Annotated in this window: 192 protein-coding genes and 1 pseudogene (2 of these 193 only partly in view); 91 read left to right on the top strand and 102 right to left on the bottom strand. The window is 65.1% G+C overall.

What is annotated here, in order from left to right:
- A protein-coding gene (gene lpdA / locus ACWPMX_RS10275) for a dihydrolipoyl dehydrogenase (RefSeq protein ID WP_455699916.1) crosses the window boundary here: on the top strand, positions 1 to 481 show its 3' portion. The gene continues 929 nt to the left of window position 1, outside the view; the window shows 481 of its 1,410 coding nt (coding positions 930–1,410); its start codon lies beyond the left edge, outside the window; its stop codon occupies positions 479 to 481.
- 109 nt (positions 482 to 590) lie between these two features.
- Here the strand turns inward: lpdA and ACWPMX_RS10270 are convergent, their stop codons facing one another.
- The 8 genes from ACWPMX_RS10270 to ACWPMX_RS10235 form a co-directional block, all read right to left on the bottom strand.
- Complete coding sequence (locus tag ACWPMX_RS10270) at positions 591 to 1,184, bottom strand: cation diffusion facilitator family transporter (RefSeq protein WP_455699915.1); 594 nt, start codon at positions 1,182 to 1,184, stop codon at positions 591 to 593.
- On the bottom strand, positions 1,181 to 3,748 hold the full coding sequence (locus ACWPMX_RS10265) for a heavy metal translocating P-type ATPase (protein WP_455699914.1): 2,568 nt from the start codon (positions 3,746 to 3,748) through the stop codon (positions 1,181 to 1,183). Before ACWPMX_RS10265 ends, ACWPMX_RS10270 begins: the two co-directional genes overlap by 4 nt.
- A gap of 34 nt (positions 3,749 to 3,782) precedes the next feature.
- Positions 3,783 to 7,034: an efflux RND transporter permease subunit gene (locus tag ACWPMX_RS10260; RefSeq protein ID WP_455699913.1), complete on the bottom strand. Its 3,252-nt coding sequence runs from the start codon at positions 7,032 to 7,034 to the stop codon at positions 3,783 to 3,785.
- Between the two features lie 91 nt (positions 7,035 to 7,125).
- Positions 7,126 to 8,322 carry an efflux RND transporter periplasmic adaptor subunit gene (locus tag ACWPMX_RS10255; RefSeq protein WP_455699912.1) on the bottom strand — a complete coding sequence of 399 codons (1,197 nt, stop codon included), beginning with the start codon at positions 8,320 to 8,322 and terminating at the stop codon, positions 7,126 to 7,128.
- Positions 8,323 to 8,332: 10 nt separating this feature from the next.
- A complete protein-coding gene (locus tag ACWPMX_RS10250; RefSeq protein WP_455699911.1) occupies positions 8,333 to 9,511 on the bottom strand; it encodes a TolC family protein in 1,179 nt (392 codons plus the stop codon).
- A 282-nt stretch (positions 9,512 to 9,793) separates the two neighbouring features.
- Positions 9,794 to 10,141, bottom strand: coding sequence for a hypothetical protein (locus tag ACWPMX_RS10245; protein ID WP_455699910.1), 348 nt, complete (start codon positions 10,139 to 10,141; stop codon positions 9,794 to 9,796).
- A 207-nt stretch (positions 10,142 to 10,348) separates the two neighbouring features.
- Positions 10,349 to 11,749 carry an aldehyde dehydrogenase family protein gene (locus ACWPMX_RS10240; protein WP_131621726.1) on the bottom strand — a complete coding sequence of 467 codons (1,401 nt, stop codon included), beginning with the start codon at positions 11,747 to 11,749 and terminating at the stop codon, positions 10,349 to 10,351.
- Positions 11,746 to 13,386 (bottom strand): acetolactate synthase large subunit, encoded by a 1,641-nt coding sequence (locus ACWPMX_RS10235; RefSeq protein WP_455699909.1) that lies wholly within the window; start codon positions 13,384 to 13,386, stop codon positions 11,746 to 11,748. Before ACWPMX_RS10235 ends, ACWPMX_RS10240 begins: the two co-directional genes overlap by 4 nt.
- A gap of 486 nt (positions 13,387 to 13,872) precedes the next feature.
- Here ACWPMX_RS10235 and ACWPMX_RS10230 point away from each other — a divergent pair, with 486 nt between their 5' ends.
- Positions 13,873 to 14,292 (top strand): CBS domain-containing protein, encoded by a 420-nt coding sequence (locus ACWPMX_RS10230; RefSeq protein ID WP_131621730.1) that lies wholly within the window; start codon positions 13,873 to 13,875, stop codon positions 14,290 to 14,292.
- Positions 14,293 to 14,467: 175 nt separating this feature from the next.
- Here ACWPMX_RS10230 and ACWPMX_RS10225 read toward each other — a convergent pair whose 3' ends face one another.
- From ACWPMX_RS10225 to ACWPMX_RS10150, 16 genes are all read right to left on the bottom strand, one after another.
- A complete protein-coding gene (locus ACWPMX_RS10225; RefSeq protein WP_455699908.1) occupies positions 14,468 to 15,193 on the bottom strand; it encodes a PepSY domain-containing protein in 726 nt (241 codons plus the stop codon).
- Positions 15,190 to 15,894 carry a PepSY domain-containing protein gene (locus tag ACWPMX_RS10220; protein WP_455699907.1) on the bottom strand — a complete coding sequence of 235 codons (705 nt, stop codon included), beginning with the start codon at positions 15,892 to 15,894 and terminating at the stop codon, positions 15,190 to 15,192. Before ACWPMX_RS10220 ends, ACWPMX_RS10225 begins: the two co-directional genes overlap by 4 nt.
- Positions 15,895 to 15,966: 72 nt before the next feature.
- Entirely contained in the window at positions 15,967 to 16,767 is an 801-nt protein-coding gene (locus ACWPMX_RS10215; protein WP_455699906.1) for a DUF305 domain-containing protein, read from the bottom strand.
- 32 nt (positions 16,768 to 16,799) lie between these two features.
- The gene (locus ACWPMX_RS10210; RefSeq protein WP_131621737.1) at positions 16,800 to 17,279 is read right to left on the bottom strand and encodes a DUF305 domain-containing protein; all 480 of its coding nucleotides are present in this window, start codon (positions 17,277 to 17,279) and stop codon (positions 16,800 to 16,802) included.
- 12 nt (positions 17,280 to 17,291) lie between these two features.
- Entirely contained in the window at positions 17,292 to 17,981 is a 690-nt protein-coding gene (locus ACWPMX_RS10205; protein WP_131621739.1) for a DUF2231 domain-containing protein, read from the bottom strand.
- Complete coding sequence (locus ACWPMX_RS10200) at positions 17,982 to 18,476, bottom strand: YybH family protein (protein ID WP_207912130.1); 495 nt, start codon at positions 18,474 to 18,476, stop codon at positions 17,982 to 17,984.
- Between the two features lie 13 nt (positions 18,477 to 18,489).
- A complete protein-coding gene (locus ACWPMX_RS10195; RefSeq protein ID WP_455699905.1) occupies positions 18,490 to 19,761 on the bottom strand; it encodes a copper resistance protein B in 1,272 nt (423 codons plus the stop codon).
- 1 nt (position 19,762) lies between these two features.
- Positions 19,763 to 21,766, bottom strand: coding sequence for a copper resistance system multicopper oxidase (locus ACWPMX_RS10190; RefSeq protein ID WP_455699904.1), 2,004 nt, complete (start codon positions 21,764 to 21,766; stop codon positions 19,763 to 19,765).
- 75 nt (positions 21,767 to 21,841) lie between these two features.
- Positions 21,842 to 22,078, bottom strand: coding sequence for a hypothetical protein (locus ACWPMX_RS10185; protein ID WP_455699903.1), 237 nt, complete (start codon positions 22,076 to 22,078; stop codon positions 21,842 to 21,844).
- A 35-nt stretch (positions 22,079 to 22,113) separates the two neighbouring features.
- Complete coding sequence (locus ACWPMX_RS10180; protein WP_455699902.1) at positions 22,114 to 22,443, bottom strand: hypothetical protein; 330 nt, start codon at positions 22,441 to 22,443, stop codon at positions 22,114 to 22,116.
- 97 nt (positions 22,444 to 22,540) lie between these two features.
- A complete protein-coding gene (cueR, locus tag ACWPMX_RS10175) occupies positions 22,541 to 22,933 on the bottom strand; it encodes a Cu(I)-responsive transcriptional regulator (protein WP_131621749.1) in 393 nt (130 codons plus the stop codon).
- On the bottom strand, positions 22,930 to 25,302 hold the full coding sequence (locus tag ACWPMX_RS10170; RefSeq protein WP_455699901.1) for a heavy metal translocating P-type ATPase: 2,373 nt from the start codon (positions 25,300 to 25,302) through the stop codon (positions 22,930 to 22,932). The genes cueR and ACWPMX_RS10170 overlap by 4 nt, the downstream gene beginning before the upstream one ends.
- A gap of 62 nt (positions 25,303 to 25,364) precedes the next feature.
- Positions 25,365 to 25,643 carry a hypothetical protein gene (locus ACWPMX_RS10165; protein WP_455699900.1) on the bottom strand — a complete coding sequence of 93 codons (279 nt, stop codon included), beginning with the start codon at positions 25,641 to 25,643 and terminating at the stop codon, positions 25,365 to 25,367.
- 415 nt (positions 25,644 to 26,058) lie between these two features.
- Positions 26,059 to 26,907, bottom strand: a complete 849-nt coding sequence (gene ygiD, locus ACWPMX_RS10160; protein WP_131621753.1) for a 4,5-DOPA-extradiol-dioxygenase — start codon at positions 26,905 to 26,907, stop codon at positions 26,059 to 26,061.
- 87 nt (positions 26,908 to 26,994) lie between these two features.
- The gene (locus ACWPMX_RS10155; protein ID WP_131621755.1) at positions 26,995 to 27,576 is read right to left on the bottom strand and encodes an NADPH-dependent FMN reductase; all 582 of its coding nucleotides are present in this window, start codon (positions 27,574 to 27,576) and stop codon (positions 26,995 to 26,997) included.
- A gap of 92 nt (positions 27,577 to 27,668) precedes the next feature.
- Positions 27,669 to 28,367, bottom strand: coding sequence for a pirin family protein (locus ACWPMX_RS10150; RefSeq protein ID WP_455699899.1), 699 nt, complete (start codon positions 28,365 to 28,367; stop codon positions 27,669 to 27,671).
- 99 nt (positions 28,368 to 28,466) lie between these two features.
- Here ACWPMX_RS10150 and ACWPMX_RS10145 point away from each other — a divergent pair, with 99 nt between their 5' ends.
- Positions 28,467 to 29,363, top strand: a complete 897-nt coding sequence (locus tag ACWPMX_RS10145) for a LysR family transcriptional regulator (RefSeq protein ID WP_131621759.1) — start codon at positions 28,467 to 28,469, stop codon at positions 29,361 to 29,363.
- A 64-nt stretch (positions 29,364 to 29,427) separates the two neighbouring features.
- On the opposite strand, the gene arsB is transcribed toward ACWPMX_RS10145, so the two are convergent.
- From arsB to ACWPMX_RS10110, 7 genes are all read right to left on the bottom strand, one after another.
- On the bottom strand, positions 29,428 to 30,462 hold the full coding sequence (gene arsB / locus ACWPMX_RS10140) for an ACR3 family arsenite efflux transporter (protein WP_455699898.1): 1,035 nt from the start codon (positions 30,460 to 30,462) through the stop codon (positions 29,428 to 29,430).
- 25 nt (positions 30,463 to 30,487) lie between these two features.
- Entirely contained in the window at positions 30,488 to 30,895 is a 408-nt protein-coding gene (gene arsC / locus ACWPMX_RS10135) for an arsenate reductase (glutaredoxin) (protein ID WP_131621936.1), read from the bottom strand.
- Positions 30,892 to 31,362 (bottom strand): ArsI/CadI family heavy metal resistance metalloenzyme, encoded by a 471-nt coding sequence (locus tag ACWPMX_RS10130; protein ID WP_131621763.1) that lies wholly within the window; start codon positions 31,360 to 31,362, stop codon positions 30,892 to 30,894. Before ACWPMX_RS10130 ends, arsC begins: the two co-directional genes overlap by 4 nt.
- A complete protein-coding gene (locus ACWPMX_RS10125; protein ID WP_207912167.1) occupies positions 31,359 to 31,709 on the bottom strand; it encodes an ArsR/SmtB family transcription factor in 351 nt (116 codons plus the stop codon). Before ACWPMX_RS10125 ends, ACWPMX_RS10130 begins: the two co-directional genes overlap by 4 nt.
- Before the next feature lie 810 nt (positions 31,710 to 32,519).
- Positions 32,520 to 34,100, bottom strand: coding sequence for a recombinase family protein (locus ACWPMX_RS10120; RefSeq protein WP_455699897.1), 1,581 nt, complete (start codon positions 34,098 to 34,100; stop codon positions 32,520 to 32,522).
- Positions 34,097 to 34,504: a DUF2924 domain-containing protein gene (locus ACWPMX_RS10115; protein ID WP_455699896.1), complete on the bottom strand. Its 408-nt coding sequence runs from the start codon at positions 34,502 to 34,504 to the stop codon at positions 34,097 to 34,099. The genes ACWPMX_RS10120 and ACWPMX_RS10115 overlap by 4 nt, the downstream gene beginning before the upstream one ends.
- Positions 34,501 to 34,707 (bottom strand): DUF3489 domain-containing protein, encoded by a 207-nt coding sequence (locus ACWPMX_RS10110; RefSeq protein WP_455699895.1) that lies wholly within the window; start codon positions 34,705 to 34,707, stop codon positions 34,501 to 34,503. Before ACWPMX_RS10110 ends, ACWPMX_RS10115 begins: the two co-directional genes overlap by 4 nt.
- Before the next feature lie 300 nt (positions 34,708 to 35,007).
- On the opposite strand from ACWPMX_RS10110, the gene ACWPMX_RS10105 reads away from it, so the two are divergent.
- The 3 genes from ACWPMX_RS10105 to ACWPMX_RS10095 are packed head-to-tail and all read left to right on the top strand — an operon-like array spanning position 35,008 to position 37,369.
- A complete protein-coding gene (locus tag ACWPMX_RS10105) occupies positions 35,008 to 36,294 on the top strand; it encodes a site-specific DNA-methyltransferase (protein WP_455699894.1) in 1,287 nt (428 codons plus the stop codon).
- Positions 36,291 to 36,815, top strand: coding sequence for a DUF5681 domain-containing protein (locus ACWPMX_RS10100; RefSeq protein WP_455699893.1), 525 nt, complete (start codon positions 36,291 to 36,293; stop codon positions 36,813 to 36,815). The genes ACWPMX_RS10105 and ACWPMX_RS10100 overlap by 4 nt, the downstream gene beginning before the upstream one ends.
- A complete protein-coding gene (locus ACWPMX_RS10095; RefSeq protein ID WP_455699892.1) occupies positions 36,812 to 37,369 on the top strand; it encodes a DUF5681 domain-containing protein in 558 nt (185 codons plus the stop codon). The genes ACWPMX_RS10100 and ACWPMX_RS10095 overlap by 4 nt, the downstream gene beginning before the upstream one ends.
- A 71-nt stretch (positions 37,370 to 37,440) precedes the next feature.
- On the opposite strand, the gene ACWPMX_RS10090 is transcribed toward ACWPMX_RS10095, so the two are convergent.
- Positions 37,441 to 38,823 carry an aspartate aminotransferase family protein gene (locus tag ACWPMX_RS10090; protein ID WP_455699891.1) on the bottom strand — a complete coding sequence of 461 codons (1,383 nt, stop codon included), beginning with the start codon at positions 38,821 to 38,823 and terminating at the stop codon, positions 37,441 to 37,443.
- A gap of 71 nt (positions 38,824 to 38,894) precedes the next feature.
- Between ACWPMX_RS10090 and ACWPMX_RS10085 the strand changes: the two genes are divergently transcribed.
- Entirely contained in the window at positions 38,895 to 39,809 is a 915-nt protein-coding gene (locus ACWPMX_RS10085; protein WP_455699890.1) for a LysR substrate-binding domain-containing protein, read from the top strand.
- Between the two features lie 2 nt (positions 39,810 to 39,811).
- On the opposite strand, the gene ACWPMX_RS10080 is transcribed toward ACWPMX_RS10085, so the two are convergent.
- The 12 genes from ACWPMX_RS10080 to ACWPMX_RS10025 form a co-directional block, all read right to left on the bottom strand.
- Complete coding sequence (locus ACWPMX_RS10080) at positions 39,812 to 42,094, bottom strand: penicillin acylase family protein (RefSeq protein WP_455699889.1); 2,283 nt, start codon at positions 42,092 to 42,094, stop codon at positions 39,812 to 39,814.
- Complete coding sequence (locus ACWPMX_RS10075; protein WP_455699888.1) at positions 42,091 to 42,558, bottom strand: GlcG/HbpS family heme-binding protein; 468 nt, start codon at positions 42,556 to 42,558, stop codon at positions 42,091 to 42,093. The genes ACWPMX_RS10080 and ACWPMX_RS10075 overlap by 4 nt, the downstream gene beginning before the upstream one ends.
- A 10-nt stretch (positions 42,559 to 42,568) precedes the next feature.
- Positions 42,569 to 44,647: a PQQ-dependent dehydrogenase, methanol/ethanol family gene (locus tag ACWPMX_RS10070; protein ID WP_455699887.1), complete on the bottom strand. Its 2,079-nt coding sequence runs from the start codon at positions 44,645 to 44,647 to the stop codon at positions 42,569 to 42,571.
- Between the two features lie 33 nt (positions 44,648 to 44,680).
- Entirely contained in the window at positions 44,681 to 47,029 is a 2,349-nt protein-coding gene (locus tag ACWPMX_RS10065; protein WP_455699886.1) for a TonB-dependent receptor, read from the bottom strand.
- Positions 47,030 to 47,148: 119 nt separating this feature from the next.
- Entirely contained in the window at positions 47,149 to 49,122 is a 1,974-nt protein-coding gene (locus tag ACWPMX_RS10060; RefSeq protein ID WP_455699885.1) for a CocE/NonD family hydrolase, read from the bottom strand.
- 240 nt (positions 49,123 to 49,362) lie between these two features.
- On the bottom strand, positions 49,363 to 50,706 hold the full coding sequence (locus ACWPMX_RS10055; RefSeq protein ID WP_455699884.1) for an MATE family efflux transporter: 1,344 nt from the start codon (positions 50,704 to 50,706) through the stop codon (positions 49,363 to 49,365).
- Between the two features lie 35 nt (positions 50,707 to 50,741).
- Positions 50,742 to 51,191 carry a PaaI family thioesterase gene (locus ACWPMX_RS10050; protein WP_455699883.1) on the bottom strand — a complete coding sequence of 150 codons (450 nt, stop codon included), beginning with the start codon at positions 51,189 to 51,191 and terminating at the stop codon, positions 50,742 to 50,744.
- Positions 51,188 to 51,784: a TetR/AcrR family transcriptional regulator gene (locus ACWPMX_RS10045; RefSeq protein WP_455699882.1), complete on the bottom strand. Its 597-nt coding sequence runs from the start codon at positions 51,782 to 51,784 to the stop codon at positions 51,188 to 51,190. Before ACWPMX_RS10045 ends, ACWPMX_RS10050 begins: the two co-directional genes overlap by 4 nt.
- A gap of 277 nt (positions 51,785 to 52,061) precedes the next feature.
- Positions 52,062 to 53,540: an MFS transporter gene (locus ACWPMX_RS10040; RefSeq protein ID WP_455699881.1), complete on the bottom strand. Its 1,479-nt coding sequence runs from the start codon at positions 53,538 to 53,540 to the stop codon at positions 52,062 to 52,064.
- Positions 53,527 to 53,832 (bottom strand): DUF4387 domain-containing protein, encoded by a 306-nt coding sequence (locus tag ACWPMX_RS10035; RefSeq protein WP_455699880.1) that lies wholly within the window; start codon positions 53,830 to 53,832, stop codon positions 53,527 to 53,529. Before ACWPMX_RS10035 ends, ACWPMX_RS10040 begins: the two co-directional genes overlap by 14 nt.
- Complete coding sequence (locus ACWPMX_RS10030) at positions 53,816 to 55,234, bottom strand: acyclic terpene utilization AtuA family protein (protein WP_455699879.1); 1,419 nt, start codon at positions 55,232 to 55,234, stop codon at positions 53,816 to 53,818. The genes ACWPMX_RS10035 and ACWPMX_RS10030 overlap by 17 nt, the downstream gene beginning before the upstream one ends.
- Positions 55,221 to 57,464, bottom strand: a complete 2,244-nt coding sequence (locus tag ACWPMX_RS10025) for a TonB-dependent receptor (RefSeq protein ID WP_455699878.1) — start codon at positions 57,462 to 57,464, stop codon at positions 55,221 to 55,223. Before ACWPMX_RS10025 ends, ACWPMX_RS10030 begins: the two co-directional genes overlap by 14 nt.
- 176 nt (positions 57,465 to 57,640) lie before the next feature.
- Between ACWPMX_RS10025 and ACWPMX_RS10020 the strand changes: the two genes are divergently transcribed.
- The 3 genes from ACWPMX_RS10020 to ACWPMX_RS10010 all read left to right on the top strand — a co-directional run bounded on the left by ACWPMX_RS10020 (position 57,641) and on the right by ACWPMX_RS10010 (position 61,316).
- On the top strand, positions 57,641 to 58,345 hold the full coding sequence (locus tag ACWPMX_RS10020) for a Crp/Fnr family transcriptional regulator (RefSeq protein ID WP_455699877.1): 705 nt from the start codon (positions 57,641 to 57,643) through the stop codon (positions 58,343 to 58,345).
- Between the two features lie 293 nt (positions 58,346 to 58,638).
- Positions 58,639 to 60,366 carry an amidohydrolase family protein gene (locus tag ACWPMX_RS10015; protein ID WP_455699876.1) on the top strand — a complete coding sequence of 576 codons (1,728 nt, stop codon included), beginning with the start codon at positions 58,639 to 58,641 and terminating at the stop codon, positions 60,364 to 60,366.
- Between the two features lie 260 nt (positions 60,367 to 60,626).
- Entirely contained in the window at positions 60,627 to 61,316 is a 690-nt protein-coding gene (locus tag ACWPMX_RS10010; protein WP_455699875.1) for an alpha/beta fold hydrolase, read from the top strand.
- A 200-nt stretch (positions 61,317 to 61,516) separates the two neighbouring features.
- On the opposite strand, the gene ACWPMX_RS10005 is transcribed toward ACWPMX_RS10010, so the two are convergent.
- Positions 61,517 to 62,140 (bottom strand): hypothetical protein, encoded by a 624-nt coding sequence (locus ACWPMX_RS10005; protein WP_455699874.1) that lies wholly within the window; start codon positions 62,138 to 62,140, stop codon positions 61,517 to 61,519.
- Positions 62,141 to 62,565: 425 nt separating this feature from the next.
- On the opposite strand from ACWPMX_RS10005, the gene ACWPMX_RS10000 reads away from it, so the two are divergent.
- From ACWPMX_RS10000 to ACWPMX_RS09990, 3 genes are all read left to right on the top strand, one after another.
- Positions 62,566 to 63,264 (top strand): adenylate/guanylate cyclase domain-containing protein, encoded by a 699-nt coding sequence (locus ACWPMX_RS10000; protein ID WP_455699873.1) that lies wholly within the window; start codon positions 62,566 to 62,568, stop codon positions 63,262 to 63,264.
- Positions 63,261 to 64,184, top strand: coding sequence for a TIR domain-containing protein (locus tag ACWPMX_RS09995; protein ID WP_455699872.1), 924 nt, complete (start codon positions 63,261 to 63,263; stop codon positions 64,182 to 64,184). Before ACWPMX_RS10000 ends, ACWPMX_RS09995 begins: the two co-directional genes overlap by 4 nt.
- A 191-nt stretch (positions 64,185 to 64,375) precedes the next feature.
- Complete coding sequence (locus tag ACWPMX_RS09990) at positions 64,376 to 64,960, top strand: hypothetical protein (protein WP_455700805.1); 585 nt, start codon at positions 64,376 to 64,378, stop codon at positions 64,958 to 64,960.
- An 11-nt stretch (positions 64,961 to 64,971) separates the two neighbouring features.
- On the opposite strand, the pseudogene ACWPMX_RS09985 reads toward ACWPMX_RS09990, so the two are convergent.
- The 3 genes and pseudogenes from ACWPMX_RS09985 to ACWPMX_RS09975 all read right to left on the bottom strand — a co-directional run.
- Positions 64,972 to 65,115 (bottom strand): annotated as a pseudogene (locus ACWPMX_RS09985) (hypothetical protein); the annotation flags it as partial.
- Positions 65,112 to 65,519 carry a DUF2924 domain-containing protein gene (locus ACWPMX_RS09980; protein ID WP_455699871.1) on the bottom strand — a complete coding sequence of 136 codons (408 nt, stop codon included), beginning with the start codon at positions 65,517 to 65,519 and terminating at the stop codon, positions 65,112 to 65,114. The pseudogene ACWPMX_RS09985 and the gene ACWPMX_RS09980, both read right to left, overlap by 4 nt.
- Positions 65,516 to 65,809, bottom strand: coding sequence for a DUF3489 domain-containing protein (locus tag ACWPMX_RS09975; RefSeq protein WP_455699870.1), 294 nt, complete (start codon positions 65,807 to 65,809; stop codon positions 65,516 to 65,518). Before ACWPMX_RS09975 ends, ACWPMX_RS09980 begins: the two co-directional genes overlap by 4 nt.
- A gap of 193 nt (positions 65,810 to 66,002) precedes the next feature.
- Here ACWPMX_RS09975 and ACWPMX_RS09970 point away from each other — a divergent pair, with 193 nt between their 5' ends.
- The 4 genes from ACWPMX_RS09970 (at position 66,003) to ACWPMX_RS09955 (ending at position 72,461) form a co-directional block, all read left to right on the top strand.
- Positions 66,003 to 68,267 (top strand): TonB-dependent receptor domain-containing protein, encoded by a 2,265-nt coding sequence (locus tag ACWPMX_RS09970; protein WP_455699869.1) that lies wholly within the window; start codon positions 66,003 to 66,005, stop codon positions 68,265 to 68,267.
- Positions 68,268 to 68,389: 122 nt separating this feature from the next.
- Positions 68,390 to 70,225, top strand: coding sequence for a sialate O-acetylesterase (locus ACWPMX_RS09965; protein WP_455699868.1), 1,836 nt, complete (start codon positions 68,390 to 68,392; stop codon positions 70,223 to 70,225).
- A gap of 194 nt (positions 70,226 to 70,419) precedes the next feature.
- On the top strand, positions 70,420 to 70,758 hold the full coding sequence (locus tag ACWPMX_RS09960; RefSeq protein ID WP_455699867.1) for a DUF485 domain-containing protein: 339 nt from the start codon (positions 70,420 to 70,422) through the stop codon (positions 70,756 to 70,758).
- Positions 70,755 to 72,461, top strand: coding sequence for a cation acetate symporter (locus tag ACWPMX_RS09955; RefSeq protein WP_455699866.1), 1,707 nt, complete (start codon positions 70,755 to 70,757; stop codon positions 72,459 to 72,461). Before ACWPMX_RS09960 ends, ACWPMX_RS09955 begins: the two co-directional genes overlap by 4 nt.
- 177 nt (positions 72,462 to 72,638) lie before the next feature.
- Here ACWPMX_RS09955 and ACWPMX_RS09950 read toward each other — a convergent pair whose 3' ends face one another.
- On the bottom strand, positions 72,639 to 73,232 hold the full coding sequence (locus ACWPMX_RS09950) for an N-acetyltransferase family protein (protein ID WP_455699865.1): 594 nt from the start codon (positions 73,230 to 73,232) through the stop codon (positions 72,639 to 72,641).
- Between the two features lie 128 nt (positions 73,233 to 73,360).
- Between ACWPMX_RS09950 and ACWPMX_RS09945 the strand changes: the two genes are divergently transcribed.
- Entirely contained in the window at positions 73,361 to 73,639 is a 279-nt protein-coding gene (locus ACWPMX_RS09945) for a UvrB/UvrC motif-containing protein (RefSeq protein ID WP_455699864.1), read from the top strand.
- An 84-nt stretch (positions 73,640 to 73,723) separates the two neighbouring features.
- Here the strand turns inward: ACWPMX_RS09945 and ACWPMX_RS09940 are convergent, their stop codons facing one another.
- On the bottom strand, positions 73,724 to 75,142 hold the full coding sequence (locus ACWPMX_RS09940; protein WP_455699863.1) for an FAD-binding oxidoreductase: 1,419 nt from the start codon (positions 75,140 to 75,142) through the stop codon (positions 73,724 to 73,726).
- The gene (locus ACWPMX_RS09935; protein WP_455699862.1) at positions 75,139 to 75,708 is read right to left on the bottom strand and encodes a TetR/AcrR family transcriptional regulator; all 570 of its coding nucleotides are present in this window, start codon (positions 75,706 to 75,708) and stop codon (positions 75,139 to 75,141) included. The genes ACWPMX_RS09940 and ACWPMX_RS09935 overlap by 4 nt, the downstream gene beginning before the upstream one ends.
- A 146-nt stretch (positions 75,709 to 75,854) precedes the next feature.
- Between ACWPMX_RS09935 and ACWPMX_RS09930 the strand changes: the two genes are divergently transcribed.
- The 5 genes from ACWPMX_RS09930 to ACWPMX_RS09910 are packed head-to-tail and all read left to right on the top strand — an operon-like array spanning position 75,855 to position 82,117.
- Entirely contained in the window at positions 75,855 to 78,008 is a 2,154-nt protein-coding gene (locus ACWPMX_RS09930) for a TonB-dependent receptor (RefSeq protein ID WP_455699861.1), read from the top strand.
- Between the two features lie 44 nt (positions 78,009 to 78,052).
- Complete coding sequence (locus ACWPMX_RS09925) at positions 78,053 to 78,925, top strand: alpha/beta fold hydrolase (protein ID WP_455699860.1); 873 nt, start codon at positions 78,053 to 78,055, stop codon at positions 78,923 to 78,925.
- A complete protein-coding gene (locus tag ACWPMX_RS09920) occupies positions 78,925 to 79,863 on the top strand; it encodes an alpha/beta hydrolase (protein WP_455699859.1) in 939 nt (312 codons plus the stop codon). The genes ACWPMX_RS09925 and ACWPMX_RS09920 overlap by 1 nt, the downstream gene beginning before the upstream one ends.
- Before the next feature lie 25 nt (positions 79,864 to 79,888).
- Positions 79,889 to 81,235: an MFS transporter gene (locus ACWPMX_RS09915; protein ID WP_455699858.1), complete on the top strand. Its 1,347-nt coding sequence runs from the start codon at positions 79,889 to 79,891 to the stop codon at positions 81,233 to 81,235.
- A gap of 45 nt (positions 81,236 to 81,280) precedes the next feature.
- Positions 81,281 to 82,117 carry a M55 family metallopeptidase gene (locus tag ACWPMX_RS09910; RefSeq protein ID WP_455699857.1) on the top strand — a complete coding sequence of 279 codons (837 nt, stop codon included), beginning with the start codon at positions 81,281 to 81,283 and terminating at the stop codon, positions 82,115 to 82,117.
- A gap of 181 nt (positions 82,118 to 82,298) precedes the next feature.
- Here ACWPMX_RS09910 and ACWPMX_RS09905 read toward each other — a convergent pair whose 3' ends face one another.
- A complete protein-coding gene (locus tag ACWPMX_RS09905; protein ID WP_455699856.1) occupies positions 82,299 to 83,834 on the bottom strand; it encodes a tryptophan halogenase family protein in 1,536 nt (511 codons plus the stop codon).
- Positions 83,835 to 83,962: 128 nt separating this feature from the next.
- Here ACWPMX_RS09905 and ACWPMX_RS09900 point away from each other — a divergent pair, with 128 nt between their 5' ends.
- From ACWPMX_RS09900 to ACWPMX_RS09875, 6 genes are all read left to right on the top strand, one after another.
- Positions 83,963 to 87,256, top strand: a complete 3,294-nt coding sequence (locus ACWPMX_RS09900; protein WP_455699855.1) for a TonB-dependent receptor — start codon at positions 83,963 to 83,965, stop codon at positions 87,254 to 87,256.
- 118 nt (positions 87,257 to 87,374) lie between these two features.
- On the top strand, positions 87,375 to 88,433 hold the full coding sequence (locus ACWPMX_RS09895) for a LacI family DNA-binding transcriptional regulator (RefSeq protein WP_455699854.1): 1,059 nt from the start codon (positions 87,375 to 87,377) through the stop codon (positions 88,431 to 88,433).
- Entirely contained in the window at positions 88,423 to 89,601 is a 1,179-nt protein-coding gene (locus tag ACWPMX_RS09890) for an MFS transporter (protein WP_455699853.1), read from the top strand. The genes ACWPMX_RS09895 and ACWPMX_RS09890 overlap by 11 nt, the downstream gene beginning before the upstream one ends.
- Positions 89,602 to 89,700: 99 nt before the next feature.
- On the top strand, positions 89,701 to 92,055 hold the full coding sequence (locus ACWPMX_RS09885; RefSeq protein WP_455699852.1) for a glycoside hydrolase family 3 N-terminal domain-containing protein: 2,355 nt from the start codon (positions 89,701 to 89,703) through the stop codon (positions 92,053 to 92,055).
- A gap of 54 nt (positions 92,056 to 92,109) precedes the next feature.
- Positions 92,110 to 93,402: a sugar MFS transporter gene (locus tag ACWPMX_RS09880; RefSeq protein ID WP_455699851.1), complete on the top strand. Its 1,293-nt coding sequence runs from the start codon at positions 92,110 to 92,112 to the stop codon at positions 93,400 to 93,402.
- 45 nt (positions 93,403 to 93,447) lie between these two features.
- Entirely contained in the window at positions 93,448 to 94,962 is a 1,515-nt protein-coding gene (locus tag ACWPMX_RS09875) for an MFS transporter (protein ID WP_455699850.1), read from the top strand.
- Positions 94,963 to 94,969: 7 nt separating this feature from the next.
- Here the strand turns inward: ACWPMX_RS09875 and ACWPMX_RS09870 are convergent, their stop codons facing one another.
- Entirely contained in the window at positions 94,970 to 95,872 is a 903-nt protein-coding gene (locus ACWPMX_RS09870) for a LysR family transcriptional regulator (RefSeq protein ID WP_455699849.1), read from the bottom strand.
- A gap of 84 nt (positions 95,873 to 95,956) precedes the next feature.
- Between ACWPMX_RS09870 and ACWPMX_RS09865 the strand changes: the two genes are divergently transcribed.
- Complete coding sequence (locus tag ACWPMX_RS09865) at positions 95,957 to 97,453, top strand: CoA-acylating methylmalonate-semialdehyde dehydrogenase (protein WP_455699848.1); 1,497 nt, start codon at positions 95,957 to 95,959, stop codon at positions 97,451 to 97,453.
- Between the two features lie 14 nt (positions 97,454 to 97,467).
- A complete protein-coding gene (mmsB, locus tag ACWPMX_RS09860) occupies positions 97,468 to 98,340 on the top strand; it encodes a 3-hydroxyisobutyrate dehydrogenase (RefSeq protein WP_455699847.1) in 873 nt (290 codons plus the stop codon).
- Here mmsB and ACWPMX_RS09855 read toward each other — a convergent pair.
- Genes ACWPMX_RS09855 through ACWPMX_RS09840 form a run of 4 tightly spaced genes read right to left on the bottom strand, consistent with a single transcriptional unit; the run spans position 98,321 to position 104,936 of the window.
- Positions 98,321 to 99,520: a M14 family metallopeptidase gene (locus ACWPMX_RS09855; protein WP_455700763.1), complete on the bottom strand. Its 1,200-nt coding sequence runs from the start codon at positions 99,518 to 99,520 to the stop codon at positions 98,321 to 98,323. The genes mmsB and ACWPMX_RS09855 overlap by 20 nt on opposite strands.
- A 12-nt stretch (positions 99,521 to 99,532) precedes the next feature.
- Positions 99,533 to 102,595 carry a TonB-dependent receptor domain-containing protein gene (locus ACWPMX_RS09850; protein ID WP_455699846.1) on the bottom strand — a complete coding sequence of 1,021 codons (3,063 nt, stop codon included), beginning with the start codon at positions 102,593 to 102,595 and terminating at the stop codon, positions 99,533 to 99,535.
- 20 nt (positions 102,596 to 102,615) lie between these two features.
- Positions 102,616 to 103,551, bottom strand: coding sequence for an alpha/beta hydrolase (locus ACWPMX_RS09845; protein ID WP_455699845.1), 936 nt, complete (start codon positions 103,549 to 103,551; stop codon positions 102,616 to 102,618).
- Positions 103,548 to 104,936, bottom strand: coding sequence for a dicarboxylate/amino acid:cation symporter (locus ACWPMX_RS09840; protein WP_455699844.1), 1,389 nt, complete (start codon positions 104,934 to 104,936; stop codon positions 103,548 to 103,550). The genes ACWPMX_RS09845 and ACWPMX_RS09840 overlap by 4 nt, the downstream gene beginning before the upstream one ends.
- A 182-nt stretch (positions 104,937 to 105,118) precedes the next feature.
- Here ACWPMX_RS09840 and ACWPMX_RS09835 point away from each other — a divergent pair, with 182 nt between their 5' ends.
- The 4 genes from ACWPMX_RS09835 (at position 105,119) to ACWPMX_RS09820 (ending at position 110,740) form a co-directional block, all read left to right on the top strand.
- Entirely contained in the window at positions 105,119 to 106,801 is a 1,683-nt protein-coding gene (locus ACWPMX_RS09835) for a sensor histidine kinase (RefSeq protein WP_455699843.1), read from the top strand.
- The gene (locus ACWPMX_RS09830) at positions 106,798 to 108,114 is read left to right on the top strand and encodes a sigma-54-dependent transcriptional regulator (RefSeq protein ID WP_455699842.1); all 1,317 of its coding nucleotides are present in this window, start codon (positions 106,798 to 106,800) and stop codon (positions 108,112 to 108,114) included. Before ACWPMX_RS09835 ends, ACWPMX_RS09830 begins: the two co-directional genes overlap by 4 nt.
- A 77-nt stretch (positions 108,115 to 108,191) precedes the next feature.
- Positions 108,192 to 109,592, top strand: a complete 1,401-nt coding sequence (locus ACWPMX_RS09825; RefSeq protein WP_455699841.1) for a DUF1800 domain-containing protein — start codon at positions 108,192 to 108,194, stop codon at positions 109,590 to 109,592.
- On the top strand, positions 109,589 to 110,740 hold the full coding sequence (locus ACWPMX_RS09820; protein WP_455699840.1) for a DUF1501 domain-containing protein: 1,152 nt from the start codon (positions 109,589 to 109,591) through the stop codon (positions 110,738 to 110,740). The genes ACWPMX_RS09825 and ACWPMX_RS09820 overlap by 4 nt, the downstream gene beginning before the upstream one ends.
- Before the next feature lie 6 nt (positions 110,741 to 110,746).
- Here ACWPMX_RS09820 and acs read toward each other — a convergent pair whose 3' ends face one another.
- Positions 110,747 to 112,690: an acetate--CoA ligase gene (gene acs / locus ACWPMX_RS09815; protein ID WP_455699839.1), complete on the bottom strand. Its 1,944-nt coding sequence runs from the start codon at positions 112,688 to 112,690 to the stop codon at positions 110,747 to 110,749.
- Positions 112,691 to 112,778: 88 nt separating this feature from the next.
- On the bottom strand, positions 112,779 to 113,906 hold the full coding sequence (locus ACWPMX_RS09810; protein ID WP_455699838.1) for a YeiH family protein: 1,128 nt from the start codon (positions 113,904 to 113,906) through the stop codon (positions 112,779 to 112,781).
- Positions 113,907 to 113,991: 85 nt separating this feature from the next.
- Here ACWPMX_RS09810 and ACWPMX_RS09805 point away from each other — a divergent pair, with 85 nt between their 5' ends.
- Both ACWPMX_RS09805 and ACWPMX_RS09800 read left to right on the top strand, forming a co-directional pair.
- On the top strand, positions 113,992 to 115,479 hold the full coding sequence (locus ACWPMX_RS09805; RefSeq protein ID WP_455700762.1) for a glycerol-3-phosphate dehydrogenase: 1,488 nt from the start codon (positions 113,992 to 113,994) through the stop codon (positions 115,477 to 115,479).
- Positions 115,476 to 116,045, top strand: a complete 570-nt coding sequence (locus tag ACWPMX_RS09800; RefSeq protein ID WP_455699837.1) for an NADPH-dependent FMN reductase — start codon at positions 115,476 to 115,478, stop codon at positions 116,043 to 116,045. The genes ACWPMX_RS09805 and ACWPMX_RS09800 overlap by 4 nt, the downstream gene beginning before the upstream one ends.
- Here the strand turns inward: ACWPMX_RS09800 and ACWPMX_RS09795 are convergent.
- Complete coding sequence (locus tag ACWPMX_RS09795) at positions 116,042 to 116,725, bottom strand: queuosine precursor transporter (protein ID WP_455699836.1); 684 nt, start codon at positions 116,723 to 116,725, stop codon at positions 116,042 to 116,044. The two genes, ACWPMX_RS09800 and ACWPMX_RS09795, sit on opposite strands and share 4 nt — an antisense overlap.
- A 147-nt stretch (positions 116,726 to 116,872) precedes the next feature.
- Between ACWPMX_RS09795 and ACWPMX_RS09790 the strand changes: the two genes are divergently transcribed.
- The 8 genes from ACWPMX_RS09790 to ACWPMX_RS09755 all read left to right on the top strand — a co-directional run bounded on the left by ACWPMX_RS09790 (position 116,873) and on the right by ACWPMX_RS09755 (position 129,377).
- Positions 116,873 to 118,186, top strand: coding sequence for a NupC/NupG family nucleoside CNT transporter (locus ACWPMX_RS09790; RefSeq protein ID WP_455699835.1), 1,314 nt, complete (start codon positions 116,873 to 116,875; stop codon positions 118,184 to 118,186).
- A gap of 10 nt (positions 118,187 to 118,196) precedes the next feature.
- On the top strand, positions 118,197 to 119,126 hold the full coding sequence (locus ACWPMX_RS09785; RefSeq protein WP_455699834.1) for an isopenicillin N synthase family dioxygenase: 930 nt from the start codon (positions 118,197 to 118,199) through the stop codon (positions 119,124 to 119,126).
- 261 nt (positions 119,127 to 119,387) lie between these two features.
- On the top strand, positions 119,388 to 122,879 hold the full coding sequence (locus ACWPMX_RS09780) for a TonB-dependent receptor (protein ID WP_455699833.1): 3,492 nt from the start codon (positions 119,388 to 119,390) through the stop codon (positions 122,877 to 122,879).
- A 106-nt stretch (positions 122,880 to 122,985) separates the two neighbouring features.
- The gene (locus ACWPMX_RS09775; protein ID WP_455699832.1) at positions 122,986 to 123,726 is read left to right on the top strand and encodes a TonB family protein; all 741 of its coding nucleotides are present in this window, start codon (positions 122,986 to 122,988) and stop codon (positions 123,724 to 123,726) included.
- Positions 123,727 to 123,914: 188 nt separating this feature from the next.
- A complete protein-coding gene (locus tag ACWPMX_RS09770; RefSeq protein WP_455699831.1) occupies positions 123,915 to 126,257 on the top strand; it encodes a glycosyltransferase in 2,343 nt (780 codons plus the stop codon).
- Between the two features lie 88 nt (positions 126,258 to 126,345).
- Complete coding sequence (locus tag ACWPMX_RS09765) at positions 126,346 to 127,521, top strand: glycoside hydrolase family 130 protein (RefSeq protein WP_455699830.1); 1,176 nt, start codon at positions 126,346 to 126,348, stop codon at positions 127,519 to 127,521.
- Between the two features lie 21 nt (positions 127,522 to 127,542).
- Positions 127,543 to 128,574 carry a mannose-1-phosphate guanylyltransferase gene (locus ACWPMX_RS09760; protein WP_455699829.1) on the top strand — a complete coding sequence of 344 codons (1,032 nt, stop codon included), beginning with the start codon at positions 127,543 to 127,545 and terminating at the stop codon, positions 128,572 to 128,574.
- Positions 128,575 to 128,576: 2 nt separating this feature from the next.
- On the top strand, positions 128,577 to 129,377 hold the full coding sequence (locus ACWPMX_RS09755) for a class I mannose-6-phosphate isomerase (RefSeq protein ID WP_455699828.1): 801 nt from the start codon (positions 128,577 to 128,579) through the stop codon (positions 129,375 to 129,377).
- On the opposite strand, the gene ACWPMX_RS09750 is transcribed toward ACWPMX_RS09755, so the two are convergent.
- Both ACWPMX_RS09750 and ACWPMX_RS09745 read right to left on the bottom strand, forming a co-directional pair.
- Positions 129,374 to 131,929, bottom strand: a complete 2,556-nt coding sequence (locus ACWPMX_RS09750) for an HWE histidine kinase domain-containing protein (protein ID WP_455699827.1) — start codon at positions 131,927 to 131,929, stop codon at positions 129,374 to 129,376. The two genes, ACWPMX_RS09755 and ACWPMX_RS09750, sit on opposite strands and share 4 nt — an antisense overlap.
- Positions 131,926 to 132,489 (bottom strand): hypothetical protein, encoded by a 564-nt coding sequence (locus ACWPMX_RS09745; RefSeq protein WP_455699826.1) that lies wholly within the window; start codon positions 132,487 to 132,489, stop codon positions 131,926 to 131,928. The genes ACWPMX_RS09750 and ACWPMX_RS09745 overlap by 4 nt, the downstream gene beginning before the upstream one ends.
- A gap of 177 nt (positions 132,490 to 132,666) precedes the next feature.
- Between ACWPMX_RS09745 and ACWPMX_RS09740 the strand changes: the two genes are divergently transcribed.
- Positions 132,667 to 133,518: a peptidylprolyl isomerase gene (locus ACWPMX_RS09740; protein ID WP_455699825.1), complete on the top strand. Its 852-nt coding sequence runs from the start codon at positions 132,667 to 132,669 to the stop codon at positions 133,516 to 133,518.
- Between the two features lie 85 nt (positions 133,519 to 133,603).
- The gene (gene ftsH / locus ACWPMX_RS09735) at positions 133,604 to 135,553 is read left to right on the top strand and encodes an ATP-dependent zinc metalloprotease FtsH (RefSeq protein ID WP_455699824.1); all 1,950 of its coding nucleotides are present in this window, start codon (positions 133,604 to 133,606) and stop codon (positions 135,551 to 135,553) included.
- Between the two features lie 7 nt (positions 135,554 to 135,560).
- On the opposite strand, the gene ACWPMX_RS09730 is transcribed toward ftsH, so the two are convergent.
- Positions 135,561 to 136,454 (bottom strand): tetratricopeptide repeat protein, encoded by an 894-nt coding sequence (locus ACWPMX_RS09730; RefSeq protein ID WP_455699823.1) that lies wholly within the window; start codon positions 136,452 to 136,454, stop codon positions 135,561 to 135,563.
- 116 nt (positions 136,455 to 136,570) lie between these two features.
- Here ACWPMX_RS09730 and ACWPMX_RS09725 point away from each other — a divergent pair, with 116 nt between their 5' ends.
- The 4 genes from ACWPMX_RS09725 to ACWPMX_RS09710 are packed head-to-tail and all read left to right on the top strand — an operon-like array spanning position 136,571 to position 142,586.
- A complete protein-coding gene (locus tag ACWPMX_RS09725) occupies positions 136,571 to 139,084 on the top strand; it encodes a cyclic nucleotide-binding domain-containing protein (RefSeq protein WP_455699822.1) in 2,514 nt (837 codons plus the stop codon).
- A complete protein-coding gene (locus ACWPMX_RS09720; protein ID WP_455699821.1) occupies positions 139,084 to 139,953 on the top strand; it encodes a hypothetical protein in 870 nt (289 codons plus the stop codon). Before ACWPMX_RS09725 ends, ACWPMX_RS09720 begins: the two co-directional genes overlap by 1 nt.
- A 7-nt stretch (positions 139,954 to 139,960) precedes the next feature.
- Positions 139,961 to 141,697, top strand: a complete 1,737-nt coding sequence (locus tag ACWPMX_RS09715) for a cytochrome c3 family protein (RefSeq protein ID WP_455699820.1) — start codon at positions 139,961 to 139,963, stop codon at positions 141,695 to 141,697.
- A gap of 40 nt (positions 141,698 to 141,737) precedes the next feature.
- Complete coding sequence (locus ACWPMX_RS09710) at positions 141,738 to 142,586, top strand: metallophosphoesterase (protein ID WP_455699819.1); 849 nt, start codon at positions 141,738 to 141,740, stop codon at positions 142,584 to 142,586.
- Positions 142,587 to 142,602: 16 nt separating this feature from the next.
- Here ACWPMX_RS09710 and ACWPMX_RS09705 read toward each other — a convergent pair whose 3' ends face one another.
- Positions 142,603 to 146,634 (bottom strand): hypothetical protein, encoded by a 4,032-nt coding sequence (locus ACWPMX_RS09705; RefSeq protein WP_455699818.1) that lies wholly within the window; start codon positions 146,632 to 146,634, stop codon positions 142,603 to 142,605.
- Positions 146,634 to 148,484 (bottom strand): hypothetical protein, encoded by a 1,851-nt coding sequence (locus ACWPMX_RS09700; RefSeq protein WP_455699817.1) that lies wholly within the window; start codon positions 148,482 to 148,484, stop codon positions 146,634 to 146,636. The genes ACWPMX_RS09705 and ACWPMX_RS09700 overlap by 1 nt, the downstream gene beginning before the upstream one ends.
- A gap of 142 nt (positions 148,485 to 148,626) precedes the next feature.
- Here ACWPMX_RS09700 and ACWPMX_RS09695 point away from each other — a divergent pair, with 142 nt between their 5' ends.
- Genes ACWPMX_RS09695 through ACWPMX_RS09685 form a run of 3 tightly spaced genes read left to right on the top strand, consistent with a single transcriptional unit; the run spans position 148,627 to position 151,357 of the window.
- Positions 148,627 to 149,292, top strand: coding sequence for a hypothetical protein (locus ACWPMX_RS09695; RefSeq protein ID WP_455699816.1), 666 nt, complete (start codon positions 148,627 to 148,629; stop codon positions 149,290 to 149,292).
- Complete coding sequence (locus ACWPMX_RS09690) at positions 149,292 to 150,002, top strand: DUF4331 family protein (RefSeq protein WP_455699815.1); 711 nt, start codon at positions 149,292 to 149,294, stop codon at positions 150,000 to 150,002. Before ACWPMX_RS09695 ends, ACWPMX_RS09690 begins: the two co-directional genes overlap by 1 nt.
- 26 nt (positions 150,003 to 150,028) lie before the next feature.
- Positions 150,029 to 151,357: a hypothetical protein gene (locus tag ACWPMX_RS09685; RefSeq protein WP_455699814.1), complete on the top strand. Its 1,329-nt coding sequence runs from the start codon at positions 150,029 to 150,031 to the stop codon at positions 151,355 to 151,357.
- Between the two features lie 9 nt (positions 151,358 to 151,366).
- Here ACWPMX_RS09685 and ACWPMX_RS09680 read toward each other — a convergent pair whose 3' ends face one another.
- From ACWPMX_RS09680 to ACWPMX_RS09650, 7 genes are all read right to left on the bottom strand, one after another.
- Positions 151,367 to 153,346, bottom strand: coding sequence for a heme-binding protein (locus ACWPMX_RS09680; protein ID WP_455699813.1), 1,980 nt, complete (start codon positions 153,344 to 153,346; stop codon positions 151,367 to 151,369).
- Positions 153,343 to 154,704: a multiheme c-type cytochrome gene (locus tag ACWPMX_RS09675; RefSeq protein ID WP_455699812.1), complete on the bottom strand. Its 1,362-nt coding sequence runs from the start codon at positions 154,702 to 154,704 to the stop codon at positions 153,343 to 153,345. The genes ACWPMX_RS09680 and ACWPMX_RS09675 overlap by 4 nt, the downstream gene beginning before the upstream one ends.
- On the bottom strand, positions 154,701 to 162,719 hold the full coding sequence (locus ACWPMX_RS09670; protein ID WP_455699811.1) for a beta strand repeat-containing protein: 8,019 nt from the start codon (positions 162,717 to 162,719) through the stop codon (positions 154,701 to 154,703). Before ACWPMX_RS09670 ends, ACWPMX_RS09675 begins: the two co-directional genes overlap by 4 nt.
- Entirely contained in the window at positions 162,719 to 164,521 is a 1,803-nt protein-coding gene (locus ACWPMX_RS09665; protein WP_455699810.1) for a ShlB/FhaC/HecB family hemolysin secretion/activation protein, read from the bottom strand. The genes ACWPMX_RS09670 and ACWPMX_RS09665 overlap by 1 nt, the downstream gene beginning before the upstream one ends.
- 109 nt (positions 164,522 to 164,630) lie before the next feature.
- Positions 164,631 to 165,359, bottom strand: a complete 729-nt coding sequence (locus ACWPMX_RS09660; protein WP_455699809.1) for a hypothetical protein — start codon at positions 165,357 to 165,359, stop codon at positions 164,631 to 164,633.
- A complete protein-coding gene (locus tag ACWPMX_RS09655) occupies positions 165,346 to 167,388 on the bottom strand; it encodes a CHASE2 domain-containing protein (RefSeq protein WP_455699808.1) in 2,043 nt (680 codons plus the stop codon). The genes ACWPMX_RS09660 and ACWPMX_RS09655 overlap by 14 nt, the downstream gene beginning before the upstream one ends.
- A gap of 21 nt (positions 167,389 to 167,409) precedes the next feature.
- Entirely contained in the window at positions 167,410 to 170,484 is a 3,075-nt protein-coding gene (locus ACWPMX_RS09650; protein ID WP_455699807.1) for a CHAT domain-containing protein, read from the bottom strand.
- A gap of 201 nt (positions 170,485 to 170,685) precedes the next feature.
- Between ACWPMX_RS09650 and gdhA the strand changes: the two genes are divergently transcribed.
- The gene (gdhA, locus tag ACWPMX_RS09645; protein WP_455699806.1) at positions 170,686 to 172,041 is read left to right on the top strand and encodes an NADP-specific glutamate dehydrogenase; all 1,356 of its coding nucleotides are present in this window, start codon (positions 170,686 to 170,688) and stop codon (positions 172,039 to 172,041) included.
- A 21-nt stretch (positions 172,042 to 172,062) separates the two neighbouring features.
- On the opposite strand, the gene ACWPMX_RS09640 is transcribed toward gdhA, so the two are convergent.
- Positions 172,063 to 173,133: a DUF3667 domain-containing protein gene (locus tag ACWPMX_RS09640; protein ID WP_455699805.1), complete on the bottom strand. Its 1,071-nt coding sequence runs from the start codon at positions 173,131 to 173,133 to the stop codon at positions 172,063 to 172,065.
- A gap of 88 nt (positions 173,134 to 173,221) precedes the next feature.
- On the bottom strand, positions 173,222 to 173,566 hold the full coding sequence (gene rpoZ, locus ACWPMX_RS09635) for a DNA-directed RNA polymerase subunit omega (RefSeq protein WP_455699804.1): 345 nt from the start codon (positions 173,564 to 173,566) through the stop codon (positions 173,222 to 173,224).
- 92 nt (positions 173,567 to 173,658) lie between these two features.
- On the opposite strand from rpoZ, the gene ACWPMX_RS09630 reads away from it, so the two are divergent.
- On the top strand, positions 173,659 to 174,810 hold the full coding sequence (locus ACWPMX_RS09630) for a phospholipase D-like domain-containing protein (protein ID WP_455699803.1): 1,152 nt from the start codon (positions 173,659 to 173,661) through the stop codon (positions 174,808 to 174,810).
- Positions 174,811 to 174,817: 7 nt separating this feature from the next.
- Here the strand turns inward: ACWPMX_RS09630 and ACWPMX_RS09625 are convergent, their stop codons facing one another.
- On the bottom strand, positions 174,818 to 176,338 hold the full coding sequence (locus ACWPMX_RS09625) for a replicative DNA helicase (RefSeq protein ID WP_455699802.1): 1,521 nt from the start codon (positions 176,336 to 176,338) through the stop codon (positions 174,818 to 174,820).
- Between the two features lie 116 nt (positions 176,339 to 176,454).
- Between ACWPMX_RS09625 and ACWPMX_RS09620 the strand changes: the two genes are divergently transcribed.
- The 4 genes from ACWPMX_RS09620 (at position 176,455) to ACWPMX_RS09605 (ending at position 179,153) form a co-directional block, all read left to right on the top strand.
- On the top strand, positions 176,455 to 176,949 hold the full coding sequence (locus ACWPMX_RS09620; RefSeq protein WP_455699801.1) for a UPF0262 family protein: 495 nt from the start codon (positions 176,455 to 176,457) through the stop codon (positions 176,947 to 176,949).
- A gap of 19 nt (positions 176,950 to 176,968) precedes the next feature.
- Positions 176,969 to 177,667, top strand: coding sequence for a glycoside hydrolase family 25 protein (locus tag ACWPMX_RS09615; RefSeq protein ID WP_455699800.1), 699 nt, complete (start codon positions 176,969 to 176,971; stop codon positions 177,665 to 177,667).
- Between the two features lie 68 nt (positions 177,668 to 177,735).
- Entirely contained in the window at positions 177,736 to 178,140 is a 405-nt protein-coding gene (gene cdd / locus ACWPMX_RS09610; RefSeq protein WP_455699799.1) for a cytidine deaminase, read from the top strand.
- The gene (locus ACWPMX_RS09605) at positions 178,137 to 179,153 is read left to right on the top strand and encodes a S66 peptidase family protein (protein ID WP_455699798.1); all 1,017 of its coding nucleotides are present in this window, start codon (positions 178,137 to 178,139) and stop codon (positions 179,151 to 179,153) included. Before cdd ends, ACWPMX_RS09605 begins: the two co-directional genes overlap by 4 nt.
- Here ACWPMX_RS09605 and ACWPMX_RS09600 read toward each other — a convergent pair whose 3' ends face one another.
- The gene (locus ACWPMX_RS09600; RefSeq protein ID WP_455699797.1) at positions 179,154 to 180,314 is read right to left on the bottom strand and encodes a M14 family metallopeptidase; all 1,161 of its coding nucleotides are present in this window, start codon (positions 180,312 to 180,314) and stop codon (positions 179,154 to 179,156) included. It lies immediately after the preceding gene.
- Complete coding sequence (locus ACWPMX_RS09595) at positions 180,311 to 180,925, bottom strand: hypothetical protein (protein WP_455699796.1); 615 nt, start codon at positions 180,923 to 180,925, stop codon at positions 180,311 to 180,313. The genes ACWPMX_RS09600 and ACWPMX_RS09595 overlap by 4 nt, the downstream gene beginning before the upstream one ends.
- Before the next feature lie 125 nt (positions 180,926 to 181,050).
- On the opposite strand from ACWPMX_RS09595, the gene galE reads away from it, so the two are divergent.
- The 3 genes from galE (at position 181,051) to ACWPMX_RS09580 (ending at position 182,998) form a co-directional block, all read left to right on the top strand.
- Positions 181,051 to 182,091, top strand: a complete 1,041-nt coding sequence (gene galE / locus ACWPMX_RS09590; RefSeq protein ID WP_455699795.1) for a UDP-glucose 4-epimerase GalE — start codon at positions 181,051 to 181,053, stop codon at positions 182,089 to 182,091.
- Between the two features lie 88 nt (positions 182,092 to 182,179).
- On the top strand, positions 182,180 to 182,305 hold the full coding sequence (gene ykgO / locus ACWPMX_RS09585; protein ID WP_003046794.1) for a type B 50S ribosomal protein L36: 126 nt from the start codon (positions 182,180 to 182,182) through the stop codon (positions 182,303 to 182,305).
- Between the two features lie 72 nt (positions 182,306 to 182,377).
- The gene (locus ACWPMX_RS09580; RefSeq protein WP_455699794.1) at positions 182,378 to 182,998 is read left to right on the top strand and encodes an HAD-IA family hydrolase; all 621 of its coding nucleotides are present in this window, start codon (positions 182,378 to 182,380) and stop codon (positions 182,996 to 182,998) included.
- A gap of 83 nt (positions 182,999 to 183,081) precedes the next feature.
- Here ACWPMX_RS09580 and ACWPMX_RS09575 read toward each other — a convergent pair whose 3' ends face one another.
- Positions 183,082 to 183,432 carry a CC_3452 family protein gene (locus ACWPMX_RS09575; RefSeq protein ID WP_455699793.1) on the bottom strand — a complete coding sequence of 117 codons (351 nt, stop codon included), beginning with the start codon at positions 183,430 to 183,432 and terminating at the stop codon, positions 183,082 to 183,084.
- 165 nt (positions 183,433 to 183,597) lie between these two features.
- On the opposite strand from ACWPMX_RS09575, the gene ACWPMX_RS09570 reads away from it, so the two are divergent.
- Both ACWPMX_RS09570 and ACWPMX_RS09565 read left to right on the top strand, forming a co-directional pair.
- Entirely contained in the window at positions 183,598 to 184,143 is a 546-nt protein-coding gene (locus ACWPMX_RS09570; protein ID WP_455699792.1) for a winged helix-turn-helix transcriptional regulator, read from the top strand.
- 104 nt (positions 184,144 to 184,247) lie between these two features.
- Complete coding sequence (locus tag ACWPMX_RS09565) at positions 184,248 to 184,460, top strand: hypothetical protein (RefSeq protein ID WP_455699791.1); 213 nt, start codon at positions 184,248 to 184,250, stop codon at positions 184,458 to 184,460.
- Here the strand turns inward: ACWPMX_RS09565 and ACWPMX_RS09560 are convergent.
- Together ACWPMX_RS09560 and ACWPMX_RS09555 are read right to left on the bottom strand one after the other, a co-directional pair.
- A complete protein-coding gene (locus ACWPMX_RS09560; protein ID WP_455699790.1) occupies positions 184,447 to 185,250 on the bottom strand; it encodes a hypothetical protein in 804 nt (267 codons plus the stop codon). The genes ACWPMX_RS09565 and ACWPMX_RS09560 overlap by 14 nt on opposite strands.
- A gap of 87 nt (positions 185,251 to 185,337) precedes the next feature.
- Positions 185,338 to 186,846 (bottom strand): YifB family Mg chelatase-like AAA ATPase, encoded by a 1,509-nt coding sequence (locus ACWPMX_RS09555; protein ID WP_455699789.1) that lies wholly within the window; start codon positions 186,844 to 186,846, stop codon positions 185,338 to 185,340.
- 134 nt (positions 186,847 to 186,980) lie between these two features.
- On the opposite strand from ACWPMX_RS09555, the gene ACWPMX_RS09550 reads away from it, so the two are divergent.
- The 6 genes from ACWPMX_RS09550 to yihA all read left to right on the top strand — a co-directional run bounded on the left by ACWPMX_RS09550 (position 186,981) and on the right by yihA (position 191,121).
- Positions 186,981 to 187,694, top strand: a complete 714-nt coding sequence (locus ACWPMX_RS09550) for an alpha/beta hydrolase (RefSeq protein ID WP_455699788.1) — start codon at positions 186,981 to 186,983, stop codon at positions 187,692 to 187,694.
- 69 nt (positions 187,695 to 187,763) lie between these two features.
- Entirely contained in the window at positions 187,764 to 187,898 is a 135-nt protein-coding gene (gene rpmH, locus ACWPMX_RS09545; RefSeq protein ID WP_057884309.1) for a 50S ribosomal protein L34, read from the top strand.
- A gap of 174 nt (positions 187,899 to 188,072) precedes the next feature.
- Positions 188,073 to 188,435 (top strand): ribonuclease P protein component, encoded by a 363-nt coding sequence (rnpA, locus tag ACWPMX_RS09540; protein WP_455699787.1) that lies wholly within the window; start codon positions 188,073 to 188,075, stop codon positions 188,433 to 188,435.
- Positions 188,432 to 188,641 (top strand): membrane protein insertion efficiency factor YidD, encoded by a 210-nt coding sequence (yidD, locus tag ACWPMX_RS09535; RefSeq protein ID WP_455699786.1) that lies wholly within the window; start codon positions 188,432 to 188,434, stop codon positions 188,639 to 188,641. The genes rnpA and yidD overlap by 4 nt, the downstream gene beginning before the upstream one ends.
- 36 nt (positions 188,642 to 188,677) lie before the next feature.
- Entirely contained in the window at positions 188,678 to 190,471 is a 1,794-nt protein-coding gene (gene yidC, locus ACWPMX_RS09530; RefSeq protein WP_455699785.1) for a membrane protein insertase YidC, read from the top strand.
- Entirely contained in the window at positions 190,468 to 191,121 is a 654-nt protein-coding gene (gene yihA, locus ACWPMX_RS09525; protein WP_455699784.1) for a ribosome biogenesis GTP-binding protein YihA/YsxC, read from the top strand. Before yidC ends, yihA begins: the two co-directional genes overlap by 4 nt.
- Before the next feature lie 61 nt (positions 191,122 to 191,182).
- Here the strand turns inward: yihA and ACWPMX_RS09520 are convergent, their stop codons facing one another.
- Both ACWPMX_RS09520 and ACWPMX_RS09515 read right to left on the bottom strand, forming a co-directional pair.
- Positions 191,183 to 192,742: a hypothetical protein gene (locus ACWPMX_RS09520; RefSeq protein ID WP_455699783.1), complete on the bottom strand. Its 1,560-nt coding sequence runs from the start codon at positions 192,740 to 192,742 to the stop codon at positions 191,183 to 191,185.
- A 438-nt stretch (positions 192,743 to 193,180) separates the two neighbouring features.
- Positions 193,181 to 193,603, bottom strand: a complete 423-nt coding sequence (locus ACWPMX_RS09515) for a VOC family protein (protein ID WP_455699782.1) — start codon at positions 193,601 to 193,603, stop codon at positions 193,181 to 193,183.
- Between the two features lie 104 nt (positions 193,604 to 193,707).
- Here ACWPMX_RS09515 and ACWPMX_RS09510 point away from each other — a divergent pair, with 104 nt between their 5' ends.
- The 3 genes from ACWPMX_RS09510 to ACWPMX_RS09500 all read left to right on the top strand — a co-directional run bounded on the left by ACWPMX_RS09510 (position 193,708) and on the right by ACWPMX_RS09500 (position 196,976).
- The gene (locus ACWPMX_RS09510) at positions 193,708 to 194,376 is read left to right on the top strand and encodes a glutathione S-transferase family protein (protein ID WP_455699781.1); all 669 of its coding nucleotides are present in this window, start codon (positions 193,708 to 193,710) and stop codon (positions 194,374 to 194,376) included.
- 73 nt (positions 194,377 to 194,449) lie between these two features.
- Positions 194,450 to 195,580: a succinyl-diaminopimelate desuccinylase gene (gene dapE / locus ACWPMX_RS09505; protein WP_455699780.1), complete on the top strand. Its 1,131-nt coding sequence runs from the start codon at positions 194,450 to 194,452 to the stop codon at positions 195,578 to 195,580.
- A 79-nt stretch (positions 195,581 to 195,659) separates the two neighbouring features.
- Positions 195,660 to 196,976 carry a dicarboxylate/amino acid:cation symporter gene (locus tag ACWPMX_RS09500; RefSeq protein ID WP_455699779.1) on the top strand — a complete coding sequence of 439 codons (1,317 nt, stop codon included), beginning with the start codon at positions 195,660 to 195,662 and terminating at the stop codon, positions 196,974 to 196,976.
- Here the strand turns inward: ACWPMX_RS09500 and nth are convergent.
- Both nth and dapB read right to left on the bottom strand, forming a co-directional pair.
- Positions 196,973 to 197,620, bottom strand: a complete 648-nt coding sequence (gene nth, locus ACWPMX_RS09495) for an endonuclease III (protein WP_455699778.1) — start codon at positions 197,618 to 197,620, stop codon at positions 196,973 to 196,975. The two genes, ACWPMX_RS09500 and nth, sit on opposite strands and share 4 nt — an antisense overlap.
- Positions 197,617 to 198,345, bottom strand: coding sequence for a 4-hydroxy-tetrahydrodipicolinate reductase (dapB, locus tag ACWPMX_RS09490; RefSeq protein WP_455699777.1), 729 nt, complete (start codon positions 198,343 to 198,345; stop codon positions 197,617 to 197,619). The genes nth and dapB overlap by 4 nt, the downstream gene beginning before the upstream one ends.
- 35 nt (positions 198,346 to 198,380) lie before the next feature.
- Between dapB and ACWPMX_RS09485 the strand changes: the two genes are divergently transcribed.
- A complete protein-coding gene (locus ACWPMX_RS09485) occupies positions 198,381 to 199,094 on the top strand; it encodes an NAD-dependent deacylase (RefSeq protein WP_455700761.1) in 714 nt (237 codons plus the stop codon).
- Here ACWPMX_RS09485 and ACWPMX_RS09480 read toward each other — a convergent pair.
- The 4 genes from ACWPMX_RS09480 to mutM all read right to left on the bottom strand — a co-directional run bounded on the left by ACWPMX_RS09480 (position 199,056) and on the right by mutM (position 203,053).
- Positions 199,056 to 199,868: a HesA/MoeB/ThiF family protein gene (locus ACWPMX_RS09480; RefSeq protein ID WP_455699776.1), complete on the bottom strand. Its 813-nt coding sequence runs from the start codon at positions 199,866 to 199,868 to the stop codon at positions 199,056 to 199,058. The genes ACWPMX_RS09485 and ACWPMX_RS09480 overlap by 39 nt on opposite strands.
- An 86-nt stretch (positions 199,869 to 199,954) precedes the next feature.
- The gene (gene dnaA, locus ACWPMX_RS09475; RefSeq protein ID WP_455699775.1) at positions 199,955 to 201,361 is read right to left on the bottom strand and encodes a chromosomal replication initiator protein DnaA; all 1,407 of its coding nucleotides are present in this window, start codon (positions 201,359 to 201,361) and stop codon (positions 199,955 to 199,957) included.
- Positions 201,362 to 201,835: 474 nt separating this feature from the next.
- Positions 201,836 to 202,096: a 30S ribosomal protein S20 gene (rpsT, locus tag ACWPMX_RS09470; protein WP_455699774.1), complete on the bottom strand. Its 261-nt coding sequence runs from the start codon at positions 202,094 to 202,096 to the stop codon at positions 201,836 to 201,838.
- A 141-nt stretch (positions 202,097 to 202,237) separates the two neighbouring features.
- Positions 202,238 to 203,053: a bifunctional DNA-formamidopyrimidine glycosylase/DNA-(apurinic or apyrimidinic site) lyase gene (mutM, locus tag ACWPMX_RS09465; protein WP_455699773.1), complete on the bottom strand. Its 816-nt coding sequence runs from the start codon at positions 203,051 to 203,053 to the stop codon at positions 202,238 to 202,240.
- A 55-nt stretch (positions 203,054 to 203,108) separates the two neighbouring features.
- On the opposite strand from mutM, the gene ACWPMX_RS09460 reads away from it, so the two are divergent.
- The 3 genes from ACWPMX_RS09460 to ACWPMX_RS09450 are packed head-to-tail and all read left to right on the top strand — an operon-like array spanning position 203,109 to position 205,858.
- A complete protein-coding gene (locus ACWPMX_RS09460) occupies positions 203,109 to 203,840 on the top strand; it encodes a class I SAM-dependent methyltransferase (protein ID WP_455699772.1) in 732 nt (243 codons plus the stop codon).
- A gap of 1 nt (position 203,841) precedes the next feature.
- Entirely contained in the window at positions 203,842 to 205,395 is a 1,554-nt protein-coding gene (ubiB, locus tag ACWPMX_RS09455; protein ID WP_455699771.1) for a 2-polyprenylphenol 6-hydroxylase, read from the top strand.
- A 22-nt stretch (positions 205,396 to 205,417) separates the two neighbouring features.
- A complete protein-coding gene (locus tag ACWPMX_RS09450) occupies positions 205,418 to 205,858 on the top strand; it encodes a hypothetical protein (protein WP_455699770.1) in 441 nt (146 codons plus the stop codon).
- Between the two features lie 19 nt (positions 205,859 to 205,877).
- Here the strand turns inward: ACWPMX_RS09450 and ACWPMX_RS09445 are convergent, their stop codons facing one another.
- Complete coding sequence (locus ACWPMX_RS09445; protein WP_455699769.1) at positions 205,878 to 206,498, bottom strand: hypothetical protein; 621 nt, start codon at positions 206,496 to 206,498, stop codon at positions 205,878 to 205,880.
- Positions 206,499 to 207,074: 576 nt separating this feature from the next.
- Positions 207,075 to 207,458 (bottom strand): DUF4345 family protein, encoded by a 384-nt coding sequence (locus ACWPMX_RS09440; protein WP_455699768.1) that lies wholly within the window; start codon positions 207,456 to 207,458, stop codon positions 207,075 to 207,077.
- 153 nt (positions 207,459 to 207,611) lie between these two features.
- On the opposite strand from ACWPMX_RS09440, the gene ACWPMX_RS09435 reads away from it, so the two are divergent.
- Genes ACWPMX_RS09435 through ACWPMX_RS09425 form a run of 3 tightly spaced genes read left to right on the top strand, consistent with a single transcriptional unit; the run spans position 207,612 to position 210,199 of the window.
- Complete coding sequence (locus tag ACWPMX_RS09435; protein WP_455700760.1) at positions 207,612 to 209,279, top strand: bifunctional phosphopantothenoylcysteine decarboxylase/phosphopantothenate synthase; 1,668 nt, start codon at positions 207,612 to 207,614, stop codon at positions 209,277 to 209,279.
- Positions 209,280 to 209,316: 37 nt separating this feature from the next.
- Positions 209,317 to 209,784 (top strand): dUTP diphosphatase, encoded by a 468-nt coding sequence (gene dut / locus ACWPMX_RS09430; protein ID WP_455699767.1) that lies wholly within the window; start codon positions 209,317 to 209,319, stop codon positions 209,782 to 209,784.
- A 4-nt stretch (positions 209,785 to 209,788) separates the two neighbouring features.
- Positions 209,789 to 210,199: a response regulator gene (locus tag ACWPMX_RS09425; protein ID WP_455699766.1), complete on the top strand. Its 411-nt coding sequence runs from the start codon at positions 209,789 to 209,791 to the stop codon at positions 210,197 to 210,199.
- Here the strand turns inward: ACWPMX_RS09425 and ACWPMX_RS09420 are convergent.
- From ACWPMX_RS09420 to ACWPMX_RS09395, 6 genes are read right to left on the bottom strand one after another with little or no spacing between them, the layout of a single operon-like run.
- Positions 210,196 to 210,813 (bottom strand): riboflavin synthase, encoded by a 618-nt coding sequence (locus ACWPMX_RS09420; protein WP_455699765.1) that lies wholly within the window; start codon positions 210,811 to 210,813, stop codon positions 210,196 to 210,198. The genes ACWPMX_RS09425 and ACWPMX_RS09420 overlap by 4 nt on opposite strands.
- 13 nt (positions 210,814 to 210,826) lie before the next feature.
- Entirely contained in the window at positions 210,827 to 211,801 is a 975-nt protein-coding gene (gene ribD / locus ACWPMX_RS09415) for a bifunctional diaminohydroxyphosphoribosylaminopyrimidine deaminase/5-amino-6-(5-phosphoribosylamino)uracil reductase RibD (RefSeq protein ID WP_455699764.1), read from the bottom strand.
- Entirely contained in the window at positions 211,782 to 212,342 is a 561-nt protein-coding gene (locus ACWPMX_RS09410; protein ID WP_455699763.1) for a hypothetical protein, read from the bottom strand. The genes ribD and ACWPMX_RS09410 overlap by 20 nt, the downstream gene beginning before the upstream one ends.
- A gap of 39 nt (positions 212,343 to 212,381) precedes the next feature.
- On the bottom strand, positions 212,382 to 213,104 hold the full coding sequence (locus ACWPMX_RS09405) for a M48 family metallopeptidase (RefSeq protein ID WP_455699762.1): 723 nt from the start codon (positions 213,102 to 213,104) through the stop codon (positions 212,382 to 212,384).
- A complete protein-coding gene (locus tag ACWPMX_RS09400) occupies positions 213,101 to 213,559 on the bottom strand; it encodes a YcgN family cysteine cluster protein (protein WP_455699761.1) in 459 nt (152 codons plus the stop codon). Before ACWPMX_RS09400 ends, ACWPMX_RS09405 begins: the two co-directional genes overlap by 4 nt.
- On the bottom strand, positions 213,547 to 214,137 hold the full coding sequence (locus ACWPMX_RS09395) for an SCO family protein (RefSeq protein ID WP_455699760.1): 591 nt from the start codon (positions 214,135 to 214,137) through the stop codon (positions 213,547 to 213,549). The genes ACWPMX_RS09400 and ACWPMX_RS09395 overlap by 13 nt, the downstream gene beginning before the upstream one ends.
- Before the next feature lie 70 nt (positions 214,138 to 214,207).
- Here ACWPMX_RS09395 and ACWPMX_RS09390 point away from each other — a divergent pair, with 70 nt between their 5' ends.
- The 5 genes from ACWPMX_RS09390 to ssb all read left to right on the top strand — a co-directional run bounded on the left by ACWPMX_RS09390 (position 214,208) and on the right by ssb (position 218,273).
- Entirely contained in the window at positions 214,208 to 214,828 is a 621-nt protein-coding gene (locus ACWPMX_RS09390; protein WP_455699759.1) for an ankyrin repeat domain-containing protein, read from the top strand.
- A 2-nt stretch (positions 214,829 to 214,830) separates the two neighbouring features.
- Positions 214,831 to 215,493 carry a COQ9 family protein gene (locus ACWPMX_RS09385; protein WP_455699758.1) on the top strand — a complete coding sequence of 221 codons (663 nt, stop codon included), beginning with the start codon at positions 214,831 to 214,833 and terminating at the stop codon, positions 215,491 to 215,493.
- Positions 215,494 to 215,545: 52 nt separating this feature from the next.
- Positions 215,546 to 215,809 carry a FeoA family protein gene (locus tag ACWPMX_RS09380; protein WP_455699757.1) on the top strand — a complete coding sequence of 88 codons (264 nt, stop codon included), beginning with the start codon at positions 215,546 to 215,548 and terminating at the stop codon, positions 215,807 to 215,809.
- A complete protein-coding gene (gene feoB, locus ACWPMX_RS09375; protein WP_455699756.1) occupies positions 215,806 to 217,656 on the top strand; it encodes a ferrous iron transporter B in 1,851 nt (616 codons plus the stop codon). Before ACWPMX_RS09380 ends, feoB begins: the two co-directional genes overlap by 4 nt.
- A 92-nt stretch (positions 217,657 to 217,748) precedes the next feature.
- Entirely contained in the window at positions 217,749 to 218,273 is a 525-nt protein-coding gene (gene ssb, locus ACWPMX_RS09370; RefSeq protein ID WP_455699755.1) for a single-stranded DNA-binding protein, read from the top strand.
- Between the two features lie 18 nt (positions 218,274 to 218,291).
- On the opposite strand, the gene ACWPMX_RS09365 is transcribed toward ssb, so the two are convergent.
- Together ACWPMX_RS09365 and ACWPMX_RS09360 are read right to left on the bottom strand one after the other, a co-directional pair.
- Complete coding sequence (locus tag ACWPMX_RS09365) at positions 218,292 to 218,810, bottom strand: YceD family protein (protein ID WP_455699754.1); 519 nt, start codon at positions 218,808 to 218,810, stop codon at positions 218,292 to 218,294.
- Positions 218,807 to 219,331 (bottom strand): ubiquinol-cytochrome C chaperone family protein, encoded by a 525-nt coding sequence (locus tag ACWPMX_RS09360; RefSeq protein ID WP_455699753.1) that lies wholly within the window; start codon positions 219,329 to 219,331, stop codon positions 218,807 to 218,809. The genes ACWPMX_RS09365 and ACWPMX_RS09360 overlap by 4 nt, the downstream gene beginning before the upstream one ends.
- 118 nt (positions 219,332 to 219,449) lie before the next feature.
- Between ACWPMX_RS09360 and ACWPMX_RS09355 the strand changes: the two genes are divergently transcribed.
- The 4 genes from ACWPMX_RS09355 (at position 219,450) to ACWPMX_RS09340 (ending at position 222,309) form a co-directional block, all read left to right on the top strand.
- Positions 219,450 to 219,929 carry an outer membrane protein assembly factor BamE gene (locus tag ACWPMX_RS09355; protein ID WP_455699752.1) on the top strand — a complete coding sequence of 160 codons (480 nt, stop codon included), beginning with the start codon at positions 219,450 to 219,452 and terminating at the stop codon, positions 219,927 to 219,929.
- A 63-nt stretch (positions 219,930 to 219,992) separates the two neighbouring features.
- Complete coding sequence (gene hslV / locus ACWPMX_RS09350; protein ID WP_455699751.1) at positions 219,993 to 220,553, top strand: ATP-dependent protease subunit HslV; 561 nt, start codon at positions 219,993 to 219,995, stop codon at positions 220,551 to 220,553.
- Between the two features lie 5 nt (positions 220,554 to 220,558).
- Positions 220,559 to 221,857: an ATP-dependent protease ATPase subunit HslU gene (hslU, locus tag ACWPMX_RS09345; RefSeq protein WP_455699750.1), complete on the top strand. Its 1,299-nt coding sequence runs from the start codon at positions 220,559 to 220,561 to the stop codon at positions 221,855 to 221,857.
- On the top strand, positions 221,854 to 222,309 hold the full coding sequence (locus tag ACWPMX_RS09340) for an N-acetyltransferase family protein (protein WP_455699749.1): 456 nt from the start codon (positions 221,854 to 221,856) through the stop codon (positions 222,307 to 222,309). Before hslU ends, ACWPMX_RS09340 begins: the two co-directional genes overlap by 4 nt.
- Here the strand turns inward: ACWPMX_RS09340 and ACWPMX_RS09335 are convergent.
- The gene (locus tag ACWPMX_RS09335; protein WP_455699748.1) at positions 222,306 to 223,757 is read right to left on the bottom strand and encodes a peptide MFS transporter; all 1,452 of its coding nucleotides are present in this window, start codon (positions 223,755 to 223,757) and stop codon (positions 222,306 to 222,308) included. The two genes, ACWPMX_RS09340 and ACWPMX_RS09335, sit on opposite strands and share 4 nt — an antisense overlap.
- A gap of 185 nt (positions 223,758 to 223,942) precedes the next feature.
- On the opposite strand from ACWPMX_RS09335, the gene ACWPMX_RS09330 reads away from it, so the two are divergent.
- Positions 223,943 to 226,768 carry a M16 family metallopeptidase gene (locus ACWPMX_RS09330; protein WP_455699747.1) on the top strand — a complete coding sequence of 942 codons (2,826 nt, stop codon included), beginning with the start codon at positions 223,943 to 223,945 and terminating at the stop codon, positions 226,766 to 226,768.
- 30 nt (positions 226,769 to 226,798) lie between these two features.
- Here the strand turns inward: ACWPMX_RS09330 and ACWPMX_RS09325 are convergent, their stop codons facing one another.
- The 3 genes in view from ACWPMX_RS09325 to ACWPMX_RS09315 are tightly spaced (at most 60 nt apart) and all read right to left on the bottom strand, a layout consistent with a single transcriptional unit that may run on beyond the window.
- On the bottom strand, positions 226,799 to 228,616 hold the full coding sequence (locus ACWPMX_RS09325) for an ABCB family ABC transporter ATP-binding protein/permease (protein ID WP_455700759.1): 1,818 nt from the start codon (positions 228,614 to 228,616) through the stop codon (positions 226,799 to 226,801).
- A gap of 60 nt (positions 228,617 to 228,676) precedes the next feature.
- A complete protein-coding gene (locus ACWPMX_RS09320) occupies positions 228,677 to 229,666 on the bottom strand; it encodes a retropepsin-like aspartic protease (RefSeq protein ID WP_455699746.1) in 990 nt (329 codons plus the stop codon).
- A gap of 54 nt (positions 229,667 to 229,720) precedes the next feature.
- A protein-coding gene (locus ACWPMX_RS09315) for a lipopolysaccharide biosynthesis protein (RefSeq protein WP_455699745.1) crosses the window boundary here: on the bottom strand, positions 229,721 to 230,686 show its 3' portion. It continues 561 nt past the right edge of the window; the window shows 966 of its 1,527 coding nt (coding positions 562–1,527); the start codon falls outside the window, past its right edge; the stop codon is at positions 229,721 to 229,723.

Below are 230,686 nucleotides of genomic sequence, written 5' to 3'. Positions count from 1 at the left end.
GATTTACGCGATTGGCGATGTGATTGCCGGACCGATGCTCGCGCATAAGACGACCTTGGATGGGGTGAGGTGCGTGGAAGGGATCGCCGGACGTTACGCTGGGGTAGACTACAACACCGTGCCGGCCGTCATCTACACCTCGCCCGAAGTCGCGAGCGTTGGACAAACCGAGGAGCAACTGAAGGCTGCTGGTGTCGAATACAAGTCTGGCACATTTCCATTTTTGGCGAACAGCCGCGCGCGCTGCAATGGCGACACCCGTGGAATCACCAAGCTGCTGGCGGATGCGAATACCGATCGTCTGCTCGGCGCCCATATTATTGGCCCTGACGCGGGAACGATGATCCCCGAAGCGGTGCTGTTGATGGAATATGGCGGAACGACCGAAGACCTCGCGCTGACGACCCATGCACATCCCACCTTGCCGGAGTCGCTGAAGGAAGCGGCTCTCGTCTTGCTTGGGCAAGGTATGCACATATGACCCGGCGCGGGACTGGCCTTTAACGACGCGATCAAAATCTCTCGAACGCTCGAATTTGTCCTCACGCCGGGGGGTCCCGCTTTTTCTGCTAGAGCAGAGCGGTCGAGAATTACTGGTGGGTGTCCTTGTGAGCATCACGCAAGATCTCAATCCCGCCATAAACCGCGATGCAGGCGACGGCGATGCCAACGACTAAATCGGGCCAGTTCGCCCCCGTCAGCATGACCGCGATTCCCGCAAGGACGATGCCGCCGTTCGAGACGAAGTCATTGAAGCTGAACGTCGTTGCCGCGCGCAAATTGACATCCTTGTTCTTCAGTTTGTTCAACAGGCGCAGGCACCACAGATTTACGACAGCAGCCACGATCGCCATGCCGATCATGAGCGCGCCGCCGGGAGTCGAGCCGTTGAGATAACGCTGCACAGCATCGGCCATCACACCGACGGCGAAGATCAGAAGCATCACGCCTGAGAATCGCGCGGCGCCTCGTTTCCAGCGACGTGACCGCGTCAGCGCCAACAGGCTCAAAGCATAGACAACTGCGTCCGAGGAATTGTCGACACCGTTGGCCAGGAGTGCATTCGAATCCCCCAGAAAAGCCGTCATGAAAAAGCCTGCCGCGATGGCGACGTTGAGCGCCAGGACCAGCCACAGGGTCTTTCGTTTGTCGGCCGAGCCGAGATCGAAATTGGCTTCGCTCATCCCTTGCGCTCCTTTGTGGCCGGTTTCCCGGCGAAAGGCACCTCTCGAAACGCCAGAAGCCGCAGCGCGTTGAAGACCACGATCAACGTCGATCCCTCGTGGGCAATGACGGCAGGCCCGATTCCAAGCCCGAGTATCGTGGCAGGCAGCAACACTGCCACCACACCCATGCTGACGAACACGTTCTGGCGGATGATCCGCCGCGTGCGCCGGCTAAGATCGACCGCGAACGGTAATTTGGACAGGTCGTCGGCCATCAGCGCGACATCGGCGGTTTCGAGCGCCACGTCGGACCCGGCCGCTCCCATCGCAATTCCGACCGTGGCCGTGGCAAGCGCGGGCGCATCGTTGACGCCGTCACCGACCATCGCGACTTTGCCCTCCGCTGCACGGAGCTTCTTGATCGCCTCGACCTTGTCTTCGGGCATGAGATCGCCCCAGGCGTCCTCGATGCCGACGCTCGCGGCGACGGCCTTGGCGACAGGTGTCGCATCGCCCGACAGCATGATCATCCGCGTAATGCCGAGTTCGCGCAAGCGTGCGGTCGTTGCCGGTGCCGCCGACCGAGGAGTGTCCATCAGCCCGATTACGCCAAGGTATCGCGCGCCCTGGCGAACGATCATGATGGTCCGGCCTTGGGAACGCAGTTCATCCGCCGAGGCCTTCACTGCATCGGGAAGCGGCTCGCCCCCCGCCTCGGCAAAGAGTTCGTCGCGTCCGATGTGAACGGTCAGGTCGTCGACCAGGGCTTCGACGCCGCGTCCCGTGATCGCGCGAACCGCGGTTGCGTTCGGCACCGGGCCGTTCAATCGCTCCGTGCCGTCACGCACAATGGCTGCCGCGAGCGGATGGTCGCTGTGCGCTTCCACCGCGACCGCCGTCTGCAACAATTCTTGCTCCGTTGCATCCGCCGCCGCAACGACATCCGTCACGCGCGGCCGCCCTTCGGTCAACGTTCCCGTCTTGTCGAAGGCAATAGCGCTCAGTGCGCCCAAGTTCTCGAGCGGCCCGCCGCCCTTCACGAGCACCCCGCCGCGCGCCGCCCGTGCCACGCCTGACAAGACCGCGCTCGGTGTTGCGATCGCGAGAGCACAGGGGCTGGCGGCGACCAGAACAGCCATCGCCCGATAGAAGCTGGCACTGAAGGGTTCGTCGATCACGACCCATGCAAACAGCAGCAGCACCACCAGTCCGAGAACGACCGGCACGAAAATGCGCTCGAACCTGTCGGTGAAGCGTTGCGTCGGAGACTTCTGCGTCTCCGCTTCGCTGACGAGCTTCACGACCTTGGCTAATGTCGTGTCGGAGGCGAGACGGGTGACCTGGATTGCCAGTGCGCCAGAGCCGTTGATCGTGCCCGCAAATATTCTGGACGTGGCCGCGACGCTGTCCGCTGCGGCCGCAGCGGCTGCCGGTTCCTCTACCGGCTGCTTGTCGACCGGAACGCTTTCGCCAGTCACCGGCGCCTGATTTACGCTGCTGGTGCCTTCGATCACGAACCCGTCAGCCGGCAAGCGCTCGTTGGGTTTGACGACGACGATGTCGCCGACGGCCAGCGCCTCGACAGGCACTTCCTCGCTGGCGCTGCCCCGCCGCACGACCGCCGTCTGCGGCGCTAGCTCTGCCAGCGCTTCGATCGCTTTCTTGGCGCGCCCCATGGCGTAATGCTCGAGCGCGTGGCCAAGGCTGAACAGGAACAGGAGCAAAGCTCCCTCGGCAAATTCGCCCAAAAGGGCCGCGCCGGCGGCCGCGACGAGCATCAACGTGTCGATCTCGAAGCGGCGCAGCTTCAGGGAATCGATGGCTTCGCGGACAGTGAAGAATCCGCCGAAGAAGTAGGCGGCAAGGTAGAGCGCAGTGGAGACAACCTCCGGCCCGGCCTCGGCCCAGGACAGTGCAAATCCGATAGCGAGCGCGACGCCGGAGATGAGCGCAAAATACAATTCGGTGTTCGACCCAAATACGCCGCCGTGCGCGTGGCTCCCGCCCTCGGCATGGTCATGGGAGTGATCGGCATCTTTGGCGTGGTCGTGCGCGTGCTTGCCGGCGGGGGTAGAAGTCGCGGTCGTAACGGGATCGGCAGAAGCGACCGAAACCCCTGTAGCGGGTGTACTAGAGCCTCGGCGACTTACGCCGAGCGAGGCAAGCGCCGACGTTATCTCTGCTTCGTCGATGAGGCGCCGGTCGAACTCCACCCTGAGCGCTCCGCTACCCGTTGCTTGCGCCTCGAACACTCCCTCGATACGGCACAGCGTTTCTCCCACGGTCCGCGCCCGCCGCTCCTGCTCGATCCCCTCGACCTGCCACACGAGGTGCCCAAAGCGAGCGGTCAGCGCGGCCCCGGCCGCGCGCGCCGCCTTGCGTATCTGTGCCAGCCCGACCTTCTCCGGATCGTAATGGACACACAGCTTTGCCGGCTCGTCCCCCATCGCAGCGATCACATGCGCGTCGCGCACGCCGTCACGCTCGGTCAGCTCGTCAAGCAGCCTCGCGACACAGCGATCCGCTTCATCAGGAACTGTCGGGAGAAGGAGCGGAAGGTCGAGGCGTGTGTGTGTCGTCACAAAGTGTTCTCCTCGAAGACAGGTCTTGGACGGATCATGCTGGCAGCGGTTCCGACCCAGGTATTCCGTCCTCGAAATCGCCCGGCTGATGGGCCTCCCCGCGCTTCCTCAAGATGAGATGGCTGATCGCGGGAAGGACGTAGAGGGTCATGATGGTGGCGACGATCAGGCCGCCGATGACCACGATCGCGAGCGGCTTCTGGACCTCTGCCCCTCGCCCGGTGGCCAGCGCCATGGGCACGAAGCCTATCGCCGGCACGATGCCGGTCATCAGTACCGCGCGGACCCGCTCCAGGGTGCCGTCGACGATCGCTTCGTCCACCGGTCGTCCAGCATCGATCCGCTGACGGACGCTGGTCATCACCACGAGACCGTTGAGCACCGTCACCCCCGATAGCACGATGAAACCGACCGCCGCCGAGATCGAGAACGGCAAGCCCGCCAGCGCCAATCCAAACGCGCCACCGGCGAGCCCCAGCGGAACTGCCGAATAGACGGCCAGCGAAGAGCGCAAATTGCTCACAGCCAGGAACAGAATGCCGAAAATGAGCAGGAATACCACTGGCACGATCAGGGTGATGCGCTGCGAGGCGGCCTGCAGGTTCTCGAACTGTCCTCCCCAGGTGATGGTGACTCCGGGCGGTAGCTTTATTTGCGCGACCCGTTCCTGCGCCTCCTCCACGTAAGAGCCGAGATCACGGCCCCTGACATTGGCCTGCACGACGACACGCCGCTGCCCATTTTCGCGACTGACCTGATTCAGGCCCTCCGAGGTTCGGAATGTGACCAGTTCGCGCAGCGGCACGGACGTGCCGGCACCGGAAGCGCCTTCCGGAAGCTGCACCGGAAGCGAGCCGACCACGTCGAGATCGTCGCGGTTGAGGTTGTCGAGCCGGACGATGATGTCGAAGCGCCGGTCGCCCTCGAACACCAATCCCGCTTCTCGTCCGCCCAGGGCGGCCGCGACCGTGTCGGTCACGTCTTCCATTGCCAGGCCGTAGCGAGCGATCGCTTCACGATCGAACTGCACCTCGAGCGTCGGGAACCCTTCGGTCTGTTCGACCTTGAGATCCGCGCTTCCCTCGACACTGCGCATCGCGGCCGCGACCTCTCCGGCAACGCGGTTCAGGACATCCATGTCGTCGCCGAAGACCTTTACCGCGATGTCCCCGCGAACACCCGCGATGAGCTCGTTGAAACGCAGCTCGATCGGTTGGCTCGTTTCGTAGGCGTTTCCGACCAAGCCCCCCAGCTTTTCGTCAATCCGGTCGAGAACATCCTCGCGGTTGTCGACCCCGTCCGGCCACTCGTCGCGCGGCTTCAGGATGATGAAGGCGTCGGACGCGTTCTGCGGCATCGGATCGGAAGCCACTTCGGCCGTACCTGTCTTCGAATACACATATGCCACCTCCGGAAGGCTCGACACCGCGCGCTCGACCGCCAGCTGCATCTTCGTCGACTGCTCCAGCGAGGTCGACGGCACGCGCAGCGATTGCATGGCCAGATCGCCCTCGTCGAGGGTGGGAATGAATTCGCGCCCCAGAGTGGTGAAGACAAGAAACGCCGCCGCCATGGTCGCTAGGCCGCCACCAATCCACGGCCACGGCCGCTGGACCACTTGGCGAAGCACAGGTTCGTACCGCTTTTTGTACCAAGCCACCGCCCTGACCTCCTTCTCAGCCACCTTGCCCCGGATCAGGACCGCGACCATGGCCGGCACGAAGGTCAGCGACAGGATGAAAGCTCCGACTAGCGCCAGCATGACCGTGATAGCCATCGGCGAGAACGTCTTGCCCTCGACGCCCGTGAAGGTGAGCAACGGCGCGAAGGTGAGCAGGATGATCGCCTGGCCGTAGATGGTCGGGCGAAGCATTTCCCTTGAGGCTTCGAACACTTCGTGAAGGCGTTCGGACAGGCTCAGCAGGCGCCCTTCATGATGCTGCCGTTCAGCCAGCCGGCGCAGGCAATTCTCGATAATGATGATCGATCCATCGACAATGAGGCCGAAATCGAGTGCGCCGAGGCTCATCAGATTTCCCGACACGCCGAAGCGGTTCATCCCGATGGCCATAAACAGGAAGGAAAGCGGGATCACGAGCGTGGCGATAATCGCCGCACGGATATTGCCGAGCAGCCAGAACAGCACGGCCGCGACGAGGATCGCGCCTTCAAGCAGGTTTTTCTCGACCGTGCCAATGGTTGCGTCGACCAGCGCGCCGCGGTCGTAGACCACCTTGACCTGGATCCCCGGCGGCATCGACTTCGCCACCTCTTCCAGACGCTCGCGAACGTCTTCGGCTACGATCCGACTGTTCCCGCCAAGCAGCATGAGGGCCGTCCCGACGACCACCTCACGCCCGTTCATCGAGGCGGAACCGGTTCTCAGATCGCCCCCGCTTTGCACGGTAGCAACATCGCGGACGAGCACTGCGACGCCGCCGCGGGTCCCTACGGCGGTGCGGCCAATCTCGTCTTCAGTCCGAATTCGGGCATCTGCGCGCACGAGAAACGCCTCGCCGGCTCGCTGTACAAAACCAGCCCCGATTGAGATATTCCCCCGCTCGAGGGCCTCGGCTAGCTCTGAAAAGGAGATGCCGTATGCAGCCATTCGGCTCGGGTCGGGTTGGACCACCAGCTGTTTTTCATACCCGCCGATCGAGTCGATCCCGGCAACTCCGTCGACACTGCGGAGCTGCGGCCGGACAACCCAATCCTGTATCGTTCTCAGATATGCGGCCTTCTGCACATCGGTCGTCAAACGTTCCCCGTCTGGCGTCAGGAAGTCTCCGTTGGGCTGAAACCCGGGCTGCCCTGCGATCATCCGGGATTCTTTGGAAAGTGGCCGCTTGTAGTCGACCGTCCACATGAGGATTTCGCCAAGCCCCGTCGAAAGGGGACCCATCTCAGGCTCGACGGCGTCCGGAAGGCTCTCTCGCGCCTGGTTAAGGCGCTCGGCTACCTGCTGCCGCGCGAAGAAGATATCCACGCTGTCCTCGAAGATCACCGTTACCTGGCTGAAGCCATTGCGCGAGATCGAGCGCGTGCTTTCTAGGCCGGGAATCCCGGCCATCGCCGTCTCAACCGGAAACGTGACCAGCCGCTCCATGTCGAGTGGACCCAAGGCCGGCGCCTGGGTGTTGATCTGCACCTGCTTGTTGGTGATGTCCGGCACTGCGTCGATCGGCAGGCGGAATAGCTGGTAGGCGCCATACGCCGCAACGAGCAGGGTAAGGGCGATGACCACCCAGCGAAATCGGACCGAAGCGTCGAGAAGACGATCTAACATAAATACGTTCCTGGGAGGCGTAAGCGGTCGGCAATGCCGAGATCAGCATCGCGGGCGCGGCCGAAGCCTCGAAAATGGGGAGGTGCCTGTATCAATGCTCGGCTTCGCTGGCGCCAAGCTGCGACTTGAGAACGAATGCGCCTTCAGTGGCGATCACGGCGCCCGGCTTGATGCCTCCGAGAATCTCGATGCGGCCACCGCTGCGTTGGCCCGCAGTCACGGGGGTTGCCTGGAAGCCGCCGTTCACCTGAACGAACACGACATCGCGGCCTTCCACCGATTGGACGGCACCCTCCGGGATGACGATGCGATTTCCAGTCGCGCCACCACGCGGCGTGATCCGGACCCGAAATGCCTGGCCCTGGGTCAGCCCGGCAGGAATGCCCGATGGAGACAGCACCACGGTTGCGGCGCGGCTCTCGGTGTCGAGCGAGGGTGTGGTCGATCGGACCACCGCATCCAGGGTCGCCCCATCGCCCAGCTCGATCACGGCCCGATCGCCTGGGCGGATGCGCTGAGCGTCTGACCACGGCACCGCCGCTTCGATCTGGACGCTGCGCGGGTTGGCGACCTCGAACAGCTCGGTCCCGGCCGATACAAAGGCGCCAAGCTCCGCATCCATCTTGGTAATCCGGCCGCTGATCAGGCTGCGGACGGCAATGTGCCGTCCGTCTGAGGTCACCCCGGCCGCGGTCACCGCCGCCTGGGTGCGGCGCAGCTCCGCCTGAGCCTGCGCAGCCTCGGCCTGGGCAGCCTCGAGATCCTGCCGAGCGGTGATCTTGGCATCGAACAGACGCCGCTCACGATTGAGCGCGGCGGCCGTCGCCTGCGCGCGGGCTGCGGCCGAAGCGCGCTCGGCCATGATCGCGGCCGCTTCGCGACTCTCGAGCAAGGCGACGGTCTCACCGGCACCGACTCCATCGCCGAGGCGCTTGTAGATGCTCGTGATCGCACCGTCCGCCCGAGCGGTCAGGGACGAGCGACCGGTCGGGGGAGCGGTCGCGGTCGCCTGGGCAAGGATTTCGGATCCAAGCGAGCCCGCAGTAATACGCTCGGTCCGAATTCCGACCGCGTCCAGATTTGCAAGCGGCACGGCCACAAACCCTTCGGGTCCGTGCTCCTCCTCGCCCTCTTCCTCGCCCGCCTCGGCTTCTTCGGCAGTCGCACCGGCTGCGGTCGGCTCGTCCGTAGCACGGCCGATAAGTATGCCGCCAACGCCCGCCAGCAAGGCGATGCCTCCGGCGATGGCGATGAGCTTTTTGCGATCATCAGTTGGATTGAGGTCCATGGTCGTGTCCTTACTGCGCTGTCGCGCGCGCGAGTTCCGCGGTGGCTTCGGCCTGCGCCAGGCGAGCTTCGATCAGTTGGGTTTCGGCGCTTGTCAGCGCGGCCTGCGCATCGAGCAGTTCGATCAGCTCGATCTTGCCAGCCTCGTACGATAGCTGCGCAAGCCGCAGTGCTTCACGTCCCTCGGGGATGGCTCCGCGTTCGAGCGCTTCGACACGGGCGTTGGCTGCGCTGAGATTGGCCGTCGCGTTGGCGATCCGGGTGCTGGCCCCAACACGCGCACTGGCCCGCTCAGCCTCCGCAGCGCGGATTTCGGCTCGAGCTGCCTCGATATTCCCGCTGTTGCGGTCCCTGATCGGCAGCGGCATCGAAAACCCCGCGACGAGCGCCTGATCGCCAAGCTCCTGGACATGGCGGATGCCAAGCCCAACCGCGGGATCGAGCCGTCGCTCCGCAAGCTGTTGCTGGAGACTCGCCTCGGCCAGAGCGAGCTGGGCATTGGCGAGCCGTACGTCCAAGGATTCGACCGGCAAGTTTGTGTTTGGGATCGGCTCGCCGAGGTCGCCCGCAATCGAACTGGGAGCCGTGTCTGCACCGAACAAAGCCGCAAGAGTGCGGCGTGACGCGGCTTCTTCGGCTTGCGCGCCGCGAAGCTCTGCCGCGGCCTGGCTGGCTGCGGCCTGCGCGCGCAGCGCACGCAGTGGCGGCTCCCGGCCAACTTCGACCAGAATGTTGGCGATCCGTGCGAGCTCGCGCGATCTCTCCTCGTTCTCCGCCGCGATACGCAGCCTGTCGCGCGCCGCGACCGCTGTCGCAAACTGTTGCCTCACCGATCGAGCCAGTTCCGCGCGCGTGATCAGCAAGCGCAGCTCGCTCACGGCAAGCTCGGCGCGTCCGACGGCCTGGCGCGCGGATCTCCGGCCTCCCAAGTCGAGCCGCTGATTGACGGCTACGGTCACCTCAGTGCTTTGCAGCCCGCCCAATTCTCCGGTGCCCAGAAAGTTCTCAACCTCGACGCTGAGTTCGGGGTTGTCTCTGAAACCCGCCTGACGGAGCCTGCCCTGCGCCGCCGCGACGGATGCGCGCGCCGATGCGATTGCCGGCGACCGTGCCTCCGCCGCGCCCAGAGCCCCTTCGAGGGTAAGGTTATCAGGCAAGAGCTCGTCGCTCGGCACCAGCAGCGGCAGCAACGCATCGTCTCCGGTGCGATCGATCGGCGCGGGTGGACCCATGATCGGCGAACCCACCTGGGGCGTTGCCGGCGAGCTTACCTGCGCTAGGGCCGCAGCGGGGCTGCACCCGAGAACGGCAGCCGCAAGGACATGCCGAGCATATTCGCTCGACTGACCGATCGCGCTCGATCGCGGGCCGGGAATCCGTCGCCAGAGGGCGCGGACTCGCAATTGGGAAAGCATTTTCGAGAGTTCCTCTGCTGACACAAAACACGCGCTGCGACTGCAGCACGGCTGGTGTCAGGCTCGAGGCGGCTCTTTGTCTGAGGTGATTTCAACTGCGCTGAGCGCAACCATCGGCAGGGCAAAGTGCAGCGTGGTCGCCGCCAATTGCTCCGCCACGTAAGCCTCTCCACGATCCAGCGGAGCCACATTGTGACAATGGCCGTGCGCGCACAGTGCGTTCTGTTGCGCGTCGTCGCCGGACTCTTCGGGTGCTGGCGAAGTATCGACCGACTGGATAGCCTGTTCCACCGAGGTTCCCACATCATCGCACGCAACCGCATCGGACGCGCCGCCGAAAACTACGGCGAACAACAGCAGCAGAGCCGCGAGTGCCCGAAAAGGCGAGGTTGAGCGGAGCGTCATGGACCGCGCGCCATTGCCACTGAATGCGAACTGAGACAACACCAAAACACCGTCTCGACTCAGATTAACAGTGGAGAGTGGGGAACGAAGAAATAGGCGCATGGGGTCACTTTTCGCTGCATGCTCGGCGCGTGGATCGTTGGAGGAGCGCGGGAGCGTGACCGGTCCATTGCCTCGATGTTAAGTTAGTGACGCCATGAGCAGCGCCTACGGTAGATTACAATTATGCGGTCTGTTCAGAACCACCATCTTCTCGTCGCTCATATCCGCCATCGTGTAGCCGATGCCCCCCGTCCCCAGTCCCGATTGTCGGCGACCTGCGAACGGCATCCAGTCGACGCGGAATGCGGTGTGGTCGTTGATCAACACTGTGGAGCCCGATAGGCGCTCGACACAATGATCGGCGATGTCCAGTCGCTGGGTAAATACAGCGGCCTGAAAGGAATAAGGCAGCTCGTTCGCCTGGGCAATTGCTGCGTCGATACTGTCGTATCCGTAGACACACACCACGGGTCCGAACACCTCCTCTCGCGAAACCTTGGCGTCGCGGGGCGGATCGACGAGAACGGTGGGATGATAGAGCGTCGGGCCGATGCGCTTCCCGCCTGCGGCCAGTCTGGCACCATTCTCGACGGCGGCAGCGACCCAGGCTTCGACCCGGTCGACCTCGGCAGGGCGGATGAGAGGACCGCACTGCGTTTCCTCTTCAGTCGGATCTCCCACCCTCAGTGCCTCTGCGCCCGCGGCCAGCTCGGCAGCGAAATCCGGCAGTTCGGCGCGCGGAACGAACACCCGCTGGACCGAAACGCAGACCTGGCCAGAATGATAAAAGCCCCCTTTCAGGAGCGACGGAATGACGTTCTCGTGCGAAACACCTTCATCGACGATGACCGGTGCCGCGCCCCCATGTTCCAGCGCCACGCGCGTACCGGGTGCGAGCCTGGAACGAAGCATCCAGCCTACTCTCGCTGACCCGATGAATGAGAAGAACGCTGTTCGCGGATCCGTGACCATTTGCTCGGCGACATCGTTCGTGCAGGGTACGAAGCGGCACCATTGTTCGTCGAGACCTGCCTCGTAAAGGATTTCTACGAAGCTCTTGCAGGACAGGGGCGTATCCTTGGCCGGCTTCACCAGAACGGGGCACCCGGTCGCCACCGCGGGGCCCACCTGATGGGCGATCAGATTTAGCGGATGATTGAATGCCGAAATCGCGACCACAGGTCCGATCGGCTCCCTGAAGGTGTAGGCTCTGCGGCCTGCGCCTGCCTCGGTCAGGTCCATCGGGATCTGGCGCCCGCCGCTCGCGAACAGTTCATGCACGCAGAGTTCGACGCTCTGAATGGCGCGGCTGGTTTCGGCACGGGCGTCGACAAGCGGTTTCCCGCCCTCGCGTGCGATCTGCATCGCAAGCGTCTCGGCACGCTCGCGCATGAGCGCGCCGGCGCGTTGCAAAATGGCAATCCGCTCATGAACCGGAATCCACGCCCGCCGGTCTTCGTGCAACGCGCGCGCCTCGTCGAGCCAGCGGTCGATCAGCGGCCACTCGACCAGGTCCACGCTGCCGATGCATTCCTGGTCGTAAGGATTGAGGACCTGCCAGGTCATTGGGGGCATTCCATCGCGCTCAGTTCATCGATCAAAACTTTGCGGTTCTCGGAGTAATCTACCGGCAGGTCCACGAGGTGAACGCCGCCGCTCTCGAACGCGCCGTTCAAGGTCGGAACCAGTGCTTGGCTGCTGTCGATCCGGTGGCCCGTCGCGCCGTAACTTTTCGCGTAAGTGACAAAATCAGGGTTGGCGAAGCTCAGGCCGTATTCGGGAAACCCAAGTTGCTCCTGCTTCCACCGGATCATCCCGTAGGCGGCATCATTCAGGATGAGCACAACCAGGTTGAGGCCAAGCCGGACCGCGGTTTCTACTTCCTGCGAATTCATCATGAACCCGCCATCGCCGCAAACCGCCAGCACGCGGCGCTCTGGCCAGAGCATCGCCGCCATCATGGCCGAAGACAGCCCGGCTCCCATCGTTGCCAGTGCGTTGTCGAGCAGAATGGTATTGGGCTCATGCGCGATGTAATTGCGGGCGAACCAAATCTTGTAGATGCCATTGTCGAGAGCGACGATGTCGTCCCGCCCCATGACCCGGCGCACATCGGCAACCACGCGCTGCGGTACGATCGGGAACCGTGTATCGTCACTGCCGCGACGGAGATGCGCGGCAATTTCTTCGTGCACACCGGCATAAGCGGTCAGGTCGCACGGCTGCTTGCCGCGAAGCCGCTCTCCCAGACGCTCCACCGAACCGGCAATATCGCCGATAACCTCCAGCTGCGGAAAATAGACCTGGTCGACCTCGGCGGCCTTGTAATTGATGTGAATGACGGTTTGGCCGCCGGGCTCCATGAAGAAGGGCGGCTTTTCGACAACGTCATGGCCAATGTTGACGATCAGATCGGCGCGCTCGATGGCGCAATGAACATAGTCGTCCGAAGACAATGCCGCGGTGCCGAGATATAACGGACTCGCTTCATCGAGCACCCCTTTGCCCATCTGGGTGTCGAAGAACGGGAACTGGGTGTCGTCGACGAACTTGCGGAGTGCTTTGCAGGCGCTGCGCCGGTTGGCTCCGGCCCCTATCAGAAGGAGCGGGCGTTCGGCGGCCATTATGCGCTCGGCCGCTTCATCTATCGCGGCATCGCCCGCCACGGCATAGTGTCGCGTGTGAGGCGCAACGACCGCTTCGGAGGTCTCTTCCTTCGCAATATCCTCGGGCAACTCCAGCAGGACCGCACCGGGCCGCTCCTCCTGGGCTCTTCTGAAGCCCTCCCGCACCAGTGACGGGATGCGCTCGCCATTCACGATCTGCTTCGCCATCTTGCATAGAGGGGTGAAGAGCGCGACGACATCCACAATCTGAAACTGGGCCTGTTTCGAGACCTTGATGGGCTTCTGCCCGGTAATGATAACGAGGGGGAAAGCGCCCAGCGCAGCGTATGCGGCCGGGGTTGTAAGGTTGGTCGCCCCCGGTCCCAGCGTCGCCAGGCAGACGCCGGGTTTTCCGGTGAGGCGACCATATGTCGCTGCCATGAAACCGGCTCCCTGTTCATGGCGGGTGACGATCAATCTGATCGAAGATGTGCGAAGCGATTCAAGCAAATCCAAATTCTCCTCACCGGGCACGGCAAAGATATATTCAACTCCTTCGGCTTCCAGGGCGGCGACTAGGAGATCGGATGCTTTCATCAGCAAAGTCTTTCTTGCGTTGTTTGTTCGCAGGCCTGCTGCAGTAGCGTTCCGTTGTCTGGCTTGATGGGACACCAGCCACGAGCACAGGGGTAACCTTAACAGGCTCGTGCACCAATTGCGGAGAAGCCGCCATAAGCCGTGCGAGTAGATAACAACGATGCCGTTGGTTCACTGTTCCGCCAACGTCCGAGGACCGCTGCTTTAGCTCACGACTCGGGACAAACCGCTCTGCTTGCGCCGATCCACGGCAGACGGCCTCTATCTGGTTCTCGACGCAAAGCTCGAGCCGTTGGCCTCCCTTCGATCGCAGCCGAACTCAGGCGCTTCAACGACGCTTATATGGATCTTCGTCCGAATGGCTGCTCGTCGGTCGAAGGCACCATATCATCGGATCGAAAGGAACGAGGGGGCAGGGCCCTGCGTTAAACGAGTGAGCGCGCCATAGCAGCGCAACCATTTGCCAAAAGGCCTAGGAGAGATGACGTGGAAATTCGCGAACTGATGACAAAGGATCCGGCATGCTGCAGCCCGTCAGCCAGTGTGAAGGAAGCGGCTTCGCTGATGGCAAGCAACGACTGCGGTCTAATTCCCGTGACCAACGCGGAAGGCGAGCTGGTCGGCGTCATTACCGATCGCGACATCGCTTGCCGCTGCGTTGCCCAGGGCAAATCTGCCGAAACGAAGGTGGAGGAGATCATGTCACCATCCCCCGTCACCGTGACCATTGATGCGAGCGTGGCTGAATGCTGCAAAAAGATGGAAGAGAACCAAGTCCGTCGTCTCCCCGTCGTCGATGACGCCGGCAAGTGCTGCGGGATCGTGTCCCAAGCTGATATTGCGCGCCATGCTAGTGAGCACGCGACTGGCGATCTCGTACGTGAGGTGTCCGAACCGACGCGTTAGGCTTCAGCTCATCGTCCCTTTTCCCACTCCAGTCGCTCATAGGAACGCGGGCCATCAGCGCGAAATGCGGCACAGAGCGTGGGAGTATCCCGAATCCAGCGGCGAGACGCACGGGCTGATGAACAGCCAGGTCTTGGCCACGCAAGGCAGTGGCGAACGCGTAGATTGCTGCATCTCACCGAGACATGCTTCCCTCGCGCGCGCGGACCCAAGCGAAATCGTGCCGCCACATCGTCCGGAACAGCAGCCAGAACCCGGTCACCGCCAGCCACGCCATCGCGACGCCGGCGGTGATGATCAGCGGATGGTTGAAGCTCATCCTGTCGACGTAATCCATGTTGTGGAGCATCCAGAAGAAATCCCACCAGCGCCAGGTGTCATTCCGCCGCTCGAGCACGGCGCCCGTGGTGGCCGACACGTAATAGGTGCTCGCGTTGTCGTCGGCGAAATCGACCTGCCAGATCGGCGGCTCGTGGTCCCTGACCGGCAGCGATCGCTCGGTAAGAAGCTTCGCCGCGCCGGGACGTGCCCCATTGGGATGGCTTGACTGCGCGATGGCGCGGGCGGCGGCCCCGTCAATCGTCAGTCGGACCCCTGTTTGGGCGTCGAACATCCGGACAAATCGCGCGGTTCGCACTTCGACCACCGGCCGATCAAGCAGAGTCTTCAGCCGCAACCCCTCGATTTTTGCGCTACCCAATTGGCGGACGATTGCTGGCCACGCGGTCGCCTCGCCAGCGAGTGCCGCTTGGGTCGCTTGAGGCTGGGGGCCTCCGGCAACTGTCTCCATGTCGAGCAGCGCCATCGCGGCGCCACTGATCGCCCAGATCACGAACTGCAGGCCGATCGCCAGCCCGACCCACTTGTGGATTTTCCGCAGCCAGATCGACTTGATTGTCATGGAGTGCTGCGCCCCTTCTTCTTGCGCTTGGGGAAGGCATGGAAAAGCAACCAGATGCCCGAGAGCGCCATCAGTACCGCGCCCCACGTGAAGACGCGAAGAAGGGAGTTGTTGACGTTCTCGCGCTCGTCATAATCCATGATGTGGAGCATCCACACGAAGTCGAACACGCGCCACAGTTCGTGCCGGCGCGACAACAGTTCGCCGGTAACCGGTGAGAGATAGAAGGTCGGACTGTTCCAATGATCGAACTCCACCCGCCAGAGCGGAGGCGTTCGTCCGCGGATTTCCCCGGGCACATCCGCAATGAGTTCGGCCGATGCGATGGACTCGGGCCCGGTATAGTACGACGAAGCCAGGGCTCTGATTGCCTGCTCGTTCGGCGGGTTCAACCGCTTAGCCGAGGTTGCCCCGAAGGCGCGCTCTCCCGAGGGCCCTTCGGTGACATAGATCGGGCGCTCATCGACCCAGGCCAGCCTGATGCTGGACGCTTTCTCCCGGGCGGCAAGCGCGAGCGGATCCCGCAAGGCGCCCGCATGGACGCCCGGACTGGACGCCTCGCGAACGAGTTGGTCGCCGTGGATCGTATCGATATGGACGATGGTCATGTAAAGGCCGCTAAGCGACCAGACGACCACCTGCAGGCCGACGAACAGCCCAAACCATTTATGCGTCTTGCGGGCGATTACGTGGGTTCGCATCTGCGGGCGAAAGCTCCGGCTTTGGATGAGAGTGGCCCCGGCGAAGTTCTCGCCGGGGCCATCAAGGGGCGATCAGCAGTGGCCCGCTTCCCGATGTTCGGGAGCGCAGGTAGGCGACGCGTCGGGCTCCGCTGCAGGCTCCGCCGAGGGCTTGGGCGCAGCCGCTTTGGCCGGGGCCGGCTTTGCAGCGGCAGCCTTCGGAGCAGCAGGTTTCGCGGTAGCCGCCGGCGCAGAGGTTTCGCTCTTGGCTTGCGCCTGCATGGCCATCGGCTCGCCGCGCAGCATGGCTTCGACCATCCCCACTTCCTTCAGCTGTTCAGCCCGCGTCTCCTCGATTTGTGCGCGCACCGCACCGCTCGCGCCATTTGCGAGTGCGATGTCCGACATCGCGACGGCACCGCGATGGTGCGCCAGCATCTTGGTAAGGTAGGTTTCCGAAGGGGTCGAGCCCGATGCCGCCATCATGTCAGAGTGCATTTCGGTCATCGCGGCTTCGTAAAGCTTGGCGCTGGTGGGATTGGCCGCACCATTGCGGGCCAGCGCCTTGAGCGCTTCGATCTCGGCGCCCTGCTTGTCGATCGTCATCTGCGCCATTTTCGCGACATTGGCCGTGGGCTCCAGGCCCAGCGCGATCCGCGACATGTCGATCGCGCCTTCGTGATGCGCGATCATTTTCTTAACCCAGGTATCGGCAGCATCGACGCCGACGGCATCCTTCATGGCCTTGTCCATCGCCATCTCGGACTCAGCGTAGGGGCCGTCCATCGTCATCGCGGCATCAGGGGCGGTGTCTTCGGCAGGCTGGTCGGCGCTTCCGCAGGCGCCCAGCGATGCGAGCAGCGCAAGTGCGGCAATTCCGGTGAGTTTGGTCATTGTGTATCTCCGTGATTCTAGGGCGTATCGGGTCAGAGGCGGTCCATGATCCGCTTCATCTCGGCAATTTCGTCTCTCTGAGCCTGGATGATCTCGCCGCAGAGCCGGCGTATCTCGGGGTCAGTGAGCTTGGCTTCCTCGCACATCAGGATAGCCCCTGAGTGGTGCGGGATCATCGAACGCAGGAACTGGTCATCGCCGACGAGGCTCTGTTGCCGGATGCCGACAAGCGACAGGACGAGGATCGCCGCAAAGGCTACATAGAGCGCGGCGTTGAGCTTCCGGTTGCGATACATGCCTCCCATTGTCGCAAGCATGATCGCGCCCATCGGCGCCCACATGACCAGCGCCATGTAAAAGAAGTTCACGTTTTGGATGAACTCGCCCCAGCTCCAGATCATGGCGAACATGGCGACATACATCACCAGCAGGCTCAGGCCGAGATTGACGGCCAGCATCATGTAGGGCTTTGAGCCCACCTCGTGATGCGCGGACTTTGCGCGGTCTTCCATCGGTCGTTCTCCTTACCAGTTCAGGTGATCGACGCCGTGCACGAGCGCACCGCCGAACCACCCCTGCACGAGGATCGCCGCTGTCAGGATCGACAGACCGACGATCATGCCGGAGCCGCGGTCTTGCTCGGGGCGCCTGAGCGCGAACACACCCAAGGCGAACGCCCCGATCCCGATGCCGGTCCCGAGCCAGCGGTGGCTCTGCATCATCCAGTCGTCGAGGCCGAGTTCGAACCCGCCGCTCAGCCAACCAGAGATCATGGCGAACGGTGCTGTCACCCCCGCGGTCACCACGAGGAACTGGACGGGCTTGGCGAACCCCGGCCGCTTGCGCCCGACGATCGCGGTGAAAAGCGCCGCAGGGATGAAAGCGATCGGAAAATGCACCAGCATCGGATGGAAGCGGCCGAGCCAGTCGAGCAGCCGCGCCGCGAAGCTCTTCGGCGGATCGTCTATCTCGTCCATGGCGGCCATGGCCGTGGCATGACCCGGCATCGCCATGTCGTGCGCCATGGGAGCACTTTGCGCCGATCCACTCGCAGCCGCGCGCTGTGCTTCGAGTTGCGCTGCCTCCTGCTTCGCCTTGTGATCCTTGTGCGCCGAGACGGGCGCAGCTGGCATCGACAGCACGGCAATGCCTGCCAGTATCGCCAGCACCGACCGCGCCAGCCATGCTTGAGAACGTCGAGTGAACGAGGCCATCTAGGCCCCCTTCGGCTTGCGCGCCGAATTGTGCATGACCAGTATCTTCCAGCCATCCGCAGTCCGGATGAGAACGCTCGTTGCAACGCCCTTTCGCATCGCGATCTCTCCACTCTTGGTCTCGATCCGGTAATTGTAGGTCTCGGTCGCGAGCGCGAGATCGCCTTCCATGCGGACCGCGACCGTGTAGTCTGAGAACGCGAATGAACGGAACGCCGCGAGTTCCGGCCCCAGATGGTGCGCGAGATACTCCTTGTATGACCCTTCGACCCCGCCGGTCTCGAACACTGCAGAATCGTCGGTGAAGAGCGCTTCGGTTCCGGACGCATCCAGCCGCTCGATCGCAGACTTATAGCGCGCCAGCACCGCGCGAACGGCGCTCTCGTCCGCGCTCAGCGAAGCGGGCTGCGCCGCTACCGGCGCGGCGTGCGAGCCATGAGCCTCGGGTGCCGCCTGGGCGGACAGCGCGGCAGCGATCATGGTTGTTATCAGCATTGTTCTTCTCCCCTCAGAACCAGAAGCGAATGCCCGCCAGGAAGCTGAAGCCTCCGGGCGATTCGCCTTCGTCCCGCAGGAAATCACGCGTCCTGCCGAACGCCCGCTCGTATTGGACGCCCACGTAAGGAGCGAATTCGCGCGCGATGTCGTAGCGCAGCCGGACGCCGATCTCTGCATCGGTCAGGCCCGCGCCGACACCAATGTCCTGGCTGCTCTGAGCCGCGAAATTGAGCTCGGCCCGTGGCTGCAGGATCAACTTCTGGGTGATGCGCTGGTCGTAATAGCCCTCCAGCCGTCCCATCAGCTCGCCCCGGTCCGACAGGAACAGTGCGCCCTCGACATCGAAGAAGCCCGGTGCGAGCCCCTCGAACCCGACCGCGGCGTAAACGCGCGATGGGTCGGGCTCGAAGTCATAGCGGATGCCCGTCTGAAGATCGAAGTAAGGCCCGATGGCGCGGCTGTAGAGCGCCTGGACCTCGGCGGATTCCAAGCCAGCCCCGAACTCGCCCTCGCCTTCGGTCTTGACGACCAGCCGGTTTATGTCGCCGCCATACCAGGCTTCGCCGCCCCACTCGTAGGCATCGCGCCCATCCTTGACCTTCACCTCGGCGACGTTGAGGATCGCCATGAAGAAGTTCTGGCCGCCGTGATGCAGCGAGAGATGGTGACGCCCCATCGCCATCGCGGACGGTCCATAGATCGCATCTGCCGCGTAGTCGGTGGGCACCGGCGGAGCCGATCCCGAGCCCGCCGGCAGGTCCGTTCCCTCGGCCCCCAATCTCGCGGTCGGGGTGCAATGCCCCATCGCCGCGTGTTCCGGAGAACATGCAGCCGGCTGCGCGAGTTGTGGTGCCGGAATCGAGCAATGCCCCATCGCCGCATGCTCCGGTGTGCATGTCGACTGGATTGGCGGCACCGGTTGCGGTGTCGCGTGAACGGGCGAGGGAAGCGTACAGTGACCCATCGCGGCGTGTTCGGGGGTGCAGGCCGGTTGAGCCTGAAGCGCCGCCTCGGGAGCCGGGGGTGGCGCCACCGGGGCCGTGCAATGCCCCATCGCCGCGTGTTCCGGAGCGCACGCAGGCTGGCTCTGTCGGGTCGGTTCCGACTTTGCTGCGGGCAAAGGCTTGGGCAGCGTGCAATGGCCCATGGCGGCGTGTTCGGGCGTGCAGGTCAGCGCCGCCGGAGCGGGCTGCTTGGGCGCCGCGGACTGGTCCTGTCCGAGTGCAGGCACGCCGGCGAAGGCCGCCAGCGCAAGGAGCGGAAGTCTGTGGAGCGAGATCATCTTACGCGTCTCCATTGTCGGGACGCACGGTGACGACACGCATCATCCCGGCAGTCATGTGATAGAGATTGTGGCAGTGGAAGGCCCAGTCGCCCTGTGCGTCGAGGGTAACGTCGAAGGTCGCCGTGCCCCCCGGCTGAACGTTCACCGTGTGCTTGCGGGGGCTAAGGGCGCCGTGTCCGGTCACCAGCTCGAAGAAGTGGCCGTGGAGGTGGATGGGGTGCTGCATCATCGTGTCGTTGACCAGCCGCACGCGCACGCGCTCGTTATGGCGGAACGGGATCGGCTCGGCCGGCTCGCTCATCTTCACGCCGTCGAAGGACCACATGTAGCGTTCCATGTTGCCGGTAAGGTGGATGTCGAGCTGGCGCGACGGCGCGCGGACATCTGGATTGCGCTCGAGCGCCATGAGATCGCGGTAGGTCAGCACCCGATGGCCGACGTCTTCCAGGCCCGTCCCCGGATCGCCCATGCGGTCGACCGGCATCGGCGAGATTGTCTGCACGCCGGGGTTCTTGTCGACCTGCGGCGCGTTGGCGAAGTCCCGCATGCCCATCGAGCCGTGATCCATCGGAGCGGCGGCTTGGCCTGCTGACGCTGGCGCGGGTATCGAATGGCCCATCGCAGCGTGATCGACAGGGGTGGAGGCTGTGGCCGGGCTAGCGCTCGGGCCGTGCCCCATCGCCGCGTGATCCATACCCGGCATCCCAGCCGCTGCTGTTGCCGCCGCAGCGCCTGTCTCCTTCCAGCCGGTAAGCTTCCACAACTCGCCGGAGGCGTTCTGTCGGGCAGTCGGATCGACGCCGCGCGTCTTCGCAGGGGCAGTTGATCCACTGCCCATCGCGCCATGATCCATACCGCCATGTCCCATGCCGGAATGGTCCATGTCGCCCATGCCCATGTCCTTCATGGTGAGCAGCGGGCGCGGGCGCAGCGGCGGAACCGGCGCACTCATGCCCTCGCGCGGGGCAAGCGTGGCCCGGCCCAGGCCTGACCGGTCGCTCGCCTCGCTGACGAAACTGTAGGGCTGATCTTCGGGAGTGACGATGACGTCGTAGGTCTCCGCGGTGCCGATCTGGAACTCCTCTACGGTCACGGGCCGCACATTGAGGCCGTCGGCCTGCACGACCGTCATCGGGAGGCCGGGGATGCGGATGTTGAAAGTCGTCTGCGCCGAGGCGTTGATGACGCGGAGCCTTACCCGCTCACCTGGCGTGAACAGCCCGGTCCAGTTGTCGTAAGGTCCGAATCCGTTGATGGTGAACGCGTAGGTCGAGCCGGTGACGTCCGCGATGTCCGCCGCATCCATCCGCATTTGCGCCCATTCCCAGCGCTCCCGCGCGGTAAGGTCCTTACCGGCCATCAGGCCCGACAGCGTCATCCGCTGGCGGTTGAAATAGGGCCCGCCCATCTGCTTGAGCTTGCGGTAGATCGTCGCGCCCGCAAGCGGGCTGTGGTCCGACAGAACCAGCACATGCTCGCGGTCATAGGCCACCGGGTCGGGCCCGGCAGGATCGATCACGATCGGACCGTAGACGCCGTCCTCTTCCTGATAGGCGCTGTGGCTGTGGTACCAGTAGGTTCCCGCGTGGCTGAGATCGAACTCGTAGTCGAATGTCGAGCGCGGCATGATGCCGGGAAAGCTGACACCAGGAACACCGTCCATCTCGAACGGCACCAGGAGGCCGTGCCAGTGGATCGAGCTGTCTTCGTCGAGCGTGTTCTGCACGCGCAGGCGGACGCGCTGGCCTTCCTTCAGGCGGATCAGCGGTCCCGGCACGGTGCCGTTGATGCCGATCGCACGGCTGACTTTGCCGTCGACCTCGACGCTGACCTGACCGATGGCGAGCGCAATGTCGTTGCCGCTGACTGTCGGCAGCGGGCGCACCAGGCCTTTCGAGAGCGGCTGAGCCCAAGCGGGCAGAGCCTGCGCAAGGCCGAAACCTGCGCCGGAGACGGCGGCGGCGCGCAGCAGCGCACGCCGTCCGAGGACGAGTTCATTCATCGGGGATTCCTTGGCTCACCAACGTGACGACGATCTGCCGACGGACGCGAGGGCCCGTCGGCAGGTCAGTCGTGCCTAGTGGTTCGAGTGCCCACCGGCCGGGGCCGTAGGCGTCATGTCGTGGCCTGCATGCGGATCGGAAGAAGGCGCCTCAGTGCCGCTGGCCGGCTTCGCAATCTTGTCGCAGCACGCGCACTTCTCTTTCATCTTCTCGCAGCATTCCATTTTGGGCTTCTCCGCAGGAGCAGCCTGGGCGTGCGCGACGCCGGGAAGGGCGATCGCGAGCGCGACCGCAGTGATCAACTTGTTCATGTTTCGGTACTCCGTGAAATCGAAAAAGGACGATTTCACGCAAGTCTGGGAGGGGGCGTGGGCAGCTTTGCCAGGAACGCCCGATGCCCGCTCGATCGGAACTCGGCGAGGATGGGTACATGATAAGCGATCGGTTCGATCGCGGCCGCGCCGAGCGGGGCCAAGGCGGAACACATCGCGACACAGCACTGCGTCATCGCAGCGGGCTCGTCTTCGCTGCCGGAATCCTCGTCGCCGCAATGCCCTGACTGCGCCATCTCACGATGTTCCATAGGCATCGCCGCCATGGCCATGCCCGACTGCATCGCCAGAGGGGCGACGAGCATGGCCAGCGCTGCCAGGATGAGATGGAGACGACGGAGCATCAGGCATTTGTCCTAGGCTCGGGCGGAGCAGGGGTCAATTTTCTTGTGAGGTCGAAGGTACGCGCGTGCTTCCCGCGTTTGCCCTTATGCGCCCGGATCATCCCACGGACTCAAGGTCATCGAGGATGGGGCAATCGGGCATTTGGTCGCCGTGACACTCGGCGGCCAGACGCTCGAGCGATCGCCGCATCGAATCCAGCTGCCGAGACTTGGCCTTCAATTCGGCCGCACGGGCGAGAGCAAGTGCCTTGACTTCGGCACTGGCGCGGCTGCGATCCTGCCAGAGTCCCAGCAGCTGCCGAATTTCCTCGATACCGAACCCCAGATCGCGAGCCCGCCCGATGAAAGCGAGCGTGTGAACGTCTGTCCGATCATAGTCCCGGTATCCCGAATCTCTCCTTGGGGCAGCAGTGATCAAGCCCACCTTCTCGTAATGCCGGATCATTCGCTGGCTCACGCCGGACGCGCTGGAAGCTTCGCCGATCTTCACAAGTGGATGCTCCGCAAGCGCAGCGAATTGCCGATGACCGCCACCGAACTGAACGCCATCGCCGCACCTGCGATGATCGGACTCAGTAGGACGCCGAACCACGGGTACAGAACCCCGGCTGCGATGGGCACGCCGGCGGCGTTGAACACGAACGAGAAGAACAGGTTCTGCCGGATATTCGCCATGGTCGCGCGGCTGAGCTTGCGCGCGCGGACGATGCCCCGCAGATCGCCCTGCACCAGGGTGATCGCCGCGCTTTCCATCGCCACGTCGGTGCCCGTGCCCATCGCAATGCCGACATCGGCGGCTGCGAGAGCAGGAGCGTCGTTGATACCATCCCCCGCCATCGCCACACGCCGCCCTGCGCGACGAAGCTCCTCCACCTTCGCTTGCTTCTGCTGCGGAAGGACATCGGCCATCACCTCGTCGATCCCGACCCGGCGTGCGACCGCTTCGGCCGTCCGGCGATTGTCGCCGGTCATCATCACGACGTGGATGCCGCTCTGGCGGAGCTCCGCGACGGCCTCGGCAGCGCTGTCCTTGATCGGATCTGCCACCACCACGATGCCGGCCAGCCTCCCGTCGATAGCGACGAACATGACGCCCTCGCCTTCTGAACGATGCTGGTCCGCCTGGCTTTCGAGCGGGCTGATGTCCGCTCCGACCGTTTCAAGGAGCGCAGCGTTGCCCAACGCGACCCGGCGGCCATCCACCTGGCCGGTCACGCCCTTGCCCGTTACCGAGGCAAAATCGGCGCTCTCCGGCAATACGATCCCCCGGTCCTGTGCACCTTCGACGATCGCCGCAGCCAGTGGATGCTCGCTGCCCCGCTCCAGCGCCGCGGCGAGGCGGAGGATCTCGTTCTCGTCGAAGCCATCCGCCGGCTGGATTTTGACCAGCTTCGGCTTGCCGACCGTCAGGGTGCCGGTCTTGTCGACGACCAGCGTATCGATCCTTTCGGTAAGTTCGAGCGCTTCGGCGTTCTTGACCAATACTCCGGATGTCGCCCCCCGGCCGGTTCCCACCATGATCGACATCGGCGTCGCCAGACCCAGCGCACAGGGACACGCGATGATGAGGACCGCCACCGCATTGACCAGGGCGTGCGCGGCGCGCGGCTCAGGTCCGACGAAATTCCAGACGATGAAGGTAGCGATGGCGATCAGGACCACACCCGGGACGAACCAGCCGGAGACCCTGTCCGCAAGCGCCTGGATCGGTGCACGCGAACGCTGCGCGTCGGCCACCATGCGGACGATCTGCGAGAGCATGGTATCGCGTCCCACGCGATCGGCGCGCATGACCAGACCGCCGGTACCATTCACCGTGGCGCCGGTGACCCGGTCGCCTTCCCCCTTCTCGACCGGAACGGGCTCGCCGCTGATCATCGACTCATCGATCGAGCTCCTGCCCTCGACCACGATGCCGTCGACCGGCACCTTCTCGCCGGGTCGGATGCGCAGAAGATCGCCGACCTGGACGAGGTCCAGCTCGACGTCCTCGTCGTTACCGTCGGAGTTGACCTTGCGGGCTGTCTTGGGAGCCAGGCCGAGCAAGGCGCGGATCGCCTTTCCGGTGGCGGAGCGCGCGCGCAGCTCGAGAACCTGACCGAGCAGCACGAGCGTGGTGATGACGGCCGCGGCCTCGAAATAGACCGGCACCATGCCGCCCATCGTCCGGAGCGCTGGAGGAAAAATCTGTGGCGCGACGGTCGCGACCACGCTGTAGCCGAACGCGACCCCGACGCCGAGCCCGATCAGCGTGAACATATTGAGGTTGCGGGTCCGCAGCGACTGCCAGAACCGCTCGAAGAACGGCCAGCCGCCCCACAGGACGACCGGCGCCGCGAGCACCAGCTGCACCCATTGGGACATACGCATGGGCATTACTTCCCAGCCGACTAGCTCCATCAGGACGACCAGAACGACAAGCGGGACGCTGAACGCGGCGCTCACCCAGAAGCGCCGCGTCATGTCTATGAGTTCGGGGTTCGGGCCTTCCTTCAGCGTCGGCTCGAGGGGCTCCAACGCCATGCCGCAGATGGGGCAGGTGCCGGGACCGTCCTGGCGGATTTGGAGATGCATGGGGCAGGTCCAGATCGTGCCGGCGGGCACGTCCGACAGATCGGCCTTCGTAGCTCCCGAAGCCGCGCCGGAAAGGTAGCCCTCCGGATCGGCGCTGAACTTTGCCAGACAACTCGCACTGCAGAACCAGTAGGGCTTTCCGTCGAGCTCGAACCGGTGAGGGCTGGTTCGGCTATCCACCTTCATGCCGCAGACGGGGTCAGTCGTCATCCCGTGCTCGTGTCCGCCCTGCGGGGCCGCGCGCGAACCATGCGTGCAGTCGTGGTGATGATGGTTCTCGTGCATGTCCGGCTCCTTCAGAACGAATCGGTATGCGCGACCTTATGGTGTCTGACATCATGTCAGGGTCAAGCGCCAATGCTTTCAGCAAAAAGCTCGACAAACACATTCACGCGCTGGCGCTCTATTTCGCGTTCTAGAATTTCTGCCCGGAATGCCGCGTATGAGGCGTGGATGCCCTCTATGCTGGCGAGGCTGGCGACGTCGAAGGCGCTGGCTTCCTTGTTGAACCAGCGCTTGAGGGTTTCGACCTCATCTACGGCGATCGCCGGATAGCGCGACAGCAGGTCTTCGACATGGTCGAAGCGATCTGAGCCCTCAGGGACTCCGTTATGGGTAATTTCCATGATTCATCCTGATCTCGATATTTTGTGACTTCGCCCTCGGATGGGGCGAGCGATCAGGGATGAGCGGGAGGTGCGCGAGGTGACGCGTGAGGATTACGTGGAGGCGGCGTGGGTGGACCGGTCTGCCGGGGTGGGAACGATACCCCGCTCGGTGGTGGGGCGGCCGGCGCAAATTCGGTTTCTATGACAGTTGCGTTCAGCGGAGCGGACGAAGGTGCAGATGCCGACACCTCCGCGCTTTCGCTCCGGACCAGCACAGCTACGTCTTTCGAAGCGGCGCTGAATGCGGAGCCATCGTCGCGATCGAGGGGGAGCGCGCGGGCAGGTGTGGTCTGAAAAAGCACCACCCCCAGCATGATCGCCAGGACCAGCCTGAACTGGCTCGCAAAGAAACTGTGTTGGCCCATTTCAGCAATCACATGTTGGTCTGATCGGGTGGTACGTCAACGGGAAGATCGGCCGCACCGTCAGCAAAGGCTGGCAGGTCCAGATCTGGGCCGACGTTGTAGCTCGTCATTGACAGTGACCCCAGCGAATATCCCTCGATGAAGGACTGGGACCTGCCTTCCGCAGCTGCCAGGCCGGCGGTATAAAGCAGCGGAAGGTAGTGGTCGGGTGTCGGCACGGCCTTCGCAAAATCAGGATGCTCGCCTAGCTTCAGAATGTCAGACGGATCGTCGGCCATCTGGGCGCGTACGGCCTCGTCGAACCGCTGTGCCCAATCGGCTCCTGCGGTGGGCTGATTCCATTGCACCAGCCTAAGGTTATGGACGACGTTGCCGCTCGACAGGATGAGCACACCCTTATCGCGCAGAGTATTCAGCCGTGCGCCAAGCTCGAGGTGATAGGAGAACGGCTGCGAGGCGTTGATCGACAGCTGTAGAACCGGGACGTCCGCCTTGGGATAGAGGTGCGCCAGAACACTCCAGGTTCCGTGATCGAGGCCCCACTCTTCCTGGTCCAGCCCCACCCACTCCGGCTTGATCGCCTCGACGACTTCCTGCGCGACATCGGGGTCTCCCCTGGCGGGGTATTGAAAGTCGAACAGCGGCTGGGGAAAGCCGAAGAAGTCGTGGATCGTGCGTGGCCGGGCCATGGCGGTCACCGCGGTCGCCCCGATGTACCAGTGAGCCGATACGACCAGGATGGCGCGCGGGCGCGGCAATCGCTCGCCCAGCGCGCGCCAGGCCTGCGTGTATCCGTTGAGCTCAAGCGTGTTCATGGGGCTGCCATGGCCGATGAACAGGGCGGGCATCCTGTTCATTGGCCGACTCCCAGGGTGACCACCGCCATCAACACCGACAGACTAACCAAGGCGGCCGAAAACCAGGCCAAGTCCCACCTGTCGCTCTTATCCATGTGACGTCTCCTCACGGCTGACATTGCGATCGATCCATGCGGCGAACGCGTTGATGAAGGTCTGGAAGAAGGCCTCGGTGTCATTCGCGGCGAGATCGCCTTGGTCGTCGAACAGCGTGCCGGCGCCGCCGATATACGCCTCCGGCTGCTGTAGGACCGGCATGTCGAGGAACACCAGCGACTGGCGCAAGTGATGGTTGGCGCCAAAGCCGCCCACCGCTCCTTGCGACAGGCTCATCACCGCCGCCGGCTTTCCGGCAAACACGCTGGCGCCGTAGGGTCGCGATCCGACGTCGATGGCGTTCTTGAGCGCGCCGGGGACCGAGCGGTTGTATTCCGGCGTGACGAACAGCACGGCATCGCTTGCCTTGACCTGGGATCGGAAGCGCTCCCACGGGGCCGGGGCGCCGCCTGCCTCGACATCTTCGTCGTAGAGCGGCAGCTCGCCGATCTCGACGATTTCGAGTTCGACGCCGTCCGGCGCAAGCCCGGCCAGCGCGTGCGCTGCCTTGCGGTTGAGCGAATCCTTGCGGAGGCTGCCGACGATCACGGCTACTTTACGGGTCTGGGTCATTTGGATTTCTCCTGATTTGAGATGGGTGCCAGTGAGCGGAAGCGGGAGGGGGGACCTCCACCCACCGGCGGGCCGAGCATCACGCCAAAACGTCAGCGTGCGTCGACCAGAACCAATTCACTGTCTTCGAGCGCGGTCATCTCGATCCGCTCGAGCCCGGTGATAGCGGCGCCATCACGCGCGTTGACCTCCACCTCGCCGATGCGAACCTTTCCGGTCGCCGGCACAAGGTACAGGTGCCGGTGGGGCGCTGCCTCGTACGTCACGGTTTCGCCCGCCTTGACGGTCGCACCGAGCACGCGAGCCTGAGTGCGGATAGGCAAGCTGCCGCTGTCCCCTTCCATGCCGGACGCAAGGGTCACGAACTGTCCGTCCCGGTCATCCTTCGGAAAGGGCCGTGCGCCCCAGCTCGGCTGTCCGCCGCGTTCATCGGGAATGATCCAGATCTGGAAGATCTGCGTGGCCTCATCCTCGAGGTTGTATTCCGAATGAGTCACGCCGCTGCCCGCCGACATGACCTGCACGTCACCGGCTTCGGTGCGCCCGGTGTTGCCCAGGCTGTCCTGGTGGGTAATCGCGCCTTTCCGAACATAGGTGATGATTTCCATGTCGCGGTGGGGGTGCGGCGGGAACCCGGATTTGGGCGCGATGGTGTCGTCGTTCCACACCCGCAGCTGGCCCCAGTTGGTCCGCGCAGGATCGTGGTAGTCGGCGAACGCGAAGTGGTGGCGGGCGTCGAGCCAGCCATGATCAGCCGCGCCGAGACCCGCAAACGGTCGAACTTCTATCATCGTCATTCTCCTGAATGTCTTGTCGAAGCCGATATGGGCCTTGCGGCCATTCAGGATAAGCGGGATAAAGTGGTTCGAAATGATCAGGAAAGTCGAACAATGGACGTTGGAAGCCCGACCGTCGACCAGCTCAGGATTTTCCTCGCGGTAGCTGAACACGGCAGCTTCAATCAGGCCGCCAAGAAGCTGGGCCGCGCTCTATCGGTGGTCAGTTACGGCATCGCGGCACTGGAGCTTCAGCTTGGCGTGAAGGTGTTCGATCGTGAAGGCTCACGGCGTCCCCAACTGACCGATGCTGGGCGCGCGCTGCTCGCGGACGCGCGGGCGGTCATCGATGAGGTCGACGGGATGATGGCGCGAGCGCGCAGCGTCCGGCAGGGGCTTGAGACCGAGCTTGCGCTGGCGGTCGACGTGATGGTGCCGAGCGCCACCATCGCGGCCGTGCTCCATGATTTCCAGACGACCTTTCCGACCGTGGACTTGCGCCTTCACGTGGAGGCGCTGGGGGCCGTCGCCGCGCTCGTGCTCGATCAGCGAGCCGATTTGGCAGTGGCTGGGCCGGACATCACCGATCTGCCGGAGCTTCAACGCGCCGTGATCGGCAGCGTTGCACTTGTGCCGGTGGCTTCGCCTGGCCACCCACTGGCACGGCTCGAGCGGGTGCCGCCGGGTGAAGCCCGCCGCCACCTCCAGCTCGTGCTGACCGACCGCTCGAAGCTGACCGAAGGAAAGGAGTTTTCGGTCATCAGTCCGCGAACCTGGCGGCTTGCCGATCTGGGCGCAAAGCACGCCTTGCTTCTGGAAGGTGTGGGCTGGGGCAACATGCCCCTTCACGTTGTGTCCGACGAGATCAGCCAGGGTCGGCTGGTCAAACTCGATCTGCCGGAGAATCCGCCGCTGGAATATGTGCTTCACGCGTTGTGGCGGAAAGATAGCCGACCAGGGCCGGCGGCGTCCTGGATGCTGGATGCGCTCGCAGAGCGACTGCAGTGCTAGCGTATGCTTTTTTACCGAACTACCACGCCGATGTTTAGCGGCCGAAAGAATGTCAGCAGCAGGCCTAGGCGCGCGCTTCCTGCCGTTCGTACCAGCCGCGCGACCGCTTCACGATAGCGACCACGGAGAGCATCACCGGCACCTCCACCAGCACTCCGACGACCGTGGCAAGGGCTGCGCCCGAGTTGATGCCGAATAGCGAAATGGCGGCGGCGACGGCGAGTTCGAAGAAGTTCGAAGCGCCAATCAGCGCCGCCGGGGCGGCGACGCACCAGGCCACACCGAACTTCCGGCTCAGCCAGTAGGCCAGCCCGGCGTTGAAATAGACTTGGATCAGGATCGGCACGGCGAGGAGCACGATGACCAGCGGCTGGGCCAGGATCTGCTCACCCTGGAAGCCGAACAGCAAGACAAGCGTCGTCAGCAGTGAGACGAGCGAGAGCGGCCCAAGCACACCAAGCAATCTGTCGAGCGCAAGCTGGCCGCCCGTTGCCAGCACGCGGCTGCGCATCAGCTGCGCGATCACCACCGGGATCAAGATGTAGAGCACAACCGAGAGCATCAGCGTGTCCCAGGGCACGGTTATCGAGGCCACGCCCAGCAGCAGCCCGACAATGGGCGCGAAGGCGAACACCATGATGAGATCGTTCAGCGCGACCTGGCTGAGCGTGTAATTGGGCTCCCCTTCGCAAAGATTTGACCAGACGAAGACCATCGCCGTGCACGGCGCGGCGGCCAGGATAATGAGGCCGGCGATATAGGAGGATATCTCGCCTGCGGGCAGGAGCGGAGCGAAGAGCCAGCCGATGAAGAAGGTGCCCAGCGCCGCCATCGAGAACGGCTTCACTCCCCAATTGATAAACAGGGTGATTCCGACGCCTTTCCAATGCTGACGAACCGATCCAAGCGCCCCGAAATCGATCTTGAGCAGCATCGGGATGATCATCAGCCAGATCAGCACCGCTACGGGCAGGTTGACCCGGGCGATCTCGGCGGCGGCTATCGCCGCGAAGGCGCCGGGAATCGCTGCCCCGAGCCCGATACCCACCGCAATGCACAGCAGCACCCAAACGGACAGATAGCGCTCGAAAGACGACATTGCGGGCCGTGTCCCCGCCTCCGCATCAGCCATTTGCTGGCACCACTTCGCCGTCTTCCTTCACGAAATCCGCGTCGAGTGTCCGATCGAGGACCGAAAGGACTTCTTCGGACGGCCGGCAGAGCCTTGTCCCCTTCGGACCCACCACGATCGGGCGGTTGATCAGGATTGGATGCTCCATCATCGCGTCGATGAGTTGTTTGTCGGTGAGCGAGAGGTCGCCCAGACCAAGCTCCGCGTAGGGTGTTCCTTTCTGCCGAAGCAGGTCGCGCGGAGTGATGCCCATGCGCTGAATGAGCGAGGCCAGTTCTTCCCGGCTTGGCGGGGTGTCCAAATAGTGAATCACCTCGGGCTCGAGCCCCGTTGCGCGGACCAGCGCCAGGGTGTTGCGGGATGTTCCACAGGCCGGGTTGTGGTAGATCGTGACGCTCATCCGCAGCAGCTCGCGGTCGGCGCCGGCATAGCCGGAGCGCAGCATGCGTCCTCGGCGGCATTGGCGGAAAGAGCCGCCAGCGCGGGGCTATCGCCGTAGACTGTGGCCTCACCACTGGTTAGAAACGCTTCCCAGACGATGCCGTCCGGATCGGCAATCCAGCTCTTTTCCGACTTGGCGTAGCAACAGGTGGTCGCGCCTTCCTCCAGGACGGGACGATCGGCTGCCCTGAGCCGATCGTAGACCTCGGTCAGTTCCTCGCCGCTTTCGACCTGAATACCGAGATGCTCGATGCCTTTGGCAGCGTGGTTGCCCGAGGAGATCGCGAAATTGACGCGGGGGTCCTCCAGCATCCACTTGGCATAATCATCCTTCGTCACGGTCGGCTCCGCCGCAAACAGGGTCGAGTAGAACCCGATGGACGTGCTCAGATCGGTGACGCCGACGTGGACATGCAGACGCTTCATGCGGAAATCCTTTCCTGAGGCTGCGCGGCATCCTCGCCGCATTGTGCCGCCGGCGCGCAGGCCGCACCGCCGCAGCAATTCTCCATGAGGTAGCCGACCAGCGCGTTCATCGCTGCATAGTCGGCTGTGTAGATGAGCGAGCGTCCCTGCCGCCGCTGCTGAATCAGCTCTGCGCGCGTAAGGTGCGCCAGATGGAACGACAGGGACGAGTTGGGGACGCCGAGCGTCTCGGCAATGGCGCCCGCGGGCATACCGTCATCGCCGGCCTGAACCAGTAAGCGAAACAGTGCTAGGCGATGCTCCTGCGCAAGGGCGCCAAGCGCCTCGACGGCAGCAGTTGAAGTCATTTCCATGACAATCGAAATATCGCCGGTGATCTTGCTGGTCAAGGTATATTTCGACCAATCTCGAAACGAGTGTGCGTTTGCTCACTTTGATGCCATGGGTCACGTTGTCCACTAAGGGTGGAAAGCGGCTATTATCGATCGCCTGCACAAGGGTCCAAAAGTGGGTGCTGAGTCCCTAAAAAGGCATCGAACCAATAACTTATTGGTCATTTGCGGGCTTTTTCCGGGCCTTTTGCCACAGCCACATCATCCAAGCCTTTGTAGTTACAGGTCGAAAAATGTCGAATTAGATGCCTCTTCTGACCATCGCGTCGAACGTGTGGGGACAGCTGTGGGGACGCTTTAGGGGTGATCGAAGAAAAATAAGTGCAAACAATTACATAGCCCGATGTCGGAGCTGACACCCTCTCCGCCAGCCACCCCCAGCACTAGTCTCCGATTACTGGGTCTCCGCGAACCGCGGCGGAACAGGCGGCTTTGCGCGCCCCTTTCGGTAACAGTTGCACCTTTCGGTGGCCGTCTCCACCGATATCAGGGCCGTTTCGTCGCGCCTGTCTCCGCGCCGATCGCCATCGGTACGGTTTCCCTGTTAAACAGGGAGGAACAGGGAAAAATGCAAATTTTGACCAGAAAACAGGCCGATTTGGGCCGATCCTGCGACTTGCGGCCTAAGAAAACCACGCAATTACCACGACTTGCGAGGCCGAGGGTGCCCTTTCCCTGTTATTCGCCGGAACAGGGTATTTAATCGCCCGTAACAGGGAGCGTATTCGCCAATAACAGGCTAATTGATCGTGATAACAGGGTGGCTCAAATGTCTGGCCAACCGAGCACTTCGCGCTGCTTGTCCCAAACGAGCGGGACCTCGCTGCCAAGGAAAGCCTCGAGGATGAGTGCAGGCGGCTGGCGGCCTGCAAGGATGTCGCGCTGGAGGTCGGGCGCGAGGAATGCGAGCCGCAGGATCTTGCGCTCGTAGGCGGTGCGCGGGGCCTCATCGACCAGCGGCAACCCGCTGCGGTCGCGCCGGATGAACCTGTGCGCTTTCCGCAGAGCGGCAATGAGCACCGGATCGATCCGCACCTGCGTGCGGTTGCCGGCAACGACCATCCGCCGGCCACCGCGCAAGGGGAGGGCGATACCGAGCTGGACGATCGTGCGTCGCCGCGTTGCGCGCACGATGGTCTCGCCCTCGACCAGGTTCACGGTGATATCGGCGACCTTGTCGCCTGCCAGCGTGACAAGCAGTCCATCGGCGTTGAGCCGCACGGTCTCGAGGGTTGCGAGCGGCTCGTTACAGGCAGGCATCCACCGTTCGATACAAGCCTCGAGCAGGACCTCGATCTCGCGCGCTGGCAACCGCCGCACGGTGTCATCCTCTTCGATCTTGCCGCCTTGCTGTAGCGAGGCCGAGACGTAGTACCGATAGCTTCTCCCCGATCGCCCGCGCGAGAACGTCGGGCTCATGGGTTCGCCCGCAGCATCGAACAGCTTGCCGGTGAGAGGGGCGAGGATCGTGCGTTGCTCGCCCCTGGCGCCATGCCGCCGGGCGTTGGCATCGAGCGAGCGCTGGACGGCATCGAACAGGTCGGCATCCACGATCGCGTCGTGCTCACCATCGTGGACCGCGTCGCGGTGAACGATCTGACCCAGGTAGATGCGGTTGCGCATGAGGTGGAACAGCGCCCCGCGGCTGAACGAGGTCCCGCCCATCTCCTTGCCGCGCTGTGTACGGTATCGCTTCGATACGACGTTCGTCCCGGTCAACTCGCGCTGCAGTGCATGGACCGATCCCAGTTCGACATAGCGAGCGAATATATGCCGCACGGTCGCGGCCTCGGCGTCGTTGACCCGCAGCTTGCGCGAACCGGCTTCCGGAAGATCGTATCCCAGCGGCGGGACGCCGCCCATCCACATGCCCTTGGCCTTTGAGGCAGCGATCTTGTCGCGGATGCGCTCGCCGGTGACCTCGCGCTCGAACTGCGCGAAGCTGAGTAGGACGTTCAAGGTCAGCCGCCCCATCGACGAGGTGGTGTTGAACGCCTGCGTGACCGAGACGAAGCTGACCTCGCGCTTGTTAAACGCTTCGACGATGCGGGCGAAGTCGGCGAGGCTGCGGGTGAGCCGGTCGATCTTGTAAACCACCACGACGTCGACCCGTCCCGCCTCGACGTCGGCAAGGAGGCGCTGGAGTCCGGGCCGCTCCATCGAGCCGCCCGAGAACCCACCGTCGTCGTAGCGTGCCAAGAGCAGCTTCCAGCCCTCGTGGCTCTGACTCGCGACGTAGGCCTCTCCAGCCTCGCGCTGGGCATCGAGCGAGTTGAACGACTGGTCGAGACCCTCGTCCGAGCTCTTGCGCGTGTAGATCGCGCAGCGCAGCGTCTTGGCGCTCACGATGCGTCTCGCAGCCCGAAGAAGCGCGGCCCGTTCCACTTCGAGCCCGCGATCGCGGTTGCGGCTGCCGACAGGCTCGGGAACAACCGGTCCTCGAAGCGAAAGCCCGCTTCCTCGACCACGACCTCGATGGTCCGGCCGTTCCACTTACGTGTGAGCCGGGCACCGATCCCGAGATGCTGGCCCTCGGGTGCAGCGGCGCCGGTCCGCGCCAGGGCCTTGCGTGTATCGGCTTCCAGCCCGCCATACGCCTCGGCCTGCACGCGCCAGGCGAGTAGCTGACGCATGATCGGCACCGAGCGAAGCCGGGGAAGAGCGCCGTAGCGCCGCCTCCACTCGGCGCGCAGCTGCTCGAGATCCATGCCGCCGATCGCGACCACGACATGTGCGACATCGCGGCTCATGCTGGCTTGCTCGCCCGGTAGCGGCGCACGCCATCGACCTTCTCCGAGGTGATCACAAGGCCGTGCTTTTTCTTGAGCGCGCCGGCCATCGCTCCGCGGACCGAATGCTGCTGCCAGCCGGTAGCTTCGACCAACGCCGCGATGGTCGTCCCGCCTTCTTCGGTCAGGAGACGTTCGAGCACGTCGAGGCGGGAAGGTGCCATGGCAGTAGGAGCTGCGTTCGCCGCGTCAGTGCTTTGCGGCTCGCGCGCCATGCGCCGCTTGCGGGCGGACGACGACATATTGCTGGTCATTGAGGTTCTCCGGTTATGCGCTGCGGCCGGAACTGGCCGCCGCTACCGGCGCGAGCCCGGCGAGCCGGGCGTGGACGCAGCAATGCTCAGGTCACGCCGACAGTCCAGTCGAAACCTTGATCCACCGCGTTATCCCCAAGGGGTCATTTGTTCAGCCTTACGAGATGAGGTTTGTTCCAGTATTGTTCTCGCATGACTGAATCAGCACCAATGGCAGATCCGTCTGCTCATCGCCCGCTCGAAGTGGTGTACAAGCCGCTCGCGAGCCTGACCCCCGACCCACGGAATGCGCGTACGCATCCCAAGCGGCAGATCGAGCAGATCGTCCGGTCGATCGCTGCGTTCGGGTTTACCAACCCGGTATTGGCTGACGAGGAGGGGAACCTTATCGCCGGGCACGGCCGCTTGCGGGCGGCAAAGGAGATGGGCCTCGCCGAGGTCCCCGTGATTGAACTTGCCGGGCTCAGCGAAGCCCAGAAGAAAGCACTGCGCCTCGCCGACAACAAGATCGCGCTCAACGCAGGCTGGGATCTCGAAGTCCTCAAGCTCGAGCTCGCCGATCTCTCGCTTCCCGCGATAGACATCGACCTGTCACTCACTGGGTTCAGCGCGGGCGAGATCGACGTCGTGCTGGGCGATACACCCGACCCGGACGACGAGGTCATCCCGGCGGTGCCGGATGTGACCCGCGTCCGGCCCGGCGACATCTGGCAACTCGGCGAGCACCGGGTCGCCTGCGGCGATGGACGCGAGCGCGAGTTCCTCGCCCGGCTTGTCGGCGAGGGCGAGCGGATCGACTGCGCGTTCCTCGATCCGCCATACAACGTGAAGATCAACGGCCATGCGAATGCAAAAGGTCGGCACCGTGAGTTCGCCATGGCCTCGGGCGAGATGACGGAAAGTGAGTTCCGTACCTTTCTCACCGATACGCTCGGATCCTGCGCCTCGGTATCGCGCAACGGGGCGGTCCACTTCGTCTGTATGGACTGGCGCCACATGCACGACGTCACCGCTTCGGTCGCCGGCGTCTACTCAGACCTCCTCAACATCTGCGTCTGGAACAAGAGCAACGCGGGGATGGGCTCGCTCTACCGCTCGAAGCACGAGATGGTCTTCGTCTACAAGGTCGGCGATGCGCCGCACACCAACGCCGTCGAGCTTGGCAAGCACGGACGCAACCGCACCAACGTGTGGGATTATCCGAGCGTCAACTCGATGCGCGGCAGCCGGCGCGAGGACCTTGCGCTCCATCCCACGGTCAAGCCGGTCGCCATGGTCGCTGACGCGATCTGCGACGTCATCCGGCAGGGCGAGCTCGTGCTCGATATCTTTCTCGGCTCGGGCACAACTCTCATCGCAGCCGAGCGGGTGGGACGCCGGTTCCGCGGGCTCGACATCGACCCGGCCTATGTCGATCTCGCGATGAGCCGCTGGTCCGAGATCACCGGCAAGGAGCCGCAGCTCCTCCACCGCGAAACCTTCGACGAGGCGGCATGAGCCGGGGCGGTGACACGCGGTTCGAGAAGGGCCGCTCGGGCAATCCCGCCGGGCGCCCGAAGAAGCGGCGGCCGCACGTCTCTGCGTTCGACATCGTGTTCGACAAGACCCTCACCGTTACCCAGGGTGGCCGGACACGTGAACTGACGATCGAGGAGGCGCTCGAACTGCAGACCTACCAGGCCGCGCTCAACGGCAGCAGGATGGCGATCCGCAAGGTGCTCCGGATGATCGAGAAGCGCGAGGTGGCACTGGCGAAAAAGGCACCTCCCCGTGCCGGTCCGATCAAGGTCGAACTGCATCACAGTTCCGACAACGCCAACGAGGCGCTACGCATCCTGGGGATCGCGGACGATGATCCTGGCTTCGGCGGCCAGCGCTTGAAGATACACGCCTGGGCCACCCAAGCGGCGCTGAGCCGTCCGGGCCGTCGCAAGTTCTTTGAGAAGGATGTCCAGGACATCAGGTTCTTTACCTTCGATCCTGAAACGCTTCGCTGGCCGCGGGGAAGCCTCGCATGACAACCGAGGCCGAAGATGCGGTGGGATATGGCAAGCCGCCATCCGCGTCCCGCTTCCGCAAGGGCCAGTCCGGCAACCCAAAAGGCCGCCCCCGAAACCGCACCCGGGACATCCCGCATGATGCGATCCTGGGCCAAATGGTCACGATACGTGAGGATGGACGCGAGCGCCGCGTAACCGCAGCTGAAGCCTTCCTGCTTCAGCTTACCCAGAAAGGGCTGGCGGGAGACAGCGCGGCCGCAAGGTCATCGCTCGAGGCCATCGAGAAGGCCCGGGCTGCGCGGGGAGAGGATCAGCAAAGCATCAAGGTCATCATCATGAAGTCGGTCGGCAGCGGGGCAGATGCTATCCTCGCAAAGCTTGACCTCGCTCGACTGAAATACCCGACCGACGAGAAGCGAGTGCGCTGGGAGATCAGTCCCTGGGTGGTCGAAGCTGCTCTTGCTCGCTTCGGCAGTCGCCGGCTGTCGCTCGACGAGCAGCGCGAGGTGTTCGCTAATACGCGGACGCCCAGCAAGGTTAGGTGGCCAGAGTGGTGGTCTTATCGTCCGTAGGAGGCACGTCTGCTTTGCGCCCTCAAGGCGGTCGTTCGCGCTGTACACCTAGGATCCCGTAACCAGCCCCATCAGACGTGTGCGAGTAGCCCTGCTGACAGGCAGTCGCTGATCGCCTGCTCAATCATGGCGACACCATCCTGGATCTCTCGCTCCGACACGGTAAGCGGCGGGGCCATGCGCATGACGCCGCCCATCCCGGGCAACTGGACTATGTTCACGTTGAGACCGAGATCGAGGCAGCGGCGGGAGACGGCGGCTCCGAACTCCGCGGCTGGTTTCTTGCTTGCCCGATCCTGCACGAACTCGATGCCGGCGAGCAGACCGCGTCCGCGAACGTCGCCGACGCATTCGTAATGATCTTGCAGGCCGCGCAAGCGCGCGTTGAGCAACGCTCCCAACTCGGCCGCGCGGGCGGTCAAGCGGTCCCGCAGGATGATCTCGATTGCGGTGAGCCCGATCCGTGCAGGGAACGGGTCGGACACGTGGGTGGTGTAGAAAAGGAACCCGCGCTCGGCGAGGACCTGTTCGACATCGGGCGAGGTGACCGTGGCCGCCAGCGGCAGCCCGGCCCCGAGGGTTTTCGACAGAGTGATGATGTCCGGTGTGATGCCGTGATGCTCGCTCGCGAACATCGCGCCGGTCCGCCCGAGGCCGGTTTGCGCTTCGTCGACGATCAGCAGCATGCCGCGCTCGCGGCACTTCTCGTGCAGCCGGGCGAGGTAGCCGGCGGGGGGTTCGATCAGGCCGCCCGAGCTCAGGATCGGCTCGACGATCGCGGCTGCCAAGGCGCCGGTCGATTGGCGGTCGATCATGTCGAACCCGTGGTCGAGCATGGCGAACTCGTAATCGTCGCCCGCCCACTCGGGCCGGCGGTAGACGTAGGGAGTGGGGATCGCCATCATCCCGGGAGCCTGCGGGCCGTAGCCCTTGCGCTGGGCCGAGAACGTCAGCGGGAAGGCAGTGCCCGTCATCCCGTGCCAGGCAAGATCGAACGCCGCGACCTCGTGCCCGCCGGTGTAGAGCTTGGCCATGCGGATGGCGGCCTCGTTGGACTCCGCGCCGGTGCTGAGCAGGATCGCCTTGCTCAGTTCTGGGCCCAGCAAGTCTGCCAGCACTTCGGCCAGTTTCACCACCGGACTCGACAGGAAGCCGGAGAACAGGTGCACCGGCTCGTCGGCCGCCGTCTTCATGGTAGCGACGATCTCGGGATGCGCGTGACCGAGGATCGCGCTCATCTGCCCTGAAGTGAAGTCGAGCAGCGCGCGGCCATTCTCGTCATAGACGTAGCTGCCCGATGCCCGCTCGATGAGTTGGGGCAGGAAGCTGCCGCCATAGCGAACCAGGTTGCGCGTCAGGTCGTTGGCGCTCAGCCCCTGTTTAGGAAAACTGGTGCTGCCGCGCGCGAGTTCCGGCTTGTCGCTGACGGTCATGAGCGTAAAAGTCTCCTGCATTCTCGCCTTTAAGCAAGCCGCCGGAGGGGCCCGCAAATGACTAATCTTGGGGCTGAGGGCGACAAGTTCTAATGCCGCGCGAGCTGCCCAATCTCGATTGGCTGCGTGTGTTCGCGGCCACTGCGGCGACCGAAAGCTTTGCCCTTGCGGCGAACGAACTGGGTGTGACCCCGGGGGCTGTGAGCCAGCGGATCAAGTCGCTCGAGGCGTTTCTCGGCGTCGAGCTGTTCCAGCGCTATCCGCAAGGGGTTCGGCTGAGCGAGGCGGGCCGGCGGTACGCGCAGAAAGTGCACTACCCGCTCGACCAACTGCTGCAGGCGACGCGCGAAGTGACTTCGGCCGAAACCATCAAGACCGTGCGCCTCACTGTCCTGCCCGCGCTGGCGCAATTGTGGCTCGGCCCCCGGATCGACGAGTTTCACCAGCGACACGAGAGCGCGACGCTGGAAATCTGGGCCGACCCGGTGGTGATCGACATGCGCACGTCGAACTTCGACATCGCGCTGCGTTACGCCAATCCGCCATTTCCGGGCTGCGAGTATCAGCCGCTGTTGCTGGACGAGATGGTGCCCGTCGCCGCACCCGCGCTGCTGGAGCGGAGCGGGCGCGACGCGAACGGGCTGCCTGCGGACGCGCCGCTGATGGCCGATACCTATTGGGGCGACGATTTCGACGACTGGCTGCGCTTCACCGGCACGCCCCGCCCGGCCGGGCTGAAGACACGCACGTTCTCGCTCTATTCGATGGTGATCGAGGCGACCCTGGCGGGGCGCGGCTTCATGATGGGCCACACATCGCTGATCTCGGACCTCGTCGCCGAAGGGAAGCTGGTTCCACTGTCGAGCCAGCGGCTGCGCACGAAGAATCAGTTTCACCTGCTCACCCGAACGGGCGGTCCGCTCAGCGATTCGGCGCAAGCTTTCATCGACTGGGTGCACGAGCAATCGCGCGAGACCGAGGCGACCGCCGCCCGGATGCTCGGCTAGGCTCAGTTCCCGACCTTGATCGGGGTGCCGATCGTGTCCGCCGCGATCTCCGCCTGCGAGAATGGAAAACGGCGCAGTTTCTTCTGCGAGAAGGCGCGGGTCTGATCGGCGAAGTGGGGCGAGGCCGGGTCGGTCGATTGCGAGAACGTCAGCACCGCGTCCGCCACCGGGCCCCTGTCGTCCCAGGTGACCGACTGGATGTAGCTGCTGCCAAAGATCACGTTGATGCCGCCCGGCACCGGCACGCCGCCCATGTTGTTGAGCACGCCCCAATTCGCGCCCGAAATCGGGATGCGCTCCTCGCCACGCTGGGCGAACTGGATTTCCCCGAGCGGCGCGTCGAGGGGGATGCCGAAGCTCTTGAGTAGACTGCTCGCCATCGTCAGGTCGGCGAGCAAGGCATCGCCGGCGGCGCCCTCGGTCACGAATTCCGCGGGAGTGCCGACTACGTTGGCGGGATCGAACGGTACCTTCCAGATGTTCGGGCGCTTGCCGACCATCGACCAGAAGAATGTCGCCAGCAGCGCTCCGCGGCTGTCGAGTTCGGACTTGCCGTCCCAAGCTGCGATCGCCGCGCAAGCGTCGGCCGGCGCGGCGGGCCGCGCGCACACTTCGGCGGTCGCAGGCTTGACGAAGCGCGCGACGAACACCTTGTTACCCAGCATCGTCTGGGCGGCGGTGCCGATGTCGAACTTGCCCGACTTCAGGACCGCCTCGATCTCTTCGATCCCGGAGCGGGTGCGCATGTCGGGAAGTTGGCCGGGATCGACGCCGAGCATCGGCCCTCGCTCGACGGGCGGCAGTGCCGGGTTGGTCCAGCGATAGCTGTCGTTTGAGTTTTGCACATAGTCGCGGCGAACTTGCGTCGTCATCTCTGCACCAGGTAGCAGGCCCGGCACGGGTGTCCCGGCGGCCTTCGTCCAAGCACACTCCGAGCGGCTGCCGTCGATCTCGTAGAGCGGCGCGTAGAGCGTCGGCAGCTTCGGGCCGATCGCGCCGCATGAGGCGAACTTCTCCGCCGGGAGATTCGGCGCAGGGGTGATGTCGGCGAACATCGCGTTGCCGGAACGGTCGGCGGCGATCGTGTTCACGAAGCCGGCACCCATGTGATGAATGAGGGCGGAGCGCACGTCGGCGACGGTCTTGGCGCGGCCCATGCCGATGTAGGTGTCGGCGCCGCGGATGTTGCCGGCGTTGGCATCCATTACCGCGTAGGCGCGCTCACCGGTCCAGGCGTAGGGCGATCCCGGAAGCGAGGCGACCGGGCCGTAGCGGGTGGAATAGACCGTGCGCGTGACCGGCGCGCCGTCCTTAGTCTCGATGGTCAGGTCGCGGCGGGTCATCGCCTCGCGTTGGCCGTCGACCAGATATGCGGTTGGATCGGTCGGATCGAGCTTCAGCCGCGCCAGCGTCATGTGCACGGCAGTGTCGACGGTGTGGGTCCAGGCGACATCGCGATTGAAGCCGATGCCGACATACGGCTGGCCCATGATCGTCGCGCCGGCGACGTCGAACTTGCCCGGGATCGTCTGCTGGATCTCGTAGAAGCGATAGGGGCCGGCCCACGGGAAATGCGGGTTGGCGACCACCAGGCCGCGTCCGTTGGTGGTCGCGTCTCCCCCGAAGGCCCAGCCGTTGCTGCCGAGGCGCAGCGGAGAATCGGCAAAGGGCGAGGGCACCGCGGTGGATATGTCGTTCGCGCTGGTCTTGGTGGCTCTAGGTGGGGCGGCAGTGGCGATTTGCGTGGCGAGGCCCGACGACGACGCGAACAGCGCGAAGCCGTTGATCCAGCGCAGCAGGTTGTTGCGCGTGATCGGCCGCACCCACGCCTGGCCGGCGCATTCCTTGGGTAGCTTGCCGGCATTGTCGACGAGGAAGCGGTTGTAGCCAGCGACGAACCCGTCGATCAGCTGGCGCCCTTCGGGGCTAAGCCGGGCGAAGTCCGCCTGGAGCCGCTCGTCGGTCACGACGGTGCGGTAGAACACGTCGCTGTCCACGTTCTTGGCCGGCCAGACCGCGATCTGCGTCGGCTGGTCCGCGCCGAGGAACTTCGAGCGCTCGCCGGCGGCGGTGAGGTAGGCGTCGGCGAGCAGGCAGATGTTGTCCTGCGCCTGCGCATAGGCGCCGCCGAAGCCGAGACCGGCGAAGTCCTTCGCCTTGATGTGCGGGATGCCGAAGGTGGTGCGGGTGATCGTCGCCTTGGGGCGCGATGCGGCCTGCGCGGGCAATGCGCCGACTGCCATCGCGGTAAATGCGATACCGGCAAGAAGCTTGGCCGTGTTCATTTCGCTGCCCCTTCGTCTATTGTTGCAATTGCCGCCTTGGCCGCAGCCTCATCTTGCTGCGGGGTGCCGCCGCTGACCCCGACGCCGGCGATGACCTTGTCGCCTCGCATGACCGGCACGCCGCCACCGATCGCGCTGAGGCCCGGGACCGACAGGTACGAGGTCCTGCCGCCCTCCACCGCCTGCTCGATCGCCGAGGTCGGCGCGCCGAGCGCGGCGGCCGTGACCGCCTTCTGCTCGGCCACATCGAGGTTCATGAACGAGGTACCGTCCATCCGCAGCGCGAGGAGCGTGCGGCCTTCGGCATTGACGACCACGATCGATACCGGGCGACCATCCGCGCTCGCCGCGCGCACCGCCTCGCTCCCGATCTGCATCGCCTGGTCAAAGGTAAGTTCCTGCGCGCTCGCCGGAGCGGCGGAAAGCAGTGCCGCAATGGACAGGATTGGCGCACTTAGTTTCATCTGGCGGACCTCAGTTGAATTCGGCGTTCTTCGCTTTCGGCTCGGGCTGGGAGCCCGGGAGCGGCTTGGCGAGGTAGGCGTGGATGTCGGCGGCGTCGCGCGGGCTCAGCACGTCCTTGAACGAGGCCATACCGGCCGGCGCGTACAGTCCGTCCAGCACGATGTCGTTGAACACCGCGTGGGTTTCCGGGCCCATCTTCCACAAGTCCGGGTAGCCGCTCGGGAAGTCCGCCCCGCCGTGGCAGCGCGCGCAGTTGCGGTTGAACAACTGCTCGCCTCGCGCGACCTGCGCCGCGGTGCCACGGAATTGCGCGGGCGCGGGCGCCAACGGCATTGCGGTGCGTAGCGGCGGCAGCGCGGGCTGCGCGGCGGCGCCGATCTTGAATACCAGCAAGCGCGAAGTGTTTTCGCGCTTCTCGGCCGCCCACCCGGGCAAGTACGCCGCGTTCATCGCGCCGCCGAAACCGGCGGGCACCGCGAGATACTGCTCGCCGTCGATCTCGTAGCTCATCGGCGCGGCCATGATCCCGGTGCCGACCTCGATGCGCCGCAGAACCTTGCCGCTGCGACCGTTATAGACTGTCAGGAATCCATCGGCGGAACCCTGCACGACAAGGCCGGTAGCGGTTGTCATCACCCCGCCGCTCCAAAACGGCATCGCGCGCGAGGTCCACACGACCTTGCCCTTGGCAGGGTCCCAGGCCTTCAGCACTTGCTCGAACTTGGGCTTCGGTTGGCCCGGATAGTCGGGCACTTTCTCACCGAACAGCGACATTACGCCCGGGAGCGAGGTGGTCGAGCCCTGCACCGGCGAATAGGGCTGGTTGTTGTCGGGCGTCGAGATGAAGGTCATGGGCGCTTCGAGCACCGGCATGTAAACGAGGCCGGTGCCGGGGTTGAAGGCCATCGGCGGCCAGTTGTGCCCGCCCGCTTCTGAGGGCCACACCAGCTTCTCGCCATTCTTGAAGTCGCCCTGCTCGCTGAACACCGGCCGGCCCGTCTTGAGGTCGACGCGGTCGGCCCAAGTCACCGTGGTGTACTTCTCCGCCGAGAGCAGCTCGCCCGTCACCCGGTCGAGCACGTAGAAGAACCCGTTCTTGGGCGCCTGCATCAGCACCTTGCGCGTGCGCCCGCCGAACTCGATGTCGGCGAGGATCATGTTCTGGGTCGCGGTGTAGTCCCAACTGTCCTTGGGCGTGGTCTGGTAGTGCCACTTCTTGCGGCCGGTGTTCGCGTCGAGTGCCAGAATCGAGGAGACGTAGAGGTTGTCACCGCCCGCCGGGCTGCGCTGCCACGCGGGGTGCGGGCTGCCGTTGCCGGTGCCAACGTAAACGATGTTGGTGTCGGGATCGTAGACGATCGAATCCCACACCGTGCCGCCGCCGCCCAGGTCCCACGCCGAATTGGGATCCCACGTCTTGCGCGCCTCAGTCACTTCGGGATGCTCGTCAGGCCCCGCCTTGGGGTCGCCCGGCACCACGAAGAAGCGCCATGCCAACTTGCCGGTCTTGCGGTCGAGCGCGGTGACGTAGCCGCGCACGCCCATCTCGGCGCCGCCGTTGCCGATCAGCACGTTGCGGCCCGCGATCCGCGGCGCGCCGGTGATCGCGTAGCTCTTGCTCCGGTCGGTGAACGTGTCGACCTTCCACGCCGGCTTTCCGGTCTTGGCGTCGAGCGAGACGAGATAGCCGTCGAGCGTCGCGACATAGACCTGCCCGTCCGCCACCGCGACGCCGCGGTTGACCGCGTCACAGCAAGTGCGCCGCGCGAACGAGCCGTCGACGTCGGGATCGTAACGCCACAGTTCCTTGCCGGACTTCGCGTCGAGCGCGTAGACAACGCTCCACGGGCCGGTCATGTACATCACGCCGTCGGCGACGACCGGCGTCGCCTCAACCCCGCGGTTGGTCCGACCGCGGACGGTGAAGTCGGCGAATTCCCAAGCGACGCCGAGATCGCCGACATTGCCCTCGTCGATTTCGGTCGCGGGCGAGAAGTAGGCGGTCTCCTGCTGCCACGGCGTGCCCTGGCCCGCGGTCACCGCCATGCTGCAGCCGGCCAGCGCCAGCGCGCCGGCACACAGAGCCACGCAGCTCCGGAGGCGGTCCCGCCACGCCATCGGTCAGAACTTCTGCCGCACTTCCATGCCGACTGTGCGCGGCCGGATCGTCAGCGCCTTGTCCGAGCCGGTGACGAGGTCGAGATCGAGCAGCGGGCGGGTGTCGAACAGGTTGTTGACGTAGAGCCGCACGCTGGTCCGGTCGTTGCCGACCGAGGCGAATGCGTTGACCACCTCGTAGCTCTCGCGGAACTCGCTCGCGTTGGGGATCGCGCCGTAGGTGCCGCCAGGGTAAAGCACGGGCAGCACCGGATCGAACGAGAACCGTGCCTTGCCCTGATACTGGTACTCGCCGCGCAGGCTGAAGCGCCAGTCGTTGGCGAGGTCCGTCGAATACCCGGCGAACGCGACCGCGGTCCACTTGGGCACGTCGGGGATTTCTTGGCCGGCGACCGCAGGGGTTCCCGGCGCGGCGTCGGTCACTTCGGCGTGGGTGTAGGCCGCGTTGCCGCCGACCTCGAACCCCTGCATCAGCTCGACCCGGCCCTCTAGCTCGAGGCCCTTGATCTCGGCCTCGCCGACGTTGGTGGTGAAGCCGAACCCGCAGGCGAGGCCGATCGACTGCTGAATGTCCTTCCACTTGGTGAGATAGGCCGAACCGTTGAGCGTGACCCGGCCGCCTCCGAACAGGTTCTTGGTCCCGACCTCATAAGTCCACAGGTTGTCGGAATCGAAAGTGTCGGGTGCGGCGGTCAGGCCGATCGCAGCAAGGTCCGCACCGCATACCACCGGGTTGACGGGGTAGCGGTTGGGCCCGCCCGGACGGAAGCCCTTGGCGGCGTTGGCGAACAGCAGATTGTCGCGAGTAAAGTGATAGGCGAGGCCGACCTTCGGATTGACGCCGTCTTCCTTGCTCAGCCGCCCTGTGACCTGCGTCAGCCCGCCGTTCAGCGGTCCGTCGTTGAGCGCATCGACCCGCTGGTTGATCTTGAACACTCGCACGCCGGCGGTAAGATCGAGCTTGTCGAACAGCGTGTAAGTCGCCTCTCCGAAGAGGGCGTACTGCTTGGTCTTGGTGGTGATGTCGCCGAGGTAGAGCCGGTCGGCGCCGAGCAGGAACGAGTAGCCGGGCGCGTCGACCGCCTGGAACAGGTTGTCGTCCTGGTTCGAATAGTAGCCGCCGACCAGCCATTGGAGCGGGCCATTGCCATTGCTCGCCAGGCGCAGCTCCTGGCTGAAGGTCGACACGTCGCTACGTGACAAGTTGGCGCTGGTGAGCGGATAGACGAACGGCTCAAACACATCGAGACCGGGGATGCTCGCGACGAGGTTGGTGACGAAGAAGCTGTAGTCGCGCACGTAATCGAACTTGCGGTCGAACCGCGCGGTGAGCGAGGTCAGCTTGGCGCCGCCGAAATCCTTGTCGACATTGAGGCTGTAGATCGTGCTTTCGTCATGGTTGGGCTGGGCGATGCGGAACGAGGATTCAAAGCCGTCCCGATTGATGAAGAACTGGCCGTTATCCTCGAGGTTCTGATCCTGGTAGAATACTTGCGGGCGGATCGACCAGCTCGCGTCCGGCTGCCATTCGAGCGAGGCGCGCACCGCGTACGTGTCGCTAAAGTTGATGTCCTTGTCCTGCCGGGTCGATAGCGAATTGCGCTGGAGCGGCGTGTAGGTCGGCTGCGGGGTGCTCGAGCGGGTGGACGACTGAACGTCGCCCGGCTCCGCATCGATGAAGCCGCCGTCGTGGCGGTAGTAGATGCCGCCGCGGAAGGCGAGCGTGCCGGGGACGAGCGGAGCGTTGAGCACCGCCTCGCCGGTGTAGGTCGGCGAACCATGCGCGGTGAAGGCGAGGCCTGCCGCCGCGTTGACGCCGAATCTGTTCACGTCGGGGGTGTTGCTGACATACTTGATCGCGCCGCCCATCGCGCTGCCGCCGTAAAGAGTGCCTTGCGGACCCTTGAGCACCTCGACCCGCTGCATGTCGAAGAACACCGGATCGAGTCCGCCGCTGAAGGTGGTGGCGATGGTCAGCAGCGAGATGTCGTCGAGGTAGATGCCGACCGTCGGCGCCGAAACGCCGTTGCTCAGGCCGCGGATCGCGTAGCGCGACAGGCCCCGCTCGGCGTTGGAATTGGACAGGCCCGGCACGCTGCGGAGGACATCCTGCAGGCTGCTGGCGCCGCGCTCCTGCAATGCGTCGGCGCCGATCGCGGTCACCGTGACCGGCACGTCCTGCAGCCGTTCGTCGACCTTGCGGGCGCTGACGACGATCTCGTTGTTGGCGGCGATCTCGTCCGCCTCCGGGCCCGCGTCCTGCGCATGGGCGGAGGCCGCCACCGCCAGCGTTGATGCGGAAAGCGCCCAGGCGGCACAATGAGCGGCACGGTTTCGCGAGATCTGCAGCATTATACCCTCCAGCCGGAGTGCCCGGCCCTCTTTCCCAGGGCCGATAGCTGCCGAAAAACGGGAAGCTGCAAAACGGAGTAATTCTGGCTCGCAGCCCCAGACGATCTAGGGGTGGCCGCTCACTCCTTGGCGATTGCAGCGGCAACCTGTTCCGGCGTCACCAGCGGCAGCCACACGCGGCTGCCGTCCGCTCCCCGCTCGAGCGTCACGGTCGCCTTGCAGTAGTCGGCCTTCTTCGCGTTGAAGATGTTGTCGACGAAAGTTTGCGGATTGCGGTCGTAAAGCGGGAACAGCGTCGACTGGACCTGGACCATGATCCGGTGGCCGGGCTGGAACACGTGGTTCACCGTCGGCAGCCGAAATTTGTACGTCTGGCGTTTGCCCGCCGGGATCGGCGTAGGGTCAGAAAAGCTGTCGCGATAGCGGCCGCGGAAGATTTCCAAGCTGATCGGCAATTGGTATCCGCCCATCTCGGGCCGGGTCAGGTATTCCAAAGGGTAGACATCGATCACCTTGACCACAAAGTCGCCATCGGTCCCAGTCGTCCGCGCGACGATTTCGGCGATCGGTGCGCCCGACAGGCGCACCGGCTCGTCGAGGACCTCGCTGGTGTAGCTCATGACGTCCGGTCGGCCGTCGACATGGCGCTGGTCGCTCACCAGCCAGGTAACCCAGGCGGGGGCATAGACCGAGGCCTGCATGCTGAACGGCCGCGGCAGAAACGGCACCGGCTTGGCGGGATCGGACACGTAGTCGTCACTGCCACGCGGTCCGGGCGCGAAAGTCAGCGCACCATCCGCGCCGAGGTAGATGGGCGTCAGCGGCGCCGTGCAATCGCTTTCGCAGGCCAGCGGCCAGGTCGCGAGCCGCTCCCAGCGATCCTCCCCGGTGTTGTATACCGTCGCCACCGGCGTGCGCGCGGGCGGGCCATCCTTCAGGTGCTGGTTGAAGAACGGCAGGACGATGTCCTTCCAATAGTGCGCGACGGTGTCCCCGTCCCACTGCAAGGCGCCGACGCTGCGGCCGCCGGTCGCGCGATTGACCTGGCTGTGGTGCCACGGCCCTAGCACGAGGTGGTTGTTGCCGGTCTTACCCACCGCGCGCAGCCGTTCGAACGCGCGGACGGCGCCGTAGCTGTCCTCCTGATCCCAGATCGGCTGCACCCACAGGGTCGGCACATCGGACGGGTTGGCGGCGAGGAGGACGTCGGTTGCCTGCGCGCTCCAGCTTTCGTCGTAGGCGGGATGTTCGACAATACGCTTCCAGGCGGGCAGCTGGTCGAACCCCCGCGCTCGCGCCCAGTCGCCTGCCGAACCGGCGTCGCGAAACAGCTCGTAATCGTCGCTGCCGCCATGCGGGGGCATTTGCGCGAAGGCCTTGGAGCCGGACTGTCGCGCGATGAAGCCCAGCATGAGCTGCCGGAACGCGCCGTTGTGAAACCAGTCGTCGCCCATCCAGCCATCGAGCAGCGGGCTCTCCGGCGCCGCCACTCGCAACGCGGGGTGCGGATTGAGCAGCGCCATCGCGGTGGTTAGACCTTCGTAGGACGATCCGATCATGCCGACCCGGCCGTTGCTTTCGGGCAGGTTAGCGTCGTCGGTCAGCCACTCGATCGTATCGTACGCATCGGTCGAGTGGTCGGTCCCGCTCCGGTTGAGCGGTCCCGACAACGGCTGGTTGAGCGTGTAGTCCCCTTCGGACCCGAACTTGCCGCGGGTATCTTGGAACACGACGATGTAGCCGTTGCGGACGAATTCCTCACTCTCGAACGGCAGGGCATTGATCATCGCCCCGCTGTTCGACCGTGTCGTCCGCGCTGTCGCATCGTAAGGCGTGCGGTCGAGCACGATCGGCGCGCCGTGGGCGCCCTTGGGCACGAAGATGATCGTCTGCAGCTTCACCCCGTCGCGCATCGGGATCATGACCACCCGGCGATTGAAGTCGCGGGTCTCCGGATAAGCCGTGAAGTCCCTCGGGACTTCCCCACCTGGCTGGACGATCTGTGTCACGTGACGTTCTTGTCCCGAAGCTTGCGTAATGGCTGTGCAGGTAAGCGCGACTGCTGGCAGCGTGAAACTCAGTTTTGCATTCATCGAAGCTCCTCGTCGCAACCGGGAAGTCACTGCGCCGGTTTGAATCGGCTAAGTTGCCCTCGCAAACGAGATATCCTGCTCCGGAGGGCAAACTGGGCTAAGCCTGCGCTCCGGCGCCGGCGCGGCATGGAATAGGAATTGATGCCGCGCATGTCCGCTTTGACCGCCGCCCGTAATAATGCGGCCAGTCCGCTAACGGCCCAACATCAGCCGCGGTGTCGGATTGGATGCCACAGTCGTTCATCGCCAGCGACTGAGCTTAACGAACAAAGCGGTACCCAAGCCCATCGTAGCCATCGCGCCGGCAGACAGCATGAAGACGGCCGCAATGGGTGCCGATTGCTCGACGAGGACGGTCCCGCCGATGACGATAACCGCGAGCCGCAGTGCTTGGGCAAGGATAGCACCGCCCACGCGCCCAGCCCCTTGTGAGGCAAAGTAGAGGCAAAGGCCGAGCCCGAAGAATGCGAACCCGAACGCCGCGATGCGCAGGTACGCATAGGCTGTATCTCGGACCTCAGGTACGCTGGTAAACAGGTCAACCCAGAGCCCGGGGAAGAACCCTGCGATCAGACCCAGAACACCGAGGGCAGCAGCCGCAACTCCGCCGGCGGTCCACGCGATTGTTCGCGCCCGATCTACCTTGCCAGCCCCGATTGCGGTCCCGACCACAGGCACTGACGCTACGCCCACGGAGAACGCGATTGGGATAAGCAGGAACTCTAGCCGTACCCCGATGCCGAAACCTGCCAGCGCCTGCGGGCCGAAGCGCGCCACCAGGCTTGTCAGCACTAAGATTGCGGCCACAGATAAGATGGGTGAAAGCATCGCCACAGCGCCGACGCGCAAAATGTCTCTGAAGTGTTGGCCCGAGAGAAATTCGGTCGCAAACTGCAGCCGCAAGCGCGCTCGGCCAGACTGCATATAGACCATCAGGAATGCGGCCGCGGCCGAGAACGCCACTAGTTGTCCAACGGCGACGCCCGCAATCCCAAGTCGCGGAGCGGGTCCAAGGCCTAACCCCAGGACCCCGCCGATGATGACTTGACCAAAGCCAGCGGTTAGCAGCGTCACAGCGGGCAACGACATGTTGCCTGTTCCGCGCGCGATCGAGGCCAATGTATTGGTCAACCAGATCCCCAAAATAGCCCAAGCGGCAACGTTGGAGAACGCAAGCGCTTCGGTCAGCACAGGGCCCGAGCCGCCCAATACGCGGTACACTGCCGGGCCAAAGGCGAGCACCGCGGTTGTGAATACAGCACCGAACACTACCGCGATTATGAGGGAGCTTAGCGCTAGCGCCTGCGCACGGTCGTGATCGCCCGCGCCAAGTGCCCGACTGACGGCGCCTGACACGGTGCCGCCCATCGCGCCAGCAGAAAGCATCTGCATCAGCATGAAGATCGGAAATGCAAGCGCGATGCCGCCAAGCGAAGCCACGCCCAGCGAACCGACGTAAGCGGTTTCAGCTATCGAGACGATGGTCGCGGAGCATAGGGCGATGAGGTTGGGCAGGGTCAGGCGCAGCAGCGTCGGCAGTATGGCGCCAGACAGCAGCATCTCGCCGCGGGCGTCGGTCGACATCGACGTGGCCGGCGGCATAGCGCTTAAAGCAGCCGTCATGATGACATGACGAGCAAGGTGGAGGTGGCCGACGCAAGCAGAACGCCCTCTGCATCGGTCAGGCGCGCTTCGACGAACGCGACCCTCCGGCCCATGCTGATGACCACACCTTCGGCGCGGACTTTGCCGGTCCGGTCGGTCATCGCCTTGTGATATGCGACCTTCTGCTCAAGCGTTGTGAAAGTCTGATCCTGCGCCAGGCGGCTAGCAGTGGCGATCCCGCAGGCGGAGTCGAGCAGCGTTGCAGCGTACCCCCCGTGGACTGTCCCCATGGGGTTGTACGCATGCCGGCCTGGCACGCCTTCGAAGACCGCGCGGCCGTAATCAACCTCGACGAGTGCGAAGTCGAGGGTCTCGCCGATGGGGGGACGACCGCCTGCAGCGAGCAGTGCGCGTACACGGGCGAGCCCATCGGGAGTGTCGGCGATCACTTCAGGCGCGCTCACAGCGAAAGCCTCTCGATGATCGTATCCAGGCAGTCGCGCAGCATTGTATCAGAGCGCGTGTCGCTCCTCATGGCTCTGGCCAAGCCAAGGGCGCCCACCATTTGCGCGACCGTGGCTCGGGCATCCGCCCCGGCGTTTGCGCGCCCGAGGCGCTCCAGCGCCTCTTCGATGCGGCTCGTCATGCGCTCCATGCCGGCGAGGAAGTTCTGGCGGACGAGATTGTCTACCCGCGCAATGTCGGCCGCCAAGGCGGGTAACGGGCAGCCTCGGTCTGGCCGGTCCCGATGAGAGGGGGACAAATAGCCTTCGAGATAGGAGCGCAAGCCGATGCGCAGATCGTCACCTTCAAACGTAGCCAGATCCTTTAGACCTCCGGAGCGATCCGCAGCTTCGGCAAACATCACCACGATTGCTTCGGCAACCAGCTCATCTTTCGAAACGAAGTGAGCGTAAAAGGCACCGTGGGTCAGCCCGGCTGCGGACATCACCTCTGACACCGCCACCTTTTCTGGCCCTCGGGCGCGAATCTGCTTCGCTGCGGATTTCAGGATGCGGGCCCGCGACCCTGCCTTGTGATCAGCGTCATAGCGCATCTTCAGCTCCTTTATATGATGATGATAATATAAAAGAGCTGAATTGCAACTGCGAGCATCATCCCTGCTGTGAAGCCATCTGAATCGTCGGTTCCGCTAGAATCCAGCGCCACCAGCGTGGAGAAGTGTCCGCTTACAGCTCACTGCAGTCGGAAGCAGACTGGCGGCAGGCGGCCAATTTCTGCCGGTCCACAAAGCGCCCTCGTTCAAGACGTTCAAACGTTAGGCGGCTGAGCAAAATAGCTGCCGCGAAGAAGTGGGTTATCGATCCGCCTGCTCACAAGACCTGGTTGGGGCCTGGCAAGGCGTCTTGCTGGTCCAGAAACTCAAGATTGGCTTGATGGCGCCCTCGATCGATACGGTAGATGAAAAGAAGGCCGATCGCGATTGCTGTCATGGCCAGAACGGTGGGCAGGTAGAGCCATCCCAGACTCGCGATGGTGTCTGGATCTACCGTCCCGGGCTTGGCGTCGCGTGGGAAAGCGATAGCGGTGAGGAGTACCCCAGTGATAATCACTCCTAGACCCGACACGGCTTTGGTAAAGAACTGGTCTGCCGAAAAAAGCAGCCCTTCAGAGCGCTGACCAGTCGAGACAGCGACATCTTCCACCACGTCGGCCAGCATTGAATTCATCATCACACCAGTGGCGACGTATAGGATGCCATGGAGGAATGCCTCGGCAGAGAGGATAAGCACAATCTCGTCCGACCCGTTGGGTGGCAGCAGACCAGCCATCCTCAAGATGATTGGCGCGACGCCGGTTAGAAGGCCCAGGGTGTAGCAGATGATAGTGCCCCGTTTTTTGCCCAGCTTGCGACTGATTGAGGTAACAATGAGCCCGCCGACAACTGCCCCGGCGGCACCCAGCCCGGCGAGCGACGACAATTGTCCCTGCGAGAGTTCCCAGAAGTAAAGCCCGAAATAGAGGTCAAGACCCGTTTTTGTTCCCGCCGCAATCGACTGAAACACGCCTACGCCGAGCATCACAAGCGCGGACCGATTACGGAGGATTCCCCACACGCCCTTCCGAAAGTTACCCCTTTCTGCCTTGGTGACGGGCCGAAGATAGGGAATGAACCGATGAGTCGAGACAGCCGATATTAAAATGACCGCAAATATCAGGATTGAAAAGGTAAGTGAGAAACCGAAATATCCGTCCGGACTAGTTGCTCCGCCGCTGCCGTCGGGCCTCTCACGCATGAACACTTGCAGACCCAGAACCGTCACAAGGAGGCCTGCGATCGTGCGGAAGAAGATCCGAAAGTTCACGATCCGGGTGCGACCGTCATAATCGTCAATCAATTCTGGCGCTAATGCCGCGGATGGCAGCTCGAAGAAGGTGTCGGACACGCGGATCACGAGAAGGCATGTCGCCAGCCAACCGAGAGTGGCGTTTTCGCTCCAGCCTCCCGGGGGGTTCCAGAGGAGGAAAAACCCGATGGCTAGCGGCGCGGCAGAGGCATACATAAAGGGGTGCCGGCGGCCCCAGCGGGACGACCACCGGTCAGACAAGAAGCCCACCAGCGGATCGCAAATCGCGTCGACCACCAGGATGGCTGAGATGATGAAAGCAACCTTGGTCGGTGAAAGCCCCAAGGCTTGATTGTAAAACAACAAGAGAAACGCGGTCAGCGTGCGCATCTTGATGCCGCTCGAAACCGCGCCGAGCCCGTACAGAGCCTCAGTAACGATCCCGACCCGGGGACGTGACGTGGCCCGGGGAGGCACAGTCAGCGTTGCTTCATACGTCGACATCAAGCAGCCCGACGTATTGCTGCCCACCATGCATGTCGCGCTCGTCTTCTCCACCTTGCGGCTTGGCGCGTGGGTAAGAGATCTTGAGGACACAGAGCTCTGGCACAGGGAATCGCTTCACAAGATCGGGGTCGACGCCGAACCGATCGCCGATAGCGCGGCTCGAGAGCGCGCCGGCATCGACGTGCCGCGCCATTGTGTCCGGGTCCCTGAAGAAGATGTCGATGGTAATCCAAAACGGACCGGCATTCTTCGATCGGACATTATGACAAACTTCACGCAGCCGAGGCATGGGCAGCCTCCAACCTGGGACTGGGCACGCTTCGGACCAGTTCGGAATGGTGTCTGACATGGATCACATGGTTCAGCTTGAACTCGAAGACCGGGCCACGTTCGGTTTCGGCGGGCGAGAACGGAAAGGCATAGCTCGGTAACTCCTGCTCGGCCTCGAGCGGCATATGGAAAAAAGCCGGATTGCAGGTTTTGGCGATGCGCGTTGCCAGTTCCTGGGAATCGGCGGTGGCAACAAAGAGCAGCCCGATTTCGCTCGGCGTTGGCGCCTGCTTTTCGGTCCGCGCAATCTCAACAGCGTTCCATCCGTAGGCCCGGAGGGAAATGTCGAACTCTTCCTCGTGAAGACCCATCGACGTGACCACCCTGGCGCGCAGATAGTCCAACATCTGGCTCATGAAGCGATCAACTTCGCCAAGGACATGCGGATCGCGGATTCCGACCAGCATGATGGTCTGGAAGCGTCCCGCGGCTGCTCCTTCAAGCTTCATGGTATAGGGACCGGGCTCAAAAGCTGAGCCCGTGACCCGAACCACACGCTCATCGAGTGCGGTGTAGGTGCACCGCTCGACATCGAGAATGCCGCCCGGTTCGATGAGACGGAACGGGTCGCTGTTTTCGTACAGCATGTGGGCTGCCACGGTACGCGGCGTGCAGGCGTTAGCCGGCGACAGGGGTTCAACTTCGAAATGGTCCCGACCAACTCGAACGATCACCCCGCCTTCGCGGGACCGGGTTGTGCACTGCCCGCCGCATTCGGCGGTCTTGCCTGCGTGCCACGCCGGGCCTTCACCCGCGCCCAGCATGATAGGAACGGCCGCGATCACTGCGGTGTCAGTTGTCCTCCCGCCCAGGACGACATCGGCGCCTGCGCGAACGGCTTCAATGTACGGTTCGCAGCCCATCAAGGCCACAATATGATCGCACTCGAGAAACAGTGCGGGATCCGCGCTGTCCATCGGGGGCAGCGGCGTGACACGGCCGTCTTTGGAGGCATCTGCCATCAACGCGGGCTCCTGCTCTGAATATAACCGCGCGATCCGAGGAGCGATCGCATTCTCCGCTGCAATCTCACAGGCGATATCGTACACCCAGTCGACCGAAACGTCACAACCGCTGGTCCCGCACGAACCGATCAGCAGAGGAATGCCGGAAGTGGCCTGGGCCCTCATCAAGACCGTAAGGTCGGACTTCACCGCGTCGCGCGAGTACTTTGACTTTCCGGTCGCTAGGTAGGCTGGACCGCTGTCGGTCGAGCCTGCGTCGCAAGCGATCGCGTGCGCCCCCATCTGGAGCCCGCGCATCACATCTGCCTCGCGCACGCCCGCACCCACCGCGCCGACCGGTACAATCACATTGACGGTCTCGGAAGGGTGTGCGCTCTGGTGATCAGAACTCCGCATCGAGCGTCACTCCGATCTGACGGGGCGCGCCGTATTGAACGAAGACGCCGCCAGCGGTGTCTACGCTGAAAACGCGATATTCCTTGTCCGTGATATTCTTCGCCCAGAGCTTGGCGGAGAAATGATCATTCAGGTGGTACGTCAGGCTTGCATCAAGCAGAGTGCGCGGCCGGCGGTATTCGACGAAGTCGTTGTCGTTGTCGTCGTAGATGTCACTCTGATAATCCACCGAGAACAGGCCTCGCAGCCAGCCCCACGACGCGCGCGGAGTGGTGAAGCCGGCGTCGGCGGTCAGCGCGTGTTTGGGCGTGCGGCTCAGCCGCTTGCCGGCCAGATCGCGCTGGACCGCACTGCCGTCCGCGAGAATTGCCGAGGTCTGCGTCAGGCGGTCGAAGTACGGGTGAAGGTATGTGTGACGGAGGGTGAAATCGAGCAATTCAATCGGTGCGAACACCAGTTCGCTCTCGATTCCCTTGATAGTCGCATCGCCCGTGTCGGTGGAAACTCGGGTGCCGCCGACTCCAGCCGTGGCGTCAGGAATAACCTGGATGGTCTGTAGATTGCTGTATTTCGCAAGGAAGGCGGAGACGTTGAGCCGCAGGCGCCGATCCAACCAGTCGGTCTTCACGCCAACTTCGTAGTTTGTGACCTCTTCGGGCGCAGTAGGGGTCCGTGCGAGCACCGCTGAGCCAGGCTGCTCTTGGAAAGCGCCCGATTTGAAGCCGGTCGACACCGTCCCAAACGCAAAAACGTTTTCATTCAAGCGCCAGTCGGCGCCCAGGCGATACGTTACCTTTTTCTCGCGCGAGATACCCGGGTCCCCGACCGTACTGTAATTCACCGTGGGAGCGGCCGGGTTGCCCGTGAGCCGTGTGATCTCGTACTTTTTCAGCTCATCGGTGTAGCGCGCACCGCCGAAGACGCTGAGGCCGAAATCGAAGGTGTATTGCGCTTCGCCATAAGCGGCGTAGCTCCGGTTCCGAGAACGAGCGACGAAGCGATTCTCGCTCGTATCGATCACCGCTGTCTCGCTCTCGCGCTCGCGGTGGATATCGTCATTGTTATAGTACAGTCCTGCGACCCAGCTCAGCGGCCCGGAGCCGAGCGAGGTAAGGCGCGTCTCGGCCGAGTAGGAGTCCGCGTGCTCTTGCGCGAGCACCTGGACTGCGGGCGCCAGCACTCCGGTCACCGCATTTTGGGCAGCCGTGCTCCCGTCGAGATCGTCCGAGGAGTCATAATCCAGGGTTCGCCAGGCCGCGTTGGCCGTCAGGGTCGCGAAGCCCAATGCCTCAGTGTTGAATTCGGCGCGAGCACCGCCGGTGCTGGTATCGATGTACCCGTAGCGGTCCGGATTGGCCATGCGAGGCTTGTTGTAGTCATCGTACCCGAACGGACCATCGGTGCGGAACGGAAGCAGCCGGACATTGTAACGCGAGCTTTGTGCCAGGCCTTGCTCGTTGTAGTCCGCGGCGATCAACAGGTCGCTCGAGGGGCCGAGGTCAAATCGCACCTGGCCCCGCGCACTTAATTTGTTGTCATCGTCGAGCGGCCTACCGTCCGGCGTTTTGCGAAAGCCGTTGTTCGTAACCGCCCCCAGAACGACCCGCGCTGCGATACCATCCGAAATCGGCGTGTTGAGCATTAGGTGCCCGTCGAGTTGGCCGAATTCGGCCGCGGTGAACTGGGCGCGCGCCTCCAGCCGATCGACCGGCTTCGCGGTAATAAAGTTGATCGCACCGCCGACCACGTTCTTACCGAACAAGGTGCCCTGAGGCCCCTTAAGAACCTCAATCCGCTCCATATCGAAGAAGTCGATCCCGAGCATCGCGGCCCTTCCGAGATACACACCGTCCAGAAATGCCACGGACGACGGATCGCCGCCGGCACCCTGATTGGCGCTTCCGATACCGCGGAAGAACGGTCGCGGAGCAGCTTTGGGAAACGCATCGAAGTTGATGCCCGGCGTAGCTTGCGCAAGCCGAGTGAAGTCGTTGATGCCCTTTGCCGTTAGTTCCTCGTTGCCGAACGCCGTTACCGTGACCGGCGCACTTTGCAGAGATTCTTCGCGGCGACGGGCGGTCACTACGATGTCCTGGATCGCCCCTTGGTCTTCGGAAGCAGCAGGTGCGTCCGAGGCCTCAACGGCAGTCTCTTGGGCGATGGCCGGATTCGAGCCGAATATGGTGCCGATCGCCGTGAACGCGAGCAAGCAGCTGCTGCGGTAAACCATGGTCTGTCCCTCTCTTTCGGGCCCTTTGCGACCCTGAACACGCGGGCCGCCAGTACAGTCGGCCTTCGCAATCCGGCGCCAGATGGACTGAAAGGTGACGCACAGCGTGTCGCCAATGTTACATCGCCCAAGATTTTTTTCAGGTAGAAGGGCTCTCACCCTCGCGGAGAACGAGCGTGCCAGAAGACCATGAGGTGCTCCCCGCGGGCATCATCAACAAAGAGAATTGGATTGCTGAGTTACCTGCCGAAGTGCAGGCAGCGGTGGAAGCGCGGATGACGCGATTCACGGTCGAGCCTGGCATGCCGGTGAAGCGCGCAGGGGAGGCAGCGACACGAATTTTCCAAGTCGAAAGCGGCTTCCTGAGCCTTATCGGTCTTCATGCCGACGGCCGGCAGGCTCTGATCACAATCTATGCTGCCGAAAACTGCTTCAGCGAGACAGCTCTGATCGCGCGACGCCCTCATAACCACACCACGATCGCAATGACCCACTCGGTTATGCGGCAACTCGATCAATCGGATTTCTGGGATCTGTATCATCGGCATGCAGAGATCCCGGAGGCGCTCTGCCGCAAATTCGCCAACGCGATCTCGCGGCAAATGGCCAGCAGGGAACAACGGGCGACGCAGCGACTCGGGCAACGGATTGCCAGTATGTTCGTGAACTTGTCAGAGCACGCGTCCCGCCCGATGCAAGATGGGACGATCGGCATCACGTTGCCGCTCACGCAGAGCAATATCGCTGACCTCTTCGATGTGACGCGGCAGAGCGTCCAACGAGAGATCAATCAACTGCGGGACTGGCGCATCGTCGAGAAGCGGCAAAGCGGATGGGTCGTGTTGGAGCCCTCTAGGCTACTTCGCCTCTGTTCGTACTGAGGGCACCGAGGAACGCGTTAACGATGGGCTTCCCTTGATTGCTCTGTGTCTTGCTTGATCCTACATTGGCCAAGAGCAGACTTTCAGCTTTCGGCCCAGTAGCGGGCGTTCGTGACCCGCAAACCCTAAGCGACTGCTATTGGGCCGTTTCCGGACAGTCGGGTTTTGAGCAGGTGGTAGGGGAAACCGGACTGCTGCGCCGGCGGATCGGTAACGAACCAGTTCGCATTAAGAGAACTTGGCGAAAGCGGAGGGCCTAACTAAGCAGTTGCTGGTTGCTTGGGGGAACAGCAATGAAAACTGTGATTGTCGGTGTGAGTCTCGCGCTGCTAGCCGCAGCTGTACCTGTTGGTGCAGAAGAAGTGGCACTGCTAGGCGCTACGATCGTTGACGGCAACGGCGGCGAGCCCATCAAGGACGGTGTTATTCTCCTCGATGGCGACAGGATTGTCGCTGTTGGCCCAAAAGCGACGTTAAGTCTTCCAGCGGGCGCGCGCAGGATCGATGTTTCAGGAAAGTGGATCACGCCCGGACTCATCGATGCACATGTCCATTTCTCGCAGTCGGGCGGTATCTATACACGTCCGGATGCCATCGATCTTACGGCCATTGTTCCGTATCAGGAGGATCGCGAGCGCTCCAAGACGTCGCTGGACGATACGTTCAAGCGCTATCTTGCTAGCGGCGTTACCGCTGTCGTGGATGTGGGTGGGCCGGTATGGAACTTCGACGTGCGCGATCGCGCGCTGGGTCCAATACCAGCGCCCAGAGTGGCCGTTGCGGGACCGCTGATCGCAACCGAGCCGGCGTCCGAGACCAAGAAACTCGATCTCGGCGACCCCGTGATCATCTCGGTCGCGACCGCGGACGAAGCACAGGCTATCGCCAAGGCACAACTCGCGCGCAAACCCGATCTGATCAAGATCTGGGGCATCGGATCGGGGCCCGCCGGCAGTGCGCGCGTTCGCGAAATCACGAGCGCGATCGTTGCCATCGCCCGGCCAGCCGGAATCCGGGTCGCCGTTCACGCGACTGACCTCGACATCGCCGAGGCCGCACTTGACGGCGGGGCCGACGTGCTAGTTCATAGCGTCGAAAATGCCCCTCTCACCCCCGATTTCATTGCCAAGCTGAAGGCGAGGAATGTGGTCTATGTGACCACGCTGATGGTGCATGAAGGTTATCGCGACGCCTTTCTTGGGGGGGCCAACCTCACGGCAATCGAGCGCAGCAATGCTGCCCCCCATATCGTGGCGTCGCTTTACGAGATGCCCCGCGAGATCATCGATCGGGTCACCGCCCGTTATCCGGCCCCTCCGGTCCCGCAAGCATCGGCGAATGCCGTTACCTTGGTGAAGGCCGGTGGCCGGGTTGCAGCGGGGACGGACGCAGGCAATATCGGAACACTTCACGGCCCGGCTCTTCACAGGGAACTCCAGATGCTCTCTCAGGCAGGGCTGACGCCGAGCCAGGTATTGACGGCCGCAACCCGCGACGCCGCATTCGCCTATTCGAGCAAACCGGAGATTGGCTTGATCTCTGCTGGTTATCGGGCTGACCTGCTGGTTTTAGACGCGGATCCCTCCGAATCGGTCGCCAATCTGGCGCGGATTTCGCAGGTATGGAGCCGGGGCGTAGCCTACCGGCCTTCGGAACTGCTGCCTACGAGCCCGGAACTGGTCGTGCAGCGGCAGCTCGAACGATACAACGCCAGAGACCTGGAGGGTTTTCTCGCTACATACGCAGACGACGCGAAGATCTACGACCTGCCAGCAACGGCCAAACCGAGCATCGACGGCAAGGAAGCGATGCGCAAAGTTTACGGCAATCTATTCGAGAAGTTTCCGGGCATTCACTGCCGCGAAGCCCAGCGGATTGTCGAAGGCCGCTTCGTTATCGACCAGGAAGTCTGTTCGATGGATACGAACACCCGGCCCTTTCACGCAGCCGCGACCTATGAAGTGGTCGACGGGGCGATCAAGAACGTGTGGTTTGCGGAAGCGCCGCGACCGCAAGAATAATAGTTGTTCTTCTTTGTAATGGCGACGTTGTTCCTGCCTTAAGCGTGTCCATGCCTCTGCGACTTTCAGGCCTTGGGCCGTTAGCAGACTGGCGGCTTCTAATAACCAATTCGGGCCAGGGGACAGTCGCAGGCTAGGCGGCCATTTGTCGCTGCGAGACGTTCTCCTCATATGACCATGCACCACACGCGCTCAGGCCGCGGGAAACCCCTTCTGCTCATCCATGGCTTGGGGGAAGCCACCGCTCTTGGGACCCGGTCTTGACCTCTCTCGCCAAAACGCGGGAGGTGATTGCACTCGACCTGCCTGGCCAAGGACAAACCCCTGCAGAGGCCGATAGCGGCACGTTCGCTGGCTTGGCACGCAGCGTTGAAGACTGGCTGGCCAAAGAGAATCTCGAAGGGATCGATATGGTTGGCAGCTCGATGGGCGCTCGCCTCGTGCTCGAGATGGCTCGGCGCGGTCGCGCCGGGGCGGTCGTCGCGCTCGATCCGGGCGGGTTCTGGCAAGGATGGGAACGCACGTTCTTCAGGACCACCATTACGGCGTCGATTGCAGTCGTGCGGGCGATGCAACCAGTGCTTCCTGCCATCACCAAGAATATCGCCGGCCGGACCGCGCTCATGCTTCAGCTTTCTGCAAAGCCTTGGGCGCTGAATCCTTCTTTGGTTGCGCACGAACTGCGGTCGTTCGCCGGTACGTCTACCTTCGACTCGCTGGTGAAGGACCTTGCTACCGGGCCAATGCAGGAGGGCCCTGCGGCCACCAACGCGCCGGTCGTCATCGGCTGGGGTCGCAAGGATCGATTATGTCTGCCGCAACAGGCAAATCGGGCGATAGCCGCCTTTCCAAAGGCGACGATGCACTGGTTCGAGCAAAGCGGGCATTTCCCGATGTGGGATCAGCCAACCGAGACAGTTACAGTAATCCTCAACGCCACGGGTCAGTGAATTCGCGCGACACTGGGGAGCTGGTGGGTGGCCGAGTGGCGAAAGAGAAGCTCCTAGAACGGTGGCGCTTTATGGCCGGAAGCGGAATGGCAGGTTCTAAAACATTTATAGGGAAAGCGGACGTTTCTTTGACTGTTACACTATGAGGATGGTCACAACGTCGTTGACATTTTCGGTCCCGGATCGCGCGATATTGTTGGTCAGTCGGACGTAAAGAACGCGTGCACTTTGGCGAGAAACGAAATTTCGGATTTTGCTCGCACTTTCTTCGTCGCTGCACGCAGCGGAGCGCCGAAATCAACTTCAGACCGTAGACCGTAGGGTGCAGTCAAGCACGTGCACCCCGCCGGCGCGAAGAGCCCCCAATCGGCAGGCACAGGCGTTCGGTCGAGGCCGGCACAGACAGTGCAAGCATCAGGATGAAATACGTCGTATTGGATTTCGACCGGATAATCCGGATGGTCGGCCATCATACGTGCACAGGACTGCGCATTGCGGTGCCGGAAGATCACGAAAGATGCGCGCAGCAGCGTGGTCTCGTGCGCGCGGATCGGATCCAGCATGCCTTTTTTGCTGATTTCGGCAAGTGCGGCGCGGCTCAGAAAGGCGTTCGCCCTAATTCCGATCGCGCGCTTTTCATCGTCGGAGAGCTGCTCGCCCATTTTACGGTAAGCGGTGCAGACCGACCGCGGATGCTCCCCCTGAAAATCGGACAGCAGGTGTTTGATCGTCGCCGCGGCTTCCGGTTTAAGGAGGCCGAGGTGTTCGACCGCTTCTTGAGCGGCTCGCGTGCGGATTGCCTGTTGGTCGGGAAGACTGTCCATGACAAACGATACTGCCCAACACCGGTCGGGCGGGGCAAGCACAAAGACCTCAGCGGAGATATCCCCGGATGTCCAACTCTGCAAACGGGCGGTCCCGACGTGTTTGACCCGCTGCTCAGCAGCCACGCGGACAATGCACAGCACGGCTACCTTATAGCGGAATGGCTGGACGCCAATACGCACCAGTCGACGCCGGTGCGGCAGGAATTCGAACAGACGATGCGCAAACCATGCCAGCGAGGTCTGAGGGAAAGGTCAAAGCGTCACGCTGGCCGACATGGGGCCGATGGCTGACTATCCGGTTTTAGCAGTCTGAAAGATGCAACCAGCCAACCTAATGTTTGACGTTATGCGACGCTTGGTAAAAGACAAGCCAATATTCAACTGAACACCTTCATAGCAACCCATCGGAAATAGGTAACAACGTGAGCGTCGCTGACGACATTAAGAAGAACTCTTCCGACACCTTCGGAACGAAATGGACAGTGCGCGATGGTCAGGTGGTGCCAAGCGCTAGCGATCTCAAGCTGACGAATGACGCTGTCCGTTTCGAAACTGCCACGGTGCTTTACGCTGACCTCGACCAGTCTACCGATCTGGTCGCGACCAGAAAGTGGGAATTCGCAGGTGAGGTATACAAGACGTTCCTCTATGCTGCCTCGCGGCTGATCCGTCACCACGGCGGCACGATCGTGTCCTACGATGGTGACAGGGTTATGGGGGTATTCATAGGAAACAGACAGCGAAACGATGCTGTGTCTTGTGCCTTGAAGATCAACTACGCGGTGAAAAACTACGTCCAAGCAGAGAAGGAAAAACATTGGACTGGTAACTTCAAGATCCGCCATGTGATCGGCATCGACACATCGGAGATACGCGCCGCACGCACAGGTGTTCGCGGCGACAACGACCTGGTGTGGATAGGCACCGCTGCAAATCTCGCTGCCAAGCTTACATCGCTTAGCGCAGATCAGCCGACCTGGATCACAAAACGGGTTTACGATTACCTCGATGGTTCGCAGAAGCTTGGGTCCAAAGGCGAGAATATCTGGAAGAGCTGGAAATGGACCCAGCACAATGACGAGGAGATCTATTCCTCGACCTATTGGAGTCAGTTCAGTTGAGCGGAATAATCGATCGTTTTCGGGGTGACGCGGGTCGCGGCAATCTCATTGACGCAATGCTGCAGCAAGAGATCTTGAGCGGTAATCGCGAACTCGCCGAGGAACTCGCCGACAGAGCCGAGATCATCGAGGTCTCCGAGGGCGAAGCGATCATCTCCCAAGGTGGCGACGACAGCGATCTATTCCTGATTGTAGCTGGCAGCTTTAGGATCGTCGTGAATGGTCGCGATGTGGCTTCACGAGGGCGAGGTGACCATGTCGGTGAGATGGTAGTGGTCGAGCCATCTCAGCGTCGGTCAGCAGACGTCGTAGCTACTGAGATCGGGCTGGTCGCCAAGATCACCCTCGCCGACGTCACCGATGTCGCCTCACGCTATCCTGACATCTATCGAGTCATCGCAAGGACACTGGCCCGTCGCCTGCTCGAACGCAACAAGCTGGTTGGACAGCACCGCGAGAAGATACGGGTCTTCATCATCTGCTCGGTAGAAGCGCTGGCCGTCGGGCGCATCATCGAGAACGCGTTCGAGCATGACGATTTCGTGGTGCGGCTCTGGACGAACGATGTTTTCAAGGTCGCGAGCTACGCTCTGGAATCACTGGAGACCGAAGTCGACGATTCCGATTTCGCCATAGCGATCGCGCATAGTGACGACGTGACTCTGTTCCGGGATCAGGAATGGCCTACCCCTCGGGACAATGTGATCTTCGAGCTCGGGCTTTTCATGGGCCGCCTTGGCCGCAAACGAGCCATTTTGATGGAACCGCGCGAGGAAAAGGTAAAGCTGCCCAGTGATCTTACTGGTGTAACCACCATCCCCTACTCCTACGAACCCGGCAAGGACGCCGCGGCACTTATGGCGCCAGCATGCAACACCCTGCGCGACCACATCAAGGAATGGGGCCCGTTCAACGGCTGAGACCTTGTCTGCCCGTTGGTAATCCACAAGATGCGCGCTGAAGAGCTGGTAAGCCTGGATAAAATCTAGATGTTCTGCTAACGTTCTGGTCGTCGACAGGTCGCAGCCATTCCGGTGATTCGCGATCATCAGGGAGGCTGCATACGATGGCGTGGAATGAGGATCGTGCCCGGAAAAGAATTCGGGATTTCATGGACAGCGTGCCGGAAGGCGACATCAAGGTCGAAGATTTTCGCACCTTCCTCACCGAGGCTCGGGTGCAGAAAGGGATGGCCTCCGACGCATCCGTCCGTGCCGCTCTGGTCGATATCCCGCGCAATAGGGCAATTACCACGGACGCCGTTCACGTCTACGCTAATCTCATCGACTTCAACGGTGTATTGACAGAGGCAGGACGCGAGACCGAGGCAAGCCATAAGCGGGCGCTGGAATTTCTCCATGCGCATTACCAAGGCTGTGACGAACTCATCGACGAATTCGAGATGCAGCGGGTGGATTTCCACGGCTCGAGGCTGCATGCCGTGGTTCTGGCCCCCGAAGGCGCCGAGAACGAGGGCGAACGTGTTCGCGTCGCCGTCGCCTTCTCCGCTGCGTTTCGGGAAATGGTCGAGAGGCTCGGCGACAAGCATCCGAACTTCAAGACCGGTGTCTGCATCGGCATCGACAGCGGTCCTGCTGTCGCCATTGATTCCGGCCGGCGTGGCGAGCGTGAACCGCTCTTCATCGGCAGCCCGGGGCGCTCCATCGAGCCTCCCGAGAATCCGCCGTCGTCATAGCGTGCCGGGAGCAGCTTCCAGCCTTCGTGCGCCTGGCTGCGGACGTAGGCCTCGCCCGCCTCGCGCTGCGCGTCGAGCGAGTTGAACGACTGGTCGAGACCCTCGTCCGAACTCTTGCGAGTATAGATTGCGCAGCGCAGCGCCTTGTTTCTCACGATGCGTCTCGCAGGCCGAAGAAGCGCGGCCCGTTCCACTTCGAGCCCGCAATCGCGGTTGCAGCTGCCGACAGGCTGGGAAACAAGCGATCCTCGAAACGAAAACCCGCTTCCTCGACCACGACCTCTACGATCCGGCCCTTCCACTTACGTGTGAGCCGGGCACCGATCCCGAGATGCTGGCCCTCGGGTGCAGCGGCGCCGGTCCGCGCCAGGGCTTTGCGTGTATCGGCATCGAGCCCGCCATACGCCTCGGCCTGCACGCGCCAGGCGAGCAGCTGACGCAAGATCGGCACCGAGCGAAGCCGGGGAGGGGCGCCGTAACGCCGCCTCCACTCACTTCTCAGTGCTTCGAGATCCATGCCGCCGATCGCGACAACGACATATGCGACATCGCGGCTCATGCTGGCTTGCTCGCCCGGTAGCGGCGGACGCCGTCGACCTTCTCCGAGGTGATCACCAGGCTGCGCTTCTTCTTGAGCGCCCCGGCCATCGCGCCGCGCACCGAGTGCTGCTGCCATCCGGTCGCCTCGACCATCGCAGCAATGGTCGTCCCACCGACTTCGGTCAGGAGACGCTCGAGCATGTCGAGGCGCGTAGGCGGCTTGGTCGCTGCTGAGCTCATGACGGCCGCGCCTTGCGGTTCGCGCGCCATGCGCCGCTTGCGGGCGGGTGATGAGGTCGTGCTGGTCATTGTAGTTCTCCGGTCGTGCGCAGTGGCCGGAACTGGCCGCCGCTACCGGCGCGAGCCCGGAGTGCCGGGCGTGGTCACAGCAATGCTCAGGTCACCGTGACAGTCCAGTGGAAAGGGGCGGGCCGATTCCTTGGGGATAAAATCCCGTGTGATGCCGTGGGAATCACACCGATGTTCTTGTATTGTACCCGTCATGGCAACTGCGACCACCAAGGCAGCCAGCGCTGCCCATCGCCCGCTCGAAGTGGTGTACAAGCCGCTCGCGAGCCTGACCCCCGACCCCCGGAATGCGCGTACGCATCCAAAGCGGCAGATCGAGCAGATCGTCCGGTCGATCGCTGCGTTCGGGTTCACCAACCCGGTATTGGCAGACGAGGCGGGGAACCTCATCGCCGGGCACGGCCGCTTGCGCGCGGCGAAGGAGATGGGCCTCGCCGAGGTCCCGGTCATCGAGCTTGCCGGGCTTAGCGAGCCTCAGAAGAAGGCGCTGCGCCTCGCCGACAACAAGATCGCGCTCAATGCAGGCTGGGACCTTGAAATCCTCAAGCTCGAGCTGGCAGACCTGTCACTTCCCGAGATCGACATCGACCTGTCGCTGACCGGGTTCAGCGCGGGCGAGATCGACGTCGTGCTGGGCGATACACCCGATCCAGACGACGAGGTTACCGGACTGGGCAACTACCGAGATTTTCTGTTTGATATAACCATCCCGCAGCGGCTTTTGGCAAACACGGGCCCGTATGTAATCAGCGGCGGAAATGGCACCCAGGCGCGTAACGGCATCCGTCCGGACAACGTGGTATTTACCGCCAGCGGCGCGGGCAACAAAGTGACCCGCGACCTATTCGCAATCGATTTCGGCATCGAGCGGCAACTTGGTTTCGGCCCCTTCACCAGCATCAAGGTTGGCGGCTATTACTCGCGCGAGAAGGCGAACCAGATTTTTCAGGAAAACGCCAACCTTGGAGCGCAACTCGGAAACCTACCGAGCGACATCTTTAAGCTAAATGATGCCGTAACTTCAGGAGCACCCTTCTTCGGCGGCGGCGCACCCGGTGCCGAACGGGATGGGTTTCTCTCGCTCAACATACCGGTGATCGAGAACGCGATTTATCCGATTCTGACCACCATTCCCCCAGGCACCACCTTCACGCTTACCGACCCGCAGCTTGCGGTATTCTTTCCCGAACTTACAGTGGCGGCGCGCAGAAGGATCGACTTTGCCAAGATCCTTGCCCAGTCGCCGCGCAACCCGCTGACCGGCTTTATCCCTCGCTTCCCGCTTACGCGTGTCCTCGGGCAGAACTTCACTTCAGATCGCGACAACCTCGAGCTTTTCGCAATGACCAAGTTTGACTTGGAGGAGTTCGCGAGCTTTCCCATCCGCGGGAATTTGGGCTTGCGGTATGTCCGGGCCAAATTGTCTGGGCTGGTCGAAGATCAGGCATTGCAGTTCTACACTGCGCTCGGCTTCACCCAAGCCGATTTCCGGCCCGGGTATTTCCAGCCGGCGACGCCGGCCACAGGAACATTTTCGTCATGGCTGCCTTCCGCTAACCTAGTGTTCGATGTGACCCAGAACCTTGTGTTGCGAGCGGCCTACTACAAAACCTTCGAGGCCTTCGACCTCGCGGAATTTTCTCCCTCGCCGACTCGCATCATAACCGATGTCGACCCTGACACCGGTGAAACGCAGGCTTCGGTTCGCATTGACGTCAATCGCTTCGGGCTCAAGCCGCGCAGCTCAACCGCCTTCGACCTCAACGCCTCCTGGTACAACCGCCCCGGCAGCGTGATCGCGATCGGCTATTTCCGGAAAAACGTGGTCAACGATATCCTGACCCAAGACAATTTCTGCCCGGTTGGGACGACCTTTTCGGCCGACGGTCAAGACTTCGGCCCACTGTTCCTTGATGCATCAGGACGTTGCCGGATCAACGAGGGCGAGGTCGTCGTAACAAACAATCCGCGCATCGTCATCAACCAGATCGTCAACAGCCCCACTGTGCTGAAGGTCAATGGTCTGGAGTTTCAGATCCAGCAAGCATTCGACTTCCTCCCGGGGTTCTTGCGCAACACTGGGGGGATATTCAATTACACGCGCGTCCGCTCGAAGAGCGCGAGCGGCATGAAGCTCTACAATGTCGCGGGGGATACCTACAATATCATTGGCTATTACGAGGACGACGTTTTCCAGGCCCGGCTTGCCTACAATCACGCGTCCGCGATCGCTTTGGAAGGCAGCGGTACCTTCACCGGCAGCAGTTCGATGGTGCGACCGCGCGGACAGCTTGATCTCTCGATGGCGGTCAAGCCGGCACCCGCATTCGAAGTGCGATTGGAACTCTACAATCTGACAAACTCGCGACGCGAAGAGTACGAAGGGTTCTCGGAATACAACCGGGTGGCGGATTTCGATGGCCGCACGGGGTCACTCGGAGTCACGGTGAAGTTCTAATGCGGAGAGGGCAGCGCATTCTTGCATGGTCCCTGCTGCTAAGCGCTTCATCAAGTGCAGGGACGCCGCGTCTCCAGCTCGATACTGTCTTCGCGGATCATATGGTGCTTCAGCAGCATAAGGTGATCGCCGTGCGCGGCTCAGCACCGCCAGGAACGACAGTGTTAGTGTCCTTCAACGGAGCGACCGTCGAGGTGCGCGCCGACCAGAGAGGGCGCTGGGTTGGGCATCTCCCCGCCCAATCTGGCGGAACCATCGGGTCACTTTCAGTCACAAGCTCGACTGGCGAGCGCATTGAGTTCAGCGACGTTGCAGTCGGTGAGGTGTGGCTGTGTTCGGGCCAGTCCAATATGGATCTCCCCGTCCGGCAGGCTGCCAATCCTGATCGAACGGCGAACGAAGCGACCGGACAATCAATCCGCCTCCTCAAGGTCGGGCGAGCCGCAAGCGCAGCGCCGGCCGACACTTTCAGCGCTGAGATTCCTTGGTCGCCAGCAAGCGCGGCAACCGTGGCCAATTTTTCTGCCGCATGCTGGCACATGGGTCGTTCGCTTGGGTCGCAGGGCATCGACGTGCCGATCGGACTTATCCATTCGGCATGGGGGGGCTCCACAATCGAAGACTGGATGTCCGCTGACGCTTTAAGGGCCTCGGGCATCCCCGAACCGGCGCTCGCTCAATTGCGAGACTATGCTGTCGATCCGCGCCGGGCAGAGGCAGAGGCGGTGGAGCTCACTGATCGGTGGGCGGCGATCAACGATCCTGGATCGTTGCCATCAAATGGCTGGTTTCAGGACCGCTGGCCCGACGCAGACTGGGCTACGATCGAGGCTCCAGGTCAATGGGAACGTTCAGGGGTCAAGGCCCTAACATCCTACGACGGTGTGATGTGGTTCAGGCGCAGCTTCGAATTGAGCACCGAGCAGGCGGCCGGTGAGGCCACGCTTGGCTTGGGTCGCATCGATGAACGTGATCGCGTGTGGGTAAATGGCCATCCTGTCGGGGCTACGTCGAGCGCGAGCATCGAAAGACGCTACAGCGTTCCCGCCGCACTTCTGAGGGCGGGCGCCAACTCGATCGCCGTCCGGGTGGTTGACGAGATGGGGGCAGGTGGGTTTTCAGGACCGGCCCGCGCGATGACTTTCGAGCCCGGCAGCGGTGGAGCGGTATCGCTGGCTGGGGCGTGGCGCTACCGCACAAGTCTGTCGGACCAGGATTGGCGCCGGCCGCCGCCGTTCATACCCTGGGTGGCACCGCGGGGATTGTCGATGGCCTGGAACGGCATGATCGCGCCGCTGCAGGATTTTCCGCTGGCTGGAGTGATTTGGTATCAGGGAGAATCCAATACGGCACGGCCGGGTAGCTACCGCAGGCTGTTGGAGAACTGGCGGAAAGACTGGCGTCGCAAGTCCAAGGAAGAAGGGCTGCCAATGATCATTGTCCAGTTGCCTGGCTTTGGGCCACCGACGACAGTTCCGACTGACTCTGCGTGGGCTCAGCTGCGTGAAGTGCAACGGCAGGTGGCGAGAGATGACCCACGTACGGGCCTTGCGGTCACCATCGACTTGGGCGTTTCCAGCGACATCCATCCCGCACACAAAGACATCGTGGGTCAGCGAATTGCCGCTGAAGCGATGCGCGTGGCTTACGGGGCTCCCGTCCCCGTTGCGCCATCACCGACCTCAGCGCGGCGTCAGGCGGACGGCGTGAAGGTGCAGTTCGCGGGAGCGGCCGAGGGGCTCGTCACCTACGGCGGCGCCTCGCCCACGGCATTTGAATGGTGCACAGCAGCAAAGGCTTGCCGCTTCACCGATGCCACGAGCGAGGGATCGGCCGTGACCGTCGCCGCTCCGCCCGATGCGGCCTTTATTCGCTACGCCTGGCAGGGGTTCCCGGTAATCAATCTCTATGGTCGGAGCGGATTGCCGGTAGTACCTTTTGAAATTGCAGTCGAATGAGATCGGCGAGAGATTGGGCAACTCGCCGATGACAATACTGATCAGCGGCGATCGTCCTGTGCCTATCTGGGTGGACGCAGGGTACGGCTCTCGCGCCATCCGTCATCTGTCAGGATTAGCCGCGGAGGCCGGCTCCGTGTTCTTCGGCATATCCGGTGAGCCTATGCAATCGCTAGTCGAAGGAACCTGACCTGATGTCAGAAGCAAAGACGATTGCCGAGGTGGCGCAATCTCAGCGGCTAGCCCAAATTGCTGCCGATCCGCGCTACCAGGCATTGCTCGCGCGCCGCTCGCGCTTCACCTGGATGCTGACGGTCATCATGCTGGCCGCCTATTTCGGCTACATCTTGCTGATCGCATTCAACAAGCAGCTTCTTTCCCGTCCGATCGGGGAGAGCACGACGACCGTCGGAATCCCGATTGGGCTTGGGCTGATCCTGCTCGGCATCTTCCTTACGGGTGTCTATGTCCGCCGCGCCAATAGCGATTTCGATCCGATAGTTGAGTCGATCCGCCAGGACCTGGACAAATGACGATGACGCCGCGCTTGGGTCTCGTCCTGTTTACCCTGGCCCTTCCGACGGTCGCGCTGGCCGACGCGCTGACGGGCCAGGCGGAGCAGCAGACGACCAACTGGCCGGCCATCCTGATGTTTGCCGCTTTCGTGCTAGCCACACTTGGGATCACCCGCTGGGCCGCGCGCAAGGTGCGCACCGCATCGGATTTCTACACCGCGGGCGGCGGCATCACCGGATTCCAAAACGGTCTGGCGATTGCCGGTGACTATATGTCGGCGGCCAGTTTCCTCGGTATCTCAGCGCAGATCTTCGCCGATGGATACGACGGGTTGATCTATTCGACCGGTTTCCTCGTGGGCTGGCCCATCCTTCTGTTCTTGCTCGCTGAAAGGCTGCGGAACCTGGGGCGCTACACTTTTGCAGACGTCATTTCTTTCCGCTTCGCGCAGACGCCGGTACGGGTATTCGCAGCCTGCAGCACGCTCGTGGTCGTGTTATTCTACCTGATTGCTCAAATGGTCGGAGCTGGTCAGCTGATCAAGTTGCTGTTCGGACTTCCGTATACTTACGCGGTCATCATCGTCGGCTTGCTGATGACCTGCTACGTCTTGTTCGGAGGAATGATCGCGACCACTTGGGTGCAGATCATCAAGGCGGTGCTGTTGTTGGGCTGCGCGTCAGTTATGGCGTTCGCAGTGCTGGCAAGTTTTGGCTTTTCGCCGGATGCTTTGTTCGCTCAAGCAGTGACTGTGAAAACCGATCTCGCTGCCGCGTCTGGGATGACACCGGACGAGGCAGCCGTTCGGGGGAGCTCGATCATGGGGCCAGGCGGATTCATCAAGGACCCGATTTCCGCGATCTCATTCGGCATGGCGCTAATGTTCGGCACGGCTGGCTTGCCGCACATCCTGATGCGCTTCTTCACCGTTCCCAATGCTCGCGAGGCCCGGAAGTCGGTCCTCTGGGCCACAGGGTGGATCGGCTACTTCTACATCTTGACCTTCATCATCGGCTTTGGCGCGATTGTGATGGTGGCGCCCGACGCCAGCTATCTGGCAGCCGATGGCACACTCAAGGGCGGGGGCAACATGGCTGCCATCCACCTTGCTCATGCGATTGGCGGGAACCTGTTCTTTGGGTTCGTCTCGGCGGTGGCCTTCGCGACGATCCTAGCTGTGGTGGCAGGTCTCGCCCTCGCCGGGGCTTCGGCGGTAAGCCACGACCTTTACGCAAGCGTGCTCCGCAAGGGTGCGGCTGACTCAGCGGATGAGCTGCGGGTCTCGCGGCGCACGGTAATCGTGCTCGCGCTTCTGGCGATCCTGCTCGGCCTCGTGTTCGAGGAGCAAAATGTAGCCTTCATGGTTAGCCTCGCCTTCTCGCTCGCGGCGTCGGCGAATTTTCCGGTGCTGATCCTCTCCCTACTGTGGTCGCGCTGTACCACGCGCGGAGTAGTCGTCGGAGGATCGGTGGGTCTTGTGGTGGCGGTGGTGCTCACCGTCCTTTCGCCAACGGTATGGGTAAGCGTGCTCGGTAATTCCGATCCGCTGTTCCCGTTCAGCTCTCCGACGATCTTTTCAATGCCGCTGGCATTTTTCACGATATGGCTGGTTTCGATCCTAGATACCAGCGGACGAGCCGCCCTGGACCGAGGCGGATATCTGGATCAGCGGGTGCGCTCCGAAACCGGTGCGGGAGCTTTTGGCGCTTCATCGCACTAGCTGGGCAAGTCCGACGCATTCGGGGATTTTCAAGCCAAAGCGCCGTCAAATTGTCTTCGTGAAAATTGCCTCAGGAACCGTGCGAAGGCATTGAGGCTCCCCTGCGAGAAAGCCAGATTTGGTGCTTCCGGCGTCCGGCCGACAACGCGCTAGACCTCCTACACGCGCCAATTAGACCTAGCGGAATGCCGCGAACACGTCCGCGAGGCCTGGCGGGTCGCATTCTGCTCGCAGCGCTTCGACAGCGCTATCGATCGCAAGATGGTACTCGAGCACATTGTCCTCGCGCCCGATCAACTCAGCCCCGAGGGCGGTTATGAGGCCGGTCGCGCTTGCGTTTTCAGCGAGCGTCAACGCTTGGAACTCCGCGTAACCCTGACGCGCTGCGTCAAGAAGTATGGTCGCAGTGAGCAATCGGCCAACTCCTCTGTCGTGGAAGTCGTCGACAACGGCGACCGAGAACTCCGCGCGCTCGGGCACCTCGGGATTTGCGATCGCATGCACTGCCCCGATCGCGGGCTCTCCGGGAAGGTCGCTGGCGATGGCCCCCCAAGCGATGTGGCCATGCCCGTCAGTGGCGAGCAGCCGTTCAATCACCTTCGGCGGCGGCATGGGCTGCACTGAAAAGAACCGCAGGTAGCGCGACCGATCGCTTAACCGGATGATGCCATCGCGCATCCGCGCACCGTCGTCGGGTGTGATCCTGCGGATGCAGACCGCCGTGTCGTCGGTGAGGCGGGTGTGGATGATGCGTTCGGCGGGCGGGGACATAGGCCTTCGGCTAACGGAGGCGCGACCCTCGGGTACATTCGTAGCACACCGGCCCGAGCGCTCAATGACGATACAAGAGAGGATGGCCGGATGGAGGCCACATCGACAGGCGAAGCGTTAGGAACACGATGACCGAGACACTCGAGACGCTACACGAGCGGATGCAGGCTGCGGCCGATGCCTTGGACTTCGAAGAGGCGAAAAGGCTGCGAGACATGATCAGCCTGATACGCGGCGGCGCCACCTCAACCCAGGCAGCGCAAGCAGATGGATCGGGCCTGGTGCGTCAGCGCCCAGGCTCGATGGGCCTCGGCACGAGCCAACAAGCCATAGAACCACCTGTAGGTTGGACACCTCCACCCAAACCAAAACCTCTCACACACGGACACCGCACCCGGCGGCGTTGACCAACACTGGGCCGTTTGCAGTCAGGCAGCTTTTGGCTTTCAAAACCAATAAAGCAGACATTCGCCAGCACTCGCCTGTCGTGATTAGGGGGTCTCAAAAATTTTGCCGGGGTTGAGCAGATTCTGCGGATCGAGCGCGCGCTTAATCAGCCGCATCTGCTCGACCGCATCGCCGAGTTCCGCGACGAGCCATTCCTGTTTGCCGATTCCGATGCCATGTTCTCCAGTACAAGTCCCATCCATCGCGAGCGCGCGTTCGACGATCCGCGCGTTGATCGCCTCGACCTCCGCCATTTCGTCGGACGCGTCGGGATCGATCGAGAAGATCACATGGAAATTGCCGTCGCCGACATGGCCGAGGATCGTCGCGGGCACGGTCGCCGCGTCGAGATCGACATAGGTTTCGGCGATACATTCGGCGAGGCGGCTGATCGGCACGCAGACGTCGGTCGCCCAGCCGATCGCGCCCGCGCGCAAATTGACCGCGGCATAATAGGCCTCGTGCCGCGCGCGCCACAGTCTTGTGCGTTCCTCGGGCAGGTTCGACCAGTTGAACGCGCTGCCGCCATTGGCCTCGGCAAGCGCTTTCACCGTTTCGACCTGTTCAGCGACATTGGCGGCGCTGCCGTGGAATTCGAAGAAGAGCGTCGGCGCCTCGGGATAGTCGAGCTTCGACCAGCGATTTACCGCCACCATCTGCTTCTTGTCGAGTATCTCGACGCGCGCGAGCGGGACCGCGCACTGGATCGACTGAACGACGGTGTCGACCGCGCCGCCCAGCGTGTCGAAACTGCACACCGCCGCCGAGATCGTATCGGGGACCGGATGTAGGCGCAACGTCACTTCGGTGATGATGCCGAGCGTGCCTTCGGAGCCGACATAGAGGCGGGTCAGATCATAGCCCGCCGCCGATTTGCGCGCGCGGCGCGCGGTGCGGATCACCTTGCCCTGCGGGGTCACGATTTCGAGGCTGAGTACCGCATCCTTCATTGTGCCATAGCGCACCGCATTGGTGCCCGACGCGCGCGTTGAGGCCATGCCGCCTATCGTCGCATTAGCGCCGGGATCGATCGGAAAGAACAGCCCCTGATCGCGAAGATGGACGTTGAGTTCTTCGCGTCGCACCCCCGGCTGGACGACGCAGTCGAAATCCTCGGCGTTCACCGCGATCACTCTGTCCATCTGGCTCATGTCGAGCGAGATGCCGCCGTGGATTGGCATCGCGTTGCCCTCCATCGAGGTCCCAGCGCCAAAGGGCGTAATCGGGATACCAAATTCGGCACAGAGATCGACAAGCGCGACCACATCTTCTGTCGATTGGGCGAATACCACTGCGTCGGGAACCGATTGCCCAAAGTGCGATTCGTTTGACCCATGCTGCTCGAGGATGGGGCGGCTTTGCGTAAAGCCATTGCTGAAACGGGCAGATACTCGCGCAAGAAATTCAGCAGAAAGCGGGACGCGTCCGGACTGCCGATTTGAAATGGTCACGGTTGCGCTCATCCGGCGGTCAGCCCCGCCGTGCCGGCCAGACCGGCGGCCAAAAGTTTCGCTGCGTCCTCGACCCTGAGATCAAGGTCGTTGGCAAGGCGATAACTCGCGCCCAGCGCGAGCAGCGCATGGATTTCAACGGTTTGCTCCAGACCGAAAGGTAAGCTTATCTCCCCATTCGCGTGCAGTCCGGCAAGGTACCCCGTCAACTGCTTGCGCTGGGCATCATAGATTTCGCTGAGACCCGCCGGGTTACTCTTGAGCTGAAGAATTTCCGCCGCGAACTGCAAGGCGAGGCGTTGGCGTTGCAGACTCTTGGGATCGCGGGTGCAATACTGCCCGACGAGGTACGCCACATAGTCGTCCCAGGATTTGACCGCCGGAAGCTTTAGCTGAACCGCTAGGTTCAGCAATCGCGACGCCACGATCGCGTCGGCCTTCGTCGGAAACAGATTGTAAAACGCCCCGATCGAAACCCCGGCACGTGTGCAAATGTCCCGCAGCGAAGCGTCGTAGAGGCCTTTTTCGAGCATGACCTCGTAAGCCGCGCGGGCCACGAGATCCCGCTGCCCCGACATATAGGCTTCGCTTCGCTTTGGCATAAAACTTCCCGCTTTCCTTGGTAAAATCGAGCCATACTCGATTCCGCTTGCCAATCAAATAAAACGAGCGCACGCTTTATTTAGAGGTGAGTCGCCTATCGGGCGCATAGAGGGGTAATGTCATGCCGACAGTGAAAAGCGCTGCATTTTTTATGCTCACGACCGCCACCGCTGCGACGCCCGCATGGTCGCAGACCCAAGGGAGCGAAGCAGAGAGGGCGGGAGACATCGTCGTCACGGCGCAAAAGGCCGAGCAGCGGGCGCAGGATGTGCCTCTCGCCGTGACCGCAGTATCCGGGGAAGCGCTCGCTGAAGCGGGCGCGACCCGTATCCAGGATATCGCCGTCGCGGTGCCGACGCTTCAAGTCGACTCGCTTTACGGCGTTCCCGGCGCCTATGGCCTCACCCTGCGCGGCATAACGACGGGGACCCAGGCGAGTTCGACCGTCGCGACCTACATCGACGATGTGCCGATCGGGTCGAGCGGCGCCTTTGCAGCGGGCAACTCCGCGGGCCTGGACCTGTTTCCCTATGATCTTGAGCGCGTCGAGGTGCTCGAGGGCCCGCAAGGCACGCTCTACGGCGCGAGCAGCATGGGCGGGCTGGTCAAATATGTTACGCGCACACCGAGCCTTACCGAGAACCGCTACCAGGCAGGTACAGAGCTAGTCACGGTCGATCATGGACATAACCTCGGCTGGACCGTTCGCGGCGGCGCCAATCTTGTCGTCGTCCCCGACCAGCTTGCGATCTCGATCAGCGGCACGCATCAGGACGTTCCTGGATATGTAGATAACGTTGCGATCGGGAAGCGCGATGTCAATCAGGGCACGCAGGACGCCGTCCGGGGCGTCATTTACTGGAAGCCCACGGATAATTTCACGCTGAAAGCTTCAGGGCTCTACAATCGCTCGAAGTTCGACGGACTCGCCCTCATCAATGTGAACGCGGCTGGCACTCCGCTGTTTGGCAAATATACCGCATCGAAGAACCGGCCCGAAGGCTTCGAAAGCGAAACCAACCTCGGGTCCATCACCGCCGACTATGATTTCGGTTTTGCGACTCTGACGTCGATCACGTCGCTGAGCGATCTGCGGTCGCGCTTCCGCACCGACTCATCGCTGACCTTTCGCCCCATTTTCGGCGTCGATGCGACCTTTGCCAACGACATCAAGGTGAAGAAGTTCACTGAAGAAGTGCGTCTCGCGTCGCCGCAGACCGATCGGCTCCAATGGCTCGTGGGCAGCTTCTTCACGCGGGAGCGGACGCAGTTCAAGCAGCTCGGCCTGGCCTTTCTGCCGAACAGCGACACGCAGCCGGCGGGTCTCAGCCCGCTGCTCGATGGCACCATTCCGAGCCGGTATCGCGAGTGGGCGCTGTTTGCGAACACGACCTACAATATCACCGACGCCTGGGATATCGGCGGCGGCATCCGGTATAGCCGCAACAGTCAGCGCGTGAGCCAGACGGCTAACGGGCTTCTCGTGGGCGCGCCGCTCGATCTTCCTGCCCGCACGTCGTCCGACAGCTCGGTGACCTACACCTTGTCGACAAGCTATCATGTGACCGACGATGCGATGCTCTATGGACGGATTTCGTCGGGATATCGTCCCGGCGGCCCCAACTTCATCGTCCCTGGTATCCCGCAAAGCTACGAGCCCGACACGCTGACAAATTATGAAATCGGTTTCAAATCCGATCTTCTGGACCGCAAGGTGATGCTCAACCTGTCGGCCTATTATATTGATTGGCGCGATATCCAGTTGCAGGGCGCGACGCCCACCAATCTCTCCTATATCGCCAACGGCGGGAAGGCGATCAGCAAGGGGCTGCAAGGCACGTTGAACGTACGGCCCGCGATCGGTCTGAGATTGGGGGGTTCTTTCGCCTACACCGACACCGAACTCAAGGACGATGCGCCCCAGGTTGCCGGGCGCGCGGGCGATCGTCTACCTCTAACCCCGAAATGGGCCGGCTCCCTCACCGCGGACTATGATTTCGACCTTGGAGATGACACGCGGGCCCGGCTCGGTTTTGCCTGGCGCTACACCGGTGCGCGCGATCAATACTTCCCGCAGTCGCCGCGTAATCGCCGGCTCGGAAACTACAGCACCCTCAATCTCACGGCAGGCGTCAGCACCGGACCGGTCGACATCAATCTGTTCGTCCGTAACCTGACCAACAAATACGACTTTACTTCGTGGCTCACGCCGAATGGTGCGACTGTTCTGCAACCGCGGACGATCGGTCTAAGTGTCGATATGAACCTCCGCTAATCGGCAGCCGGCGATCGAGAGATCGATTTGGAAAAGAGACGAAAATGTTTGCTGATATCCGCGGGACCCGCATCTACTTTGACATCGATGGGGCGGGTCTAGTTCGTAGCGGCGACAGAATGATCGAAAGGCCTGCAGCGTTTCTCGTTCACGGCGGGCCTGGCATCGACCATGTCGGCGCGCGGGGCGGCAGCGCGGCGCTCAGGGATCATATGCAGCTCGTCTTCTTCGACCAGCGCGGGCATGGTCGGTCCGATTGCGAGCCACTCGACCGCTGCACGCTCGACGAGACCGTCGAGGACATGGAGGCGCTGCGCCGGCATCTGGGTCTCGGTCCGATCGTCAGTATCGGCGGCAGCTACGGCGGCATGGTCGCTATGGCGCACGCCGCACGTTATCCGGATTCCGTGTCCCGGCTCGTCCTCTTCGCGACCGCGGCGCACAAGGGGCTCATCGACCGCGCCCGGGCGATCGTCACGGTGCGGGGATCGGAAGAACAGGTGCAGATGTTCGATAGGCTTACCTCGGCGACCCTCGACACGGATGCCAAGGTCGAGGCCTATTTCCGCGTCATGGGCCCGCTCTATAGCCGCGCGTTCGATCCTGCCTCACCCATCGGCAGCAGCGGCCGTGCAATCTACAGCCACGAAATCTCCCGGCGAGCGTTCGGCCCGGGTGGCTTCATGCAAAGCTTCGATCTGCGCGGCGAGCTTGGCAATATCACCGCGCCAACACTTATCTTGGCCGGTCGCCACGACTTCATCTGCGCGCCCGAATTTTCGGAAGAGCTTCACGCGTTGATCGGCAACTCGGCCCTCCGGATATTCGAGGACAGCAGCCATTTGCTCGCGGCTGACGCGCCTGCCGACTTTACAAGAGCGATTATCGACTTCGTGCGCGAGCCGGAGCTGGTCTAATGCATATGTCGCCGGACGAACAGCCCGCGGACTTCGCGATCCCGAATAGCCGGACCATCACGATCGGATCATCGGTCAATGGCAGGTCCTACGCGCTCTTTCTCGGCTTGCCGCTTATTCCACCGCCGGTGGGCGGCTACCGCCCGCTCTTCCTTATCGACGGCAACCGCTATTTCGCCAGCGCCTGCGAGGCGGTGCGGTGGAACTTCAACGCACCCGACGTGCTGGTCGTCGGCTTAGGCTATCCCGAGACGCCCGAATTCGCCGCAGCCTCACTTGCGGAGCGTGGCCCCCTTTCGGACGCAGAAGCACGGCTTCCGGCGATGGTCGCGGCAATCAGCCGCGAACGCCGCTATGACCTGACCTTGCCGGTGCCGCCGCGCCACAGCTTCCCTAACATTCCCGCCGACCCGTCCGCAAGCGGCGGTCTCGACGCTTTCCTCGATACGATCGAGCGCGACATCCTGCCGATGGTGGCGAGCATCGCTCCGGTCGACATGGCGTCGTCGGCCTTCTTCGGCCATTCGCTTGGCGGCCTCGCAATTCTCTACTCGCTCTTTACCCGGCCAAAATTGTTCAAGAGCTACATCGCAGCGAGCCCGTCGATCTGGTGGGCGGACCGCGCGCTGCTCGATTACGAACGCAATTTTGCGCGGTCTTCGCCATCCCTCGATGAAGCACGCCGTCTGCTTATAACCATGGGTGCGAGCGAGAACGAACCAAGCCAGATGCCGCCCGGCGCAGACATCGAGCAGACCCGCGCGCTCTTCCGTTACGCCAATATGGTGGAGAACGGCCGGGCGATGGTCGAGCGGCTCAACGCGCTCGACCATCGGACCTTGCAAGTCGGCGACTACGCTCTTTTTGAGAAGCAGGATCACGGGCTCTCGGTCTGGCCGGCGATCGGCCGCGGCGTCGGTTTCGCGTTTCAGCCATGATGGAGGCCTAGTGATGCGACCGACCATGTCCGGCGCCGATCTGCCCGACGAGGACGCTGCCGCACCGACCCCGATCCGCGCGTGGTACGCTCTCGCCATTCTGATCCTGACGACGATCTTCGCCTTCGTCGACAGGCAGATTTTGAATCTGGTATTCCCATCTCTTCAGCAATCTTTGAAACTCAGCGATCTTCAGCTCGGAGCGCTGCAAGGCCTCGGCATGGCGATCTTCGCGTCGGCTGCAAGCTATCCGATGGGCTGGCTCGCCGATCGGTATGGCCGGCGCCTCATCCTCGTCGCCGGGATCATCATCTGGTCGCTGTCGACTGCGGCGTGCGCCTATCAGACAAGCTTCATAGGCCTTTTCATCGCCACCATCGGCATCGCCGTAGGCGAAGCAGGGCTGATGCCGATCATCTTTGCAATGATCCCCGACATCTTTCGCACGCGGCATCGCAGTACGGCGAACTTCATTTATTTTGCGGCGACGATCCTCGGCGGCGCGGTCGGCGTCATGCTTGGCGGCGCCGCGATTGGATGGCTGACGGCAAATGCGAGCGCCCTTCCCGCCCCTCTGGCCTCCCTAGAAGCCTGGCGCGCGGCGATCCTGATCGTCGCCCTGCCGGCCCCAATCTTCATTCTGCTCGTGGCAACGCTTCCCATCGGTCAGTCGACCGCGGGAGCCAAGGAGGCGACGGGAACCGCCGAGGCAGGCGCCGGCGTGACGATGCTGCCGTTTATTCGGGCACACCGAGCGACTTTCGCCTGCATCTTCGGGGGGATTTTCGGCTACTGCTTACCGCTTTCCGCGGCTTATGGCTGGTTGCCGCTTGCGGCCTTCCGGGCTTTCGGACTACCGCCCGAGACAGCGGGCGTCCAGATGGGCACCGCTATGGCGGTCGCCTCTGTATTGGGCGTCACCTTGCCCGGGGTCACGCTCAAATTTGTGGGCGGTGATCCCGTCCAGCGCCCGTTGCGCATAGCCAAGGCCTTTCTGCTGCTCGCGATCGTTCCGAGCCTGCTTCTCCCGTTCGTGACGTCTTCATGGGCGATGTTCGTCACCGCGGCTTGCCAGCTCACGATGCTGATCGGCGTCGCAGCACTTATGCCAGGCATCGTCCAGGATCTGTCGCCTGAAGCGCTTCGCTCCAGAATATTATCCTTCGTCGGCATCGTTCTGGCGATAGGACACGCCGCATCGCCGCTGTTTGTCGGCGCCTTCTCAGGCCGACTCGCCGAGGAGCGGGGCGTGCTCATTTCGCTGTCGTCGGCCGGGGTACTCGGCATCACGATCAGCCTCATTTGCTTTGGGTTGGCGGCGAAGCCGCTCGCGCGCACGATCGCAGGGGTCCGGCCACGCGCGACAAACTGATTTGTTCGGGCGAGCCTGTCGCGTGTGCCCTTTAGGAGAAGCATGATGCGAAGAATCTTGTTGTCAGTCGATATGGAGGGCGTTGCGGGCGTTGCATCGCGCGCCGCGCTCACTCCGCAGGGCTGGGAATGGATGGCGGCGCGCAAATGGATGACGAACGAGCTAAATGCCGTTGCCGAAGCGGCGTTCGAGGCGGGCTACGACGAAGTCATCGCGACGGATTCGCACAGCAACGCCCAGAATATCGATCCGGACCTACTGCTCGACAATATCCGCTTAGTCCGGTCGTGGCCGCGCCCCTTGCTTCAAATGCAGATGATCGACGATCCCGCGACCGATGCCTGCGCGTTTATCGGCTATCATGCGGCGGCGGGGACTACCGACGCGATCTTAAATCACAGCTTCTCCAGCGCGGCCTTCCGATCCATTCGCCTGAACGGTGAAATCGCCTCCGAAGGATATTTCAACGCTGCGTTGGCAGGCGAATTCGGCAAGCCGGTCCTTCTTGTCTCGGGCGATCAGCATACGATCGAGGACGCAAAGCGCTATGCACCGGAGGCGGCATTGTTCGCGACGAAGCATTCCTTTGGCCAATTGTCCCAAGCGTCTTTGCCACCTCGTCAAATTTGCCAAGGGCTCAAGGTCGCCGCGCGGGAAGCATTTGCGGCACCGACGTCTACGCCCTTCAAGCTTGACAGCCCGTACGAACTCCTGCTGGAAATGGCGAGCCACGGCGCTGCTGAAATGCTGGGATATTTGCCCTGGACTGAACGCATCGACACTTGGACAATCCGCGCGGAATTCGAATCCATGCGCGAAGCGATGCACTTCATCACGTTCGCGATTCTCTACTCGCCTAGCGGGCAGACGCCATTCAACTGAGCGACCTTGACCGGAAGCGCCCTTCCACTGGCACCGAGCGTCTGCTTTCAGGCACTAATTGTACGGCCGGCTACGACCGAGATTGGGGCGCAAAGCGGTCCTTCGGCCAGAGACGAGTCGCAAGTGGACTGGCAGCACCGCCACGGACTGACTCGATCAGTTCGTTGGTAGCGAACATTTGTCAGGCTGCCGGACAATACCTGGACAAGTATTCACTGTGGCCGGGCATACGCTCGACGACATAACGGACGGATTTCTCGATCTCGTCGAATTCCGCTGACAGCTTGTCGGCGGGAATGCGGTCGGCCATCGGGTTGTGGCCTTGCATCGCAATGCCCTGGCCCATCATCACCGCGGCCCAGCTGGTCTCGGTGAAGAGCTCGTCCTCCTCGCGGAAGATCTGGCCGTTCATGCGGAACAGCTCGACCTTCTCGGTCAGGGTGTCGGGGACGTCCATGGTCCGCACGTGGTTCCAGAACGGCGTGTCGTCGCGCGCGGTGGCGTTGTAATGGAGGACCAGAAAGTCGCGGATACGCAGGTATTCCTTGGCGGTCAGGCGGTTGAACGCGTCCTCCTGCACCTGCGTGATCCCTTCGAGCGAGAGCAGTGAGATGAGCTTGTTCACCCCGGTGTTGATGAGGTGGATGGAAGTCGATTCGAGCGGCTCCATGAAACCCGCCGCAAGGCCGAGCGCCACGACGTTGCGGTTCCAGAACTTCTTGCGCCGTCCTGTCACGAAGCGAAGGAAGTTGGGATCGGCCTGCGGCTTGCCGGCCAGGTTTGCGACGAGGATCGCGAGCGCGTCGTCGTCCGACATGAACTCGCTGCAATAGACGTGACCGTTGCCGTTGCGCTGCTGCAGCGGGACACACCATTGCCACCCGGCCGTGTGCGCGGTTGCGCGAGTGAACGGTGCCGGCGGGGAGCCGTCCTCGCGCAAGCAGGGCAGAGCGACTGCGCGGTCGCAGGGGAGAAGATGTCGCCAGTCCTCGTAGCCGGTTTTCAGCGCCTGCTCGATCAGCAATCCCCGGAATCCCGAGCAATCGACGAACAGGTCGCCTTCGATGACCGCGCCGTCCTGCATGGTCACTGAAGTGACGAAGCCGCTCTCGCCGTCCAGCGCGACGTCGGCCACCCGTCCTTCGCGCCGCACGATGCCACGCGCCTCGGCAAAACCGCGCAGGTACTTGGCATAGCGCGAGGCATCGATGTGGTAGGCATAATTCACCGGCGGCAGATCGTCGCGGCGATAGTCCTCGGTACGCGAGAAGCGGCCGAAATAGGCTGCCATCGTCTCGAGGTTGAACGCCTGGATCGGACGGCGGTCGCCGGATTTGCGCGCGCGGTGCCAATGCTGGTGGAAGCCGACCCCGTCGATCGGGTAGCCGTAGGCGCCGAACGGGTGGATATAGCTGTCGCCAAGCTTGCCCCAGTTGACGAACTGAATGCCCAGCTTGAAGCTTGCCTGGGTCGCCGCCATCATTTCGCGCTCGTCGATCCCCAGGAGCTGGTTGAATTCGACGAACGGCGGGATGGTTGCCTCGCCGACCCCGACGGTTCCGATTTCCTCGGATTCGATCAGGGTGATCGTAAGGTCGTTGCCTTCGCGCAGGCGCGACAGCGCGGCAGCCGCCATCCACCCCGCGGTCCCGCCGCCCACGATGACGATTTGCCGGATCGGTTTCACGCGTTTCTCTCCCTCAAACCCCTGTGGCATCGCCAACGCCAGATGCCAATTGTGAACGTTCAATATTCTCTTGTGAACGTTCACGCAATGCGCTAGTCCGGCATCAAGAGCGGGACACGATTCCTGCCATAACGCATAGTGTATCTGGGGAGGATCGCTTGATTCGTCGTCACCGCATCAGCAAGGGCGCGCGCCGCCTGCTCATTCTTTCGAGCGTCTCGGGTCTCGCGCTCGCGGCGCAGCCGGTCCTCGCGCAGGACGCGGCGCCAGATGGAACGACGACGGCGGACGATCAGGACGAGACCGAAGAAGGCCAAATCGTCGTGTCCGGCTTTCGCGCATCGCTCGAGAATGCCCAGTCGCGCAAGCAGGCCGCAGACACCGTTGTCGATGTCATCACGTCCGAGGATATCGGCGCGCTGCCCGATCGCTCGGTCGCCGAAGCGCTGCAGCGCGTGCCCGGCATCAATATCGGCCGCTTCGAGAAGACCAGCGACCCGACGCGCTTTTCGGTCGAAGGGACCGGCGTCATCATCCGCGGCCTTCCGTACACGCGGTCGGAACTCAACGGACGCGACATCTTTTCGGCCAACGGTGGCCGCACGCTGAGCTTCGAGGACGTGTCGCCCGAACTCGTCGGCCGCGTCGAGGTGTTCAAGAACACCACCGCGGACATGATCGAAGGGCAGATCGCCGGTACGGTCAATCTCGTCACCCGCAAGCCGCTCGACAACCGCGGACTGCATCTCGCCGGCTCGATCGAGGCGAATTACGGCGACCTGCGCAAGGAATGGTCGCCGACGTTCAACATCCTCGGTTCGAACACCTGGGAGACGGGGGCGGGCACATTCGGCCTCCAGCTCAGCTATTCGAAGTCCAAGCTCAAGAGCCGTACCGATGCGTCGCAGATCGTCGATTCGTGCTATCGTCCGGCGAACCTCAGCGCGCCGTGCTTCCGCATCTTCGGCGTCAACTCGGGCGGCTTCGGCGCGACGCCGAACTTCACCCCGGACAACTTCCCGCCCGCGGGTTCGGTACTCGTCCCCCAGTTCGCCAACGTGCGCTCCACCACGCTCGATCGCGACCGCGAGGCGATTTCGGCGGTGGGCCAGTTCGAAACGCTCGATGGCGGTCTCGTGATGACGCTGGAGTACCTGCGGTCGAAAACGCAGTTTTTCACGAATGAAGCAGCGATCCTCGGCCGGATCGACGATGGCGTTTCCTCGCCCGACGCTCGCCCCGGAACGACCTTCATCTACGATGAGAACGGGCAATTCGTCAGCGGCATCCTGACGCAGGGCGTCGGCAATGCCTATGCCAACCCGTACGGTCGAGGCGGTATCTCGACCGACATGCTGCGTTTCCTGCGCGACACCCGTTCGCTGACCCAGGACATCTCGTTCGACGCCAAGATGAACTTCACCGACCGCCTGCGCGGCAACGTGGAGATGCAGTACGTCAATTCGAAGTTGTCGCGCGATTCGGTGTTCGGGGCCATGAGTACGTGGTCGGACATCTCGATCGACCTCTCGAAGAGCATCCCGCAGATCGAGTTTCTCGCGCCCGCGGGTTCGCCATCGGACTATTTCACGAGCGGCTTCTACACCTACTACTGGTTCGGCCTCGACAGCCGCGAAAAGAACGACGGCGACATGTTCACGCTTGCGGGCGACCTCGAATACGACCTGAGCGACGACGGCTTCCTCAAGAAGGCGACCTTCGGCGCGCGCTGGGCTTCGCGCGACCGCGTGAACCGCAACACCAACTTCAGCACCTGGGGCAACCTCTCGGCGCCGTGGGCGGGCCGCGCGGGCTGCGCGCCCTGGAATGCTGGTCCGAACTGCCCGTTCGTGCCGGGCCGGTTCTACACCGGCCTGCCTGGTCAGGAATTCGCGATCGGGGGCGGTGCGTTCGTCAGCGATTTCCCGAACTACACGCAGCTGAATTCGGTCTTTGGCGACAACTTCCAGCGGGGCAAGGCGCCCACCCCGATCGCGGGCGGATCGACCTACTTCTACGGCAGCGACACATTCCTCGAGGATTACCTCGCCGGGGAGGTCGTGCCCCAATGGGAAGACATCGCGACTTTCAGCCAGACACCCAACGCCACATTCGGGGTCAGCCGTCGCAGGCAGACCCTGCTCGACGGCACGACAGTCAATTGCGACGTCTACTGCCCGTCCGACATTTCCGACGCGACCGAAATCACGAAGGCGGCTTACGCCCGCGTTGATTTCGGCTCCGATTTCGGCAGCGGCTGGAGCCTCGGCGGCAATGTCGGGGTCCGTTTCGTCCAGACCAGGGTGCGGAGCAATTCCACGCTCGCGTTTCCCGACCCGCGCGACTTCGATGCCCTTGCGACCGGCAATAACGACGGCCGGGTGCAGGTCTCCGAAATCCAGGCCGTCTGCGCGACCCCGCTTCCGGCGGGCCAGCAGCGCCAGTATTGCGACCTGACTCCAGCGCGCCTCGCGGCGTTTGCATCGCTGTACACCGGAGAGGTGATTACCGACAATCGCACCATTACCTTCAACCACTGGTTGCCGTCGCTCAACGTCCGTCTGGACAGCGGTACGGGCGTAGTCCTGCGCGGCGCTGTGTCGAAGGGCATCTCGCGTCCGGATCTCAACCTATTCAACGCAGGCGGGCGCCTCGGCTTCAGCGGCCGAACGACCGACGGGCCGCTGCTGGCGATTTCTACCGGCAACCGGAACCTGCGGCCGCTGACTTCGTGGAACTACGACCTCAGCGCGGAATGGTACTTCGACCGCGTCGGCTCGCTTACCGCAGCCTTCTTCCTGAAGGACATCAAGGGCATCATCCAGAACGGCACGGGCCTGGTGAATTACACCGCGCCGCTGGCCGGTTCGCAGGACGTGATCATCACCGGACCGGCGAACGACCTGTCGGGTACCCTCAAGGGCGTCGAACTGGCTTATCAGCAGACCTACGACTTCCTTCCCGGACTGCTGGGCGGGCTCGGAAGCCAGCTGACCTACACCTATGTCGATGCTGCCGATTTCCGCACCCCGAACATCTCGGGCATCGGATCGCCCTCGGTGAATTCGGCGGGCGGGCCGATTAACGGCGGTCCCTTCACGTCGCTGGTGCCGAACTCCGGCACCTCGAAGCACACGTTGAATGCGACGGTGTTCTACGAGAAGGGCCCGGTGTCGGCGCGCGTCGCCTACAACTGGCGCAGCGCATTCCTGGTGACTCCGCGCGACGACCTGTTCCCGTTCGCTCCCGTGTTCCAGGAAGCGGGCGGCCAGATGGATGCCTCGATCTTCTTCCAGGTGACCGATTACCTGAAAGTCGGCGTGCAGGGCGTGAACCTGCTCGACGAGATCACCAAACTTTCCAACCAGGTCGATTACGACGGCACGCGCGTACTTTCGGCGGCCTTCCGCAACGACCGGCGCTACACCTTCCTCGCCCGCTTCGATTTCTGATCGGGGCGACGGGGAACCGCACGGGGCGGGTAAACGCAGTTGATCGTCTCGGCGGAGGGCTGGCATTGCGCCGCGCAGGGCGCTAGCCAGCCTTCGTTTACAGGGGACCGCTGAATCGATGCCGAGAAGGCGCCAAGCCGTCACGATCAAGCACGTCGCCGCGGATGCCGGGGTGTCGCTGCAGACGGTGAGCCGCGTCATCAATGCCGAGCCCAACGTGCGCGACGAAATGCGCGAGCGGGTGCAAGCTTCGATCGACAAGCTCGGCTATATCCCGTCGATCGCCGCGCAGCGGATGAGCGGATCGCGGTCCTACCTGATCCTCGCGCTCAACGACCGTGACCGCACTATCGAGGCATGGCGTGCAAGGCAGGGTTCGGATTGGGTCGACCAGATGTTGCTGGGCGGGATGCTCAAGTGCGCAGAGCACGGTTACCGCATGCTGTTCGAACTCGTCGATACGCACGACGACCATGTGGAGCGCGAATTGGCGGCGGCGCTGGCTGCGCTCCAGCCCGATGGCGTGATCCTGACTCCACCGCACTCGGACAACCCGCTGATTACCGGCTTCCTCGAGAGCCAGCGAGTACCCTACGCGCGGATCGGCTCGCTGGGCGAGGGTGGGGGAATTCCCCTGGTCATGGGCGACGAGGATGCCGCGCGCGATGCCACCCGGCGTCTGCTGGAACTGGGACATACGCGGATCGGCTTCATAGCCGGGTCGGAGGAATATTCGCTCAGCGAATGGCGCAAGGCAGGGTGGCGTTCGGCAATGTCGGATGCGGGGCTTCCCAGGGACGGCCTCTGCGTGCGTGGGGATTTCAGTTACGAATCCGGTGTCGCCGCAGCACGCGAACTGCTCGCTGGGGACGCGCGACCGACCGCCATCATCGCCAGCAACGACCAGATGAGCCTGGCCGTGCGCGACGTTGCGGCCGAACTCGGCATCGCGATCCCTCGGGAACTGTCGCTGATCAGCTTCGACAACACGCCGGTTACCATCTTCGCGGACCCGCCCCTGACCGCGATCGACCAGCCGGTCGCCGAAACCGTGTCGCGTGCAGTCGAGCTGCTGATCGCCGCAAGCCGGGGCGAGACTCTGCCTGACGGGCCCGAGGTGGTTCCGGCGCGGCTCGTTGAGCGCGGTTCGACCGGGCCGGCCCCGATTGCCACCTGAAGCGGAGCAGGGCCGCCGCTTCCTGTGGCTCTATGCACTTGCGGCAGCGGGCGGCGCTGTTGCCTACGTCCCGTTCCTGACGATCCTGCTGCCCATGCGGTTGACCGCGATGACGGGGACCGGCGATGTCGCTTGGCTCGCCTACGCGACTTTCGCCGGTGCCATCGCCGCCAGCCTGTCTAACATTGCGTTCGGCTGGGCGAGCGACCGCACCCGTACCCGCGTTCCGTGGATCGCTGGGGGTCTTATCGCGTCGTGCGGCCTCCTCGCGGGCTTCGGAATGGTACACGACCTGCCAAAAACGATCGCGCTGCTCGTGCTGTGGCAATGCGCGCTCAACATGATGCTCGCGCCGCTAGCGGCGTGGGCGGGTGACTGCATCCCCGACCACCAGAAAGGAACGCTCGGCGGCCTCCTCGCCTTTGCCCCGGCTGCCGGGGCGGCATCGGGCGTGCTGGTTACCCTGCCCGGGCTCGCGTCGCCGGAAGCCCGGCTGCTGCTGGTTGCCGCACTCGTCTTCGCCTGTGTGTTGCCGGTGCTCGTGGCTGGGCATCCGCGAGCGTTCCCGGCGCTGACCCGCGACGACCCGGGAGAGGTGCGCCCGGCCAGTTCGCGTGCCCAGGTCGCGCGGATGTGGCTCGCGCGCCTGCTGGTCCAGATATCGGAAGCGGCACTGTTTGCATTCCTCTACTTCTGGTTCCGCTCGATAGATCCTGCGATGACCGATGCGCGGGTCGCCCAGGTGTTCAGCGCGATCCTGCTGGGCGCGGTGCCGCTGGCGCTGGTTACGGGGCGCTGGGCGGATCGGACGGGGCGGCCGTTCGTGCCCCTTGCGCTGGCAGCCGCGATCGCCGCAGCAGGACTGTTGGCGATGGCCGCCGCGCCGGGGCTGGGAATGGCGATGGCGGGTTATGTGGTGTTCGGGCTCGCCGCGTCGGTGTTCCTTTCGCTGCACAGCGCGCAGACCTTGCGCGTTCTCCCGCGCGCTGCGCACCGGGGTCGTGACCTCGGGATTTTCAACCTGACCAACACGGTGCCGTCACTGGCAATGCCGTGGCTCGCGCTCGCGCTGGTTCCCGCATTCGGGTTTACGGGGCTGTTCGTGGCGCTTGCCGCCTGTGCGATCGGGTCGACCCTGCTGCTCGTCCGAATGCCGCGCTCGCTTTAGCGGCTTGCAATCGGCTGCGGTGCGTGCGAAACGCCGATTGAGAACGTTCTCATAAGAAAATGGACGACTGACGTGACGGGACGGGTGCGAGGCATTTCAATGGCTTTGGCGAGCGCGCTGGCGCTCGGGGCGTGCATGCATGCGCCGCAGGTCGCGACGCCCGCCGATACGGCGGCGCCGGTCTCCAGCGAGGACGCACGGATCGCGTCGCTGCTTGCGCGCATGTCGCTCGAGCACAAGGTCGCTCAGATCATCCAGCCGCAGATCAACTCGGTGACGCCCGAGGAGATGCGGCAGTATCGCTACGGCAGCTACCTCAACGGCGGTAACGGCGGCCCCTACGGTGACGAATACGCCCCGGCGCGCGACTGGCTGAAACTGGCCGACGAGATGTGGGACGCCTCCACCGCGCCGCTTCCGAACGGCGAGCCCGCAATTCCCACCATCTGGGGCACCGACGCGGTGCACGGCCACACGAACGTGGTCGGCGCGACGATCTTCCCGCACAACATCGGCCTTGGCGCGGCGCGCGATGCCGGGCTGATGCGCCGGATCGGCGAAGCCACTGCGGCGGAGATCGCTGCGACCGGCATCGACTGGAATTTCTCGCCTACCGTAGCGGTCGCGCAGGACGACCGCTGGGGCCGGACCTACGAGAGCTATTCGGAGGATCCCGCGATTGCCGCCGAACTCGGCGCAGCATTGGTTCAGGGCCTGCAGGGCAAGACTGCGCCGCAGGGCCGGATCGGCGCGGGGCACGTTCTCGCCACGGCCAAGCACTTCTTCGGAGACGGCGGTACAGTGCAGGGCGTCGACCAAGGCGACGTCGAGGGTGATATCGCCGCGCTCGAAGCGCTCCATGCCCGTCCTTATCCGGCGGCGATCGCGGCGGGCGTCGAAGCCGTGATGGCGAGCTTCAACTCGATCAACGGCACCAAGATGCACGGCAACAAGCCGCTGCTGACCGGCCTGCTTCGTGGGCGGATGGGCTTCACAGGCGTGGTCGTGGGCGACTGGAATGGCCATGCGCAGATCCCCGGATGCACGAACTCTAACTGCCCGCAGGCGCTGCTCGCCGGACTCGACATCTACATGGTGCCGGATGACGCGAAGGCGCTCCATGCAAGCCTGCTCGCCCAAGTGAAGGACGGCACGATACCGGTGGCGCGACTGGACGAGGCCGTCGGCCGCGTGCTGCGGATGAAGCTGCGGGCGGGCCTGCTCGACGCAGATGCCAAGCGGCCGTCGGCGCGGCTGCATGGCGGCGACATGGCGCTGCTCGGATCGGCGGCGCATCGTGCGATCGCGCGCGAGGCGGTGGCGAAGAGCCAAGTGCTGCTCAAGAACGATGGCGTGCTGCCGCTGAAGGCGGGGGCAAAGATCCTCGTCGCGGGCCGCGCGGCCGACGACATTGCGCAGGCCAGCGGCGGCTGGACGTTGACGTGGCAGGGCGGTGAGGACCTCACCAATGCCCGCTTTCCCGGCGCGACCTCGATCTGGGCGGGGCTGAAGGCCGCTGCGGCAGAGGTGGGCGGATCGGCGATCCTGTCTCCGACCGGCAGTTATTCGACGAGGCCCGATGTCGCAGTCGTCGTGTTCGGCGAGGAACCGTACGCCGAATTCGCGGGCGACCGAAAGGACGCGGTCTTCACCGATACAGAAGGGCTGGACCTGCTCCGCAAGTATCGTGCGGCGGGTATCCGCACCGTTGCGGTATTCCTCTCGGGCCGCCCGATGTGGATGAACCGCGAGCTGAACGCCGCCGATGCTTTCGTCGCGAGCTGGCTGCCGGGCGGGGAGGGCGCGGGCGTGGCCGACGTCCTGTTCGGCAAGCAACCCGCAACCGGACGACTGTCGTTCACCTGGCCCTCGGGCTGCACCGGACAGCCGGTCAACGGTTCGGCCGGCGCACTGTTCGAGCGCGGATACGGTCTCTCGTTCGGCCAGAAGTCCACGCTCGCCCGCCTGAGCGAGGACTGCGGCATCCTTGATGCCAAGAGCGCCGAGTGGTTCGACATGGGCCGACTTGGTGCGGGCATCGCGGCGCGGGGCGGTTCGGTCGATCTGCCGGGCCTGCGGGGCACGGGAGGCGGGATCACCGCCAAGGGCTTCGACCGTAACCGGCAGGAAGATGCGCGAGAGATCGCTTTCGCTGCCGGATCGACCCTGACCCTCTCAAGCGGCGGATCGGGTACAGGCGGTTACCGCGTGCTCTACGAGCTTGCCAATCCTCCCAGCGCGCCGGTCACGCTGACCGTCGGCGGCAAGGCGATCGACATAACCGCGGGACTGACAACTTCGGGCGGCAAGGGCTGGCGTGAGATGGTGGTCACGGGAGCCTGTGCGCCGACCAGTGGCACCACGTTGTCGCTGACCAGCGCAGCGCCGCTCGTTTTGCGGATTGCGAGGATTGCGCGGCAGGATATTCCCGCAAACGTGGAATGCTCGTTCTGAGCGCAGGATTTGCCCGACCGCAACTGCGGCGGACCTTACGGGGAGTGAACTGACATGGCCTTGGCACCGTCTACCGCGACGAGCACCGACAGCAATCCGATCGGCGAGCCGGGGACGCAGATTGATGCGCCGGGGCTGAACTATTTCGTCTTCGCGCTGTTCTTCATCTTCGGCGGCATCACCAGCCTCAACGACGTGATCCTGCCCAAGCTGAAGGAGCTCTTCACGCTCAACTACACGCAGGCGATGCTGATCCAGTTCTGCTTCTTCACCGCCTACCTGGTGATCGGCATTCCGGGCGCGCAGCTCGTCAAGCGGATCGGCTACATGCGCGGCGCGGTCGTGGGCCTGCTCACCATGATGACCGGCTGCCTGCTGTTCATCCCGGCGAGCCAGACTGCGACCTATGGCCTTTTCTTGTTCGCGCTGTTCGTCCTCGCGAGCGGCGTGGTGGTGGTTCAGGTGGTCACCAACCCTCTCATCAGTCTGCTCGGGCCGCAGCAGACGGTGCACAGTCGCCTGACCTTTGCGCAGGCGTTCAACAGCCTTGGCACGACCATCTTCCCGCTGGTCGGCGCGACGCTGATCCTCGGTAGCCTTGCCGGGGTCACCGCCGCCGAACTTTCGGGCGCCGCGCTCGAGCAGTATCGCACCGCCGAAAGCCAGGCGATCGTGCGGACCTACATCGGCCTGGCCGTAGCGCTCGCCGTGATCGCCGCCGTCGTCTGGGCGTTCCGCAACCGCCTGAAGGGCGAGCGGCACGAGCAGTCCTCGCTCACGGGCGGGTTTCAGCTCCTGAAGCGCACCCGCTTCGGCTGGGGCGCAATGTGTATCTTTCTCTACGTCGGGGCAGAGGTCGCGATCGGTTCCCTGATCGTGAACTACCTGATGCAGGAAGGCGTCATGGGCCTAGCCGAACAGGACGCGGGCCGGATGATCGCGTATTACTGGGGCGGCGCACTGGTGGGTCGGCTGATCGGGTCGGCGGTGCTGCGCGTGGTCAGTCCGGGCATGGTGCTGGCGGGCGTTGCGATCGGGGCGATCACACTGCTCGCGATCTCGACCAACACGACCGGGACGACCTCGGGCTACAGCCTGCTCGCGATCGGCTTGATGAATTCGATCATGTTCCCGACGATCTTCAGCCTCGCCTGCGAAAAGCTCGGCGCGAAGGCGGCAGACGGGTCAGGCATCATCAACATCGCCATCTTCGGCGGAGCGGTGATCCCGCTCCTCACCGGCATGATCGCCGATGCCAGCGGCAGCCTTGCCACCGCGATGATCCTGCCCGCCATCTGCTATGCCATCATCGCCGCCTTCGGATGGTACGCACGGCGTCCGGCGTAACTTTTCCTGCTGGGTGCGTATCGCCGAGGCGCTAAAGGGCGAGCGATGAGAATGTCTCGGGGACACTGGTTCTGGGTCGGTTGCGCAGCGATCAGCGCAGGGGTGCTGCTGCACCTGCCGATGCTGGCGATGGCCCACGCGATGGGCAACCACCTCGCCGGGATGGAGACCGACGTCCCGATGCTCGTCGGCATGGGGCTGATCGTGCTCGGCGTGCCGCTTGCGGCCTACGGTGCCATCCCCGCCGTGCGCCCCCATCATGGTGCGAAAGCCCGCACGACGTTCGAGGCGCCCGACGATACACCGCTCGGGCGCTGGCACGTGCTGACCCTTCTCGCGCTCACGCTGGCGCTCATCATCGATACGATGAAGCCCGCGACGCTCGGGTTTGTTTTGCCCGGGCTCCGCACCGAATACGGCGTCCCCGTATCGACTGCCGCGCTGCTGCCGCTGGTGGCTCTGATCGGAACGACCATCGGCTCGTTCGTCTGGGGCTGGCTCGCCGACACCTACGGTCGGCGGGTCTCGATCCTGCTTTCGACGATCCTGTTCGTCGCCACCTCGATCTGCGGCGCCATGCCCGCATTCGAGTGGAACCTCGTGATGTGCTTCCTCATGGGTCTGTCGGCCGGGGGGATGCTGCCGGTCGTCTACGCACTGCTCGCCGAAGTCATGCCGCCACGACACCGGAGCTGGGTGTTGGTGCTGGTCGGCGGGACGGGTCTCGTCGGTGGATTGCTCGCGGCGGGGGCGGCGGCGTGGTTGTTCGAGCCGATCTACGGTTGGCGCGCGCTCTGGCTGCAGGGCTTTCCGACGGGATTGCTGCTGCTCGCGCTTGCTCCGCTTATCCCCGAATCGCCGCGTTTCCTGTCGGAAATGGGTGACGAGCGCCGCCTGGCGAAACTGGCCGAGCGCTTTGGCATCGTGGAGGTCAATCGTAGCGAGTTGCCAGACATCCGCCCGAAGACTGCGAGTGCGCGCGGACTCACCGTCGCGCTAACGCTGGCGGCGCTCGCATGGAGCCTGATCAATTTCGGCATCCTGCTCTGGTTGCCGAGCGACCTGCAGGCTCGGGGTCTCTCGTCGAGTGTCGTCAGCGGCGTCCTTGCCAGTTCCGCGCTGATCGCGCTGCCGACTGTTGCGCTCGCGGCGCTGCTCTACAGCCGGTGGAGCGCCAAATGGACGCTGGTGGGAGCGATGACGCTCGCCGGGCTCGGTCTGGTCACCGCGTTGCTGCCCGCGAGCGTGCTGCGCGACAACGCAGTCCTCTTCGCCACTATCGCGATGCTGGTGGCCGGGACCAACGGCCTCATCGCGCTGCTCCTGCCGTTCACGGCGGAGAGCTATCCTCTCGGCTCGCGCGGCCGGGCGACGGGACTCGTGGCGGGCAGCAGCAAGTTCGGCGGGGTCGCGGTACAGGTCGGCGCCCTGGCGGGTTTCGTTCCCACGCTCGTCGGCCTCGCCGCAGCGCTGATCGCCCCGATGGCGCTCGCGGGCGTGCTCGTTTCGCTCTTCGGACGCGAGACCCGTGGCCGTAGCCTGCATGAACTCGAAGGGTAATCGAGGCTCACCCTTTCGCGGGTAGAAGCGTGTCGCGTCCCTCGCTCGCGCAGCGCAGCAGCCATTCCTTGCCTGCACGCACCCGAGCGAGGCCCTGCGTGTCCTGGTGAGTAACGATCCAGAAACTGCGGACGACGCTGTGATCCGGACACACCGGGACGAGGTCGCCGGTCTGTGTTGCGATAAACTGCGGCAGGACCCCGATTCCGGCACCCTCCGCGATCAGGCGGTGCTGGGCGTTGATGCTCGAGGAGCGTAGCCGTGCGGTGAGCGCCGGGTCGAACTCGGCGAGGTAGTTGAGTTCGGGCGCATAGACGAGGTCGGGCACATAGCTGACCAGTGTATGCCCTTGCGCCAGTTCCGCCGGGGCTTTCGGTTTGCCGAACCGGTCGAGATAGGCGGGGCTCGCATACAGCATCAGGCGGTAGTCGGCGAGTTTTTGGCTCAGGACCGGACCGGCCTTGGGCCGCGACAGCATGACCGCGATGTCCGCCTCGCGCCGCGACGGGCTGAGGAACCCGCTGTTGGCGATGAGGTCGACCACGAGGTTGGGATGCGCTTCCGCGAATGCACCGAGATAGGGGGTGAGGAAGCGGGTGCCGAACCCTTCCGAGACGCTGATCCGCAGGTTGCCGCTGAGGCCCGCGTGGGGCCCCATCGATTCATCGATCCCTCGCGCCGCCTCGGCCATTGCCTCAGCCCTTGCGAGGAGGGCCTCGCCCGCTTCGGTCAGCATCTGTCCCTCTCGAGCCCGTTCGAACAGCGCGACCTCGAGAAAGGTTTCGAGCCGCCGCAGCCGGCGGCCGAGAGTGGTCGGGTCTAGTTGCAGGCGCGTGGCGGCGCGGTTGATCTGTCCCGCTTGTGCGACCGCGAGAAATACCCGGACGTCGTTCCAGTTGAGTGACTGCATAATTGCAGGTTGTAGCTGCGAATCGCGCCCTTGTCTGCATCGGTGCGTTCGCTACCGTTGCCGGACAGTTTGGGAGAATTTCGGATGCGTCAGATCGATCACTTCATGGTGGGTGGTCCTGCCAGCCCGTCGGGCCGCAGCCATAAGGTTTGGAACCCATCGACGGGCGAGGTGCAGGCCGAAGTCGCGCTTGGCGATGCCGCGCTGCTCGACCGTGCAGTGGCGAGCGCGAAGAAGGTCCAGCCTGAATGGGCCGCGACCAACCCCCAGCGCCGCGCGCGGATCATGTTCGCGTTCAAGCAGCTTGTCGAAGCGAACCGGCAGGAACTGGCCGAACTGCTCGCCAGCGAGCACGGCAAGGTGGTCGAGGACGCACAGGGCGACATCCAGCGCGGGCTCGAAGTGATCGAATATGCCTGCGGCATCCCGCAGGTGCTGAAGGGCGAGTACACCCTTGGCGCCGGGCCGGGCATCGACGTCTACTCGGCACGCCAGCCGCTCGGCATTGGCGCAGGCATCACGCCGTTCAACTTTCCCGCGATGATCCCGATGTGGATGTTCGGCATGGCGATCGCCGCGGGCAACGCCTTCATCCTCAAGCCCAGCGAGCGCGACCCGAGCGTGCCGGTGCGGCTGGCCGAGCTGTTCCTCGAAGCCGGTGCGCCCGAAGGACTGCTGCAGGTCGTCCACGGCGACAAGGAGATGGTCGACGCGATCCTCGATCACCCGGACATCGCTGCGGTCAGCTTCGTCGGCTCCAGCGACATCGCGCACTACGTCTACAAGCGCGGCGTCGCTGCCGGCAAGCGCGTGCAGGCGATGGGCGGGGCGAAGAACCACGGGATCGTGATGCCCGATGCCGATCTCGACCAGGTGGTCGGTGACCTCGCGGGTGCCGCCTTCGGCTCGGCGGGCGAGCGCTGCATGGCGCTGCCCGTCGTGGTGCCGGTGGGCGACGACACGGCAGACCGTTTGCGCGAGAAGCTGATCCCGGCAATCGAAGCACTGCGCGTTGGCGTATCCACCGACAAGGACGCCCACTACGGCCCCGTCGTCACCCCCGAACACAAAGCGCGGGTCGAGGCGTGGATCGACACCGCCGAGAAGGAAGGCGCGGAGGTCGTCATCGACGGGCGCGGGTTCAGCCTGCAGGGCCACGAGAAGGGCTTCTTCATCGGCCCGACGCTGCTCGACCGCGTCACGCCCGACATGGAAAGCTACAAGGAAGAGATCTTCGGACCCGTCCTCCAGATCGTCCGCGCCAAGGATTTCGAGGAGGCGGTGCGCCTTCCCAGCGAGCATCAGTACGGCAACGGCGTCGCGATCTTCACCCGCAACGGCCACGCCGCACGCGAATTCGCCAACCGCGTCAACGTCGGCATGGTCGGCATCAACGTGCCGATCCCGGTCCCGGTCGCCTACCACTCGTTCGGCGGATGGAAGCGCAGCGCGTTCGGCGACACCAACCAGTACGGGACCGAGGGCCTCAAGTTCTGGACCAAGGTCAAGACCGTCACCCAGCGCTGGCCCGACGGTGGCGGCGACGGGTCGAACGCCTTCATCATCCCGACGATGGGTTGAGGGGGGGACCGCACATGAAGATCGCCTTCATCGGCCTCGGCAACATGGGCGGCGGAATGGCTGCGAACCTCGTCAAGGCGGGGCACGCGGTGAACGCCTTCGACCTTAGCGAAGCGGCGCTCGCGGCGGCGAAGGAGCACGGCTGCGCGACGTTCACCGATGCCGCGCAGGCGGTCAAAGGTGTCGAGGCGGTCGTCACGATGCTGCCCAACGGCGCCATCGTGAAATCGGTCTACGAGGGCAGCGTGATCGGCAGGGCACCCGCTAGCGCGATCCTGCTCGACTGCTCGACGATCGACGTCGCCACCGCGCGCGAGGTAATCTCGGCGGCGGAAGGCGTGGGCTACGCGATGGTCGATGCGCCGGTCAGCGGCGGGATCGCCGCGGCGAACGGCGGCACGCTGACCTTCATGGTCGGCGGTAGCGAAGAGGCGTTCGGGCGTGCCAGGCCGATCCTCGAAGCGATGGGCAAGGCGGTGATCCACGCGGGCGCGGCGGGCAACGGGCAGGCGGCCAAGATCTGCAACAACATGCTGCTCGGCATCCACATGATCGGCACCTGCGAGGCCTTCGCGATGGCCGAGAAGCTGGGTCTCGACCCGCAGACCTTCTACGACATTTCCAGCGTGTCGAGCGGCCAGTGCTGGTCGATGACGAGCTACTGCCCGGTCCCGGGTGTCGGCCCGACCACCCCGGCCGACAACGACTACAAGGGCGGCTTCGCGGCGGGCCTGATGCTCAAGGACCTGCGTCTCGCGATGGACGCCGCCGAGGATGCCGATGCCGCCGTGCCGCTCGCTGCGCGGGCGCGGGCGCTGTACGAGGACTACGTCGGCGCAGGCAACGCCGAGGTCGATTTCAGCGGGATCATCCGCACGCTGCGGTGACGGTTTCCGCTTCGGCGGTCAGTGCCACCAGTGCGGGCAGGAAGTCCCGCGCGAGGCTGCGGGCCGCATCGGCGGTCGCCTCCGGGTCGGCCTCGTCGCCGACCTCGTAAGTGTATGACGGCACCCCGTAGCAGGCGAAGAACCAGTTCTTCGCGGTGCCCGATCCGGGGTTGGCGTTGCGCGGCTCGATCGTGAACGGATAGCCGGCGAAACGGGCCTCCTTGCCGCCGAGGAAACGGTCGAGGAAGCGGAGTTGGGGAGCGCTCGCCTCGTCGCCCTGGACGTAGAACAGGCTGCGTGCGGTCGAGTGGAAATCGATCATCGCGACCGGACGGCTGCGCGACGCCTCGCGCGCCAGCCAGTCGCGCAAAGCACGCGTCTCGGGCTGGGTGAACGGACCCCAGTCGCGGTTGAGGTCCACTCCGCCGCGGTTCGCGCGCCAGTGCCCGCGTTCGACCCCGTCAGGGTTGAGGAGGGGGACAGCGATTACCTGGTATTCGCGCGCAAGAGCGCTGTCCGACATGAGAATCCGCGCCAGTTCGGCGACGAACGGCTCGAGCGCGTAGGTGCCGGTCACCTCCGGCGGATGCTGCCGACCGAGGACGACGACAAGTCGGCGCGCGGCGGGATCGCCGAACCGGATGGCCTCGATCGGACGACCGTCGAGCGACCGGCCAAGGATTACCTGATGGGCACCGAACTCGCTGGCGAGGCGGATCGCGAACCGCGCATGGTCCTCGGCATCGACGATCGGCTGGGCGCTGACCGTGCCCGATCCAGCGGGCAGCGTGAGTGCAGCGCTGCGGCCATTGGCCGTCAACTCGACCGGCAACTCACGCATAGCGCCATCCTGCGCCAGCTTCGGCGAATAGCGGTGCGCCGCGTGGAGATATTCGATCCGTACACGCACCGGGTCGCCGGTCATCGCGGTGTAGCGAAAAGCGTACCACGGGCTCGGGTTGATCGGCGGCGCGTGTTCGGGCGCGACGACCAGCGCAAAGGCACGCGGCCCCTCGATCACGCATTGCGACGTCGAGGCCCCCGCGAAATCGAAGGCAATGCTCGCCTCCGCCGTCGAACAACCAGAGGTTCGCTCGTCGAGCGATGGCGAAGGCAGGTGCGTGCAGCCCGCCAGCAGCGCGACAAGCGGCAATCCGATCGTCGCGATCCTGGCGGGCATGTCACGCAATGATCAGAACGTCTTTCTCAGTTCGATGGCAAACTGCCGCCCGCGCGGGCTGTGCAAGTCGCTGTAGTAACCATAGGTCTCGTCGGCCAGCGGCGGGTCGGTGTCGAACAGATTGTTGATCGCGAACCGCAGGCGGGTGCCGTTGAGGGGCGTGTCGTTCTTGATCGTGTAAGCGACCGACACGTTCATCGTGAAGATGTCGTCGACGGGGAAGAAGTTGGCGTTCGGATCGTCGGACACAATCAACACGTCGCGCACGACGCTGGTATCGTAGAACTTGCCCACGTAGCTGCCGAACAGGCCGACATCGACGGGTCCCTTCTCCCAGTTTATCGATCCGCTCGCACGCCACTTTGGGCGTCCGTCGGCTTCGAGCAGTTCGCCGAGGCCGACGACGGTCACGTCGAGCGGGAGCGTCCCGGCAGCGATCGCATCGACGATCTCCTGCCCGTCGGCACCTGCTCTTTGAACGAAGCTGTCGAGGCGGGCGGCGTTCAGGCGGACGCGGAAGTCGCCGGCGCCGAAATCGGGCACGCGGTAGACTAGGCCGAAGTCCCACCCCTTCGACACGCGGCTGTCGAGGTTGAGATAGGGATCGAGCACGCGCACGATACGGCCCGCGGGGGCGAGGCCGGTCCCGGTGAACAACGCGATGTCATCGGCCGTCGGGGTCGCGCGGATCACGTTCGGGTTGGTGCTGCCGCCCAGGCGGCGTAGCAGGTCGAGCGCGATCGCGTTGTCGTCGCCGAAAGTGCCGACGAGGCCGGTCTGCTTCACGCGCCAGTAGTCGGCGGTGATCGTCAGGCCGGGGATGAACTCCGGTTCGAGCACCACGCCCAGGTTGATGCTCTCGCTGTCCTCCGGCTTCAGGTCGCGCGCGCCAGAGCGGAAGCTGATCACGCCCGCGCCGGGGCAGGCGGCGAGGCTGCTGAGCAGTCCCTTCTGCACTTGCGCCTGGCAGATCACGAAGTCGTCACGAGTGTTCGACCGGGTGGTACCGTCGTCGTTGACCTGCACCAGGTTCGGAGCGCGGAAGCCCTGCGACCATGCGCCGCGGAAGGTTACGCCGGGGAGCGTGGTCCATGACGCGGCGATGCGCGGAACCTTCGCAGTCGCCTCGATATCGGCGAAGCGTTCGATCCGGCCGGCGAGCTGGACGTTGAACGCCTCTACCAGCGGGATGTCCATCTCCGGGCTGACGACCGGTACGAACAGCTCGGTGAAGGCCGAATAGACGTTGCGGACGCCGTCGGTATCGGGCGATTCGCTCGTACCCGCCACGTCGCTACCGTTGAACACGCCGGTCACGCTGTCGGTGAAGGTGATCGTCCCGTCGAGGCGCGGGTCGCGGTCGTCATAGAAGGTCTCGCGCCGCCACTCGATTCCGGCCGCGACGCCGACGTTGCCGCCGGGCAGCGAGAACAGGTCATCACGGCTAAGCTTGAAGTCGGCCAGCGCAAGGCTGGTGCCGCCCTTGCGGAACACGTCGATGCGGAACGGATCGATCGAAGAGGTGGGATTGGGCGTGCAATCGCCGAGGCCCGGATCGCCAAGGCAACCGCCGTTGAACGGATTGTAGCCATCGGGTGTGGTCAGGTTGATCTGGCGCTGCATCAGCGTGAGCGAGACACGGTTTCGCTCAAGGTCGATCGTATCGGCTTCGGAATAGACGAACCCGGTGTCGAAATCCCACGCGCCGAAGTTGCCGCGCAGGCCGCCGACGAGACGGTAGCTGTCCTTTTCCACGTCGATGATGCGGTTACCCGCGTCCACGAAGCGGTACCGCTCCATGATCAGGTCTGCGCCTTCGGCCGGGATCGTAGTACCGGGCAGACGCTGCGGGTTGGGCAGGCCGTTCCGCAGGGTCGGTCCGAACGGATTGTAATAGGCGTTGCGCGAGATGCCGACGGGCACCGCGCTCAAGATCGCCGAAGCGTCGAAATTCCGCTCGCTCTGCGACTTGTAATAGCTGCCTTCGAAGTAGGCCTCGATATTGTCGGTGAGCTCGTAGCTGAGCAGCGCCATCGCGTTGTAGCGATCCTTCTCGCTGATCAGGCTGTTGCCGAACACCGTGTTGTAGCGGACTGCAGCGACCGGGGTTTCGCCGTTGCGCGCGCAGATGCCGTTGCGGAAGTCCATTCGGCAACCGGTGAAGGTGCCCGGCTGAAGGTAGAAATCGTCGTCGGCGATCGGCGTGCGGTTCGAGGGCGCCTGGATGTCGAACTGTCCGAAGGGTCCGAAAGTGTTGCGGTTGTTGAACGAAGCATCGCCGGCAAAGTCGGTGCCTTCGACCAGCGGCAGCTTGTTGTCGTCGCGGGCATAATCGCGCGCGGTCACCGGCAGGCCGTTCTCGTGGAAGTAGCTGCCGTAGACGGTCACGTTGCCGCGCCCGCCGCCGAAATCGAAGCCATAGCCGCCGGTCAGCGTCACGCTGTAGAGGCTGGTCCCGTCGGACATGCGGTAGTCGCCTTCGAGGAACCCGCCCTTGAGGTTGCCCTTGAGCTGCGTGTTGATCACGCCCGCCACCGCATCCGCGCCATAAAGCGCCGAGGCGCCGTCGCGCAGCACTTCGATCCGGCGCACGCTGCCCGGCGCGATCTCGTTGGTGTCGGGGGAGACGACCGGGACGAGCAGCTCGGTCTGGAAGCCGGGGTGCAGGTTCATCCGGCGGCCGTTGATCAGCAGCAGCGTGTTGCCGGTGCCGAGGTCGCGCAGGTTGATCGAGCCGACATCGCCACGCACGTTGTTCTGCGTCGTCGCGTTCTGCTCGTTGAAGGCGACCGTGCCCGCCTGCGGGATGGCGCGGAACATCTCGTCGCCCGAGGAAGCGCCGCTGTTCTCGATCGACTGCTCGTCGACCACGGTCACGGGCAGCACGTCGTTGATCTGCGCGCCTTGGATCTGGGTGCCGGTGACGACGATTTCGCTCTCCGGCGCAGTTTCGGGCGCGACTTCGGCGGTCGCGCTGGGCGTGCCGGTGTCCTGCGCGCGGGCGATGCCGCCGCCGAGAACTGCAAGGCTCGCGCCGGCGAGCAGGGCGACCCGGCCGATGGTGATGGTACGCATGGATTCCTCCCGTTTATTTCTCATGACTTGATGGCCACCCGGTTTGCCCAGGCGTCGAAGAGTTCAGGCCACTGGCTGAGCGTCTGCTCGGGCGTGCCGAGTCCCCAACCGTGACCGCCGCTGGAAAAGATGTGCAATTCGACCGGCGCGCCCGCGCTCCGCAGCGCCTCGAACAGGGCGATGTTGTGCGCGGGCGGAGTGGTCGGATCGTCGGCCGCCGAGAACAGGATCGTCGGCGGGGCATCCTTCGCGGCGTAGGTGTCGAGCGACCAGGCCGTTTCGGCCGCCGCGTCGGCTTTCTCGCCGATGATCTCCTTGCGTGTGCGGGTGTCGAACTGCTTTTTCAGGCTGACGACCGGGAACAGCAGGACCGCGAAATCGGGGCGTGCGCTGGCGGCTTCGAACTGGTCGTTGCCGGAGTAGAGCGCGCGCGATGGCTGGAGCGCGGTGAACCCCGCGAGATGTCCTCCGGCGGAAAAACCCATGATGCCGATCTTGCCCGGATCGACCCCGAACTCTGCGGCGCGGGTGCGGACGATCTTCATCGCGCGCTGCGCGTCGGCGAACGGGGCAGCCGCTTCCCATCCGTCGTTGGGCAGGCGCGAGATCAGCTCGAACACTGTGTAACCGCGGTTCTGCAGCCAGCGCGCGGCGGGGGTGCTCTCCTTCCAGAGCTGGATGCGGAAATATCCGCCACCGCCGCAGACGATCACCGCGCGGCCGTTGGCCGTGGCGGGGCGATAGACGCGCATCCGCGGGTTCGAGATGTTCGACACCGCGCCGTAACCCGAACCACTGTCGCCGATCTTCTCCGGTCCCTTGACCGAGCCTTTGCCCGGTGGAGTGCCCGACCATAGCGCGATTTCCTCCCACTCGTGGGCATGGACGGGTGCGGTCACGGCCATCGTGGCGGCGGCGCCGGCGAAGCCCAGAGCGCTGCGGCGCGAAAGCGTCATGGCGCGATTTCCTGCGCGGGCGCTTGACCGCCGAGGTCGTGCCGCTCGTGCCGCTCGGAATCGCCTTGGGGAACCGGCAGCGGCGTGCCCCCCATCGCCGCTGCCAGCCGCTCCTTGTCGAGCGCGCCTTCCCACTTGGCGACCACGATGGTCGCGACCGCGTTGCCGATGAAATTGGTGAGCGCGCGGCATTCGCTCATGAAGCGGTCGATGCCGAGGATCAGCGCCATGCCGGCAACCGGCACCGAGGGGATGACCGACAGCGTCGCGGCGAGAATCACGAACCCCGCACCGGTCACGCCCGCAGCGCCCTTCGAACTGACCATCGCGATCAGTACCAGCGCGAGCTGCTCGCTCCACGACAGCTCGATGCCCAGCGCCTGCGCGATAAACAGCGAGGCAAGCGTCATGTAGATGTTGGTGCCGTCGAGATTGAACGAATAGCCGGTCGGCACCACCAGACCGACCACGCTGCGCCGGCAGCCTGCCACCTCGAGCTTTTCCATCAGGTTCGGCAGCGCCGCTTCCGACGAGGACGTACCGAGAACCAGGATCAGCTCTTCCTTGAGGTAGCGGATCAGCGCGAGGATCGAGAATCCGGCGAAGTGCGCGACGAGGCCCAGCACGACCAGCACGAACAGGATCGAGGTGATGTAGAACGTCGCGACGAGGCCCGCGAGGTTTGCCAGCGTGCCTATCCCGAACTGGCCGATCGTGAACGCGATGGCGCCGAAGGCGCCGATCGGTGCTAGTTTCATCAGCATGTGGACGAGCTTGAAGATCACTTCGCCGAACGAGACGAGCGTATCGAACACGAGGTCGCTGCGTGGCCGGGTCAAGGCGATGGCGATGCCCGCGAGTATTGCGACCATCAGCGTCTGCAGGATGCTGCCGCTGGTCACCGACGAGAACAGCGTCGTGGGAATGATCGCGAGCAAGAAGCCGGTGATCGTGGTCTCTTCCGCGGTAGTGGCGTAGTTCGCTACCGCCTCGGCATCCAGAGTGGCTGGATCGATGTTGAGGCCTGCGCCCGGTTGCACGATGTTGGCGACCGCCAAACCGATGATCAGCGCGAGCGTGGAGAAAAACAGGAAGTAACTGAATGCCTTGATCGCGACCGAGCCGACCGCCGAGGTATCGCGCATTCCGGCGATGCCCGTCGCCACAGTCACGAAGATCACCGGAGCGATGATCATCTTGACGAGGTTCACGAACCCGTCGCCGAGTGGCTTAAGGGCGATTCCAGTGTCGGGCAGGAAGTGGCCGAGCAGCGCACCCACGACGATCGCGATGATCACCTGTCCATAAAGCGTGCGATACCATGGTTTGCGCGGCGTTGCCGGGGGCGCGTCTTGTGTCGTAGCGATCTGCACAGTCTCTCCCATGGGTACCGGCTGGCGGTGTCCCTGGAGCGAGGATAGTGTCCTCCCCAACAACTGCAACGCGGGAGCAAGAATGCTCAAAGCTGTTTAAAATGAAAGATATAAATAGGCCAGTCCCGACTTTTTGTGCGATAGTCCGCACAACATCCTTGCCAAATGTGCGAAATTCGACACACTGATATTTGATGCGCTTTCGCGATCGCCTGCCGCCGCTGCGCCGATACATCCTGGCTGGGATCGTCGCCTCGGTTCTGGCGTCCGCCCTGTTCGTCGCGCTCGATCGACGCGCCAGACAATCGGCCATCGCCGAGGCGGAGGCGATCGGCCAGGACGATGCCGCGATCCTCGCGGCCGGTCTGCAGGCGGAACTCGAGAAGTTCACGCTCGCGCCATTGGTTCTTGCCGACGATACGGAAGTTAGCCGGGTCCTTGCGGGCGGTATCGGCGAAGCCGAAATCGCCAGTCTCAATCGCCGGTTCGAAGCGCTGGCGGTCCAGACCAAGGCTGCCGCAATCTACCTGATGGATGCCGACGGGATGACGCTCGCGGCCAGCAACTGGCGATTGCCGACCAGTTTCGTGGGCTCCAATTACCGGTTTCGCCGCTATTTCACGGACGCGCGCCGCGATGGCAGCGCCACCCAGTTCGCGCTCGGCACGGTCAGTCGCAAGCCGGGCCTGTATATCGCACAAGCAGTCCGCGAGGGCGGTCGGATCGTCGGGATCCTCGCGGTGAAGGTCGAATTCGATAGCATCGAACAAAGCTGGCGGGGGGCGACTCCCGGCGTCTTCGTAACCGACCGCGACGGGGTGATCCTGATCACGAGCCGCGATGAGTGGCGCTTTCGCACGACCCGGCCCGACCTTGGTGACCGGCGCGACCACGCACTGGACTTGCGCCAGTTCGGGATCGCAAACCTGCTGCCATTCGATGCGGCGAAGGTCGGGGCCGCGCCATCGTCCGAGGCCGGCCTGATCGATACCGAACAGCCGATCGCACTTCCCGGCTGGCGCCTCCATCTGCTGGTCGACCCGTCGCAGCGTATTGCGGCGGAGGTGGCCAACCTGCGGTTCTGGTCGGTGCTTGCCGTAGCGATCTTTGCTGCTCTGGTCGTCTTGCTCGTATACCTGCGCCGCCAGCGCGCCCAGCGCGCGGAGCGCCTGATCGCCCAGCGGACCCTCGAACTGCGCGAACAACTGGGGCAAGCCAACCGGCTCGCCCTGCTTGGCCAGATCACCGCAGGCGTGGGTCACGAGATCAACCAACCGGTCGCGGCGGCTCGGGTCTATGCCGAGAACGGCGTCCAACTGCTCGACCGGGGGCGGGTGGACGAAGCACGCAGCAACTTCGGGCGCATCATCGGGATCGCCGAACGGATCGGGACGATTACCGGAGAACTCCGCCGGTTCGGACGCCGCACCCCGGCTGACCCGCATCCGGTCCCGGTCGGCCAGCCGATCGATGGCGCGCTTCTTTTGCTTCACGATCGCCTGATCCGCAGCGGAGCCAGTTTGCAGCTGCCGGAAGAAGCCGACCGTACCACCTTCGTCCGCTCGGAAACGATCCGGCTCGAACAGGTGCTCGTGAACCTCTTGCAGAACGCCCTCGATGCGACCGGCGAGGGTGGCACGATTTCGCTGTCGCTGATGGTATCCGGAGACAACTGCCTGCTGGCTGTCCAGGATGACGGTCCCGGCATCGGCGACCTGGGCGAGCGCCTGTTCCAGCCGTTTGCCACCACCAAGGACGGCGGGTTGGGGCTCGGTCTTGTCATCTCGCGCGACATCATGCGCAATCTCGGCGGCGACCTGACGCTCGAGCCGAGCGAGCGAGGAGCCCGCTTCGTGATGCGGATACCGCGCGCATGACCGACGTCCGACCGATCGAAGTCGCGCTGGTTGAGGACGATGAGGTTCTTCGCACCGCGACCGAGCAGGCTCTCACGCTCGAGGGGTTTACCGTCGGCGCATTTCCGGATGCCGAGACTGCTCTGGACGCTGTGACCGCCGAGTTCGAAGGTGTCGTCGTCAGCGACATCCGTATGCCGCGCGTGGATGGTCTGGAATTGTTTGCTCGTCTCTTGGCAATGGATCCCGACCTGCCGGTGATCCTCGTGACGGGACATGGCGACGTGCCGATGGCGGTTGAGGCAATGAAGCGCGGTGCGGCGGACTTCCTGACCAAGCCTTTTGGTACCTCCGCACTGGTCGAGGCGGTCCGGCGCGCTGCGGCGAAACGATCGCTCGTGATCGAGAATCGGCGCCTGCGCGAAGCCTTGCGCGACCGCACCTCGGCAGGCCTGCTCGGAATGTCCGATGCGGTCCAGCGGCTCGACCGGCTCGTCACGCAGGTCGCGCGAACCGACATCGATGTCCACGTCGACGGCGGCCTTGGGATGGGAAAGTCGCACCTCGCCCGGCGCATCCACGAACTGAGCGCCCGGTCGGATCGGCCCCTCGTGACCATCGACACCGGCATCTGGACCCATTCCGATGCGGAGCTGATGGTCTTCGGGCGCGATCGCGCCGCCGGGCTTTCTCGCTCGGGCATGATCGAGCGCGCGCGGGGCGGCACACTGCTGCTCGACGACGTCGAGACGATCCCCGACGAACTGCGTGGCCGGGTGCGCGCCTTGCTCGAGAAGCGGAGCGTCACGGCGATGGGTGCCGACCGACCGCAGACGATCGACGTGCGAATAATCGCGGCGCAAGCTAGCGGAGGGAGTGCTTTCGCCGCAGGTCGCCCGCTTCTCGACCACCTCGGCGGAGTGACGATCTCCATCCCTGCGCTGGACGACCGCCGCGAGGACGTGCCCGCGATCTTCCGCCATTTCGTCGGCGAGTTCGAGCGGGACCTGTCCGCGGCTGCCCCGGTGATCGGTGCAGAGGAATGGTCGTTCCTCGTCCGCCACGACTGGCCCGGTGGCCTGCGCGAACTGCGCGATTTCGCGCGCGCATTCGTACTGGGGCTGAACCGGCCACTGGGGATAGACGCAACGGTGCGCGGCAACGCATCCAGCCTCCGCGAGCTTGTCGCGGGGTTCGAACGGGCGGTGCTCGAAGACGCGCTGAAGCGCGCGGCGGGACGGATCGAAACGGTGCAGACGCTGCTCTCGATCAAGCGCAAGACGCTTTACGAGAAGCTCGCGCGGCATGGCCTTACCCCGCGAGACTTTCGGTAGGGACGACAATTTGCGACAAACCGGTGCTTGCCTCCGCGTAAGCCCTGCGCCGAAGATGGCTGCATTGGAGGATATGCGTGTCCGACTTGCCCACACAGCAGACAATCGCCGTCAGCCGCTTCGGATATGGCGGCAAGCGCGGCATGGCTTTGCCCGGCGATCCGCGGGACTGGCTTGCGGGGCAGCTCGATAGGTTCGATCCGCGGCCGCAGGCGCTGTCAGGACTGCCCGACAGCGTCGCGGGGCTCGCCGCGTTCCGCGAATACAGGATGAACCGGCGCGAGGCGCGGCAGAGCGAGATTGAGGCTGCGGACGCGCCCAAGCAGATCCCCGCCGCGATGGCCGAGGATCGCCATGAACTGCGCCAGATGCTGGTCGGTGCAATGGACGCACGGATCGCGCTCGCCGCCACGACCGATACTCCTTTCGCCGAGCGCCTCGTCCATTTTTGGGCCAATCACTTCGCGGTCTCCACCGACAAGCAGGTCGTCGCCCCGCTGGCCGGACCGTTCGAGGCCGAGGCAATCCGTCCGCACGTGATGGGCCGCTTCGCCGACATGGTGCTCGCTGTGGAGCGGCATCCGGCGATGCTGCTCTACCTCGACCAAGCGACATCGATCGGGCCGAACAGTATGGTCGGCGCGCGGATTGCCGAGCGGGGGCGGCGGCAGGCTGGCCTCAACGAGAACCTGGCGCGCGAGATCATGGAACTGCACACGCTGGGGGTGCGGTCGGGCTACACGCAGACCGATGTGACCGAGTTCGCCCGCGCCCTGACCGGGTGGACCATCGAAGGCGCCGGGCGCGCACCGCAAGGGCCAGGCGGCTTCGTGTTCTTCGACCGGGCCCACGAACCCGGCACCCGCATAATCCTCGGCAAGCAATACCCCGAAGGCGGCGAGGAACAGGCGCGGGCGGTGATTGCCGACCTCGTGGCGCGGCCCGCGACGGCGAGGCACATCGCGACAAAGCTGGCCCGGCATTTCGTCGCCGATGCCCCGCCCGAGACGCTGGTTGCGCGACTGGAGCGGGCGTTCTTGTCGTCCGGCGGCGACCTGCCGACGGTCTATCGCGCGCTGATCGATGCGCCAGAAGCATGGACGGCCGAGCGCACGAAGTTCCTGACCCCGTTCGAGTGGATCGTCGCCTCCCTCCGTGCGACCGGGGTGGGCGGCGGGCGTCCTGGGCAATCGATTCGGATGCTGAACCAGCTCGGCCAGCCGCTCTGGCGACCCGGATCACCGGCAGGGTATGCCGACGTCGCCGATAGCTGGGCGGCACCCGATGCGCTGTTCCGGCGGATCGAGATGGCGCAACAGGTCGCCCAGCGGATCGGCGAATTCGACGCCCGCGCCGCGGCGGGCGAGCTCTATCCCGGTGTCCTGAGCGATACGACCCGCAGCGCCCTCGCGCGCGCCGAAAGCCCGGCACAGGCGACGGCACTGCTCCTGTCCAGCCCGGAGGCGATGTGGCGATGACGATCGACCGGAGGCGGCTGCTCTCGGCGGCAGGAATGGGCGGTCTCGCGCTTGCATGGCCCGGGCTCGCCCTCGCGGCGGCGCAAACCGATCGCCGGCTGGTCTTCGTAATCCAGCGCGGCGCGGCGGACGGGATGGGCATCCTCGCCCCAACCGGCGACCCCGATTTCGAGCGCGTGCGCGGTGCGCTGGCGCAAGGCTACGACGGCGGCACGAAGCTGGGCAGCGACTTCACCCTCCATCCTGCGATGGTGCGGGCGGGGGCGCTCTACAGCGCGGGCCAGTTCCTCCCAATCCACGCCGTCGCCACCGCTTATCGAGAACGATCGCACTTCGATGCACAGAACCTGCTCGAAGGCGGTGGGGTGCGACCCTTCGAGCGTGCCGACGGCTGGCTCAACCGCCTCGTTGGCCTCTTGCCCGGAGACGGCGGAAAGGGTCTCGCTATCGCGCCCACGCTGCCGCTGGCGCTGCGCGGCAAGAGCGAGGCGACGTCCTACGCGCCTTCGCGGCTGCCAGACCCCGATGCCGATCTCCTGCAGCGTGTGTCGTCGCTCTACGAAAGCGACAGCCGCCTCTACGCCTTGTGGGCCGAGGCGCTGCGGACACGCACCGTCGCGGCCGGGCTGGGCGAAGCGGAGCAGGGCGGTGGCCGCGCGCTCGCCAGACTGGCAGCGCAGTTCCTCTCCGCCGATGCGGGCGCACGGGTGGCGATGATCGAGACCAATGGCTGGGACACGCACAACGCGCAGCCCGCGCGGCTTGCAGCCCAACTCCGCGGGCTCGACGCGATGCTGGGCGAACTGCACGATGGACTCGGGTCGCGATGGGCCGATACGCTCGTGATCGTGGCGACCGAGTTCGGCCGCACCGCGCGGGTCAACGGCACGGTGGGCACCGATCACGGCACCGCCTCGCTCGCCATGCTGGCGGGCGGGACGGTCAAGGGCGGGCGTGTCGTCGCCGACTGGCCGGGGTTATCGACAGCCGCGCTGTTCGAGGACCGCGACCTCAAGCCGACGACCGACCTCGAGAGCGTGATCGCGAACGCGGTGTCCGCGCATTTCGGCTTCGATCCTGCTCAGGCTGGGAGAGTGCTGTTCCCCGGCCGCGCGCTCAGGAGTTTCGGCCAGACGCTCGTCACCTGATGCCCTTCAGCCGGTCTGCGGGTGGTTGGCGACGAGGTCGTCGACCACGGAAGGATCCGCCAGCGTCGAGGTGTCGCCTAGGTTCGAGAAATCGTTCTCGCCGATCTTGCGCAGGATACGGCGCATGATCTTGCCCGAGCGGGTCTTGGGCAGGCCGGGCGCGAACTGGATCACGTCGGGCGTCGCGATCGGACCAATCTCCTGCCGCACCCATTTGACAAGCTCGGCCCGCAGGGCCTCGCTGGTCTCTACCCCTGCGTTGGTGGTAACGAAGGCATAGATGCCCTGGCCCTTGATCTCGTGCGGCATCCCGACGACCGCGGCTTCGGCGACATCGTGGTGTGCAACCAGCGCGCTCTCGATCTCGGCCGTTCCCATGCGGTGGCCGCTGACGTTGATCACGTCGTCGATACGCCCGGTGATCCAGTAATAGCCGTCCTCGTCGCGGCGGCATCCGTCTCCGGTGAAGTACTTGCCCGGAAAGGTCGTGAAGTAGGTCTGGAAGAACCGCTCGTGATCGCCGTAAACGGTGCGCATTTGACCGGGCCAGCTGTCCTCGATGACGAGGCACCCGTCGCCCGCACCCTCAATCCGCTCGCCCTCGTTCGTGAGAAGCGCGGGTTTCACGCCGAAGAACGGGCGGCTCGCCGAGCCGGGCTTCAGCGCGGTGGCACCGGGCAGGGGCGTGATCATCGCCGCGCCGGTTTCGGTCTGCCACCAGGTATCGACGATCGGGCAGCGCCCTTCGCCGACGACGCGGTGATACCACTCCCACGCCTCCGGGTTGATCGGCTCGCCGACCGAACCGAGCAGGCGCAACGACTTGCGGCTGGTCTTCGAGACCCACTCGTCGCCTTCGCGCATCAGCGCGCGGAGCGCGGTGGGAGCGCCGTAGAAGATTTCGACGCCAAACTTGTCGACCACCTGCCAGAAACGGCTCGGATCGGGCCAGTTGGGCACGCCTTCGAACATCACTGTCGTCGCGCCGTTCATCAGCGGTCCGTAGACGACATAGCTGTGCCCGGTGACCCAGCCCACGTCGGCCGCGCACCAGTAGATCTGCCCGGGGCGATAATCGAACACGTACTGGTGCGTCATCGACGCCCAGACCGAATAGCCGCCGGTGGTGTGGAGCACGCCCTTGGGCTTGCCGGTGGACCCGCTGGTGTAGAGGATGAACAGCGGGTCTTCCGCGTTCATCTCCTCGGGCGGGCAGTCGGCGGACGCGGCGGCGACCGCTTCGTGCCAGTCGAGATCGCGGCCCGCGGCCATCGGCACGTCCGCGCCAGTCCGCTTGAGCACGATCACCTTGGAAACGCCGGGACATTGCACGAGGGCGGCATCGACATTGGCCTTGAGCGGTACCTTCTTGCCGCCGCGCAGTCCTTCGTCGGCCGTTATGACGATGTTCGAATCGCAGTCCTGGATGCGGCCCGCGAGTGCATCGGGTGAAAAGCCCGCAAAGACGATCGAATGGACCGCGCCGATACGCGCGCAGGCAAGCATCGCGACGGCCGCTTCGGGCACCATCGGCAGGTAAAGCGTGACCCGGTCACCGCGCCTAGCGCCCGCATCCTTCAGCACATTGGCGAAGCGGCAGACGTCGGAGTGGAGTTCGCGGTAGGTGATCGTGCGGTGCGCGTCAGCCGGATCATCGGGTTCCCACAGGATCGCAGGCGTGTCGCCGCGCTCCGCAAGGTGGCGGTCGAGGCAGTTGGCGGCGAGGTTCAGCGTTCCGTCGGCGAACCAGCGGATGCGGAAGTCGGCCTCGTCGAACGAAGTGTCCTTGACCTCGGTGAACGGCCTGATCCAGTCGAGACGCTGGCCATGCTCCGCCCAGAATGCGTCCGGGTCGGCGACGGAGCGGGCGTACCAGTCGCGGTAGCGGGCGTCATCGACCAGCGCTCCTTGCGCCCATTCCGCCGGTACCGGATAGATTTCCTGGCTCACGCGCTGGCTCCTCGCTTCCTCTTCGGCTCGGTCCCTAGCCAGCGTGGGAGGGGGGACACAACTGATTTGGTGTGGCCGTTTGGTGGAGTTACGCTGCGCCAAGGTAGAGCGCCGCGAGTGCCGCGAGGAAGCTTGCCACGGTGGCGCACACCACCGGGGTCGCCGCGCGCCAGCCCAGTTCCATGATTCGCGTCATGTCCGATCGCATGGCGGTCGCGATCACCGCGAACAGCAACAGCGCCTTCGAGGCGCTCATCGTGATCGACTGGACGACCGCCGGGACAGCCCCGGTGCTGTTGATCGCAACCAGACCGACGAAGCCGACGATGAACCACGGCAGGGTGATCCGCCGCCACATCGGCTGGCGCACGTCGACCGCGGAATTGCCGATCCACAACGCGACGAGGATCATTACCGGGCCGAGCAACGCGACCCGGGACAGCTTGATGATCGTCGCCTCTGCACCGGCCGCGTCAGAATAGGTGAACCCGCCGCCGATCGCCTGTGCGACGTCGTGGATCGATGCACCGATCAGGAACCCCGCCTCGTTGTCGGTGAGGCCCAGTTCTCCTGCGATGGCCGGATAGAGCGACATTGCTAGCGCACTCGCGAGACTGACCCCGACCAAAGTCATCGCGAACTGCGCCTGGTTCAGCCGGTCGCGGCCGATGATGCCATACAGCGCTAGCGCCGCACTCGCACCGCAGATCGCCGTAGCACCGCCCGCAAGGATCCCCGCATAGCGAGACTGTCCCGAAACCGCTGCGCCCCCTACCCCGGCCGCGAACGCCACCAGCATTACCGCGACCAGCGCGGCGAACGGCCACGGCCCCAGCGCGGCGACCTGTGCCAGCGTTACCTGAAAGCCGAGGGCGACGATCCCCAAGCGCAGGCAGGTGCGCGAGGCGAAATCCAGCCCGGCGTGCGTTCCCGGTTCGCGCGCGACGAAATTGAGCGCGAGGCCGATGAGCAGGCCGAGGAGGATGATCGGGAAGCCGTAATGCTCGGCCAGCCACGCCGCCGTCCCGGCGGTAACGCCGACCACTGCCAGTCCGGGCAGGTACCGTCCTAGACGCTTTGCTGCGCTGAGGCGCTCGGGCTCGATCGCCGGGGCGCGCTCGGCGAGGTAGATTTCGCCGAACAGGTCGCCGCCATAGGGCAGCGCATCCCAGTCGATGGGTCTGCCAGCGCCTGCTTGTCGGGACCGTTCCTCCATCGGGCCGCTCTAGGGCGAACGGGTCGCCATGTCACCGCAGGGGCGGCGATTGCTGTTGGCAGCGGCTATCCCTACCACCGGACGCATGACCGGCCGCGCGAACGATCCGATCTACGACGTTGCCGTGATCGGCGGCGGGGTGAACGGCTGCGGGATTGCCCGCGATGCGACGGGGCGGGGGGTATCGGTCCTGCTGCTCGAAGCGGGCGATCTTGCCAGCGGCACCTCTTCGAAGTCGACCAAGCTGATCCACGGTGGCCTACGCTATCTCGAGCATTACGAGTTCGGCCTTGTGCGCGAGAGCCTGTCGGAACGCGAGCGGCTACTCGCCATCGCGCCGCACATTGCCTGGCCGCTGCGCTTCGTGCTGCCGCACGTGCCCGGGCTGCGGCCGCGTTGGCTCGTGCGGGCAGGCCTGTTTCTTTACGACCATATCGGCGGGCGCCGGCGTTTGCCGGATACCGAGACGATCGCGCTCGGCAGGCATCCGGCAGGCGCGCCGCTTAAGCCGGAATTCGCGCAAGCATTTATCTATTCAGACTGCTGGGTCGACGATGCGCGGCTGGTGGTGCTCAACGCGCGCGATGCGGCGGATCGCGGGGCCGAAGTGCGCACCCGCTGCCGGGTTGTCGGATTCCGGCGCGAGGGGGACATATGGTACATAAAGGCGGGCGAGGACGCTTTCCGTGCCCGGGCGATCGTGAATGCCTCCGGACCGGCGGTGCTCGATGTCCTCGCCGCGAGCGACCTCAAGCCCGACCGCGGTATGCGGCTGGTTCGCGGGTCGCACATCGTCGTGCGTCGGCTGTTCGATCACGCGTATGCCTATTTTTTCCAGCTTACCGATGGGCGGATATTCTTCGCAATCCCCTACGAGCAGGATTTCACGCTGATCGGGACCACCGATGTCGACCATCGCGGCGGTCCGATCGAGCCGAGCGCGGACGAGGTCGAATACCTGTGTGACGGGGCGAGCCGGTTTTTCCGCAAGGCGGTGACCCCGGCGGACGTCGTCTGGCAGTTCGCGGGCGTGCGCCCCTTGTTGGACGACGGGTCCGGACGCCCCGAGGCGGCGACGCGCGGGTACGAGCTCGATCTGTCGCATGAAGGCGAGGGGGCACCGCTGCTCACCATCTACGGCGGCAAGATCACCACCTATCGCCATCTCGCCGCCGAGGCGGTCGAGCTGCTCGCGGACCGCTTGCCGGCGTTGAAGGGCTTGGACTGGACTGACACCGAGCCACTTCCCGGGGGCGACTTTCCTCCCGAGGACGCGCAGGAACTCGAAGCGCAACTGAGCAAAGAGTATCCGTTTCTCCGTAGCGCCGCCCACAGGCTCATACGCGCCTATGGCACGACGGCGTTCTCGATCTTCGACGGAGTTCGCAGACTAGCCGATTGCGGCGAGAATTTCGGGCATGGGCTGACGGCCCGCGAAGTGCGGCACCTTGTAACGCGCGAGTGGGCGCGTAATGGGGAGGACGTGCTATGGAGGCGCACCAAGCTGGGCCTGCGCTTCTCGCCCGGCGAAGCGACGCGGCTTGATGAATACGTGAAGGAATGCCTTAATTGATCACCCGCATCGTTGCCATCGGCGGCACGGTTAGCCTCAACAGTTCGACCGAGCAGGCGCTCCGCGTTGCAGCGGACGTCGCCCAAACGGAGGGCGCGGACGTCACCGTGTTCGGCGGCGACTACCTGCGCGCGCTGCCGCATTATCGGGGCGAGGGCTACGGGATCGAGGACGGCGCCGAACTGGTGGAGGCAGTGCGGCAGGCGGACGGGATCATCGTCGCCGCGCCGGGTTACCACGGGACGATCTCAGGCCTAGTCAAGAATGCGCTCGATTACCTTGAGGACCTTGCGCACGATGCGCGGCCCTATCTCGACGGGCGCGCTGTGGGCTTGATCGCCACCGCATACGGCGACCAGGCGACGATGAGCACGATCCAGACCATGCGCAGCATCGTCCACGCGCTGCGCGGCTGGCCGACACCGATGGCGGCGACGCTGAAGGTCGAGCGCGGAATGTTCTCTGCCGAGGGCGTATGCATCGACGATCGCGCACGTGCGCAGTTGCAGCTTGTCGGCGAGCAAACCTGGCGCGGTGCGCGGGCGCTCGCCGCGACGGAAGATTAGACCGCCTTTGTATCGAGCCAGCGGGCGAGCGAAACGCCCAGCGCAATAAGCGGCGGAACCAGGACGATCGAAAGGGCAACCTTGGCGAGCACCTGTCCGATCAGCAGGTTGCCGATGTCGAACTCGCCATAGAACGCCAAGGTGATGAAGATCACCGAATCGATGGCCTGGCTCAGGGCCGAGGCGATCGCGCCGCGGACCATGATGCCGAGCGTCCCGCTCTCCCCGCTACCGCGCAGGCGCGAGAAGATCCAGACGTTGAGAAGCAGGGACACGATGTAGGCGGCGGGCCCCGCCATCCACACGCGCCAGAGCTGCGAGTGGACGCGCTCGAACGCGGTCAGGTCGTCGGCGCGGAACTGGACCATCTCTGACGATGCGGGCAGCGCGAGCACGAGTTGCATGAGCAGCGACGAGACGAGCAGCGGCAGGAAGCCCCACCAGACGAGTTGGCGCGCCCGTGCGTCGCCATAAAGCTGCGCCACCGTGCTCGAGATCACGACCAGCAGCAGGAAGGCGAAGATTCCCGATTCCACCGCGAGATTGGTCGGCCACAGCGCAACCTGCTTGTAGGCCATCACGCCCGCCAGCACGGTCATGCCGCCGTAAAGCAAAAGGTAGACGAACAGCGCGCGCGGCACTGGCAGCGCGGTGGATTGTGAAGGAGCGGCTTCGGTCATGCCGCGCGGTTTGGCACTGGCCCTGCGAAAAGAAAAGCGGTGCAACAGGCGCTTGCGAAGTTGGCTGTGGGAACCCAAAAGAACCCGCCGCGCCGCGGGCGCGAATCCGGTTTCAATCGCAACCGGGTGCCACTATGCGGGGAATCCATGCCGCCAGTCGTTGCCAGCCTCCTCGGAATCGTCGCGATCCTTGCCATCGCGTTCGTGCTTTCCAATGCGAAGCGCAAGATCAGTCTGCGTATCGTCGGATCGGCGTTCGCGCTGCAGGCGATCATCGCGCTGATCGTCTTGCGGACTCCTTGGGGTGTCGCCGGGATCCAGGGCATGTCTAATGGCGTCTCGGCGCTGCTGAGCTACGCCAACGAGGGCACCGCGTTCCTGTTCGGTGCCGACAATCCGCTCGCGAACACCTTCGCGTTGGGTGCACTGCCGGTCATCGTGTTCTTCGCCGCGCTGGTGTCGATCCTCTACCACCTCGGCATCATGCAGAAGCTGGTTCGCTGGCTGGGCGGGGCGATCGGCTGGATTACCGGTGTCAGCCGGGTCGAGGCGCTGGGTGCAGCGGCGAACATCTTCGTCGGCCAGTCGGAAAGCCCGCTGGTCGTGCGTCCCTACCTTGCCGGACTCGCACCGAGTCGGCTGTTCTGCCTGATGGTGGTCGGCATGGCGGGTGTCGCAGGCACGATCCTGGCGGCCTATGCCGAACTGCTTGGCAAGGAGTACCTGCCGTTTCTGCTTGCTGCCGCGTTCATGTCGGCTCCCGGCGGCATCCTGATGGCCAAGATCATCATGCCCGATGTCGACGAGCCGGCCCCCGCCGCCGAAGGCAAGATCGAGTTGCCGGAAGCGCGAATAAGCGCCGAAGGTCCGGGCGCGCTGGTCGAGGCCGGTCGCCCGCACGAGGTCGAACTCGCCGAAACGTTCGAGGAAGGGCAGAAGCCCGCCAACGTGATCGAGGCTGCCGCGCAGGGCGCGCAGACCGGCGTGAAACTCGCTGTCGCGGTCGGCGCGATGGTGCTGGCGTTCGTCGCGCTGGTGGCGCTCGCCAACGGCATACTCGGAGGGATCGGCAACTTGCTCGGCTTCGAGAACTGGAGCTTCCAGGCAGCCCTCGGCGTGCTGTTCGCGCCGGTCATGTTCCTCATCGGCGTGCCGTGGGACCAGGCACCGGTCGCGGGTGGCCTGTTCGGGACCAAGGTCGTGCTCAACGAGTTCGTCGCCTTCATCGACCTCGGGCAGATCAGCGCTACCGCGCTCGACGATCGCAGCCGTGCGATCGTGACGTTTGCATTGTGCGGGTTCGCCAACTTCTCCTCGATCGCGATCCAGATGGCGGTGACGGGCGGCCTCGCCCCCGACCAGCGCCCCGTGATTGCCCGTCTCGGCCTCAAGGCGCTTGCCGCCGGGTCGCTGTCCAACCTGATGAGCGCCGCGCTCGCCGGCCTGTTCCTGCCTTACTGAGTTTGCCGCAATGTCCGAAATCGCATCCGTCTCGATCGCCCGCCCGCTTGCCGAAGTCGCCGACGAACTCGGCCGCTCGTTCCGCGAGTACGGTTTCGCCGTCATCCGCGACCACGGCATCCCGGCGGACCTGATCGCAAAGGCCGAGGCACTGTCCAAGGCGTTCTTCGCGCTGCCCGAGGACGTGAAGAAGGCCTACAAGATCGAAGGTGGCGGCGGCGCGCGCGGGTACACTCCGTTCGGGGTCGAGCGCGCCAAGGATGCCGAGGTCCACGACCTCAAGGAGTTTTGGCACGTCGGCCGCGAACTGCCCGAGGGGCATCCGCTGGCCGAGTACATGGCCGCCAACGTCTGGCCGTCGGAGATCGCCGACTTCCGCGAGACGTTCAGTGCACTCTATTCCGCCTTTGAAAAGGCCGGAGAGCGCGTGCTCGAGGCGATCGCGCTCCACCTCGGTCTCGACCGGCACTTTTTCACGCCTACGGTCGAGGATGGCAACTCGGTCATGCGGCTGTTGCACTATCCCCCGCTCGACGGTCCCCATGCCGAAGGCGCGATCCGCGCGGCAGCGCACGGTGACATCAACACCATCACCCTGCTCCTTGGCGCCGAGGAAGCCGGGCTCGAGCTGCTGACCGCGAGTGGCGAGTGGAAGGCGGTCGACACCCCCGATGGCGCACTGGTGGTCAATATCGGCGATATGCTCGACCGGCTGACCAACCACCGGCTCAAATCGACCCAGCACCGCGTGGTCAACCCCAAGGGTGAGGCGGCTTATCGCAGCCGCTACTCCATGCCGTTCTTCCTCCACTTTCGGCCCGACTTCACGATCGAGACGCTGGACAGCTGCATCGACCCCGCGAATCCGGACGCCCATCCGGAGCCAATTTCGAGCCACGAGTTCCTCCAGCAACGGCTGCGCGAGATCAATCTCGCCTGATTCGCTGCAGCGGTGAGGGTGGCGACCGACCCAATCCAAGTTTGTCGCGCGATGTTGCATTGCCGCAACACAAATTAGTTGTGCTAAATCATAGCTTTATTAGGCGGTCGGCGGGACGAGGGTAGCTCCGTGGGCCGCTGTCACACCTTCGTAACAGAAGAGACTTTTGGCCGCCGCAGGAAGTTCCTATCGGGCCTCTCAGGGGTCTCTCCGCTTCTTCGACAATTTTCGTTCTACTCCTCTCCAAGGGATCGTTCGCTCATGAAGCTCAAGTATCTGCTGGCCGCGAGTGTCGTCAGCCTGTCCGCCACCGCCATCCTGCCCGCGCCTGTCATGGCGCAGCAGATCACCTCGGGCATCGAAGGCACCGTCAACGACGCCGACGGCAACCCGCTCGGCGGCGCCACCGTGACCATTACCGACACGCGCACCGGCGCTCAGCGCACGATCACCACGGATGCCGAAGGGCGCTTCGCCGCGAGTGGGCTTGTCACCGGCGGTCCGTACTCGGTCGCCGCAACGGCAAACGGTTACGAGGGCCAGACGGTCGAAGGCATTCAGACAACCCTGCAGGGCAACACCGGCCTCACCTTCACCCTTTCGGCAGGCGGCGGTGAGATCGTCGTCACCGGTTCGCGCGTGCAGGTCACGCAGCTTGCGGTCGGGCCGGGCACCTCGTTCACGGCCGAAGTGCTGGAGAATGCTCCGACGTTCAATCGCGACATTCGCGACATCATCCGCATCGATCCGCGCGTCAGCCTCGACCGCGACGACGGCGGTTCGGGCCAGGATCGCATCAGTTGCCTTGGCGGCAACGATCGCGGCAACGCCTTCACCGTCGACGGCATCAGCCAGGGCGACGTGTACGGGCTCAACGACACCGGCTTTTCTTCGCGTTCGTCGACCCCTTTGCCCTACGACGCGATCCGCGAAACGCAGGTCCAGTTCGCTCCGTTCGACGTTGATTACGGCAACTTCACCGGGTGTGCGATCAACGTCGTGACCAAGTCGGGCACCAACGATTACAAGGTCGGCGGCTTCTTCGAGTACTCGGACAGCGGGATGCGTGCGAGCAGCTTTGACGACCGCGGCGTTATCAAGCCGGTCCCGCCGATCGAGCCCGAAAAGCGCTGGGGCGCGTATCTGGGCGGCCCGATCATCAAGGATCGTCTGTTCATCTTCGGTGCCTACGAGCATCAGGAAGCCGGCCAGTCGCAGGATGACGGGCCGAACGGCGCCAACTATCCGAACAGCGCCGCCGGCGTTTCGGTTGCCCAGTTCAACCAGATTTCGGAAGTTCTCAAGCGCGTCTACGGGATCGACACTGGCCCGCTCGTCACGAGCCGTCCTTACAAGAACGATCGCTATTTCGTTCGCGGCGACTTCCAGATCACCGACAATCACCGTCTGGAAGGCACGTACCAGCACCTCGAGGAATCGACGACGCGTCCGGGCGACCTTGCGCTGACGGGGACCTTCTCGCCGATCATCGTCGGCCAGAACTCGTTCCTCCTCAGCGGGACCAAGTCCGACTACTATTCGGGCCGCCTGTTCTCGCAGTGGAACGATACGATTTCCACCGAACTGCGCTATTCGCGTTCGGAAGTGCAGGATATCCAGGATCCTGTCGGTGGCGGTGAAGCCCAGTCGGATAACCCGATCCCGCGCATTATCGTCGGCATCGACAATCCGGGAACCATCGCGGACGGTGCGGTCGCCGCCGGCCCCGATTTCTCGCGTTCGGCCAACGACCTGAAGACGACGCTGGAACAATACCGCGGTGTCCTCAACGTCGATCTTGGGGCGCATCGCTTGAAGTTCGGTACGGAAGTGAACCGGGTGAAGCTGTTCAACCTGTTCGTGCAGAATGCGACCGCAACGTTGAACTTCCGCAATATCGCGGATCTCGAGCAGGGTCTGCTTTCGCCGGGTACCGGCAACTTCAACACGACCAACAGCCCCGCGAACGTCGTCTCGGGGGCGGTCGAAGGAGCGTTCGGCAACTTCTCGTCGACCGGCGACATCTTCGACGCAGCGGCCGATTTCAAGCGCACGATCTATTCCGTCTTTGCGCAGGACGAATGGGAAGTGAGCGATGCGCTCAAGGCCGTCGCTGGTGTTCGCGTCGACTGGTACGACGGTGGTCGCCCCAAGCTCAATTCGAACTACTTGGCCCGTTACGGCTTCTCGAACCGGTCAAGCTTCAGCAACCTCCCGCCGGTTATCATGCCGCGGTTGGCGCTGACCTGGGATGTGAACGACTTCGCGGTGTTCACCCGTCCGCAGCTTCGCGGCGGTGTCGGCATCTTCTCGGGCGGCGATCCGCTGGTCTGGTTTGGCAACGCGTTCCAGAACGACGGTTTCGGGTTCGCGCAGGGCACCACGCAGGATGCCGGTTGCGCTGCCGGACAGATCGATGTGGTGGTCAACGGCCAGTTCACCGGCGTGCCCCAGTGCATCGTCAATTCGGCGGCCAACTCCGCCGCGCGCGGCCTGGGTGATACCCAGTCGATCGATCCGAACATCAAGTCGCCGACGGTGCTGCGTGCGAACATCGGTTTCGCGACCGGGCTCGATTTCGCGCCCTCCGGCTTCTTCAGCAACTGGAAGCTGAACCTCGACTACATCTACAGCAAGTATCGCGATCCCTTCACGATCGTCGATCTCGCTGCGGTTCCGGCATCGACCGGCGGAACGGGGACGAACAACGCGACGCCGATCGGCATCGCGGGGTTCACGATCGACGGTCGCCCGATCTATCGTTCGATCGATCCGACGGTGGCGGGTTGTACAGCGCGTCTGATCGATATCACTCCGACCCCGGTTTATAACGGCGTGAATGCTGCGTGCTTCAACACGCAGCGCGATGACGAGCTCATGCTGACCAACGCGGGCAGCTTCCGCAGCCACATCGCTTCGGCAATCCTGTCGAAGAACTTCGACGGCGGCATCATCACCAAGGGCGGCAGCACGTTCTTCAGCCTTGGGTATGCGTACACCGACGCGCAGGATCGCCGTTCGATGTACAACTCGACCGCAGGTTCGAACTACGACAACTCGGCCGCCTTCGACCGTCAGAACCCGGTGCCGTCGCGGGGCTACTACGAAAGCCGCCACAACATCTCGGTGCAGACCTCCTTCCGGGAGGAGTTCTTCAGCGACCTCTCGACGCGCCTGGGAATCACCTTCGTGGCCCGCTCGGGTCGGCCGTACAGCCTGACCTTCTCGGGCACGGGCCTGTTCGGCGACAGCGTCTCGGGTTCGGACAATGCGCTAGTCTATCTGCCGACCGGTGTGACCGATCCGAATATCTCGCCGACGTCCAACATGGCTGCCGTGCAGTCGCTGGTGGATTTCGCGAATGGCCTCAAGTGCGCCAAGCCCTACATCGGCACGACTATCCCGCGGAATACCTGCACCAACAACTGGTATTACGACATGGATCTGTCGTTCTCGCAGGAACTTCCGGGACCGGGCCGCTTCTTCGGACGCGACGACAAGATCAAGCTCTACGCCACGGTCGACAACTTCCTGAACCTGCTCGACAAGAGCTGGAACCTGCAGCGCCGTCGTGACTTTGCTGCGCGCCAGGACATCGCGTCTCTCGCTGCGACCCCGGTCGACGCGCAGGGCCGGTACATCTTCACGGCTTCGCCCAACGGGCAGGGCCTGTCGACGTTCGTGAACGACAACTTCGTGAACATCAGTTCGTCCGCATGGCGCCTGAAGGTCGGCGTGAGCTACGACTTCTAATCCGACGTTCAACGTCGAATCCTCGGCGGCGCTCCTTCGCGGGAGCGCCGCCGTTCGTTTTGCGGACTTGCGGAACGGCTGAGACGCGCGCACCGTTGGAAGCGGGATGACGGCGATGGAACCGGCCTCGAACGACAATTTCGCCAGCGCCAGCCGGAGGCCGCGGCCCGCGACGCTGGCCATCATCGTCCTTGCCCACCTGCTGGCGATCTATGCCCTGGCCAAGGCCTTCGCTCCGAATGCCACCGCGTCGGTCGAAGAAGCTGTGCTTTCCAGCATAACCGTGACGGTCGAGACCAAGCAGTACGAGCCGCCACCCGAACCCAAACCGGAGCCCGATGCAGGCGCGGCTGGCGAGGAAGGGCGCAAGGCGGTTCCCAAGGAGGTGGTAGCCCCCGAACCCAAGGTGGTCGTGAAGCCCGCTCCTCCGGCGCCAAAGGCGAGTTCGACGGGCAGCGCCGATAGCTCCGGCGCGCGCGACAACGGAAGCGGTACCGGGGCGGGCGGAACCGGCACGGGCACAGGCAGTGGCAATGGCGGCAGCGGTCAGGGCGGCGGCATCGCCACCCAGCCGGTCCATATCGCGGGCGGGATTAACAATGCCCGAGATTATCCAATACCGCCGGGCGGACGCGGAGCGCGGGCTGGCACGCAAGTGATCGTCAAGGTGACGGTCGGGTCCGACGGTCGCGCTTCTAATTGCAGCGTCTTCCGACCGAGCCCCGATCCGGAGGCCGACGCCATCACCTGCCGCCTTGTCGTCGAACGCCTGCGCTTTCGTCCGGCAACCGATTCGGCGGGCAATCCGGTTGCCGCGCCGTTCTATTGGCGACAGCGGTGGTTCTGAATCATCTTCGCAGGTGCAACATCATGCTGCACGTGCGAATTAACATTTCGCAGCAAGGCGATAATGCGAGCAAATTCTGCGGCGAACATTGACACCACACCCGGAATATTGTGCGCTGCAGCGGAACCGGATGGACATCCTGCACGTTAGGTGAATGACAGCCACTCCCTTTTGAAAGTTCGCGCCCCATGGATTGCCAGCCCGCGCCGAAAATTGCCGCCGCCGCGCCGCGCCCGGACTCTTCGCCGCTGGTTCCCTTTCCCGTTCCCCGCAAGCAGCGCCGGGTCGCCATCATCGGAAACTACATTCCGCGTAAGTGCGGCATCGCCACCTTTACCGCCGATCTCGTCGAGCAGCTCGGGCATTTCCGGCCGGAAGTCACGACCGACGTGTGGGCGCTCGAGGACTTCGCCAGCCCGCTCGATTATGTCGGCATCGCCGGTACCGTCGATCGCACCGACCCGGCTGATCAGGCGCGCGCGGCGGAGGCGATCAATGCCAGCGGGGCCGAAGCGATCTGGCTCCAGCACGAGTATGGCATCTTCGGTGGACCCGATGGCGAGATGGTATGCGACCTCGTCGACCGGCTGGCCGCTCCGCTTATCCTGACCTGCCACACCGTGCTCACCGAACCGTCGTCGAACCAGCGCCGCATTCTCGACCACCTCGTGCAGCGCAGTTCGCGCATCATGGTGATGTCGCAGCGTAGCCGCGAGCTGCTCATCGCGCAGCACTATGCACCGGCCGAGGTGGTGGAAGTTATTCCGCACGGCGCGCCCGACCGGCCATTCGGCCGACAGGCCGAGTTCAAGGGTCGCATGGGCCTGTCCGGTCGTACCGTCCTGACCACCTTCGGCCTGCTCGGTCCGGGCAAGGGACTGGAGCATGCGATCGAGGCCTTGCCGATGATCCGCGCAAGACATCCCGACGTTCTCTATCGGATTGTCGGTGCGACCCACCCGAACCTCGTCGCGGAGCACGGCGAGAGCTACCGCGAAGGCCTGCAGGCGCGCGCCGAACGCCTTGGAGTGGCGGATGCGGTCGAATGGGATGACCGGTTCGTCGATACCGACGAGCTTCTCGACCAGCTCGAGGCGTGCGATATCTACCTCACGCCTTATCCCGGCTTGCAGCAGTCGACTTCGGGCACGCTGAGCTATGCGGTGGCTTTGGGCAAGGCGGTGGTTTCGACTCCGTATGTCCATGCCCGCGAATTGCTTGCCGATGGAGTTGGATATCTGATCCCCCCCGGCAGCTCTGCGGCCATCGCCGAAGCGGTCAACGGATTGCTCGATCACCCGCGCGAGCTGACTGCGATGCAGCGCCGCGCCTATGCCAAGGGGCGCGAAACGATTTGGCCGCGCTTCGCCGCTGCCTCGGCCTCGCTCATCGAGAAGACCGTTGCCGCTCCTGCCAAGGTTCCTGCCCGGTCGGTCGCACCGAACATCGCCGCCGTGTTCGCGATGAGCGATTCAACGGGCATGTTCCAGCACGCCAAGGGCATCGTGCCCGATCGGCGGCACGGCTACTGCCTCGATGACAACGTGCGCGCGCTGATGCTTTACAACGTCGCGCAGGGCATGTCCGGCGACGAGCGGCTGGCACGCAGCATGACGTGCGCCTCGTTCGTTCACGATGCGTGGAACCCGGACTTGGGCAAGTTCCGCAATTTCATGCGCTACGACCGGACGTGGTGCGAGGACGCGGGGTCGGAGGATTCGAACGGCCGCGCGTTGTGGGCGCTCGGTCGCACGGCGGAAGAATCGCCGAGCCCCGATATTCGCGAATGGGCGATGGAGCAGTACGACATTGCGGCGCCCACACTGTCGAAGCTGGAATCGCCTCGGACGATCGCGTTCACCATGTTGGGTGCCTGCGCGATGGTGCGTGCAAAGCCCGGGCATGACATTTCGCTGACGCTGCTCAACCAAGGGGCCGACCTGCTCGAGCGCTTGCTCGGCGGCGCCCGGCGGCCCGACTGGGCATGGTTCGAAGCCGTGCTGGGCTATGACAATCCCCGGCTGTCGCAGGCCTTGATCGAAGCCGGAGGCGTCCTCGGCCGGGAGGATTACCTCGCCACCGGTCTTGAAACGCTCGACTGGATCGCGGGAATTCAGACGGCCACCAACGGACAGTTCAGGCCGATCGGCTCGGAGAGCTTCGGCCACAAATACGCCGCGCTGCCCTTCGACCAGCAACCGCTCGAGGCGCTTGCGGCAATCGAAGCCTCGGTTGCGGCTTGGCGTGCGACGGGCGATGTGCAGTGGGCACACCATGCTCAGGCAGCCTGGCGCTGGTTCTTCGGTGCAAACGATCGCGGGGTCGCCTTGGCCGACCTCGAATCCGGGCGCTGCCGCGACGGTATCAATCCGCGCGGAGTAAACCGCAACTGCGGTGCTGAATCCATTCTCGCATTTCAGTTGGGCCATTATTCCATGCTAGCGCTCGGCGCGGTTGCGACGGATGATTCGGCAGGGGGAAAGTTTGAGCAGGAAACTCGGTTCGGTCGCCGGTCCCTTGCAAATCCTTGATACCCGGCTGCACGCCGATCCCTCGCGTGTCGTCCTGCGGCCATTTCACCTGGGATGGCAGGCACAGAATGCCGAGAGCAGCCGGGCTATGAAGCTTGTCGAGGATATTGCCGCGCTTCCTGAAACGCGTGTCCGCACTGAATATGGCAAGGTTCTCGCAGATTTCGAGGAACGGCACTGGCAGACCGAGGACATGTTCCGCGACCGATGGAAGGAAGTCGAACGCTCGCTTCCGGTGGGCGATAACGATTTCACCGAAACGCGGCGCAAGCTGATCGGCGCGTATTTCTGTCACGAGTACACTTATTCGGCCGCAGCGCTGATGAATCCGTCGATCGTGCCCCATCCCGACCAATCGGGGTGCGAGGGCGGAGCCTGCCGCTTCGTAATGAGCCTCCGCGCCGTAGGCGAAGGCCACATCAGCTCCATCGCCTTTCGCGAAGGCATCGCCCATGCCGACGGTCGCTTCGACCTCTGGCCGCAGAGCGCGTTCGCGACCGCGGTCGAGCTTGATGACGCGAGCCTGTCGGACGCGGACACGTCGGTCACCGTCCACCGGCACGCCGACAGCAGCCTGTCGAATACCGTGATCTTCCCGATTACCGAGCAGCAGCGCAACGGTCTTGAAGACCTGCGGATGGTCCGTTTCGATCACGGTGACGGCGAGTTCGAATGGATCGGCACCTATACAGCATATTCGGGATCGACGATCCGGTCGGAACTGCTGCGCACGACCGACTTCCGCCGTTTCCTTCTGGAACCGGTCGAGGGGCGTGCGGGCCGCAACAAGGGTATGGCGCTGTTCCCGCGCAAGATTGGCGGGTACTACACGATGGTCGGGCGGCAGGACGGCAAGAACCTGTTCCTCCTCCGCTCGCGCCGGCTCGACCGGTGGGACAGCGAAGGCACCTTCCTCATGGGCCCCGAGTACCCATGGGAATTCATCCAGATCGGCAACTGCGGTAGCCCGATCGAGACCGAGCACGGCTGGCTGCTGTTCACCCACGGGGTCGGCGCGATGCGCAAGTACGCGCTCGGTTGCGCGCTGCTCGACCTGGACGACCCGTCGAAGGTGATCGGGCGCACCAAGGAGCCGGTGCTGACGGCGGAGGACGCCGATCGCTCGGGCTACGTTCCCAACGTCGTGTATACCTGCGGCGCGCTGAAGGTGGGGGAGCGCCTCCTCGTGCCTTACGGCATCTCCGACAGTTCGGTCGGCTTTGCGACAGTGGGCATCGACGACCTGATGAAACTCATGGTGTGAGTGCCGCGTTGAATAATCGAAATGTCTGAACCCACGATAATTCCCGTCATCCTGTGTGGCGGCAGCGGCACCCGCCTCTGGCCGCGTAGCCGCAAGGACAAGCCCAAGCCCTTCCTGCCACTGGTCGGCGACCGCACCCTGTTCGAAGCCACCCTCGACCGCTGCCTGGGCGACGGTTTCGGCGATCCGGTCATCGTCGCAGGGAGCGCGCACACGGCACACATAGCCGAGCAAGCGAACCCAACCGCGACCGTGATCGTCGAGCCTGCGGCCAAGAACACCGCGCCCGCGATCGGGCTGGCGGCGGCGCTGCTTCCGGCGGACGCGGTGATGCTGGTGTGTCCGAGCGACCACCATATCGCGGATTGCGAGGCGTTCGCCGCTGCCGCGCGCGGCGCCGCCCGGTTGGCTGCCGACGACTGGATGGTCGCATTCGGCATCGCGGCCGAGCGGCCGGAGACCGGCTACGGTTACATCCGCGAAGGCGACGCCATCGACGGCGGCAATCGCATCGACCGCTTCGTCGAGAAGCCCGATCGTGCGACCGCCGAGGGATTCCTGGCTGAAGGCGGCTACGCGTGGAACGGCGGTATCTTCGCCTTCCGTGCTGGGGCGTTCATGAACGAACTGGCCGCGCACCGCCCCAACATGGCCGAGGCAGTCCGCAAGGCGGTCGCTGGCGGCCGCTATGAGGGGCAGGAATTCCGTCCGGCCGCCGAACCGTTCGCTTCTATCGCGAGCGAGTCGGTCGATTACGCGGTCATGGAAAACACCGCGCGTGCGGCTGTCGTTCGGGCGGCAATGGGCTGGTCCGATATCGGCAACTGGGAAGCGCTGCGCGATGCCCGAGACGGGGACGCGACGGGCAACCGTGTCAGCGGTTCGGTCGAGCTGATCGATTGCCGCAATGTGCTCGTGGAAACCGACGGGCCGCGGGTCTCGGTGATCGGGCTCGAGGACGTGATCGTCGTGGTCGACGGCGACGAAGTGTTGGTCACCAGCGCAGCCGGCGCGCAGCTTGTAGGTAAGCTTGCAGGGGCGGCAAACCAGTGACGATGAACCGCGCGCTCGAGACGAAGTCGGTCGAGAAGGTGTGGGGCCGCGACACATTGCCGCCTCCGTTCACGGCGCCCGATGGAGAGCGTATCGGCGAAATCTGGTTCGAACCGCCCGAAGAGATGCCCGATCTTCTCGTGAAATACCTCTTCACCAGCGAGAAGCTGTCGGTGCAGGTGCATCCGTCCGACGACGAGGCACCTGCGGGAAGCCGCGGCAAGGAAGAGTGCTGGCTCGTGCTCTCCGCCGATCCCGGCGCGCAACTCGCGGTCGGCTTCAAAAGAGAGGTATCGTCGGATCAGATCCGCGCCGCCGCGCTCGACGGGTCGATCGAGGACCTGCTCGCGTGGCACGACGTGGGACCGGGTGACTTCGTCTACTTGTCGGCGGGGACGGTCCACGCCATCGGCGCCGGGCTGTCGCTGATCGAGGTTCAGCAAAACTCGGACATCACCTACCGGCTCTATGATTACGGTCGCCCGCGCGAGCTCCATCTCGACGAGGGCATCGCGGTTGCCGATGGCGTGCCGCATTCGCCCGCGATGCGGCGCCACCTGCCAGACCGAGGATCGCTGACGCTGGTCGACGGTCCCTATTTCAGGCTCGACCGCATCGAAGGACAGCCCGATGCCGCGACTGTCGAGCGCTACGGCGAACGCCCGGTGTTGGTGATACCACTCGATGCCGCGGCCGGTACAGGGGAATCCTCGATCACGCCGGGCGGATGCGGCCTCGCGGCGACGATTGGCGATGTTCGCTTTCCCGCGGGTGGCCGCGTACTGATCGCCCAGCCCACCTAGGCGGCGGCGGGCGACTGCAGCAGTTCTTCCAGCTCCGAGCGACCGTAAGGTTTCTTGAGCAAGGCAAACGCCCCGCGCGCCTCCAGCCCTCCGGGCAATTCGCCATAACCCGTCGCCAGTGCAAACGGGATGCCGCGGTCCCTGAGCGCCTTAGCCACCGGGTCGGAGGTTTCGGTGCCCAGGTTGTAATCGAGAATCGCCATCTCCGGCGGGTCCTGTTCGAGCGACGCGAGCGCTGCAGCCACGCTGCCTGCCGTCGTCACGGTCGCGACACCGAGCGTACGCAAGCTGTCCTCGGTATCCATTGCGATGATCATACTATCTTCGACCACGAGCACGTGGGCGGGTAGCGAAGAAGTGCCTCCTGCGGAACGGGACGCGCTGTCGTTCTGCGGCGACTTCGTTGCCGTTCCGCCGGTCGCCGGTGCCGCCCGGACATAGCGCTGAGGTATGACGAACTTCGCTTCCACTCCGGACAGCCGGTAATGCACTTCGGCCACGCCCCGCAGCTCGTAGGGAATCGAGCGCTCGATGATGGTCGATCCGAACCCGCGCCGCTCAGGCGCCTTCACCGCCGGGCCGCCGCGTTCCACCCAGTCGATCACGAGATCGCCGTCACGCTCGCGGGTGAACTCGATTCCGATCGATCCGCTGTTGTCGCACAGCGCGCCGTACTTCACCGAATTGGTCATCATCTCGTGCATCACGAGGGCAATGACGGTGTAAGCCTCGGGCGCGATCAGGACGTCGTCGCCCGTGATACAGACCCTCTCGTCCTTGCCCATCAGGTAGGCGCGGGCTTCGTCGGTAATGAGTTCGGTCAGCGATGCGGGCGACCAGTTGCCCTTGGTGATGTGGTCGTGCGCCGTCGCAAGCGCTCCGATCCGCCCGCCGATCAGGTGAGAGAAGCTCGCGATGTCGGTCGCCTCGTGGCGGGTCTGGCTGATGAGACCGCGGATCAGGTTGAGGATGTTGCGGACGCGGTGGTTGAGTTCCGCGATAAGGAGCTCTTGCTGTTCTTGCGCCCGCGCGCGTTCCTGCACGGCGTCGTCCGTCAGGCGGAGGATCACCTCGAGCAGCGTTACGCGCAGCGCCTCGGCTATCTGGCATTCCTCGTGAGTCCATTCGGCGCTCTGCCCACCGACCGACTGCTGCCACGCCTCGAAACTCTTGCGCGGGGTCAACCGGGCACCGTTCGGCCCGTACTCGACCGGTTTTTCGGGATTGCCCGCCCAGGTCACTACCTGCGGCAGTTCGCGACGCCACAGGACGAAATAATCGCGCGGACGGCGGCTGACCGGGATGACCATTGCGCCGACGACCTCGTCCGCGAACGCCTGCGCCGCCGGGATTCGCGAGGGCAATTCCTTGGACGCGAAGACGCGGCTCGTGGAGCCGGAATTAAGCGCTGGAATCAGCGCGCGGAACTGCTCCTCGGTAGGCGCCCGGCCGCGGGTGCGGTAGACGCCGTCGACGTAGGCGCTCGACCCATCGTGCCGGACCACGCTGCCGACGACCGCTGCCAGCGTCGGAAGGCTTTCGGTCAGCGAGACGCCGCCGGCGAGCCGCGCCATCAACCGGTCGTGCAGTTCGCGGCCCTTGAGCGACAGGCGGTTGCCCGCGTCGGTCAGCACCCGGTCGAGTAGCAGCGAGAAGAGCTGGCTGAACAGCTCCGCCACGGTGCGCATCGAATAGGGCAGCACGCGCGGGCCGTAGTGATGGCAGGCGAACAGCCCCCACAGCTTGCCGCGGATGACGATCGAGATCGACAGCGATGCGCCGACACCCATATTGCGCAGGTATTCGATGTGGATCGGCGACACCGCCCGCAGCGTCGACAGCGAGAGATCGAGCGGCTGACCCTCGATGCTGAATCCGGGCATCAGCGGCACTGGATCCGACAGAACATCGCTGATGATGCGGAACGGATTACGCATGTACAGCGCGCGCGCCTGGGCCGGAATGTCGGTCTTGGGATAGCGGAGGCCGAAGAAGCTTTCGAGATGCGGCTCGCGCTCCTCGGCGACCACTTCGCCCGACTGGTCCTCGTGAAAGCGGTAGACCATCACCCGGTCGAACCCGAGCAACCGCTTCATGTGCGCGGCGGCTTCGCTGCACAGCGCGACCGCCTCGTCGCGGGTTTCGAGCTCCGCCATAATCGTGCGCAGGGTACCGACATGGCTGGTAAAACCAATCGCATCGTGCGGCTCGAACTCGATGATCGTCCAGGGGCCGGAGGTGTGCACGGCCACGTCGAACGGCTCGCCGCCCGCGGTCAGGACAAGGCCGAAAATCCGCTCGACCACGTCGTTGCCGCGCATTTGCCCAAGGCTGCGGCGAAATGCGCCGATTGCGTCCGGCGCAAACAGTTCGCCAAGCGGCATGCCCGGGCCGATCGTAGTCCCCGCGCCGAGAATGTCGTCGAAGTTGGCCGAATACTGGGCAACCATCCAGTCCGCGTTGATCGCGACAAGCGCACCGAACGGCTGGATTTGTCCGAGCAGGTGGATGGGTTCGCGATCGCAATTGGTGAGATCGACATCGTAACTCATGCCGCGTGCTCCCATTCGCCTGCCAATACCGCGAAAGAGGCGGCGAATTGGGCGAACACCGCGCGGGCGGCGGCGATGGCGGTAGAGAGGTCGGCGTAATCGTCTGCCGGGCACTCGATGATGGGCCGAAGCTGCACGAAGTATGCGCCCATTCGCTCGTCGGCGAGGAAAGCCGTCGGCATCTCACCAGAGCATTGGCGCAGGGCGCTGAGCATCATGCGGTTGCCCATCGACGATCCCGCGATCGCCCACGCCACCCCGAGTGCGCCTTCAGCGGGAGCCGCGAAAGCGGTGGACGCAGGATTGGTGCGGGCAATTCCCAGTGCGGCAAGGTCGATCGCCAGCAACTCAGACTGTGCGGGCGGGCAAAGTTCGGCAGGTGCGTTCGCAGCGAGCCACCGCTCGATGGGCCGCCGAGCCGAGCGCTGGATCGATAGGAACATTCCGTATTGCCCGCGATCGGTCAGATCGAGGCTGCCCAGCGCGGCGTCAAGACCGGTGTGCAGATCGTTACTTGCGCAGCGCAGGGCCTGGCGGATCGTCAGTTGCTCAGATTGCAAGAAAGTCCGCCCGTCGTTAGGCCGTCTCCGTCGCGCCTGGTCGAACCATGCGGAAGGTGACCGGCCCCTGTTGCCCCCTGATTCAATCGTAACCGACAATGTTCCGGTTGGTTCCCGACCTGCGATTTTCGTCGACCTGGCTTGATCCGGTGGTGTCCACCTCCACCTTGGTGTCCCATGGGATCAGACGAGTCCAGCACCGATCACAACGCCGCGCCGACCAGTCGCCGCAGGCGAGGGCCGTTGGTCCTGCTGGCATTGGCGCTGGCGGGAGCGGCTATGTTCATGGTCGCGGGACCGCGTGTCGGGCCGGACAATCCATCGACCCGCTCGATCTTTCTCTCGCGCGATGAGCAGGCGCAGATCGCGGCCGACCTGGCACAGGTGGGAGAGCGACCCCCGACCGCCGACGAGGTCGAACGCGCGATCGCCGCACGGGTTCGCGAGGAAGTCCTTTATCGCGAAGCGCTTCGTCGCGGACTGGGCAAGGGTTCTTCCATGCCTCGCGCAGCGCTAGTGCGCGCAATGGAAGCAATCCTCGTCCGCGATGCGGCGGCGTTCGGGGTCACTGATGCGACGCTTGAGGAGTGGATGCGTGAACGTCCGGAGCGGTTCGCAGCCGATGTGTTCCTGACGTTCGACCAAATCCCCTTCGCAAGTCGGGGCCGTGCCGAGGTCGGACGAACCCTGATCGGGGGCGGCGCGGACTGGACACGGGTGGGGGACGGCACCAACTTGCCAGCGCAGTTTGACCAAGCGGGCCGTGCCGCGGTGACGGCCGTGTTCGGCGAGGACTTCGGGCGCGCGGTCGAACGCCTCGGACCAGGTCCCGAATGGCAGGGGCCGATCCAGGGCAAGGAAGGTTGGCACCTCGTGCGGCTCGCGAAGCGCGAGACGGCGCCGCTCCCGCCACTCGACAGGGTTCGCGGCGCGGTCGAAACCGACTGGCGCAAGGCCAGTGCCGAGGCCCGCGCGACCGCCGCCTACGAGGCGTTGCGGTCCAACTACACGGTCCATATCGAACGCTAACGGCCACTCGTCGCTTTAACTGCACCGTTATCTTGCCATTCACCCCCTCGCGCCTACATTCCCGAGGGAAAGGACACTGCTTCCGATGAACGACGAAAAGGATCCGCGCGAGCCAGGCCCCGGGGGCAACCCCTGGATCAAGAGCCTCATGGTGTGGGGCGGTATCTTCCTCGCGCTGCTCCTCGTGGTGTCGATGTTCGGCCAGGCGAGCCAGGCGCCGGGCACCTCGATCGGCTATTCGGAATTCCGTGGCCGCGTCGTGGCGGGGAACGTCAAGGATGTGCAGATCGCGCCGAACCAGATCACCGGCACGATGAAGAACGGCGATACCTTCGCCACCACTCCAGTCGCGAACGACAATACCTTGACCAAGTTGCTCGACGACAATGGCGTCGCGTATTCGGGCAAGGAAGCGGAACAGCCGAACGTCTTCCTCTACCTGCTGATCCAGTCGCTGCCGTTCATTCTGATACTCGGCATCGCGTTCTTCGCGTTGCGCCAGGTCCAGAAGGGCGGCGGTGCGGGCGGCGCGATGGGCTTCGGCAAGTCGAAGGCCAAGCTGCTGACGGAAAAGCAGGGCCGCGTAACCTTTGCCGATGTCGCCGGCATCGACGAAGCGCGCGAGGAGCTGGAGGAAATCGTCGAGTTCCTGCGCGACCCCAACCGCTTCGCGAAGCTCGGTGGCCAGATCCCCAAGGGCGCGCTGCTCGTCGGCTCGCCCGGCACCGGCAAGACGCTGCTCGCCCGCGCCATCGCGGGTGAGGCGGGCGTGCCGTTCTTCACCATTTCGGGCTCCGACTTCGTCGAGATGTTCGTCGGCGTCGGCGCGAGCCGCGTGCGCGACATGTTCGAGCAGGCGAAGAAGAACGCGCCGTGCATCGTCTTTATCGACGAAATCGACGCTGTCGGCCGCCATCGCGGCCACGGTCTCGGCAACTCGAACGACGAGCGCGAGCAGACGCTGAACCAGCTCCTCGTCGAGATGGACGGTTTCGAGGCGAACGAGGGCATCATCATCATCGCGGCGACCAACCGTCCCGATGTACTGGACCCTGCGCTGCTGCGGCCGGGCCGGTTCGACCGCCAGGTCGTGGTGCCGATCCCCGATATCGAGGGGCGTGAGAAGATCCTCTCGGTGCATATGAAGAAGGTCCCACTGGCACCCGACGTCAATCCGCGCACGATCGCGCGCGGCACGCCGGGCTTCTCGGGCGCCGATCTCGCCAACCTCGTCAACGAGGCGGCGCTGCTCGCGGCGCGCCGAAACAAGCGCCTGGTAGCGATGCAGGAGTTCGAGGACGCCAAGGACAAGGTCATGATGGGCAGCGAGCGCCGCTCGATGGTCATGACCGACGACGAGAAGAAGATGACCGCCTATCACGAAGCCGGTCACGCGCTCGTCAGCATGAACGAGGACGCTTCGGACCCGATCCACAAGGCGACGATCATTCCGCGCGGCCGGGCGCTGGGCATGGTGATGCGCCTGCCGGAACGCGACAACTACTCGTACCACCGCGACAAGATGCATGCCGATCTCGCGGTCAGCATGGGCGGTCGGGTGGCCGAAGAGATCATCTTCGGTCACGACAAGGTGTCGAGCGGCGCATCGAGCGACATCCAGTACGCCACCCGCCTCGCGCGCAACATGGTCACCAAGTGGGGCATGAGCGACAAGCTGGGCCCGCTCCAGTACGAGGAAAGCCAGGAAGGCTATCTCGGCATGGGCCAGACTGCGCGGACAATGGGTTCGAGCGAGACCAACAAGCTGATCGATTCGGAAATCAAGGGCCTCGTGGAAGGTGCGCACACCCGCGCGACCGAGATCCTCAAGACGCAGGAGGACAAGCTCCACCTGCTGGCGCAAGCCCTTCTGGAATACGAGACGCTGACCGGCGACGAAATCCGCGACTTGCTCGACAACGGCAAGATCGACCGACCCGACGCGCCAAGCAAGCCTCTGGCCAAGCCGGTCAAGGGTTCGGCGATCCCGAAGGCCGGACGCCGGTTCGGCGGGGAAGCCCCGGCCGCTTCGTAAGCCCGGGCTAGCGCCGGATACCCAACTGGCCCGCCGCTGCCTCCAATTGGGCGCGGCGGGCCGGGTTGGCCGCTACCGCGTCGGCAAGGGCCTTTCCAGCGGCAGCGTCCTGGCCCAGCGTCTTGCGGCTGCGCATCAGCATGATCCACCCACCGACGTTTGCAGGATCTGCGTTGAGCTTGCCTTCCAGGCTGGCAACCATCCCCTCAGCCATCGCGCGCTGCTGGCCCGGCGGGATGCTGCCCGCGGCGGCAAGTTGTTCTTGTGTCGGTCCCGGAATGGCATCGAAGGCGGGGTGAGAGGGAGCTGGAGCGGGGCGCGACTTGCCTATGGTGGCAAGCCGGTCGGCGACGGCAATCTCGTTGATCTTGCCCACCTGCTCGATCGTCCGCACGAGATCGGCTTCCCACGGTGCCCCGGCGGGGGTGTCGGCGAGCAGGGCCAGCCAGTCCTCGATTGCGCCGCGGTGATCGCCGCCGATGTCCTTGTCGACCGCCTGGAAGTAGCGCGCGCGGGCATCCTTCGGGTCGAGCGCAACGGCCTTGGCAAAGGCCTCGCGCGCGCTTGCCGGCATCGGATCGCGCTCGCTCGCCATGACGAGCGCCTCTCCCAAGCTCGACCATAACGCGGCATTGTTTGGCGCGGCTTGCGTCGCCCGGCCATAGGCGGTTGCCGCGTCGGCAAAGCGACCGGCGTCGAAATAGGCGAGGCCGAGGCGTTGCCATGCGCCCGCATCCTGGGGATTTGCGCGCGCATCCTGCTCAAGGGTGGCGAGGGGATCGACCAGAGCCGCGGAGGTTTCCTGCGAATCGCGTGAATCGAGCAGGCGATACCCGATCGCACCTGCGGCCAGCACCAGCGCGCCCGCTGCAATCACACCACCCTTGCCGATCGACGCCATTCCTTCACCCCCTGATCGCTCTGCATCTAGCAACGGCGCCGTTTTCCAGCAAACGCGGCTGGATAATCGTGCCGCCGTGCGTATGATACCCCTCGGACGGTGGCTCGGGGGGTGCTGTGCCCGAAAGCGATCAGGGGGTATTCGACGTAGCGATCGTGGGGTCCGGACCTGCGGGCCTGAGCGCGGCCGCGCATGCCGCGGACAAGGGTTTGTCGCACGTTTTGCTCGAAAAGTCCGACCACCTTTCCGATACGATCTACAAATATCAGAAGGGCAAACACGTGATGGCCACCCCGGCCCATCTCGTACTGCGCGCCGATCTCGATTTCGAGGCCGGGAAGCGCGAGACCATTCTCGGCACGTGGGACAGGCAAATCGCCGAGCGCAAAGTCAACGTGATGCTCGATGCCGAGGTGACTGCCATCTCGGGTTCGGTCGGCGATTTCACGCTGGCGCTCAAGCGCGGTGACGAGGTGCGGGCGAAGGCAGTGGTGCTGGCGATCGGGACGCAGGGCAATCCCAACCTCGTCCGCTGCCCCGTGACCGCGGGCACGGTCGTGCAGTACCAGCTCGACGATCCGGGCGAGTACGTCGACGAGCATATCGTGGTCATCGGCGCGGGTGATGCGGGCATCGAGAACGCGATGGGTCTCGCCGCAGATCCGAAGCAGAACAACACCGTCACCATCGTCAACCGCTCGGCCGATTTCGCGACCGCCAAGGACGCCAACGTGCAAGCGTTGCTGGCGATGGAATCCGAAGGCCGCATCATCGTGCGCCGCGAGACCACGACTGCCTCCATCGGTGACGGACAGATCGTGTTCGATACCCGCGACGGTCAGGTGACCGAGCCGTGCAACCGCGTGATCGCGCGCATGGGTTCCGCCCCGCCGCGCGCCTTCGTCGAGGGGATCGGTGCCGAGTTCGAGGAGCGCGAAGGCAAGCGCTCCGTCCGTGCGGGCACCGGTATCCAGTTCACCAGCGCCGATCGCGTCGCATACCCCATCCTGACGCCCACTTTCGAGGCGTCGGTCCCCGGTATCTACGTCATCGGCGCGTTGGCCGGCTATCCCTTGATCAAGCATTGCATGAACCAGGGCTACGATGTCATCGAATTCCTGTCCGGCAACACTGCGCTCAAGCCCGCCGATGAGCCGATACTGGAAGAGAAGTTCGCCGAATTGCCGGGCAGCAAGTCGGTCGATGAATGGCTCGATCTGTTCGGACGCAACGTAATCATCCTGCAGGAGCTTTCGGCGCTGCAATTGCGCGAACTGATGCTCGATTCGCGCGCGCGGTTCTATCGGGAAGGCGAAGTGATATTCGAGCGCAACGCGCCCGGATCGTCGATGTTCGCCATCGCGCAAGGCTCGGTCGCGGTCGAAGTGAACCCGCAGGACACCTCGATCACGGTGCCGATCGGTGAGGGCTCGATCTTCGGCGAGGTCGGGCTCATCTCCGGTCGGCGGCGAGGCGCGACTATCCGGGCGGCCGAACCGACGGTGGCGCTCGAATTTTCGCGCAACGCCGCGCTCAAGCTTATCGCAACCGCGCCGAGCGCGGCGCGCGCGGTGAACCGGATATCGATCGAGCGGCAGCTTCTGCAGATGTTCGGCTCGGGCCTGACGCCGGCGGACCTCGAGGAGGTCATCGCTGCGGCAGTGGTCGAGGACAAACGGGCGGGCGAAATCGTCGTAGCCGAAGGGGCCGACGACAAGGACGTATTCGTCATCCGCCGCGGCTCGATGATCGTCGAAAAGGACATCGGCGGGCACCCGGTGTTCCTCAGCTATCTGCCGGCGGGATCGTATTTCGGTGAAATGGCGGTGATCGACGGGTCGAAGCGCACTGCTACGGTCAAGGCCGCGATCAAGAGTCAGGTCGTGCGCTTCCCCGGCGAGGCCTTCGTCGCGCTGCTCGACCGCAATCCCAAGCTGCGCGAGCGCGCGCTGTCGGACATGAAGAACCGGCGCCAGGTCAATGCCTTCATCGAAAGCCGCAAGGACAGTTTCGGCGACGCGGCGGACTATTATTCGCAGACCGCCAAGTTCCTCGTCGACAACGGTATCGGCGAAGCGACCGACGTGCTGCTGATCGACCAGGCGTTGTGCGTCGGCTGCGACAACTGCGAAAAGGCCTGCGCCGACAGCCACGATGGCCTGAGCCGGCTCGATCGCGAAGCGGGCAAGACTTACGCCCACTTGCATGTGCCGACGTCGTGCCGCCACTGCGAACATCCGCACTGCATGGCCGATTGTCCGCCCAACGCGATCAAGCGCGGTCCGGATGGCGAGGTCGTGATCGACGAGACTTGCATCGGCTGCGGCAATTGCCAGCGCAACTGTCCCTACGGCGTGATCCGGATGGACGCCAAGCCGCCCAAGAAGCCGGGCCTGCTGTCGTGGATGTTCCTCGGCCTCGGCCCCGGACCCGGCGAAGCGAGTTACAAGTGGCGCAAGAAGAAGGCCGAGGCCTCGGGCAGGGAGACGCCCAAGGTCGCCATCAAGTGCGACATGTGCTCCGGCATTGAGGGCGGCCCGGCCTGCGTGCGCGCTTGTCCCACGGGCGCGGCGATCCGTGTCGGGCCGGAGAAGTTCCTTTCGGTGAGCCGGGCGGAGCGCGAGGGCTGATGGCGAGCCTCGCCGACGAGACGGGGGACGGCCGGGGGCATCGGCCGACCGATCACGAGAGTTTCCTCGTCCACAAGCGCTTTCGCTGGCTGAAGATCGCGCTGGCGCTTTCTGTGATTGTGTCGATCGGTTACGCTCTCGCGGACGCGACCCCGCGTCCGAACGGCGGCACGTGGTACGGCTACACGCTCGGCACCATCGGGGTCGCGCTCATCATCTGGCTGTCGCTGCTCGGGATCCGCAAGCGCGCGATGACACGTGGGAACTGGTCGCTCAAGGCGTGGACCTCCGCCCACGTCTACCTCGGCCTTTCGCTGGTCGTTATCGGGACCCTCCACACGGGCTTCCAGCTCGGCTGGAACGTCCATACGCTCGCATGGGCATTGATGATGCTGGTGATCGTGTCGGGCCTATACGGCGTCGTCGTTTACCTGCTTTTGCCCGAGAAGCTGTCGAGCAATCGCGGCGCGCTGTCGAAGAAACAGCAGATCGAAAGCCTCGCCGCGATTGACCGGCAGCTCGATGCCGCCGCCCAGCCGCTCGACCGGCGCGAGACCGATGCGGTGATCGCGGCGCTCGAGCAGGACGTGTTCGGCGCCGGCGTGCTTGCGCGACTGACCAACAGCCGCGCTGGCTGCCGCACGGACCGCGCGATCGCGCTGTTCGAGGCAGCCTACGGCGAGAGGAACGCGGAAAGCGAGCGGGCCTACGGCCTACTCAAGCGGCGCCAGGCGCAGCTCGCGCAGATCCGGCGGCACATGCACTACCGGGCGCTCCTCGACGTCTGGCTCTACGTTCACATTCCGGCGACGGTGGCGCTGCTCGGGGCACTGACGGCGCACGTCGTCAGCGTGTTCTACTACTGGTAGCGGCCTGGTGACCTTTCGCATCCGTCAGATCGATCACACTGCCACCGGCCGCGAGATCATTCGCGAACGGGTGGTCGAGGGCGGTCGCATCACAATCGGGCGATCGGCCGAGAACGACATCGCACTACCCGACCTCGCAGTGGAGCAACACCACCTGACCGTCGACGCGGAACTGTCTGGCGCGATCATGTTCGAGGCGCTCGGCAAGCTCGGCTTCACGCTCGACGGGAAGACGAAGACGCACGAAACGGTCGATTCGGGCGGGGCCGAACTGATCCTCGGCGCGTACCGCATCGATTTCGCCGCTGGCCCTGCGGGTGAGGTCCAGGTCACCGTCAATCGCAACGAGGAGCGCGAGAGCGGCGAAGGCGAGGGGACCCACGGCTATCGGCTGACGAACACCTGGCTGCCGAGCAAGCGGCCGGTCGCCTACGCACTGCTGGCAGCGATCTTCATTGCCTTCCTCGCGATCCCGATCTGGTCGCACCTCAATCGCGAACTGGTAAAACCCGACTATCGCCGACCCGGCCACGTCGCGATGGATGCGAGCTGGTCGACCGGCAAGCTCAGCCTTGCGCACAAGGGGCTTGAGGACAACTGCGAGGCGTGCCACGCAAAACCGTTCGTCGCGGTGCGCGATAACACCTGCCTGACCTGCCACGAGGGGATCGGCGATCACTCGGCGATGCCGAAACTGACGCTCGCCCGCGGACCGCTCAGCTGGGGCGACCAGGTCCAGCGCGATATCGCGGACGTGTTCCACAAGCCCGGCGCCGGCGCCTGCACCGATTGCCATACCGAGCACGAAGGGGCAGGGCGGATGGAGCCGCCTGCGCAGCAGTTCTGCTCCGACTGCCACGGCACGATGGACAAGCGCCTGAAGACGCCGCTCGGTAATGCGGCCGATTTTGGCACCTCGCACCCGCAATTCCAGGCGGCCGTCCTGACCGTGCCGGGAGCGGCCAGGCCGACGCGGCTGTCGCTCGATGCCAACCCCAAGGAGTTCAACGGCCTCAAGTTCCCGCACAAGCTGCACCTGTCGCCCGGTGCGGGCCCGGCGCAGATGGCGCGGCGGCTGGGCGAAGGGAAGGGTTATGGCGGCGCGCTTGAGTGCGCCGATTGCCACACCCCCACGCCCGACGGAGTGCGCTTCCAGCCGGTCGACATGGAAACCAACTGCGGCACCTGCCACAGCCTCGTCTACGACAAGGTCGGCAGCACTTTCCGGACGCTTCGGCATGGCGACATCGGCCAGATGCGGGCGGACCTTGCGGCGGCCGACCGCGTGCCGCGGCGCCCCATTTCCAGCGGACGCCGCCGCCCCGGCGAGTTCGGTCCGGGCGGGCTTTACTACGGCAACTTCGCACCGCCGCAACGCAGCTCGGTCCCGCTCGCCTCGCGTATGCTGTCGACGCAAGGGGTGTGCACCGAATGCCATTTCCCGAGCGGCGGCGGGGTGATGGAGGTCGTTCAGCCCAAACGCTACATCGAACATGGCTGGTTCGATCACGCAGACCACAGCCGAGAAAAGTGCACGACCTGCCACATAGCGGACAAGTCGAGCACGGCGACCGACCTCCTGCTGCCGGGGATCAAGACGTGCCGGACCTGTCACCTCGGCGAGGATGCGGTAAAGCCGAAGATCGCCTCGACCTGCGCCATGTGTCACAGCTATCACCCGCGCGGGGCCTCCGCTCCGGTGCGGATCGGTGCGCAGGCCAAGAACAGGAAGAAGCAGACATGACGGCGCCGCGGGGGGCGGTTGCAGGCGAGGGGATGCCGCGATGCTGATCGCCCAGATGACCGACATCCATATCGGGTTCGACCCGGAAGAGGTGCCCGAGGAGCTCAACTTGCGGCGCTTCCGGGCGACGCTGGCGCGAATACTCGGCGGGCCCAACCGACCCGACATGCTCGTGCTCAGCGGCGACATCACCGACAACGGCGATATCGAGAGCTTTGAAGACGCCGCAGCGCTCGTTGCCGGGTGCCCTTTTCCGGTCTGGCCGCTGGTCGGCAACCACGATAGTCGCGAGGCCCTGTTCCACGCTTTCCCGCACATTCGGGGGGAAGGCGGGTTCGTCCACTACACGGTCGAACTGGACGGATTGCGGCTGGTCATGCTCGATACGCTCGAGATGGGCCGCCACGGCGGGGCTTTCTGCGGCGCCCGAGCGCAATGGCTTTCGGCCAGGCTCGCCGAGCAGCCCGATACGCCGACAATCATCTTCATGCACCATCCGCCCGTCGTCAGCGGGATCGACTGGATGGACCCGGTCGCGGACGAGGACTGGATCGGGCGCTTTGCCGCCGCGATCCAGGGTCATGACCAGATTCTCGCGATCCATTGCGGGCACCTGCACCGGCGCATCACGACCACGTTTCGCGGCATCCCGCTGAGCGTGACCGGATCGTGCGCGCCGCTGGTCGCAATGGACCTGCGCCCGGTCGACCTCGATCATCCCGATGGGCGCGACCTCATCACGACCGAGCCGCCGAGCTATGCGCTGCACCGGTGGGACGGACGCACCCTTGTGAGCCATTACGAAGACGTGAGCGGCTGGCACGCGCTGGCGCACTACACCGACAAGCTGCAGCCGATGATCCACGATATGTTCGGCGAACGCGAGTAGCGCGCGTTCCCGCCGCCTAGTTGCTGGCGGCCCGAACCGGGCCTTCGCCCGAGACCCAGCGGGTCATGTCGGGCGTATCGGTCACCTTCCACGGCACGCCCTTGCTGGTCAGGAACAGCTTTTCCATTTCGCTGCGGTTGAACGGGCGCGAACCCACGCGGCCGAACACCGCGATCTGGCCGCCGGTCTCGTCCACCGCGCGGTCGCGGTCGAGGCCCTTCGACATCGCGAGCGCGGGACTGGGCGTCTTGGCCCACGCGATCAATTCGGGCATCGGCGCGGGGCTGAAGCCGTAGAAGTTGGGCTGACTGTCGGGGCTGGTGAGTTGCAGCACCTTCATCCCGTTGCGACCGTCGGCGACGTAGGCGAACAGCGATGCGTTGGTCGATGCGACGACAACGTCCTCGACATCGTTCATCCGTCCGTCGAACGTCTCGCGCTTGTAGATCGAGGGCCTGGCCGGGTTGGTCACGTCGACGATCACCAGCCCGTCACCCTTGGCGGCGACGTAGGCGTAGGTCCGTGCGAGGTAGAGGCGACGCGCATCGGCGAGCGGGATCGTGCCCGATGGGATCGCGACGGGCGCGCGCAGGTTGGTGACGTCGAACAGTTCGACGCCGTTGCGGGTGGTCACCCAGAGATAGCGGAACTGCATCGCGCTTGCCCGCGCGTCATCCAGGGGAGCTATCGATGCGACCTGGGGATTTAGGGGGTCCTTCAGGTCGACCGTGACCAGTCCCTGCGCCGCCGTGATGTAGGCGACCTCGCCCGCCAGCACGATGTGCCGCGCGCCTTTGAGCACACCATCGGGGTTCCAGGTGACGGCGCGTTTCAGTTTGTTGTTGCGGAACTCGCCGTCGGCCATCGTCTCGATGTTGACGAGGATCAGGCCCTCCTCAGCGTCGGTGATCGCGGCGTAGCTGTAGATCGGCAGGAACGGCTGCTCCTGGTTCATCTCCCGCATCGCCTGCGTATTGCGCAGCGGGTTGATCGGCTGGTTCGTCGGCAGCGCCATGCAGGTCGCGTTCTTCGACTTCACCGTGGTGTCATGGCCGAGCGCGGAGAAGGGCGCGGTGACGATGCGCTCGGAGAAACCCTTGTTGGCGATCGAGGCGACGTCGTAGACGCGGAAGCCCCCGCTGCCTTCGGCAACGAAGATGTATTCGCCGCGAAGCTGCAGGCAGCCGACCTTGTCGCCGGTGCCCTCGTGGACGTTGGCGAAACGTTCGAAGGCCTTGGTCTCACCCGACAGCTTGCCATCGAAGGTCTGGCCGCGGGTCCAGTCCTTCAGCTCGCGGCCGTTCTCCTCGACGAACTGGCGATAGTAATCGGGGTAGGCGTACTTGTGCAGGTAGCTGCCGAGCACCGCCTGCGGTTCGTCCCACTCGGTCACGCGCACCGCTTCGAACCCGCCTTCGAGCCCTGTCCAGGCGTTGAGGCCGAGGAAGTTGACGTAGTTGGTTCCGAGCAACAGCAACTGCGCCATGATGGCGTTGTTGTCGTCGGCTTCGGACAGGTGGCAATCGGTGCAGGTCTTGGTCTCGGTCGTGCGCACGGTGTGCGGGAAGTGCGGCGCGAAGGCCTGGCTCGAGAAGCCGATCGAGCTGATCGGTGGCTGCTGGATGTATATCCGCTCGCGGTTGATGTTGGTCGACGACAGCACCAGCGCGCTCGTCGAACGGACCGGGGCGACCGAATTGCCCTTGGTCGTCATGTGCTTGCCGAGCTGGAACATCTCGTCGCGCGCGACCTGCGGGTTGTAGGTCGCGAAGTTGCGGGTGGTCTCGCCGTCGAAGTGCTGGTCGGCAGTCTTCCAGTTCGCCTCGATCGGCAGGTGGCACCCGCCGCAGCTCGTGGTCCATGAAAGGTGGCACGTGTAACATGTCATCTCGCTTTCGCGGTGCGCGCGCTGTTCGGCCGCGATGCCGGGGCCGAAGGCGAACTGGCCGTCTTCGGCGCCGGTCCGGCTCATAAGCTTGGCCCGCGCGGACTTGGCGTTGAAGCGAGGATTGCCCGGGTCGACCGTGTCCTTGACGAGGCTGACCCGCCATTCGAGCTTGGGATCGATGATCGATCGCTGGATGAGCTGCTGCCGTCCCGCACCGTCAAAGGTCCATTCGAACCGCCGCTGGCCGTCAGGGTTGCGCAGCAGCGCGAGGTTGTTGCCGCGCGGCGGGGCGGCAGGGCCGCTCGTCAGCAGGTTGGGATATGCGTCGGCGGTGCCGTGGCAATCCTTGCAGCCGATCTCGATCGCGTTGGCGACTTCTCCGTAGATCAGGCCGTTGCCGTGGCTGTCCTGCGAGAAGTGGCAGTCGGCGCACTGCATGCCCTTTTCGGCATGGATGTCCATCAGGTGCACCGTCTTGCCCGGGTTCACGCCCGGCGGAACCCACTTGCCTTCGCCTTCCTTGCGCCATTTCTCCGGATCGTCGGGGCTGACGATGTTGCCGTCCTTGTCGAGCAGGTTGCCCGCGCGGTCGCGCTTGAACACTCCGCGGAAATTCCATCCGTGGCCGTGATAGTCGGCAAATTGCGTGTCCTTGAGGCCCGGGTTGAGGTCGTAGACGTTGCGCAGGAAATCGAGGTCCGCCCATTTGCCCTTGGGTGCGGCGCCCTCGGGATTGCGCGCGTTGACTGCGCGAACCTCGGCTGCGGTCGGATACTTCTGCTTTTCGGGCCACATCGCGGGCGCGTCGGATTCGTAGTCCCACATGGTGTAGCCGAGGAACGAGTTCAGGAAGATGTTCGGCTGGTGCATGTGGCAGTTCATGCACTGCGCGGTCGGGATCGAGCGCGTGAAAACGTGTTGCAGCGGATGGCCCTTCTCGCGCACCGGTCCTTCGGTCTCGTAGCTTTCGTGTCCGTCCTTGAGCGCGCCATGGCCGCCATCGTGCGAGCCAGAATGCCCGTCTTCGCGACCTGCCGGTTCTAGCTTGTCGGCGATTGTCGGGTCGACCGTGATCGTCTGCCCGTCGCGGCCGTACTGGGCGTAGGTCAGCGAGTGGCGCGGCTCGCGGTCGTTGGCGTAGACGACATGGCAACTCGCGCAGCCCGAATGGCGGTAGTCGCCCGGTTGGTCGTTGGTCCCCATGAACCAGGTGAACGGGTCGTTGAGGCGCGTCTTGTGAATGTTGAGCACCGGGATCGCGACGCGCAGGCCCGTGCCGGGACCGCGGTTCGATTGCTTGAGGTCGGGCCGGCCCGGCTCGTCGAGGCGCTGGATCTGCCCGGTCACGTTGGGCAGGCCAATCTCGGGGAATACCGGATTGATGTTGCGCCCGCCGCGCTCGAACACGCGGAACACATCGCCCGGCGGGATCACGTGCCATGTGGGCAGCGGATAGAGCGCCGCAAGCGCGCCGCGCGCCTTCTGACGGTCGGTCACCGTGCCTGCGGGGGTGCCGGGGCTCTCGATCTTTGCGGGCTCGCCCGTCCGGGTGAATGCCTCGCCGAAGATGTAGTTCTTATACGGCACGATGCCGTTGTTGTACGATGCGCCTCCCCACAACATCGCACCGGAAGCCATCAGGCTGCGCTCCGCCGCTTCGATCACCGGCATGTGACATGCTCCGCACGCCTCGCGCGCGACGCGGTAATCGCTGGGGTTCACGAAACGGACGAATTCGGGCGCTTCCTTGTTGAGCAGCGCGAAACTCGCCTTGGGGTTGGCCGAAGAGGGGAAGTGCCAGCTTGCGGGATAGGTCGGGAGGACGTGCGCCTTGTCGCGCGCGGCTACATATGCCGGATCGTCGCGAGCCAATTCCGGATTGCCGACGACCGCCGCATCGCCGCCGTGGCAATCGGTGCAGCCCAGGCGCACCGCCGGGGTCGTGTGCATTGTCGGCGCGTCGCTGGCGACGTGGCAGGTGGTGCAGCCGTCGCTCTTGTCCGCCATTTGCTCGATCGTCTGGGTAAGCGGGGCGGCTGGATAGACGGGGTAGTTCCGCTTGACCGGCTTCTCGCCCTCGGCGGCAAAGCTGGTCTGCCAGCCGATCCCGCAGATCAGGACGAGGGCGGCGAACAGCGCAAGGAGGCGGTCGGCGCGCATCAGTATGCGAGGATCACGTTGGCGAGCACCGAATAATAGTTCCGATTGCGGTCGAAGTTATCGAACAGGTCGCGGAAACCCGCGCCCGGCGCGAGCATGGCAGCCGATAGCCGCGCGACGGCATTCTGGTTCGCCCACGGCCGCCAGATGGCCGAGGCCGACAGGTCCCAACCGATCTCCCTGGGGATCGAGCCCTCGTTCCGCAGCGCCTGCAGCGAACTGGTTTCCTCGAACCACAGGTGATTGGCGTTGCCGGTCAGGCGCAGGGTCGGCAGCACGTCGAAATCCGCTCCGACGCCCACCAGCATCGTGCCGGGATTGTTGAAGTTCGACTGCCCCTCTTCCTTCGAGGAACGCAGCGAGTTGAGGATGCCGTTGCGTCCGTTGATCGACACCGCGCGTCCGCCGCCCGCGAACGGGATCGACTGGCGGATCCAGTAGCTCGTGTCGGCGCCGGCGAAGACCGGGTTCTCGAACACCGCGTCGAAACCGGTCTCGGTGTTGTCGTAGGGATCGTGATCGCCGCTCGCCCACAGGCCCGACAGGCGAAAGCGCATCCAGTCGCGGTCGTAGCTCAGTTCGGCGGCGCCGAAGAACGCGCGGATCACCGCGGTCTTGCTGGTGAAGAAGCTGTACCGGTCCTCGCCGAATGCGCCGTAGGCGCTTGCGGTCAGGTTCACGCGGCCGACTCGCCCGTCGGCGTTGTACCCGACATAGACTACATCGTAGTTGCGCGGGCGAATGTCGCCGAGCAGTGCGGGGCGCGCGGGAAAACCGTTCTTGTCCTCGGCGAACTCGTCGCCCTCGCGGTTCATATTGTAGGCGACGGTGACCTGGCTCGTCAGCGCGGGGATGAGAAAGTCCTGGCGGTAGAGGTTGCCGACGAACAGGAAGTCGTCGCGCGGGGCGGTGGTCAGGTCGTTGAGACCAGAATTGGTGTCCTTGTTGACCCGCCAGAACGCCCCGAGGTTGTACTGGAAGCGGTTGTTGTCGCGGCTGCCGAACAGGCGCACGCCAAGTTGCTGGTCATTGAACAGGAATCCGCGGAAATCGGCCTGGAACGGCTGGATGCCGACGCGGATCGAATCGAAGTCGTACCGGTCCGACGTGTTGCGGATGTGATAGTCGATGAAGGCTTCCTGGACGCCCACGAAGTGATCGTAGCGGTGGCTGGGAGCGGACGGTTCGACCAGCAGGACGCGCCGCTCGGGGACGTTCGCGTAATTGACGTTGAACGCGAGCGTGACCCGGTATTCGATGTCGGGCGGCTTGAACGCGGTCGATCCCTTGGTCAGCGCCGCACCGGCGATGAAGGTCTGCGACAGGACATAGCTCGCATCCTTGCCGAAGATATCGAGGCTGCCCGGACGCTCGGTGGTCTGGACGCCAACGGGTATGGGAAAGGTGCGCGGCTCGATCACCGTGTCGCTGATCAGGCTGGCGGTAAAGAACCAGTCGTGCCCAGTGATGAGCGGCCACTTGTCGGGATCGAGCGGGCGGTCACCCTTGAGCGTGTTCTGATTGTACGGGTCGAACCAGCGTTCCTTGACCACGCCGAGTGCCTCGATCAGCCGCCAACGATCGGGGATGGGGATCTGATCGGTCGGGAACGCTTCGGGCGGGGGCGCGCGCACCGCGCCGGGATTGTCCTGCGATTGGCGGTTCGGCAGCGGGTCTTCGTAGCCGGGCCGACGGCGACCTTCGATCGACTGGTTGTCTACCGGCGGCGGCCCGGCCTCTTCGTCCACGCTCGTTCCGGCTGAGGGCGACTCGACAGGCGCGACAGGAGGCTGGCCGCTCACCTGAAGGGAGAGGGCGAGGCCGGACAGCAATGTCAGCGCGGCAGCCATCGAAATTTTTGCCCCTTCCCTCAGGGAAAAGTGCGAAAAATCGACCCTAAATGCAATTGCGAACTTGCGGAATCGTGCCGGGAGAACAGAATAGTCCGACTTCGATGAACGGGCGCCGAGTTACTGCGAGGGAGATTCGTCGATGGCAAAGTGGCAATTGGCCGCGTTGGCTGATGGTGCCTTGGCGCTTGCCGGGGCTGGCGCGCTGTACTTGACCGGCGCTGGCGCCAGCGCCGCCGACCATTTCGACCCCCCCGGCCGGACCGATCCGCTCGTCGATTCAAACCCCGACCTGCCGGCGGACATCGCCGACGTCTATGCCTGGCACCGGGAGGGGCGGCTGAACCTGGCGGTTACCTTCGCCGGGCCGAACGTCAATACCGCGCCGGCGTTCTACGACCGCAACGTTTTGTACAGGCTCAATATTTCGACCGTCGCGCCCGACGATACAGCGGAAATCACCATCCGCGTGCGCTTCGCGCCAGGTCAGCGGGCCAATGAGTTCGGGGTGCGATTTGAGGGTGTCCCCGGCGTATCCGGCACAATCGAAGGGCCCGTCGAGACGACACTCACCAAAGATGGCGTCATGGCCCGGGCAGGCCTGTTCGACGATCCATTTACGTTCGATCTGCAGGGTTTCCGCGAGATCCGGCCGTCGGGGCAGGTGCGGTTCAACAACACGCGCGATTTCTTCCACACGCAAAACGACACCGCATTCGTGCTGTCGATGCCGCAAGCCCGAGTCGCGAACGGTACCGGGGTCATCAAGGTATGGGCGACGTCCGGCCGCATCGGAGGGCAGATCTGATGCGAATGTCTCGCCTGCTCGCCGCCGCCGCGGCCATCGCCCTCCTTGCCGGGTGCGGAGGTGGTGGCAGCCCCGCTCCGACCGCTACGCCCGCGCCGGCACCCACGCCGACCCCGACAATCGGCGGCGGAGGGCAGGGCACCTTCACCTACAACGTGGAGCCGTGCTTTACCCAGTCAGTGCCCGGCAACAACATCACCGTGCGCGGCCTGCTCGCCACGCCCGATGCGCTCAACCTCGACATGTCGCGGACCGCAGGGTTTCCCAACGGGCGCATTCCCGACGATCAGGTGGTCGACATCATGGTGGCGATGCTGTTCCTCGACTTGACCGAAAGCGGTCAGAGCCTGCGGACGTTTGCGAACCTGCCGCTCAATCCGCCGCGAAGTCTCCCGGCACCCACCACGACGTTTCCGTTTCTCGCCACGCCGACCGGGACCCCGATCCTTGCGGCGACGACGGGCACGCAGTTCGATTTCCGGACCGATCCCGATTCGGCCTACACCTCGGTCGATCGAATGGGGAATCCGGCGGTTGCGACCATTCTCGTCGGTTCTTCGGCGCGGATTACCTACAACGACGCATCGCAATCGGCCGACATCGCCGGACAGTTCCGCGCCGAAGAGGTGGCGGGCCTGCAACTGTTCATGAACGCGATCGGGGACGACCTGACCAACCTCGGTCTCGACATTTGCGCTACGCGGAGCTGACCGGGTCCCGCGACGACGCGGGTCGGATGGCCTCGCGGGGGATCGGCTGGGCGTTCGCGGCTGCGCTGGTGCTCGCGGGCGTCGCTGCAGCGGAATACTTCAACGGTCGTCCCGGCGCCGTTGAGCTCGCGCCGATCGAGCCCGACACGATCATTGCGGGATACGGACCGGCCACCTTCGCCGAAGCGCTGGCGCAGGCCGATGCCAATGTCTCAGCCAAACGTTACCTGTTGCAGGGCGAGCCCCATAGCTGGCTGCGGATGGAGGGGCTGGCACGCGCGCTGCTGTCGCGGGCACGACTGACCGCTGATGCCTCCGACCTCAAGGCCGCCAACGACTTGCTCGACGATGCCGTTGCTGGTGCCGACTGGCCCTCCGGTCCGATGTTGTCACGCGCCGGTGCGGCGCTGATCGTTCACGATCTGGCGGGGGTCGATGCGGCGCTCGCCCGGTTCGATGCGGGCGTCGTGCCGTCGAGCCCGCTCGAGACCGCCGAAGCGCAGGGAATGCGCTGCGAGGTGGCGTTCGAGCGCGGAGACCTTGCCGGCGCGGTGCGGCTTTGCACAACGAACGGCACGCTGGGGATCGACCTGCGCCGGGCCAACTTGGCGCTCGCCAGCGGGGACCCGGCGATTGCGGCCGGGATCGTCGAGAGCGCCTTGCGCCAACCGCTCCAGACGCCGTACCAGCTCTGCGCGCTGATGCTCCAGCGGACGGCGATCGCGCTCGCGACTGGCGACTGGCAGGCGGCGGGCAAGTGGGCCCGTGCCGCCGATCGGCGATTTCCCGGTTACTGGTTGGCGGAGGCCTTCGTCGCCCAGTCGATGGCACTCGAGGGGGACGTCGCGGGGGCAGAGGCGGCCTATCGCAAGATTGCCGAGCGAACAGGTAACCCCGACGTTTACGGCGCGCTGGTCGTGCTGGCCGAGGAGCGCGGCGACTCGGCAGCTGTGCAGCGCTATCTCGCCGAAGCGCGCAAGGGCTGGGACACGCGCGTCGCGTTGCTGCCCGACACCTACGCCAGCCACTTCGCCGAGCACCTCGCGCTGTCGGGCGAGATTGACCGTGCACTGAAGGTTGCGGGCGGCGACTACCAGCGGCGCCCGTACCTGCAGCCGATGACGGATTTTTCCTTTGTGCTCGATATGGCGAACCGGCCTGAGCGCATCGTCGAAATCGTGGAGCATGGTGAGCGCGCGGGCTTTCGTTCGGCCAGCCTGCTGCTCGCAAAGGCCGACGCGCTGAAAGCGCTCGGCCGTCCCGACGAGGCGGCGCAATCGCGCAAGGAGGCGCTGGCAATCAACCCTCGGGTCGAGCACCCCAGGCAGGCATTCGTCCACTTCCGGCAGGATTGAGCCGGCCGCCTACAATCCCTGGCAGACGTTCTGGTCGTTCGTATCAAGGAACGGCGCAAAGGGGCAGTTGACGTAGCGCAGGCGGACCCCAGCGCCGACGGGGATCACGATCTGGTCCGCGCGGATACTCGGCGCGGCGTTGGAGATCCCGCCCACCCGCGCTGCTCCGTTGTGCACGCCGAGGAAGCTGATCATGTCGTCTTGGTCGATACCGTCGCCCGAGACGCCGATCGCCCCGACAAGTTGAGATCCGCGATAGATCGGTACACCGCCCGAGAAGATCTGGATCCCGTTGGCGAGCCGCTTCTGTCCGTTCGGCGCGGCGGGCATCTGGGTGCACTGCTGCGCGGTATCGCCAAACGGCTTGCCTTCGGTGAACAGCGCGTGCTGCAGTACGTTCGATTTGATGAGGGCGACCTGCAGGCCGGTGGCGAACGGGTTGAAGTCCTCGATCGGGCGGCTCAGCGGGCCCTCTGGCCGGTCCTTTTCGCCATCGGGAAAATGGGGCCGCGCGATGTTGCCGATCGAGCGTGCGCCGAATGCCCACTTGCCGGTCAGCGCGGAGCTGTCGTTGAAGAACCTGCGGCTTCGCGCGACGTAACCGGCCACTTCCGCGTCGATAGTGTCGAGCAACTGCTGCGCGGCGAACGGGCCGGAGAAAAACGCCACTGTGCGCGCCTTCTGCAGCGAGACGTCGGTGCCAAAGATGGGCGCGTCGGGTGCGCGCACGATACCGAGTACGCTACCGTTGGTATCGACGAGGCTGATCGTCACTTGGGCGCGGCTGTCGAGCGGTCGGCGGATCTGCGCCCGCGCACGGCTCATGATCCGGTACGCCTCCTCCAGCACAGCGCGCGACTCTTCGGACGAAAGCGGCTGCGTCACGCTGCCCGCATCGGTCCCGCCTCGGATCGGATAGCGGTTTGCGCCGCTACCGTTGCTGAGGACGTAGGCATCGGGATAGGCGAAGTCGGCCACGGTGCGCTGGCGATAGCCGCTCGCTTCGGTGCCGTAGGGCGTGCCGGCGACGATCGCGTTGGTGTTGTACCCTGTCACCCCGACCAGGAGGCCGATGGAGCCGTTGATCGCGGCAAAGTTGGTCTTCAGCGGCGCAAGGTCAGCGGTGCGCATGTCGCTGTAGCGCAGCGAGGTGCCGTCGACGGTGATCTTGTCCGCGGTAACCGGATCGGGTGCGGCGAACCCCTGTAGCCCCGCGAGCGCGATCGCCTCCTCGTCGTCGATCAGCAGATCGGTGACGTTGCTGTCGAATGCGTAGTCGGGCTCGGCAACCACTCCGATGCCGCCTACTACCACCCCGTTCTTGTAGAGCGGGAACCCGCCAGGGTCGGCGGCCAGCCCCAACGGCGCGCGCTTTGGGCCGATGAAAGCTGTGGAGCCTCCGCCCGCGACGAACCGCGTATTGAGGTCCGAGCATGGAAGCTGGCTGAACTGCACGCCGAACAGCGGCCCGCTCTCGATACCGACGGTGATGGGAGACGGGGGAAAATTCGCCTGCACGATCATGCTCGCCGTGCGGGTCGAGAACGCGTTGCCACTCGACGACAGGTAGGCCCCGGTAAGTGCCTTCGAGATCGAAGCGATCACGGCGTCGGCGTTGGTCCCTTGCAGATTGACGTCGACATCGTTGAGCTGGCCGAGTGCGGTCAGGCGGCTGGTCAGCACGCGGTTGACCGTGCCGTTCATCACGAACACGCCGAGCACGTTACCGACCCGGTCGGTCACCGCGATCGTCGCCGGCTTTCTGCGCGCCTCGGCTTCGCCTGCGGCCTGCGCGATAATGCGCTGGACGTCGGCGACTGCCAGAGATTCGAGCGCGGGTGCCGTGTAGACCGCCACCGGGCTTGCCGAAGGAGTCGGCGCGGGCGCAGCCGACCCGCCGCCACCCGAACTGCTGCTGCCGCCGCCTCCGCACGAACCGAGCAGCAGCAGTGCGATCGTCAGCGCGGAAACCCGCGGCGAAGCTTTCATTGCAGCGCCCCGATACTGCGGGCCGCCTGGCCGAGCGCCGTACGGAATCCCGCGGGGCTGTAGCTTTCCGGGCTGTCGACCGCGGCATAGGCGCGGTCTATCGAGGTTCGGATACCCGCCGCGGCGCCCACCGTGATGCGGCCTTCGCGGACCATCGCGTTGAGCAGCGTATCCACCGCCATCACCGCTTGCGCCGACCCGGCATAGTCGGTGAAGCGGGGAGATGTGGTCCGGTCGGCGATCGCCCCGATAACGCGGAATGCGTCACCGCCGTCGTAGCCGCGCTTCGACAATGCATCGGACAGTGCGCCCGCCGCGAGCTCGAGCCGCTGCGAAGCCGCGACCGTCTCGCCCCGGCCTTTTCCCATTGCCTGGTGGAAGGCGGCGACAGCGCTGTCGAACGCCGCGCCCTGGCCCGGCGCCAGCGTGCGCGCGGCGACGGAGAGCATGATCATGTTCTCGTCGTTGAAGGGCGGAGTGGCGAACCCGATCGGGCGACCGGGGTTCGTCTCGAACGTCAGCCGCCGCTGCGGTCCGTCCGTGATCTGGCGGTGGCAGCTATGGCAGTCGAAGAAGAAGAATTCGGGATAGAGCCCCTGCGTACCGCGCGCCGGATCGCGGAAAACAGCCATCTCGCGGCGCACTGCTTCGGCTTGGCCGACGGCCCACAGGCGCACGCTGGACAGGTCGCCCTTGCGCCGGATGTAGTCGGCGTCGGCATCGTGGTGCTGCTGGAGCGCGGAAAAGAGGTCGAGTTCGAACGACAGGCGCGGATGGCCTGCGGCCATCACCCGGTGGGTGACGAACTGGCCCGCTTCGGAGCCGGCAAAGTGGCAATCGAGACATATCCGCGCGCGAACCTGCGGGTTCTCGAGCGGCACCATGCCGGCCGCGACGTTGCTCGCGTGGTTGCCTTGCACGGTGTAGTGCGTGGCGAGCCAGCGGTCGGCGGGACCGTGGCAGCCTTCGCATCCCACACCGTCGGAAAGCTGGAAACGGGCCGCGCGCGTGCCTGCCGGGGCAGGGGTGGCGTGGCATTGCAGGCATTCGCCCGATCCGGTCGGCTCGATCCCGAGCGTGGCGCCGATCTGGCGTCCGCGCAGCGAGCTGAGCACGGCGTAGGCCCGGCTGTGTGAGCCGCTCGGGCTGCTCGGTTCCTGCCAGGTGGCGATCTCGTCCTGCCGCACGACGGCACCGTTACCTTCGGCACGTCCATGGCACGTCGATCCGGCACAGGTCGCAACGCCGAGGTACTGGCCGCCAGCTGCATAGGCCGCCCCAGCCGCAAGCGTTCCGACGACAAGCGCCAGTGCCGTCAGGATGGCTGAAAGCGGACCCCTAACCGCTTCTGCGTTCACTCGTCGTTCTCCCCCTTCCCGGTGGGACAACCAGCTTTACCCTCTTCGGCGTCACAATGCACCTGCCACAGATCGTCATTTCCAACGCCCGTGATCGGCTCGTCGACCAGCGGCGGGGTAATCAGGGGCTCGGTGTCGGAGAGGATCACGAGATTGCCGATGTAGCCCGGAATGCCTCCGTCCTGCGGGCTGTTCTGGCCTTCTTCCCCCCCGACCGGAATGTAGAGGTCGGACCTCGTCGGGCCGTTCGCGGTCCCGCACGAAGAGCCGATCAGGCAGCCGTTGATCGTCGAAAGCGAGTCGAAAGACCCTCCGCGCGCGGCAGCCTGACCGTTGATCGTGATCGCGTCGATCGCGAGTCGCCCGGTCAGCGTACCCGTCGCGCCGAGGATCACGCCGTTGATTGCGATCTTGGTCGCGGCAGAGCCGGTATCGATGTTGAACGCACTGGCGGTAAACCCGCGCCGCGCGGTCGTTGCCGAGCTGGAACCCGTGTTCTGGATATAGAGCGCGTCGGTCGCGGTAACGTCGATCGAACCCGCGCGGATGAATCCGGTATCCGAAGATGTGGCGGTCGGCCGGTCGAGCATGGTCTTGAGCGCGGCAAAGTCGGTGTTCGAGCCGATCGCGTCGAGGATCGACTGTTCGGCCACCGCGATCGTCCCGCCTTCGAGGACCAGTGTTCCGAGCGGAGTGCCCGCGCTCCCCAGCAGGGAGATCGACCCCGGCCCCCCGACCACGTTGATTCGGGTCGGATCGATCGAGAACGTGTCCGTCGCCGACGAGGTGGTCAGGGTGACCGCCCCGTTCACCGTCACCATGCCCGCGGTATCGACCTTCAGCGTGCCGCCGCTGCCGATGTTGGCGGTGCTCGCGGTGCCGAACGACATGGCGAGAGTGCCGATCGTGATCGGAGCGCCGCCGCCTTCGCTCGAACGGCCGGCGATCGTGATCGACTGCTCGGCGAAGAGCCGTGCCGCCTCTGCCTGGTCGAGGCTGAACTGACCAGTGGTGCCCGCGCCGCCGAGGTTGATCGGCGCATTCGCACTCTGATTGGTGATGCGCAGCGTCTGCGTCGTCCCGCGGGTACCGAGCCGCCCGCCGCTGCCGATGGCGATGTCCCCAGCGGTCGCGGTGATGGCGGTGCCGGTCGCCGCGGCGTTCACGGTAAGCAACTGCTGCGCGGTCAACGCAAGGGCGCCCGAGGATGTGACCGTGGCGCCCGTGGTGACGGTCGCGCCGGACAGCGTGACGCCCGCGCCCGAGACAGCGCCCGTGGTCGCCAGAGCGCCGCCTGCCGACAGCCCCACCGTGCCGGTCCCCGAGGCGGTGCCGACCGTGAGCCCTTGCGCGGTCGAGATCGCGAGGTTGCCCGCGGCCGCCTGCGCGCTCGCCACTGTCAGCGCGCCGGTCGAGCCGAGATCGATCGAACGGCCGCTCGCCGTGACCGCGCCTGCCGAGGCAAGGTTGGTGACCGCGATTGCGCCGTTGGTCGCGGTGAGCAGGGTCGTGCTGCCGCTCGATGCGGTGCCGAGCGAGATGCCCGCTTGGCCCGAGACGGTGAGGGTACTGCCGGCGCTCAGCGGGCTGGTAGCGGTGACTGAACCGCCCGTACTGGTCAGGCCCAGTGCGCCGGTCGTGGCGAGCGCATTGCCGAGCGACAGGTTCGCCAGCGAACTCAGGGCAATGCCATTGCCGTTGATCGCACCGCCCACCGATAGCGCGCCGCCGGTGCTGGTGAGCGTGACCGAACCGGTCGCATCGACCGTATTGACCGCAAGGTTGCTCGCGGTCTGCACCGCCAGATTACCCGCGGTCGCGTCGAGATCGGCGAAAGTCAGCGCCCCGGTAGATCCGACGCTCACCGAGCGCCCGCTTGCGGTGACGGGGCCGCTCGAGGCGAGGTTGTTGACCGATACCGCCCCGTTGGCGGCGGTCAGCGTCGTCGTGGCGCCGCTCGATGCGGTTCCGAGCGTCACGCCGGTCTGGCCGGACACCGCAAGGGTGCCGCCTGCGCTGACCGGGCTCGCAGCCGAGACCGAGCCGTTGGTGCTGGTCAGGCTGATCGCTCCGCTGGTGGTCAGCGCGTTTCCGAGCGTCAGGTTCGCGAACGAAGATAGGCTGATGCCTACGCCGTTCAGAGCGCCGCTCGCCGCGAGCGCGCCGCCGGTGCTGATCAGCGCGATCGACCCGGTCGCGTTGACTGTGCCGACGCCGAGGTTGCCTGCCGTCTGCACCCGCACGTTGCCCGCGGTCGCATCGAGTTCGGCGAAGGTGAGCGCGCCGGTCGAGCCGATTTCGACTGCGGTCCCTTCGACGCTGACGAGGCCAACCGAGTTGAGGTTGGTCACGATGACCGGGCCGCTCACCGTGAACAGGTCGGTCGTCGAGCCGCTGGTCAGCGTGCCGAAGGAAATGCCGGTCTGGCCATTGGCAGAGATCCGGCCGCCCGCGACGACCGGGCCGGTGCCCGTCAGCGAACCGCCGGTGCTGGTGAGAGCGATGTTGCCGCTTGCGGTAGCGCCGCCGAATGCGAGGTTCCCGGCCGTGCGGACGAACAGGTTGCCTGCCGTGGCGGTTGCGCTCGTGAATGTGAGCGCGCCGGGCGAGACGATCGACACGTCCTCGCCGCTCGCGGTGACGGCACCTGCCGAAGTCAGGCTGGCTACCGCGATATTGCCTTGGTCCGCGCGCAGCAGCGTGGTGCCACCCGAGACGACGCTCGCGAGGTCGAGGCCGAGGTCGGCCGACAAACTGACATTTCCGGATGCGCTCGCACTGCCGTCGGGGGTCGAGAAAACCCCGCCTGCGTCCACGGTCAGGTTGCCGTTAGCCGCGATCGCGGTGTCCGAAATCACGTCGACCCCGGCGATGAAGGTCAGGTCGGTACCGTTGACCGCGCCGGTATTGTGCACCGTGCCGCTGTTGCTGATGAGCGTGACCGCACCCGCCGCATCGACGGAAGCGAGATTCAGGTCATCCTCGGTTTCGATCGAGAGGCTGCCGGCGATCGCGTCGGCATCGGCGAACGACAGTGCACCCAGCGACTTGAGGTTCACCGTCGCGCCGTAAACCGTCACCAGCCCGCCCGAACGCAGGTCGGTGCTGACGATGACCGGTCCGCTCAGTGCCTGCAGAAGGGTGGATCCCGCAGCCGAAAGGTGGGTCATGTTTATGCCGAGGTCGGCGATCACGCTCGCATTGCCGAGGGTCGAGATCGGGCCGGTGTTGGCGAACGTGCGGCCGACCGTAATTGTCAGATTGCCGGTCACGTCGAGCGCACCGGGCGCCGTGATCGCGAGCACCGCGTCGCGCGGGGTCAGGATAGTCGCGGTGCCGCCGACAGTGACGGGCGCACCGGCGATCGAGCCGGTGAAGCCGTTGCCCGCGGGCGCGGTCGCGCCGCTCGCATCGAGCAGCAGGTCTCCGGTGATGCCGAGAGCCGCGCCCGCGCCGCCGACTTCGGCGACGAAGCTTGTCGCCCCGCCGTCGCCGTTGGGCATTGTACCGGTGTAGTCCGTGCCTCGCGCCAGAACTTCGAGGCGCCCGAGCGAGCGAGCAGCCGTAACCGTGCCGCTGTCGATTAGCTCAAAGCCCGCACTGCCCCCGTTACCCGTGCCGCTTCCAACCTGACCGGGCGAGAAGGAAAAGCCCTGCCCGAACGAACCCTCGGGCCCGCCATACCCCGATCCGCTGATAAAGACGTCGCCGAATGCGAACGGGATGTCGGCGAGCGCGACGAATGCATCGCCGCCGAACCCGTCGCCCCCGGGACCGAATTCGCCGCTGGAGGACCCACCCGCGTATCCGCCGAAACCGTTGGCGTTGACGTTGATCGATCCGCCAATGGCGAGTGAGGCCGTGCTGCCTGCTGGTGCCTCGAACAGCGCAGACCCGCCCGCGCCGAAGCCGCCCGCGCCGCCCGCGCCGACTTCGGAGGGGTTGTACGAACCACCGCCGCCAAAGCCGTTGGCGCTGATCGAGAACCCGCTCTCCACGCCATAACCGGTGTTATCGAGAGTGCCGCCGCTGGCGCTGAAAGTCGCGTTGCCGCCATAGCCGTGTCCGGCAAAGGCCAGCGTCTCGTCGGGAATGCCGCTGACGGCGTACGCCCCGAAGCCGCTGGCCTCTATGCTCAGGCTCGGGACGATGACCCTGCCGCCCGTTAGCAGGAACGTCGCGGCCCCGCCGACGCCGTCGCCGCTGGTGAAGGGGTCCGGGCCCGGGTTGGAACTGGCATATCCTCCGAAACCGGACGCCAGCAGGTCGAGATAATCGCCGACGGTGAACGTGCCGCCCGACATGTCGATAAGGGCGGTGCCCCCGGTTCCGACCCCGCCGTTACCACCGACCACAAAGTAGTTGGCGAAGCCCTGCGCCGAGAGCGTTGCCGAAGGGAGGTCGATCGAACCGAGCGCCCCCGACAGCTCGATCGAGGCAGTGCCGCCGGTCGCGTCGAAGCCGGTGGTGTCGACACCGTATTCGCTGAAATAGCCGTTGAACGAACCCCCTGTTGCATCGGCATAAAGATCGAGATGGTAGGGGGACACCACCGTGCCGCCACGCGCGAACAGCGTGGCCGTACCCCCGAAAGCGTTGGCGGCCGAAGGGCCGTCGGCGCCGAAGCCGGTTGCGTCGATGAATAGGCCGACGCCTTCCGATTGGCCTTCGATCCGCAGTGCGCCGCCATTGGCTGCGCCGACCGCGACTGTGCCGCCGCGCGCCTCGCCTGCCACGGTCAGCGCCCCTGCGGTCTGACCGGTGGCGGATGCCGCGAGATAGGGGACCGAAATGCTTCCCCCATCGGCGGCGATGATAATCGAACCGCCACGCGCGGTGGGTGTGGTGTCGGCGATGGTCGGATCATAGAACCGCGAGAGCAGGTCCGCGCTGGCGTTTGCCTGGAGATATCCGAGCGTCAGTGCTGCGCCGCCGTCGACCAGCACGTCGATCGTTCCACCGACCGCCTCGTTCGCGCCGCCGTTGTATCCGGCGGCAGCCGTCGCGTCGATCGTTAGCCCGTTGGTGATCGTAAGCGAAGCCCCTTCGCCGACGTGGAACGCGGTGCTGCCGCCACCGGCGAATGCCGATCCCGCCACCGATCCGGCGCCAAGGCTTTCGGCGCCGGTCGCATAGGTGAACAGCAAAACGTTGTCCCACGTCAGCTCGCCGCCCAAGATGTCGATCTGCGTCGTTCCTCCGGTCCCACTGCCACCGATTCCATCGAGGGCGGTGCCGCCTTCGCCGTAGCCGTCGAATCGCAGCGAGAAGGCGGGGAGATTGGCGGTTGCGTCTGTCAGGTACGAGAGGTGGCCACCGGTGCCATCGCCCCCACGTCCGGCGATGAAGGACTGGCCGCCGCGACCCAGCGCGCTGGCATCGAGCGTCCCCGACAACTCGCCACTTTCGAGCACGCGCACTGTGATCGTGCCACCGGTGCCCGATCCCGCATCGTTGTCGGCCTCGCCGCCTTCGCCGTCCACCCAGGCCTCGATCGGCGCGCCGATCGTGCCGCCGATGGCGTCGATGTTGATTGTGCCGCCGAACGCGTCGGCGCCCTTCGCGCCGTTCTCGCTGACGATACCGGTCTCGCCCGATGCGTCGAGTTCGATGCCGATGAACGGTGCCACGATCGCGCCGCCGCTGAGCGCCGAAAGCGTGATCGCCCCGCCGCGCGATTCGCCCACGGCGTCGCCCGCGCCCGAATAGGCCTCGGCTTCGAGGCGGAACGACGGCGTGCCTTCGCTATCCTGTGCGCGTGTACCGACGGTGCCGCCGTTCGCTGCGGAGACGGTGATCGTCCCGCCATGCGCGAACCCGGCGCGGGTCGCCGCGCCGACGTTGTCCGCCCCCACGTCGACGTCGATGTATGCCGCGTCGATGCTGCCACCGTCCGCAGTGAGCGAAACGTCGCCGCCGGTCACATCGGCGGAACTGTCGGGCTGGCCATTGAAGAAATATGCGGTCTCCCCTCGCGCCTGCAGATCGAGCGAATAGAGCACGCTGAGCGACGCGCCCTCGATTGCCGAGATCGCGATCGTGCCGCCCCGCGCGAATGCGCCTGTCGGGCCGTTGATCCCGGCATAGGCACTCGCGCTGGCGTAGAGATAGTCCATATCCACCGAAATGCCGCCGCCGACGGCCAGGGTGATGTCGCCGCCGATCGGGTCGTAGGCGGAGTCGCCGTCCTGCGCGGTGGCATAAGCGTAGAGCGATCCGATGGTCTGGTCCTGCCGGTCGAACACGATGTCGATCGTGCCGCCGAAAGCGTCGCCGCCCCTGCCGGAGCCGAAGCTGGCGCTGTTGCCGCCGATCGCCGAAGCGTCGAGGCTCAGGAAGTTGACCGCAATGCGGCCACCGAGCGGGTCGGTATCCGGGTCGCCCAGGCTGTCGCTGAGGGTGACCGTGCCGCCGCTACCAACGCCGCCAAAACCGGGGATGAATTCTTCGCCCCGGAAGTCGTAGCCGGGACCGCCGTCGGCGTCTGCATAGGCCGACAGGTAGTTGGTCGTGATGGAGCCGCCGAACCCCGCTGCGACATCGATCGTGCCGCCGGTCCCGTCGCCGCCCTGGACATAGCCAAAACCGCCGCGCCCTTCCGCCGACAGGTAAATGCTGTCCGCGGCGATCGAGCCGCCAACTGCGTGCAGCGATATGGTACCGCCCTGCCCAGCAAGCCCCGTCTCGCCGTCCTCGCTGGCTCCACCCTCGTGATTGGCGCCCGCGTCGAGGAACTGGCCCGCGTCGATCTCGCCCGCGGGCAGCAGCCCGCCGCCGCCCTGCGCTTCGATCGAGATCACGCCCGCCGCTTGGTCGTTGCCGGACTGGACGTTCAGGCCGTAATCCGCCTGGATCCGAGTGCCGCCCGCGGCGATGAGGTTGACCGACTTTTCACCTTCCAGATCGGTGAACGAGCGGAAGACCGTGTCGTTGGTCCCTTCGGAATTCGGCCCCGGCACCTCGGGCGCCACGGTTAGGTCGCCCGTCGCGTGGGCGGATACGGGACTGCGAAACTCGCCCGCGCCAAGGCGGATGTTGCCGTCGGGCCCGCCCGCGGCGCCCGCGGTCAGGACGATCGACGATCCGTCGCTGAACAGCGAACTCGCCTGCGTGTAGCCGAGCGAGCCGCCGAGCATCATCGTCAGCGCGTCGTTCTTGGGAATGGCCACGAACGAGATGGCCTTGCTGTCGCTAAATCCGGTCGAGGCGCTGCCGGTGGTGGTGCCGTCGTGGACGATGCCCTCGCCGTCGGTCGTGCCGGTGGTGATGGCGATGTCGAAATTGCCGGCATTGATCGTGATGTCCGCCGCCTCGGCCGCGACGAAGGCGATCGAGCGGTCCGCCTGCACATACCCGTGCTGCTCGATCCGCGGCGCGACGAGCGCGATGTAGGAACCGGAATTGTTGCCGACGATCGAGGCGCCGGACGAGACGATGATCGGCGCCTTCGAACCCGACGCGCCTGCAAACTTGATTGCGCCGTTGGCGTCGGTGAAGATGGCGCCGTTGTTGCCGTCCAGGCCGTAGGCGATGTCGTCGGTCGTCAGCACCAGCCCGCCGACACTGATCGACGCGCCGTTGCCGATCACGAAGCCGTAGGGCGTGTAGAACCACACGTTGCCGCCCGCCAGCTGGCCTTCGCCTCCGTCGTAAACCGTGCTGGTGATCGTCCCGTTGAGGCCGATCATGCTCGCCGTGGTCGGCAGAATCCGGTTGAGGACCGTGTATTCGGTAAGGTTGGATCGAAACGCGACTGAATTCTCGCTCGGCAGGAAGTCGATGATCGCCGGGCCACTCGTGTCGGTCGGAGACCAGTCGATGACGGTGCGCGGACCCAGCACATCGATGGTCGAGCCGCCGAACTCGGCACCGCCGGCCTTTACCTCGCCCGAACCGGCGAACTGCGCCATCGCGCGTTCGGGTGCGGCGGCAAATACCAGCGCCATCGCCGATGCGGCAAGCAAGGCCGGACGGCGGCAGGCGGTACGCGCCCGATCAGGAGTCGTGCGATCCATTAGCGGTCTCCCCAAGGCAGCAGCCGGGCGGTAAGAGTGAAGAGCACGCGCGGGTCGCTCTTTTCGAGCTGGTAACCGGCGCGCTGGAGGGGGGCGGCGAAGATCACGCCGAAATCGAAGCGGTCGGCCCAGCGCCCGCGCACGCCGCCACCGGCGGTCAGCACGCTGCGCGGGTCGGGGTTGACCCCGCCGTCGTCGAGCCACGCATCGGCCCAGTCGAGAAACGCGAACGGCTCTATCCCGATGCCGCCCTGCCGACCCGGCGTGCGCGAGCCGTAGCGCAGCTCGAACGAGGCGCCGATTGCGTGATCGCCCAGCGCGATGCCGGGATCGAGTCCGCGGCCGATCGTGTAGTTGCCCAAGCTCACCTGCTCGTAGGACAGCAGCGCCCCGTCGGACCACTGCGCCGTCGGGGCGACTGCAAACGTCAACATCGGGGCGGGGCGGAATTCGTACTGTCCGTCGAAGCGGACCACGAACGCCTGCGGATCGGCAAGCACGTTGCTGATCGGGACGTTGGGCGGGAGGCAGTCGGCGAGATTCGAACAGTCCTTGCTTGCCCCGAAGATGCCGAGGCCGCGTCGCACCTCGAGCGAGGAGATCGCCTGCCAGCGCGGTGCTGCGGGCGTGAACCCGCCCGTTCCGGACAGGCTGCCGGGATCGAGCGCGAGGTGATCGAGCCGCGCGAATGCGACCGTCAGTTCATCGTCGGACAGCGGCGTAGTGCCGAACGTCAGTTCCTGGTCGACGATCTCGAGCCCGCCGGTCGCGAACAGCGAGCTTGCCTGCCGCCGCGCGAGCGCTCCGCGCAAATGGATTTCGCCCACGAAGGTGTCGCTCTCGAACCCGCCGCCCGCGACATCGGGTTCGCTGTGGCCGAATAGTGCGCTGCCGCCCAGCCGCAGTCCGTTGGTACCGAGCGCAAGCTCGTGGCTCAGCCGGATGATCCGCTGTTCGCTCCAGTCGACCGTGTTGTAGATGCTCGCAGTGGTGCGATCGCCCATGCCGAGGAGACCGTTGAAGGCGATCTCGGCGAAGAGTCCCTCGCGCCCCGTGGCCTTCGCGCCAAGGTTTTGCGCGCCGACGACCAATTCGACCGGCACACGGTTGACCTGGATGTCGCCGATCACCTCGCCCGGTGCGCGCTGGGCGGAGCGCAGTGTCAGTCGTGCGTCGTAGCCCGGCAAGTCGCGCAGCAGCAGCAGGTTTCGCTCGGCATCCTGCGTGTTGAACCACGTCTCCGCTGTGAGCGGTTCGAGATGCCCCGCGATGAGCTTTTCCGCCCCGCCGGCGTCGCCGCGCACCTGTAGCTCGACGAGCTTGGCGGCGAGCACGTCCATCCGGACCGTACCGCCCTTGTCGATTCGCTGTGGCGGGATCTGGACTGCGGCGAGGAATCCCTGACGGCGAAGCTCGGTCGCCGCGCGGTCGCGCACGTCGCACAGAGCGGTGATCGGCAGCTCGCGCCCGGCAAACGGGCGCCAAGAGCCGTCGAGGTCGCTCGCCGGGATGCCCGGCAGGCCGGTGAATTCCACGCTCGCGAAATTCACCGTGTTGCCGGCAAAGGCGGGGTCGGCGAGAGGGCAGGGACCGCGCTCGATCCCGTCCTCGACCTTGAGGCGAGTGGGTGGCGGGGTTGTCTCGCGCCCGACCGAGAGGTCGTCGCGCGTCGGCCCGGCGACCTGCGCCGCGGCGGGGGCGAGCGGCATCAGCACCGACAGCCCTCCCAGCGCAGCGCCTATGAGCGCCTTAGTGCGATAACCGGTCCGCGCACACGCGCGCTCGTTGGCCGAAGCCTTCATCCCTCACTCCTCACCGCATGGCGAGCGTCCCGGTTGACCGTTCGCTCGCCATGACTTGGTACTTGTGTGGAGGTCGTTGCCCCCGGATGCGGCCCGTGCAGCCCGGCTCCTACCCTTCGGCGGAGGCCATGGCCGTGGAAAGGACATCGAGCTGCGCGGTGCAGCCGAGGTCGATAAGTTTGGCGGCAAGCGCCTCGGCGTCGGCGGGCACCGTATCGAGCACCCGGAAAGTGATTTCGTTCGGTTTCCCGTCGCCGCCGGCGATGACATAGGTCGCGCCATCGGTGATCGGCGCCTGCGCCAGGTCCCAGACGGTGATCATGTCGCCGTCGCCGAAGTTGGCCTTGCTGGTAACCTTCGCGCCTCCGACCCCGATCGCGTAGAGTTGTTCCCCAGCGGTTGCCGGGCGCCACAGGCGCACCTCCGAGGCATCCGCGATGCACATCGGCCCGGCCTGCCGCACGTCGACATACCACAGGTTCGGGCGGGTGACGGGCCCCAGCGTCGTGTCGCGCACGGCTCCCGTGCGAACCCGTGCGGCGCTGCGCTGGCGGGTCAGCAGCGCGAAGGCGTTGCTGCGATCCTCGCTCGCTTGCGTCGCCAGCGTGTACGATCCGGCGCCGCGCAGCACGCGGGTGCCCTTTTCGTCGAGCACGGTCAGGGTATCGCCGGCCTGCAACACGATCCGGTCGGTCGGGGCGATCTTCCTGCCCACCGGATAGGTCTTGGCGGACGGCCCGCTCACCGACACGACGACCCCGGCGTGGGCCTGCGCCATTGACATGACTGCAAGCAGCGCGGCGGCCAGCAAAGCGAGCGACTTGTTAGGATACGACATAGGCCCCCTCCTCATTCAGGGATTGGATTCTTCGTAGCAAATTTGTGAGCGCAATGTCAGCGCCATACCGTTGCGAAACAGCATTAATCTGCCGAGCCGCGGCCTCCCGGTCGGTCAAAGCGAGGGCAATCGCTTCGCCGAGCGCGATCCGGTCCGCCGAAGACCACTCGGGCGCGATGTCGAACACCTCGATCGGACTACTCCGACCACGCAGGATCACCCGCCCCATCGGCCGCCACCAGTCCATCCCGCTACGCTCGACAAGGTCGCGGCTGGCCAAGACCTGGGTCTCAAGGCTCTTGTTTGCCGCCTCCAGCCTGGCGGCGGTGTTCATGCTGTCGCCAAGCGCTGTGTACTGGATCCGGTTCTCGCCGCCGAAATTGCCCACCACCGCCTCGCCGAAATGCACCCCCACGCGGGTGCGGCCGATCGGTGGCAGGTTCGGGTCGAGTTCGGCAACCTCGGCACGGAAATCTTCGCCCGCCTGCCAAAGGGCATGCGCCGCGCGCGACGCGCGTTCGGCATCGTCGGCCCGCGCGATCGGCGCGCCCCAGAACGCGACCACTGCGTCGCCGACGAACTTGTCGAGCACGCCGCCGTGCGCGAGTACGGCATTGCTGAGCAACGCGAGGTACCGGTTGACCAGCTTGGCAACCTGTTCCGGCTCCAGCGCATGGCTCATCTTGGTGAAGCCTTCGAGGTCGCTGAACACGACGCATAGATCGCGCTTCTCGCCGTGGAGCGCGAGAAGTTCGGGGTGCTCGATGATTTCGGCGGCCATCTCCTTCGGCAGGTACTTGCCGAGGGCGCCTTGCGCGAAGTTGCGCTGGACCGCCCCGGCGGTCCGGGCCGCCGAGGTGACCGCGGAGAAGGCGAGGATCCAGCCGAGGACCCACCCGACTGCGGGCAATCCGTAGGTGTCGACCCCGCGCCACTCGAGCACGAAAGGTGCGCCGATCATCGCGGCGAACTGGACCACCAGCAGCACGTAGATCCGCCAGTTGCCCCACTCGAGCAGCCCGGTCAGCACGGCCATCACGGTGAACAGGAGCGCGAACGCCCACAGGGTCAGCGGAAGCGGCTTGGGGAGCCTTTTCCCGTCGAGCATCTGGGCAAGCATTTCGGCATGGACCTGCAACCCGGGCGGAGGGTTGGTGCCGGTCCACTCGCTCAAGGGGGTGGGCACCCGGTCGGTATCGACGATGTCGCCGCCGATCAGCACGTAGCGTCCGGCAATCGCGGGGGCGAGGGCTGGAGCCATCGCCGGGTCGGCAAACAACTGGATGGGAAGCGAAGCGAACATCGGCACTTCCGCGCTCGTCGTCAGGCGATAGGCGATCGCGCCGGTGTATCCCGACAGGGTTCGATCCGGGCTTCCGGCATCGCTCACCATCTGGCGTCCCAATACCGGAGGAAGGTCGGAGCGGATTTCGGGCCACAGGCGGGTGACCCCGAACTGGTCGCTGAGGCGGACGCTTGCGGGCTTCGCTTTGCTGCCGTCTAGCCTCGCGAGAAATGACTTGAGGAACTGCTCCTGGTCGAACTCGATGCTGCCGGCATTGGTGGCGACGTCGGCATACCCAACCGAGACCGGGGTCTTCATGGCGCGCAGCGTTTCGACGAGCCGATCGTCCTCGTCTTGCGGCTGGTCGAACAGGATATCGATCCCGATAGCCTTTGCGCCCATCGTGTCGAGGTTCGCCAACGCCTGAGCCAACAGTCCGCGGTCGAGGGGAGATCGCTTGCGGAGCTGCGCCAGAGTCTGGTCGTCGAAGACCACCAGCACCACGCGAGGGTCCTGCTCGATCCGCGCGCGGTCGGCACCCGTGTAGCTGCGCAGGTCGTACATCGCGCGCTCGGCAGGGCTAATGACTGGCAGCTCGCCGCCTGCGCTCATGCCCCAGCCGAAACGCGCAACGAACAGCGCGAGCAGCACGAGTGCTCCCGTCAGGACGAGGCGGCGCGGCCCTGCCTCGCGCACGTTGCGCCACCCACGGTGCAGGATGTCGATGGCTACGCTGTCACTCACCTGGTCAGTCCGATCGGCCGATCAGTTCCCGTGGAACAGAGCGCGTTCCCCGTCGCCGATCAGAGCGAAGCCCGACCAGTAAAAGGGGTGCGAAGTGTCGGCATCGTCCATCAGCTTCGTCTGCGCGGCAAGTAGCGCCTCGCCGACGCCGAGTGATTGCGGAGCGTCGAAGAAGCTTTCGAACAGCCGCCTGGTCGCGCCGAATTCGTCGGGCGCGGGCCAGTGGCTGGCGATGACCTGCCGCCCCCCTGCGCCGATGAACGCGCGGACGAGCCCATCCAGTGCCTGCCCGCCGCCGCCCTCGACACCTGCCGATTGCGTTGTCTCGAGTCCGGCAAGGCTCGCGGTGTTGCAGGCGGACAGGATCACAAGGTCGGCATCGAACTCCAGCTCGAAGATGTCGCCGAACTGGAGCAAGCCGTCCGAGCCGGGGCCGCCGAACGAAGTGAGCAGGGCCGGTCGCACGGGGCACGATGCCTTGGGCGCGGTGACGATGCCGTGGGTGGCAAAATGGACGATGCGGAATGCATCGAGGTCGCTGCGCGCCTGGATCGCGGTGTCGGTGAACGCCGCGCCCGTCAGGATTTCCGCGCGGCCCTGGCCGAGCTCACGACTGGCGAACACCAGTTCCTCGGCCGAGATCGGTCGGTTCCATGCGGCAAGCGGTACCGCGCAGCTTTCGTCCGTTCCCATCCCATCGACGCTGCGGACCAGCGAAGCGCGGCTCACAGGGCCAAGCGGCTGGTTCTGGCCGAGCCCGAGATAGAGTGACCCGGCTTTCGATGCCGGCGCGGCACGCGCGTCGCGGAAGCTCGAGGGCGATAGCGCTGTGCTGATCGCCCGCCCGCGGCCGAGCCAGGCGAGGCCGCGGAAGTCGTATTCGTCGCCGCCCGCCTTGACCCGCGCATGGTAGGCGTCGACCCCCGACTGGTCGGCGACCAGCAGATTGACCGGCAGCTCCATCAGCGCGCCGTCGGGTTCGAAGACGAGGTGTTTCACCTGGCCCAAGTCACCCGCGACCGGGCCGAACAAGTCGCCGAATAACGTACGCGCCGTATCGACGTCGAACGGATATGTCGCAACCACGCCGCCGACCGTCACCGAGATACTGTCGCGCAGGGCGCCGACCAGCCTGGCCACCTCCCCGGCGTTGGCACGCATTTTCCAGCCGCTCGACCGGGTGGGGGACAGGTAGACGGCGTACATCGCGTCGCCGACTTCGACGATTTGCAGGTAGGCTTCATCCGGGCGGAGCAAGCCACGCAGGTCGGAAGCGGTCAGGTATTCGCGGGCCTGCGAGCGATAGGCGGGATAGGCCGACAGCTTGTCGAGAAGCTCGACCTGGCTCTGTTCGAGTCGCTGCTGGCGCGCGTCGAGCTCAGCCAGAGTGGCGGCGTCGGGGGCAGTCGCGCCGGGCGCGGCGAACTGCGCGCGCGTGAGGCTGAGGCGGTTGATCTCGCGCCGGACCGCGGTTTCGCGGCGGAACAGGTCCGATGCCTCGCCATCGCCTGCCTCGAGCCTGCGCGAAAGCTGCGCGAGGGTCTGCGCAGCGCCGGGCCGCTCGATCAGCTGGCCGGCCGCGAACATATCGGCGGCGAGCGTGGGATCGTTCGACGCGCCTGCGGCAAGGATGTCGAAATAAGGAACGAGCTGGTTCTCGAGCCCCACAAGCGCCGACCGATCCTTTGCGGTATCGGCGACGATGCCCTTGTAGAGTTCGAGCGCCTGACCCTGCTGCCCGTGGCGGGTGAGGAATGCAGCGAGACGCGCCTGCGCGGCGCTGACCGACGCGGTCTCGGGATAGCGAAGTTGCGTCAGCGCGAGGGCTTCGCGCAGCAACCCCTCGGCCTGGGCGTTCTGGCCGAGCGCCTCGTGCGAGAGCGCCATTTCGCTCATGAGTTGAGCTTCGAGCCGGGCGGTCGAGAGCACTCGCCCTTCGCGGATCGCCGTGATCCGCTGGCGGGCATCGGTCAGCGCGGCAAGCGCGTCGGCGGGCTTACCCTCGAGCCGGTCGGCGGTCGCTGCAAGCTGACGAGCCTGCGCATCGATGATCGAGGCGCGCTCGGTGGCCGTGAGTCGCGTGTCTTGTGCGATCGCATCGGTCAGCCCGGCGGAAATGCCCGAGTTCAGGCCGTTGGAAATGGCCCGGTCGATCTGCACCGATCCGTCAGCTGTTGTTACCGGATCGACCAGTTCGGGCACGGGACGCTCGAGGATCGCTCGCGCGGCCGCAAGGTCGCCGCGGTTGATCGCGTCGATCGCCTCGAAATTCCTGAGCAGGCGCGACTGGATCGGGTCGCGGAGCTCCATGCCGCGCGCGGTCTCGAACACGCGGCCCGCTTCGAGATATCGCCCCATGTTCGATAGTTGCAGTGCGCGGTTGACCAGGACCTCGTGCTGGGCGAGCGCGGCAGCGGCCGGATCCTGTGCGAATCCGCTCGCGGTGGCGATCAGGTCGGGCCGGAAATATTCCTCGGCGCTCGAGAAATCGCCGGCGTTGTTCTGGCGATACCCTTGGCCGATGAGCAGGTCCGTCTCGCCGAGACTGGCTCGCGCGAGCGCAAGCGATCCGCTGCCGCCAGTCGTGACGATATCGACGGCTCCAGGGACCACGCGGTTTTCGGCAATGCTCGCTAGTGCCAGCTTCAGCGCGCTGTCGAACGCGGCGAGGCCTTCGACCACTGTGGTGCGGTTGCCGCTGGCGACTTGGTAGCTCTTCCATTCGAGCCCGCTGCCGGCCTCGAGGCAGGTTCGCACAGTCGCCCCCGATGGCGCGCCGACGGCCACCGTCGGCGCACCGCAGTCGAGGACGCTCGTGCGGTCGCGCGCAACGAGGTCAAGGGCGTTCCGAGCTCCCCGCCAGCTGTAGGCCGTGCCGACCGGTCGCGTGACATCGCGGCAGATGAGCGCCCACTTGCGGTCCCACAGCGAACCGCGAACGGCCCCCAGCCGGACACCCTGCGCCTCGCACAGCGAGCCCGCATTTCCGATAGCGAAACGCTCGGCGGCGAGCGGCGCGACCGACTGCGCGGCCACGGCCTGTGCCCCGAGAGCGGCCGCAACGGCGACCGCCAAGCGAACAAGTGCAAGCTTCACGTAGACTTCCCTCCTCGATCGCGACTCCGAGGGCCCCTTTGGCCGCGAATCCTGCGCCATGGCGGCGGGCAGGGCAAGGGGCGCATTTCTACAAGCGAGGACAAATCAAGCGGATGCTTGCAGTCGGCGGCCTTTTGGTCTGTCTTCGTGCCAATCGAGAAGAACTCGGGTCGAGTCGCGTCAACCACCGAGGGGTGCATCATGGCCGTTTCCGACCACGTCGATTTCAACCAGTTCATGGAAGGCGTGAAGCGCCGCAATCCGCACCAGCCCGAATTCGCCCAAGCCGTGCAGGAGGTGGCCGAAGACATCTTCGATTTCATCGCCGACAAGGAGCAATACCACGAAGCCCAGATTCTGCGCCGGATCGCCGAGCCGGACCGTGTGGTCAGCTTTCGGGTCTGCTGGGAAGACGATGCGGGCAACGTCCGCGTCCAGCGGGGCTGGCGGGTGCAGAACAACAACGCGATCGGTCCCTACAAGGGCGGCATCCGCTTCCACCCGAGCGTGACCGAAAGCGTGCTCAAGTTCCTCGCCTTCGAGCAGACCTTCAAGAACGCCCTCACCGGCCTGCCGATGGGCGGCGGCAAGGGCGGGTCGAATTTCAATCCCAAGGGAAAGAGCGTGCGCGAGATCATGCGCTTCTGCCAGTCGTTCATGACGGAGCTCTACCGCCATATCGGTGCCGACGTCGACGTGCCGGCGGGCGACATCGGCGTAGGCGGGCGCGAGATCGGTTACATGTTCGGCCAGTACAAGCGCATCACCAACCAGTTCACCGGGGTGCTCACGGGCAAGGGGCTCGAATGGGGCGGCTCGCTGATCCGGACCGAAGCGACCGGGTATGGCGCGGTTTACTTCCTCTCCGAGATGTTCGCGACCAAGGGGCAGGACCTCGCGGGGAAGACTGCGGTGATCTCGGGTTCGGGCAACGTGGCGACGCACGCGGCGGAAAAGATCGTCCAGCTCGGCGGCAAGGTGCTGACACTGTCGGATTCGGGCGGCTTCATCCACGATCCCGACGGAATCGACCAAGAGAAGATCGACTGGGTGAAGACCCACAAGACCCACCGCCGGGGCCGGATCGAGGAGTACTGCGACACCTTCAAGAGTGCCACCTTTCACTCCGGCAAGACCCCGTGGGGCGTGCCGTGCGACGTGGCGATGCCCTGCGCGACGCAGAACGAACTGCTGGGCGAGGATGCCAAGACTCTCGTGGCCAACGGCTGCCAGGCGGTGAGCGAAGGCGCCAACATGCCGACCGACCTTGCCGGGGTGCATGTGTTCAAGGACGCCAAGCTGCTCTACGCGCCGGGCAAGGCCTCGAATGCGGGCGGAGTTGCGGTCTCGGGCCTCGAGATGAGCCAGAACTCCGAGCGCCGCGCATGGAAGGAAAGCGAGCTCCAGCAGATGCTTAAGGACATCATGTCGGGCATCCATGGCACGTGCCAGCAATACGGCGACCAGGGCGGTGGCTATATCGACTACGTGAAAGGCGCAAACATCGGCGGTTTCAAGAAAGTCGCCGATGCCATGCTGGCGTTTGGCGTGGTCTGAGGGGGGTGGAACGGCGGTGCCCTAGTGCCCCGCCATCCACGCGATGACTGCGGCGAACAGGCCGATCGCGACCCAGGCGAAAATGCTGAGGACCAGCATCCGCCAGATCGCGCCGAACCGGCCGAGAGCATAAGTCCCACGTAGCTGGCGGTACATGTGGAACGGGGCGTAGAACAGCAGCAGTCCGCCAGTGCTCGCCGCGCCGAAGTAGAACAGCAGGCTGACCACCGCGACGAGCGCGATCATGAAGGTGATCGAGTAAGTCGTGAAGACAGTGTGGTCGTACCCGCGAAAGCGCCGGCTGAACGGGAAGAGCAGCCACACGAACGGCACGCTCAGCGGGATCAGCATCCAGCTGTATTTGTACGCGCTCGTCTGCGCCTTGTAGATGGCAAGTTGGGGGTTCTCGCGCACTTCCGTGATCGCCTTGCCGAGGCTGCTGTCTTTCGGGATCGGGTTGACCGCCATGCCTTCCCCGAAACCGTCCTTGAATTCGCTAGACACAGAGCCGAGCACTTGTCCGAGCGCCTGCTGGTCGTCCTTGAGCGAACTCAGCTGCCCGTCGATCCGGGTGCGCTCCTCGCCGGAGGCGGCGTCGCGGCGCTTCTCGAGTTCGGCGATCCGGGCCTTGTTCGATTCGTACGCTGTCTCGGCCTTGTCGAGCCCGACTGCCGGTTCGACGGAAGCACCGCTGCCGAGCGCGTTGAACAGCGCGAAACTGAGAAACACGACGAACAGGAACAGCGCGATCGGGCTGACATAGCTCGCGCGCTTCCCGTCGATGTATTCGCGGGTGAGCTTGCCGGGCTTCCACACCAGCAGCGGGATCGTGCGCCAGGTCTTGCCCTCGAAGTGGAGCACGCCGTGGAGCAGGTCGTGAAAGAATGCGCTGATGGTGCGGTGGACGTGGCCGCGCTGGCCGCATTCGTGGCAGTGCGGGCCCACAAGCGGGGTGCCACAGTTGAGACACGCGGCCTCATGGGTGTGGCCTTCGGTCGCTTCACCGGCGTTCGGTTCAAGCGCGCGCGCGGTGGCCGTCCCGACCCCCACGTCGCCCAGTCCAGCGGCGATTTCGCCCAGATCCCCCGTCATTGCCGGTGCTATAACCGATGGATCGACGACCGACAAAGAAAAGGCCGCCCCGAAGGACGGCCTTCTCGAAAATCAAAAAGCGACGCGATCAGCCGTCGTAGTCGCCACCGACCGAAGTCTGGCGGGCCGGGGCGGCGGCGGTAATCCGCAGCGCTTCGGCCGACTGGCTGAGGCTGCCGATCTCGTCCGCCTCGTCCTCGTCGTCAGGCAGGATCTTCTGCAGTCCGACCACGACCGATTCGTGCAGGTCCTTGGGACCCACGGTCTCTTCGGCGATCTCGCGCAGGGCGACGACCGGGTTCTTGTCGCGGTCGCGATCGATGGTCAGCTCGCTGCCGCCCGAAATCTCGCGGGCGCGCTGCGCGGCCAACAGGACGAGATCGAAACGGTTGGGGATCTTGTCGACGCAATCTTCGACGGTAACGCGCGCCATCGGGCACTCCGGAAATACGGGTTATCAGGAAAGCGCGCCACCTAGGGTGGACGGCTCGCCAAGTCAAGGAAATGCCACTAGGCACATGGGCGATGGACTATACCGACCCGCCGCCGTTCACCGTCGAAGCGCAGGGGCACACTTTCACATTCCATCCTGCGGGCAAGGATCGGCTTGCCGCCCTGATCGACCTTATCGAGCGGTCCACGCGCTCGATCCGCATGTGCTTCTACATTTTTGCCGAAGACACGAGTGGGGTTCTCGTGCGTGACGCGCTCACCTCGGCGGCGAAGCGCGGTGTGAAAGTTCATCTCATCATCGACGGCTTCGGCGCCGACGCCCGAAAGGAGTTCTTCGCCTCCCTTGTCGCTGCGGGCGGCACTTTCTGCTGCTTCTCGCCGCGGTGGAACCAGCGCTATCTCATTCGCAACCACCAGAAGATCGTCATCATCGACGGGCGCACCGCGATGATCGGCGGCTTCAACGTCGAGGACAGCTATTTTGCCCCGCCCGCGCTCAACGGTTGGAGCGACCTCGGCATCGTGCTCGAAGGGGCGGCGGTCGATGACCTTTCGCGATGGTTCGACCTGATCGACGAATGGACCCGCAGCGATCGCGCGACCTGGCGGCAAATGCGCCGTCTGATCCGCGAATGGCAACCCGGCAACGGATCGGTGCAAGTCCTTATCGGCGGACCGACCCGCGGCCTGTCGAGCTGGGCGCGGTGCGTGCGCAGCGACCTGTCGGGCGCCAAGCGGCTCGACATGATCATGGCCTACTTCTCTCCCGCCAACCGTTCGCTGCGCGCAATCGGCCGCGTTGCCCGGCGCGAAGGCGCGCGGCTCGTGCTGGCGGGCAAGAGCGACAACGGCGCGACCATCGGCGCCACGCGCTCGCTCTACGACTACCTGCTCAAGCGACGGGCGAAGATCTACGAATTCATGGCGTGCAAGCTGCACACAAAGCTGATCGTCGTCGACGACAAGAGCTATTTCGGCAGCGCGAATTTCGACATGCGCAGCCTGTTCCTCAATCTCGAGGTCATGGTCCGCGTCGAGGACAGCGCGCTGGCCGACCGGCTGAGCGAATTCATCGGCCAGCACCTCGAAGCCTCGGACAAGATCACCCCGTCGGAACACAAGAAGCGCGCGGGCCTGCTCAACCGCGTGCGCTGGAACGCCTCGTGGTTTCTCGTCGCGGTGGTCGACTATACCGTCAGCCGGCGGTTGAACCTGGGGCTATAGGAACCCTTTAGTCGTAACCCGAATACGCCCGGCCATCGTCGGCGAGGTCGGAGAAGCGGGTGATGTTGGGCTCGAACTTCAGGCGGACCTTGCCGGTCGAGCCGTGGCGCTGCTTGGCGATGATCAGTTCGGCGAGTCCGTGGACCCGTTCCATTTCGGATGCCCAGGCGTTGTGTGCGTCGTGAACCTTGGCGTCGTCGTCGGCTTGCGGAACCTTCGGTTCGCGGGCGGCGACGTAATAGTCTTCGCGATAGACGAACCAAACCATGTCCGCGTCCTGTTCGATCGAGCCCGATTCGCGCAGGTCCGACAGCATGGGGCGCTTGTCTTCGCGCTGCTCGACAGCACGGCTGAGCTGCGAGAGCGCGATCACTGGCAGCTCGAGTTCTTTCGCGAGGGTCTTGAGGCCGCGGCTGATCTCGGAAATCTCGTTCACGCGGTTGTCATTCGCGCGGCCCGTGCCCTGCAGCAGCTGGAGATAGTCGACAACTATCACCCCGATGTCGTGCTTGCGCTTGAGGCGGCGCGCGCGGGTGCGCAGCGCCGCAATCGTGAGCGCGGGGGTATCGTCGATGTAGAGCGGCAGCTCGGCGAGCTTCTGGCTGGCGAAAGAGAGCTGCTGGAACTCGTCGCGCGATAGCTTGCCCATGCGTAGCGCCGAAGACGAGATGCCGGCGGTCTCCGCCAGGATACGGGTCGCGAGCTGGTCGGCACTCATTTCCAGGCTGAAGAATGCGACCCCGGCGCCGACCGATTCCTTTGCCGCAATCCCGTCGCGGGTGTCGCGCAGCATTCGTTCGGCGCAGTTGAAGGCGATGTTGGTCGCAAGCGAGGTCTTGCCCATGCCCGGGCGCCCGGCGAGGATGACAAGGTCGGAATCGTGCAGGCCGCCGATCTTGTCGTTGATCGAAACGAACCCGGTCGTGGTGCCGGCGATGTGCCCGCCCGAACCGATCGCCTTTTCGATCTGGCGCAGTGCCTTGGTCGTCGCCATGCCGAACGTGGAGGCTTCTGAATTGGTCGCCGCACCTTCGGCCACCTCGAACAGAGCGGCCTCGGCCGCCTCGATCTGTTCCATCGGCGCGACCGAATCGCTGGTGTCGAGCGCGCCTTCGACGAGGTTGCGGCCGACGGTCACCAGTTCGCGCAGCAGCGCGAGGTCGTAGATTTGTTCGGCCAGTTCGCGCGTGGCGAGCAGCCCTTGCGGATCGGCCGTGAGCCGCGCGAGGTAGGTGATCCCGCCCAGTTCCTTCAGCGCCTCGTCAGTCTCGAAATAGGGCTTGAGCGTGACCGGGGTGACCACCGCGTTGCGATCGAGCAGGGTGATCACCCGCTCGAACACGCGCTGGTGGACCGGCTCGAAGAAGTGCTGCGGGCGCAGCGGTGTGGGCAGTTCCTCGAGCACGCGATTGTCGATAAGAACCGCGCCGATGAACGCGGCCTCCGCCTCGATGTTCGCGGGCAGGGCGCGGATCGCGGGCGAATCGCTTGTGGTTTCCGGGCGGAGGAGAAGGTCGGTCGAAGCCATGGGCGCCTCATGCGCGAAGCCGCGATGAGACGGAAGCGGCTTCGGCCAGAGGATCGCGGACAGGCTTGTGGAAACCCTTGCCCCATCCCCTTGGCTTCTGCGAAAGCAGCCCCGCCATGGACGCGCTCAGGGATAGCTGGCGGATCGCGAAGATCGCGCTCGACGAGGACACGATCCTCTGGCGCAGCGCGGACATCGAGCAGGAACGACGAGTCGCGATCTACGACCTGATCGAGGACAACGTGTTCAAGCCGGTGCGCCCGGTCGAGGCGGGACAACAGGGTCCCTACGACCTCCGGCTCGCGGTGCAGGACGGGCGGCTGGTGCTGACGATCGCAGACGAGGGGGGGACTCCCCTCGAAACGCTGATCCTCGGCCTTGCAAGGTTCCGCAGACCGATCCGCGACTACTTCGCGATCTGCGACAGCTATTACCAGGCGATCCGCAAGGCGACCGCTGCGGAAATCGAGACGATCGACATGGCCCGGCGGGCGATCCACAACGATGCCGCCGACCTCCTCCTCGAACGGCTCGAGGGGAAGGTGGAAACCGATCATCCCACCGCACGGCGCTTGTTCACGCTGATCTGCGTGCTCCATATCAAGGGCTGACAGGCAGGGGTCGTGATTCGTGGCGCGTAAGAGGAAATCCATCGGCTGGCGCGCGCGTGCGCTCGGCGCAGGCTTGCTCGTCGCGCTGATCGCAGGTGGGTGGGGTTGGTGGCAGCTGCGCCACTGGACGCCCGATCTCGCTGCCTATCCCGACCAAGGAGCGGAAGTTTCGGCTACCGATGGGCCGGTCCACTTCAAGACGCTGAAAGCGCTCGGCGCGACGTTCGTCTATCTCGATGCCAGCGACGGATCGCGGCGCGATCCCGCGTTCGCCGCCAACCTCGCTGCGGCGCGCGAGGCAGGCTTGCGCGTGGGAGCGGTCCACCGTTTCGATCCATGCGCGATGGCTGACGGCCAATCGGCGAACTTCGTCGTTCTCGTGCCGCGCGGCGGCGACCTGTTGCCCCCCGCGATTGCGCTCGACCGTACGGCCGACGAATGCGCCGGTAACGTCGGCGAGGCGGAGGTCGAGAGCGAACTCATGACGTTCATTAATCAGGTCGAGGCGCATGCGGGGAAGCCCGCGATCCTGCAGGTTTCGAGAGCGTTTGAGGATCGCTATGGCCTTGCCACCCGCATCGAACGCAACCTGTGGACCGTCGGGACCTGGCGCGAGCCGGGCTACACCGGGCGTCCGTGGCTCATGTGGACTGCGAACGAGGGGTTCGCGAGCGATGCGTCCGAAGCGCCGCTGCGCTGGGTCGTGGTGCGGAGCTAACCGCCGGTTATGCCCCGCCGCGTGGTCGGGGGTTTCGCTTGCGCGCACGGCCGGGCTAGGAAGGCGGCATGACCGATGCCGACCTGATCGCCGCTGCACGAGAAGCGGCCGCACAATCCTATTCCCCCTATTCGAACTTCCCCGTGGGCGCGGCGCTGCTGTTCGCCGATGGCTCGCTGGTCACCGGCACCAACATCGAGAACGCGAGCTATGGCCTCGGACTCTGCGCCGAAACGGTCGCGGTCGCGAAGGCGATGGCGGACGGGGTGCGCGGGGGGCTGGTCAAGGTTGCGGTTACGGGGCCGGGCGCGGATGCGATCACGCCCTGCGGGCGTTGTCGACAGGTGCTCAACGAGCTCGCGCAGCTCGGAGGGACCGATCCCGAGGTGCTGTGCGTCGGCCCCGACGAGGTCCGCACGGTCCGCATGAGCGAGCTGCTGCCGCACGCGTTCGGCCCGGCGAGCCTCGCGTGATCGATCGCCGCGGGGCACTCGGCGGGCTAGGTGCGCTCGCAGCCGCGCCGCTCGCCGCAACTGCCGATGCGAAGCCGGTGCGCAAGCCGCCGTTTCTCAACCCCGGCGACACCGTAGGCCTCGTTTCGCCGGCCAGTGCGGTGGGGACCGACGACGGGCTCGACCGGGCCGATTACTGGATCCGGTCGATGGGGCTGGTGCCGAAGTTCGGCTCGCATGCCGGCGATCGCGATGGCTACCTTGCGGGAACCGACGCCAACCGCGCCGCCGATTTCAACGCGATGGTCGCCGACAGCCAGGTGAAGGCGATCTTTGCGGTGCGCGGCGGTTGGGGCGCGGCGCGTATTCTTCCGCTGATCGACTGGAACGCCGTGCGCAGCGACCCCAAGCTATTGATTGGCTACAGCGACGTGACCGCGCTCCACCTTGCCTATGCGAAAGAGGCGGGCTTCGCGACCATCCACGGCGGCAATGCTACGAGCAGCTGGCGTCCGCAGAGCTGGGAGAGCCTGTGGCAGCTCGCCTTTGCCGGTGCGCGCCCCGTTCTTGGCGGCACCGAGGGAGAGGCGGCGACAGGCCGCGCGGGACGCACAATCCACGGTGGCAAAGCGCGCGGGCGGCTGCTCGGCGGCAACATGACGATCGTCTCGACGCTGATGGGCACGCCGTGGATGCCCTCATTCAAGGGCGCGGTGCTGTTCATCGAGGACGTCAACGAAGCCGAATACCGCGTCGACCGGATGTTCCAGCAGCTTCGCCTCGCTGGCGCGCTCGACGGGCTCGCGGGTGTCGTGTTCGGCCAGTGCACGAGCTGCGCCACGACTGCGCCCGACTATGACGGGTTCACGATCGATCAGATCGTCGACCAATACCTCGGACCGCTCGGCATCCCGTCGTTCACCGGCGCCAACGTCGGCCACGTATCGAACCAGCTCAGCCTGCCCTCGGGCGCGGAAGTGGAACTCGACGCCGACGCGCGGACGATCCGGTTGCTCCAGCCGATCGTCGGCTGATCAGCCCGCGTCGTCGTCCAGCCACTCCAGCAGAGCAGCGAGGCATTCGCGGCCGAGCATCTTGCAGCGTTCCGGGCTCCAGCCCTGCGCCGGATCGGGCAGGTCGTCGTTGTCCTTGAACGGCATCTCCAGCGTCATCGCGCAGGCGCTGAAGCGTTCGGCAAGCTGGTTGGTGCTCATGCTGAGGTTGGCGGTTCCGGCAGCCGCGACGGCATAGCCCTTGGCGGTCTGGAAATCGGGCGTGCGGCGGGCTAGGATGCGTTGGTAGCGGTAGTACTTGTCGCCCAGCGCATCGGTCCACGACGGGATGCCCTCGAACCCGGCAAGGAACACCGCGGCGATCGCTTCGTCGCCGTGGACGTCCATTGCGAAATCGACCCCGGTTTCGTCCATCGCGCTGCGGATGGCGAGCACTTCGGGCGACTTTTCGGTCGTCGGCTCGTGCCACTCGCGGTTGAGGTTTACGCCGACCGCGTTGGTGCGCAGGTGCCCGCGGCGGCTGCCGTCCGGATTGGCGTTGGGCACGACGTGGAAGCGGCACTTCTGCCGCAGCGCGCGGGCTACCGGGTCGGCGGGATCGGTCAGGCACTCGAGCGCGCCTTCCATCCACCATTCGGCCATACTCTCGCCCGGATGCTGGCGGGCGTAGAGCCATACCTGGGTGTCGCCGTCGCCCATCGCGAGGCAGTCGATCGGCTGCCCGTCGGTGGTGGTGCCGAGGTGGCGATAGGTCACGCCCTCGCTCGACGCAGCCTCGGCGACGAGGTCGTGGTGGCGTTCCATCGAGTAGGGCGCGAAGTAAGCGAACCAGGCGATGTCGCTGGCGGGAGTATAAGTGATCGTCAACGTGCCGCCGTCGGCCGCCTTGTCGTACGTCGTGTCGGCGCGGCCCCAAAAATCGCGATCTTCCGAAACGCAGGCGCGGTAGCCCGGCCATCCTTGCGGATAGGCCGAAGTCTCGAGGTCGACGATCTTGAGCGTCACTTCACGGCCCGCCGCACCGGTCACGCGAAAGTGGAACCATTGGCGGAATTCGCTCATGTGATCGGCCGGGATCGCCAGGCGCGCGGTGGCGCCGTCGATGCTCAGGACTTCGATGTTGCCGCTGTCGAACTGGCTGTCGATGCGGATGTCGGCGGAGTTGGTTTCGGGTGCAATCATCGCGCCCCGATAGTCGCTCCCGATTCGCCTGGGAAGCCGGAGAAAAGCCGCGCCGCCATTTCGTTGGCGAGCGGGCGCATCTCGGCGTCCTTCGACCGCGTACGCGGGCTCGCTTCGGCGCGGCCTTCCCACGCGTGCGCGCCGCCGGGAGCGAGAATCGTCACAGCCAGCCGGCTGTCGAGCACTTTGCCCGAGCGATTGCCGCCGAGGTTGAAGCCCACACCGACGCCGAGGTCCACACCGCTACGGCGACCGTACCATCCGCCGCCGCCTGAACCGACTCCGACGCCTACACTCACGCCTGAACGAGAGCGGGCCGCTTCAGTGCGGATCACTTCCTGGTCGAGTGAAACTTCCGCAACCCGGGCGGCGTCGGGCACGACAGTGAAACCCTGGCTGGTGAGCGCGGCGGCAACCGCATCGAGCCAGATCTGCGTCTCGAGTGTGCCAACCTCCATCCCGGCGCCCGCACGCACGGCGATGGGGCCGGGCGCGGCCTGCCCGAGCGATTCGGTGGTGTGAAACCGCGTCACGGCAACTTCGGTCGCGCCTGCTGGCGCGGCAAGCGTAAGGCTTGCAAATACGGCAAGCGGCAGGAAAGCCTTGGTCATGGCGGTCTCTTCGAAAATTGCCCCAGTGGTTTCGCGGACTTAGCGCGGATGCCATGGCCAGTCGATGAACGGCGAGGCGGGCAACCGTAGTGGTTTGTTTACCACGATTGGGCTAGGCGCCGCGCATGGTTCCCGCGCTCGATACGTTCGCCACACCCGTCCTCGTGACCGGAGGTGCCGGGTACGTCGGCAGCCATGCCGTGCTTGCGCTGCGCGACGCGGGGTACCCTGTCGCTGTGATCGACAACCTGACGACGGGCTTTCGCTTCGCGGTGCCGGACGACGTCGCATTCTATCAGGGCGACATCGAGGATATGGGCCTTTTGGCGCGCATTTTTGCAGAGCGGGGAACGCGTGCGATCATGCATTTCGCAGGGTCGATCGTGGTGCCGGAATCGGTCGAGGACCCGCTCAAATACTACCACAACAACACCGCCAAGAGCCGCGCATTGATCGATGCGGCGGTGACGGCGGGCGTGCCGCACTTCATCTTTTCGAGCACGGCGGCGACCTACGGTGTGCCCGAGGTCGAGCGGGTCGCCGAAGACTGCCCGCAGGCGCCGATCAACCCCTATGGCTGGTCGAAGCTGATGACCGAACGGATGCTTGCCGACACGACCTTCGCCCATCCGCTGAACTACTGCGCGTTGCGTTATTTCAACGTCGCGGGGGCCGATCCGCAAGGACGCAGCGGCCAGTCGACCGCAGGCGCGACCCACCTGATCAAGGTCGCAGTCGAAGCGGCACTGGGGAAGCGCGAGCACGTCGCTGTGTTCGGCACCGACTACGACACTCCCGACGGGACGGGGGTGCGCGATTACATCCATGTGTCCGACCTTGCCGCGGCGCACGTCCATGCGCTCGAGGCGCTGGTCGCCGAACCGACGCGCTCGCTTCAGTTGAACTGCGGGTACGGGCGCGGATTCTCGGTGATGGAAGTGCTTGATGCGGTCGACCGCGTAACCAACCGGCAGATTGCCCGGAAACTCGAGCCGCGCCGCGCTGGCGATCCGGGCTGCCTCGTCTCGGATAATGCGCGGATCATGGCGACCCTGCCGTGGAAGCCGCAGCATGACGACCTGCAGACCATCGTGCGGCACGCCCTCGCGTGGGAGCAGAAACTCGGCGAACTGCGAGACCCTGACCTGGGTAAGGGGCGGGGTTGACGCGAATCGCCCCTCCGACTAGGGGCGCGGCTTGCTTTTTCCGGCATCGGGGCCAACTCCGGTGCCGTAACTTTTTCAAGGTCCGATCATGAAGATCCGCAACAGCCTCAAGTCCCTCAAGGACCGCCATCGCGACAACCGCGTGATCCGTCGCCGCGGCCGTACCTACGTGATCAACAAGACCAACCGCCGTTTCAAGGCCCGCCAGGGCTGATGATCCGCGCGCCGCGGCTTGGTCGCGGTCGGTCGCACGTTGAAAGCCCCTGCGTTTGCGGGGGCTTTTTGCGTGCCTGATGCGAATGAACCGCTTGAAGCGGTGGTTTTCGATGTCGGCCGTGTTCTCATCGAATGGGATTTGCGTGCACTGTTCGGCAAGTTGATCGCCGACCGCGACGAGCTCGACTGGTTCCTCGCCAACGTCGTGACCGAGGAATGGCATTTTCAGCATGACGCCGGGCGCCCGCTGGCCGAGATGGTGCCCGAACGCAAGGCGCAGTTCCCCGAGCATGCCGACCTGATCGACGCCTACGCCTGCCGCTTTCTCGAGACGATCCCGCGTCCGGTACCCGGCACTGTCTCGCTGGTCGAGCGGCTTGCCGCGCGCGAGGTGCCTCTCTACGCGATCACCAATTTCGGGGCCGACTTCTGGGCCCAGTTCCGCCCCACGTTCCCGCCGCTCGACCATATGCGTGACATCGTGGTCTCCGGCATCGAGCGTATCGCCAAGCCAGACCCGGCGATCTTCGAGCTCGCGGCGCGGCGATTCGGCCATGCGCCCGGCGCGATGCTGTTCGTCGACGACAACGCGGCGAACGTGGCGGCTGCGCGCGACCTCGGGTGGCAGGTCCATCATTTCACACAAGCCGGACCGCTCGAAGCGGACCTCGCGCGTCGCGGCCTGATCTGAACGAAAAAAGGACCCCCGGCGATGCGCCGAGGGTCCATGAGTTCCACCCTGGGGTCGGAGAGGACGGGGGTGGTCGGGAACGGTTACTTGCCGTTGCAGCGCGCCAGTTCTTCGGCCGCGAAGACCTTTTCTCCGGCGGTGAAAGCGGCCAGCGGGCCGACTTCCTTGGCGATCCGCGCACAGACGATCGCCGGGCGGCTGGTTGCTTCGCCCGATACGCAGGCGGTGCCGCTGCACTTCCACACCTGGCCCGACACGATCGGACGAGCATTCGTGGAGTCGGCCGGGGTCGACAGCTCTGCGCGGTAGAACGCGCCGCCGGTCGCGGCCTGCACCGGGGCCGGGGTCACGGCGGTGCCTATGGTGAGTGCAGTCCACGCCAGCGCGGCGAAGACGGCAAGGGACTTGTTCGACGAGGGGAGGGAGAGGGTCATGGTCGCATCCTTTTCGCAAATCACTGGCATATTCGGTTTCGATTCGATACCAGTTGCGAATCACTACCTACATCTCTAGAAAGTAGGTTTCAAGTGGAAACTTAGTTTTTATGTGCATGCTGCCGGTGCGGGGCATATATCGAGATAACGAAGAGAGGATCGCAGATGGGTCACGTGCGCGAATCGCTGAAGGAATTGACGGCCTGCGGCTTGCCCGAGGCGCTCGAGGTCATGGGCGAGCGGTGGAGCTTCATGATCCTCCGCGCCGCGTTCAACGGGCTACACCACTTCGAGGAATTCCTGAGTGAGCTCGGCATCGCCCGCAACATTCTCTCGAACCGCCTCGCCAAGCTGGTCGAGCACGGCATCCTCGACCGCCAGCCCTGCGCCGACGATCGTCGCAGGATCGAATACCGGCTGACAGCCAAGGGCTATGACCTGCTGCCCGCGATGGTCGCGTTACGGCAGTGGGGACAGAAATACGGCGGCGAGTTTCTCGAGAACCCGGTCCTCGTCGATGAGCAGGACCGGTTGCCGATTAGCGAGACCTCGATCCTGTCGCACGATGGGCGGCGGCTTGGGCCGAAGGACCTGCGTTTCGTCTGCCCTCAGGATCTCGGCAAGCGCGAGGACGGCACCGTCGCACAAGCCTCGCCCGGCTTCGACCGCGCGCGCCCCGACAGCCAGCCCAAGATCGCGGCGGTGCGCTGAGCGACAGGCCGCAGCGCACGCCCGACGGCCGCTACATCGTCGTTCGCGGCCGGTTGTGGCGAGCCGCCAATCCTGGACTTCCGCTCCCCGAGCATGACCGCCTGGTGCGCGAACTCATGGCCGCTCGCCGCGCCGTCCGCGACGCCAGCGGCGACGAGGTCGCCACGAGGCAAGCGCGGTCGGCCGTCGATGCCGCAAAGATTGCACTCGGCGAGCGTGGGCCGCCCTGGTGGACCGACGGCACGCCCGATTACAACCGCCATCTGGCGAAGAACACGCCGTATGCTGCGTGGTGGGATAGCGTCAGCCGCGCTTGAGGTCGTAGGTGATGCGGATGCGCACCCACGCTCCGACCATGGAGCGCCCGCCGACTTGCGGTGGGCGGACCTTGAACTGCCATGCCGCGCCGAGCACCGCACGGCCCATCCCGCCATTGTCGGGGTATTCGTCGACGAGTTGGCAATCCTCGACCCGGAAATCGCTGGCGGTGCGGCAGTTGATCAGTGCCCAACCCGGGCCGCTCGCGGTCGAGAGGTAGCCGCGCAATTCTTCGGGGTAGGGTTCGCGGTACCAGCGCGCCGCGTAAAGCGGTTCACCGTTGGGACCGCTGCCAGCGATCCGCTCCGAATCGCCGGGATATCCGCGATTGGCCGGGCCGGCGGGTCCGCTGTCGCCGCGGATGACCGCCTTGATCTTGGGCGGGGAGGGCGGTGCGCTCGTCGGCGCGGGCACGGGCTCGGGCCTGAGCACCGCAGCGGGCGGTGGCGGCACCGGCAGCGGCGGGGTCGGCACCTCGGGGCGGGGGATCGGCTCTGAGCGGGGGAGCGCGGTGGTCTTGGCTTCCTGCTGCGGCTCGATCGGGGAATCGTCGACCTTGGGCTCGGGTGCGAAATCCACCGTGGTCAGCGTGTCGACATTCTCCTTGTTGCCGACGATCCCCTGCCCGAGCGTGAGCAGGAGCAGAAGGAGCCCCACTTCCAGCAGCAGGGCGAAACCGATGCCACCCGCGCGGCGGCGCAGGCCCGGCCAGCGTTCGTCGAACGCCGCCACGCGCGCGCGCGGGCCCGTATCCGGCGGGTCGGCAAGGGCGATCGGGTCGTGGATCATGGAAGGAAGGCGACGGTCTCTGGGGCCGGGAGGGAACGCTGCGCGTCCTTACCGCCCCTCAGCCGCGAACGCCACCTTCGCGGCGGATCAGGCGCGGGGTGCCTGCCTGCGATAGCTCAGCGCCTCGGCCACGTGGACGCGTCCAACCGTTTCGGCGCCCGCGAGGTCGGCGATCGTGCGCGCAACGCGCAGCATCCGGGTATAGCCGCGCGCGGAGAGCCGCATCGCTTCGGCCGCCTGCATCAGCAACTTGCGCCCCGGCTCGTCGGGCGTCGCGAAGCGTTCGAGCGCGGGTCCGTCGAGTTCGGCATTGGTTCGCGCGCCGGTTTCGGCGAAGCGCGCCGTCTGGATGGCCCGCGCGGCGGCGACCCGCGCGGCCACGTCCGCGCTGCCCTCTGCGGGAGGCAGCAGGGCGAGGTCGGCGGCGCTGACGGGATCGACTTCGACGTGGAGGTCGATCCGGTCGAGCATCGGTCCGGAAACCTTGCTCTGGTAATCGGCGGCGCAACGCGGGGCTCTTGAGCAAGCGAGTGCCGGATCGCCGAGATGCCCGCAGCGGCACGGGTTCATCGCCGCGACGAGCTGGACCCGCGCGGGAAACTGCACATGTGCGTTGGCGCGGGCCACGTCGACCTTTCCGATCTCGAGCGGCTGGCGCAGCGAATCGAGCACCGCGCGCTGGAATTCGGGCAGTTCGTCGAGGAACAGCACGCCGAGGTGTGCGAGGCTGACCTCACCCGGTCGGACGCGCAGCCCGCCGCCTGTCAGCGCCGCCATGCTCGCCGAATGATGCGGCGCGCGGAATGGACGGACGCGGCTGATGCGCCCACTTTCCAACGTGCCCGCGACCGAGGCGACCATACTCGTCTCCAGCGCCTCGGCCGGGGTGAGTGGCGGCAGGATACCCGGCAGGCAACTCGCCATCAGCGACTTGCCCGCGCCCGGTGGGCCGACGAGCAGCAAGTTGTGCCCGCCGGCTGCGGCGATCTCGAGCGCGCGTTTGGCTGTCTCCTGGCCTTTCACCTGGCGCAGGTCGGGGCCGAAGCCGGGTTCCTCCACCTCGCCTGGGGCGGGATCGGGCAGGCGCTGGGTGCCCTTGAGGTGGTTGAGCAGCGACACGAGGTCGGGTGCGGCGATCACGGGCACGCCGCTCGCCCAACGCGCTTCAGAGCCCTGCATCGCTGGGCAGATCAGTCCCGTCTCCTGTTCGCTCGCGTGGATCGCGGCGAGGAGCACACCGGGCGAGGGTGCGATGCGTCCGTCGAGCGCCAGTTCGCCCACCGCGATCCAGTCACCGAGCTGTTCGGCATCGGTCACACCCATCGCCGCCAGCAGTGCAAGCGCGATCGGCAGATCGTAGTGGCTGCCTTCCTTTGGCAGGTCGGCGGGCGACAGGTTGATGGTGATCCGCTTGGGCGGCAGCGAGAGGCCCATCGCGGCGAGCGCTGCCTGGACCCGTTCGCGGCTCTCGCCCACCGCCTTGTCGGGAAGACCGACAAGATTGAAGCGCGGCATACCTGCCGCGACCTGGCACTGCACCTCGACGGCACGCGCCTCCAGCCCGAGATAGGCCACCGTCCGGACCAGTGCGACCACGAAACCCCCTGATTAATGAGGGGCTTGTGGCGGCAAACCGCGTCGAAGTCGAGAGGGCGGCGGGCGTGTCGTCAACCGAATTGCAAGTATGTCGCTTTGGCAATCGGCAAGGACCCTGCGGCGATAATACGGCCATGCGCCGCCCCTCCTTCTTCCTTGCCGCCATGCTCGCGGCTGTCGCAGCGCCGGCGGCGGCGCAGACGCGCGCCACGATAACCGTGACCGAATGGGTGGAGGTCGAGGGTGCCGCGCGGTTCGTGCCCGGCATTCCCGACGCGGTCGCGGACGGCGAGGCCTTCGGCCCGTTTCGCGTCGTGAGCGAAGATCGCGCCGCGCTTGTCGACGTGACCGACGCGGCCAGCCCGCGCCAGTTCGAAGCGATGCTGCAGGCGCATCCGGGCATCCGTACGATCCAGATGGTCGAATGCCCCGGCACCGATGACGATACCGCCAACTTGCAGCTTGGACGGATGATCCGGGCGAAGGGGATCGCCACGCACGTCCCGGCGGGCGGTTCGGTCCGCTCGGGCGCGGTCGAACTGTTCCTGGCGGGTTCCACCCGACAGATCGATGACGGCGCGGAATTCGCGGTACACTCATGGCGCGATTCGGACGGCAAGGAGGCGGCAGACTTTTCTGCCGATGCCGCACCCAACCGCGCCTATCTCGAATATTATCGCGACATGGGTCTGGCCCGGCCGCAGGCGTTCTATGCAATGACCAATGCAGTGCCGAACGCCGAGGCGCGCTGGCTCGACGCCGCCGAGATGCGCGGCTGGCTGGGCGCGGGCGCCGCCAGCGAATCCCCGGTCATCGCCTACCTTGACTTGGGGACCGGCTTCCCATAGTTGCGCGCCCCTGACGGCGGCTGCCATGCGGTGGCGGCCCCCATAGCTATTATATTTATCGAGGATCCGATGAAGCGGACTTTCCAGCCCAGCAATCTCGTGCGCGCCCGTCGCCACGGTTTCTTCGCCCGCAAGGCGACCCCCGGCGGCCGCAAGGTCCTGCGCGCCCGTCGCGCCCGCGGTCGCAAGAAGCTCTGCGCGTAATATCTTTATCGAGCGCGCCTCCGCGCGCTCGTCCTCGCTGCTGTTTCCTCGGCCTTGCCTCGGAGCAGCTGCGGACGGCCGTTCGGCCTTGCGGGCTCTCCCACGGGGAGCCCGTTTCCGTTTCTGCAGGGCAACGCCTTTGATTCGGTGTATTAGTCGCCTATATCGCCCGGCATGACGGTTTCGACCATCCAGAAGCGCGTTGATTTTCTCGCGGCGAATCGCGGGATCAGGGTGGCGCGGCCGGGGTTCGTCCTGCTCGCGCAGCCCAATGGCGGGCGCGGCAAGCGGTTCGGCATCACCGTCACCAAGAAAATCGGCAACGCGGTGGTCCGTAACCGGATGAAGCGGCGCTTCCGCGAACTGCTGCGCGCCGCGCTGCCCGATGCGGGCCTGCCCGATCACGATCACGTGCTGATCGGCCGCGACGGGGGGGTGGAGCGCGATTTCGCGAAGCTGGCGGCGGAACTCGCCGAAGCACTATCGCGCGCGGCCGCGGGCAAGGGCGATCCGCCGCGCCGGCGAAAACCGCGATGAAGCAGCTGCTCATCCTCGTGGCGCGGGCGTGGCAGCTCGGCCCCAGTCGCATCCTGCCGCCGTCGTGCCGCTATGCTCCGTCGTGCTCCGCATACGCCATCGAGGCGCTGACGAAGCACGGCGCAATCAAGGGTGGATGGTTTGCCGCGAAGCGTATAATGCGCTGCCACCCCTGGGGTGGGCACGGCTACGACCCGGTGCCCTGACAGACCACCAGCGACGACAACTCGGGATCGATCTTCTTGGACAACCAGCGCAATCTCCTCCTCGCCGTAGTGCTGTGCGGCCTGCTCCTCTTCGGATGGGACGCGGGGATGAACTATCTCTACCCGCAGCCCGACAAACCGGTCGCCGCGCAAGCGACGACGGCTGCCGCGACCTCCGGATCCGGCACCGCGCCGAGGCACACGCGGGAAGGCGGGCTGACCGATCCCGCGGCGATCGCGCTGGAGAAGCGCGACCTCGATACCGTTCTGGCCGCGCCGCAGCGGGTGAAGATCGATGCGCCGGAAATCGCCGGTTCGATCGATCTCGTCGGCGCGCGGATCGACGACCTGACGCTCAAGGCCCACCGCGAGACCGAGAAGAAGGATTCGCCGCCGGTCCGTCTGTTCAGCCCTGCCGGCACGCCCGCGCAGCACTTCGCCCAGTTCGGCTGGGTGGGCGAAGGCGTCGCGGTGCCCGACGCCAAGACCGTGTGGACCGCCACGGGCGGTCCGCTCGCCCCCGGCAAGCCAGTCAAGCTGACCGCGAGCAACGGCCAGGGTCAAGTCTTCACGATCGAGCTGTCGATCGACGACAAGTTCCTGATCACCGCCAAGCAGACGGTCGGCAACGCATCGGGCAGCGCGATCGTGGTGCGCCCGTTCGCGACCGTCAGCCGCACGTCGGCGACCGCCAGCCTCGACCAGTGGACGATGCATTCGGGCCCGATCGGCTACTTCGGCGACGGGGTCGATTTCGGCACCGATTACGACGACGTCGCGACCGCCGGGCGGGTGACTCCAGAGGGCGCCGCGCGCTGGATCGGGTTCACCGACATCTACTGGATGTCCGCGCTGGTCCCGCAGTCGGGTACCGGGGTCGATGCCGATTTCCGCTCGCTCGGCGGCGGTGTGGTCCGCGCCGACACGATCTACGATCCGCTGACCGTTCCGCCGGGCCGCCAGATCTCGCGCACCACCCAGCTGTTTGCCGGTGCCAAGGACGGCCAGGTGCTCGGCGACTACGAGCGCGCGGGCATCACCGGGTTTGACAATGCGATCGACTGGGGCTGGTTCGGGGTGATCGAGAAGCCGATCCTGTGGCTCCTTCGTCAGCTGTACGACCTCGCGCACAACTTCGGCGTGGCGATCATCCTGCTCACGGTCATCGTGCGCGCACTCATGTTCCCGATCGCGCAGAAGCAGTTCGCCAGCATGGCGGCGATGCGCGCGATCCAGCCGAAGATGAAGGCGATCCAGGACCGCTACAAGGACGACAAGCCCAAGCAGCAGCAAGAGATCATGGCGCTCTACAAGAGCGAGGGCGTGAACCCGCTGGCAGGCTGCCTGCCGATCCTGCTGCAAATTCCGATCTTCTACGGCCTCTACAAGGTGCTGATGGTCGGCATCGAGATGCGCCACAAGCCGTTCGCGCTGTGGATCCAGGACCTGTCCGCGCCCGACCCGGCGCACGTGCTCAACCTGTTCGGGCTGCTTCCGTTCACACCGCCCGGCTTCCTCGCGATCGGGCCGCTGGCGATCCTGCTCGGCATCTCGATGTGGGCGACCTTCCGCCTGAACCCGCCTGCCGCCGATCCGATCCAGGCCCAGATGTTCAAGATCATGCCGTGGATCCTGATGTTCGTGATGGCGCCGTTCGCGGCCGGCCTGCTGCTTTACTGGATCACCAACAACCTGCTTACGCTGGCGCAGCAGACCTACCTCTATTCCAAGCACCCGCAACTGCGCGCGCAGGCGGCGAAGGACAAGGAAGACCAGGACCGGGCCAAGTCGCGCGACGCGAAGGCCCCAAAGCGGAATTCAGGGGGGTGACCCAGGAAGAGGCCGCTGCCGCAGCCGAGCTGGAGGAACGCGCCCGCAAGCTTTTGACGGGCCGTATCGAGTTCCTGCTGTCGGCGCCGCAGCTCAAGTTCCTGCCCGAGCCCGAGGTGCCCGAGATCGCGTTCGCGGGCCGTTCGAATGTCGGCAAGAGCTCGCTGCTTAACGCCCTGACCGGGCGCAAGAGCCTCGCGCGGGCCTCGGTCACTCCGGGGCGCACGCAGGAGCTGAATTTCTTCGACGTGGGCGAACCGCTCGCGATGCGGCTGGTGGATATGCCGGGCTACGGCTTCGCCAAGGCGCCCATCAAGGTCGTCGAGCGGTGGAAAATGCTCGTGCGTGATTTCCTGCGCGGGCGGCTGGTGCTCAAGCGCGCGCTGGTGCTGATCGACAGCCGCCACGGCGTGAAGGAGGTCGACCGCGACATGATGAAGCTGCTCGATGAAGCGGCGGTCGGCTATCGCCTCGTCCTGACCAAGACTGACAAGATCAAGGCGAGCGAACTCGCTGCGGTGCTCGCTGCGACCGAGGCCGAGGCACGCAAGCGCACGGCCGCATTCCCGCACGTCCACGCGACCTCGAGCGAGAAGGGCATGGGGATTGCCGAATTGCGAGCTGCCGTGCTCGCCGACGCGGAGAGCTGAGGGCAGGGTCTATTGCTGCGGGCGGCACGCACGGCGCCGCCCGCAGCAATAGTGCTCCTGGCTAGAATTCCCCGGCGATTCCGACACGGGCGGCGCTGCTGCTGCCCGCGCGGGTGAACCCGAAGCTGACCGCCATCGGCTCCTCGGTGCCGAGGCGGTACATCATCGATCCACCTGCGGCTGCCTGTCCGCCGTACGTCGCCCCGTTCAGCGAGTAGCTGATCCGTCCGGGCGCGGAAGGAAAGTGCGCCGGTGCCATGGCCACGGTGGCGGCGATGGCTTGTCGGAAGTTGGTTTCGAGCCGCTGCATCTGCGACTGGACGATGCTCATCCGGCCGAGGATTGCCATGTCCATCATCGTCGACACACCGGGTGCCATGGAGGAGGTCGCCGGGGCGCGGCCGAGCACGCCGTTGGCGTCGATCGTGACCATCTGCACCGGACCGGATTGAGCCGCGGTGGACGAAGCGATGTCCCCAACGCGTACCGACGTGCCGGCGCCCCCCAGCGCCACCTGGTTGGGCGCGGTCGCGATCGCCTGGTAACCGATCGCAGTCGCGTTCTCGAAGTTCGCCAGGGCGGCATAGCCGACCGCAGTGGTGTTGTAGTGCCCCACTTGCGAGAATGCGCCGATGGCCACGCCGTAGGTCGCCGAGCCGGTGGCGGTAGCATCGAGGCCGATCGCCGCCGAACCGTAGCCGAACGCTTCGGACCGTTCGCCGACTGCGGTTGCCTTGTCGGTGGTCGCACGCGAGGAAGAGCCCACCGCGGTCGACTTGTACCCGCTTGCGCCGGCCTGGAAACCGTAGGCGCTGCCCTGTTCGGCATTGGCGAACGACGCAGCGCCGGCCGACGAACTGAACAGTCCGGTTGCCTGGACCCCGGCCCCGAGCGCCATCGCGCCGCTCTGGTTGGCGATCGCGTCCGCGCCCAGGGCCATCGCGTTCTGTGCGGTCGCCTGTGCGCCGAGCGTGTCTCCGTCAGTCGAATCGCTACCGATCGCAATCGAACCCTGAAGTGTCGCGTTCGAGAACGAACCGATGGCAATCGAATTGAAGCCAACTGCGTTCGCGGTGTATCCAACCGCCAGGCTGCTCGCCGCACCGGCAGTCGCGCTGCCCCCGATGGCGGTGCTGATTACGTTGATCGCCTTCGCGTTCAATCCAACTGCAGTTGCGACGCTATTGTTCGCAATCGAGTTCGTGCCCACCGCTGTCGAACCAATGCCACTGGCCGCGGCATTGTAACCGCTCGCGAGGGCACCGCCGTTCGAAGCATTGGCGAAACCGCCCAGTGCGGTTGAGTTCTGGGCGGACGCCGTCGCGTCTCCACCGAAAGCCGAACTGGACAAACCAGTGGCCGCGCTACCTGAACCCACAGCAACCGCGGATTCGCTGTTGGCCAAAGCCTCCACTCCGATTGCGACTGCATCTTCTCCAGAGGCGACGGTCAGCGCACCAAGGGCGGTCGCACCGATCGTTGTCGCCTTCGCATCGGTACCGACCGCAGTGGTGCCCAAGGCCGAGGCGACCGCACCGACTGAATCCTCGTCGTAAGTCGAATCCGCGCCGATCGCGATCGAGTAGTCGCCCGTTGCACTCGCTGCTGCGCCAACGGCCACCGAACTGGCGCTTGCTGTGGCAGTAGCCCCACATGCAACGCCGTTGCCCGTTCCCGTCGCCCCGCCGTCGGTGTCGGCAGCGTCGGATGTCCCATTATCGTTGGTATCCAAGAGACACTCTGCCGCATTTGCCGATGGCGTGGTGGCAAGACTGGCGCATATCGATGCTGCCAAAGCAAGCGCTGCGTACGAAACCGAGTTAAGGGGAGATGTGGACATACAATTACTCCTGGTCATGACGAGATATGCCGGAGAATTGCATTCAATTGCGCCGACAGCTCTCAAAGTTGCAGCGCACCGAAGCCTTTCGGTCCGCTGCTTTCGGCATTTGCGCCGTGTCGGACATCCCAGGTTCAGTCAGTTATTACCTAGTTTGAGTGACTTGCCGAGAAAAATCCGCATCGGCGACGTCTAAAGCGGAGATAATTCTTCCTACATTCAGGTCGCGAACAACCTGTCGAGGCTGGCGAACGCCTTCATTTCGATCGCGTTGCCGCTGGGGTCCCGGAAGAACATCGTCTTCTGCTCACCCGGCTCCCCGGCAAAACGAGTGTAGGGCGGGATCGCAAATTCGGTGCCCGCTGCCGTCATCCTGTCCGCGAGCGCGTCGAACGCCTCGAGCGTGAGCACGACGCCGAAGTGCGGCACCGGCACTCCGTGTCCATCCACATGATTTACGGCCGCATCCGTTCGCTCGCGATCCGGCGCCAAGTGAGCGACGATCTGGTGACCATAAAGGTCGAAGTCGATCCACTGCTCGCTGCTGCGCCCCTCGGGGCAGCCCAGTACGCCGCCGTAGAATGCGCGCGCCTCGGCTAGGTTGCGAACCGGGAAGGCGAGGTGAAACGGACGCAGGCTCATGTGCGATTGATTAGCGCAGTTGTGGACGCAGGCAAGCCGTTCAGCCTCGACACTGTCACGATGAACGCCTAGGGCCCGCCGCGGGTGGGCAACAGGGCAGTATCGTGAAGCTGATCGTCGGTAACAGGAACTATTCGAGCTGGTCGCTGCGCGGCTGGCTGGCGGCCAAGCAGTCCGGCCTTGCGTTCGAGGAACTCACCGTCGCGCTTTACGGCGACGAGTGGGACGAGGTGAAGCGCGCGATGGGCGAGATCCAGCCATCGAGCGGCAAGGTGCCGATCCTGTGGGACGGCGAAACGGTGATCTGGGACAGTCTCGCGATCCTCGAATACCTTTCCGACAAGGTCGGCCGCGAACGCTTCTGGCCCAAGGACGACGCGCCGCGCGGGATGGCCCGCGCGATGGTCGCCGAAATGCACTCCAGCTACCTCCCGCTGCGGCGCGAATGCCCGATGAACGTGCGCATGCGTCATGAGGGGGTGATGATCAGCGACGATGCCAAGGCCAACATCGTGCGCATCCTCCAGCTCTGGGCCGAGGCTCGTGCTCGCTTCGGCCGCTCGGGCCCTTTCCTGTTCGGCACGTTCGGTGCGGCGGACATCTTCTACGCTCCCGTCGTCAGCCGTTTCGTTACCTACGGCATCGGAGTGCCGGGTTTTGCCCAGGCCTACATGGAAGCGGTCTGGGATCACGAATGGATGCAGGCGTGGATCAAGGCATCCGAGGACGAACAATGGGTCATCGAACAATTCGACGCCGTGCCCAGTACCTGATCGCGGGCTTGCTTGCCGAATTGCTCGACAGCGCGTTGGCATCAGGTCCACTTACGCATCCGGAGCGCCGCCCATGACTGAAGTTGCCGATCTCGCCGAACGGCTGATCGCCTGCCCCAGCGTGACCCCCGCCGCAGGACTGGTGTTCGATGCGCTCGAACACATGCTTGCCCCGCTCGGCTTCGCGGTCGAACGGTTCGTGGCGGGCGAGGGGGCCGACGCGGTCGAGAACCTGCTCGCGGTCCGTCCGGGACCCGATGGCAGCCGACACTTCGCATTTGCAGGGCACCTCGACGTGGTCCCGCCCGGCGAGGGCTGGACGAGCGCGCCATTCGCACCCGAGCGGCGGGGGGAGTTGCTCTATGGCCGCGGCGCGGTCGACATGAAGGGCGCGATTGCGGCGATGGTCGCGGCGGTTGCCGACGTCCCGACCGAAGCGGGCACGATCAGCTTCGTCATCACGGGCGATGAGGAAGGTCCCGCGATCCACGGCACCCGCGCGCTGATCGAGCGAATGCGCGAGCGAGGCCACGCACCCGACCTGATCCTCGTCGGCGAGCCCACCTCGGTAAACCGGCTGGGTGACATGGCCAAGATCGGCCGCCGCGGCTCGGTCAACGTCTGGATCGAGGTGGCCGGCACGCAAGGGCACGTCGCCTATCCGCACCTCGCCGACAATCCGATCCCGAAGCTGGTCGCGCTGCTGGCCGAGCTCGACGCTATCGTGCTCGACGAAGGAACCGACTGGTTCCAGCCATCGAACCTGGAGGTGACGGACCTCGATGTCGGCAACCCCGCGACCAACGTGATCCCGGCAAGCGCGAAGGCGCGGCTGTCGATCCGCTTCAACGACCTCCATACCGGGGCCTCGCTCGCGAAACGCGTGGCCGAGATCGCCGAGCGGCACGGCGGCACCGCCAAGGCGGTCATCAGCGGTGAAGCGTTCCTGACCCCGCCTGGCGCCTTTTCGACGCTCGTCACCGATGCCGTCGAGGCGGAGACCGGCGTGGTGCCCGAACTGTCGACCACCGGGGGCACCTCGGACGCGCGATTCCTCAAGGACCTCGCCCCGGTGATCGAGTTCGGCCTGTGCAACGCGACCATGCACAAGCGCGACGAGGCGGTCTCGGTGCCAGACCTCGAGGTGTTGGCGCGGATCTATGCCCGCATCGCGCGCGAGGCGCTGGCGGGGACAGCCGCCTGACTGTCCAGGTCCGCTGATTGCCCTCGCTCGCGGCGGCTGTTAGGCCTGCCGCCGAGAGAGCTTTGAAGAGGGGCGCCAAGTGGATCGCAAGCTGACATCGTGGATTCTGGCCGGGATGATCCTCGGCGTGATCGCCGGCTATGCGGTCAACCAGGCGTTCGACGCCGAACTGGCGGCGGTCTGGGCGAGCTGGTTCAAGCTGTTGTCCGACATCTTCCTCAGCCTCGTGAAGATGCTGGTCGCGCCGCTGATCCTGTCGACGATCGTCGTCGGCATCGCGCACATGAACGACAGCGCCGCGCTCGGCCGCATCGGGTTCCGTGCAATCAGCTGGTTCATCATCGCGAGCTTCATTTCGATCGGGCTCGGCCTCGTTCTCGTGAACCTGTTCCAGCCCGGCGTCGGAGCACCGGTCGGGGCGGCGGATCTCTCCGGCGTGGGCGAGGTCAAGAAACTCGATGCCCGCGAATTCATCCTGCACATCTTCCCGAAGAACTTCTTCGAATCGATGGCGACGAACAACATCCTGCAGATCCTCGTGTTCTCGCTGTTCGCCGGGGTCGCACTCGCGGCGATGCGCGAGAAGGGCGCCCCGCTGGTAAAGGGCGCCGAAGCCCTCGCCGAGATGATGCTGCAGATCACCGGCTATGTGATGCGATTCGCGCCTTTCGCGGTGTTCGGCGCGCTCGCCAACGTGGTGGCGGTGAACGGCCTCGGCATCCTGGCGACCTATGCGACGCTGGTGACCGAATTCTATTTCGGGCTGTTGATCCTGTGGGCCATGCTGATCGGCATCGGCGCGGCATTCCTCGGTCGCCGGGTGCTAACGCTCGTGCGCTACATCCGCGAGCCGGTGCTGATCGCGTTCTCGACCGCGAGTTCGGAAGCGGCGATGCCCAAGCTGTTCGAACAGCTCGACCGCTTCGGCGTGCCGCGGCGCATCTCCGGCTTCATGCTGCCGATGGGCTACAGCTTCAATCTCGACGGCTCGATGATGTATTCGAGCTTCGCCACGATCTTCATCGCGCAGGCTTACGGCATGGACCTGTCGTGGGGCACGCAGGTCATGATCCTGCTGACATTGATGATCAGTTCCAAGGGCATCGCTGCGGTCCCGCGCGCGAGCCTGGTGGTCATCACCGGCACGCTCGCGATGTTCGGCCTTCCGGTGGAGGGTGTCGCGCTGATTCTCGGCATCGACCAGTTCCTCGACATGGGCCGCACCGCGACCAATGTCGTCGGCAACGCGGTAGCGACCAGTGTGATCACCAAGTGGGAAGGCATGCTGGAGGTCGAGGAGCCGATCTTTGTCGAGCATCCCAAAACGCCGGCCAACACTGCTGCGGCCGGCAAGGCGGGACTGGACCTCGATCCCGACAATTTCGAGAAGGGCTAGCGCACCTTCGGTTTGAGCACCTTCGCCTTGTAGCTGCACAGATCGACGACCAGGCAGCGCCAGCACTCCGGGGTGCGCGCCTTGCAGACATAGCGACCGTGGAGGATCAGCCAGTGGTGAGCGCCCAGCCGGAAAGGGGCGGGCACGCGCTTCTCGAGCTTCGCCTCGACAGCCTCGGGCGTCTTGCCCTTGGCAAGGCCGGTGCGGTTGCCGACGCGGAATATGTGCGTGTCGACCGCGAAGGTCTCCTGCCCGAACCAGCAGTTGAGCACGACGTTGGCGGTCTTTCGCCCGACCCCGGGCAAGCGAACCAGCTCTTCACGGCTCGCCGGAACCTCGCCCCCGAACTCGTCGATCAAGAGCTGTGACAGCGCGATCACGTTCCTGGCCTTGGAGTTGAACAGCCCGATCGTCTTGATGTGTTCCTTGAGCCCGTCCTCGCCGAGTTGGACCATCTGCGCGGGAGTCTTGACCGTCTCGAACAGCGCGCGGGTCGCCTTGTTCACGCCGACATCGGTCGCCTGCGCCGAGAGCGCGACGGCGACGACGAGCTGGTAGGCATTCCCGTATTCGAGTTCGGTTTCGGGGTCCGGATTGTCGTCGGCAAGACGGCGGAAGAACTCGAAAACCTGATCTCTCGTCAAAGGCCGAGCACCTGCGGCATTGTATAGCGGCCGGCCTCGCGTCCGACCAACCAACTAGCTCCGGCGACTGCACCGCGGGCGAAGATCGCACGATCCTCCGCGACGTGCGACAACGTCAGCCGCTCCTGTTCCCCGGCGATGATCACGCTGTGGTCGCCTGCGACCGTGCCTCCGCGCAACGAGGCGAAACCGATTGCCCCTTCGCCGCGCTGTCCGGTGATGCCGTCGCGGCCGCGTTCCGAGTGGTCACCGAGTTCGATTCCGCGCCCTTCGGCAGCGGCCTGCCCGAGCAAGAGTGCGGTGCCGCTCGGTGCGTCGACCTTCATCCGGTGGTGCATTTCCAGCACTTCGATGTCCCACGTCGGGCCGAGCCGCGCCGCCGCCTCGCGGACGAGATGCGCCAGCAGCGTCACGCCGAGCGACGTGTTCCCAGTCTGCAGGACCGGAATCGCGATTGCTGCCGAATCGATCGCGGCGTGGTGCCGCTCCTCGAGGCCTGTGGTGCCGATGAGGATCGGAATTCCGGCTCCGACCGCTGCATGGAGATTACCCTCGAGCGCAGCAGGCGCGGTGAAATCGAGCAGCACGTCGCTGGCTTCGGCCAGGTTGGCAGTATTGCCACCTTGGTCGACGCCGCCGGCCATCTCATGACCCGCCTCGGCGATCGCGCGGGCGAGCGCATGGCCCATGCGTCCCTCGCTGCCGATAATCCCGATACGTGCCATTGTAATCCCCGTCGTGCGCGTGCTTCATGCGCGACATGCCCGACATCCGCAATATCGTCATCCTCACCGGCGCGGGGATCAGCGCCGAAAGCGGCATCGATACCTTTCGTAGTGGCGCCAATGGCGGTCCAAGCCTGTGGGAGCAGCACCGGGTCGAGGATGTCGCCACGCCCGAAGCATTCGCGCGCGATCCGGACCTCGTGCTGCGGTTCTATGATATGCGGCGCGAGGCGATCCAGACGAAGGAGCCGAACGCCGCGCACTTCGCGCTCGCCAAGCTCGATGCCGAATGGGACGGCGACCTGTTGATCGTCACCCAGAACGTCGACGACCTGCACGAGCGGGCTGGCGCGCGTCGCGTGCTCCACATGCACGGCGAGCACCTCAACGCATGGTGCACGAGCTGCGATGTGCGCAGCCGCTGGACGGCAACCCTGATCGACCGACCGCCATGTCTCGCGTGCGGCGCGCGGGCGCTGCGGCCCGACGTCGTGTGGTTCGGCGAGATGCCGTACCGGATGGACGAGATCTATGCGGCCCTCCGCAGTGCCGACTTGTTTGTCAGCATCGGGACCAGCGGCGCGGTCTACCCAGCCGCAGGCTTTGTGCGCGACGCGCGCGAGCTCGGCGTCGCCACGATCGAGCTCAACCTCGAGCGCAGTCAGGGCAGCGCGTGGTTCGACGAAACGCGCCTCGGCCCTGCGGGAGAGCTAGTCCCCGAGTGGGTCGACGAGATGCTGACCGACTGAATTGCACGTGCGGCATTCCGGGTCCTTTGCAATCCGGAAACTCCGCATCCCAGGAGCCAGCCCGTCGAGCGTGTGGAGCATGCCCCACAGTGGCTCGCCGAGCCCACCGACAGGAGCGAGCAGGACGCGCACGGCCTGCAGCGCGGCAAAGGTGCCCGTCCAGCCGGCCATCGCGCCGAGCATCCCATCGTCGGCGCAGGTGTCGCAATCCTCGGCGTCGAAAGCATCGCCCACGAAGCAGCGGTAGCAGCTTTGGTCGGGCAGGTGTCCGGCGAACGCGGCGACTTGGCCCTGGAAGCGTCCGACTGCGGCCGAGAGCAGCGGGATGCCGCTCGCCACGCAGGCGTCGGCCACGGCGAGACGCGTAGCAAAGGTATCGGTCCCGTCGACCACGAGGTCCGCACCCGCGATCATCGCCGCCGCATTCTTCGCATCGATCCGTCGATCGTGGAGCGCCACTTCAAGGTCATGGTCGAAATTCGCCAGCCAGCGCCGTGCACTGACCGCTTTGCCATGCCCGACGTCGCGTTCGGAATAGATCGTCTGGCGCTGGAGGTTGGATAGTTCGACCTTGCCATCGTCGATCAGCGTCAGCTTTCCGATCCCGGCTCCGGAGAGATACTGAAGGGCAGGGGAACCGATCCCGCCGAGGCCGACGATCGCCACGTGCGCCTGACTGAGCGCGAACTGCCCCGCGCCGCCGACCTGCGGCAGCACGATATGCCGCGCGAACCGGTCGAGGCGCGTCGCATCGAACTGGGGGGGAAAGCTCATGGACAAGCTGTTGGCATCCTGTGCACGGCCTGTCGACAGGGCTGCGGACAACCCTGTCGATCAGCAGTGCAGGACCGGTGGAGGAGTCAGCTCTCGAGCTGGCGCAGCAGCGACCGGACGTCGCCGTCCATATCGGCATCGCGCGTACGCAGGTCCTCGATCAGTCGAACCGCGTGGATCACGGTCGAATGGTCGCGGCCGCCGAACTTGCGGCCGATCTCGGGATAGCTGCGCGGAGTCAGCACCTTCGACAGGTACATCGCCACCTGCCTTGGGCGGACTACGGCGCGCGCGCGGCGCTTGCTTGCCATTTCGGCGCGGTCGATGCGATAGAACTGGCAAACGGTGCGCTGGATTTCGTCGATCGTGATCCGGCGGCGGTTGGCCGAAAGGATGTCGGTCAGCTGCTCCTCGGCAAGCTGGAGCGACACTTCCTGGCCGGTGAGCTGGGCGTAAGCGATCAGCTTGTTGAGACCGCCCACGAGCTCGCGAATGTTGCGGGTGATCGTGCGGGCGAGGAAGTCGATTACGTCGGCCGGCACGTCGAGCGGGGCGAAGCGGGTCAGCTTAGATTCGAGGATCGAGCGGCGCAGTTCGATGTCGGCCGCGGCGATGTCGGCGACGAGGCCCATGCTGAGGCGGCTGAGGAGGCGCGGTTCGACCCCGTCGAGCGCCTGCGGTGCGCGGTCGGCGGCGAAGACCAGCCGCTTGCCCTCAGCCAGCAGCGCGTCGATCGTGTAGAGCAGTTCCTCCTGCGCCGACGCCTTGCCGATGATGAACTGTATGTCGTCGACCAGCAGCAGGTCGAAGCTGCGCAGGCGGGCCTTGAACTCGATCGTCTGGTTCGACTTCAGCGCCTGGACGAATTCGACCATGAATCGCTCGGCGCTGCAGTAGAAGATGCGCGCACGTGGGTGACTGCCGAGATAGGCGTGCCCGATCGCGTGGAGGAGGTGCGTTTTGCCCTGGCCCGTCGCGGCTTTGAGGTACAGCGGAGAGAACTGCGGCGTCTCGCTCGCCGACATGCGCTGCGCGGCGTTGCACGCGAGCACGTTCGCTTCGCCGGTCACGAAGGCCGCGAAGGTCAGCGAGGGGTCGAGACCCACGGAGGAGGTAAAGCCGCGATCGCCGATCGTACCGGCCGCCACTGCGATCATACTGGTATCGCTGCCGTCGTTCGCCGGGCGGCGCTCGCCGAAGCTCAGTTCGGGCAGCTTGCGGCGGCCCGGGTGGACTTTGATCTCGACATTGCGGACTTCGCTACGCGCGATCTTCCACGCCAGGCTCAGGCGGTCATGGAACCGGTCGAGCACCCAGTTGGCGCTGAAATCGGTCGGCAGGTACAGCTCGAGAGTTCCGGTATCCTCGGCGAATCCGCCAACCTGGATCGGCTTGATCCACTGGCTGTGAAGCTGGTGGCCGAGGTCCTTGCGCAGTCCCTGGCTGATATCGGCCCAGTCGGCCGCCAGGTTCACCGCTTCGAGATCTTCCATGCGTTCCTCGCCACCCCTGCGCTGTGCAGCATTAATGCCATTGCCGCTTGCGTTCATTGTTCGTGACCCCGTCGCTCGCGGGCCGTTGCCGACCCTCGTACTGCCCCTCGAAGCACACGATGCCCCGCGCCCGAAATCTCGTGGATTCGAGTCTGCCAAGTCATCCAGTGCTGTATTTGCCCAGGCCGTCCCGCCCAAGGCGAAGACTTCTTTTCAACAGCTACGTGGCGCTGGCAAGGGTCGGGACTGCAAAAAAATTGAAATAAAGCCGGTTGACTCGATGAAACCCGCAGAGCTGCGTTCAAGTTGCTGAATTTTCGAGGAAACGAGCCTTACTGACATGCGAATCGCAGGGAATCCGCCGTTTTTGAATTCTCGAGCAGCAGATACGACAACGCCGGCACCTTGCGGTACCGGCGTCGTTCCGGTTTTGGACCAGGTCGGTCGCGAGCCGTCGGCCCGCGCCTCAGCGAATCAGAGCGCGCCGACTCGCTTCGAGAGGCGGCTCATCTTGCGGCTGGCGGTGTTCCTGTGGAGCACGCCGCGTGCGACGCCGCGAGCGAGTTCGGGCTGCGCGGCCTTGAGCGCGTCGGTCGCAGCGGTCTTGTCGCCGCCGGCGATCGCGCTCTCGACCTTCTTCAGGAACGAGCGGATGCGGCTCATGCGGGCGCCGTTGATCTCGGCCCGATTGGTGTTGCGCTTGATGCGCTTCTTGGCTTGCGGCGTATTGGCCATGTTCGTCCTCGGTTGACCGCTACCCTGCGGCCGGAAAATCGTGCGTTTGCGTGGGTACTCGCGACGAGCGGACCCGCCGGGAAAGGCGCGCCCCTAGCGGCGCTGTCCGATTCCGTCAACCCGGAGCGGGACGGGCGGTCGTTATCGCTGGCAGCGCGGGCAGAACCAGGTGCTGCGTCCGCCTTGGACGATTCGCCGCACCGTGCCGTCGTCGTCGTGGTGGCACGGCTGCCCCTCCCGGCCATAGACCGCGAAGCGCGTGGCGAAATAGCCGAGCTGGCCATCTGGCTGGGCATAGTCGCGCAAGGACGAGCCGCCGTCGCCGATGGATTGCTCCAGCACCTCGCGGATTGCCGGGACGAGCCGCTGGAGGCGGGGGAGGGTGACCTTGCCCGCCGCCTTGCGCGGATCGATGCCGCTGCGCCACAACGCCTCGCAGACGTATATGTTGCCGAGCCCGGCGACGATCGTCTGGTCGAGCAGCAGCAACTTGATCGCCTGCTTGCGGCTCGCGAACGCGCGCTTCAGATGGCTCGCACTGAGGCCGGGACCGAGTGGTTCGGGGCCGAGCGCGGCGAATGCGGGCCAGCGGTCGAGCTCGCCCGTATCGACGAGGTCGACCGAGCCGAATCGCCGCGCGTCGTTGAGCGCGAAAAGATGTCCGCCCGCTTCGATGACAAGATGGTCGTGCTTTTCGATTTCGCTCGGGTCGATTCGCCACCGCCCGCTCATGCCGAGGTGGAATACAAGGCTTGTGTCGCGGTCGGTGTGAATGAGACCGTATTTTGCGCGGCGGCCGAGACCAGTTACGCGTGCGCCGGTCAGCGCCTGGACGAGGCCGGGCGGGAAGGGGCGGCGCATGTCGGGCCGGTTCACCGAGACCCGATCGATCCGGGCCCCGTCGAGGAACGCGGCGAGCCCGCGAACGGTGGTTTCGACTTCGGGAAGCTCGGGCATCGCGGGCGCTCTAACACCCTTTGCCGTGCCTGCAATTGCCCGTAAGGCACCGCCCATGAACGATACCGTTTCCTTCGGTTACGAAGAGGTCGCTCCCGACGAAAAGACCCGCCGCGTGGGCGAAGTCTTTTCGGGCGTCGCCGCCAAGTATGACGTGATGAACGACGCCATGTCGGGCGGCATGCACCGATTGTGGAAGGACCAGTTCGTGCGCCGGGTGAAACCGCGCACGGGCGAGGCGATCCTCGACATGGCGGGCGGCACCGGCGACATCGCCTTCCGCCTCGCCAAGGGCGGCGCGAGCGTGACCGTCGCCGATATCAACCAGGAGATGCTCGACGTCGGAGTCGGACGCGCACTCGAGCGCGGGATCGACGGCCTCGTCTGGAGCCGTCAGAACGCCGAAGTCCTCGCCTATCCGGCGCGCACCTTCGATGCCTACACGATCGCGTTCGGAATCCGGAACGTGACCGACATCCCGAAGGCGCTGCGCGAAGCACACCGGGTGCTGAAGTTCGGCGGGCGTTTCTTCTGCCTCGAATTCTCGACCAACGAGTGGCCCGGCTTCAAGCAGGCCTACGACCTCTATTCGCACAAGCTGGTGCCGAAACTGGGCCAGGCGATCGCGGGGGATGCGGACAGCTATCGCTATCTTATCGAATCGATTCGCCGCTTTCCCTCGATGCCCGAGTTCGAGCGGATGATCCGCGAGGCCGGCTTTGCGCGGACAAAGGTCGAGCCGATCATGGGCGGGCTGGTGGCGATCCATTCGGGTTGGAAAGTCTGAAGTGACGCGCCCCTCGACGCACATCTGGCGCCTCCTCAATTGGGGCCGCAGCCTTGCGCGACACGGCGCGCTGCGCGGGATCGAGCACGATCCGAACACTCCGCAGCCGGTCGTCAGGCTGGCCCGTCTTGCCCGCCTGGGCACGATCCAGCCGCGAGTGCCGGACTACGCGGCCGCGTTCCAGGAAATTGGTCCGGCCGCGATCAAGCTCGGTCAGTCGCTCGCCACCCGGCCCGACCTCGTCGGTGAGGAAGCGGCGCACAACCTGCTCACCCTGCAGGACAGCCTGCCGCCGGTTCCATTTCCCGAGATCGAGGCGGAGATAGCGCGCAGCTTCGGCGTTCAGGTCGAGGCGATGTTCGCCTCGGTTGATCCGGTGCCCGTGGGCTCGGCCTCGATCGCGCAAGTCCATCGCGCGGTGACGACCGAGGGGCGCACAGTCGCGATCAAGGTCCAGCGACCCGGCATTCGTGACAAGCTCGCCCGCGACATCGCGACCTACGAATGGGCCGCGGCCCATCTGGAGGCGATGGGCGGCGAAGCGTCGCGGCTGCGTCCGCGGCTCACAATCGCCAACTTCAAGCGCTGGACCAACCGCGAGCTCGACCTGCGGCGCGAGGCGGCGTCGGCCAGCGAGCTCGCCGAAGCGATGAAGGGATTCGAAGGTTACTGCATCCCCTCGGTCGACTGGGACCGTACCAACGGGCGGGTGATGACGATCGAATGGATCGACGGCATCAAGATTTCCGACCGGGCGGCGCTTGTCGCGGCAGGGCACGACCTGCCCGCACTCGCGCGGCGGCTGGTGCTCGCGTTCCTTACCCAGGCGATCAGCGCCGGGTTCTTCCACGCCGACATGCACCAGGGGAACCTGTTCGTGCGCGGCGACGGAACGATCGTGGCAATCGATTTCGGCATCATGGGCCGGATCGACCGGCGTGCGCGCCAATGGCTCGCGGAAATCCTCTACGGCCTTACCACGGGCAACTATCGCCGCGTGGCCGAAATCCACTTCGAGGCGCAGTACGTGCCCGCCTATCACTCGGTGGATGAGTTCGCGACCGCCTTGCGCGCGGTGGGCGAGCCGATGCGCGGCAAGCCGGTGAGCGAGCTTTCGGTCGGCCAGATGCTCGACGGGCTGTTCGCGATCACCCGCGACTTCGACATGGCGACCCAGCCGCACCTTCTACTGCTGCAGAAGACGATGGTAATGGTCGAGGGCCTCGCCACCAGCCTCGACCCCGCGATCAACATGTGGGACGTGTCCGCCCCCTTCGTCCGCGCGTGGATCCGCGACGAGCTGGGACCAGAGGCCGCGCTTGCCGACCGCATCAAGACCGATGTCGAGACGCTCCTGCGTGTGCCCGAACTCGTTCGGCGTATCGAGGAGCAGTATCCGCCCCGCGGCGGCGCGCCCGAACCGCCGCCGCTGCCCGAGATCCCGCTGATGTGGGAACGCCGCGTTGAGCGTCCGCGCTGGCCGGGATATCTGCTTGCCGCCCTAGTCGGTGGAGCCGCGGTGGGCGCGGCCTTGATGACCGGACTGCTCGGCTGAAACCGTGCCATTCGGGCGGGCCTTGCTGAAGTCCATCGTGCCCGCCCTGCTGATCGGGCCGATGCTGGGTTTGCTTGGCGCTCTGTTCCTGATTCTATGGTCCGCCATCGCGACTGGCGGAAACCCGGGAGCCGAAGGGATCTTCATGATCGCCGCCTTCTTCGGTGCATTGATCGGACTGATAGTCGCGTCGCCGGTCTGCCTCGTCGCAGGCGCTTGCCTGCTGGTGCTGACGTCGCGCAATCGGAGGTGGGCCGGCTGGCAACCGGCGGCGATCGTGGGTGGCCTGTGCGGCGCGGTGCCGGGGTTTGCACTCGCAGCAGGCTCCCGCTTCGATCTGACACTGGCCGCGCTTCCGATCGCGGGTGCAGTGCTGGGAGTGATCGGCGCGCTTGCGTTCCGAAAGACCAGCGCACCAGTCCTTGCCGAGCTCGACACAATCGATCCCGAAATCTTCGGCTGATCGAACCAGCCGGGCGCTTCTAACCCTTCGTCAAATCCTTCAGCGCGTCCTTGTCAGGCTTTTGGCCAAGCGTCCGGATGCGCCAGATGACAACCGACAAGACGCCCAGCGCGCTGGCGAGGGCGAGGAGGAAGGTGCGCAAGCCGCCGGCGCTGCCGGTCAGTCGCTCCATCCACTTGTCGAAGCGCGAAATGCTGTCGCCGGTCACCGCGACGGCGATGACGGCACTGTCGATCTGGTCGAGCGGGCGGCCGTCTTTTTCGGTCAGCGTCTGAACCGTCGCCGAAAGACGCAACGTATCCTCACGCTTCGGGGAGACTTCCCAGTTGAAACTAATCTGCGGCGAACCGGCGCGGCGCTGGCACTGGCGCAGGTCGCCTTTGACGTCGAAGTCGGTCGCTTGGAGCTGAGCGCAAACCCACGGGCCGAGGCCGACTTTCGCGGTCGAGACTTCGCCGGTCGTCCCGGCAGCGGCGGTGATCTCCTTTGCGCGCTCGGCCTTTCCGACCACGAGCTTGACCGGGTAATATTGCGCGAGCGCCATGGCGCGCGGTGCTCCGAACGCAGCGATACCGGGTGCGGCGTTGGCCTGAAGCAGCGCGTAATTCTCGCACTCCTGCGGCGTGGCGAGATCCTCCATTGCGGGGCAGTAAGCCGCTTTGTCTGCTGCCGGAGCGACCGCTGGAGCTGCTACCGAAGCGACATTGCTGGTGCCCTTTACCGCGGTGGCCGGCTCAGCGGGGCCTTCTGCCCGGGGCTCGGCAGTCGTCCCAATCTGGCCCTGTGATGCACCTCCCGGGGCTCGCGATGCGACGGACGGACGGGAGAAACGTGGTGGCGCGCTTCCCACAGGCCTGCCGCGGACAGCGGCGGGGCGGCGGTTGGGATCTACGCGTAGACGAAAGGCTTCGGCTTGGCGCTCGTAAGCGGCGGCGCGCTCATCGCTACGCTCCGCCTTGGCGGCGGACTCCATTGCCATGCGCATGGCGGCTTCTTCCCGCGCCCGCTGCTCTGCAAGCCAACGTGGATCGGGGGCGGGCGGAGGAGGTGGCGGAGGCAAGTCCGGCGGCGCCTCCGGCAAGGCCATTGGCCGCTTTGCCGCGGTGCACCCCGGCACCAGCGCCAGACAGACCAGCAGCGCGGCAAGCGCCTGCGTACGAAACAACGTTGCCCCCATCGTCATGAAACGACGAGCTAACCCAACGGTTTGCGTTGCTCAAGTCACCTGGTGCGGCAACACACGGCTGGCGATGAGCGACAGGATCACCGCGGTCGCCTCGACCAGCATCGGGAACCAGAATCCGGGCGCGGTTCCATCCGCGATAACGCTGACGATCCGTCCGAACAGCGCGATACCGAAGATCGCCGCGGGCACCACGAGGAGGTCGCCGTTGCGCTTCCATGCGCCCCAGATCATCGCCCCGCCGCCGACGAAGAACAGCGCCGGAAAGTCGGCGCGCAGGACGGCGAGACCTCCCGGCCCGTCGGGCATCAGCGCGAAGCTTGCTCCGGCGCTGGCGGGCATGACGAGGAAGTTGACGCCCATGATGAGGAAGAACAGGCCCTGCACGAAGATCACGGCGGTCAGGATCAGTCGCATGCTCGGTCACTCCCCGGTTTGTGTCGTTCTCGGCAGTCTACCCGACCCGGGCGAACCCGCTAGGGCAATCTTAACCACCGCCGACCTAGTACTGGCGCGGATTGTGCGCGGGCGCTAGGACCGCGCGATGCTGCGAGGGGCACGATGCAGGAAATGGTCGGCGAATGGCCGCAGACCGAGGCACACCGCGTGAGCGGGCCCAAAGTCCTGCTCGTCGTCGGCGGCGGCATCGCTGCGTACAAGTCGTGCGAGCTCGTGCGCCTCATCCGGCGCGGCGGCGGCGACGTGACGTGCGTGCTGACCGAGGGCGGCAGCCAGTTCGTGACGCCGATGGCGCTCGGCGCGCTCAGCGAGAACAAGGTCTACACCAGCCTGTTCGACCTCAAGGACGAGGTCGAGATGGGCCATATCCAGCTCTCGCGGCAGGCCGATTTGGTGGTCGTGTGCCCCGCGACTGCCGACCTCATGGCCAAGATGGCGGCGGGCATCGCCGACGATCTCGCCACCACGCTGATCCTCGCCACCGACAAGCCGGTGATGGCGGTACCGGCGATGAACGTGAAGATGTGGCTCCACGATGCCACCCGCCGCAACGTCGCCTGGCTGCGCGAGGCGGGGGTCGAGGTGATGGAGCCCGACGAGGGTCCTATGGCCTGCGGCGAGTTCGGCCCCGGGCGCCTGCCCGATCCCGAGATAATCTGGGCCGAGATCGCGGCCCGCTTCGGCATCGCCGCCGACTGCGAACCGCAGGCCGACCTTCTCGAGGCGCTTGAGCCGGAAGCGGAGGTCGAGCCCAAGGGCGGCTCCTCGCTCGGCAGCCTGCTGTCCTCGCTGATCCCGCGCAAGTCCCCGAAGAAGGCGATAGCGCTGGAGGACGAGGAAGCGGAATACCTCCCTGAAGAGGAAACGTACGCGGACGACCCCTTCGAACCCGCGCCGGAGATCGAAGAGCCGCTGCCCGAGCCCGATCTCGGCGCACCGATCATGGCGAAGAAGGGCAAGGCGAAGTCCGCCCCGCCGACCGATCCCGACGCAATCAACCACACGGTCGCGACGGGGACCGGAGACCAGTTGCCCAAGGTGTTCGGCGAGGGACCACTCGCGGTTCCATCCGATCCGCTGGCAGGTCAGCCCGACTTCGACATCGATCCCGAGCATCGCCCGCTTTACGGCCGCCATATCGTGGTGACTGCGGGTCCGACACACGAGCCGATCGACCCGGTGCGCTACATCGCCAATCGCTCGAGCGGGAAGCAGGGCTTTGCGATTGCTGCCGCCGCTGCCGCTCTCGGTGCGCGGGTCACTCTCGTTGCGGGCCCCGTCACCCTGCCGACGCCTGCCGGGGTCGACCGGATCGATATCATCTCGGCGCGCGAAATGTCGGATGCGGTGAAGAAGGCGCTACCCGCCGATGCCGCGGTCATGGTCGCCGCCGTCGCCGACTGGCGCAGTAAGGAATACCACGGCGAGAAGATGAAGAAGCGCGGCTCGGCCCCGCCGGCGCTGCTGCTCACCGAAAACCCGGACATCCTCGCGCAGGTCGCTTCGGGGAAGCAGCGGCCCAAGCTTCTCGTCGGTTTTGCCGCCGAAACCGAGGACGTGATCGAAAACGCCAAGACCAAGCGCAAGCGCAAGGCTGCCGACTGGATCATCGCCAACGACGTTTCGACCGGTGTGATGGGTGGCGACCTCAACACGGTCCACATCGTCACCAGCGAAGGGGTAGAGGACCTGCCCGAGATGCCCAAGGACCAGGTCGCGCTCGCGCTTGCCGAGAAGATGGCGCTGGCGCTCGACCAGATCGATCCGCGCGAAGAGTGATTGATTTCGGGGCTGCCCACGCGGTAGCGCGGCTGGCATGAACGATCCGGTGACAGTGGCGGTCAAACGCCTGCCGCATGGCGAAGGCCTCGAACTCCCCAAATATACGACCGACGGTGCCGCGGGCATGGATGTGCTCGCGGCCGAGGATGTGACCATCGCGCCCGGTGCGCGCCATGCCGTGGCGACGGGACTCGCGGTCGCTATCCCTGCCGGATACGAAATCCAGGTGCGTCCGCGCTCGGGCCTCGCGCTCAAACACGGGATCACTGTCCCCAATACGCCCGGCACGATCGATTCGGATTATCGCGGCGAACTGAAGGTGATCCTGATCAACCACGGCAGCGAGCCGTTCGCGATCGCCCGCGGCGACAGGGTTGCGCAGCTTGTCCTGGCGCCCGTCACGCAAGCGGCATGGGACGAAGTCGCCGACCTCGATGAAACGACACGCGGTGCAGGCGGTTTCGGTTCGACGGGCGGACATGCCCGCTTGATGGGGAAATGAGCCGATGGCGCTGATCTTCTATGCCGAGGACGATGCGCTGATGGGCGAACTCGTCCAGCAGGTGCTCTTGGAGGCGGGCCATGCCGTGGGCGTGCTCGAAAACGGACAGGGCGCGCTGCAGGCGCTCCGCCGCCGCAAGCCCGACCTCGCCATCATCGATCTCGCCATGCCGCAGATGAGCGGATCAGAACTGATCTTCGCGATCCGCCGCGATCCGGTGATCTACGACCTGCCGATCCTCGTGCTGACCGCGCGTCAGTCGGAGAGCGACGAGGCGATCGTGCGCAATGCGGGCGCCAACGGCTACTTGCGCAAGCCCTTCGACCCGGAGCGCCTCGTGGCCGAGATCAACCAGTTGCTCGATTGGGCCAGGTCGCGTCAGGCGCCCCCGCGCCCGCCGATGATGGGCGTCTAGGCGCGCAGCGATTCGAGGCGCTGCAGGTACCGCGCGACGGTATCGATCTCGAGATTGACCTCGGACCCCTGTCCCAGCTCGCCGAGCGTCGTCACTTCGGCGGTGTGCGGGATGATGTTGAGGCCGAAATGGACCGAGCCGTCGGGTCGGTCATCGACCGAATTCACCGTCAGCGACACCCCATCGACCGTTACCGAGCCCTTGGCGGCAAGGAATCGCGCCAGCACGGGCGGGGCGGCGATGGTCACGCGCATCGAATCGCCCTCGGGCTCCCAGTCGGCGACCTTGCCCACGGCGTCGACGTGACCCGAGACGATGTGCCCGCCGAGTTCGTCGCCGACCCGCAGCGACGGCTCAAGGTTGATCTGCGCACCCTCGCTCCACATGCCCTTGGCGGTGCGACTGACCGTTTCGGCTGATACATCGACCGCGAACCAAGCATCGCCCGCGCTGCCGCCGCGCTCGACTACGGTCAGGCATACGCCCGCGCAGGCGATCGAGGCGCCGATGGCGATCTTCGACGGGTCCCACGGACAGGCGATCCGCACGCGCAGATCGCCGCGCTGCTCGATACTCTCGATCGTGCCGAGTGCGGTGACGATACCGGTGAACATGCTGCCTTTCCCCTTAGCGGGTGCGGCGATAGGCGGCGAACTCGTCGATGCCAAGCCGTGCCTGCTCGACCATTCGCCATCTACCGTGTGCAGCGGTGAGATCTGACAATCCAAACGCACCTATAGCACGCAGCCCGTCGCCTATGACGATCGGAGCGCGGTAGATCGCAAGCGCGTCGACGAGGTCGGCCGCGAGGAAGGCAGCCGCGGTCTGAGCGCCGCCTTCGACGTAAAGATACTGGGTGTCCGTCAGCTCTGCGATGGCGTCGGGACGCGAAATCGCGATCACTCCTTCGGGCGCGGTCCCTCGCGTGAGGACTATTCTCCCGGGGCTTAGCCCCTCCAGCCCCGACAGGCGCACGTCGAGGCGCGGCGCATCGCTGCGCCAGGTTTGGCCCCCGACGAGGATCGCGTCCGTCCGCGCCCTGCGGGCATGTACATGCGCGCGCGCTTCGGCGCCGGTTATCCAGCGGCTCGACCCGTCTGCGAGCGCGATGCAGCCGTCGAGCGACATGGCCAGCTTGAGCGTGACATGCGGCCTACCCGCGGTGCGGAGGGTGAGGTATCCGGCCAGGGATTCGGTCGCCTCGGGGCTTGGCAGGACAACGACGGCGATACCCGCATCGCGCAGGTGCTCGATGCCCTTTCCCGCAGTGCGAGGATCGGGGTCCGCGCAACCCACTACCACCTTCGATACGCCGGAAGCCGCGATCAAATGCGCGCAGGCAGGGCCGCGTTCGGACCGGTGGGCGCATGGTTCGAGTGTGACGTACAGCGTCGCGCCTCGTGCCGATTCGCCTGCCTGAGCAAGCGCTCCGGCCTCGGCATGAGGGCGCCCGCCCGCCTGGGTCCAGCCGCGCCCGACGACGCTGCCATCGTTGACGATCAGGCAGCCGACGGCGGGGTTGGGGCGGGACAGCGGCCGTCCCCGCGCGGCGAGCCGGGCCGCCGCGGCGAGCCAGTCGGCATCACTCGGGCTGGGGCGCACGCGGGTTGTCCGCTTCCTTTTCGCGCGCGATATCGCGCTCCATCGCATCGACATCCATACCGGCGGCGCGCCCGAGCGTACGGTAGGCTTCACGCGCTTCGGCCTCGCGCTTGCGCTGTTCGGCTAACAGCGCATCCTGCTTGGCCTGGTTGGCGACGTTGGTCTGCTCGATCTCGGCGTCGCTACGGCCGTCGGCGAAGGTGGTGATGTATTCGACCTTCGGCGGCGCGGGCGGGATTCGCCAGCGTTCCTTGCCGAACTGCCAGAAGATCGCTGCCGGGACGATCGCCGCAAGCAGAAGGATGCCAAGCCTGATCTTCACACGCTCCGCGATCATTGCCGCCAAGGCGACCCCGCCGATTAGTGCGAGGACACCGCCAACCATCCAGTTGAGGCTCACCGCGTGGTCGGTGAGGAGAAAGATCAGCGACCCGGTCAGCAGCGCGGAGCCGGCGAGGATCGGCCAGCGATACGGGTTGGGGCGTTTGAACTCGGTCCAGAAATCGGCGAATCCGGGGCCGGGATTGAGGCGGGTCAGCATGCGCATGGCCCCCCAGATAGGGCCGAGAGTGCCGTCGCGCTAGCCGAACGCGGAATAGAGGCTGCGACCGTGCGCCTTGATCCATGCGTCGGCGGCCGCGACGTCGTCGTCGAAGATGCGGGCGAGTGCGGCGTGGAATCCGGGGCTGTGATCGAAATGGAGGCAATGCGCGACTTCGTGCGCGACGACCGAGCGGCGCACCGCATCGGGCGCCTGCACCAGCCGCCAGTTGATTCGCACCGTCCCCCCGGTCGAGCAGCTTCCCCAGCGACGTTGAGCGCGGGTCAGGCGCAGTTGGGGCAGCGGAATGCCAGCCTCGGCGGCGAAGAACGCGAGATCGTCCGCCAGCAGCCGCAGCGCCTCGCGCTCCAGCCAGCGGCGCAGGCGCGGGGCAAGGTTCTCTGCGGGGCCGCCGACGACGACGCGCTCGCCGTCGAGCGCAGGCGTGCGCCCGCCACGGGGGCTCCAGTCGATCGCCAGCGCCTGCCCGCGATAGAGCAGTGTGCCGCCGGGTGTGGGAGGGTTTTCGGAGGGTACCTTGCCGACCTGTTCGGCCAGCCAGCCGGTGCGCGCGTGAACGAAGGCGAGCGCCTCGCGCGTGGCGCACCATTTCGGCAGGGTTACGCGGATCTCGCTGCCGTCTGGTGCCAGCCGCAGAGTCAGTCGCCGCGCACGCGCATTGCGGCGGATCGCGATGGGAAGCACGCGGCCGTCGATTTCGACTTCGGGAGCGATCGCCTCGCGCCGCAGCCAGTCGATCACGCGGCCTCCTCCTCGTCTTCGGGCCAATCGACGATGTGGTGTTCGAGCGGCCCGGCGTCGGTCTCGCTGACCACGCGCCCGGCCACGCCGGGTCCACGCCGGTGAACCGCTTCGGGATCACCCGAAATGAGGTGGTGCCATTCCTTAAGCGGCTTGCCCGCTGCACGCAGCCGATAGGCGCAGCTATCAGGCAGCCACGTGACCTGGTCGACGAGGCGCGGGGTCAGGCGCAGGCAATCGGGCACAAAAGCCTTGCGATGGCGATAGTCGCTGCAGCGCGCGGTGCCGGTGTCGAGCAGCTTGCAGGCGACGTTGGTGTGGGCAATCTCGCCAGTCTCGTCGTCTTCCAGCTTGTGCAGGCAGCAGCGGCCGCAACCGTCGCACAGCGCTTCCCACTCGTCGCGCGTAAGATCGCCGAGCGGCAGGTCCCAGAAACGGTCCCTCAGCGCACCCATCGTGCCAGTTCCTGTTCCACGGCGTCGGCGCCTTTGTCGACCGGCAGCGTCGCGAGCGGCTTGCCCGCGGGGTCGAACAGGTAAGTCACGTTGGAATGATCGACGAGGTAGGCGCCGCCTTGCTCGACCTTGCCCTTCCCGTGGAACACCTTGAACGCTTTCGCCGCCTCGTCGGTCTGGGAGGGGGTGCCGGTCAGTCCGACGATACCCTTGCCGAATGCGGACACGAACTCGCCGACTACGGCCTGCGTGTCGCGTTCTGGATCGACCGTGATGAAGACATGCTGGACCTTCGCGGCAAGCTCGGGCTCGTCGGCGGCGAACTGACGCAAGCCCTGCGCGGCGCGCTGCATGTCCGTCGGGCAGATGTCCGGGCAATAGGTATAGCCGAAATAGACGACCGCGTACTTACCGCGAAAATCGGCCCAGTGCCGGGTTTTGCCCGACTGGTCGAGAAGCGTGAATTCACCCCCGATCGCGGCCCCGGCCAACGGAGGCTCACCCGGTTCGGGTGTGCAGGCGAGGAGGGCGATCGGGAGTAGAAGGGCAAGGATACGCGGCATGGCGCGGCGGTTCATGGTCTGCTAACCGGCGGGCGGCAAGGGCAATGCATCGCCCGAAGATAGGGCAGTTACGGAGACAGGAAAGATGCGAGGGGGCGTTATCCGCAAGGCAGGCTTCATGCTGGCACTGCTGTCGGCGAGTGTAGCTGCGCCCGCGTGGGCGCAGTTTTCCGACGCCTACAATTTCCTCAAGGCCGTGAAAGAGCGCGACGGCACCGAAGCGACCAAGTTCCTCAACGAGCCCGGTTCGGTGATCGTCAACTCGCGCGATCTGGCCAGCGGCGAATCGGCATTGCACATCGTCGTCGCGCGGCGAGACGATGTGTGGACGCGCTTCCTGCTCGAGCGCGGAGCCAATCCCAACGCTGCCGACAAGAAAGGCGTGACGCCGCTCTCGCTTGCCGCCAGCCTCGGCTTCGTCGAGGGCGTGGAGCGGCTGGTCAAGGCGGGCGGCCGGATCGACGTGGCGAACGCATCAGGCGAAACGCCGCTGATCGCAGCGGTTCACCGGCGCGACATGGCTGTCATCCGCCTTCTGTTGAAGAATGGTGCGAATGCCGATCGCACCGACAACTCTGGTCGTTCAGCCCGCGATTACGCGGCCCTGATGGGGACGGCCGGCGGAGTCCTCACCGAAATCCAGCGGGCCGATGAGGAGCGCAAGACGAAAGGCGCACAAGCGGGTACCTACGGACCCGGCGCCTGAGCGTGGCGATTGTAGCCGCCGACCTGACGCTCGACGAACTGAAGCTGGCGCTGGCGTCGGCGCTAGCCGACGCGGCGGTGTTCGACGGGTGGAGCGACGCGGCGCTCAAGTCGGCCTGCCAATCCGAAGGCGTTGACTTCGACGTTGCGCGGCTCGCCTTTCCGGGCGGTGCGATGGACATGATCGCGGCGTGGATCGCGTCGGTCGATGCGGCCATGTTTTTGGCACTCCTTCCCGAGCGCCTTGGTGCAATTAAAGTCCGCGAGCGGATTCGCAGCCTCGTCCTGGCTCGGCTAAAAGCGATCGCCGGGCGTGAAGAAGCGCTGAGGCGCGCACTTGCGATCATGGCGATGCCACAGAACGTCGTCCGTGCGAGCAAGCTCGGCTGGGCCAGCGCGGACGCGATGTGGCGGCTCGCCGGCGACACTGCGACCGACTACAATCACTACACCAAGCGGGCGATCCTGGCGGGCATCTACGCGGCGACGCTGGCGGTGTTCGTCGAAGACGAGAGCGAGGGAAAGAGCGAGACGCACGCCTTCCTCGACCGGCGGATCGAAGGCATCATGCGCTTTGAAAAGACCAAGGCGCAATTCCTGCGTCCCGATGCCGAACGCTTCAGCGTCACCCGCTTTCTCGGCCGGCTACGCTACCCCGCGCGCTAGGGCTTATTGATAATCAGTTGCAAAAAGCCCGCCGCTTTCGCATAGCGGCGGCATGACAGTTGGCAAGACACGAGCCAGAACGCTGGACGGACTTGAACTCGGGCACCGGGCGCGCATCGTCGCGGTCCAGTGGGACCGACTCGCGCCCGAAGACGGCACGCGGCTGCGCGCGCTCGGCCTCGACGTCGGCGGGCGGGTGGCGATCGCCCATCGAGGTGTGTTCGGTGGGAGTGATCCGATCGCGGTGATGATCGGCCGGATGACCGTTGCGGTCCGCCGGAGCCACGCGCAGGCGATGGAGATCGAACCGGTATGAGCACGCAGCGCACCGCCGCGCTGGTCGGCAATCCCAACGCCGGCAAGAGCGCGCTGTTCAACGCGCTGACCGGTGCGCGGCAGAAGATTGCCAATTATCCGGGCGTCACAGTCGAGCGGAAGGCCGGTCGCCTCATTTTGCCGAGCGGAGAGCCAGTCGAACTGATCGACCTGCCGGGCGCCTATTCGTTCGAACCGTCGAGCCCAGACGAGGAAGTGACCCGCAAGGTCGTCCACGGCGAGTTTGCGGGCGAAGCGACACCGGAAGTGCTCGTCATTGTCCTCGATGCGGCGAACATCGAGCAGCACCTCGTATTCGCGCAGGAAGTGATAGAGTTGGGGCGGCCTACGGTCGTGGCGCTCAACATGATCGATCTCGCCGAGCGGGACGGGCTGGTGCTCGATCCGGCGGCCTTGTCGGAGGCACTCGGCGTGACGGTCGTGCCGACGGTCGCCGTGCGGCGGCGCGGGCTCGACGAGCTGGTCGCCGCCATCGCGGTCGCCGAAGCGCGCGCACAATCGTTTCAACCCCACCACAAACCGCACCTTACGTTGCCCGAGCGGCGCCTCGCTGCAGCCAATATCGCTCGCGGCGCGATCCTGTCGGAAAGCACCCATCATCGGCTGCACGCCGGTCTCGACAAGGTGCTGCTCCACCCCTGGTTCGGGCCACCGATCCTGTTCGCCCTGTTGTTCGTGGTGTTCCAGGCAGTTTTTGCTTGGGCGACGCCTTTTGCAGACGCGCTAGAGGCGCTGATCGGGGCCATGTCGGGTTGGGTCAGCGACACGCTGCCTGCCGGGTTCTTCCGCGACCTCGTGACCGAGGGCGTGCTGGCGGGGGTCGGCTCGGTCGTCGTGTTCCTGCCGCAGATCGTGATCCTGTTCGCTTTCATCCTCGCGATGGAGGCATCGGGCTACATGGCGCGGGCGGCGTATCTGATGGACCGGATGATGCAGGGCGTCGGCCTGTCGGGCCGCAGTTTCATTCCTCTGCTTTCGAGCTTCGCCTGCGCGATTCCTGGGATCATGGCGACACGCAGCATCGCCGATCCCAAGGACCGGTTGACGACCATCCTGATCGCCCCGCTGATGACCTGTTCGGCGCGGCTGCCGGTCTACACCGTGATCATCGCCGCGTTCATTCCGGCGACGACCGTGGGACCGGGCATCGGCTTGCAAGGACTTGTGATGTTCGGCCTCTACATCGCGGGAATCCTCGGCGCGATGGGCGCGGCGCTGGTGCTGCGGCAGACGGTCGCGAAGGGCGGCGCGTCGGGCTTCATCATGGAGCTGCCGCGCTATCAGATGCCGCACATAAAGGACCTCGCCATAGGCCTGTGGCAGCGCGCGTGGGTGTTCCTGCGCCGCGCGGGCACCATCATCTTTACCGTCACGATCGTGCTGTGGCTGCTGCTGACCTTCCCCAAGGCGGCGCCGGGCGAGAGCCAGGTCGAGGCATCGGCCGCGGGCCAGATCAGCAAAGGCCTTGCCGTGGTGGTCGAGCCGATCGGCTTCAACCGCGAGATCGCCCTGGCGCTGATCCCGGCGATGGCCGCGCGGGAGGTTGCGGTCGCCAGCCTTGCCACGACCTACGCCGTCGATGCGCCCGATGAAGAGGCTGCAGCAGTCGGCCTCGCAGGCCAGCTTTCCTCGAAGTGGAGCCTGCCGACCGCGCTCGCCTTCCTCGCGTGGTTCGTATTCGCGCCGCAGTGCCTGTCGACCATTGCGGTCACCCGGCGCGAGACGAACGGGTGGAAATGGCCGCTGTTCATGCTGGGATACCTGTTCGCGCTCGCCTATATTTTCGCGGGCCTGACCTATTGGATCGCGCTGGCGCTGGGGCTTTAGCGAATTATCCGCAAGCCAACCGCTGGCGCGGGGTGGCGACTTTCCGCGGTGTTGGTTAAGCGCGTGGCCAATCAAGAGAGGAAAGCGATTCCATGGCCGGGTCACTCAACAAAGTCATGCTCATCGGTAACCTGGGCGCGGACCCAGAAGTGCGCAGCTTCCAGAACGGCGGCAAGGTGTGCAACCTGCGCATCGCGACGAGTGAGACGTGGAAGGACCGCCAGTCTGGCGAACGCAAGGAAAAGACCGAGTGGCACACGGTCGCGATCTTTTCCGAAGGTCTCGTCGGCGTCGCCGAGCAATACCTGCGCAAGGGCAGCAAGGTCTATATCGAGGGCAAGCTGCAAACCCGCAAATGGCAGGACCAGTCGGGCGCCGACCGCTACTCGACTGAGGTCGTCCTGCAGGGTCCCGGTGCTGTGATGACGATGCTCGACGGGGCGCCGGGAAGCGGCGGGGGTGGCGGCGGCCAGCGTGGCGGCGGTTCGGGCGGCGACTATGGCCGTTCGAGTGGCGGCGGGCAGTCCGGCGGGTGGAACCAGGGCGGCGGTGGAGCCGGTGCAGGTGCCGGTGGCGGGTCGAACTACGACGACCTCGACGACGATATCCCGTTCTGATCGACGCGGGGCGAGGCGTCAGTCCCGCTTCAAATTCGCAAGCGCTTCGGCGAGTGCACCCTTGGGCGCGTCCTCGTCGATGATACCGGCTTCCTTGCGCACCGCATCGGCCGTCGGCCCTTCCGCATAGGGATCGATCGCAAGACCGAGGCTCTGCGCGACCGCTTCCCCGATATCGAAATTCTCGCCGTCGTATTCGATCTCGTCCGCACCATCGCTGGCGAGTTCGATCTCTTCTTCGACCGTGTCGAGCGATCCCTCGGGCACGAAGCGCAGGTCGAGCGGCTCGTCGATACGCACCGGAAAGTCGTCGCCGGCGACCGAGCAGGTCTGGACAAGATCGGCCGTCACCCTGCCCGTCGCAGTTACGGCGTCGCCATCGGCGATGAAGGCCAGCTCCGCGTCGAGCTTCTTGACGGCGGGGATACAAAACCGTGAGGCCAGCGCCGTCAGTTCCGCCGCGTTGGCAGAAATCGCTAGTTTCTCGGGCGGATGCGGGCGAACCTTTACGATTCGACTGAACTCGGGCCCGCTCATGCGGCGAAGTCGCCGGCGAGCAGAGCCTCGTCGCTCGTCCGCTCAAGCCGCGCCGCGAGGGCGCGCATCTCGCGCGCGATGCCCGCGGGGCTGTGGCTATCCTCCATCGTAACGTTGCGCTCGATCGCCGCTTCCAGTTCCGCATCGCTCCCGGCAAGGCCGTCGCGATAGGCGCCAAGGCGGCCTCCCATCGCGCTCATCAGCTTGCCCATGTGCTTGCCGACGACCACGTCGCCGACACCGAATTCGCGCAACTGCCCGTCCATGTCCTGCACGAACAGCTCGGTCAGCAGCACCGATTCGCGTGTCAGGCGATCGTCCGTCTCCATGCGCACCAGCACCACCGCGATCACTGCGCAGATCATGTCGAACCGCCCGGCAACCGTGTCCGCTACCCCGTGTTCGGCATACCAGATCGGCCGACGCGCCTCGGCGACGACGCCGTGCCACAGAGGGCGGAAGGCATCGCGGGGATCGGGTTTCGGAGCGAACAGGCGCTGGAGCAGGCTCATGGCCGCCATCTCGCGTGCATTCAGCGGCAATTCAAGCACTGACGCACAGCGATCCGCCTTGCGCGATTGCCAGCGCGCCCGCCCTTGCCTAAGGCGCGGGGGCTGAATGACACGAAGAGGGTTTTCGATGACGGCTTCACGGTTCCTTTCTGCGAGCCTTCTGGCTGCGGCGGCACTGGCCGCGAGCGGCTGCTCGTCGATCAGGGAAAGCCGCGGTTTCATCGCCGATTCGACGCTGACCAGTTCGGTCGCGCCCGGCGTTGACAACAAGCAGTCGGTCCAGGCCGCGCTTGGCCATCCCAGCTTCGAAAGCCAGTTCGGCACGCCGACCTGGTATTACATCTCCAGCATCACCGAACGCCGGCCGTTCGCGCGCCCGCAGATCGGCACGCATTCGGTGCTGGCGGTTGAATTCGACGCGGCGGGCAACGTCGCCAGTGTCGAGCGGACGGGGATCGAAAAGGTCGTCCGCTTGTCTCCCGATGGCGACAAGACCCCGACGCTGGGCCGCGAACGCAGCTTCTTCGAAGACCTGTTCGGCAACATCGGCGCCGTCGGTGCGCCGGGCGCGGGCGGGCCAGCGCAACCGGGCGGCCCTAACGGCTAGCTTCGGCGGCCAGGTTCTGGCGGCCAACTTGAACGCCTCGCGCCGCCTCCCATATCGCGGCGCATGGACGAGAGACATTCAGCCCACGGCCTGACGCCGTGGCACGGCACCACCATCATCGGCGTCAAGCGCGAGGGCAAGACCGTCGTCGCGGGCGACGGCCAAGTGTCGATGGGCAACACCGTGATGAAGCCAAACGCACGCAAGGTGCGTCGCATCGGCAAGGACGGTTCGGTTGTTGCCGGGTTCGCCGGCGCGACCGCTGACGCCTTCACCCTGTTCGAGCGACTCGAGAAGAAGCTCGAGCAATACAGCGGCCAACTCATGCGCGCCGCGGTCGAACTCGCCAAGGACTGGCGGACCGACAAGTACCTCCGCAACCTCGAGGCGCTGATGATCGTCGCCGACAAGGACGTCTTGCTCGTGCTCACCGGCAACGGCGACGTGCTGGAGCCGGAAGGCGGAATCGCGGCGATCGGCTCGGGCGGGAACTACGCGCTGGCCGCCGCGCGGGCCCTGTCCGATTACGAGGATGACCCCGAAAAGATCGCCCGGCGCGCAATGGCCGTCGCGGCCGAAGTCTGCGTATTCACCAACGACCAGGTCACCCTGGAAACAGTCTGAGACCCATGGACAATCTGACCCCCAAAGCCATCGTCGCGGCGCTCGACGAGCACATCATCGGGCAGGCCGACGCCAAGCGCGCAGTCGCCGTGGCCCTTCGGAATCGCTGGCGGCGCCAGCGTCTGTCGGCCGACTTGCGCGACGAGGTGACGCCAAAGAACATCCTGATGATCGGCCCCACCGGCTGCGGCAAGACCGAGATCAGCCGCCGCCTGGCGAAGCTTGCCGAAGCGCCGTTCGTGAAAGTCGAGGCGACCAAGTTCACCGAGGTTGGCTATGTTGGTCGCGACGTCGAGCAGATCGCCCGCGACCTCGTCGAGGAAGCGATCCGGCTCGAGAAGGAGCGCCGCCGCGAGGCTGTGCGCGAGGCAGCCAGCAAGGCGGCTATGGACCGCCTCCTCAAGGCGCTCGTCGGCGAGAACGCCAGCGAGGCGACCCGCGAAAGCTTCAAGCAGCGCATCATCCAGAACGCGATGAACGACACCGAAGTCGAGATCGAGGTCGAGGAAGCGCCTGCGATGCCGTTCGATCTGGGCGGGATGGGCGGCAACGTCGGCATGATCAACCTCTCCGACATGATGTCGAAGGCGATGGGCAAGGCGCCGACCAAGCGCCGCAAGATGAAAGTCCCCGACGCGTGGGACAAGCTGGTCGACGAGGAAGCGGAAAAACGCCTCGACCAGGACGACGTGGCGCGCGTGGCGCTCGCGAACGCGGAGACCAACGGGATCGTCTTCCTCGACGAGATCGACAAGATCGCGGTCAGCGATGTGCGCGGCGGATCGGTCAGCCGCGAAGGCGTCCAGCGCGACCTGCTGCCGCTGATAGAGGGCACCACCGTGTCCACCAAGTACGGCCCGATGAAAACCGACCACGTGCTTTTCATCGCGAGCGGCGCATTCCACGTCGCCAAGCCGAGCGACATGCTTCCCGAACTGCAGGGTCGCCTGCCGATCCGCGTCGAGCTGACCGCGCTGACCGAGGCGGACTTCGTGCGCATCCTCAGCGAGACCCGCGCGAACCTCGTGGCGCAATACAAGGCGCTGCTCGGCACCGAAGAGGTGACGCTGGAACTGGGTGACGACGCGATCGCGGAAATTGCCCGGATCGCCGCGCAGGTGAACGAGAGCATCGAGAATATCGGCGCCCGCCGCTTGCAGACGGTCATGGAAAAGCTGCTCGAGGACCTGTCCTTCGAGGCCGAGGACCACAAAGGCGAAACCGTGACGGTCGACGCCAACTATGTGCGCGATCGCCTCGCGAGCCTTGCCGGCGATACCGACCTCAGCAAATATATTCTGTGAGCCACGCGTTTGCGGTTCGCCGGTTGCGGCCGGGCGACGGCGATGCGTTCCGAGCGATGAACCGGCTTTATGCCGAGGCATTCGAAGATGCGGCAACCTACCTTGCCGCTCCGCCGGGGCAGGACTGGATAGACCAACTCCTCGCCCACGAAGGGACGGCGCTGTTCGTGGCTTCGGCCGAAGGCGAGATTGTCGGCGCGTTGACAGCCTACGAGTTCATGAAGCCCGAAAGTGAGCGGCGCGAGCTCTATATCTATGACCTTGCGGTCGCGGATCAGTGGCGCCGGCGCGGGGTGGCGACCGCGCTGATCGACGCCGTCCGCGCCTTGGCAAGGTCACGCGGCGGGTGGGTAATTTTCGTGCAGGCCGATTACACCGATCCGCCCGCCATCGCACTCTACCAGAAGCTCGGCACGCGCGAAGAAGTGCTCCACTTCGACATCGAGCCCTAGACTAGCTGCGATCCCTGGGGGTCCATCGCTATCTCCTCTTTGGGCGGCAGCGGGGCGGCGTCTTCTGCGTTCTCTCGCGCGAGCATCCGTGTGTAGAAGCCGCGCATCGCCAGCACCCAGACGGCAGCGACGCCGCAGATCGCCGCGTTGACGAGCCAGAACGCCGTTGGCGTCATCGTCTCGTACATGCTGCCCATGCGGCCGCTGATGATGCTTGCGGCGGAAATCGACAGCGCGTTGACCCCAACCAGCGTGCCGCGCCAGCTTGCCGGGGCGCGGGTGGCGAAGATCGCCAGGATCACCGGCGCGAACCAGACCGCGGCGAAGTTCGAGACGACGTGGAACATGATCGGCAGGAGCAACGGCCCCCGTCCGGTTCCGCCGTCGAGCAGCGGCCCCGCGCCGAGCATCGCCACCGACGCGCCGAACAGGCCGAGCCCGAAGGCGAGCTTCAGGAACTCGTCGGGCTCGCGGCCCTTCGCGGCCATGCGCGCCCAGAGCCAAAGGCTGACCGGGATGAAGATCGCGGGCGCCAGGCCGTCGAGCGACTGGAGCCACGGCACCGGCACGGCGAAGCTGCCGACGTTCATGTCGATGTGGTCGCGCACCCAGACGTTGTAGACGTTCCAGATCTGCGACTGCGCGATCCAGAACGAGACCCCGACCGGCCAGAGCGCGAAGAGGCCGAGAATGCGACGCTTCTGCGCAGGCGTGAGCGGCTCGCTCGCCGCGACCGTGCCGTCGCCAAGCTCGACGTGGCCACCGTCTGGCGGCAAGTGGCGGCTTCCTGCAAGGTAGAGGACGAGGCCTATCAGCATTCCGATGCCCGCGACCCCGAAGCCCACGTGCCAGCCCCAGACCGCCGCCACCGCGCCAGTCACAATCGGCGCGATGAACGCGCCGAAATTGACCGAGAGATAGTAGTACTGGAATGCGTTGGTTTCGCGCGGGTCGCCGTCGGCGTAGAGCGACTTGATCTGCGGCGATAGGTTGCCGCGCAACATCCCCGCGCCGGTCATCAGGAACAGCAGCGCGAACAGGAACGTCGCGTCGAAGGCCATCAAGAAGTGCCCTGCGGTCATCAGTGCTGCGCCGAGACCGACCGCCAGCTTGCGCCCGGTGAACTTGTCGCCCAGCCATCCGCCCAGCAGCGGCAGTCCCGTCACGAAGGCGAGGTAGAAGCCGAAGGTCTGTGTCGCCAGTGCCACGTCGGTCAGCGGCCCGGTCATTCCCTCGACCAGGCTGCGATAGGCTCCGAAGCCGATGATCGAATTGGTGCGCTCCGGATGGATCAGCAGGTCGCCGGTCATGTACAGAACCAGCATCGCCTGCATCCCGTGGAACGAGATGCGGTCCCATAGCTCGGTCCCCGCGAGAACCCAGAGCCCCTTGGGCTGGCCGTAGAGATCGCCGGTCGGGGCGGGGCTGACTGCAGGTGCGGTGGCCATGGCGATCCTTGTGCCTTGGGAAAGCGGAGTGAATGCTCCGAGGCTTTGCGCTCGGCAAGGAATTTCCGAATGCAGCATGTCGTTCGCAGAGCGCAGTGCCCGCCCTGTCGAGCAAGATGGTTGTGCCGGGCCGCGACAAGGGTCTAACGTGCAGACATCATTTGGATTTGCAGGGGACGCAATTCATGCTTCGCACCATTCTCGCTGCCGGCGCAGCCTCTATCGCGCTTGCCTTCGCGGCACCCGCCGTCGCGCAGAAGGCGCCAGCCGCAGTCAGCGCACCGAAGATCGAATTCACCGAATGGACACTGCCCAACGGGCTGCGGGTAATCGCGCTACCCGATCCCACGACCGCGTCTGTTACCACCTCGGTATGGTACGAAGTCGGTTCCAAGCACGACCCGCAGGGCCGCAGCGGCTTCGCCCACCTGTTCGAGCACATTCTCAGCCGCAAGACCGAGAACATGCCCTACAACATGGTCAACCGCCTGACCGAGGACGTGGGCGGCACCCGCAACGCTTCGACCGGCGACGACCGCACCAATTATTATGAGACGGTGCCGACCGAATACCTCGAGACGATGCTGTGGACCCATGCCGAGCGGATGGCGCGCCCGGTCGTCGACATGGAGGTATTTGAGCGCGAGCGATCGATCGTGAAGGAGGAATTGCGGCAGCGGATCCTCGCCCCGCCGTACGGCCGGTTGCGGATGGTGCTGGCCGAAAACGCGTTCGACGTGCTGCCCAACCGGCGGCCGGGGATCGGCAGCCTAGAGCAGCTCGATTCCGCCACGCTTGCCGATGCGCGGGCATTTCACCAGGCGTATTACGGACCCGACACTGCGACGCTGATCGTTGCCGGCAACTTCACCAACGCCAATCTGAAGGCGCTGGTCGGCAAGTATTTCGGCGCGATCCCCAAGCGGGCGAAACCGATCCCGCTGGCAATCTCAGCGCGGGAGCCTGCACGCACCGCGCCGCGCTCGATCGTCGCCCGCGCGCCCAACGTGCCGCTGCCGGTGCTCGGCTCGTTGTGGAAGGGGCCGTCCGCCAACGACCCCGATGCAGCCGCGCTCGAGGTGCTCGATGCGGTCCTCTCGTCGGGCGACAACAGCCGCCTCTATGAAGCTCTGGTGCGCACCGGCAAAGCGGTCGCGGTCAGCGAGTTCATGGATGCCAGCGAGGAAGGCGGATTCTTCGCCGCCTATGCCACGCTCAACCCGGCGGCTGACCAGGCAGAGGTCGCGAAGATCTTCGCCGACCAGTTCGAAAGGGCACGGACTACCCCCGTCAGCGCAACCGAGTTGGCCGAAGCGAAGAACACCCTGTTCGCCAGCGCCCTGCGTGACCGCGAGACCGTGCGCGGCCGCGCGTTCGAACTGGGGGAGGCGCTGGTCTCCACCGGCAACCCCCGCGCAGCCGACCTGCGGCTGGAGCGGATCGGCAAGGTGACCGCCGCCGACATCCAGCGCGCGGCGAAGAAATGGCTGCCAGCCAGCGGGGTGGTCGACTTCCGCTACGAGGCTGGCCCTGAAAATCCCACCGAGTGGGCGAACCCGGTGCCGATGCCGACCTTCAAGACCGTGCCCGCGGCAACCGGCGAACCGGCAAAGCTTAACGACGAGGCGACCCGCCAGGCGCCGCCTGCGCCGGTCGCGGCTCCGGTGGTCGCGCGCGCGGCGCTGGTTGAGGACAAGCTGGCGAACGGTATCCCGCTGGTATCGGCGCAGACCGGCGAAGTGCCGATCTCGACCATCACGGTCGTCCTGCCGGGAGGCAGCGCCACCGATCCGGCGGGCAAGGCGGGGCTCGCCGGCCTGGTCGCGGCAGTCGCCGACAAGGGGACGCCCACGCGCACCGCCGCACAGATCGCGCAGGAACTGGAAAGCCTCGGGGCTTCGCTCGGTGCGGGTACCGCACAGGACGGCAGCTTCGTCAGCCTGACCGCGCCCACAGCCAACCTCTCCGCGGCGGGCAAGGTGCTGGCCGATGTCGTCCGCAACGCGAGCTTCCCGGCGGGTGAGGTCGATCTCGAACGCAAGCGCACGCTCGACGGACTGCAGGTCGCTCTCAAGGATCCCGGCTCGCTCGCCGGGTTGGTCGCCACCCGCGTGCTTTACGGCACCGCGCCCTATGGCGCGTTCGCGACCACCGCGACGCTACCCGCCATTGCGCCAGCTGACATGCGCGCATGGCGGCAGGCGCACTGGCATCCGGCCAACGCCAAAGTCATCGTCAGCGGCGGCATTACTTCCGCTCAGGCGAAGGCGGTCGCTGGCGACCTGTTCGGCGACTGGACAAGTTCTGTCCCGGCTCCGGCGCCCGTCGCAAACCCGGCGGGCAAGGAGCTGGCTCCCCGCACGGTTGTGATTGACATGCCCGAGGCCGGGCAGGCAGCGGTGATCGCGGGAACCCGCGTGCTGTCGCGCGGCAGTGAAGGCTACTGGCCGCTGCAGGTTGCCAATGCAGTCCTCGGCGGCGGCTCGAACGGCCGCCTGTTCGAGGAAGTGCGGACCAAACGCGGGCTCAGTTACGGGTCTTACAGCGGGTTCGGTGCGACCGCCGATGCCGCGGTGCTGACCGCGAGCGCGCAGACCAAGAACGAGACCGCGGACGAGGTGACGCAGGTCATCCTCGACCAGATGAAGCTGGTCGGCAGCACTCCGCTCGACCAGGCGACGGTGACCAAGCGGCAGCTGTTCCTCGGCGGCAGCACGCAGCGTTCGCTCGAGACCAGCGCCGGGTTCAACGGGATCGTCGCCAACCTGATGCTGCAGGGGATCGCTCCCACCGAAGCGGCGATGATCACCCAGCGGCTGGCGGCGGTGACCCCGCAGGCGGCGCAGGCGATCGCAGCGCAGTTGCTCACGCCCGAGCGCGCATCGGTGGTGATTGTGGGCAATGCCGCGCAGTTCCTCGACGACCTCAAGAAGGTGCGACCGGACGTGATGGTGATCAAGGCGAGCGACCTCGACCTTGACAGCGCGACGCTGGTGAAGGCGGGCGGCTAACTTACGGGGCCCGCGGGCGGGGCGGGGCGGCTATTCGGCCGCTTCGGCCACCCCGTCGCTCTCGGCCTGCTGGCGGGCCCACATCTCGGCATATAGGCCATCCCGGCGCAGGAGCTGCGCGTGGGTGCCCTGTTCGGCGAGGCGCCCGTGATCGAGCACGAAGATGCGGTTCGCGTCGGCCACGGTCGACAAACGGTGCGCGATGCTGATCGAGGTGCGGTGCGCGGCGACTGCGTGCAGCGTGGCGAGGATATCCTGCTCGGTGCGCGAATCGAGCGCGCTCGTCGCTTCGTCGAGCAGCAGGATCGGCGGGTCTTTCACCAGCGTGCGGGCGATCGCCACGCGCTGCTTTTCGCCGCCCGACAGCTTCAGGCCGCGCTCGCCCACTTCGGTGTCGAACCCCTGCGGCAACACGTCAATGAAGCGCTTGATCGACGCACCTTCGGCTGCGCGAAGGATCTCGTCATGTGTCGCACCGTCCCGGCCATAGGCGATGTTGTAGCCGATCGTGTCGTTGAACAGCACGCTGTCCTGCGGGACGATGCCGATCGCTGCTCGCAGGCTCGTCTGCGTCACCTGCGCGATGTCCTGCCCGTCGATCAGGATGCGGCCGGACCACGGATCGTAGAAACGGAACAGCAACCGGGCGATCGTGCTCTTGCCCGCGCCCGAGGGGCCGACGACGGCGACCTGGCTCCCCGCCGGGACTTCGAAGCTAAGACCATGGAGGATCGTGCGGTCGGGATCGTACCCGAACACCACGTCGTCGAAGACCACCGACGGTTTGCGGATCACCAGCGCGGGAGCGCCCGGCACATCGGCGATCTCGACCTCGGTATCGATCAGCTTGAACATCGCCGCCATGTCGATCAGCCCCTGGCGGATCGTGCGATAGACCATGCCGAGCATGTCGAGCGGGCGGAACAGCTGGGTGAGGTAGGTCTGCACCGCGACCAGATCGCCGACCGACAGCGCACCCGTGCTCCAGCGCCAGACCGTGAAGCCCAGCGCGAACAGCATCAGGGCGTTCATGATCAGCGCCTGCACCACGTTCAGCGCGGCGAGCGAGTTCTCCGACTTGATCGCCGCTTCGGCATAACCGCCTGCCGCGCGGCCATACCGCTCGCGCTCACGCGCTTCGGCACCGAAGTACTTCACCGTCTCGTAGTTGAGCAGCGAATCGACCGCTCGGGAAAGTGCCTGCCCGTCGAGATCGTTCATCCTGCGCCGGAGTTCGGTCCGCCATTCGGTGATCCAGCGGGTCGCGAGGATATAGATCGTCACGGTCACCGCGGTTGCCGCCACCAGTTCCCCGCCGAACATCGTGTAGAAGATCACCGCCACCGCGATCAGCTCGAGGATCGTGGGCGCGACGTTGAACAGCAGGAAATAGAGCATCGAATCGATGCTCTTGGTGCCGCGCTCGATGGTCTTGGTGACTTCGCCCGTGCGGCGGCCGAGGTGGAAGCGCAGGCTGAGGGTGTGGAGGCGGGCGAAAGTGTCTTCGGCCAGCCGCTGGGTCGCTTCCTGCCCGACCCGCTCGAACACCACGTTGCGCGCGTTGTCGAATGCGGTGCTGAGGAATCGGCCGGCGACGAACGCGATCACGAAGCTCATCGCGACCCAGATTAGGGTGCTGTCCGCGGTCGCCATCGTATCGACGATCTTCTTCATCGCGAGCGGGGTCGCCAGCGTTACCCCCTTGGCGAGCAGGACCAGCATCATCGCGATCACGATTCGCGTGCGCAGGTCCCTGCGATCCTGCGGCCAGAGATAGGGTAGGAACCGCTTCAGCGTTCCCCAGCCGTCGTAATCGGCAGCGGCAGGAGAGGTCTGGTCGGGGGGCATCCCGCCGAATGTGGGCAGGCGCCGGGGCTTAGGCAATGGCTCACGCAAGCGGGGCGCGCGTCAGAGCCGCTTGATCCCGTCGCGCATCTCGATCGGTGGGCGCTCCTGCGTGCCGCGCGGCAGGTCGAACAGGATGGTCCGCTCAGCAAAGTCGATCGCGACCCGGTCGAACAGCCGAAGATCGGAGATGCCGAGCACGAGCGTCGGCTTGTCGGCGAGGCCGAGCGCGGTGAAGACCGGAGAATCGGTGAACGACATCGCGAACCCCTGCAGCCGCAGGCTGCGCACCTTGCCGTCGATCACCAGCGTGCGGGGCAGGTCCCTGCGACTGGTGACTTGTGCGCCCAGCACGTCGGTCGAGGTGACGACCATGCCGTCTTGCGCGCGCAGACGACGTTGCAAGGCAAGGTTGCCGATCGAGCCTTGCGCCCCGGTATCGAGGATGACCGTGGTCGCAACTCCGTCGACCTCCGCCCCGGTGATGATCAGGCGGCCGCGCTTGTTCTTCGCGCGCACCACTATCTCGTATCCGCGGTCGCCGCCGAGCTGCTGCGCATCGTCGACCGCGATCGTATCGGCGCGGAAATCGATCAGCACCCGCAGGTCCTGCAGGCTGTCGAGGCCAAGGATGCCGTCGGCACCGATATGCTCGGCCTCGAGCATGGGCACATGGAGGTTGTCGAAGCTGCGCGTCGCGAGTTCGAGCGCGTCGAGCCGGACGATTTCTACCTGGCGGGACGAGGCCATGCCGATGACGGTCGACCGGCCCAGCGAGGGCAAGGCAAGTCGCTCGCGCAAACGCGAACTGACGACGGTCGCCTGCGAACCGGTATCGATCAGGAAGCGGAACGGCTGCCCGCCGATCGTGACCGGAACCGTCATCCGCTCGCTACGGTCGGTGCCGATGGAGATGCTGTCGGTGGTGGCAGGTTCGAAGGCGATCCTATCGGCAAGCGAGAATGTCGGCTCCTCGCCTGCCGGGGGAACGACTGGCGGACTGGCGGCCGCTAACAGGAATGCGGCGGCCGGGGCGATTGCCTTGCAGCGCATCGGTGGCACCTCTCGCGTGGATCATATCACGGAGCGGGGGCGCGCCCAAGGGGATCAGGCGGGGGCGAGCTCGCGCCGGACGATGAACGCGAGCACTTCGTCGACCGTGCTCCGGGCGAAGACGAACAGCGCCGCAAGGTAACTCGCCGCGCCGACCCCCGCGAGCAGGATCAGCTCGCCCATGTGATGAAAAGGCGGAAAGAATTCGCGGACCCCATATACGGTTGCCGCCATGACGGCTGTGCCCGCCACCCCCGGGGCAAGCGCCCTGGCAAGGTCGCGCCAGCGCACGCCGATCTGCGGCAGCGTCATGGCCCAGGTAAACACCAGCAGCGCCGGCGCTCCCAACCACCACGCCAGGACGAGTCCGCCGGGTCCGTTCTGCACGCCGATCAGGAACAACAGCGGGAAGAGGAGGGCGCCCGCACCGTTGGTCATCATGTATATCCGCGGGCGGCCGAGGCCGTTGGTCGCCGGGCTGCAGACGATCTGCAGCGCGAAGGCCGGCATCGCCAGCGCGAGGCCCGCGGCGATCGGCGCCATCTCGGCCCACTTCGGTCCGAACAAGGTGAAGACCGCGTGCTCGGCCACCAGCGACAGCCCGATGTAGGCGGGCATTGTCACCAGGGCGACGAGCCGCTGCACTTTCAGGAAGAACGGGCCAAGCGGCCGCCCCGCCTTGTGCAGCTCGGAATAGGTGGGGAACGCGACCTCGTTGATCGGGGGCAGGAAGCGCCCCGTTATGATCAGCGTCAGGAACAGCGCCTCGGAATAGAGGCCGAGGTCGTGCGGGTCGAAGCTGCGCCCGGCGATCACGATGTCGCTCTGGCTCTGGATGATCCACAGGAACTGGCAGATCGTCAGCGCGCCGCCGAACGTGAACAGGTCGCCCGCGCCGCGGAAGTCGAACACCGGCTTCACCAGCATTCGGGCGACCAGCGTCAGGCCGACGGCGCGCGTCGCGAACATGACGAGCGGCGCATACACGAGCGCCCAGACCCCCATGCCGCGCCACGCGAG

It is taken from the genome of Tsuneonella sp. HG094 (genome assembly GCF_053819285.1).
The sequence above is the reverse complement of the archived record's forward strand: the minus strand, read 5'-3'. Positions and strand labels throughout refer to the sequence as shown.

Excerpts from the sequence above, each read along its gene's own strand:
- ACWPMX_RS10100 (WP_455699893.1), top strand. The coding sequence starts at position 36,291 with ATGAGCCGGGGCGGTGACACGCGGTTCGAGAAGGGCCGCTCGGGCAAT.
- ACWPMX_RS09830 (WP_455699842.1), top strand. The coding sequence starts at position 106,798 with ATGACCGACGTCCGACCGATCGAAGTCGCGCTGGTTGAGGACGATGAG.
- ACWPMX_RS09895 (WP_455699854.1), top strand. The coding sequence starts at position 87,375 with ATGCCGAGAAGGCGCCAAGCCGTCACGATCAAGCACGTCGCCGCGGAT.
- ACWPMX_RS10180 (WP_455699902.1), bottom strand. The coding sequence starts at position 22,443 with ATGCTCCGTCGTCTCCATCTCATCCTGGCAGCGCTGGCCATGCTCGTC.
- ACWPMX_RS09480 (WP_455699776.1), bottom strand. The coding sequence starts at position 199,868 with ATGAGCTTTCCCCCCCAGTTCGATGCGACGCGCCTCGACCGGTTCGCG.
- ACWPMX_RS10075 (WP_455699888.1), bottom strand. The coding sequence starts at position 42,558 with ATGAAACTAAGTGCGCCAATCCTGTCCATTGCGGCACTGCTTTCCGCC.
- ACWPMX_RS09410 (WP_455699763.1), bottom strand. The coding sequence starts at position 212,342 with ATGCTGACCCGCCTCAATCCCGGCCCCGGATTCGCCGATTTCTGGACC.
- ACWPMX_RS10245 (WP_455699910.1), bottom strand. The coding sequence starts at position 10,141 with ATGACGCTCCGCTCAACCTCGCCTTTTCGGGCACTCGCGGCTCTGCTG.
- ACWPMX_RS09835 (WP_455699843.1), top strand. The coding sequence starts at position 105,119 with ATGCGCTTTCGCGATCGCCTGCCGCCGCTGCGCCGATACATCCTGGCT.
- hslV (WP_455699751.1), top strand. The coding sequence starts at position 219,993 with ATGGACGAGAGACATTCAGCCCACGGCCTGACGCCGTGGCACGGCACC.
- ACWPMX_RS10110 (WP_455699895.1), bottom strand. The coding sequence starts at position 34,707 with ATGGCACCTTCCCGCCTCGACGTGCTCGAACGTCTCCTGACCGAAGAA.
- ACWPMX_RS09420 (WP_455699765.1), bottom strand. The coding sequence starts at position 210,813 with ATGTTCACCGGTATCGTCACCGCACTCGGCACGATCGAGAGTATCGAG.
- ACWPMX_RS10200 (WP_207912130.1), bottom strand. The coding sequence starts at position 18,476 with ATGCTGATAACAACCATGATCGCTGCCGCGCTGTCCGCCCAGGCGGCA.
- ACWPMX_RS09700 (WP_455699817.1), bottom strand. The coding sequence starts at position 148,484 with ATGGCTGCCGCGCTGACATTGCTGTCCGGCCTCGCCCTCTCCCTTCAG.
- ACWPMX_RS09485 (WP_455700761.1), top strand. The coding sequence starts at position 198,381 with ATGCCCGACATCCGCAATATCGTCATCCTCACCGGCGCGGGGATCAGC.
- ACWPMX_RS10025 (WP_455699878.1), bottom strand. The coding sequence starts at position 57,464 with ATGGTTTACCGCAGCAGCTGCTTGCTCGCGTTCACGGCGATCGGCACC.
- ACWPMX_RS09445 (WP_455699769.1), bottom strand. The coding sequence starts at position 206,498 with ATGGAGGATCTCGCCACGCCGCAGGAGTGCGAGAATTACGCGCTGCTT.
- ACWPMX_RS09855 (WP_455700763.1), bottom strand. The coding sequence starts at position 99,520 with ATGCCCGCCAGGATCGCGACGATCGGATTGCCGCTTGTCGCGCTGCTG.
- ACWPMX_RS10035 (WP_455699880.1), bottom strand. The coding sequence starts at position 53,832 with ATGCCTCGGCTGCGTGAAGTTTGTCATAATGTCCGATCGAAGAATGCC.
- ACWPMX_RS09690 (WP_455699815.1), top strand. The coding sequence starts at position 149,292 with ATGCGAATGTCTCGCCTGCTCGCCGCCGCCGCGGCCATCGCCCTCCTT.
- ACWPMX_RS10235 (WP_455699909.1), bottom strand. The coding sequence starts at position 13,386 with ATGAAAGCATCCGATCTCCTAGTCGCCGCCCTGGAAGCCGAAGGAGTT.
- ACWPMX_RS09775 (WP_455699832.1), top strand. The coding sequence starts at position 122,986 with ATGACGGCGATGGAACCGGCCTCGAACGACAATTTCGCCAGCGCCAGC.
- ygiD (WP_131621753.1), bottom strand. The coding sequence starts at position 26,907 with ATGAACAGGATGCCCGCCCTGTTCATCGGCCATGGCAGCCCCATGAAC.
- ACWPMX_RS09330 (WP_455699747.1), top strand. The coding sequence starts at position 223,943 with ATGCTTCGCACCATTCTCGCTGCCGGCGCAGCCTCTATCGCGCTTGCC.
- ACWPMX_RS09865 (WP_455699848.1), top strand. The coding sequence starts at position 95,957 with ATGCGTCAGATCGATCACTTCATGGTGGGTGGTCCTGCCAGCCCGTCG.
- ACWPMX_RS09320 (WP_455699746.1), bottom strand. The coding sequence starts at position 229,666 with ATGCGCTGCAAGGCAATCGCCCCGGCCGCCGCATTCCTGTTAGCGGCC.
- ACWPMX_RS10185 (WP_455699903.1), bottom strand. The coding sequence starts at position 22,078 with ATGAACAAGTTGATCACTGCGGTCGCGCTCGCGATCGCCCTTCCCGGC.
- ACWPMX_RS09570 (WP_455699792.1), top strand. The coding sequence starts at position 183,598 with ATGGGTCACGTGCGCGAATCGCTGAAGGAATTGACGGCCTGCGGCTTG.
- ACWPMX_RS09950 (WP_455699865.1), bottom strand. The coding sequence starts at position 73,232 with ATGTCCCCGCCCGCCGAACGCATCATCCACACCCGCCTCACCGACGAC.
- ACWPMX_RS09695 (WP_455699816.1), top strand. The coding sequence starts at position 148,627 with ATGGCAAAGTGGCAATTGGCCGCGTTGGCTGATGGTGCCTTGGCGCTT.
- ACWPMX_RS09515 (WP_455699782.1), bottom strand. The coding sequence starts at position 193,603 with ATGAGCCTGCGTCCGTTTCACCTCGCCTTCCCGGTTCGCAACCTAGCC.
- ACWPMX_RS10090 (WP_455699891.1), bottom strand. The coding sequence starts at position 38,823 with ATGCAGGAGACTTTTACGCTCATGACCGTCAGCGACAAGCCGGAACTC.
- ACWPMX_RS09905 (WP_455699856.1), bottom strand. The coding sequence starts at position 83,834 with ATGCCACAGGGGTTTGAGGGAGAGAAACGCGTGAAACCGATCCGGCAA.
- ACWPMX_RS10145 (WP_131621759.1), top strand. The coding sequence starts at position 28,467 with ATGGACGTTGGAAGCCCGACCGTCGACCAGCTCAGGATTTTCCTCGCG.
- dapB (WP_455699777.1), bottom strand. The coding sequence starts at position 198,345 with ATGGCACGTATCGGGATTATCGGCAGCGAGGGACGCATGGGCCATGCG.
- ACWPMX_RS09380 (WP_455699757.1), top strand. The coding sequence starts at position 215,546 with ATGACAGTTGGCAAGACACGAGCCAGAACGCTGGACGGACTTGAACTC.
- ACWPMX_RS09365 (WP_455699754.1), bottom strand. The coding sequence starts at position 218,810 with ATGAGCGGGCCCGAGTTCAGTCGAATCGTAAAGGTTCGCCCGCATCCG.
- ACWPMX_RS10030 (WP_455699879.1), bottom strand. The coding sequence starts at position 55,234 with ATGCGGAGTTCTGATCACCAGAGCGCACACCCTTCCGAGACCGTCAAT.
- ACWPMX_RS09435 (WP_455700760.1), top strand. The coding sequence starts at position 207,612 with ATGGTCGGCGAATGGCCGCAGACCGAGGCACACCGCGTGAGCGGGCCC.
- ACWPMX_RS10170 (WP_455699901.1), bottom strand. The coding sequence starts at position 25,302 with ATGCACGAGAACCATCATCACCACGACTGCACGCATGGTTCGCGCGCG.
- ACWPMX_RS10125 (WP_207912167.1), bottom strand. The coding sequence starts at position 31,709 with ATGACTTCAACTGCTGCCGTCGAGGCGCTTGGCGCCCTTGCGCAGGAG.
- ACWPMX_RS10005 (WP_455699874.1), bottom strand. The coding sequence starts at position 62,140 with ATGGACAGTCTTCCCGACCAACAGGCAATCCGCACGCGAGCCGCTCAA.
- ACWPMX_RS09390 (WP_455699759.1), top strand. The coding sequence starts at position 214,208 with ATGCGAGGGGGCGTTATCCGCAAGGCAGGCTTCATGCTGGCACTGCTG.
- ACWPMX_RS09970 (WP_455699869.1), top strand. The coding sequence starts at position 66,003 with ATGGCAACTGCGACCACCAAGGCAGCCAGCGCTGCCCATCGCCCGCTC.
- ACWPMX_RS09915 (WP_455699858.1), top strand. The coding sequence starts at position 79,889 with ATGTCCGGCGCCGATCTGCCCGACGAGGACGCTGCCGCACCGACCCCG.
- ACWPMX_RS09870 (WP_455699849.1), bottom strand. The coding sequence starts at position 95,872 with ATGCAGTCACTCAACTGGAACGACGTCCGGGTATTTCTCGCGGTCGCA.
- rnpA (WP_455699787.1), top strand. The coding sequence starts at position 188,073 with ATGACGGTTTCGACCATCCAGAAGCGCGTTGATTTTCTCGCGGCGAAT.
- ACWPMX_RS10205 (WP_131621739.1), bottom strand. The coding sequence starts at position 17,981 with ATGGCCTCGTTCACTCGACGTTCTCAAGCATGGCTGGCGCGGTCGGTG.
- ACWPMX_RS09880 (WP_455699851.1), top strand. The coding sequence starts at position 92,110 with ATGGCCTTGGCACCGTCTACCGCGACGAGCACCGACAGCAATCCGATC.
- ACWPMX_RS09770 (WP_455699831.1), top strand. The coding sequence starts at position 123,915 with ATGGATTGCCAGCCCGCGCCGAAAATTGCCGCCGCCGCGCCGCGCCCG.
- ACWPMX_RS10165 (WP_455699900.1), bottom strand. The coding sequence starts at position 25,643 with ATGGAAATTACCCATAACGGAGTCCCTGAGGGCTCAGATCGCTTCGAC.
- dnaA (WP_455699775.1), bottom strand. The coding sequence starts at position 201,361 with ATGGAAGATCTCGAAGCGGTGAACCTGGCGGCCGACTGGGCCGATATC.
- feoB (WP_455699756.1), top strand. The coding sequence starts at position 215,806 with ATGAGCACGCAGCGCACCGCCGCGCTGGTCGGCAATCCCAACGCCGGC.
- ACWPMX_RS09885 (WP_455699852.1), top strand. The coding sequence starts at position 89,701 with ATGGCTTTGGCGAGCGCGCTGGCGCTCGGGGCGTGCATGCATGCGCCG.
- ACWPMX_RS09755 (WP_455699828.1), top strand. The coding sequence starts at position 128,577 with ATGAACCGCGCGCTCGAGACGAAGTCGGTCGAGAAGGTGTGGGGCCGC.
- ACWPMX_RS09600 (WP_455699797.1), bottom strand. The coding sequence starts at position 180,314 with ATGATTGCACCCGAAACCAACTCCGCCGACATCCGCATCGACAGCCAG.
- ACWPMX_RS10055 (WP_455699884.1), bottom strand. The coding sequence starts at position 50,706 with ATGTCGACCGACGCCCGCGGCGAGATGCTGCTGTCTGGCGCCATACTG.
- cdd (WP_455699799.1), top strand. The coding sequence starts at position 177,736 with ATGACCGATGCCGACCTGATCGCCGCTGCACGAGAAGCGGCCGCACAA.
- ACWPMX_RS10080 (WP_455699889.1), bottom strand. The coding sequence starts at position 42,094 with ATGAACACGGCCAAGCTTCTTGCCGGTATCGCATTTACCGCGATGGCA.
- ACWPMX_RS09680 (WP_455699813.1), bottom strand. The coding sequence starts at position 153,346 with ATGAAAGCTTCGCCGCGGGTTTCCGCGCTGACGATCGCACTGCTGCTG.
- ACWPMX_RS09930 (WP_455699861.1), top strand. The coding sequence starts at position 75,855 with ATGCCGACAGTGAAAAGCGCTGCATTTTTTATGCTCACGACCGCCACC.
- ACWPMX_RS09760 (WP_455699829.1), top strand. The coding sequence starts at position 127,543 with ATGTCTGAACCCACGATAATTCCCGTCATCCTGTGTGGCGGCAGCGGC.
- ACWPMX_RS10240 (WP_131621726.1), bottom strand. The coding sequence starts at position 11,749 with ATGACCTGGCAGGTCCTCAATCCTTACGACCAGGAATGCATCGGCAGC.
- ACWPMX_RS09765 (WP_455699830.1), top strand. The coding sequence starts at position 126,346 with ATGAAGCTTGTCGAGGATATTGCCGCGCTTCCTGAAACGCGTGTCCGC.
- ssb (WP_455699755.1), top strand. The coding sequence starts at position 217,749 with ATGGCCGGGTCACTCAACAAAGTCATGCTCATCGGTAACCTGGGCGCG.
- ACWPMX_RS09560 (WP_455699790.1), bottom strand. The coding sequence starts at position 185,250 with ATGATCCACGACCCGATCGCCCTTGCCGACCCGCCGGATACGGGCCCG.
- ACWPMX_RS09935 (WP_455699862.1), bottom strand. The coding sequence starts at position 75,708 with ATGTCGGGGCAGCGGGATCTCGTGGCCCGCGCGGCTTACGAGGTCATG.
- ACWPMX_RS09990 (WP_455700805.1), top strand. The coding sequence starts at position 64,376 with ATGGACAGCGTGCCGGAAGGCGACATCAAGGTCGAAGATTTTCGCACC.
- ACWPMX_RS09910 (WP_455699857.1), top strand. The coding sequence starts at position 81,281 with ATGCGAAGAATCTTGTTGTCAGTCGATATGGAGGGCGTTGCGGGCGTT.
- ACWPMX_RS09460 (WP_455699772.1), top strand. The coding sequence starts at position 203,109 with ATGAACGATACCGTTTCCTTCGGTTACGAAGAGGTCGCTCCCGACGAA.
- dapE (WP_455699780.1), top strand. The coding sequence starts at position 194,450 with ATGACTGAAGTTGCCGATCTCGCCGAACGGCTGATCGCCTGCCCCAGC.
- ACWPMX_RS09665 (WP_455699810.1), bottom strand. The coding sequence starts at position 164,521 with ATGAAGGCTTCGGCCAACGAGCGCGCGTGTGCGCGGACCGGTTATCGC.
- ACWPMX_RS09705 (WP_455699818.1), bottom strand. The coding sequence starts at position 146,634 with ATGCGCGCCGACCGCCTCCTTGCGCTGTTCGCCGCCCTCGTCCTGATC.
- ACWPMX_RS10085 (WP_455699890.1), top strand. The coding sequence starts at position 38,895 with ATGCCGCGCGAGCTGCCCAATCTCGATTGGCTGCGTGTGTTCGCGGCC.
- rpmH (WP_057884309.1), top strand. The coding sequence starts at position 187,764 with ATGAAGCGGACTTTCCAGCCCAGCAATCTCGTGCGCGCCCGTCGCCAC.
- ACWPMX_RS10255 (WP_455699912.1), bottom strand. The coding sequence starts at position 8,322 with ATGGACCTCAATCCAACTGATGATCGCAAAAAGCTCATCGCCATCGCC.
- ACWPMX_RS09940 (WP_455699863.1), bottom strand. The coding sequence starts at position 75,142 with ATGAGCGCAACCGTGACCATTTCAAATCGGCAGTCCGGACGCGTCCCG.
- ACWPMX_RS09790 (WP_455699835.1), top strand. The coding sequence starts at position 116,873 with ATGCCGCCAGTCGTTGCCAGCCTCCTCGGAATCGTCGCGATCCTTGCC.
- ACWPMX_RS09355 (WP_455699752.1), top strand. The coding sequence starts at position 219,450 with ATGACGGCTTCACGGTTCCTTTCTGCGAGCCTTCTGGCTGCGGCGGCA.
- ACWPMX_RS09975 (WP_455699870.1), bottom strand. The coding sequence starts at position 65,809 with ATGACCAGCACGACCTCATCACCCGCCCGCAAGCGGCGCATGGCGCGC.
- rpoZ (WP_455699804.1), bottom strand. The coding sequence starts at position 173,566 with ATGGCGCGCGTTACCGTCGAAGATTGCGTCGACAAGATCCCCAACCGT.
- ACWPMX_RS09795 (WP_455699836.1), bottom strand. The coding sequence starts at position 116,725 with ATGACCGAAGCCGCTCCTTCACAATCCACCGCGCTGCCAGTGCCGCGC.
- ACWPMX_RS09850 (WP_455699846.1), bottom strand. The coding sequence starts at position 102,595 with ATGCGTACCATCACCATCGGCCGGGTCGCCCTGCTCGCCGGCGCGAGC.
- ACWPMX_RS09630 (WP_455699803.1), top strand. The coding sequence starts at position 173,659 with ATGGACTATACCGACCCGCCGCCGTTCACCGTCGAAGCGCAGGGGCAC.
- ACWPMX_RS09335 (WP_455699748.1), bottom strand. The coding sequence starts at position 223,757 with ATGGCCACCGCACCTGCAGTCAGCCCCGCCCCGACCGGCGATCTCTAC.
- galE (WP_455699795.1), top strand. The coding sequence starts at position 181,051 with ATGGTTCCCGCGCTCGATACGTTCGCCACACCCGTCCTCGTGACCGGA.
- ACWPMX_RS09685 (WP_455699814.1), top strand. The coding sequence starts at position 150,029 with ATGGCCTCGCGGGGGATCGGCTGGGCGTTCGCGGCTGCGCTGGTGCTC.
- arsC (WP_131621936.1), bottom strand. The coding sequence starts at position 30,895 with ATGAGCGTCACGATCTACCACAACCCGGCCTGTGGAACATCCCGCAAC.
- ACWPMX_RS10220 (WP_455699907.1), bottom strand. The coding sequence starts at position 15,894 with ATGCGAACCCACGTAATCGCCCGCAAGACGCATAAATGGTTTGGGCTG.
- ACWPMX_RS09710 (WP_455699819.1), top strand. The coding sequence starts at position 141,738 with ATGCTGATCGCCCAGATGACCGACATCCATATCGGGTTCGACCCGGAA.
- ACWPMX_RS10195 (WP_455699905.1), bottom strand. The coding sequence starts at position 19,761 with ATGATCTCGCTCCACAGACTTCCGCTCCTTGCGCTGGCGGCCTTCGCC.
- ACWPMX_RS10155 (WP_131621755.1), bottom strand. The coding sequence starts at position 27,576 with ATGACCCAGACCCGTAAAGTAGCCGTGATCGTCGGCAGCCTCCGCAAG.
- mutM (WP_455699773.1), bottom strand. The coding sequence starts at position 203,053 with ATGCCCGAGCTTCCCGAAGTCGAAACCACCGTTCGCGGGCTCGCCGCG.
- gdhA (WP_455699806.1), top strand. The coding sequence starts at position 170,686 with ATGGCCGTTTCCGACCACGTCGATTTCAACCAGTTCATGGAAGGCGTG.
- ACWPMX_RS09625 (WP_455699802.1), bottom strand. The coding sequence starts at position 176,338 with ATGGCTTCGACCGACCTTCTCCTCCGCCCGGAAACCACAAGCGATTCG.
- rpsT (WP_455699774.1), bottom strand. The coding sequence starts at position 202,096 with ATGGCCAATACGCCGCAAGCCAAGAAGCGCATCAAGCGCAACACCAAT.
- ACWPMX_RS09395 (WP_455699760.1), bottom strand. The coding sequence starts at position 214,137 with ATGAACCGCCGCGCCATGCCGCGTATCCTTGCCCTTCTACTCCCGATC.
- yidD (WP_455699786.1), top strand. The coding sequence starts at position 188,432 with ATGAAGCAGCTGCTCATCCTCGTGGCGCGGGCGTGGCAGCTCGGCCCC.
- ACWPMX_RS10130 (WP_131621763.1), bottom strand. The coding sequence starts at position 31,362 with ATGAAGCGTCTGCATGTCCACGTCGGCGTCACCGATCTGAGCACGTCC.
- ykgO (WP_003046794.1), top strand. The coding sequence starts at position 182,180 with ATGAAGATCCGCAACAGCCTCAAGTCCCTCAAGGACCGCCATCGCGAC.
- ACWPMX_RS10150 (WP_455699899.1), bottom strand. The coding sequence starts at position 28,367 with ATGATAGAAGTTCGACCGTTTGCGGGTCTCGGCGCGGCTGATCATGGC.
- ACWPMX_RS10260 (WP_455699913.1), bottom strand. The coding sequence starts at position 7,034 with ATGTTAGATCGTCTTCTCGACGCTTCGGTCCGATTTCGCTGGGTGGTC.
- ACWPMX_RS10045 (WP_455699882.1), bottom strand. The coding sequence starts at position 51,784 with ATGCGCTATGACGCTGATCACAAGGCAGGGTCGCGGGCCCGCATCCTG.
- ACWPMX_RS09360 (WP_455699753.1), bottom strand. The coding sequence starts at position 219,331 with ATGGCGGCCATGAGCCTGCTCCAGCGCCTGTTCGCTCCGAAACCCGAT.
- ACWPMX_RS09960 (WP_455699867.1), top strand. The coding sequence starts at position 70,420 with ATGTCAGAAGCAAAGACGATTGCCGAGGTGGCGCAATCTCAGCGGCTA.
- hslU (WP_455699750.1), top strand. The coding sequence starts at position 220,559 with ATGGACAATCTGACCCCCAAAGCCATCGTCGCGGCGCTCGACGAGCAC.
- ACWPMX_RS09945 (WP_455699864.1), top strand. The coding sequence starts at position 73,361 with ATGACCGAGACACTCGAGACGCTACACGAGCGGATGCAGGCTGCGGCC.
- ACWPMX_RS09325 (WP_455700759.1), bottom strand. The coding sequence starts at position 228,616 with ATGCCCCCCGACCAGACCTCTCCTGCCGCTGCCGATTACGACGGCTGG.
- ACWPMX_RS09805 (WP_455700762.1), top strand. The coding sequence starts at position 113,992 with ATGACCGGCCGCGCGAACGATCCGATCTACGACGTTGCCGTGATCGGC.
- ACWPMX_RS10095 (WP_455699892.1), top strand. The coding sequence starts at position 36,812 with ATGACAACCGAGGCCGAAGATGCGGTGGGATATGGCAAGCCGCCATCC.
- ACWPMX_RS09840 (WP_455699844.1), bottom strand. The coding sequence starts at position 104,936 with ATGGGAGAGACTGTGCAGATCGCTACGACACAAGACGCGCCCCCGGCA.
- mmsB (WP_455699847.1), top strand. The coding sequence starts at position 97,468 with ATGAAGATCGCCTTCATCGGCCTCGGCAACATGGGCGGCGGAATGGCT.
- ACWPMX_RS09575 (WP_455699793.1), bottom strand. The coding sequence starts at position 183,432 with ATGACCCTCTCCCTCCCCTCGTCGAACAAGTCCCTTGCCGTCTTCGCC.
- ACWPMX_RS09750 (WP_455699827.1), bottom strand. The coding sequence starts at position 131,929 with ATGAGTTACGATGTCGATCTCACCAATTGCGATCGCGAACCCATCCAC.
- dut (WP_455699767.1), top strand. The coding sequence starts at position 209,317 with ATGAACGATCCGGTGACAGTGGCGGTCAAACGCCTGCCGCATGGCGAA.
- ACWPMX_RS10225 (WP_455699908.1), bottom strand. The coding sequence starts at position 15,193 with ATGACAATCAAGTCGATCTGGCTGCGGAAAATCCACAAGTGGGTCGGG.
- ACWPMX_RS10040 (WP_455699881.1), bottom strand. The coding sequence starts at position 53,540 with ATGTCGACGTATGAAGCAACGCTGACTGTGCCTCCCCGGGCCACGTCA.
- ACWPMX_RS09810 (WP_455699838.1), bottom strand. The coding sequence starts at position 113,906 with ATGGAGGAACGGTCCCGACAAGCAGGCGCTGGCAGACCCATCGACTGG.
- ACWPMX_RS09925 (WP_455699860.1), top strand. The coding sequence starts at position 78,053 with ATGTTTGCTGATATCCGCGGGACCCGCATCTACTTTGACATCGATGGG.
- ACWPMX_RS09780 (WP_455699833.1), top strand. The coding sequence starts at position 119,388 with ATGAAGCTCAAGTATCTGCTGGCCGCGAGTGTCGTCAGCCTGTCCGCC.
- ACWPMX_RS10060 (WP_455699885.1), bottom strand. The coding sequence starts at position 49,122 with ATGAATGCAAAACTGAGTTTCACGCTGCCAGCAGTCGCGCTTACCTGC.
- ACWPMX_RS10105 (WP_455699894.1), top strand. The coding sequence starts at position 35,008 with ATGGCAGATCCGTCTGCTCATCGCCCGCTCGAAGTGGTGTACAAGCCG.
- ACWPMX_RS09920 (WP_455699859.1), top strand. The coding sequence starts at position 78,925 with ATGCATATGTCGCCGGACGAACAGCCCGCGGACTTCGCGATCCCGAAT.
- ACWPMX_RS09845 (WP_455699845.1), bottom strand. The coding sequence starts at position 103,551 with ATGACGCTTTCGCGCCGCAGCGCTCTGGGCTTCGCCGGCGCCGCCGCC.
- ACWPMX_RS09670 (WP_455699811.1), bottom strand. The coding sequence starts at position 162,719 with ATGGATCGCACGACTCCTGATCGGGCGCGTACCGCCTGCCGCCGTCCG.
- ACWPMX_RS10215 (WP_455699906.1), bottom strand. The coding sequence starts at position 16,767 with ATGACCAAACTCACCGGAATTGCCGCACTTGCGCTGCTCGCATCGCTG.
- ftsH (WP_455699824.1), top strand. The coding sequence starts at position 133,604 with ATGAACGACGAAAAGGATCCGCGCGAGCCAGGCCCCGGGGGCAACCCC.
- ACWPMX_RS09400 (WP_455699761.1), bottom strand. The coding sequence starts at position 213,559 with ATGGGTGCGCTGAGGGACCGTTTCTGGGACCTGCCGCTCGGCGATCTT.
- ACWPMX_RS09730 (WP_455699823.1), bottom strand. The coding sequence starts at position 136,454 with ATGGCGTCGATCGGCAAGGGTGGTGTGATTGCAGCGGGCGCGCTGGTG.
- ACWPMX_RS09980 (WP_455699871.1), bottom strand. The coding sequence starts at position 65,519 with ATGAGCCGCGATGTCGCATATGTCGTTGTCGCGATCGGCGGCATGGAT.
- arsB (WP_455699898.1), bottom strand. The coding sequence starts at position 30,462 with ATGTCGTCTTTCGAGCGCTATCTGTCCGTTTGGGTGCTGCTGTGCATT.
- ACWPMX_RS10190 (WP_455699904.1), bottom strand. The coding sequence starts at position 21,766 with ATGAATGAACTCGTCCTCGGACGGCGTGCGCTGCTGCGCGCCGCCGCC.
- ACWPMX_RS09425 (WP_455699766.1), top strand. The coding sequence starts at position 209,789 with ATGGCGCTGATCTTCTATGCCGAGGACGATGCGCTGATGGGCGAACTC.
- ACWPMX_RS09740 (WP_455699825.1), top strand. The coding sequence starts at position 132,667 with ATGGGATCAGACGAGTCCAGCACCGATCACAACGCCGCGCCGACCAGT.
- ACWPMX_RS09820 (WP_455699840.1), top strand. The coding sequence starts at position 109,589 with ATGACGATCGACCGGAGGCGGCTGCTCTCGGCGGCAGGAATGGGCGGT.
- ACWPMX_RS09720 (WP_455699821.1), top strand. The coding sequence starts at position 139,084 with ATGGCGAGCCTCGCCGACGAGACGGGGGACGGCCGGGGGCATCGGCCG.
- ACWPMX_RS10270 (WP_455699915.1), bottom strand. The coding sequence starts at position 1,184 with ATGAGCGAAGCCAATTTCGATCTCGGCTCGGCCGACAAACGAAAGACC.
- ACWPMX_RS10065 (WP_455699886.1), bottom strand. The coding sequence starts at position 47,029 with ATGCTGCAGATCTCGCGAAACCGTGCCGCTCATTGTGCCGCCTGGGCG.
- ACWPMX_RS10115 (WP_455699896.1), bottom strand. The coding sequence starts at position 34,504 with ATGAGCCGCGATGTCGCACATGTCGTGGTCGCGATCGGCGGCATGGAT.
- ACWPMX_RS09620 (WP_455699801.1), top strand. The coding sequence starts at position 176,455 with ATGGACGCGCTCAGGGATAGCTGGCGGATCGCGAAGATCGCGCTCGAC.
- ACWPMX_RS09660 (WP_455699809.1), bottom strand. The coding sequence starts at position 165,359 with ATGTCGTATCCTAACAAGTCGCTCGCTTTGCTGGCCGCCGCGCTGCTT.
- ACWPMX_RS09785 (WP_455699834.1), top strand. The coding sequence starts at position 118,197 with ATGTCCGAAATCGCATCCGTCTCGATCGCCCGCCCGCTTGCCGAAGTC.
- ACWPMX_RS09875 (WP_455699850.1), top strand. The coding sequence starts at position 93,448 with ATGAGAATGTCTCGGGGACACTGGTTCTGGGTCGGTTGCGCAGCGATC.
- ACWPMX_RS09595 (WP_455699796.1), bottom strand. The coding sequence starts at position 180,925 with ATGACCAAGGCTTTCCTGCCGCTTGCCGTATTTGCAAGCCTTACGCTT.
- ACWPMX_RS10015 (WP_455699876.1), top strand. The coding sequence starts at position 58,639 with ATGAAAACTGTGATTGTCGGTGTGAGTCTCGCGCTGCTAGCCGCAGCT.
- ACWPMX_RS09550 (WP_455699788.1), top strand. The coding sequence starts at position 186,981 with ATGCGCCGCCCCTCCTTCTTCCTTGCCGCCATGCTCGCGGCTGTCGCA.
- ACWPMX_RS10210 (WP_131621737.1), bottom strand. The coding sequence starts at position 17,279 with ATGGAAGACCGCGCAAAGTCCGCGCATCACGAGGTGGGCTCAAAGCCC.
- ACWPMX_RS09440 (WP_455699768.1), bottom strand. The coding sequence starts at position 207,458 with ATGCGACTGATCCTGACCGCCGTGATCTTCGTGCAGGGCCTGTTCTTC.
- ACWPMX_RS09955 (WP_455699866.1), top strand. The coding sequence starts at position 70,755 with ATGACGATGACGCCGCGCTTGGGTCTCGTCCTGTTTACCCTGGCCCTT.
- ACWPMX_RS09640 (WP_455699805.1), bottom strand. The coding sequence starts at position 173,133 with ATGACGGGGGATCTGGGCGAAATCGCCGCTGGACTGGGCGACGTGGGG.